Source organism: Chitinophaga flava, assembly GCF_003308995.1.
GTDB lineage: Bacteria > Bacteroidota > Bacteroidia > Chitinophagales > Chitinophagaceae > Chitinophaga > Chitinophaga flava.
Window position 1 is genome coordinate 57,672 of the sequence record NZ_QFFJ01000003.1, and the last position, 230,686, is coordinate 288,357.

136 protein-coding genes, 4 tRNA genes and 1 other RNA gene (1 of these 141 running past the window's edge) are annotated in these 230,686 nt (G+C 47.4%); 62 read left to right on the forward strand and 79 right to left on the reverse strand.

The window, feature by feature from the left end:
* Positions 1 to 294, reverse strand: the beginning of a protein-coding gene (gene ychF, locus DF182_RS31130) for a redox-regulated ATPase YchF (protein WP_113619823.1). It extends 810 nt beyond the left edge of the window; the window shows 294 of its 1,104 coding nt (coding positions 1-294); it begins with the start codon at positions 292 to 294; the stop codon falls past the left edge of the window.
* A gap of 67 nt (positions 295 to 361) precedes the next feature.
* On the opposite strand from ychF, the gene DF182_RS31135 reads away from it, so the two are divergent.
* The 3 genes from DF182_RS31135 (at position 362) to DF182_RS31145 (ending at position 3,681) form a co-directional block, all read left to right on the forward strand.
* Complete coding sequence (locus DF182_RS31135; RefSeq protein ID WP_113619824.1) at positions 362 to 1,594, forward strand: nucleoside recognition domain-containing protein; 1,233 nt, start codon at positions 362 to 364, stop codon at positions 1,592 to 1,594.
* A gap of 27 nt (positions 1,595 to 1,621) precedes the next feature.
* On the forward strand, positions 1,622 to 2,866 hold the full coding sequence (locus tag DF182_RS31140) for a YeiH family protein (protein WP_113619825.1): 1,245 nt from the start codon (positions 1,622 to 1,624) through the stop codon (positions 2,864 to 2,866).
* Positions 2,867 to 2,997: 131 nt separating this feature from the next.
* Positions 2,998 to 3,681 carry a DUF2625 domain-containing protein gene (locus DF182_RS31145; RefSeq protein ID WP_113619826.1) on the forward strand — a complete coding sequence of 228 codons (684 nt, stop codon included), beginning with the start codon at positions 2,998 to 3,000 and terminating at the stop codon, positions 3,679 to 3,681.
* 94 nt (positions 3,682 to 3,775) lie between these two features.
* Here DF182_RS31145 and DF182_RS31150 read toward each other — a convergent pair whose 3' ends face one another.
* The 12 genes from DF182_RS31150 to DF182_RS31205 form a co-directional block, all read right to left on the reverse strand.
* Positions 3,776 to 5,179, reverse strand: a complete 1,404-nt coding sequence (locus DF182_RS31150; protein WP_113619827.1) for a SusD/RagB family nutrient-binding outer membrane lipoprotein — start codon at positions 5,177 to 5,179, stop codon at positions 3,776 to 3,778.
* Between the two features lie 14 nt (positions 5,180 to 5,193).
* Positions 5,194 to 8,334, reverse strand: a complete 3,141-nt coding sequence (locus tag DF182_RS31155) for a SusC/RagA family TonB-linked outer membrane protein (protein ID WP_113619828.1) — start codon at positions 8,332 to 8,334, stop codon at positions 5,194 to 5,196.
* A gap of 148 nt (positions 8,335 to 8,482) precedes the next feature.
* Positions 8,483 to 8,980 (reverse strand): PH domain-containing protein, encoded by a 498-nt coding sequence (locus DF182_RS31160; protein WP_113619829.1) that lies wholly within the window; start codon positions 8,978 to 8,980, stop codon positions 8,483 to 8,485.
* 44 nt (positions 8,981 to 9,024) lie between these two features.
* Complete coding sequence (locus DF182_RS31165) at positions 9,025 to 9,327, reverse strand: thiamine-binding protein (RefSeq protein ID WP_245957660.1); 303 nt, start codon at positions 9,325 to 9,327, stop codon at positions 9,025 to 9,027.
* A gap of 238 nt (positions 9,328 to 9,565) precedes the next feature.
* A complete protein-coding gene (locus DF182_RS31170; protein ID WP_113619830.1) occupies positions 9,566 to 11,080 on the reverse strand; it encodes a bifunctional GNAT family N-acetyltransferase/carbon-nitrogen hydrolase family protein in 1,515 nt (504 codons plus the stop codon).
* Between the two features lie 111 nt (positions 11,081 to 11,191).
* Positions 11,192 to 12,397: a glycosyltransferase family 2 protein gene (locus DF182_RS31175; protein WP_113619831.1), complete on the reverse strand. Its 1,206-nt coding sequence runs from the start codon at positions 12,395 to 12,397 to the stop codon at positions 11,192 to 11,194.
* Positions 12,398 to 12,400: 3 nt separating this feature from the next.
* Positions 12,401 to 13,174, reverse strand: coding sequence for a class I SAM-dependent methyltransferase (locus DF182_RS31180; RefSeq protein WP_113619832.1), 774 nt, complete (start codon positions 13,172 to 13,174; stop codon positions 12,401 to 12,403).
* Positions 13,175 to 13,183: 9 nt separating this feature from the next.
* Positions 13,184 to 14,317 carry a glycosyltransferase gene (locus tag DF182_RS31185; RefSeq protein WP_113619833.1) on the reverse strand — a complete coding sequence of 378 codons (1,134 nt, stop codon included), beginning with the start codon at positions 14,315 to 14,317 and terminating at the stop codon, positions 13,184 to 13,186.
* Positions 14,317 to 15,345 (reverse strand): NAD-dependent epimerase/dehydratase family protein, encoded by a 1,029-nt coding sequence (locus tag DF182_RS31190; RefSeq protein WP_113619834.1) that lies wholly within the window; start codon positions 15,343 to 15,345, stop codon positions 14,317 to 14,319. The genes DF182_RS31185 and DF182_RS31190 overlap by 1 nt, the downstream gene beginning before the upstream one ends.
* A gap of 11 nt (positions 15,346 to 15,356) precedes the next feature.
* The gene (locus DF182_RS31195; protein ID WP_113619835.1) at positions 15,357 to 16,274 is read right to left on the reverse strand and encodes a glycosyltransferase family 2 protein; all 918 of its coding nucleotides are present in this window, start codon (positions 16,272 to 16,274) and stop codon (positions 15,357 to 15,359) included.
* Between the two features lie 21 nt (positions 16,275 to 16,295).
* Positions 16,296 to 17,429 carry a sugar transferase gene (locus tag DF182_RS31200; RefSeq protein ID WP_245957662.1) on the reverse strand — a complete coding sequence of 378 codons (1,134 nt, stop codon included), beginning with the start codon at positions 17,427 to 17,429 and terminating at the stop codon, positions 16,296 to 16,298.
* 53 nt (positions 17,430 to 17,482) lie between these two features.
* Positions 17,483 to 17,866: a response regulator gene (locus DF182_RS31205; protein WP_113619836.1), complete on the reverse strand. Its 384-nt coding sequence runs from the start codon at positions 17,864 to 17,866 to the stop codon at positions 17,483 to 17,485.
* Between the two features lie 517 nt (positions 17,867 to 18,383).
* Between DF182_RS31205 and DF182_RS31215 the strand changes: the two genes are divergently transcribed.
* The 12 genes from DF182_RS31215 (at position 18,384) to DF182_RS31270 (ending at position 39,104) form a co-directional block, all read left to right on the forward strand.
* Entirely contained in the window at positions 18,384 to 19,577 is a 1,194-nt protein-coding gene (locus tag DF182_RS31215; RefSeq protein WP_113619838.1) for a glycosyltransferase family 2 protein, read from the forward strand.
* A gap of 34 nt (positions 19,578 to 19,611) precedes the next feature.
* Positions 19,612 to 20,370 (forward strand): methyltransferase domain-containing protein, encoded by a 759-nt coding sequence (locus DF182_RS31220; RefSeq protein ID WP_113619839.1) that lies wholly within the window; start codon positions 19,612 to 19,614, stop codon positions 20,368 to 20,370.
* Positions 20,358 to 21,434, forward strand: coding sequence for an acyltransferase family protein (locus DF182_RS31225; protein ID WP_113619840.1), 1,077 nt, complete (start codon positions 20,358 to 20,360; stop codon positions 21,432 to 21,434). The genes DF182_RS31220 and DF182_RS31225 overlap by 13 nt, the downstream gene beginning before the upstream one ends.
* Before the next feature lie 475 nt (positions 21,435 to 21,909).
* Positions 21,910 to 28,716, forward strand: coding sequence for a fibronectin type III domain-containing protein (locus DF182_RS31230; RefSeq protein ID WP_113619841.1), 6,807 nt, complete (start codon positions 21,910 to 21,912; stop codon positions 28,714 to 28,716).
* 98 nt (positions 28,717 to 28,814) lie between these two features.
* On the forward strand, positions 28,815 to 31,001 hold the full coding sequence (locus tag DF182_RS31235; protein WP_113619842.1) for an exopolysaccharide transport family protein: 2,187 nt from the start codon (positions 28,815 to 28,817) through the stop codon (positions 30,999 to 31,001).
* An 8-nt stretch (positions 31,002 to 31,009) separates the two neighbouring features.
* Entirely contained in the window at positions 31,010 to 32,113 is a 1,104-nt protein-coding gene (locus DF182_RS31240) for an acyltransferase family protein (protein WP_113619843.1), read from the forward strand.
* 27 nt (positions 32,114 to 32,140) lie between these two features.
* The gene (locus DF182_RS31245) at positions 32,141 to 33,490 is read left to right on the forward strand and encodes an oligosaccharide flippase family protein (RefSeq protein ID WP_113619844.1); all 1,350 of its coding nucleotides are present in this window, start codon (positions 32,141 to 32,143) and stop codon (positions 33,488 to 33,490) included.
* Complete coding sequence (locus tag DF182_RS31250) at positions 33,475 to 34,689, forward strand: glycosyltransferase (RefSeq protein WP_113619845.1); 1,215 nt, start codon at positions 33,475 to 33,477, stop codon at positions 34,687 to 34,689. Before DF182_RS31245 ends, DF182_RS31250 begins: the two co-directional genes overlap by 16 nt.
* A gap of 132 nt (positions 34,690 to 34,821) precedes the next feature.
* Positions 34,822 to 36,336 (forward strand): O-antigen ligase family protein, encoded by a 1,515-nt coding sequence (locus DF182_RS31255; protein WP_113619846.1) that lies wholly within the window; start codon positions 34,822 to 34,824, stop codon positions 36,334 to 36,336.
* A 2-nt stretch (positions 36,337 to 36,338) separates the two neighbouring features.
* Positions 36,339 to 37,073, forward strand: coding sequence for a TolC family protein (locus tag DF182_RS31260; protein WP_113619847.1), 735 nt, complete (start codon positions 36,339 to 36,341; stop codon positions 37,071 to 37,073).
* A gap of 49 nt (positions 37,074 to 37,122) precedes the next feature.
* On the forward strand, positions 37,123 to 37,908 hold the full coding sequence (locus tag DF182_RS31265; protein ID WP_161964338.1) for a carboxylesterase family protein: 786 nt from the start codon (positions 37,123 to 37,125) through the stop codon (positions 37,906 to 37,908).
* Positions 37,909 to 37,946: 38 nt separating this feature from the next.
* Positions 37,947 to 39,104 carry an acyltransferase family protein gene (locus tag DF182_RS31270; RefSeq protein WP_113619849.1) on the forward strand — a complete coding sequence of 386 codons (1,158 nt, stop codon included), beginning with the start codon at positions 37,947 to 37,949 and terminating at the stop codon, positions 39,102 to 39,104.
* Positions 39,105 to 39,116: 12 nt separating this feature from the next.
* Here DF182_RS31270 and DF182_RS31275 read toward each other — a convergent pair whose 3' ends face one another.
* The 5 genes from DF182_RS31275 to DF182_RS31295 form a co-directional block, all read right to left on the reverse strand.
* Entirely contained in the window at positions 39,117 to 42,395 is a 3,279-nt protein-coding gene (locus tag DF182_RS31275) for a PKD domain-containing protein (RefSeq protein WP_147243608.1), read from the reverse strand.
* Between the two features lie 236 nt (positions 42,396 to 42,631).
* Complete coding sequence (locus DF182_RS31280) at positions 42,632 to 43,669, reverse strand: polysaccharide deacetylase family protein (protein ID WP_113619851.1); 1,038 nt, start codon at positions 43,667 to 43,669, stop codon at positions 42,632 to 42,634.
* Positions 43,670 to 43,793: 124 nt separating this feature from the next.
* Positions 43,794 to 45,050 carry a methionine adenosyltransferase gene (gene metK, locus DF182_RS31285; RefSeq protein ID WP_113619852.1) on the reverse strand — a complete coding sequence of 419 codons (1,257 nt, stop codon included), beginning with the start codon at positions 45,048 to 45,050 and terminating at the stop codon, positions 43,794 to 43,796.
* 21 nt (positions 45,051 to 45,071) lie between these two features.
* On the reverse strand, positions 45,072 to 46,430 hold the full coding sequence (locus tag DF182_RS31290; protein WP_113619853.1) for a DUF4270 family protein: 1,359 nt from the start codon (positions 46,428 to 46,430) through the stop codon (positions 45,072 to 45,074).
* A gap of 51 nt (positions 46,431 to 46,481) precedes the next feature.
* A complete protein-coding gene (locus DF182_RS31295; RefSeq protein WP_113619854.1) occupies positions 46,482 to 47,300 on the reverse strand; it encodes a glycogen/starch synthase in 819 nt (272 codons plus the stop codon).
* A gap of 110 nt (positions 47,301 to 47,410) precedes the next feature.
* Between DF182_RS31295 and panC the strand changes: the two genes are divergently transcribed.
* From panC to amaB, 9 genes are all read left to right on the forward strand, one after another.
* A complete protein-coding gene (panC, locus tag DF182_RS31300) occupies positions 47,411 to 48,286 on the forward strand; it encodes a pantoate--beta-alanine ligase (protein WP_113619855.1) in 876 nt (291 codons plus the stop codon).
* Positions 48,287 to 48,516: 230 nt separating this feature from the next.
* Positions 48,517 to 48,861 carry an aspartate 1-decarboxylase gene (panD, locus tag DF182_RS31305; protein ID WP_113619856.1) on the forward strand — a complete coding sequence of 115 codons (345 nt, stop codon included), beginning with the start codon at positions 48,517 to 48,519 and terminating at the stop codon, positions 48,859 to 48,861.
* Positions 48,862 to 48,904: 43 nt separating this feature from the next.
* Positions 48,905 to 49,924, forward strand: coding sequence for a lysylphosphatidylglycerol synthase transmembrane domain-containing protein (locus tag DF182_RS31310; RefSeq protein ID WP_113619857.1), 1,020 nt, complete (start codon positions 48,905 to 48,907; stop codon positions 49,922 to 49,924).
* 214 nt (positions 49,925 to 50,138) lie between these two features.
* Positions 50,139 to 52,313, forward strand: a complete 2,175-nt coding sequence (gene ppk1 / locus DF182_RS31315; protein WP_245957664.1) for a polyphosphate kinase 1 — start codon at positions 50,139 to 50,141, stop codon at positions 52,311 to 52,313.
* Positions 52,314 to 52,440: 127 nt separating this feature from the next.
* Positions 52,441 to 53,340, forward strand: coding sequence for a Ppx/GppA phosphatase family protein (locus DF182_RS31320; protein WP_113619858.1), 900 nt, complete (start codon positions 52,441 to 52,443; stop codon positions 53,338 to 53,340).
* Positions 53,341 to 53,418: 78 nt separating this feature from the next.
* The gene (gene panB, locus DF182_RS31325; protein ID WP_113619859.1) at positions 53,419 to 54,231 is read left to right on the forward strand and encodes a 3-methyl-2-oxobutanoate hydroxymethyltransferase; all 813 of its coding nucleotides are present in this window, start codon (positions 53,419 to 53,421) and stop codon (positions 54,229 to 54,231) included.
* A gap of 399 nt (positions 54,232 to 54,630) precedes the next feature.
* Complete coding sequence (locus DF182_RS31330; RefSeq protein WP_113619860.1) at positions 54,631 to 55,701, forward strand: saccharopine dehydrogenase family protein; 1,071 nt, start codon at positions 54,631 to 54,633, stop codon at positions 55,699 to 55,701.
* Positions 55,702 to 55,743: 42 nt separating this feature from the next.
* The gene (locus DF182_RS31335) at positions 55,744 to 56,634 is read left to right on the forward strand and encodes a DUF1338 domain-containing protein (protein WP_113619861.1); all 891 of its coding nucleotides are present in this window, start codon (positions 55,744 to 55,746) and stop codon (positions 56,632 to 56,634) included.
* Positions 56,635 to 56,657: 23 nt separating this feature from the next.
* On the forward strand, positions 56,658 to 58,187 hold the full coding sequence (gene amaB / locus DF182_RS31340; protein WP_113619862.1) for an L-piperidine-6-carboxylate dehydrogenase: 1,530 nt from the start codon (positions 56,658 to 56,660) through the stop codon (positions 58,185 to 58,187).
* 613 nt (positions 58,188 to 58,800) lie between these two features.
* Here the strand turns inward: amaB and DF182_RS31350 are convergent.
* Complete coding sequence (locus tag DF182_RS31350) at positions 58,801 to 59,331, reverse strand: histidine phosphatase family protein (RefSeq protein ID WP_113619864.1); 531 nt, start codon at positions 59,329 to 59,331, stop codon at positions 58,801 to 58,803.
* Between the two features lie 330 nt (positions 59,332 to 59,661).
* Between DF182_RS31350 and DF182_RS31355 the strand changes: the two genes are divergently transcribed.
* Positions 59,662 to 61,353 carry a S8 family peptidase gene (locus tag DF182_RS31355; RefSeq protein WP_113619865.1) on the forward strand — a complete coding sequence of 564 codons (1,692 nt, stop codon included), beginning with the start codon at positions 59,662 to 59,664 and terminating at the stop codon, positions 61,351 to 61,353.
* A gap of 88 nt (positions 61,354 to 61,441) precedes the next feature.
* Here DF182_RS31355 and DF182_RS31360 read toward each other — a convergent pair whose 3' ends face one another.
* Entirely contained in the window at positions 61,442 to 62,326 is an 885-nt protein-coding gene (locus DF182_RS31360) for a PhzF family phenazine biosynthesis protein (RefSeq protein ID WP_113619866.1), read from the reverse strand.
* 109 nt (positions 62,327 to 62,435) lie between these two features.
* Here DF182_RS31360 and DF182_RS31365 point away from each other — a divergent pair, with 109 nt between their 5' ends.
* Positions 62,436 to 62,789, forward strand: a complete 354-nt coding sequence (locus DF182_RS31365) for a winged helix-turn-helix transcriptional regulator (RefSeq protein ID WP_113619867.1) — start codon at positions 62,436 to 62,438, stop codon at positions 62,787 to 62,789.
* A gap of 8 nt (positions 62,790 to 62,797) precedes the next feature.
* Here the strand turns inward: DF182_RS31365 and DF182_RS31370 are convergent, their stop codons facing one another.
* The 10 genes from DF182_RS31370 to bioD form a co-directional block, all read right to left on the reverse strand.
* A complete protein-coding gene (locus DF182_RS31370; RefSeq protein ID WP_113619868.1) occupies positions 62,798 to 63,211 on the reverse strand; it encodes a DUF4870 domain-containing protein in 414 nt (137 codons plus the stop codon).
* A gap of 70 nt (positions 63,212 to 63,281) precedes the next feature.
* Positions 63,282 to 63,650, reverse strand: an RNA gene (gene rnpB / locus DF182_RS31375) — RNase P RNA component class A.
* 281 nt (positions 63,651 to 63,931) lie between these two features.
* On the reverse strand, positions 63,932 to 64,984 hold the full coding sequence (locus DF182_RS31380; protein WP_161964339.1) for a Smr/MutS family protein: 1,053 nt from the start codon (positions 64,982 to 64,984) through the stop codon (positions 63,932 to 63,934).
* A gap of 145 nt (positions 64,985 to 65,129) precedes the next feature.
* Positions 65,130 to 65,597, reverse strand: a complete 468-nt coding sequence (locus DF182_RS31385; protein WP_113619870.1) for a DoxX family protein — start codon at positions 65,595 to 65,597, stop codon at positions 65,130 to 65,132.
* A gap of 55 nt (positions 65,598 to 65,652) precedes the next feature.
* Positions 65,653 to 67,278 carry an amino acid permease gene (locus DF182_RS31390; RefSeq protein ID WP_113619871.1) on the reverse strand — a complete coding sequence of 542 codons (1,626 nt, stop codon included), beginning with the start codon at positions 67,276 to 67,278 and terminating at the stop codon, positions 65,653 to 65,655.
* A gap of 169 nt (positions 67,279 to 67,447) precedes the next feature.
* Positions 67,448 to 68,419 (reverse strand): polyprenyl synthetase family protein, encoded by a 972-nt coding sequence (locus DF182_RS31395; protein WP_113619872.1) that lies wholly within the window; start codon positions 68,417 to 68,419, stop codon positions 67,448 to 67,450.
* Positions 68,420 to 68,443: 24 nt separating this feature from the next.
* Positions 68,444 to 71,338, reverse strand: a complete 2,895-nt coding sequence (gene rnr, locus DF182_RS31405) for a ribonuclease R (protein ID WP_211327325.1) — start codon at positions 71,336 to 71,338, stop codon at positions 68,444 to 68,446.
* 15 nt (positions 71,339 to 71,353) lie between these two features.
* On the reverse strand, positions 71,354 to 72,424 hold the full coding sequence (gene lpxK / locus DF182_RS31410; protein WP_113619991.1) for a tetraacyldisaccharide 4'-kinase: 1,071 nt from the start codon (positions 72,422 to 72,424) through the stop codon (positions 71,354 to 71,356).
* Positions 72,425 to 72,426: 2 nt separating this feature from the next.
* Positions 72,427 to 73,008: a 5-formyltetrahydrofolate cyclo-ligase gene (locus DF182_RS31415; RefSeq protein ID WP_113619873.1), complete on the reverse strand. Its 582-nt coding sequence runs from the start codon at positions 73,006 to 73,008 to the stop codon at positions 72,427 to 72,429.
* A complete protein-coding gene (gene bioD / locus DF182_RS31420) occupies positions 73,005 to 73,646 on the reverse strand; it encodes a dethiobiotin synthase (protein WP_113619874.1) in 642 nt (213 codons plus the stop codon). Before bioD ends, DF182_RS31415 begins: the two co-directional genes overlap by 4 nt.
* 320 nt (positions 73,647 to 73,966) lie before the next feature.
* Between bioD and DF182_RS31425 the strand changes: the two genes are divergently transcribed.
* Both DF182_RS31425 and DF182_RS31430 read left to right on the forward strand, forming a co-directional pair.
* On the forward strand, positions 73,967 to 75,328 hold the full coding sequence (locus DF182_RS31425; protein ID WP_245957666.1) for a pyridoxal-phosphate dependent enzyme: 1,362 nt from the start codon (positions 73,967 to 73,969) through the stop codon (positions 75,326 to 75,328).
* A 2-nt stretch (positions 75,329 to 75,330) separates the two neighbouring features.
* Positions 75,331 to 76,119, forward strand: a complete 789-nt coding sequence (locus tag DF182_RS31430; protein WP_113619876.1) for a helical backbone metal receptor — start codon at positions 75,331 to 75,333, stop codon at positions 76,117 to 76,119.
* Between the two features lie 53 nt (positions 76,120 to 76,172).
* Here the strand turns inward: DF182_RS31430 and DF182_RS31435 are convergent, their stop codons facing one another.
* On the reverse strand, positions 76,173 to 76,988 hold the full coding sequence (locus DF182_RS31435; protein WP_113619877.1) for an alpha/beta fold hydrolase: 816 nt from the start codon (positions 76,986 to 76,988) through the stop codon (positions 76,173 to 76,175).
* 133 nt (positions 76,989 to 77,121) lie between these two features.
* On the opposite strand from DF182_RS31435, the gene fbaA reads away from it, so the two are divergent.
* The 4 genes from fbaA to DF182_RS31455 all read left to right on the forward strand — a co-directional run bounded on the left by fbaA (position 77,122) and on the right by DF182_RS31455 (position 80,965).
* Positions 77,122 to 78,189 carry a class II fructose-bisphosphate aldolase gene (gene fbaA / locus DF182_RS31440; protein ID WP_113619878.1) on the forward strand — a complete coding sequence of 356 codons (1,068 nt, stop codon included), beginning with the start codon at positions 77,122 to 77,124 and terminating at the stop codon, positions 78,187 to 78,189.
* Positions 78,190 to 78,393: 204 nt separating this feature from the next.
* Positions 78,394 to 79,242 carry an acetyl-CoA carboxylase, carboxyltransferase subunit beta gene (gene accD, locus DF182_RS31445; RefSeq protein WP_113619879.1) on the forward strand — a complete coding sequence of 283 codons (849 nt, stop codon included), beginning with the start codon at positions 78,394 to 78,396 and terminating at the stop codon, positions 79,240 to 79,242.
* 82 nt (positions 79,243 to 79,324) lie between these two features.
* Positions 79,325 to 79,762, forward strand: coding sequence for an SsrA-binding protein SmpB (smpB, locus tag DF182_RS31450; protein ID WP_113619880.1), 438 nt, complete (start codon positions 79,325 to 79,327; stop codon positions 79,760 to 79,762).
* A 39-nt stretch (positions 79,763 to 79,801) separates the two neighbouring features.
* Positions 79,802 to 80,965 carry a tetratricopeptide repeat protein gene (locus DF182_RS31455; protein ID WP_147243609.1) on the forward strand — a complete coding sequence of 388 codons (1,164 nt, stop codon included), beginning with the start codon at positions 79,802 to 79,804 and terminating at the stop codon, positions 80,963 to 80,965.
* A 153-nt stretch (positions 80,966 to 81,118) separates the two neighbouring features.
* Here the strand turns inward: DF182_RS31455 and trxA are convergent, their stop codons facing one another.
* Entirely contained in the window at positions 81,119 to 81,415 is a 297-nt protein-coding gene (gene trxA / locus DF182_RS31460; protein ID WP_211327327.1) for a thioredoxin, read from the reverse strand.
* A 98-nt stretch (positions 81,416 to 81,513) separates the two neighbouring features.
* Here trxA and DF182_RS31465 point away from each other — a divergent pair, with 98 nt between their 5' ends.
* Complete coding sequence (locus DF182_RS31465) at positions 81,514 to 82,080, forward strand: methyltransferase family protein (protein ID WP_113619883.1); 567 nt, start codon at positions 81,514 to 81,516, stop codon at positions 82,078 to 82,080.
* 71 nt (positions 82,081 to 82,151) lie between these two features.
* Here DF182_RS31465 and DF182_RS31470 read toward each other — a convergent pair whose 3' ends face one another.
* The 5 genes from DF182_RS31470 to DF182_RS31490 all read right to left on the reverse strand — a co-directional run bounded on the left by DF182_RS31470 (position 82,152) and on the right by DF182_RS31490 (position 91,218).
* Positions 82,152 to 83,654: a RagB/SusD family nutrient uptake outer membrane protein gene (locus tag DF182_RS31470; protein WP_113619884.1), complete on the reverse strand. Its 1,503-nt coding sequence runs from the start codon at positions 83,652 to 83,654 to the stop codon at positions 82,152 to 82,154.
* Positions 83,655 to 83,664: 10 nt separating this feature from the next.
* Positions 83,665 to 86,751: a SusC/RagA family TonB-linked outer membrane protein gene (locus tag DF182_RS31475; RefSeq protein ID WP_113619992.1), complete on the reverse strand. Its 3,087-nt coding sequence runs from the start codon at positions 86,749 to 86,751 to the stop codon at positions 83,665 to 83,667.
* A gap of 485 nt (positions 86,752 to 87,236) precedes the next feature.
* Positions 87,237 to 88,952: an aspartate-alanine antiporter gene (gene aspT / locus DF182_RS31480; RefSeq protein WP_113619885.1), complete on the reverse strand. Its 1,716-nt coding sequence runs from the start codon at positions 88,950 to 88,952 to the stop codon at positions 87,237 to 87,239.
* Between the two features lie 53 nt (positions 88,953 to 89,005).
* Positions 89,006 to 89,464, reverse strand: coding sequence for a ribonuclease HI (rnhA, locus tag DF182_RS31485; RefSeq protein ID WP_113619886.1), 459 nt, complete (start codon positions 89,462 to 89,464; stop codon positions 89,006 to 89,008).
* Positions 89,465 to 89,580: 116 nt separating this feature from the next.
* A complete protein-coding gene (locus DF182_RS31490) occupies positions 89,581 to 91,218 on the reverse strand; it encodes an acyl-CoA carboxylase subunit beta (RefSeq protein WP_211327329.1) in 1,638 nt (545 codons plus the stop codon).
* Between the two features lie 52 nt (positions 91,219 to 91,270).
* Here DF182_RS31490 and DF182_RS31495 point away from each other — a divergent pair, with 52 nt between their 5' ends.
* Positions 91,271 to 91,729, forward strand: coding sequence for a DinB family protein (locus DF182_RS31495; RefSeq protein ID WP_113619887.1), 459 nt, complete (start codon positions 91,271 to 91,273; stop codon positions 91,727 to 91,729).
* Positions 91,730 to 91,748: 19 nt separating this feature from the next.
* Here DF182_RS31495 and DF182_RS31500 read toward each other — a convergent pair whose 3' ends face one another.
* On the reverse strand, positions 91,749 to 92,684 hold the full coding sequence (locus tag DF182_RS31500) for a bifunctional helix-turn-helix transcriptional regulator/GNAT family N-acetyltransferase (protein ID WP_113619888.1): 936 nt from the start codon (positions 92,682 to 92,684) through the stop codon (positions 91,749 to 91,751).
* Positions 92,685 to 92,942: 258 nt separating this feature from the next.
* Here DF182_RS31500 and DF182_RS31505 point away from each other — a divergent pair, with 258 nt between their 5' ends.
* Positions 92,943 to 94,388 carry a sodium:solute symporter gene (locus DF182_RS31505; RefSeq protein WP_113619889.1) on the forward strand — a complete coding sequence of 482 codons (1,446 nt, stop codon included), beginning with the start codon at positions 92,943 to 92,945 and terminating at the stop codon, positions 94,386 to 94,388.
* Between the two features lie 65 nt (positions 94,389 to 94,453).
* Here DF182_RS31505 and DF182_RS31510 read toward each other — a convergent pair whose 3' ends face one another.
* Positions 94,454 to 95,413 carry an ion channel gene (locus DF182_RS31510; RefSeq protein WP_113619890.1) on the reverse strand — a complete coding sequence of 320 codons (960 nt, stop codon included), beginning with the start codon at positions 95,411 to 95,413 and terminating at the stop codon, positions 94,454 to 94,456.
* Between the two features lie 55 nt (positions 95,414 to 95,468).
* Positions 95,469 to 96,176 (reverse strand): DsbA family oxidoreductase, encoded by a 708-nt coding sequence (locus tag DF182_RS31515; RefSeq protein ID WP_113619891.1) that lies wholly within the window; start codon positions 96,174 to 96,176, stop codon positions 95,469 to 95,471.
* Positions 96,177 to 96,300: 124 nt separating this feature from the next.
* Between DF182_RS31515 and DF182_RS31520 the strand changes: the two genes are divergently transcribed.
* Positions 96,301 to 96,702, forward strand: coding sequence for a winged helix-turn-helix transcriptional regulator (locus DF182_RS31520; protein ID WP_245957668.1), 402 nt, complete (start codon positions 96,301 to 96,303; stop codon positions 96,700 to 96,702).
* Between the two features lie 2 nt (positions 96,703 to 96,704).
* Here the strand turns inward: DF182_RS31520 and DF182_RS31525 are convergent, their stop codons facing one another.
* The gene (locus DF182_RS31525) at positions 96,705 to 97,628 is read right to left on the reverse strand and encodes an NADP-dependent oxidoreductase (protein ID WP_113619892.1); all 924 of its coding nucleotides are present in this window, start codon (positions 97,626 to 97,628) and stop codon (positions 96,705 to 96,707) included.
* Between the two features lie 119 nt (positions 97,629 to 97,747).
* Here DF182_RS31525 and DF182_RS31530 point away from each other — a divergent pair, with 119 nt between their 5' ends.
* The 4 genes from DF182_RS31530 to DF182_RS31545 all read left to right on the forward strand — a co-directional run bounded on the left by DF182_RS31530 (position 97,748) and on the right by DF182_RS31545 (position 102,067).
* Entirely contained in the window at positions 97,748 to 99,079 is a 1,332-nt protein-coding gene (locus DF182_RS31530) for a DEAD/DEAH box helicase (protein WP_113619893.1), read from the forward strand.
* A gap of 325 nt (positions 99,080 to 99,404) precedes the next feature.
* Positions 99,405 to 99,959: an RNA polymerase sigma factor gene (locus DF182_RS31535; protein ID WP_113619894.1), complete on the forward strand. Its 555-nt coding sequence runs from the start codon at positions 99,405 to 99,407 to the stop codon at positions 99,957 to 99,959.
* Between the two features lie 68 nt (positions 99,960 to 100,027).
* Positions 100,028 to 101,074: a FecR family protein gene (locus DF182_RS31540; RefSeq protein WP_161964340.1), complete on the forward strand. Its 1,047-nt coding sequence runs from the start codon at positions 100,028 to 100,030 to the stop codon at positions 101,072 to 101,074.
* A gap of 24 nt (positions 101,075 to 101,098) precedes the next feature.
* Positions 101,099 to 102,067, forward strand: a complete 969-nt coding sequence (locus DF182_RS31545; protein ID WP_113619896.1) for a helix-turn-helix domain-containing protein — start codon at positions 101,099 to 101,101, stop codon at positions 102,065 to 102,067.
* A gap of 3 nt (positions 102,068 to 102,070) precedes the next feature.
* Here DF182_RS31545 and DF182_RS31550 read toward each other — a convergent pair whose 3' ends face one another.
* Positions 102,071 to 102,949 carry a LysR substrate-binding domain-containing protein gene (locus DF182_RS31550; RefSeq protein WP_113619897.1) on the reverse strand — a complete coding sequence of 293 codons (879 nt, stop codon included), beginning with the start codon at positions 102,947 to 102,949 and terminating at the stop codon, positions 102,071 to 102,073.
* 132 nt (positions 102,950 to 103,081) lie between these two features.
* Between DF182_RS31550 and DF182_RS31555 the strand changes: the two genes are divergently transcribed.
* The gene (locus DF182_RS31555; protein ID WP_113619898.1) at positions 103,082 to 104,344 is read left to right on the forward strand and encodes an MFS transporter; all 1,263 of its coding nucleotides are present in this window, start codon (positions 103,082 to 103,084) and stop codon (positions 104,342 to 104,344) included.
* 65 nt (positions 104,345 to 104,409) lie between these two features.
* Here the strand turns inward: DF182_RS31555 and DF182_RS31560 are convergent, their stop codons facing one another.
* Positions 104,410 to 105,540 (reverse strand): glycoside hydrolase family 43 protein, encoded by a 1,131-nt coding sequence (locus DF182_RS31560; RefSeq protein WP_245957670.1) that lies wholly within the window; start codon positions 105,538 to 105,540, stop codon positions 104,410 to 104,412.
* Between the two features lie 139 nt (positions 105,541 to 105,679).
* On the opposite strand from DF182_RS31560, the gene DF182_RS31565 reads away from it, so the two are divergent.
* On the forward strand, positions 105,680 to 108,895 hold the full coding sequence (locus DF182_RS31565) for an AsmA-like C-terminal region-containing protein (protein ID WP_113619899.1): 3,216 nt from the start codon (positions 105,680 to 105,682) through the stop codon (positions 108,893 to 108,895).
* 105 nt (positions 108,896 to 109,000) lie between these two features.
* Here the strand turns inward: DF182_RS31565 and DF182_RS31570 are convergent, their stop codons facing one another.
* The 3 genes from DF182_RS31570 to DF182_RS31580 all read right to left on the reverse strand — a co-directional run bounded on the left by DF182_RS31570 (position 109,001) and on the right by DF182_RS31580 (position 114,045).
* The gene (locus DF182_RS31570) at positions 109,001 to 109,234 is read right to left on the reverse strand and encodes a class I lanthipeptide (RefSeq protein ID WP_113619900.1); all 234 of its coding nucleotides are present in this window, start codon (positions 109,232 to 109,234) and stop codon (positions 109,001 to 109,003) included.
* Between the two features lie 122 nt (positions 109,235 to 109,356).
* Positions 109,357 to 111,006: a RagB/SusD family nutrient uptake outer membrane protein gene (locus DF182_RS31575; protein ID WP_113619901.1), complete on the reverse strand. Its 1,650-nt coding sequence runs from the start codon at positions 111,004 to 111,006 to the stop codon at positions 109,357 to 109,359.
* Positions 111,007 to 111,033: 27 nt separating this feature from the next.
* Positions 111,034 to 114,045 (reverse strand): SusC/RagA family TonB-linked outer membrane protein, encoded by a 3,012-nt coding sequence (locus DF182_RS31580; protein ID WP_113619902.1) that lies wholly within the window; start codon positions 114,043 to 114,045, stop codon positions 111,034 to 111,036.
* Between the two features lie 462 nt (positions 114,046 to 114,507).
* On the opposite strand from DF182_RS31580, the gene DF182_RS32430 reads away from it, so the two are divergent.
* From DF182_RS32430 to DF182_RS31595, 4 genes are all read left to right on the forward strand, one after another.
* The gene (locus DF182_RS32430; RefSeq protein ID WP_153260025.1) at positions 114,508 to 114,648 is read left to right on the forward strand and encodes a hypothetical protein; all 141 of its coding nucleotides are present in this window, start codon (positions 114,508 to 114,510) and stop codon (positions 114,646 to 114,648) included.
* An 85-nt stretch (positions 114,649 to 114,733) separates the two neighbouring features.
* Positions 114,734 to 115,333: a TetR/AcrR family transcriptional regulator gene (locus tag DF182_RS31585; RefSeq protein ID WP_113619903.1), complete on the forward strand. Its 600-nt coding sequence runs from the start codon at positions 114,734 to 114,736 to the stop codon at positions 115,331 to 115,333.
* Positions 115,334 to 115,496: 163 nt separating this feature from the next.
* Positions 115,497 to 116,498, forward strand: coding sequence for an NAD(P)/FAD-dependent oxidoreductase (locus DF182_RS31590; protein ID WP_113619904.1), 1,002 nt, complete (start codon positions 115,497 to 115,499; stop codon positions 116,496 to 116,498).
* Between the two features lie 26 nt (positions 116,499 to 116,524).
* Positions 116,525 to 117,010, forward strand: a complete 486-nt coding sequence (locus DF182_RS31595) for a DUF2938 domain-containing protein (RefSeq protein ID WP_113619905.1) — start codon at positions 116,525 to 116,527, stop codon at positions 117,008 to 117,010.
* 55 nt (positions 117,011 to 117,065) lie between these two features.
* Here the strand turns inward: DF182_RS31595 and DF182_RS31600 are convergent, their stop codons facing one another.
* The 4 genes from DF182_RS31600 to DF182_RS31615 all read right to left on the reverse strand — a co-directional run bounded on the left by DF182_RS31600 (position 117,066) and on the right by DF182_RS31615 (position 122,689).
* Entirely contained in the window at positions 117,066 to 118,310 is a 1,245-nt protein-coding gene (locus DF182_RS31600; RefSeq protein WP_113619906.1) for an MFS transporter, read from the reverse strand.
* A gap of 33 nt (positions 118,311 to 118,343) precedes the next feature.
* Positions 118,344 to 118,934, reverse strand: coding sequence for a TetR/AcrR family transcriptional regulator (locus DF182_RS31605; RefSeq protein ID WP_113619907.1), 591 nt, complete (start codon positions 118,932 to 118,934; stop codon positions 118,344 to 118,346).
* A 276-nt stretch (positions 118,935 to 119,210) separates the two neighbouring features.
* Entirely contained in the window at positions 119,211 to 121,628 is a 2,418-nt protein-coding gene (locus tag DF182_RS31610) for an ABC transporter permease (protein WP_113619908.1), read from the reverse strand.
* Positions 121,629 to 121,795: 167 nt separating this feature from the next.
* Complete coding sequence (locus DF182_RS31615; RefSeq protein ID WP_113619909.1) at positions 121,796 to 122,689, reverse strand: hypothetical protein; 894 nt, start codon at positions 122,687 to 122,689, stop codon at positions 121,796 to 121,798.
* A 108-nt stretch (positions 122,690 to 122,797) separates the two neighbouring features.
* On the opposite strand from DF182_RS31615, the gene DF182_RS31620 reads away from it, so the two are divergent.
* Entirely contained in the window at positions 122,798 to 123,553 is a 756-nt protein-coding gene (locus DF182_RS31620) for a glycine-rich domain-containing protein (RefSeq protein WP_113619910.1), read from the forward strand.
* Between the two features lie 22 nt (positions 123,554 to 123,575).
* On the forward strand, positions 123,576 to 123,920 hold the full coding sequence (locus tag DF182_RS32220) for a hypothetical protein (RefSeq protein ID WP_147243611.1): 345 nt from the start codon (positions 123,576 to 123,578) through the stop codon (positions 123,918 to 123,920).
* Between the two features lie 13 nt (positions 123,921 to 123,933).
* On the opposite strand, the gene DF182_RS31630 is transcribed toward DF182_RS32220, so the two are convergent.
* From DF182_RS31630 to DF182_RS31670, 9 genes are all read right to left on the reverse strand, one after another.
* Positions 123,934 to 125,118: a DUF1624 domain-containing protein gene (locus DF182_RS31630; RefSeq protein ID WP_113619912.1), complete on the reverse strand. Its 1,185-nt coding sequence runs from the start codon at positions 125,116 to 125,118 to the stop codon at positions 123,934 to 123,936.
* Positions 125,119 to 125,195: 77 nt separating this feature from the next.
* A complete protein-coding gene (locus DF182_RS31635; RefSeq protein ID WP_113619913.1) occupies positions 125,196 to 128,447 on the reverse strand; it encodes a S41 family peptidase in 3,252 nt (1,083 codons plus the stop codon).
* Positions 128,448 to 128,635: 188 nt separating this feature from the next.
* Positions 128,636 to 133,156 (reverse strand): TonB-dependent receptor plug domain-containing protein, encoded by a 4,521-nt coding sequence (locus tag DF182_RS31640; RefSeq protein WP_113619914.1) that lies wholly within the window; start codon positions 133,154 to 133,156, stop codon positions 128,636 to 128,638.
* A 3-nt stretch (positions 133,157 to 133,159) separates the two neighbouring features.
* The gene (locus DF182_RS31645) at positions 133,160 to 135,703 is read right to left on the reverse strand and encodes a SusC/RagA family TonB-linked outer membrane protein (RefSeq protein WP_147243612.1); all 2,544 of its coding nucleotides are present in this window, start codon (positions 135,701 to 135,703) and stop codon (positions 133,160 to 133,162) included.
* An 84-nt stretch (positions 135,704 to 135,787) separates the two neighbouring features.
* Positions 135,788 to 136,234 (reverse strand): DinB family protein, encoded by a 447-nt coding sequence (locus DF182_RS31650; RefSeq protein ID WP_113619916.1) that lies wholly within the window; start codon positions 136,232 to 136,234, stop codon positions 135,788 to 135,790.
* 12 nt (positions 136,235 to 136,246) lie between these two features.
* Positions 136,247 to 138,163, reverse strand: coding sequence for an AAA domain-containing protein (locus DF182_RS31655; protein WP_113619917.1), 1,917 nt, complete (start codon positions 138,161 to 138,163; stop codon positions 136,247 to 136,249).
* Between the two features lie 145 nt (positions 138,164 to 138,308).
* The gene (locus DF182_RS31660; RefSeq protein WP_161964341.1) at positions 138,309 to 139,163 is read right to left on the reverse strand and encodes a YwqG family protein; all 855 of its coding nucleotides are present in this window, start codon (positions 139,161 to 139,163) and stop codon (positions 138,309 to 138,311) included.
* Between the two features lie 11 nt (positions 139,164 to 139,174).
* Entirely contained in the window at positions 139,175 to 139,819 is a 645-nt protein-coding gene (trhA, locus tag DF182_RS31665; RefSeq protein WP_211327331.1) for a PAQR family membrane homeostasis protein TrhA, read from the reverse strand.
* A gap of 91 nt (positions 139,820 to 139,910) precedes the next feature.
* Complete coding sequence (locus DF182_RS31670) at positions 139,911 to 140,909, reverse strand: hypothetical protein (RefSeq protein WP_113619919.1); 999 nt, start codon at positions 140,907 to 140,909, stop codon at positions 139,911 to 139,913.
* A gap of 98 nt (positions 140,910 to 141,007) precedes the next feature.
* Between DF182_RS31670 and DF182_RS31675 the strand changes: the two genes are divergently transcribed.
* On the forward strand, positions 141,008 to 142,459 hold the full coding sequence (locus DF182_RS31675; protein WP_113619920.1) for an SDR family NAD(P)-dependent oxidoreductase: 1,452 nt from the start codon (positions 141,008 to 141,010) through the stop codon (positions 142,457 to 142,459).
* 36 nt (positions 142,460 to 142,495) lie between these two features.
* Complete coding sequence (locus DF182_RS31680; RefSeq protein ID WP_113619921.1) at positions 142,496 to 143,470, forward strand: leucine-rich repeat domain-containing protein; 975 nt, start codon at positions 142,496 to 142,498, stop codon at positions 143,468 to 143,470.
* An 18-nt stretch (positions 143,471 to 143,488) separates the two neighbouring features.
* Here the strand turns inward: DF182_RS31680 and DF182_RS31685 are convergent.
* From DF182_RS31685 to DF182_RS31710, 6 genes are all read right to left on the reverse strand, one after another.
* Positions 143,489 to 143,555 (reverse strand) — tRNA-OTHER (locus DF182_RS31685).
* Between the two features lie 129 nt (positions 143,556 to 143,684).
* A tRNA-Ser gene (locus DF182_RS31690) sits at positions 143,685 to 143,758 on the reverse strand.
* 9 nt (positions 143,759 to 143,767) lie between these two features.
* Positions 143,768 to 143,838, reverse strand: a tRNA-Ala gene (locus DF182_RS31695).
* A 46-nt stretch (positions 143,839 to 143,884) separates the two neighbouring features.
* Positions 143,885 to 143,954, reverse strand: a tRNA-Asp gene (locus DF182_RS31700).
* A 31-nt stretch (positions 143,955 to 143,985) separates the two neighbouring features.
* Positions 143,986 to 144,339, reverse strand: coding sequence for a GIY-YIG nuclease family protein (locus DF182_RS31705; RefSeq protein WP_113619922.1), 354 nt, complete (start codon positions 144,337 to 144,339; stop codon positions 143,986 to 143,988).
* Positions 144,336 to 144,935: a TetR/AcrR family transcriptional regulator gene (locus DF182_RS31710; RefSeq protein WP_113619923.1), complete on the reverse strand. Its 600-nt coding sequence runs from the start codon at positions 144,933 to 144,935 to the stop codon at positions 144,336 to 144,338. Before DF182_RS31710 ends, DF182_RS31705 begins: the two co-directional genes overlap by 4 nt.
* A 195-nt stretch (positions 144,936 to 145,130) precedes the next feature.
* Here DF182_RS31710 and cfa point away from each other — a divergent pair, with 195 nt between their 5' ends.
* On the forward strand, positions 145,131 to 146,252 hold the full coding sequence (gene cfa / locus DF182_RS31715) for a cyclopropane fatty acyl phospholipid synthase (RefSeq protein ID WP_113619924.1): 1,122 nt from the start codon (positions 145,131 to 145,133) through the stop codon (positions 146,250 to 146,252).
* 28 nt (positions 146,253 to 146,280) lie between these two features.
* On the opposite strand, the gene DF182_RS31720 is transcribed toward cfa, so the two are convergent.
* Together DF182_RS31720 and DF182_RS31725 are read right to left on the reverse strand one after the other, a co-directional pair.
* A complete protein-coding gene (locus tag DF182_RS31720; RefSeq protein WP_113619925.1) occupies positions 146,281 to 147,015 on the reverse strand; it encodes a class I SAM-dependent methyltransferase in 735 nt (244 codons plus the stop codon).
* Positions 147,016 to 147,025: 10 nt separating this feature from the next.
* Positions 147,026 to 147,832, reverse strand: a complete 807-nt coding sequence (locus DF182_RS31725) for an aminotransferase class IV (protein ID WP_113619926.1) — start codon at positions 147,830 to 147,832, stop codon at positions 147,026 to 147,028.
* A gap of 144 nt (positions 147,833 to 147,976) precedes the next feature.
* Between DF182_RS31725 and DF182_RS31730 the strand changes: the two genes are divergently transcribed.
* The 7 genes from DF182_RS31730 to DF182_RS31760 all read left to right on the forward strand — a co-directional run bounded on the left by DF182_RS31730 (position 147,977) and on the right by DF182_RS31760 (position 159,088).
* Entirely contained in the window at positions 147,977 to 148,579 is a 603-nt protein-coding gene (locus tag DF182_RS31730) for an RNA polymerase sigma factor (protein WP_113619927.1), read from the forward strand.
* A 96-nt stretch (positions 148,580 to 148,675) separates the two neighbouring features.
* Complete coding sequence (locus DF182_RS31735; protein WP_113619928.1) at positions 148,676 to 149,839, forward strand: FecR family protein; 1,164 nt, start codon at positions 148,676 to 148,678, stop codon at positions 149,837 to 149,839.
* A 333-nt stretch (positions 149,840 to 150,172) separates the two neighbouring features.
* Entirely contained in the window at positions 150,173 to 153,694 is a 3,522-nt protein-coding gene (locus DF182_RS31740; RefSeq protein WP_161964342.1) for a SusC/RagA family TonB-linked outer membrane protein, read from the forward strand.
* A gap of 8 nt (positions 153,695 to 153,702) precedes the next feature.
* Positions 153,703 to 155,154, forward strand: a complete 1,452-nt coding sequence (locus tag DF182_RS31745) for a RagB/SusD family nutrient uptake outer membrane protein (protein WP_113619930.1) — start codon at positions 153,703 to 153,705, stop codon at positions 155,152 to 155,154.
* Positions 155,155 to 155,172: 18 nt separating this feature from the next.
* Positions 155,173 to 156,087 carry a zinc-binding metallopeptidase gene (locus DF182_RS31750; protein WP_147243613.1) on the forward strand — a complete coding sequence of 305 codons (915 nt, stop codon included), beginning with the start codon at positions 155,173 to 155,175 and terminating at the stop codon, positions 156,085 to 156,087.
* A 49-nt stretch (positions 156,088 to 156,136) separates the two neighbouring features.
* Positions 156,137 to 157,258, forward strand: coding sequence for a TlpA disulfide reductase family protein (locus DF182_RS31755; RefSeq protein WP_113619932.1), 1,122 nt, complete (start codon positions 156,137 to 156,139; stop codon positions 157,256 to 157,258).
* A 180-nt stretch (positions 157,259 to 157,438) separates the two neighbouring features.
* The gene (locus tag DF182_RS31760) at positions 157,439 to 159,088 is read left to right on the forward strand and encodes an acyl-CoA dehydrogenase family protein (RefSeq protein WP_113619997.1); all 1,650 of its coding nucleotides are present in this window, start codon (positions 157,439 to 157,441) and stop codon (positions 159,086 to 159,088) included.
* 885 nt (positions 159,089 to 159,973) lie between these two features.
* Here DF182_RS31760 and DF182_RS31765 read toward each other — a convergent pair.
* From DF182_RS31765 to DF182_RS31795, 7 genes are all read right to left on the reverse strand, one after another.
* The gene (locus DF182_RS31765) at positions 159,974 to 160,939 is read right to left on the reverse strand and encodes a DUF5996 family protein (protein ID WP_113619933.1); all 966 of its coding nucleotides are present in this window, start codon (positions 160,937 to 160,939) and stop codon (positions 159,974 to 159,976) included.
* Positions 160,940 to 160,989: 50 nt separating this feature from the next.
* Positions 160,990 to 162,159 (reverse strand): acyltransferase family protein, encoded by a 1,170-nt coding sequence (locus DF182_RS31770; protein ID WP_113619934.1) that lies wholly within the window; start codon positions 162,157 to 162,159, stop codon positions 160,990 to 160,992.
* A gap of 98 nt (positions 162,160 to 162,257) precedes the next feature.
* Positions 162,258 to 162,512, reverse strand: coding sequence for a hypothetical protein (locus DF182_RS31775; RefSeq protein WP_113619935.1), 255 nt, complete (start codon positions 162,510 to 162,512; stop codon positions 162,258 to 162,260).
* Positions 162,513 to 162,569: 57 nt separating this feature from the next.
* The gene (locus tag DF182_RS31780) at positions 162,570 to 163,058 is read right to left on the reverse strand and encodes a hypothetical protein (RefSeq protein ID WP_211327333.1); all 489 of its coding nucleotides are present in this window, start codon (positions 163,056 to 163,058) and stop codon (positions 162,570 to 162,572) included.
* A gap of 68 nt (positions 163,059 to 163,126) precedes the next feature.
* The gene (locus tag DF182_RS31785) at positions 163,127 to 163,948 is read right to left on the reverse strand and encodes a VOC family protein (protein WP_161964343.1); all 822 of its coding nucleotides are present in this window, start codon (positions 163,946 to 163,948) and stop codon (positions 163,127 to 163,129) included.
* 41 nt (positions 163,949 to 163,989) lie between these two features.
* Positions 163,990 to 164,976: a hypothetical protein gene (locus DF182_RS31790; protein WP_113619937.1), complete on the reverse strand. Its 987-nt coding sequence runs from the start codon at positions 164,974 to 164,976 to the stop codon at positions 163,990 to 163,992.
* Positions 164,977 to 165,135: 159 nt separating this feature from the next.
* The gene (locus DF182_RS31795) at positions 165,136 to 165,507 is read right to left on the reverse strand and encodes a hypothetical protein (RefSeq protein WP_147243614.1); all 372 of its coding nucleotides are present in this window, start codon (positions 165,505 to 165,507) and stop codon (positions 165,136 to 165,138) included.
* A gap of 195 nt (positions 165,508 to 165,702) precedes the next feature.
* On the opposite strand from DF182_RS31795, the gene DF182_RS31800 reads away from it, so the two are divergent.
* Positions 165,703 to 166,344, forward strand: coding sequence for an SDR family oxidoreductase (locus DF182_RS31800; RefSeq protein ID WP_113619939.1), 642 nt, complete (start codon positions 165,703 to 165,705; stop codon positions 166,342 to 166,344).
* Between the two features lie 60 nt (positions 166,345 to 166,404).
* Here DF182_RS31800 and DF182_RS31805 read toward each other — a convergent pair whose 3' ends face one another.
* The 5 genes from DF182_RS31805 to DF182_RS31825 all read right to left on the reverse strand — a co-directional run bounded on the left by DF182_RS31805 (position 166,405) and on the right by DF182_RS31825 (position 225,684).
* Positions 166,405 to 166,956, reverse strand: coding sequence for a hypothetical protein (locus tag DF182_RS31805; protein ID WP_113619940.1), 552 nt, complete (start codon positions 166,954 to 166,956; stop codon positions 166,405 to 166,407).
* A gap of 46 nt (positions 166,957 to 167,002) precedes the next feature.
* The gene (locus DF182_RS31810; protein WP_113619941.1) at positions 167,003 to 167,719 is read right to left on the reverse strand and encodes a peptidase associated/transthyretin-like domain-containing protein; all 717 of its coding nucleotides are present in this window, start codon (positions 167,717 to 167,719) and stop codon (positions 167,003 to 167,005) included.
* Positions 167,720 to 167,807: 88 nt separating this feature from the next.
* Entirely contained in the window at positions 167,808 to 168,551 is a 744-nt protein-coding gene (locus tag DF182_RS31815) for a LytR/AlgR family response regulator transcription factor (protein ID WP_245957672.1), read from the reverse strand.
* Between the two features lie 3 nt (positions 168,552 to 168,554).
* Entirely contained in the window at positions 168,555 to 169,589 is a 1,035-nt protein-coding gene (locus tag DF182_RS31820) for a sensor histidine kinase (RefSeq protein WP_161964344.1), read from the reverse strand.
* A 199-nt stretch (positions 169,590 to 169,788) separates the two neighbouring features.
* Positions 169,789 to 225,684, reverse strand: a complete 55,896-nt coding sequence (locus DF182_RS31825; RefSeq protein WP_113619943.1) for a non-ribosomal peptide synthase/polyketide synthase — start codon at positions 225,682 to 225,684, stop codon at positions 169,789 to 169,791.
* 769 nt (positions 225,685 to 226,453) lie between these two features.
* Here DF182_RS31825 and DF182_RS31830 point away from each other — a divergent pair.
* From DF182_RS31830 to DF182_RS31840, 3 genes are all read left to right on the forward strand, one after another.
* Complete coding sequence (locus tag DF182_RS31830) at positions 226,454 to 227,539, forward strand: aminotransferase class V-fold PLP-dependent enzyme (RefSeq protein WP_113619944.1); 1,086 nt, start codon at positions 226,454 to 226,456, stop codon at positions 227,537 to 227,539.
* Positions 227,540 to 227,965: 426 nt separating this feature from the next.
* Positions 227,966 to 229,348: a SpoIID/LytB domain-containing protein gene (locus tag DF182_RS31835; protein WP_113619945.1), complete on the forward strand. Its 1,383-nt coding sequence runs from the start codon at positions 227,966 to 227,968 to the stop codon at positions 229,346 to 229,348.
* A 251-nt stretch (positions 229,349 to 229,599) separates the two neighbouring features.
* Complete coding sequence (locus DF182_RS31840) at positions 229,600 to 230,634, forward strand: lipase family protein (protein WP_113619946.1); 1,035 nt, start codon at positions 229,600 to 229,602, stop codon at positions 230,632 to 230,634.
* The last annotated feature ends 52 nt before the right edge of the window (positions 230,635 to 230,686 follow it).

The following is a 230,686-nucleotide window of genomic DNA, read 5'->3' on the forward strand; positions in this document are numbered from 1 at the left end:
TACCTCGCGGATGTTGGCCAGGAACTTATTACCTAGTCCCTCGCCTTTACTGGCACCTTTTACCAGGCCGGCGATGTCCACAAACTCGATAGTAGTAGGTACGATACGCTGCGGTTGTACCAGCTCGGCCAGTTTGTCAATACGAGTGTCCGGCACGTCTACCTGTCCTACGTTGGGTTCTATAGTACAGAAGCGGTAGTTGCTGGCCTGCGCCTTAGCGCTGTTACTCACCGCGTTAAATAATGTCGATTTCCCTACATTCGGCAATCCTACAATTCCAACTTGCAAAGCCATTTTTTAAAATTTGCGCAAAGATAAGTTTATTTTAGTTTATTTGTTGCTTGAATAAACCAATAATCTAATGGCATTAAACTACGTTTGGCTGGGCTTTTTCCTGATCGCGTTTGTAGTAGCAGTTTTTAAGTCGGTGTTTTTACAGGATACAGCCATCTTTGGAGACATTATGAACGGCATGTTATCCAGCGCCAAAACCGGAGCAGAGATCTCCCTGGGGCTGGCCGGCGTAATGACGCTCTGGTTGGGCATTATGAAAGTAGGCGAAGTCGCCGGTATGATCAACCGCTTCTCCAGACTGGTTAATCCTTTTTTCTCCAAGCTCTTCCCTGAAGTCCCCAAAGGACATCCTGCCATGGGATCTATGATGATGAACTTTTCTGCCAGTATGCTGGGGCTCGACAATGCCGCCACCCCAATGGGACTGAAAGCCATGAAGGAGCTGCAGGAGCTGAATCCCAAGCCAGACACTGCCAGCAATCCGCAGATTATGTTCCTGGTATTGAATACAGCCGGCGTGATCCTTATCCCTACCTCTGTGATCGCACTCAGAAAAGCAGCCGGTGCCGCCAATCCCGCTGATATCTTCGTCCCTACCCTCATATCTACTTTTGTTGCATTTATAATAGGTATGTTTACAGTATCCTTTTATCAACGCATCAATCTGTTCAAATTGCCCGTACTGGTATTCCTGGGCGGTTTCGCCTCCCTGGTAACCGGTCTGTATTTTTGGGTACGTCATATGCCTGCAGAAAAGATAGGTCCCACTATGAGCAACCTCGGTGGTGGCATCATCTTTACCATTGTAATCCTTTTCCTCGGCGCAGGTATTGTAAAAAAGATTAATGTATACGATAGTTTTATAGAAGGAGCCAAAGAAGGGTTCCAGGTATCCGTGCGGATCATCCCCTACCTGGTGGGCATCCTGGTAGCGATCAGCGTATTCCGTACCACCGGTTGTATGGACTACTTCATCAACGCTATTGCCGGCCTGTTTTCCTGGATGGGCTTCAACACTGATTTCGTACCGGCGTTGCCGATAGCCATCATGAAACCTTTAAGTGGCGGTGGTGCGCGAGGCCTGATGATAGAAGTAATGACCCGCTATGGGGCAGACTCTTTCCAGGGGAAGCTGGCCAGTGTGATACAAGGCACTACGGAGACTACTTTTTATGTGCTGGCCGTATACTTCGGTTCTGCTAACATCAAGAATACGCGCTATGCACTTACTGCAGGCCTGATTGCCGACTTTTTCGGATTGTTGTCTGCGATCCTGCTGGCGTATCTCTTTTTCCACTAGCCACTCAAACCTTGTATAATAAAACCTATGTTACAACCTAGAAAACTTCATGAAGACTGGATTGCGGTGATCATCGCTTTCCTGACCATCACCCTGGTGGTGGCCGGACTGAAGCCAGCCTTGCCCAAATACAGCTGGTCATCCGGAGGCGACTTATTAGCGCAGGTATCGGACATGTCCAACCTTCTGCGTATATGCACCTTGTTTTTATGGGTACTGGGCAGCCTTCTGCTGGCCCGGTTTCTGGCCGGTGACTTCAAACCCACCGCGCTGATGTCCGGCCTGCTGGCCATCGTGCTTATTTCGCTGCTGGCACAGCTTATCACAACCAATAAAGCCATCAAGGACCTGGGCATAGAAGTAGTGTTGTTCAGCCTGATACTAGGCTTGTTTATCAGCAATGTGATTGGTCTGCCTGCGTGGATCAAACCGGCCCTCCAAACAGAGCTGTACATTAAAATAGGACTGGTACTGCTGGGCACCAACATCATCTTTGGCGATATCCTGCAGGCTGGTATGCTGGGTATTATTCAGTCAGTGGTAGTGGTATTTACCGTCTGGTATTTTTCCTTCTGGCTTTGCCGGATGCTGGGCCTGGACGATGAGTTCCGTATGATGATTTCCAGTGCGGTATCTATCTGCGGCGTATCTGCAGCCATCGCTACCTCCGGCGCCATCGAAGGCGATAACAAAAAACTCTCGCATGTGATTTCGCTGGTGATGATCGTCGCCATTCCGATGATGCTGTTTATGCCATATATCGCCATCTGGGCTGGTATGTCACCAGCTGTGGCAGGCGCCTGGCTGGGCGGCACTATCGATACTTCCGGCGCCGTAGTGGCCGCCGGTACCATGCTGGGTAAGGAAGCGCTTAAATATGCCACCATCGTTAAGTTCTCCCAGAACGTACTGCTGGGGCTTGCCGCTTTTCTGATCTCACTATACTGGTCTTACACCAAAAAGAAAGCAAACTACGAAAAGCCCACCCTGCGCACCATCTGGGAACGTTTTCCCAAATTTGTACTGGGCTTCATCGTCGCCTCCCTCCTGTTCTCCTTCGTATTGCCGTCAACGGTAGTAGCCGATACCAAAGGAGCTCTGAAGGAAATACAAACTTACTGGTTTGCACTCGCCTTTACCTGCATAGGACTGGAAACAAAATTCACCGATATTTTTAAAGTTGAAAATGGTAAACCAGCACTTGCCTTTATCATTGCTCAACTGTTTAATATATTCTTTACGTTGATAGTGGCGTATCTGGTATTCAAGTAATTTCTGCTGTTCCTGATGAACGGAGAAGAATAAGAAGATTATAGCGAAAAGCAAAAGGGTCTCAAATTACTTTTGAGACCCTTTTGCTTTTCAACAAGTACATTTACCTTGCGCCAAAATCCAGTTAATTTATGGAGCATAAGAGCCCCCTTGAAACATTGATCAACACCAGAGAACCAGCATGGCCCGATGTATTGTCCTGGATTGACAGTGCTACCAATAAAGTAGAAATACTGCCTGTTACTGAAAGTAAAGCACGTGAAACACTATACGAAGTACAGGTAACGACACGATCTCCTATGGGTGCTATCATTTTTAACAGTGGCGGTATACTTATAGATCATGGCTGGATAAGAATACTGGGATCAGGGCATTCTAAAATGGACAGGACCTTACATTCCTGGAATTGGAATAAAACCATATTTGCAGATAACAGCACGGGATACCTGCTGGTGGCCGATGATGCGGTGGGCGGCTATTTTGCTGTTAACGGCGGTGGCCTTGGCAGCGATAAAGGCAAAACCTATTACTTTGATCCTGCTACCTTGAAATGGGAGCCTCTTGATATTACCTATACTGAGTTCTTACTGTTTTGTTTCGAGGGAGGCCTGGCTGATTTTTATAAAGACCTGCGCTGGGATAACTGGCAACAAGAAGTGGCCAAATTGGATGGCGATCATGTCTTTAATTTTTTTCCCATGCTTTGGACCAAAGAAGGACATGACATTCGAAACGTTTCCAGAAAAGAAGTACCGGTAGAAGAACAGTATAGCTTTAATCAGCATATACTACAGCAACTGGAAGGAGAACAATAGAAAGAGGGTGTCTGAGACACCCTCTTTCTATTTCGCTATAATCATCTCTAATCTCCGCTCATCAGGAGCATCAGCCACATCACATACATCACAGTTACAGTTGCCACCAGGTTTTATCTGTTAGTTTCACACTCGGCACATTCGCTCCATTCCGGCTTTTCTCTGAATCCGGATATGCCACTCTTCTGATAAAAGTGGACAACTGAGCATTAACAGGCATATTAAAATCCTGGTATTGATAATCGTAGCGGCGTGCATCGTTCCAGGCATCGGGATGCAGGAACTGCGCTACATATTTTTCTTTCAGGATGAGATCCAGGGTGATGTTGGCCTCACCCACTCCTACAGCCGGATTGGCGAGATAGGCTTTACGCAGGGAGGAGTCTACTCCCAGCTTGTTCATATGAACGGAGATCCCTTGCAGATATGCCTGATAAGCCAGGGTTTTGTTTCCACTGCGGAAAGCAGCTTCGGCCTGGATGAAACGGGCTTCAGTGTTGGTTACTACCAGCAGCGGGGCGCCGGGTTTGGAATAAAAACCTTTCTGAGAAAGATAACATTCTTCTTTGTTGGTACCAGACCCGATGCGCCCGGCGCCATTGATGGTGCCGCGATAATCACCGAAACGGGTGGTGTCGGTAATCAGGGGCAACCGGGGATCAAATACACCAAAAGTTTTACCATTGAGGGCATTTACAAAGTGAGCGCTCAGCCAACCATCCAGGAGATTGTTGACATTGTTAACAGCAGCTGCGTTCCAGGGACTGAGTGATTGAAACAGTATCAGCTGGGCATCATCTGAATTATCCGTATAGCCGTTGGCGAGAGCGGTGAGTACTGCCGTCGGATCGTAGTTTGTTTTTTTGGTGAGATGATTGAGCAGACGGGCTTTTACCGTATAGGCTGTTTTGACCCATGCACTTACCTTCCCTCCGTGTAGCAGATCCTTTACCGGGTCCAGCGCATATTTGGATTCAGACTTCTTCAGCTGAGCGATGCCGTCGTCGAGCAACGCGACACATTGCAGGAATACGCTATCATCCGGCGTATAGCCTGGCTGCAGGATTTTACTATTAAAGGCCTGGGTATAGGGAACAGCTCCCCATAGATCGTTGAGCATTTCCAGGTTGATGGCCATCATCACTTCTGCAGCGCCAAGATGCTGGGTAGCACCGGCAGTCCGGGCCTGTTCCATCAGGTCGTGGATGTCAGTCATATTGTCGTACAGTGCTTTCCAGGTACTGGTATAGTCAGCCGCCTCGTAAGTGTCGCTGGCACCGTTAGCATTGGGCGAGGCCAGGTACTGCGTAAAATAAGACGTGATATTACCGACACGGTAAACGTTATACGAAGTGAAGTAAGTGGTGGAGGCCAACAATCCGTTCATGGGAGGCACTACCGCCTGATTGGGATTATCGTTGATATCCAGCTGTTTTTTACAACCTGCTGCGAGTAAGGCCAGTATGACTATATATAATATGGAGTGAATCCTTTTCATGGTCGAAACAGTTTTTAGAAGGTTACATTCAAAGAAGCCAGAAAACTGCGTGTAGTCGGATACGTGAACCCGGCAAATGCATCGATGTTACTACCGGCATTAAACGAGCTGGATTCCGGATCGAAGCCGGTGTAGCGGGTATGTAACCAGAGGTTGTTGCCAGTAAAGGTAAGGCTGGCGGCAGAAATCAGGTGGGTGCGTGACAGCAGTTGCGACGGCAGCTGCCAGGACAAACTGATATTACGCAGTCTTATCCACGATGCATTCTCCACGAAGTTTTCTGTAACGCCGCGGTATACGTTCCGGTAAAAACCGCCACCATAGTTACGGCCATCGGGACCTTTGGCCTGTTGCAGGTACACCACCTGTTTGTTGGGAGTACCATCGGGCAACACACCATCAAACACTTTGCTGGTAAAGCGGTCTGCAGTAATGGCGGATTCTCCGAAGGCACCCATAAAGTTGGCCAGCTGATTGTATTTCATGGCGCCCTGACGGGTATCTATCAGGAACGAAAGGCTGAGCGGACCATAAGAGAAAGTATTGGAGATACTACCTATCCATTTGGGTTGGGAATTACCCAGGTATTTCTGGGCAGAGTTGATCATAGGGAAACCAGCCTGGCTGCCGGAAGCAGCTATCTGAATGGGGCGGCTGTAATCGATGAGGATACCGTTGTCGGGCTGCCCTCCGGAATAACGCTGGTAGCTGGTGCCGAAGATAGCCCCTACCGGATACCCCGGAATATATTTCATGGTAGCGGTGGAACCGGCATAACCAAACTGGCTGCCTACCACTACTTCAGACAATCCTTTACCCAGACTCAGCACTTCATTACGATTGGCGGAGAAATTAACCCGCACGTCCCAACGAAATTTCTGCTGTTTTACGGGTGTGGCACTGAGGGCTATTTCCACGCCGCGGTTGCGTATGGAGCCGGCATTGGTGTAGAAGTCTTCATAACCGGTAGCACTCGATAACTTCACTGGTATCAGGAGGTCGGTGCTTTTGGAAGTATACCAGGCAAAGTCAACGCCTATACGATCATGCAGGAATCGCAATTCAGCGCCGGCTTCAAAGGTGTTGGTAAACTCCGGTTTGAGGCTGGCATCACCTAGGCGGTCGGCGCGGGTCCAGCCGATGATGGTGTTACCGATAGGACCGTCTGTCAACGGCGTATAGCCATAACCGGTATTGTAGGGCAAGGCGTCTTTACCCACCCTGGCCCAGGAGGCTCTGAGCTTGCCGAATGACAGGATATTTTCCGGCAACTTCAGGTGTTCTGTAAAAATGTAGGCCAGACTGACGGAAGGATAAAAGAAGGCCCGGTTGTTGACTGGCAGTGAAGAACTGACATCTGTTCTGCCGGAAAGAGTGAGGTACAACCAGCGGTCCCATGACAGGGTCCAGTCGCCGAAAAGGCCCAAGAGGTAATAGTTTTCGAGGTACTGGTTGGATACGATCTTTTTAGCGTTCTGCATGATCAGCAGGTCCGGAATATCAAGGGTATCCCCTTCAGTGGACAGCCGTTTCAGCCGGCGATCAAACAGGTCATGGCCCAGTTTGAGGTCGGAAGTGAGTTTAGGGGTGATATTGTTTTTAAAATTGAGGATCAGGGTAGAACTGAGTGACCGCTGATTAAGTGTGTATTCGTTGACGAAGCCGAAGCCGTTATCAGTATTGACAACCTCTCCGACGATGCCTTTGGGACCGGGGCCGGTATGGCGACGGTTGTCGGTATAAAAGTCGGTACCGGCACGGTACAGGATATCGAGCCATTTAAAGGGTGAATAGGTAAAGTTGATATTGCCGATTACACGGTTCACATTGTCCCCAAACCGGTTACTATATAAAGTATAGATGGGATTATCGGTAGCGCCATAGGTTTGCTGGGTACCGTCGGGCTTCAGGTAGTCACGCATATTCCAGCGTGGCGACCAGTAAATCATCTGTTCTCCGTAGCGGTCGGCATTAGCACGGTTGCCACCTGAATTGATATAGTTGAGGGCTACGCCCATTTTGAATTTTTCGCTGAAGCGGACATCTCCGCTCACTCTGGCGGAATAGTTCTGGTAATTGCTAAAGGGGATGATACCGTTTTGATTGAACTGGGATAACGAGGCCGCATATACGACTTTATCAGTTCCTCCGCTGACGGCAAGTGTGTTGCGGTACTGGCTGCCGGTATTGTATGCCTGTTTGTAGTTATTATAGAGGGCGGCAGGATGATCGGGGTCCAGTTTGCGGGCATCTTCCACAGAAGGCCCCCATGCAGGCCAGAAGCTCTGATTATCATAAGTGCCATTGTTGCCCTGGGAGTATTGCAACTGTACATCCGGCGTTTTACCTACCTTATCGAAGCCGGCGGCGGTGGTAAAGCTAACGCGGGTACGACCTGCCTTACCGGATTTAGTGGTGATGATAATGGCTCCACTTGCAGCCCGAAGACCATACAGGGCGGTAGCAGCTCCGCCTTTCAGTACAGATATACTTTCGATATCATCGGGGTTAATATCAGCAGCGCGGTTGCTCATACCCCGGGTATCGGCGCCACCGGTGGTGTAGGTGTTGTTGTCCATGGTAATCCCATCGATGACAAAAAGCGGTTGATTGTCACGGGTAGGGTCCAGGGAGTTGATACCCCTGATCAGAATGCGGGAACCCTGTCCGGGTGCTCCGCCACCACCGGAGATCTGGACGCCGGCTACTTTTCCCTGGAGGGCGTTGACTACGTTGGATTGCCGGGACTGGACAAGATCTGCCCCCGATACATCCTGGATAGCATATCCAACGGCTCTCTTTTCTTTTTTGATGCCCATAGCTGTAACCACTACCTGATCGAGGCTATGGGTGTCGGGATGCAAGGTTATTGCCAGGCTGGTCTGACTTCCTGCAGGTGCCTCCTGGGTAAGGTAACCAATAAAACTAAAAACAAGGGTGTTGTGGTCAGCAGGTACTTCGATCCGGAAATGGCCATCTACGTCGGTGGTGGTGCCTCTGGCTGTTCCTTTTACCTGAACAGTGACACCTGGTAATGCGATATTGCTGCCGGCAGCAATGACACGGCCTGTGAGCGTGCGGGGTTGGGCATAAAGCGTGCGGGAGAATACAAGAAGAAAGCCCACCACCAGCAGCCATCTGAAAGTTGACTTCATGGTGAAGATTAGATTTTGGTTTAATGATGTGTATAAGTTACATCATATCTATTCAAAATCCATGCGGTCTCCCTACATTAAATAAAAAAGATTGTATTTGTTGAAGACAACAGCATACAATCTTTTCACAAAAGAATATTAAAAACGTTTATCCGGCAACGTTAATGATGCCATTGACGGTTTTTACAAAATCATCTGCGCCAGAGGGGCTGATCACCCATTTACGGGTCCTTGATTCTATCAGGACCAGATTTTCCCGGTTGGTACACCAGCGTTGATACTTTCCTATTTCGGCAGAGCGATAGGTGCCAAGATATCCGAATATACCGCCCATTCCCATCATACGGCTGCTGGTACCCAGCTCTTCTTCTGTGATACTACGCAGGCGTACAATATCTTCAAACAGGATGGTAATGGGAAACAGTGCTCTTTTAATCACCAGGCCTTCTGCGGTGATTTTGTAATACCGGGGAGTCAGACAGGCAGCTGCTATGATGGCCGGGACCAGGATAAACAGCAGCACGCTGGTAGTGGTGGCATCATGATTAACATCGGTAACCTGTCTGCACAGAATCACGAGGGTAATGATGATGATCAGGTTAGTAACAATCCTGGAGTTGTCATCCAGGGTGGCGGCATATCTCATAAAGTCCTGTCCTTTAATTCACTTAGAAAGATAGTAAAAATATACTATATGGAATCATACTTCCCTGTTTTTTCTTCGATGGTCACATCCTGATCTTTTTTTATCTGCATTTTTATATACACCAGCAGTTGGGATGCTCCGGCTTTAAAACATACTTCCTGAGTTTTGCGCACTACTTCCATCAGCTCTTCATAAGTTCCTTCCATCACTGTTTCGAACGGGCATACTCTGTATTTTACACCGGAGTCACGGATAACAGCAATGGCTTCATCTACTACGGCATATACCTGTTCGGAAGGTACGGAAGGGAGGATCTGAAGGGCTAAATTAATCTTGTTGTTCATCATTTCTTCTTATTTTTTTATGTTGATTATTAGCATTTTATGAAGATTGATTTTACCATTGATTGAAGCAAAATACGTACGAATGTACGGCATAATCTGATGAGGAAAGTAAAAAACATCTAGATTTCACCTAAATCAATTCAACAAATAATCACCATAAACATCTATTAATCAATAAAATATAAAAAAGAACATAAAGTAATCATCTAACTAAAAAATAATTGAAAGTATAACCACGCCCCTACTTTTTCACTACCTGATAAAGATCTTTTCGTATATCCTTCATCGTTTGAACACTTCCAAATGCATGCAGTTCTTTCAATAAAACAAGATCCACATCCACCACTACTACCATCTCTGTATTAGGTGTAGACTCGGCCTTAATACCTGTTACCGGGAAGTTAAAGTCGGAAGGCGTGAATACACAGGATTGTGCATATTGCAGGTCCATATTATTCACCTTGGGAAGGTTCCCAACGCAACCTGCGATAGCTACATAACACTCATTTTCCACGGCTCTTGCCTGAGCACAGAAACGGACACGGTTATACGCATGTTGGGTGTCTGTCATAAAAGGTACAAAAAGAATCTGCATACCCTGTTCTGCCAGAATCCTGGATGGCTCCGGAAATTCAACATCATAACAAATCTGTATGCCTACCTTACCACAATCCGTATCAAAGACCCGGATGTCTGAACCACCCTTCATCCCCCAGGAAGCCACTTCCCCCGGCGTTGGGTGGATCTTGATATAATGCTCCCAGGTACCATCCCGCCGGCATAAGTAGGAGATATTGTGCAGCACCTCATCGATCACGATCGGCATACTGCCTGAAATAATATTGACATTGTAGGATACCGCATGTTCCAGAAACCGGTCGCGGATCAATTCGGTATATTTAGACATTCCCCGGATCGCGCCTGCCGGATCCAGCTGATTAAACTCTGCCATCAGCGGCGCATTAAACAATTCAGGGAACACTACAAAGTCCGACCCGTAATCACTCACCGCATCAATGAAATACTCCACCTGCTGCATGAAGGTCTCAAAGCCCCCATAGTCCCGCATCTGCCATTGTACTAGTCCGATACGAACAGTAGACTTGTTGTAGCGGATGGTATCGCTGTCTTGTTCATAATAAATATTAAACCACTGTAACAAGGTGGCAAAACCTTTTGAAGCCTCATCATCAGGCAGGTAGTTTTTGAGGATCTTCTTGACGGTAAAATCGTTTGAGAACTGAAACGTTAAGGTAGGATCATAAATTTCCTTATCCTGCACCTTCTCAATATATTGCCTGGGCGACAATTTGTCTGCATACTTTTCATAGTTGGGGATACGGCCTCCTGCCACAATACCCTCCAGATTCAACTGTTCACAGAGTGTTTTGCGCGCATCATACAGACGACGTGCGAGGCGCTTGCCCCTGAACTCCGGATGCACAAATACTTCTATCCCGTACAACGTATCTCCCTTGGGATTGTGTGTGTTAAAAGTATAAAAGCCGGTAATCTGCGCATAGGTATGGTTATCACCAAACTTATCGTAGTCGACGATGATGGAAAGGGCACAGCCTACCACCCTGTCATTAACGGTAACGGCTATCTGCCCTTCAGGGAACAATTTGATGAGCCGCTTAATGGTGGACTCTCCCCAATAACTTCCTGACATATCAGGATAGGCAGATTCCATGGATTCCCGAAGATCAAAATAATCTTCCGCAGTGAGGTTTCTGATTTCAACGGTATCTGACATGGTGTGATGCTTTTATCTGTAATTTAACTAATTCAAATAAGAAGTCCTGCCTTCCTTGTTAACAGGAAAGCAGGACCAGCACCTAAAATATTTGTTTATTTTATTATTTGATTATTGTTTTAATACGTCTTCTATATACATCACCTTGTTATTCTGGGTTTGCAGGAAAGCCTTGTTGGCCTTTCTTATACGCAGGAAAGCCTTTAGCTGTCTCAGGAAAAAGAACGGCAGATGCAGCAGAGCACGTATGGTACGTGGATCATTGCTCATCACGGCCACAATCGCAAAAAAGGAAAGCGGGAAAATAATCAGGATGGCTGCCCATGTCCAGGCCCACACCGGCGCTATCCAGTAATTGAGTATGCCCAGCATCAATGCCAGCAGTACCTGCAGAAACAATGGCGGTCTCAACAAATTAAAACCAAAAAACATCAGGTTAAAACTTCCGCGGCGTACACCGGTACAAAACACATCCCATCCATATTTAAAATACTTGAAGTATGCATTGATCCAGCGGGTACGCTGTGTTTCCAGCGCGTCACCGGTATCAATCTTTTCATCATACACCATCGCATCTTCTGCATAGGCCAGCACAGGTATCAGTTTTACGATATCAGCCTGGATCTTTTTATCAAATCCACCGAAGAAATGATTGTATACCACTTCGCGGTAAAGCGTAGTCTTCAATGCAATACCCAATCCCCAGATATTGGCGGAAAGCCCCAGCTCCATACGCATACGACGGTCAATGAAGTTACTGAAGTAGTTACCGGCCGCATCCAGCTGTGCATAAACAGTATCGTTGTTTTTGGCCAGCATGTTAGTCTGTACCGCCTGGTAACCCTGATTGAAATACCGGTTAAGCGTTTCCAGATAAAGCGGATGCACCAGGTTGTCTGCATCCAGGATCACCATTACCTCATGTGGAGATACAAAACTATTGATCGCAAAATCAATAGAGCGGATCTTGGCATTCAGTGGCGTTTCGGGTTTCAGCAGTTTTACTTGGGGATGAGTCATGCCCAGGTCGGCGTCGCCACAATTATCTGCCACCACATATACCATATAGTCAGCATGTGTTTGTTTCAGCAGGGAATCCACCAAAGGAGGAACCAACTGCAGATTTTTATGGGCAGTGATAATTACAGCGAAAGTGTAATGATGATTGCCGGAAGCCTTCACTTCATGGCCGGGCTTAAACAAAAAACGACCAGCTTTTTTGATCCAGTAGATCAACAGCAGTACAGCTGGCTGCAGGAGATAACAGGCAATGAGCACCTGAAAAACTACCCAACAATTATAGAGTATGTGTAACATAGTTTACCTGACTTTTTCCCAGACAGAAAAGAATCCTCCTGTAAAACGGTACGGTAATACATCGGCCACTTTACAGTCGAGCCATTGAAGCGCCTTTATCCGTTTGGCTAAAAAAGAGAAGGGAAATACATCTTCAATAAAGTTGGCTTTACCGAAGCGGATGATCCGGAAGCTGTTTTCAGCCGATAGTGTTTCCAGATCGGATTTTTTGAAGAACTGGATGTGGTCCAGGTTATCGGCGGCAGATTGTACGGTGGTACCGCTATATCCCATTGATTTCTTTACACCTACTACCAGTCTCCAGAGCCAGTTATTTTTTGCTCTCATTTTGAGTACCGGCCTTGTCACCAGTAGTTCACGGGGGCCGGTGCCGTTGGGGACGGTCACAACCAGGATTCCATCTTCTTTGAGGGACTGATGCAGTGTTGCCAGCAGAGATGAGGGCTGATGCAGATGTTCCAGCACTTCACTGCAAACGATCACATCGAAAGTATTACCCTGTGCCACCAGCTGCTCTGCACTCAGCACTTCAAAACTAACCCGGGGAGAGGTGTTCAGCTCCTTTGCTCTGGCGATGGCCTGTTCACTGACATCGATACCCAGTACATTAAATCCGAGTTGCCCAAGGTGACGGCTGATAACGCCATTACCACAACCTACGTCGAGTACGCTGGCCTTATCGCCTGCCCGCTCCGCTACTGCTGCACTGATAAAGTCCAGCCGCTTACGGTCTGCGATCCGGTCGTATTCGTATGTTACAGGCCCGTTGTTTGTCATTTTATTCGGTTAATTTCCAGTTTTCAAAATTCTATCATACAAAGTACCTACCTGCCGGGCCATCTGCTGTACAGAATAACTTCCCGCCACAGTAGCCGCAGCGCGATGCTGCAGTTCCTCCCTAAGAGAGGTATTGGTATGCAGGTCGAGGATGGCAGCAGCTAGTTTTTCAGGCTCTTTAACAGGTATTACCAGACCGTTTTTCCGGTGCTGCACTATTTCGCAGGAGCCGTCTACATCTGTCACTACTACCGCCTTACGCATGGCCATTGCCTCCAGTAATCCGATTGGCAGTCCTTCCCACAGGGAAGGCAGGCAATAAATATCCACTGCTTTGAGCAGGGCCGGCACATCCTGGCGGAACGGCAGGAAAAGTACGCGGTCTGTTATGTTCAGCGAAGCTGCCAGCGCTTCCATTTCGGCTTTCATATCTCCTTCTCCCACCACCAGCAAAGTGATATCTCTTTCGGTTTTCAGCACCTGGCTGAAAGCCTGTATCATCGTCAGCGGATCCTTCTGATGAGTGATCCGGGCGATGTAGCCCACAACCGTATGATGGGCCGGGATACCCAGTGTTATGCGGAGATCCGGCAGTTCCCGGTCGGGGTTGAACAGGTCCAGATCGATACCATTATTGATAACGGTAGACCTGAAACGTTTGAAATGTTTTACACCGGTGTCTCTGTTGGAGGCAGAAACAGAGATATTAGCATGGGCGCCGCTGGTCAGCATTTGCTCCGACCATATACGCAGCCGCTTTTGCAGAAATGACTGGTCTTCGTGAAAAGACCAGCCATGAATAGTATACAGTAAAGGACGGCCGGCCATTCTCGCCGGCAAGAAAAGGTTGCTGGCAGCACGGGATCCATGTGCATGCACGAGGTCGATCTGTTCTTTCTCTATTAATGCTTTCACACGCATCCAGCAAGACACATCAAATGCACGCAGGGAGGGCAACACAAAATTGCGGATACCCATCTCCCGTAGCCGGGTGATCATGGGGCCGTCTGTAAACGACAGCACCAGCGGTTCATAACGATCTTTGTCCAGTGCTCCCACCAGGCTGAGCACGTGAGACTCACCCCCTCCTACCAGTCCCTGACGGATAGCCTGCAGGACTTTTATTTTTCCCTCTCCAGGCATTACGCGGTAGTTGTAGAAGCGCCCTCAGGTTTTCTTTCCCAACCCTGTGGCAGTTTTTCGTAGATCTCAATATTTTCAAACTCTTTGCTCTTTCTCGCGCCTACCTTCTGTGCCCAGGCAGCCATCCGTTTGATGCCTTCCTGCAGACTCACACCTGAACCATCGCCAAATACACTGTGCGCTTTGGTATGGTCGGAATAGGCATGCATTACTTCATTTCTGGCCTGGAGATATTTAATATCAGGGGTTACACCAAAACAGTCACCCACTACTTTTGCCAGTTCATTAACCGTGTAGGGTTTGTCTGCACCAATGTTGAATATCTGGTTGTAAGATGCCGGGATGTCAACACTGTTGGCAATCGGAATAGCCACATCATCAATATAACTGAAAGCCCTGGTCTGTTCTCCGTCACCGAAGATGGTCAGCTGCTGACCCTGCATGATCTGGTTCATGAAGATACCGATCACGTTACGGTATTTATCGCCGATGTTCTGGTTTTCACCATACACATTGTGCGGACGGAATACTACATAGTTCAAACCGAACATTTCATGGGCTGCTTTCAGGTCCAGTTCCACTGCATATTTAGATACACCGTACGGATCTTCCGGCATCGGCACCATGTCTTCCCGCATTGGCAGCTGGCCTGCGCCATACACCGCGATGGAAGATGTAAACACAAAACATTTCACTTTGTGTTTAATGGATTCATTAATGAGGTTGATACTACCTACCAGGTTATTATTATAATTGAAGCGACGGATGAAGTGAGAAAGTCCTTCTGCTGCATAGGCCGCGAGATGGTACACGTAAGTAAAACGATACTCTTCGAAAAGGCTGGCTACCAGCTGCTCATCATACACTGATCCCTGTACGAAAACAGCTCCTTCGGGAATATGATCTTCAAATCCCCCGCTCAGATCGTCCAATACTACGACTTCATGACCGAGTGCCAGGCAGTGCTTTACAACATGTGAACCAATAAATCCGGCACCACCGGTAACGAGTGATCTTATAGTTGACATACTAAATTTTTTTAAACGGGTGAATAACTTGATGTAGTCAGATTCCAGCTAACTCCTTTCAGGAAAGACTTCAGATGTTGGAACTGGCCTTTCAGCAGATAGGTACCAACGGATTTGGGGAAGGTGAGGAAACTGAAGAACAACAGAAATGCAGTCAGCTGCAGTTTGTTGGTATTCCTGCGCATGTACAGAATACGGTTGCGCGTATGATAATATACCTTGATCGCACTTTCCTTTCCCATTGTGATGGACTCCTTATGAAAAATCAGTCCATCGGCATTATAATATATCTTATAGCCGGCTTTCAGTATACGGGCCGACCAGTCTGATTCTTCATAATAGATAAAAAACTTATCCGCGAAGCGGCCTACTTTTTCGATCACTTCCCTTTTAACCATCATGGCTGCGCCATGTGCGCACCAGGTAGGTCCGGAAGTGTTATGCTGACCATTATCTTCTTCTTTGCTACCCACCGCCCAGGTGCGGCCGGTGAGCAGGTTCATCTGATGGAAGCCTGCGTACTGGATCACATTGGGGTGATGATAAAAGCGGATTTTAGGGCATACTACACCGATGGACGGATCTGTTTTAAAAGGTGCCAGCAGGTGGTCGAGCAGATCGGGTGTTACTTCTGTATCGTTGTTAACGATAAACACATAATCTCCTTTGGCCTGTTCGATACCCAGATTGTTGCCTCCTGTAAAACCCAGGTTGACGGGGCTCAGTATAAGTTTCAGATTAGGGTAATTGCCTGCTTCTATTTGTGCAGTGGGATCAACGGTGGAGCCGTTGTCTACCACAATGGTTTCGAAATTTCGGTAGTTGAGTTTTTTTGTTGATTCCAGGAATTCACACGTAACGGTGGTTTGATTATAGTTGAGTGCTATAATTGAAACCAGTGGTGTATCCTGCTTGTTTTGTGTATCCATAGTGTTATCCGGCTGTCTGTGCTAGACATTATCTTTTTGTATTAATGCATTGGGGGTATTGGCGAGTATCCACATATCATACAATACAGAATTGTTTTCGGCATAGCTGATGTCGAGGTTGATCCTTTCCTTTACGCTCATATTTTTCTGGCCGCGTTTTTTGATCTGCCACAGACCAGTGATACCAGCCGGCGCGAGGAAACGGCCTGCATAGTCATCTGTGGTGAGTGTAGCGGCTTCATATAAAGGCAGGGGTCTGTTGCCTACGAGCGACATATGTCCGAGTACTACGTTGAGCAGCTGCGGCAGTTCGTCGAGGCTGGTATTTCTCAGGAAAGCACCGAGGCGTGTAACTCTGGGGTCGTTGCTTACCTTAAAGAATACAGGATCTTTACCTGTAGCATCGTATTGGTTCAGATGTGATAACTGAGATACCAGTTTATCTGCATTCACCACCATGGTGCGGAACTTGTAGAAATCAAAGATCTTGTATCCGTTACCTGCGCGGTGTGATATATAAAAGATGGGGCCTTTGGATTCCAGCCTGATAAGGATGGCTACCAGCAAAAAGACAGGGCTTAACAACAGCAGGGCGGTTCCGGCCACTGCGATATCGAGGGTCCGTTTGAAGAAATAATTGATATAATATTTTGATGACCGACGCAGACTCGCCGAGTTAGTGGATGCTTTTTTAGACAGCTCTCTGATCCTGCGGGCAGTTTTCAGTTTTTCTGCAAAGGCTTCCGGGGTAATAGAAGCAGTGATCAGATCATCTATGCCGCCAGTCTTCTGTAATTCCCAGCGAACTTCCACTGTCAGAAAATCGGTGTAAACAAACAAGGGGATATCTTCACACCCTTTGGTATCCTGCAGAAACTGTCTGAAGTCGATCAGGTCAAAGTTATTACCGCTGATGTTACAGATAATGAATTCTGGTTTCAGTTTCAGCCGCAGTCTTTCCCTGAGCACTTTTTTGGCTATTTGGGTAGTTTCTGCATTAATGATCCATTTATCCTTACCATCTACTACACGATTCATAAAGTTGCCAGCTCCTATGCACAGTACGAAAGTGTTTGCAGTTCCCGGTAATTCTATCACCTTCCCACTTTTTTTCTTTTTCTCCACTGTTAATTGAATGGGTAGATTGGATATCATGTGTTTCGGTTTATATGCTTACAATAAAGTATGTATGTTCTGGTTTCCCTGGATTATTCAGCAACAATCACGGTTGGAGAAACGATCAGTTGCTTTTCGATGAGACTGAGCAGCTTCAGTGGATCAAAAGGTTTGCTCATGATCTCTACTACATTGGGGTACAATGTCACCTCATCCAGCTGCATAGCTGTGAGTAATATTACGGGGATATCGCTGTACAGCAGGTTGGAAGAAAGGTTTTTAGTAAACTCCATTCCATCCATATTGGGCATCTGTATATCAGATACAATAACATCCGGTACATTACCGGCAGAGAGCCATTTGCTGGCAGTGAGGCCATCAATGGCAGAATAAACTTTGTACCGCTGTCCAAGCATCGCCTCTAACAAATATCGCATTGGTGCACTGTCATCTACTACTAAAATTGTTTTCTTCATTTAACTCCGTTTTAGAAAATAAAAGATTAATTCCGCGACCACAATTACCACTTCATCAGTAGTGCATGATCATCTTTTGATCTTCCAGGAGGATAAGGTTATAAAGTCACCAACAGAATATTTCGTATATCGATAAATGTTATCCATTTATAGACGACGGGGTTTTCATTCCGGGTGAAAATGGCATCAAGAATTTCAGAGGAGATGGTTGTTGGCTGCAGTTTGGAATACGAGATAAAATTATCCATTATTCCTGATAGTACAAAAAAATTGGCATAATACTCTTTGACTATCATTTTAACCGGACATTTTTCAGCAGGTCAAAATTGCAATCCGGCGTAAAAGTATATAAACAATCATTTCGTAATATTTTCAAATTTGTATGTGATATAAAATTCCTCGTGAAAGTTGTGATTTCCAGAGTGAATGATAAAATATCCCCGGTACATGTACCTGCTTTTACCTGTTGAATTATAATAGTTAATTAATTTGGCAGCGAAATTAATCCCGGAAATTCATGGTTTTTCTCAAAGCAGTACTCTTCTTTTCCCTATTCATTTTGTTCTATAGTTATATAGGGTATGCCATACTGGTATGGCTATTGCTCCGGTTTAAGAAAAGCAATAACTTATCCAGTGACGACAGCCCCGGAGATTATTCGCCTGCGGTCACACTGATAGTGGCCGCGTATAATGAAGCGACTTTTATAGAAGAAAAAATATGGAATACGCTGGCGCTGGATTATCCAATAGATAAACTCGACATCTTATTTATTACTGACGGTTCTACAGATGGTACGCCGGACATCGTGCAGAAATACGGCAGGATCAGGCTGATGCACGAGCAGGAGCGCAAAGGAAAAACAGCCGCCATCAACAGGGCGATGCGTTCCATTACCACTCCTTATGTCATCTTCTGCGATGCCAACACATTATTAAACAGCGATGCCATCCGCAATATTATTCATCACTACCGCGACGAGCAAACAGGCGGCGTAGCCGGAGAAAAAAAGGTACGTCCTTTCGGCACTGCTGGCGCAGCAGCCACAGAAGGCATCTACTGGAAATATGAATCTGCACTGAAAAAACTGGATGCTTCTTTATATACAGTAGTAGGTGCTGCAGGCGAACTGTTTTCTATCCGCACTGAATTATACCGCCCCGTAGAACAAGACGTGATACTTGATGACTTTATCATTTCACTGCGGATCAATCAGGAGGGTTATCGTATTGCCTATGCACCGGATGCTTACGCGATGGAGTCTCCCTCCCACTCTATACGGGAAGAGCATAAACGAAAAGTACGGATCAGTGCAGGCGGCTTTCAGTCAATTGTAAGATTGAAAGAGCTGTTGAATGTGTTCCGTTACCCTGTATTATCTTTCCAATATATTTCCCATCGGGTGCTGAGATGGACCTTGTGCCCTCTGAGTTTGCTGTTGGTACTCGCCACCAATATACTGCTGGTAATGAATAATGCCGGCGAATGGTATGAGTGGCTGCTGGTGGCGCAGGTAGTGTTTTATGTGATGGCACTGGCCGGATATACATTGGCGAAGTTGTCGGTGAAGGTCCGGATATTTTATGTTCCGTTTTATTTTGTTTTCATGAACGTAGCGATATATGAAGGCTTTTTCAGGTTCATGCGGAAGCGACAACCAGCTGCATGGGAAAAAGCCACACGTAGTCCCAGGACTGAAGTCCTGGGCTAAATTGGATATGAATTTTCATCATCATTTTTAACAAATGAGCGCCATAAAAAATCTGCTAAAACAAACGGCCCTGCCCGTATATCTGAGCTTACGGGGGATGTATTATCAGGGAGACAAAGTAGCGTGTCCCTGTTGTAAAGGAACGTTCTCCCGCTTTCTGGAGATAGGATACAACCGCCGGCCGGCACAGTGTCCCAGATGCAGGTCCAACGAGAGAGACCGTACCTTCTGGCTGTTCCTTGAAAAACATCCCGACTTTCTTTTTCCGGGTGCGAAAGTATTGCATGTAGCCCCGGAAGAAATATATTACAAGCGACTTAGCAAAGATCCGTCTATTCAATATACAGCGGGTGATAAGTTTGTGAACAGCTATGAAAATACTTATCCTGATGACACCATCTATCTGGACATCACCGATATGAAAGACATAGCTGACAACACCTACGACATTATCCTCTGCAGTCATGTACTGAGCTGTATTCCTGATGATGCCCAGGCTTTCCGGGAAATGCGCAGGGTGCTGAAACCCGGTGGCAAAGCCATTATACAGGTGCCTGTACGGGAAGATCTTGCGACGACGGATGAAGATCTGACACTAACGGAGCCGGCTGAACGTATCCGCAGATTCGGCGACCCTAACTATGTTCGCTTTTATGGCCGGGACTACGAGCAAAGACTCAGTGCCCAGGGCTTCAACACTCATTTTATACTGATTACTGACATGCTTACCGAAGCGGAAATAGAACGCTATGGATTGGTAAGAACAGACGAAATTCACCTATGCAGCAAATAATCCCCGCATCAGGCGGTATCAACCCCGCGCCTGCAGCAACCGCATCAACTCCCAAATCCAAAACATTCCTGAACTACATCCATCATTTCAGGGGCATTGCCATCTTATATGTAGTAGCTGCCCACCCATTGTTGCAATGGGCAGAAGGTAGTCCGATGGAAAAAATACTGAACATCATCTTCCAGAATTCCACGGTGATGTTCATCTTTATTGCAGGTTATCTTTTCCAGCACCTGTCTGCAAAATTTGAGTACAAGGATTATCTGGTAAAGAAGTTACAGGGTGTTATCTGCCCGTATATTCTGCTTTCCATTCCTATTATTGTGGCGCGTCTTATATCCGGTAACGTACCCGGTAATACGCTGGATGTATATCCGGATTTTGCTTCTTTTCCGGCGTGGAAACAGATTGGTTATTATTTGTTACACGGTGCACACATGCAACCGTTTTGGTTTATACCGATGATCACCTTGTATTATCTGGGAGCGCCTATATTGATTTATATTGACAGACATCCGCGCTGGTACTGGGTGCTGCTGCCGCTGTTTGTGGTTTCTACCGTGTTGGTACAACGTGCAGCCCTTGCCGATACTTTCAGAATGGCGATCCACTTTTTATTCGTGTACCTGTTTGGTATGTTCATGAGCCACTATAAAGACCGCTATCTGGAATTTGCCAAAAAGTACTGGCTGCCGATTACAGTGTTGTCTTTCCTCTCACTGGCTGTTAATTTTTATGTACCTGCCAGGTATTATGATCCCGCAGATTTTACACAGAAAATTCTTTTCTCCTGCTTTTATATTTACTGGTTATGGAAACTGGAACGGTATGTGCCCAAGGTGATCAATATCCTTGCTACGCTTAGTTTTGGAATATTCTTCGTTCATTACTTCTTTGTGTTGTTACAACGTTCTGTAAGCTATAAGATTTACGGTCATGAGATGCCGGGCAACTTGTTTTCCTGGGCACTCTGTAACCTGTTTGTACTGGTTCCTACCGTACTCATTTTGATGGCAGCTAGAAAAGTTTTCGGGAAATACAGTAAGTATTTTGTCGGATGTTAAGTGCTTTCTTTCATGCTGTTAGGACATCTTAATAAATTACGAATATTAATAATTTATTTTTATCCAAAATACAATTCAAAACAGGTATTTCTGCGTTCACTTGCCGATCCTGAATTTTCACGGGCAATTTTATACACTTTACAAATTTTCAGGGAACGTGATTACTTTTTCTTTATATCTTGCACCCAGTTTTTTAAGAGACGCTACTAATAGCACAGTACCAAAGTCTCTGAGAAGCATGTCAACTTTTTCCAGCCATCTCCTATCACAAGCCTGAGCGGTTATTTACAGTATGCTAGGTTGCGTTATAAAACGCAGAGCCCCGGAGTAAATCACCCTAATTTTTTAGCCATCACATCCTGCGGAAGATCTGTGTAATGGGTCCTGTGTTGTTATAAACCATACAGCATAATACGTGCTGCCAGTAACCTTACGGACTTAATTAAATTATTTCATTACCGGATACAATAATGCTATGAATAAATTTTACACGCTCCTTACTTTCCTCTTAGTGATGGGAATCAATACGGTCTTGGCACAGACAGGCGTATTAAATCCCAACGACAGCATTGTGGAATACAATCCGGCGGCTCCTCCTACGCCTCCCAACTGGGGTGTGCTGGGCAAGTGGGTCAGGACCAAACGCCTCAACTGGAACACTGACTCCTACAAGTGTTACTACTACAATGGTTTGCAGTTTCGTTTAAAGTTCCCGAAGTCCTACCAGCCAGGTGTATCCGATGGCAAAAAGTACCCCATGATCATCTTCTGGCATGGCGTAGGAGAAAGAGGCACTATCTATGATAACGAATATCAGTTGTACCATGGTGGTGAATTACACAAAAATGCTGTTGACAACGGTACCTTTGATGGCTTTCTGCTCTATCCGCAAAACCAGGGTGGTTTCTTCGGAAATGTACAGTTTGATGCTATCAGAGATCTGATTGTTAATTACATGATTCCGGAGGTAAAGCTCGACCCATACCGTATTATGGTACAGGGCCTTTCCGGTGGTGGTACCGGCACCTGGGACTTTATGATCCGTTACCCCAAACTGGTGGCTGCCGCCGCTCCTATCAGCGCTTCTACGCTGGCATTAAAAGATTATATCGATGTCTTCAAATTAATCCCCATCTGGAACTTCCAGGGTGGTACTGACACCAACCCCGACCCCAGCGTTACACAGAACGTTTACAATGCAGTGATAGCTGCTGGCGGCAACATGAAGCTTACAATTTATGACGGCTGGGGACATGGTGTATGGTACAAGGCATGGGGAGAGCCTGATTATTTCCCTTTTGCCAACCGCGCACACAAAGCCAACCCATGGCCACTCTATGGCAGAACAGAGTTTTGCCCCGGAGATACAATTAACGTTACTATAGGTGTAACTGCCGGTTTCGACGCTTACGAATGGCGTAAAGACGGCGTTATCATTCCTGGCGCCAACAGCAATACCATTGTTGCTACTACTACCGGTGTATATGATGCCCATATCAAAGATGGCAATAACTGGACCTCCTGGTCTCCTATCCCGGTACAAATCAAAATAAAAACCCCCACTATCACCCCAAACATTAACGTGAATGGGTTGATGAGTAAAGTTATTCCTGCACTGGACGGCAAAGACAGTGTAGTACTGCAGTTACCGGCTGGTTATACTTCCTATCTCTGGAAAAAAGCCACCGATGCCACGACTTTAGGTACAGACAGAATGCTCACCGTTAGAGACTCCGGCCTGTACATTGCAACCGTAACAGAACAATATGGCTGCTCCAGCAATTTCTCTGCTCCGTTTAAAGTCATCAAAGCCAGTGGCACACCCGCTCCGGACCCGGCCACCAATGCCATTGCCAGAGCAGATTCCAAAACACAAATCACCATTGATTGGAGCAGAAACCCTAATCCTGCTACCAGCGAAACCGGTTATGAAGTGTATCGCGGTAGCGCTGCCGGCGGGCCTTATACCCTGGTGGGTATTACTGGTTCGGGCGTGACTACTTTCTCCAACAGCGGTTTAAATCCCAATAAAACCTATTACTTCGTTATCAGAGCTGTGAACGACAATGGTGCTGCCGTTGCAAGCAATGAAACCAGCGCCACCACACTGGTAGACAACAATCCTCCTACAGCACCGGGCACGCTGAAAGTAACAGGTACTACGAGAACTTCCGTTAGTCTTTCCTGGACAGCAGCAACAGATGATGTGGGTGTTACCAAATATGACATCTACGTAAATGGTGTTAAAACATATACAGTCAACGGCGATCAGACTTCCTTTACCGTTAACTCCCTTGTCTATAATCAGGTGTATGCCTTTACGGTTAAAGCAAGAGACCTCACCGGTAATCAGTCGCCAGCGAGCAACCAGGTGTCTGCTTCAACCGCAAACAGTGGCCTGAACTACAAATACTACACCGGAGCCTTCAGCGTACTGCCCAACTTCAGTACCTTAACACCCGTAAAAACAGGCGTCACTCCAACTGCAGATATCAGTGCGCGTGATGCCAACGAAAACTACGCATTCCTGTGGGAAGGATTTATCAATATCCCTGCTACCGGTACGTATACTTTCGAAACTTACTCCGATGATGGCAGCAGACTATATATCGGCCCTTACAGCTATACTGCAACACCACTGGTAGATAATGACGGTCTGCATGCGCCACAGTCAAAGACTAACAGCATTTACCTCACTGCTGGCTCCTATCCTTTCTCCGCTACTTTCTTCCAGGCAGGTGGAGGACAGGTGATGCAGCTCTTCTGGCAATCTACTATCAACGGCGTTACCGGCAGCAGACAGGAAATTCCTGCCAGTGCCTTCAGTGATCCCGCTCCTCCGAGTAACAACACTCCAGCTGCGCCTACGCAGATAAAGGCTGCTGCTGCTTCCTATAACAAAATCAATCTGACCTGGACCGACAACAGTACCAACGAAACAGGTTTTGAAATCTACCGCAGCACAAGCCTTGGCGGACCTTTTAACATCATCGCCACTACAGCTGCCGCCCAAACAGCTTATACCGATAGCCTGTTACAACCGCAAACCACCTATTACTACAAGGTAAAAGCGATCAACAAATACGGCGACTCCGGCTTCAGCCTGGCCGATGGCGGTGGATTACAGTACGACTATTATGAATTCTCTGATATTACCCAGCTGCCTGACTTTAACAGCATCACCCCTGTTAAGAGCGGTAGTGTAGACAATATCACACTGGATATTCGTAACCATGATAATAATTTTGCGTTGAAATTTGCGGGCTACATCAATCTCCCGGTTAGCGGTACCTATACCTTCTATACCGCCTCCGATGATGGTAGCAAGCTGTATATCGATGGTTTCGACAATACCAAGTTAGTAGTCAACAACGACTACCTGCAGGGTACTACCGAAAGATCCGGTACCAAAACCCTTTCTGCCGGCCGTCATGCAATCTATATCACGTATTTTCAGCGTGGTGGCGGATTTACACTGACAGCCAGCTATAAAGGCCCCAATGGAAGTAACATTGCTAAACAGCTAATCCCCAGTTCTGCACTGGCCAATCCCAATATGCAGGCCACTACCCTGGCATTGCCTACAACACCGGTAGCACCTACCGCACTGACAGCAGCCACTGTGTTCTCCAATAAGATTAGTATTAAATGGAACGATAACTCCAACAACGAAACATCTTTTGAAGTATACCGTTCTGTTGGCAATAACAGCCAGTACAAACTGCAGGCGACCATCCCCGGTAGCGACAGCACTTATGGCATGTTTACAGATACTGCCCTCTTTGCCAATGTAACTTACTACTACAAGGTAAGAGCAGTGAACGTAGGTGGAAACTCTGCCTACAGCAACGAACTGAATGTACAGACACTCAACAACGCTCCGGTCCTCAACAATCAGCCTGACCGCTACATGCATTATGACACCCAGCTGTCTGTAAATGTAGTAGCCACTGATGCTGACGGAGACCCGATCACCCTTACCGCTACCAACCTGCCTTCTTTCGCCACTTTCACCGATAATGGCAACGGTACTGGTACCATTCTCTTTAACAATCCTCCGGTTACAGCACAAGCCACTTATCCCGGCATTACCGTGAAAGCACAGGACAACCACAACGGCGTTGCTACCAAAGTGTTCTCACTGACTGTAAATGCCAATTATGCACCGGTATTAGGTAATGTATCCAACCTGACCATCAATGAAAATACGACCTCACAAATCAATGTGGCCGTAACCAATGATAACGGTACCGATAACCTTACCTGGACCTATACCGGCTTACCTGCTTTTGCAACAGCCGTGTCCAATGGTAAAACATCCCAGATCACGCTGACCCCCGGTTACAGCGATGCCGGCTCCTACCCCGTATCTGTAAAGGTATCAGACGGTGTTGGCGGTGAAGACACCAAAAACTTCACCATCGTGATCAATGATGTGAACCCTGGCTACTTCGTAAGAGTAAACTTTAACGACGGCTCCAACCAGGCACCCGCTCCATGGAACAACACCAACAAGGTACCCGTTACCCAGAATGATATCTTCGGCCCCTTCACAGATCAGAACGGTAACAACACCGGTATCTCTCTGAAGGTTATGACACCATGGCAAACCGTCAACGGTGGCAGCAACGCCAACAATGCCGGTGTACGCCCAGGTAATAACTCCGGCATATACCCTGATAATGTAATGGCCAGCTCCTACTGGACCAATACCGTCAAACAAACATTCAAGGTAACCGGTCTCAAGGCTGCCTTCAAATACAACTTCACCTTCTTCGGAAGCCGCAGCGGTGTAACAGATAACCGTACCGCCAACTACACCATCAATGGTACCACTGTTTCCCTCAATGCTTCCAACAACGCCACCAATACCGTTGTCATCAAAGGTATAGCCGCTGACTCGAATGGTGAAGTATCTGTCGACCTCCAGGCCGGCACTGGTTCTTCTTTCGCCTATATCAATGCAATGGTGATAGAAGCCGTATACGATGATGGCACCGTTCCGGCCAAACCAAAACAACTGGCCGCCAGAAACATCCCTACCGGCGTAAGACTCTCCTGGTTTGATGCCGCTTATAACGAAACAGGTTATGAAGTAGCCCGGTCAACCGATTCACTGGGTACCTACCAGACACTGAACCCAGCACCGACCAATGCTAACGATACCGCCTATACGGACAATACCGTAGTGGCCAATACCAAATACTTCTATGCTGTTCGTGCAATCAACGCCTATGGTAATTCTCCGTATACAGATACCGTAGTGATCGTTGCGGCCAACAGAAACCCGGTGTTGAATACATTGAGTAATGTGTCGATGAAAACAGATGATGTACAGAACATCACTGTTACCGCTACTGATGATCCTTCAGATATCCTGACTGTCAGCGCTACGGGTTTACCACCTTTTGCGACGCTGACCACCACCGGCAATGGCACCGCTACCATAGCCCTTACACCTACAGCCGCCAACATTGGCAGATACAGTGTAACCGTTACCGTAGCCGACAACCACGGTGGCAGCACCAGTCAGACATTCACCATTGCGGTAAGAGACAAAAACATCACTTCCATCTACGTCAACTGCAACCAGCTCAGTCCGGAAGGCGCACCGTGGAACAACTTCAACGGCCTGCCTATTGCGAATCGCAACATCACCAACATGCTGGATGAAACCGGTGTCGCTACCGGTGCTTCCATCACCCTCATAGACGCCCTCACCGGCGCAAACAACGTAGGGGCAGTAACCGGCAACAACTCCGGCGTATTCCCGGACAATGTGATGAACACCTTCTTCTACGACCAGAGCACTACCGCCAGACGTATCAGGATCACCGGTCTTACCGGCACTAAAAAATACAACCTGGTATTCTTCGCCAGCCGCGCAGACGTGACTGACAACAGAACAACCATATATACAGTTGGTACACAGTCCGTATCCTTAAACGCATCCAGCAATACCAACAAAACAGTACAACTGAATGGCCTGAGCCCAGACAATACCGGTACTATCGAGTTTACCATTCAGAATGGCACCGGTTCTCTCTTCGCCTATCTGAATGCACTGGTGATACAGTCTTATGTTGACAATGGCCAACCACTGTCTCCTGAAAGCCTGATCGCTACCGGTAAATCAAGGAACACCATCCAACTGGGCTGGACCAACAAAGCCAGCAATGCCACCGGCGTGGAAATATACCGCTCCACCAGTATCGATGGTGCTTACAGCCTGGTTACCACTGTAGGCGGAACCGTGAGCTCTTATACAGACAACGGACTCAGTGAAAGTACCCGCTACTATTATAAAGTAAGAGCCAAAGCCAATACGGTATTCTCTGATTACAGCAATATCGCCACTGGATCTACGTATAGCCATTCTGTTTACATCAACATCAATGTAACCAGTCCACAGGGTGCACCATGGAACAATACCAACTCTCTGCCTTTCCAGGGCCAGAAGCTCACTAACATCAAAGACGAAATCAGCAACAACACCAGCATGGTGATGAGCATAGACCGGAACTTTACAGGTACCAACCCCAATGGTATGGTAACCGGTAACAACTCCGGCATCTATCCGGACAATGTAATGGCCGCCTCCTACTACATCGACAAAGGAGATACCGCCCAGCTTACTTTCTCCGGTCTGAACCAGTCTATGGCTTACTCCTTCGTATTCTTCGGCAGCCGTGCCGGCGGAGGCGACAGGATCAGTGCCTACAGCATCAATGGCAAAGTGGTAACACTCAACGCGCTGAACAACACCAGCCAGACCGTACAGATAGACAATGTAGTACCTAACAGTGATGGTGAAATCCGTGTGGTCATCTACATCGCCCCTAACGGCCAGTATGCTTACCTGAATGCACTTGTCATCAATGCTTATCCAAAAGACAATACACCAGGAGCCGACAATAGCATCACACCTGATAATGTGATGATGGCTGTCAACAGAAACCGTAGCGCTGCCGGTATTATAAGCAAAATCGAACCTACTAAGGAGAACAGTGAAGAGATCCTTGTCGAAAGCGTGTATCCTAATCCGATTAGCTCCTTCGTCAACCTCCTGGTGAAAAACACAGGCAAGTCCCAGAATGTGACCATCAAAGTATTTGATCTCACAGGAAGAATGGTGTATGCGAAAGCAGGCATCGCACTGCCGGAAGGTTCACAACCTGTCCGTGTAGACTTCAACAGGGATATGGCGCCAGGTGTCTATCTGCTGCAAGTACTGACTCCTGATAATAAGCGTGTTAAAATTGTGAAACTGATCAAGCAGTAACAAACGTTAATCCGGTCACTAAAGAATCCGGTCTCCACAACCGGATTTTTTAGTGACAATTAAATTAAACTATTTCATACTTTAAAGAATCCGGCAATATGGATCTGATTTATTTGTTCAATTCGTTAATGCGTAGGAAGTGGCTGATCATCATCAGCAGTATGCTGGCGGTGGCAATTGCATTTCTGTTTACGCTCAACCAGAAAAAGCTCTATCGTTCTTCTGCCCAGATGGCTACGGGTTTTACAACCAGTGATCAGGTGAAACTGAAAGATGAAAACTTTAATATTTATGAGATTGATGTAAAGTTCAGCAACATCATCGAAGCCCTCCGTTCCACCAAAGTACTGAGCATGGTCACTTACAGCCTGATGCTGCACGACCTGGAAAAACCCCAGACACCCTTCCGTAAACTGGATGCGGAGACCATGAAAAAACCTGCTTACCGCAACGCGGATAAAGCAGCTGCCATCGCTGTACTGAAGAAAAAATACACCGAAGAAAAATTATTAAGCTCCTACGATCCCGAAGAGAGAAAAATACAGGAGCTGATGAAAGTATATCAGTACGACCTGGAAACTGTTCGCAAGTTGCTTTCTGTTGCCCGCATTCAAAGAACCGACTTCATTGAAGTACAGTTCTGGTCTACCAACCCTGAATTATCTTCCTACATGGTAAACCAGATCTGTTCCGAATTTCTGAGAAACAACGAAAGCTCCCGTTCCCAGCAGAATGTACAGTCTATTGAAACACTCGAAAAACTGGTAGCCCAGAAAAGAGCTGACCTGGACCAGAAGATCAATAATCTTAAAACCATGGGTGGTGTAGATGCAACAGTGGAAAGCTCCAGTAAAATGGAACAGATCAGCACCTTTGAAAGCAGAATGACCGAGGAGCAGAACACCTTAAACAATGCTACCCTTTCACTCCAGCAGGTCACCAAACAACTGATCGACATGGACCGCAACAATGCCCAGTCAGCCAGCGCCGCCACTGCTGCCAGTGCTGAAATCAGCAAACTGCGCAGTCAAATGAATGATGCCAACCAGGAATATATCAGTAAAGGTTCTAATGATACAGAGCTGTACAACAAATACCAGAAACTGAAAGCGGCCTATAAAGCTAAACTGTCAAGTCTGGCCACCAATGCCCCTTCCGAAGGTGGTATCAACAAGGCAGATCTGCAACAAAAGAAAATTGAGCTGGAGATACAAGTCAATTCTTCCAAACAAAACATCGAAACCTATCAACAGAAAATACGCAGTCTCAACAGCAGTGTAGGTGCCGCCGCTTCCCGCAGCGCCACCAACCTCGCTCTGCAAAAAGAAGTAAGCCTGTCACAACAGGAATATGAAAACGTTAAATCCCGCTACGACGCAGTGATGAACAACACCGTGGTGCCACTGGACAACTACCGGCAGATTCTCTATGGTCAGCCAGCCGTAGAACCAGAGCCCTCCAAACGTTTGATGACCCTGGCACTGGCTGGCGTCAGCATGTTTGTATTCTGCTGTATGGCTATCATCTTCCTGGAGTATATTGATGTCTCTATCAAAACACCTTCCCAGTTCCTCAAAACCGTAGGATTAAAACTGCTGGGTGTAGTGAATAAAATCAATATGAAACAAACTCCGCTGAACACTATCTTCGACACAACAGCGGCCAACTCCGCTCCCGCAGTCACCTTCCGTGAACACCTGCGTAAGCTGCGTTTTGAAATTGAAAACAGTACTCATAAAGTATACCTGTTTACCAGTGCCCGCCCCGGTGAAGGAAAGTCTACGATCATCAAAGCCCTCGCCCATAGCCTGAGCAGAAGCCAGAAGAAAGTGCTCATCATCGACACTAACTTCATCAATAATACACTGACAAAAGAATTTGATGCCAAAGCAGAACTGGAATCCTTCTCTGCTGCTACCAGCGATTACAGCTATGACAAGGTGAAATCCATCATCACCACTACTTCCATCGAAAACGTGGACATCATCGGTTGTAAAGGCGGAGATTATACACCTGCCGAGGTACTGGGCGATGATAACCTGTTACGTCACCTGTCAGCACTCACCGGCACCTATCATTATATTCTGATGGAAGGCGCTGCCCTCAACGACAGGTCAGACAGTAAAGAGCTGCTGAACTATGCCGACACCATGATCTCCGTTGTTTCTGCAAAATCCACTATCAAACAAACTGATAAGGAATCCATTCAATTCCTGCAGAACATGAACGGAAAGTTCACCGGCGCCATATTGAATTGTGTTAACAAGGAAAATATAGATCTGTAGAAAAAGGTATGAAACTATTTAACAGTGATATTTTAAGCAACAACAGAATGGCATGGATAGACTATGCCCGCGGCATAGCTATTATCCTGGTATTATACCGTCATATTTTTGAGGGAATTTCACGCACGGGTATTTCTACTACGGAATATGCCTGGCTGGAAAATGCCAATATCGTTTTTTATAGTTTCAGGATGCCGCTCTTCTTTATATTGTCCGGCGTGTTTATTGGCAGGAGCCTGGCTAAGCGGACAGTAAGTAAACTGTTGTTCAACAAGTTCAGCACTTTACTATATCCGTACCTGTTATGGTCTGTGCTGCAGATTTCGCTGCAGATCTGCCTGAGCAGATACGTGAATGCAGACAGAAGCCTGGCCGACTATGGATACATCTTTCTTTTCCCGCGCAGGATAGACCAGTTCTGGTATCTGTATGCACTTTTTAATGTCAGCGTGCTGTATATCTTTACCCGCCAGCTACTCAAAATGCCGATCTGGCAACAGCTGATAGCAGGCGCCGTACTGTATATCCTGTCGAGTTATGTCAGCATCAAACATATAGATCTCGGCTTTGTGTACGACATCATGCATTATTATATCTTCTTTGCACTGGGCGACCTGTTGTCATCCAGAATACTGGACAAGGAAAACTTCCGGCACTATGCCTCCTGGAAAACTTTCGGGTGGATGCTCCCCTTTTTTATGGTTGGCCAGTATTACTTCCTGACCAAAGACCTGCAGATGAATGACAATATGTACGTAGAAACCTACCAGCCGATTTTATTTGCGCTGATCGCGCTTACCGGCTGTGCTTTTATGTACAATATTTCGTTTATTCTTCAACGTTATAATACAATAAAATGGCTGAGAATAGTGGGATTTCATTCCTTATACATCTATGTGTCCCATGTACTGGTGGCTTCTGCTACCAGGATGGTGCTGATGAAAGGCTTCGGTATTACCAGTGTTCCTTTACTGCTGGTGATATGTCTGGTGATGGCAGTGATTGTGCCGATCATTATTTATAACCTGGCCATACGTGCCGGCGCCTGGTGGCTTTACAGCCTCGATCGCCCTGCTGCCGGCAAGGAAAAATTACAGGTACAACAAAGTTAAACCCACAGCGATACTTGAATAAAAACTATGAGTGATCAGAAATATACCTACTGGCTTAGATCCGGATTCTACAGCGGCTTACAAAAAGCGGCTGTATTGTTATTCGGTGTCGGCAGTGTGCTTGTTTTAACCCGCACCCTTTCCAAACCCGATATGGGCACCTGGAACCTTTTCCTCGTGTACTCTGCTATTATAGAAGTGATCCGGCATTCGCTGATCAAAAATGCCGTTATCAAATACCTCAACAGTAGCGACAAACAGGAACATGCCTTTATTCATACAGCAGCACTAACCCTCAACAGTATTACCACCATGACGATACTGCTGCTGATCGTAGCATTTATCGGACCTGTCAGCCATCTTTTGCAGGCACCGGGCCTGGCACCGGTGATGTATTATTTTCTGCCGGGATTGCTGTTACTCATACCTTTTTCTCATTTTGAATGGGTACAGAATGCCAATGCCGATTTCAAAGGCATCTTCTGGGCTTACCTTACGCGACAAGGTATTTCCTTTGGGTTAATTGTTGTCAGCCTCCTCGCTGGTATACATATCACTCTCACCAAACTGGTCCTGTTTTTTGATGCAGGCATTCTGTGTGGTGTACTGGTATCTGCCCTGTTTGCCCGTAAATTCCTGACGGGTACATTGCGGGTCAACATGGACTGGGTGAAGAAATTATGGCACTTCGGTAAATATGTTTTTGGTACCAACATCAGTGCTTCCGTATTCCGGAACACAGATCAGTTTGTGATCTCCTCCTATCTGTCTACCGCTTCTGTGGCCCTTTACGGCGTATGTCTGCGAATCTCCAATCTGGTGGATGTTCCTTCTCAGGTACTGGCTGATATTCTTTTTCCAAAAAGCGCGCAAATGATGGAAGCAGGTAATATGGAGAAAGTAAAATTCTATTATGAGAAAGCAGTAGGTGCTATACTGGCCATCGCTTTGCCGGTAAGTATTTTCATCCTGTTGTTACCGAAGATTGTGCTGCACATCATTGCCGGATCATCATATGAAGAAGCAGCTCCTATCCTGCAGATCACCATACTGTATGGGTTCTTCCTGCCTTTCATCAAACAGTTTGGCACAATTATGGATTCCATCGGCCTTCCCAAAACAAACTTTGCGGTCAACACCATCATCGCTATCTGTAATATTTTCATCTGCTGGAGTTTTACCAGATATTTCGGATTGATGGGCGCCGCTTATGGTACAATGACTTCCTATGCTATTTGTTTTGTTATCACGCAAATTATTCTGTACAGAAAGATCGGCAGTAGCCTCTTTAATACATTCAAGCACATGATACTTTTCTATCCTGATATCATTGCAGTTTTACAACAAAAAATTCTATTAAAATGGAAAGTAAGATGATCAAAGGAAGGGATATCCTTGTAGTTGGCCTTCAACCCTGGGACATTGCCATTGGCAGTAATTGCAAAAATGTAGCGAAGGAATTATCTCAGTTTAACAGGGTCTTGTATGTGAACCGTGCACTGGACAGGATCACACTTATTCGTTCCAAAGACGACCCCAAAGTACAAACACGCCTCAAAAGCCTGAAAAAACAAACCGATGATATCAACAGCATCGGGCCTAACTTCTGGACACTGGACCCCCGTACCATTCTGGAATCCGTTAACTGGATTCCGTTTGCACCGGTATTCGACTTTGTTAATAAAATCAATAATAAACGACTGGCCAAAGAAATCAACCAGGCTTTGAAAAGACTCGGATTCAAGAATGTACTGTTGTTTAATGACAACGAATTCTATCGCGGTCAGTATCTGATTGAGCTGTTGCCGGAAGTGACAGACTGTATCTACTACAGCCGCGATAATATCGCCACGCATCCGTTTTTTGTAAGACATGGTAAACGCCTGGAACCATCGCTGATGGCCAAAGCCAGCATGGTAGTCACCAACTCCGACTATCTCGAAGATTACGGCAGAAAATACAATCCCCGCACCTACAACATTTTACAGGGCTGCGATTTCGAACGTTTTTTCCCTACCACTCCTTTTACCATGCCGGAAGAGATGGCCCATATCAAAGGTCCTATCATCGGTTATATGGGCGCCCTGATCGTTTCACGGCTGGATATCAGCATCCTGGAACATATCGCCGCAGAACGGCCGCAGTGGAGCATTGTATTGGTAGGCCCTGAAGATAAAACCTTCGAAAAAAGCAATCTGCATAAAATGCCGAATGTATATTTTCTGGGTAATACAACAGAAGTCAGGGTACCACAATTCATTCAGTTCTTCGATGTATGTCTGAACCCGCAGCTGGTAAATGGTATGACCATCGGCAACTACCCCCGCAAACTCGATGAGTACATGGTGCTCGAAAAACCCGTTGTAGTAACGGAAACACTGGCCATGAAACTGTTTGAAGGTTATATCTACCAGTGTAAAACAAAAGAAGATTATATCATCAACATAGAAAAAGCACTGGCGGAAGAACCTGGCAGTGATATCAGAAAAGCAAGAAAAACATTTGCCCTGACACATACCTGGGAAACAAGTCTTGGTAAGATGAGCGACCACTACAGAGCATTACAGGCCAACTAATCATTCTTAATTATGACAGACAACAGATTTAGTAATGACAACATTTTAGAGATCATGGTTACCGCATTCGTAGCCTTTACACTGCTGTTCCTTTTTGTAAAAATGTTGTTTTTCTAAACCCGGATAATATCAGTGAATTACACTAACACCAATAAAAAAACCGGCATCTTTACCGCTTTCATCAACATGATCAGACATCAGATTGGTGAGCGGAAACTGAACAGCCCCCTGGGATATATCCTCATGGGGCTGGCCGCAATGGTCATGTCATTTGCCATCGCCAGGATAGATGAACGGATAGGCCTCCTGGTGATTGCCGGCCTGTTGGGCGGCACGCTTACGTTTATCTGTCTGTTTAACACCAGACTGGGATTTTACATTACTGTCACCCTTTCCTTTTTTGCTTTTTATATCAACAGGCTGATCAGCGAGAGTCTGCCCGTAGGACTGGGAGTGGACGCGCTGATCGCCCTTACTTTTATCGGGATTTATTTCAGGAAGACCATTGTCAGGGAAAAATACTGGCAACACACCAGGAATCCGATTACCACCGCGTATTTTGTTTTTGTAGCTTTTTTCCTGGTAGAATTCTTTAATCCTTCAATGGACTCCATACCCGGATGGATCTTTGCTTTCAGGAAGTTTCTCAACTTCCTCATGATCCTTTATACAGCACTCTATATCTTCAAAGACATAGAAGCAGTAAAGGAGTTTATAAAATTATGGCTGGGATTATCATTACTGGCAGGGTTATACGGTTGTTTTCAGGAATGGCATGGACTGCTGGGATTTGAAGATAGTTGGGTGAACCGTGATCCGCTGCGTTACAAATTATATTTCCAGGCAGGCAGTATGCGGAAATTCTCCTTTCTCTCCGACCCTACAGCGTACGGTATGCTGATGGCCGATGCGGTGATATTTGCCCTGGTACTGGCTATGGGCACCGTTAACCGCAAACTGCGCTGGACGCTGATAGGTATCTGTATTCCCATGATACTGGGCATGGCCTTTTCCGGTACCCGTACTGCTTATGCCATGTTGCCCGCAGGTATCATATTTTTTATCATGATGACCATCACCAGTAAAAGAACACTGGCATTTGCCATCATGGCCGTCATGATGTTTGTATTCATCCTGTTTGGCCCGGTACACAACGGCACCATCAGCCGTATACGTACGACCTTCCTTTTATCAGATGACGCCTCTTTCAACGTCAGGGATATCAACAGGGAAAGGATACAGCCTTATATCCTGCGTCACCCGCTGGGAGGAGGATTAAGTACTTCCGGCGTAGTGGGTGCACAGTATAATCCGGGGCATACGCTGGCTGGCTTCCCGCCTGATAGCGGCTATCTCAAAAGCGCACTGGAAATGGGCTGGGTAGGACTCGCACTCACCTGCTTCACCTATTTCATCATACTGCGTACCGGGATCAGAAACTACTATCGTAGCCGATCGCCGGAGATAAAAGGCTACTACGCGGCCATTGTGGCCGCTTTGTATGGCTATATTATCGCCCACTATACGCAGGTAGCTATCGGCCAGATACCAGGATGTTTTTTCTTCTATGCCATGCTGGCCGCAATCATAAAACTGATCACGTTCGATAAAGAACAACCCAATACCAATAATCCAATAACAATTTAATCATGAAACGAATATTTCTTTTCTCCTGTTCCGCGCTGCTCTCCTTAAGCATGTATGCACAGACAAAGACGCCCCATGTAAAACCTCAGTCGCAGACGAAGACACCACCCTCTGCCAACCCATCCAACAATGCCATCAGAGAACGGCTCGTAGAACTCGCACTTGATAACCCTCAGATGAGAATTGCCGGTTATCAGAAAGATAAAACTAACTATGAAGTCACCAAAGCAAGTGCTTCCTGGCTCAACTATGTAACTGCCAGCATGAACATCAACGAAGTAACGACAGGCGCCTACAAGGCTAATAACCCTGATCGGGCCAACATCTATTACCCGCTCTGGAATATCGGTATCAACGTTCCTCTGGGATCACTCATCAGCAAACCCGCAGATGTAAAAATTGCCCGTAAAAACAGAGCCATTGCTACTGAAGAAAAAGAAGTACTGGCAAGACTGATTAAAAGACAAATACTGTCACTGTATGAAGACTACCTCAACAAGGCAGATCTGCTGAACATCCAAACAGAAATGGCAGAAGATGAAGCAGCTAACCTGCAAACAGTAGAGGAAAAATTCTCCAGCGGCGGCGTAGGATACCAAGAATACAGCACTGCCTCCAAATCCTACAGCGAACAACTGTTCAAACAAAAGGTCCTTCAGAGAGATCTGAATGTAGTGAAACTGCAGATAGAGGAAATAATTGGCGTAAGACTCGAAGAAGTATTGCTGCAAAAATAAAAGACAGCTCTACTTCATGCGTACGATTTTGAATTTTAAACGTATTGTCATGAAATATTTATTATCTGCCCTGCTGATAATTATTTTATCGTTGCATCACTCCCTGACCTTCGGTCAGCGTAACATGCAGCAAATAGAAGTAAAAATAACAGCGGGTGGAAAAAAGAACGGGGCTTTGATACAGTTACCGGATGATTACAATGTGAGTACCCGTAGATACCCGATTATCATCTTCCTTCATGGGAAAAGTAAATCGGGCAATGATCTGAGTAAACTGGCACTGGAAGGTATCCCCTTCTGGCTGGATAAGGGTGTAAAACTCGAAGCGGTCAATCCCGTGGACAAACAAAAATACAAGTTCATCGTGGTGATGCCCCAGGCGCCCAGCTTCGGATTGAAACCCAAAGAAATCATGGCCGTACTGGACGACCTGCTGCAAACCTATCGCATAGACACTTCCCGTGTTTACCTGACCGGATACAGCGCCGGCGGCTGGGCTGCAGTGATGGCCATTACAGAAAGCCCTGCCATCACCAAACGTATTGCAGCGGTGGTGGCCTTGTCTCCTACTTCGCTGGATGACAAAAACACGAAACAGTTTAAACTGGTAGCAAATGCCGGCGTACACTGCTGGTATTTTGCTGGTACCAAAGAGCCCCATTTTCTGGAAGGCGTACAGTCCTATATCGACAGTACTAACCGCTACAAACCCGGGCTCACCAAACTCACCATCCATCAGAACAAACATTGCTGCTTTAAGGATTTTTATGATCCCCGCTATAAGGAAAACGGCATGAACATCTATTCATGGATGCTGCAATACAAACGACCTTAATACACTATTATCCCTATACACCTGTTTAATACGATAGAATGAAAATTTATTTTAAAAATCTGGATGGCATCAGGTTTATAGCAGCACTGCTGGTTATTCTGCACCATGCACAATTTTTTAAATCGCATTTTAAGGTAGATGCGTTTTCCTTCCTCAACGAGGCTTTCGTAAGCACCGGACGGATAGGCGTAAACCTCTTCTTTGTATTAAGCGGGTTCCTGATTAGTTATCTGCTGTTGAGTGAGCAAGCGCAAACAGGCACTATTAATTTCAAACACTTCTATGTTCGCAGGATACTCCGTATATGGCCGCTCTACCTGGCCTACGGCATAGGCCTGACCCTGATCGCGCCATTCATGTTTAAGGTGTTGCATCTCCCTGCCACGACTGACTGGATGGTGATAGGGACCAATCTGTTTTTCCTGCTGCTCTTTGCGGTCAACATACAGCTGGCCTTTTTTCCCTACAACAACGGCATTGTGGAAATTACCTGGTCTGTTTGTATAGAAGAACAGTTTTATCTGCTTTGGCCGCTGCTGCTGATATTTTTCCGCAAGCGGCTCAAGACATTATTTATTATTCTGATCAGCATGGGTTTTATCAGCAAGTTGTTTTGTGTGATAGTGCCTTTATATTATAACGTATCTACTACTCATCTGCTGGAAACAAGCTATCTGCTGCTGTTCGACAAACTGGAGCTTTTTGGTACAGGTATGCTGGCGGCTTATGTCTTATTTCACAGGGAAGCATATACGAATTTCCTGCGCAGGGGCTTCAGCAAACCCCTTCAGTGGCTGATGCTCGTAATCATGGTACTGGTGGCATTTTCTGTTTTAAAAATACCAGTGGTGAGCAAATATTATTTTGATCACTTCATCCACGCCGCACTGTTTGGATATCTCATGCTGGCCGCGGTTTCGGAAAACAGTATCTTAAACCTGGAGCTGCCGGTATTCAAAACACTGGGTAAAATCTCCTATGGCATCTATATGTTCCATACGCCTATCTGTCAATTGCTGATGATGGGGTTTCAGCGGATTTTCGGGGCGCAAAAATCGATTCTGGTTTATGAGTTATTATATCCGGTAGCCTGCGTTGTGCTCACCTGTATTATTGCCTATTTCAGCTATGAATGGTATGAGAAGCGCTTCCTGAGTATGAAGCAGAAATATGCACTGGTGAAAACAAGAATATAAAAGCTACAATATTCAGGATTTTACAAATTTGATTGTTTCATTAAAATCTTTTCCATTGGTGATCTGCAGCATGTATATGCCTGGCACGAGCTTACGGATATCCAGCTGTTCCTGTACCGTTGTTCCCTGCTTAAAGGTATACGTTTGGATCAGCTTACCGGTAATACTGTAAATATGTACAGAGATATTATCTGTGAGTGCTTCATCTAACCTCAGCTGCAGAAAATCTGAAGAGGGATTGGGGAATAACACGATCCTTCGTGAACCATGATCATTATCATCCAGCACCGTAAGCGTTACGGTGGCGCTGGCGTTTTCCCCTTTGTCATCCGTTACGGTCAACATAAATTCATATAGTCCTTTTACTAACCCTGTTACAAACGCAATGTCTTTATCAGCAGAAATAATCTGTGCACCCACATCTCCGAAAATACGCTGCCAGAAATATTTTACCAGCTGTCCATCAGGACTGTAGGAAGCGGATCCATCCAGTTTTACAGCGCTTACCGGCAAGGTAATGGTCACACTTCTACCGGCATTGGCCACGGGAGATTTATGTCCTTCGGGATATACGGTAACGGTTACACGATCTTTGGCTGTGATGCCTTTATTGTCTGTAACTGTTAGTTCAAAAGTATAGCTACCTACCACAAGGCCACTAACTGCTGTTCTCGCACTGGCAGGTGATACGATCGTAGCAGCAGGGCCACCTATCTTTTCCCATTCGTAGGAGATAATGGTACCGTCCGGATCTGAAGAAGCAGAACCATCCAGCTGTACAGAATTTACCGGCAGGGTAATGGAAATATTGTTGCCGGCTCTGGCCACTGGTGGCCGGTTGCCAGGTGTTTCTCCGCTGTATTCATCTGCTCCTACATCAAATATTCTGTTGTAAGGCCTTACATCCCCGTCGAAATCTGAAGTAATACCGTAGCTGGTCAGGTCCATTCCTTTGTCAACAGCCGGAGATCCTGCCACCAGGTGAAAATCCTTTTCCGGCGCATCTCTGAAGCCGGCTACACCCTCATTCGCCAGGTAAAGATTGCTGGACGATTTATACTCTATCCCCCTCATGATATTGACAAATCCCCTATCTCCACTAACAGAAGAGCCGCCACCCACGATCAGGTTATTGTACAGGAGGTTGTCTGTACCGACGGTACCGTAGGTGCTTAATATCATAATACCGCTTCGCCTGGAGTTGACAACAGTATTATTCAGCAGATATACCTGCAGAGGTTTGTAATTATTACGGGTAGGCCTGTCATCTACAAAAATGGCGTCCTGCCCGGTGGCAGTGCCATCCCAGCCACAATCGCTGATGATATTGTTGTATACTTTAGTCAGGCCGGTACCAAATACTTCGATGGCATTACCGGTCCCTTTGATCACCTTGTTGTTATAGATTACTCCACGGGATTCCCCGCCCATGATAATACCAGCTTGCTGGCTGCCTTTATTTTCCGTGCCGAAATTGTATACTTCGTTGTTGAATATTTCTGCACCTTCCGGTGTGGAGGCAACCTGAATCCCATCCCATCCTGTATTCCGGGTGATGACGTTATATATTTTCAGATTATAGATCCGGGGAGGCAGCACATGAACAACACTGCCATCGCTGCAGGTAACATCTATGCCGTTGGGTAGTGTATGTCCTATGTAAAGACCTTCTCCGCCTGTATCATGTACATAAAGATCGTGAAAGCTGAGGTTGCGGATAGTGAAGTTGGGGTATTGGTTGATAGGGTCACAATCGGGGTTGATTTTGGCGAGGACGCCGGCGGCTGCTCTGGCTACTTCAATCCTTTCTGCTTCATAGTCTGTACATCCTTTGCCCATGGCCAGTCCGCTGCTGAGAAGCTTTCCTACACCGTCAATATAAAAGCCGTACTTATCGTCGCTGCCGGAACCGGTTACTTTAAAATATTGCGAATGGTTAAAGATCAATCCGTAATTCCCCCCATCCCCCACCCTTACCTGCCCTCCGCAGTTGATAAATACCAGCGGTTTTTCGGGAGAGCCTTTATAATTAAAGAACTGTATGTATGGATAGTTGCCTGCAGGTATACAGATGGTATCGCCGGGTTGTACATTCCGTAGGCTCCCGTCGCTGTAGATACCTCCGCCCGGGCCGGGCTGGATCACATGTTTACAATTGCAGGCTACTGAAGAGCCGGTGGCATTGACTGTTACAGTGGCGTTAGCGGTGCTGGACACGCCCTGTGCGTTTGTAACAGTCAGGCTCAGCACATAGTTGCCAACTGCCGGGCTGCTGAGTGTTACAGAGGCTGCATCCGGAGATATCAGCACACCTTGCGAAGGCCCTGATATCTTTTCCCAGCGGTATTTGGTGATCCTGCTGTTAGGTGCATAGGATGCGGTTCCGTCGAGCAATATGGTACTCACAGGCGCTTTTACGCTGATGCTGCTTTTGGCGAGCACTATTACCGGAGGATGATTGACTGGTTGTGTAACGCTTTTATTGGTGAATTGCAGCATCCATTCGTAGATATTAGGCTGCTGGTAGGTGTGACCGGGATTGTATACTTTATCCCAGGTACCGCCATCGTGGCCACTACCATAAACAATCCTGGAGACAGCCTTTACGTCGGGGTTACAGCTGTTGTATTTCTGTTCATAAGACTGCATGTTGGATAAAAACGCAGCATCACTGCTGCCGCTGCCGGCAAAAGACCATACTGGTACGCCAGCAGCTACAACGGTATTGCAAAGGCTGTTGGCCTGCTCAGCGGAGATAGCCGCCGGAGATACCGGAACAATAGCTGCAATGTTGTCTGCATAAGCCTTACTGCTGGTTACATAGTTCCAGGTGCCATAGCCGCCCGCACTTAAACCGGTAAGATAAATCCTGGAGACATCAACACGATACTTTGCTTTCATATCTTCCAGCACCGCCTGTACCATAAAGTCCTTGGCCCAGCCGCCTTCTATCTGCGGTGATACCACAATAAACTTGTACAATTTCCCGCCTACCGTAAAATTCATTTTAGCCCCGTTGGCAATGGCTTTGGGAAGCCCCTGCCCCAATACCGCATTGATGTCCGTTCCTCCCTCCCCCAGCCCATGCAGGAAAATAATCAGGGGATAATTTGTATTGGTGGTGGAGTAATCATCTGGCAGATGAAGCCAGGCGTTGGTGGTCAATCCGGAAGGCGTAACTTTTACTTTAATGGCTGTCTGGTCTCCCTGGGCCCAACATACAAATGGTATAAGGATAAATAATGCCAATATAGTCCCAGAGAACGTCTTAAGATTAGTTCGGTTTTTCACTAAAGGTTATTTTTTGCTTTCAGATAATACACCTATCCTATTCCGCAGCCATTCTGATTCTTCTCAATACCGGCAAATTTAATGTTTAAATGCATCGAATGCTTGCATTTTCAACAAAAAACACATATAAATTCCTATATAATTCATAAATAAATATAATATATAAATTATTTAATTCCAAATATAAATTTCAACACATGTTGAAACTTATTTTGATATTTATATATAGATATTTATCATACTTGCTGCCGGTGTACTGCAGCCGTTCCTTTCCTCCGCTGCCAGTAGTTGTAAAACAGTATACCTTTCACCGCAGCGGCTATATTAATTTCCGGACGCTCGCAATTAAAACGATGTAATATTTCAGGGTATATGTCCGTCCGCTGATTGTTAGTTCCAAAAATAAGGTCCAGCGCAGGCTGAGGGCCTTTAAGCAGCCTGTCAAAAAACACCGCGGGAATACCGGCATCTGAATGAGGAAACGCAAATACTTTATAGGGCAACTTAAACCGCTCCGCCAGTACATTCACCGATACTGTCGTTTGGTGTAACATTTCCTCCAGTGATAACTCTTTGTAGTAAGGATGATCAATACTATGTCCGCCGATAGCGAAACCTTGTTCCACCAGCTGTTGCACCTGGGCAGTACTCATAAACGGCTGCTGTTCGTGCAGGTAAGTATCGAAAGAAAGGTCCATCGCAGCTCCCAGTTCATCGGTGAGGTCCCGCTTTTTGTAGGTGATCCCCTTCACCGCATGGACCAGCTGTTGCAGGTCTGTTGTGGACGGTAAGGCCAGGATGCGTGCCATTTCAGCTTGTAACACCTTGCTGTCGGGCTGCTGAAACAATGCGTCAATAATCAGACTGATTTTGAACCGGTAGAAGAGTTCCCGGTTGTCAAGGAATGCCGTGTTCAGAAAAAAAACGGCCGGTATCCCCTTGCGCAACAACAGCGGGGCAATCACTTCCGATACTTCTTTCAGTCCATCATCAAAAGTAAGCAGGAAAGCATTGTCAGGAAGGGGTTGCTGCTCCTGTATGCTTTTCAGCACCTCCTGCAGGCCAACAGGACGAAAGTGACGCAGCAGGTAGTCCAAGTCTTCCTGAAAGGCTTTTACGCCCTTATAGGGATACAGGTGTTTCACATGTGGTACCTGTTCATCGCTTACCAGGTGGTGATAGGGTAACAATAACCGGTTGCCGCTACTTTTTTTTAACAGGGATAAGTTGGCCAACCGAATTGTCTGGTAGAAAATTTTCTTGGCAATATGCATGATGGGGATCTTTCTTCGGGGGTGTAAGTTACATAACCACTTTTAAAAATAAAGCAAAAAGCCCTGCTTCCGGTGAAGCAGGGCTTTTGATACAAACTATGCTATAAATTTAACTGCGAAGGAATTAAAGTCCGAAAGCAGCTTTTACTTTATCTACGTAGTCGAGTTTTTCCCAGGTAAACAGTTCTACCTCTACGGATTTCTCGTTTTTCTTTCCTTTGTTGAACACTTTGGTCACCACTTTAGGTTCGCGGCCCATGTGGCCATAGGCAGCAGTATCACTGTAGATAGGATTGCGCAGTTTCAGTCTTTGCTCGATAGCGTAAGGACGCAGATCAAAGATTTCTTCTACTTTTTTCGCGATCTCACCATCTGTCATTTTTACTTTGCCAGTACCATAAGTATTTACATAAACACCGCAAGGTTTGGCAACACCGATTGCATAAGATACCTGTACCAGTACTTCGTCGCAAACACCGGCAGCTACCAGGTTTTTGGCGATGTGACGGGTAGCATAGGCAGCAGAACGGTCTACTTTGGAAGGATCTTTACCGGAGAAAGCACCACCACCGTGAGCACCTTTACCACCGTAGGTATCTACGATGATTTTACGACCAGTAAGGCCGGTATCACCGTGAGGACCACCGATCACAAATTTACCGGTTGGGTTGATATGATGCTGGATATCGAATCCATCAAACAGTTGCTGCAGTTCTGGTTTCAGCTTGGCTTTTACGCGAGGGATCAGGATATTGATCATATCGGCTTTGATCTTCGCCAGCATTTCCTCATCATCAGCGAAGTCGTCGTGCTGAGTGGAGATAACGATAGTATCAATCCTTACAGGTTTGTTGTCATCGGAATATTCGATGGTTACCTGTGATTTTGCATCAGGACGCAGATAGGTAATATCTTTGTTCTCTCTGCGCAGTGCAGCCAGTTCCAGCAACAGTTTGTGTGCCAGGTCCAGTGCCAGTGGCATATAGTTGTCAGTTTCGCGGGTAGCGTAACCAAACATCATACCCTGGTCGCCGGCGCCTTGCTCTTCAGGTGCTTTACGCTCAACTCCCTGGTTGATATCCGGAGACTGCTCATGGATAGCAGAAAAGATACCACAGGAATTGGCTTCAAACATATATTCACTCTTAGTATATCCAATTTTGCGGATAACTTCGCGGGCGATGTCCTGTACGTCCAGGTAAGCTTCTGATTTAACTTCACCTGCCAATACTACCTGCCCGGTAGTTACCAGGGTTTCACAAGCTACTTTGGATGATGGATCGTATGCCAGAAAATGATCGATCAGCGCATCGGAAATCTGATCGGCTACTTTATCGGGGTGTCCTTCTGAAACAGATTCAGACGTAAAAAGATAAGGCATAAAAAAAAGGATTAGCTGATTTTATGGTTTTGTGTAAATGATTCGCAATTTAATATTGTACTGTGATAATTTAGTACCCCCTGCTTTAAGACGGTCAACGTCTGCAAAGGTAGTGGGAACCACCCGTAATTTAAAACCGGTATTGCTTTCCTGTTTCTTGATCAACATCTGCATGAAGCGTCCGATGTTAAATGTATACTGAGACACCTGTACACCGCCAAAATTAGTGATGGTTTTTTTGTCACCACCAAAATATTGAGCTCCCATGGCAAAGTCGATCACATTTTTGATAGAGTCGCCGCTGCCAGTATATTGTACCAGGCTCAGGTTGGTCGGTTCAGCAAAGATATTGTTCATATCAGATGAACCAACGGTAATCTGAGTGATGACCAGTTCTGCCTTGTTGATGACCGCATTGGGGAAATTCTCCAGGTTAGGTATCAGCAGGTTGGTAAACAGGCCAGGGGTGCTTTGCAGAAACAGGATACTGTCTCCATTTGCGTTACCGGTGTTGATAAATCTGCCGGCTTCCGATCCGTTGTAGTTGCGTACAATAAAATTGGAATGCGCACTGCTGCTGCCGTTAAATGCAAAAGTAGCACGGAGTGAGTCCTGGGTGCTGTTTTTGTAAAACACGGTCAACTTGGTGTTGGCGTTGTTCATATCAAAGAACATCATATTTCTGTTGGTACCGGAAGTTGTATCGGGCACCAATGCGAATCCCTTGAGGTAGGCACGGAAAGAAGAGTCGTTGGCAAAAGCGCCGTCAGACTTCTGTTGCAGCAGGTCATTACCAAACGAGTTACTCAGTTTGATACGTAACTGCGGAGCTTCTTTAGTGCCATAAACAGATACAGAATCACGAAGCGCTAAAGGTGTTATGGTGGCAGTACCCAGCAATTCACCCGGGTTGTAAGCCAGCGGTTTGTTATAGGCGTAGTTGGAATCCCTTGTGAATCCCTGCTCCGCCATTCTGTATACGCGGAAGGTTTGACTGGTGGAGGAATCTCCCTTGGAGCCCAGATAGTCGAGCGACAGCACTACGGAGTCGAGCGTCTGTCCGGTACCCGCGAAGGTAAACGCGCTGGTAGGCAGACCTACCTGCATGAATACAAAAGCATGTGTTTTACCGAAAACAGGGTCTGTAGTGATGGAGCCTAGGGCTTTCGTATAACGGTTAAAACCGTTGATCAGGGAGGAGTCGTACCGGAGAATATTATTGGCAATGATGCCATTGATAGTAGTGTCCTGGGCATTCACGAAGTCGCCCGGAGGGATCAATCCCTGTCCGAGGATAGTAGACTCGTTGCAACCGGAGGCGCCATACAACAGTGCAAAAGAGGCGGCTACAAAGCTAAGGTTCCTGAAATTAATCTTCACGCGTTATTGTTGTTAGTTATAATGAAGTTGGCGAAAATTCTCCAAATATAGTTATTTGCCAAGCAATTGATTATAAAGTGCCAGGTAATCAGAAAGATCCTCATTCTCTTTTTTATACGGAACGATGATCTTACCTTTTTCAGCCTTCAGTTCATCTACAACTTTTTTCTCCACCTTCTCGCCAGCCAGCACTACAGCGTCCGCATACTTTCCGGCTCCTCTGTTCAGGGCGGTGTTAGTGCCTTCTTTAAAGAGTTCCAGGTCCTTTTCCTTGATCTGGTTGCTGATGGTCGCCTTCTTGATAAAGGAAGCGCCCAGTTTTTCCTTAAAGCTATTGGGGGATAAAGAATATACGATTTTGGAATGGGCGAAAACCGGCTCCTTCTTGTAAGCGGTTTTCAGGTACATAGGAATAAGGGAGGTCATCCAGCCACTGCAATGAATGATGTCGGGAGGCCATCCGAATTTTTTAACGGTTTCCAGGGCTCCCTTACAGAAGAACACTGAACGTGCCGCATTGTCATCAAAAAACTCTTCGTTTTCATCAGCAAATACGGTCTTCCGCTTAAAATAATCCTCGTTATCCAGGAAATACACCTGCAAACGGGCATTCGGCAGAGAGGCCACCTTAATGATAAGCGGGTAGTCATCCCCGTCAATCACGATGTTGATACCAGACAATCTTACCACCTCATGCAAGCGGTGTCTTCTCTCATTAATAATTCCAAATCTTGGCATGATCACTCTCACTTCCAGGCCAGCCTCATTGGACTTAATTGCCATTTTATTGACCATCGCCGCGTAATCACTCAGTTCCAGGTAAGGCGACATCTCTTGGGCAATAAAAAGAATTCTTTTCTTTGTGGACATTTAACGCTGATTATTAATGCAGTAATTTTTAATTTGGCTTGCAAAATTACGGATTTTTTACGGAATATTGGCCAATCTGTCAGTTTTAACATCCTTTTAAGCAATGTTTTATGTATCTATTTAAGCGCCGCAATGACCTGAAGAAGCACCTGGACCTGGTAAGAAAAAGCAACAAAAGCATTGGTTTTGTGCCAACTATGGGCGCCCTGCACAATGGGCACCTGTCACTTATTCAGGCTGCCAGAAATGAGAATGATGTCGTCGTTTGCAGCATCTTTGTCAACCCGACACAATTCAATGACCCGAAAGATTTCGAAAAATATCCCATTACTATTGAAGAGGATATAAAAAAATTAAATGATGCATCTACAGATATACTTTTTTTACCATCTGTCGAAGAAATGTATCCGGAAGGATTAACAGGAAGCGAACATTATGACTTCGGTGACCTCGAAACCATTCTCGAAGGCAAATTCCGTCCCGGCCACTTCCAGGGTGTTGGTCGTATCGTACACAAATTACTGGATATTGTTCAGCCTCACAAGCTTTTTATGGGGCAAAAAGATCTGCAACAATGTTTAATTATACGTAAACTACTGCAAATCACTAAATCCAGTGTAGAATTGGTTGTCTGCCCCACGCTCCGCGAAACCTCAGGACTCGCCATGAGCAGCCGCAACCAGCGCCTCTCCCCCGCCGCCAGAAAAAAAGCTGTCGCTATCTACGAGGCACTCGAAAAATTACGCGCTGAATTTGGTAAAGGCCTCTTCCTCCTCGAAGCTGCCCATGAAGCCTTCGACGAACTCAAAAAACAAGGTTTCGAACCAGAATACGTAGACATCCTCATCCTCGATGATGGCCAGCTCCGGCATATATCCGAACCTCCCGGTGATCATACTGTCGTAGCCGCCATCGCAGCCTGGCTCGGAGATATAAGGCTCATCGACAACATGGTCCTCCAGGGTTCCCTCTCACAAAAGAACTAAACAGACCACAACTCCCGCAAAGACACCCGACCACCGGAAACAAAAAATTCGTCCATCCTCCAGGGCTAAACGAAAATCAAAAGGATTCATGACAGCATCTCCTGTTAAAAAAAACTTAAAATAATCCTTTATACCTCCGGTATCTGGCGCCTTTGCGGGAATCCTTTGCCCGAATCCTTTTTTTACATAGCTTTGCAGACTGCTTATTAGCAATATAGTTCAGAATAATCATGCAAATAGAAATATTAAAGTGTAAGATCCACCGCGCGGTTGTTACAGAAGCTAACCTGCAATATGTTGGAAGCATAACAATAGATGAAGACCTGATGGATGCTGCCGGCCTGATTGAATACGAAAAAGTACAGGTGGTAAACGTCAACAACGGCGAAAGACTGGAGACTTACGTGATCAAAGGTAAAAGAGGTTCCGGTGTAATCTGTATGAATGGCCCGGCTGCCCGTCTTGTTGCCCCAGGTGATATCGTGATTATTATTTCCTATGCCACCATGGACTTCGAAGAAGCGAAAAAATATACACCTATTGCCGTTTTCCCGAAAGAAGGAAATAAATTATAATCCTAACACTGATTAGCTAAACACCCTAAAACCTCTTTGGACGATGCCCAAAACACTAAAGAACGTCATCAAGTTTATTTGTTTTTTTGGCATCGGAGTGCTGCTGATATGGCTGGTCACTAAGGACCTTACGCCCGAACAATGGGACCAGATCAACGCTGCCCTGCGTAAAGCTAACTATTGGCTGGCCATACCCGCCATCATCATGGGGCTCCTCAGCCACTGGCTGCGTGCCACCCGCTGGAAGCTCCTCATGAAACCACTGGGGTACCAGCCTACTACCCTCAACACCTTCTTTGCCGTAATGGTCGGCTACCTCGCCAACCTGGCCGTGCCCAGGCTCGGAGAAGTTACCCGCTGCGGTATCCTCGCTCAATACGAAAAAATACCAGCCGATAAACTCGTAGGCACCATGATCGCGGAAAGAGCAGTAGACATGCTTTGCCTCGTACTGCTGATCGCCATCACCATCCTCACACAGATAGATGTGCTGGGAGCCTATGTACATCATGATATCTACCTGCCGCTGGCCCGGAAAATTTCCAGTGCCAACGGTATGCAGCTGCTATTACTCGCAGTTGCCGGTATCATAGCCGTACTGGCCCTGCTCTGGCTACTGCGACGCTTTGCTCGCTCCAAAGCCGCCATCACCATCAAAGCACTCGCCAAAGGGGTCATGGAAGGCATCTTCTCCATCGGTAAAATGGAAAATAAAGGCTGGTTCATTCTTCAGAGCATACTCATATGGGGCTGTTACCTTTCCCAGGTATATATCGGCTTCTATTGCCTCCAGGAAACCACCCACCTGGGCATCAGCGCAGCCTTTGCCGTATTGATGATAGGCAGCATAGGCATGATCGTTACTCCCGGCGGTATCGGCGCCTATCAGGCACTCGTACAGAAAGCCCTCGAGCTATATGGCATCAGTTATGTAATCGGTTATGCCTTCGGCTGGATCATCTGGGTGGTACAAACCCTCCTGGTGGTATTCGTTGGCTTCCTCAGCCTGATAGCCCTCCCTATCATCAATAAAAAACAGCCAGCTTCCCAGGCACGGTCCTGATCCTCTTTTTTAGCAACAATTTAACATCCGCCCGTAAACGTAGGCGCCGTATACCTGTTATTCCCTGCTATAACAGCGGTTCGTTCTGTTATACTCAGGAACAGGTGGCCATGTGCCTGCTTTTTCTTAACTTTAAATTAATGGCATAACTTCATTGAAAGCTGTATTATCGTGATTTAAATGAAGTGAATTTTTTGAATGTAAAATTGTTTGTATGAGGATGCCACATACGGAGAACCTGGATATTATGACAACACCGACAATAGTTTCGCCGAAAAAAAATATCAGCAAAAAACCGCTTGCCAAAAAAACACCGGCCAAACCGCCAGTGCTGCCAAAAAAGATGATTGCCAGGGATATCAGCTGGTTGTCCTTTAATGCCAGAGTGCTGCAGGAAGCCGCAGATCCCAGTGTTCCGCTAAGGGAACGTATCCGGTTTCTCGGCATTTTCTCCAACAATCTCGACGAATTTTTCCGCGTAAGGGTAGCCACGCTGAAACGAATGATGTCGATCAACAAAGCCACTAAAATGCACCTGGAAGAAAATCCGGGCAAAATCGTGGACCAGATACAAACCATCGTAATAGACCAGCAACGCGAATTTGACCGTATATGGAAGGATATCGCACACGAACTGGAAGTCCAGCATATTTTCCTCCGCACAGAAAAACATCTCAGTAAGGAACAACAGAAGTTTGTACTCAACTTCTTCAACGAACAGGTACGCACCAACATCATCCCCCTGATGATCGAAAGCATACAACAGTTCCCTATTCTGCGAGACAAGTCCATCTATCTGGCCGTAGTACTGGCCCGGCAGGACAACTCCGTACGACAGAAGTTTGCACTCATCGAAATACCTTCCAACGTGCTGCCACGTTTTATCATCCTCCCTTCCAGAGAAGGCGAACATGATATCATCCTGCTGGAAGACCTGATACGCTTCTGTTTACCACATGTATTCTCCTACTTCGGATATGATAAATTTTCTTCCCATATCATCAAAGTAACCCGTGATGCCGAACTCGATATCGACAACGATATCTCCGACAGCCTGATCCACCAGATCGAAAAAGGGCTTAAAGACAGGCGCAAGGGTAAACCTGTAAGGTTTGTATACGACAAAGACATCGATCCGCTGCTGCTGGAATATCTGATCCGCCGCCTGGGACTCTCCGGCAAGGACAACCTCATTCCCGGCGCCCGTATCCATAATTTCAAGGACTTTATGGACTTTCCGGATTCGATCTTTCCTCCGCATTCACATCGTAAAACCTTCATCCACCCGCTGTTCAACGATGCTCCCAGTGTGATGCATGTTATACAGCGGCAGGATGTAATGCTGCATTTCCCCTACCACTCGTTTGATACCATCATCGACCTGTTAAGGGAAGCAGCCATCGATCCGAATGTTGCCTCCATCAAGATTACTGCGTATAGGCTTGCCCGTAATTCAAAGATTGTGAATGCCCTGGTCAATGCCGCCCGCAATGGTAAACATGTGACCGTAGTACTGGAACTGCGCGCCCGCTTTGATGAAGCTGCCAACATTGACTGGAAGTCAAGACTGGAAGATGAAGGGGTAAAAGTTTTTCTGGGCGTTCCCGACATGAAAGTGCACGCTAAACTGTGCGTGATCAAAAAACGGATCGGCAACAAGACAGTACAATGTGGTTTCGTAAGCACCGGCAACCTCAACGAAAGAACGGCCCAGGTGTATGGCGACCATTGCCTGCTCACCGCCAATCGCTCCGTGATAGCCGACATCAACCGCATCTTCTCCTACCTGGAAAATCCGCGTCATGATATCAAAATCCTGGAAGGCTGCAAAACACTACCGGTAAGTCCGCTCAATATGCGTGATACCTACCTGCGCCTTATAGACCGCGAAATCAAAAACGCCAAAAATAAAAAGAAAGCCGGAATGGTGCTCAAAATGAACTCCCTCTCCGATCCTATCCTGATCGCCAAACTCTACGAGGCTGCCAAAGCGGGTGTAGACATCAAAATGGTGATCAGAGGCATCTGCTGCGCCTATACAGAAAACAAAAAATGGAAAAAGGACATCACAGCTGTGAGCATCGTGGATGAATACCTGGAACATGCCCGTGTATTTATTTTCCACCATGGAGGAGCAGAAAAAGTATTCATCGCCTCCTGCGACTGGATGGTGCGCAACCTGGACCACCGCGTGGAAGCAGCAGTACCTATAACGGATCCGGCTATACGTAAAGAACTGGCCGATATCATGAGCATTCAGCTCAGCGGCAATGTAAAAGCCCGTATACTGGACAATCAGCAGACCAATCAGTACAAAAAAGATGGTGATAAAAAAATCCGCACGCAGATAGAAATTTATAAATATCTGCATGAAAAACAATATCATTAAAATTCGGGAACTTCCTGATTCATAGATATTCCGGCGGAAGGCTACCCTTCCAATCAAAAAATTGCTGAATCAGGAAATCCCTTAATGAAATGTTTTATTTTTGTGTCTCAAAACAGACTTGTAACAGATGAAACTAGCTGCGATTGATATTGGTTCCAATGCGGCGAGACTGCTGATCTCGGAGGCATCTCCCAGCAGTTCGGGCGCAATGGATTTTACCAAAGTGAACCTGGTTAGAGTCCCGCTGCGGCTGGGTTTCGACGTATTTGACAATGGTTCGATCTCTGAAAAAAGAGCCTGTCATCTGATAGATACGATCAAGGCCTATAAATTATTACTGGACATATATGAGGTAAAATACCTGAAAGCCTGTGCTACCTCTGCCATGCGCGATGCCAGCAATGGTGCGGTAATCCTGCAGGAGGTAAAAACACAGACTGGTATTGACATTAGAATCATTTCCGGTCAGGAAGAAGCTTCTTTTATTTATGAAAACCATATCGCTGAAAACCTCGATAGAAGCAGGTCTTATCTCTACATCGACGTTGGTGGCGGTAGTACGGAACTGACGCTGTTTAGCGGCACCCGCCTGGTTTTTAAGGAATCCTTCAACATCGGTACCATCCGGCTGCTACATCAGCAGGTAGCTGACAACTCCTGGCAGCAGATGAAAGACTTCCTCAAGCAACAGCTTAAGTCCATCGGGCCTGTTACCGCCATTGGCTCAGGAGGCAACATCAACAAGGTGTTTTCCATGTCCAAACGAAAGGAAGGCAAACCACTTTCGCTGGACACCCTCAAGGACTATTACAAGGAATTCAGCAACTTCTCCGTTGAAGAGCGCATACATGTGTACAACCTGCGGGAAGACCGTGCCGACGTGATTGTGCCGGCTCTGCAGATCTATATCAACGCCATGCGCTGGGCCGGGGCCAACGAGATATTCGTTCCCAAAATCGGTCTGGCGGACGGTCTTATACAAGCGCTGTACAGAGAAATCGCTGTTCCGGCCAATGTATTCCAATAACCATATATAAAAAAATTTTCCTTATTTCTTTTTATATCATAACCTTTGAGGGATTTTTTGGTATAAAACTACATGACTATGTCTGTGCATAAAGATATCAAGCGTGTGACCACGCATGTACTGCAGAAGATGAAAATAGACGGGGAAAAAATCTCCATGATTACCGCCTATGACTATTCCATGGCCAGGATCTTTGATGATGCCGGTATCGATGTAATACTGGTAGGTGATTCTGCTTCCAATGTAATGGCCGGCCATGAAACCACCCTGCCCATCACACTCGACCAGATGATCTACCACGCCTCCTCTGTCATCAGAGCGATCAAACGTTGTTTTGTTGTGGTAGACCTGCCCTTCGGCTCTTATCAGGGCAATTCCAAGGAAGCGCTCAATTCCGCCATCCGCATCATGAAAGAAACCGGTGCACATGGTATCAAGATAGAAGGCGGTGAAGAAATCATCGAGTCTGTAAAAAGGATTATCTCCGCCGGTGTACCGGTAATGGGACACCTGGGCCTCACGCCGCAGTCCATCTACAAATTTGGCACCTACGCAGTAAGAGCCACAGAAGATGCAGAGGCACAAAAACTCATCAGTGACGCCAAACTCCTGCAGGATGCAGGCTGTTTTGCTATTGTACTCGAAAAGATTCCGGCTGCACTGGCAAAAGAAGTAGCTGCAGCAGTACATATTCCCATCATCGGCATCGGTGCCGGCAATGTAGACGGACAAGTACTGGTGATGCACGATATGCTGGGCATCAACAAAGAATTCAAACCCCGCTTCCTGCGTCGCTACCTCGACCTCTACTCTCAGATATATGATGCCACACAGGCCTATATCAGCGATGTGAAGTCGCAGGATTTCCCGAATGAAAAAGAACAATATTAATACGCATATATCAGAAGAGGCGCTGCAGATAAGCTTGCAGCGCCTCTTTTATTTTCGCGTTTCGTAATTTTTCCCTATATTAGCTTTTCATAATTGTAAATGAATTACCTGCTAAACATACAACTCTCTCTTCTCTCCTATCTGCGGAGCACTTGCTCCCACGTGCCTTGAGTTCGAAAGAGCAGGTAACACCATCCTCCTGATTTATTTCGTGGGTCCCTTCCTGTTAGGGAAAATTAATGCGCTGTAACGGACGCACCGGTATTTATTTTATTAATGCCGATGTTATGCCTTCCTGTTTGGTAAATTTTGCCATGCAGGGTACTCTTATATGGAGAGGGCATGCTGTGCTTACGTTTCGGCCAGCTTCTGCTTATTCACCAATAATTCCAATAGTTTATGAAACGTGTAATGATCATCGGCGCCGGCAAGATCGGCGAAACAGCAGCATTCCTGTTACAACAATCCGGCGACTACCAGGTAACACTGGCAGACAGCAACCAGGCCCTGCTCGACAAATGTACTGACAGCAACATCCACAAAGCCAAACTGGACGTGAATGATGCTACAGCCCTGGAAACAGCCCTGGAAGCACAGGACATCGTACTGAGCGCCTGCCCGTTTTTCCTGAACGTAAAAATCGCGGCCGCCGCTGCCAAAGCCAATACCCACTACTTCGACCTGACTGAAGATGTGGCCACCACCAACGCTATCCGCGACATCGCTCAGAATGCGAAAGTGAGCTTTATGCCACAATGCGGACTGGCACCGGGTTTCATCAGTATCGCTGCTTATGATATCGCTAAGCAGTTTGATTCCCTCGACTCCGTAAGACTGCGCGTAGGCGCCCTGCCACAGTTCCCTACCAACAGCCTGATGTACAACCTCACCTGGAGCACCGACGGATTGATCAACGAATACTGCAACCCCTGCGATGCCATCTATGAAGGAGAACGAAAGCAGGTAATGCCCATGGAAGGCTACGAACGTTTTGCCCTCGACGGCGTGGAATACGAAGCCTTCAACACCTCCGGCGGACTCTCTGCCCTGGCAGAAATACTGGATGGAAAAGTATATAATCTGGATTATAAAACTGTCAGATATCCCGGCCATTGCCATCTGATGAAAATATTGCTCAGCGAGCTCAAACTGAATAAAAAACGGGAAATGCTGAAGGAGATTATGGAAGATAGCATACCTTTCACGCAGCAGGACGTAGTGCTGGTATTTGTATCTGTGTCCGGTACCATCAACGGCCGCTCTGTACAACGCTCGTATTCGCGTAAGATCTACAACCAGGAAGTTGGCGGACAGGACTTTACGGCTATTCAGCTCACCACCGCCGGCGCAGCCTGTGCAGTTATAGACCTGCATGCCAAAGGGTTGTTGCCTGCCAACGGATTTGTAAAACAGGAAGATGTGAATTTCAAGGACCTGATCAATAACAGGTTTGCACAATTTTATAATTAGCAGCCAGCTACAGGCTGGTAGCAGGAAGCTCAAACAAACGTCATGTTACAAGAAGTATTAAACGGCCTGATGAGCCGTTACCAGGAGCGGGTACCAGACGTGTCAGCGGTGATTGCTGCCATGATCCGGGACGGATTAATCGAAAAAGCGGACGATATCGAAAACGACCATATCGCCTTCCGTACAATGGGAGTACCACAACTCGGGGTACAGTCGCTGGAGAAAATCTTTCTCCATTACGGCTATACGAAAATGGAACACTACTATTTTGCCTCCAAGAAACTGGATGCCTGGTGGTATGCACCGCCATCACCCAGGTATCCGCGCATCTTTATCAGTGAACTGCGGGTAAAAGACCTGAGCCAGCAAGCCCAGGACATCATTACCAGTTATACCAATGAAGTAACGGCAGACCCGGTAACCCAGCTCAATCTGGATGACAGCAAAGCAGTAGATACCTTCCTGCACAGTGGACTCTGGCGTACCCCTATCCTGGCCGACTTCCAGGCACTGGCTGCTGAAAGCGAATATGCCGCCTGGGTGATCTATAATCGCTATTACCTGAACCATTTTACGGTAAGTGTACATAACCTGCCTCCCGGATACAATACTATAGCAGCGTTTAACAGCTTCCTCGAAAAGAACGGCTTTATTCTCAACGATGCCGGCGGCAAGATTAAAACCAGCCCCGACGGTAATCTGTTGCAAAGCGCCACAGTGGCTGGCATGATAGAAGCCACCTTTGCTGGCGGGGAAACCAGCAAAATTGCCGGTTCTTATGTAGAATTTGCGGAGAGAAAGGTTTTACAGCAGTTTGCCACACTTTCTGCTGCAGAAATCCGCCGGGAACACCGCCGGGAAGGCTTTGAAGCTGGTAATGCAGATAAGATCTTTGAAAGCACCTACTCGGCTCAAACAAAAAAAAGTTCCTAATTTAGTTCATTAATAATCCTATCATGGCACAAGATATTTTACAAGCTTTCGGCATAAGTGCACAACAAAGCGGGGTAAGCACCGGCAAACACTGGCTGAATGCCAGCGGAGCAGACATCGTGTCTGTATCTCCGGTTGACGATAAAACCATAGCTACTGTTAAAAGTGCGGACCGCAGCAATTACGATGCAGTGATTGCCGTAGCACAGGAGGCATTCCGGGAGTGGCGTCAGTGGCCTGCCCCCAGAAGAGGAGAAATAGTGCGCCAGATCGGCGAAGCCCTGCGTGCCCATAAAGAGCACCTGGGCCGGCTCGTTTCCTATGAAATGGGCAAAAGCCTGCAAGAAGGTTATGGAGAAGTACAGGAAATGATTGATATCTGCGATTTTGCAGTAGGTCTTTCCCGCCAGCTCTATGGCCTCAGCATGCACTCCGAACGTCCGGGGCACCGCATGTATGAACAATGGCATCCGCTGGGTATTACAGCTATCATTTCCGCTTTTAACTTCCCGGTAGCCGTATGGAGCTGGAACTCTATGCTGGCATGGGTTTGCGGAAACGTATGTATTTGGAAGCCTTCCGAAAAAACACCGGTTACAGCATTAGCCTGTCAACGTATAGTCGAGACCGTATTCGCTGCCAACAACGTCCCTGAAGGCGTTTGCTGCCTGGTTACCGGCGGCCGTGAAGTAGGCGAATGGATGTCCAACGACCACCGCATTCCGCTGGTATCTGCTACCGGCTCCACCCGCATGGGTAAGAGCGTAGGTGCCGCTGTAGGCGCCCGTCTGGGCCGCGCCCTGCTCGAACTAGGTGGTAACAACGCCATCATCGTGTCTAAAGACGCTGATCTGGATATGACCCTCATAGGAGCTGTATTTGGCGCCGTAGGCACCGCCGGACAACGTTGCACCTCCACCCGCCGCCTGATCATCCACGAAAGCGTTTACGACGCTTTCACCGCCAAACTGGTGAAAGCATACGCCCAGCTCCGCATCGGCAACCCGCTCGATGAAAAGAACCACGTAGGCCCGCTGATCGATAAAGACGCGGTAAATGCCTACCTCAGCAGCATCGAACAGGTAAAACAACAAGGTGGCACCTTCCTCGTGGAAGGTGGTGTGCTGGAAGGTCCGGGTTTTGAATCCGACTGCTACGTAAAACCCTGTATCGCAGCGGTGCAAAACAGCTACGATATCGTACAGCACGAAACTTTCGCCCCCATCCTCTATGTGATGAAGTACCAGACACTCCCCGAAGCCATCGCTATGCAGAATGATGTACCGCAGGGCCTTTCCTCCGCCATCATGACGCTGAACCTCCGTGAGGCAGAACAATTCCTGTCTGCCGCAGGTTCTGATTGCGGTATTGCCAATGTCAACATCGGTACTTCTGGTGCTGAAATAGGCGGCGCCTTCGGCGGCGAGAAAGAAACCGGCGGTGGCCGCGAAAGTGGCTCTGACGCATGGAAAGCTTATATGCGCCGTCAGACCAACACCATCAACTTCTCCGATAAATTACCGCTGGCACAGGGCATCAAATTTGACCTGTAAGCGCCTACCGGATAAATAATGCTTAGTGGCGGCCACTCTTCAAACAGTGGCCGCCACTGCTTTTTAGTCTCCCGTCACAGCCTGTAAAAAAACGAATATGTTGTTTGGAGTACCGGTTACAGAGGGATTGGTTTGTAGTGACTGTATTACCCATTGTTGATTTTTTAAACCTAAGAACACATCTCTTTTACCCTTTACAACAACAGGTAATGCCTAAAGACAAGGGATGTACCTGTAACAGGTACATCCCCTTTATTCTACAATTGCTTCAATTCAGATTTTATTTCGAACCGGTGTGCTTTGCAGCTCCGAGGCCAGGCCCCGGAGCTTTTAATTTCATGTCAGGATGTGCTCCCCTGATCAGATTTTTAAAAGCGGTTGATAAAATGCGTCTGAAAAATCGTTATTGCGTAAGCAAACTTTTCCAGATCTTCTTTCTACATACATCGACTTCCATGGTCCCTGATTTTTTACTTTTAAAAAAATTTCAACTTTTTAAAGGTAAAAATAGTAGCGAGGCTAGAGAACCCCGCTTTTCGTTAAACGGAAACCATGCTTATGAGAAAAATATCCAATAGCGGGAAGCCATTAAATATTCTTCCGGATATAAATATTAGACTTTTTTTTGAATATTCATATTCAACTTTTGTGCTACGGCAGTATTATTTCCCATGACCTTGACAATCAAAAAACGGCCTGAACCTTTATCATAAAGGTTTTTGACTGTTTTTCCCTTCACTCCCAGACAACGCGCCATGAGTGGAATATTTTCCGGATTGCCACAAATAACAATGGTTTTGCCCTTATTTTGTTTTACAATACAGTCCAAAACACAGTCTGCAGTCTCATGATCTTTGGTTACCCAGTAATAAACGGGGTGTAATTGCCTTAATTCGGAAAGCGGAGTAACGGTTTGTACCGCTTTGTTGACATAAATCGTATAGATGGCTGCCACATCTATATGCCGTAAAGCATCTGTAAATTCTCTGGCCTGATCCTGCCCTTCGGGGCTGAGACCGGCTGATGGAGAGACTTCTTCTTCCGCAGCATTAACAAAAATAATCGTAGTTACTTTTTCCGGGCCGGTAGCAAAAGAAGACAGACCAGCAGCCAGCATCGTGGCTAAAATAGCAGTTTTCAGCATGACGATAGTTTTTAATGTGAGTTAATACAATACAATAGCAGAAACACAGGCAATCGAAGACTTGCCGGGAAAGGGAAACTGGGGAAGAAAAACGTTGAAGAGGAAAAAGGAACTACCCTAAAGATAGGGTTTCTCTGTAAAATAATCGCAGCATTGTGATAGGCGGACGACAAGAATGTTCAGGGCGGGAAAGCGGATAAGGATGGCGGTCTATACAATTTTCTCCCAGTTAACCAACAAATAGTGCGTTTATCATTAATATCTGTCTGTTGTACCGGTTTTTGTCTACCTTTATTCCCATCATGATATTTTAATTTATAATTATTGAACATGAAATTGTTTAGTCGAGAGGTTGCAGTCTTGGCATGTGTTGCATTGATGACTGCTTTTACTACCAGAACAGTTGCCCAGAGTAAAACCCCGGTACCCAGAAACTGGCAGTTGCTGAGTTATGATACTGACAGCGTTTATGGTACTGCCACCGAAAAAGCCTACAAGGAGATACTGAAAGGACGAAAAAGCACCCCTGTAATAGTGGCTGTAATTGACTCCGGCATCGATACCACCCATGAAGACCTGAAAGGCCTGTTATGGACTAATCCCGGCGAAATCCCCGGCAACGGTAAAGACGACGATGGTAATGGTTATGTGGATGATATTCATGGCTGGAACTTCCTTGGCGGCAAGGATGGAAGCAGCCTCAAGGAAGACTCTGACGAAGCCACCCGCGAATATTACCGCTACAAAAACAAATACGGCAACAACCCGGATTCTGTACTGGATCCCAAGTCCAAAGAATACGCCACCTGGCAAAATCTGAAGCAGAAAATCGAGAAACCAAGCTCTCAGACCAAGCTTCAGTATAAAACCATGGCCAAACTCCAGGAGAACGTCAACAAATGCGAAAACATCCTGAAAACATACCTGAACAAGGATGATTTTACCGTAGCTCAACTGGACAGTATCCAAACCACTAACCAGGATGTGTTACTGGCCCGTAATTTCATGACACGCCTGCTGAAAAGTACCGGCGACGAGCCTACCTCTTTCAGTGAGTTTAAAATGGAATTTGAGGGATATATGAGCGAACTGAAAAGGAAGGCAGAAAGCACAGATGTACCCCCCAACCAGAACCGTGAAAAGATTGTGGGCGACAACTTCGAAGATATCCGCGATACCAAATACGGCAATAACGATGTGATGGGCAAATTCGCCTTCCACGGTACCCACGTAAGCGGTATCATCGGCGCCCTCCGTCACAATGGAGTAGGTATGGATGGTGTGGCTGACAACGTTCGCATCATGGCCATCAAAGCGGTACCCGACGGAGATGAAAGAGACAAGGACGTAGCCCTGGCTATCCGCTATGCAGTGGATAACGGTGCTCAGATCATCAACATGAGCTTTGGCAAACCTTACTCTCCGCATAAAGACTGGGTAGATGATGCAGTGAAATACGCTGAGAAAAAAGGCGTATTGCTCGTACATGCCGCCGGCAATGATGGCAGCAACAACGATTCCGTTCCCAACTACCCTAATCCGGAATTTGCAGATGGTACCCGCGCCAACAACTACATCACAGTGGGCGCCATCAGCCATGGGCTTTCTCCTGATAAAGTAGCCCCCTTCTCCAACTACGGTAAAAAGAACGTGGATGTCTTCGCGCCAGGTGTACAGATCTACTCTACCGTTCCTGGTGGTAACAAGTACGGCAGCGCCAGCGGCACTAGTATGGCAGCTCCGGTAGTAGCCGGTGTAGCCGCTCTGGTACTCTCCTACTACCCCGATCTGAGCGCACGGCAGCTGAAATATATCCTGGAAAAAAGCGCCACTCCTTTACCCGATGGTACTACAGAAGTCAACAAGCCTGGTACTCAGGACGAGAAAATCGCTTTTTCAGAACTGTCTGTAAGCGGTGGTATCGTTAATGCTTATGAAGCATTGAAGCTGGCGGGCACCATTAAAGGTGAAAACGTGAAGAAAAAGCTTAAAGCCAAGCTGAAACCGGTGAAAAAAATGTAATCACAGCCAGGCTGTAAAATAACAGAACATAAAAGAGGCCGTCTCAAATAAAGAGGCGGCCTCTTTTATGCCGCTTACCGAACGTTACTTATAAAAAGAGTTTTCCTTCCATTACTACTGTTGATGATCCACTCACCCATATTCCATCTTCCTCAACAGATACAGATATAGTTGATGGCTGTTCTACAAATTTACCCTGCAAAAAAAGATAGTCCTTATTTTTTTCAATATAGCCCAGCTTTTGAAGATAGCCAGCAAGCGGTCCGGCAGCTGTGCCGGTGGCAGGGTCCTCATCTATTCCTATGCCGGGGTTAAAAAACCTTGATTCCGCTGCCATACCGTTCTCCAGGTCATTGGTAGTAAATAGATAACAACCCTCGAAACCGAATTTTTGTGATACTGCTTTTAGAAGTCGTTTATTAACGACAGCCCTTTCAAGCACTGTTGCATTGCAAACTGGTAGCATGAGATGCGCCACTTCAGTTTTAACAATTTGTACTGGCCAGCCATTCAATACAAGATCTGCACTATTTAATCCAATCGCTTCCGAAATGATATCATCCGGCACTGCTCCTACCATGACAGCAGGTTTTTGCTTCATGCCAACATAAGGCAATCCGTTCTTCTCTGTTATTCGTAGCGCTACGGGTATATCTTTTACCTTCACCCATGGCAGGTCGCCCTGATGGCTGAAAACGTCCCATTTTTTTATCAGTGCCAGACAAACTGCTCCTAACAGATTATGTCCGGCGCCAGCCACCTCAAATTTAGCGGGGGTGAAAGATCGTACTTTGAATACCTTTTCTTCTTTAGAATAATGCACGAAAGATGTTTCCGAGTATCCAAACTCCCTTGATATGTCATAGTACTGATCCATATCAAGTTCATGGTCTATGCAAACTACTGAAAGCTGGTTGCCTTTGTATTTCTGGTCAGTAAATACATCTAATACGTAATAATCAAGCTGTTTCATTTTTTAAGCATCTGTTAGGATTTCAAAATTAGACAGCAATAGTTTATTTTCGTTATGGGTTAACCAGAGGTAACCGGTTACCTCTGGTTAACTATCTTACACTTGAAATATGAAACGGCCTGATAAACAAAATGTGACCTGTGAACAAGAGCTGGCGGCTATTCGCGATAGCTTGGAAGTCCTGGGGGGTAAATGGAAGTTAAGGATCATGCGCCATCTCAACAACCATGTTCATGAAGTCAACACCTTCAAAAAAATTCAACGGGAAATAGAAGGTATCTCCGCAAAAATGCTAACAAAAGAATTGCAGGATCTTGAGATTAACCTGCTCATTACCCGGACAGTTAGAGATACCAAACCAGTAAGTGTAAGTTATGCCATCACTTCCTACGGACTAAGTGTTTTTACAGTAAACGACAGCCTGGTAGACTGGGGATTAAAACACCGGCAAAAAATCAAGTAAACACCCTTTTATTTTACCAGTCTCAGTGAAAACGGATATTTATAGGAAACACCTTCATTGGCTTTCACCGCGGCTATAATACTGAAGATAACATTCACCACCCATAAGATGCCGTGAAGTTTATACCAGCTCCAGCCTGAATGGAACATATCCCCACGGGCCTGGAGGATCAGATTACCCAGTGACCATAATCCGTCGAAAATACCACCCAGTACACTAATCAGCACTCCCAGCAAACTGATGGTTATCTGAAAATTGATGGCTTCTTTACCTTGATCATCCACAAATTTGGACTGATCACGTTTGATGAGCCATAATATCAGTACAAGAATGATATTTCCGGCAGCATTATAGATAACTGAGCCCACAATACCACCCAGGTGTACAAAGGTGCCCCAGTTACGTTCGTCTCGTTGCGTCATAAAAAAAGGATTAAATAAGGATGAGAAGATAGATGCTTATTTTGTAATATCAAAGCAGAGGAGAAGAAAAAAAAACTACAAACCTATAAGCCGGATTCTGTTCCCTGGCAAAGCCAGGGCTGCTATCATTTATCTGCGGTGACGTTCACACGTCCCCTGTATCTGCCTACCCTCGGACATCGGGCGAGCAGCCCTCAAGCGTCCGTATACATGGCATTTCAGCACACAAGGTTTACCCGCACAAACAGTTACCTGCCTGCACCGTGGGCTCTTACCCCACATTTTCACCCTTACCCCGCCGAAACAGGGCGGTAATTTTCTGTGGCACTCTCTGTCTCCGGCAAGCCGGAGCCCACCCGTTAGGTGGTGTGTTGCTCTATGCTGTCCGGACTTTCCTTCCCTTCAGACAAGCTGAAGGAACGATAGCACGGTTTGTAGTTGGAGCGCAAAGGTAAGCAGTATTATACTGATTTTAGCACTTTTTGCTAATTATTTTAGCTCCCAGGGCTAAAGCCCTGGGCTATGCTAGTTTCAGCCTTAGCAGGTGGTATTTTTTTGTCTGGTTGATATGACAAGCTGGCGTTTTTCTACTTGATTGATCGTTGCTCAGAAAACTAATATAACTAAGAGCTCTAGTCATAGGCCAGCAGTCTTTTCTTCTGGGCTGCTCTTACAACTAATATAGCCCAAGGCTTTAGCCCTGGGCTTAAAAAGCGTTAATTATCTGAAGGTTATTTCTGTAGCGCCATAACCATATTTGCCGTGGTACTGGTTCACGAAAGAAGCTACTTCCGGCGTCTGACGGAGAATCTGGTGGATCTCATCTTTCAGCTTGCCTTTACCTACACCATGAATAACGATCATGTTATGCTGATGGTGGCTGATAGCCAGGTCCAGGTAACGCTGGAAAGCGTTGAGCTGGATAGCCAGGATGGCAATATTGCTCAGCCCTTTCCAGTTTTTTTCGAGGGCTTCAATATGCAGGTCTACTTCCTGTTTTGGCTCCAGCGTTGTTTCCGGCTGTAATTGTATTTTACTGAGCAGACTGGCGAAGTTGCCGGATCCGATGCTGGCAACCGGTTTCTTTTTGCTAACAGGCGCTTCTACCGGAGCTGGTGGTTCTGGCTCTTTGTCCGGAAACTTGTCAAACAGCGTATAGGTAAGCGTGGCTTCTGCCTTGGTACGCAGTTCTTCCAGTTGCGTAAACATCTGTTTAGGCTTGATCTTCCAGGTTTTTTTCACGGAAGCAGCCAGTTTGGGCTGTGGCTCTTTCAAAAAGAAAGTAAACTCAAATCGCGGATTATCATTCAGCGATTCGAAAATCAGATCTGACAAATAGAAGTGATTGTACGGCTGTATTTCATTCTTTATCTCCAGGTCCATCTGGTTGTTGAGCCAGATCTGGAAATAAAAGCGCATGGCATACGGCGTATCATTGAAAAGGTGGAACTTCATCAGCTTCACGGTTTCATCATAGCCATCGAACTGGTATACCGGCAAGATAGACAGGAACATGCCCTTATCTGTCTTGAATACTTCGTATTTGCTTCTGTCGACCTTGATTTCATCTCCCGGGATCAGCTTCGGTTTTTCCTTCACCAGTTTTTGCTGAGTAAAACGATGGAAGTAAGGAAAATCTATCTGGTCCAGATACACCGGGAAAGTAGTGCCTTTCACTTCAATCATCACCATATTGTCATTGACAATATCGACTACTGTACCTTCTTCTTTTGAGCTCAACAATAATATCTTGTCTCCTGTTTGGTATTTCATAATTGCATTCTTCTGGCACAAAAATAGAAATTTGGCGGGGATTTGAGCGGAAGAGGGCGGAAGATTTCTGTTTGGGAGAAGACAAATAATTACCTGCGCCATTAAAATGGTGTACTCACAGGTACGACTATATTAAATTCAGGGCTTAGAAGTCGATGTATGTATGCTTACGGTGCCTTTCCGGGTGCCGCCGCATAAACTCATCCACAGAGATCCGCCCGCTGCCGGCAATGGCAAAAACGATCAGCAGGATCAACACCAGCAAAGACAGCCCTAATACCGGATACACCTGGAACAAGCCCGTACTTGAATGTACGAACAGTACTGCACCCAGCAGGATCGGGATGTTTAGCAGTGCACAAAACCTGGTTTCCAGGCCCATGGCTATGAACAGTCCGCCTACTGTATGCACAAAAACAATGTAGTGTGCAACGAAGAAGGCGAAAGTGACCAATGCAGGGCTTTGTTTGATCAGGGTGTCCAGCGCATCTCTGTTCATGACAAATAATACGCCCACCCACATGAGGAACAGGCCCAGCATGATACGTACTACGTTCAACCATAAGGGGTAATGTGTTTCACCCCATCTCACAACTCTTTGTAGCATGTTCATAAAATAAGATTTTAAAGAACTGCTATTAAGTTACGAAAAATAAGCCGGATTTGACCTATCGTAGCTTACTGTTACGATAGCTGTACAGGAAGTAAATGCTGAGTCCGATGACCAGCCAGATCGAAAATACGATCCAGTTTTTGAGTGCAATTTCCGTCATCAGGTAAAAACAGCTGAGGAGGCCGAGCACTGGTATCAGCGAGAGTTTGCGTACCATGGAAAACCATGTGATCAGGATGGTCACGATGGTGAAGAAAAAGAAAGGTATATTATGTTTCCATACCTCCCAGCCACCAGCGAAAGACAGCTTCCTGGCAATTTCACCACGGAAAAGCACGATCAGCACTACCACTATCGCCGGTACAATGATTTGTCCGTTGATATAAGGCAGACGGAAGCGTTTTTCGGCCGTTTTCTCCTGTGGTGGCAGCATAAGCACTCCACCGCATACCAGGATGAAGGCGAACAAAGTCCCGATGCTGGTGAGGTCTGTCACGATGGTCAGGTTGAGGAACAAGGCCGGAACACCTACGATGATACCGGTAATGATGGTGGCGAAAGAAGGCGTTTTAAAACGCGGATGTATTTTACTGAATTTTTTAGGTAACAGACCATCGCGACTCATGCTCATCCAGATACGGGGCTGCCCGATCTGGAATACCAGCAATACGCTGGTCGTAGCCACTACTGCACTGACAGAGATAATGTAACCAATACCACGCAGGTTCACTTCATTAAAAACAAAAGCCAGCGGATCTTCTACTTTCAGCTTATAGTAAGGTACCATGCCAGTAAGCACAAAAGAAATGAGTACATACAGGACGGTGCAGATTATCAGCGAATAGATCATGCCTTTAGGCAGATCGCGCTGCGGATTGGCACATTCTTCTGCAGTAGTACTGACTGCATCAAAACCGATATAGGCAAAAAATACCGCAGACACACCTTTTAACACCCCGGAGAAACCATTCGGCATAAAAGGCTGCCAGTTGGCTGTATTCACATAAAAGAAGCCCAGCACGATCACAAAGAGGATAACCAGGATCTTGAGGCCCACCATAAAGTTGGCACTCTTTTTACTTTCCCGGATACCTACATAAGCGAGATAGGTAATCAGCACTACGATCATAAATGCCGGCAGATTGACAATAAAAGGTATCCCAAAAATATGCGGAGCCGCATTTATGGTAGCCTGTGTAGCACTGTCGTAATTACTGGATAACCAGTCTGGGAGGCCAAGACCAATACCGTGTAGAAGATTGTTGAAATAACCGCTCCAGGAGATGGCCACGGCGATATTACCAATCGCATATTCCAGGATCAGGGCCCATCCTATCACCCAGGCTGCCAGTTCCCCGAAAGTCACATATGAATAAGTATAAGCACTACCAGATACTGGTACGCGGGAGGCAAATTCAGCATAACAAAGTGCAGAAAAGCCGCAGGTGATAGCAGTAATCACAAAAAGCAGTGACACGCCGGGACCACCATGATAAGAGGCTTCCCCGATGGTAGAGAAGATACCTGCACCAATGACTGCTGCAATTCCCATGGCTGTCAGGTCTTTAACTTTCAGCACTTTATTCATGCCCGCTCCTGTTTCGATACCATCAGTCATTCCTTCATTGGCATCTTTAATAATCGTGGACAGGGACTTTTTTCGAAACAGCGAGTTAGACATTGGCGAAGGAATTACGTTGTTGTTTTAAGGTGTCTTTAAATAAAAAAATCTTGCCCAGGGGGCCCGAAAAATGAATATAGGATTATTATATTAAAAAATAATCATTTACTCATTTTTTTCAGGCCATCCTGAGAAAGACGCGAATATAATGCGATTTTAAATAAAAAAATTATTGCTGACGGTTTAAAAGGAAGTCGGCCAACTCCATCAATGGTTTTTTACGGGCCGACAGTACAGCGATATCTTCCAGACTGGCGAAGGCTTTTTGCTGAAAACGTTCCTTTTCTTTTTCGGCCCATTCATCCACTTTACAGGTGCGGAAGAGGTCCAGTACACGGCTTACCTTATCGTCGGGAGATGTTTCCATCAGCTTTTTCAGTTCTGCGCGCTGGGCTGCATTACACAGCTCGAGGGCTTTCAGCAGCAGAAAAGTTTTTTTGTTGACCAGAATATCGCCACCCTGTTGTTTTCCGAATTTGTCGGGATCACCGAATGCATCCAGGAAATCGTCCTGGATCTGGAAAGCGATACCGATATTTTTACCGAATGAATAGATATGGTCCTGATTTCCTTCACTACCACCACCGATGATGGCGCCCAGCTGAAGGCTGGCAGCCAGGAGCACAGAGGTTTTCAGACCTATCATCCGTACATAATCATCGTATTGCACCTGCTCCGGTTCCATTTTTTCAAAATCCATGTCTATCTGCTGACCTTCGCATACTTCGATGGCAGCTTTATTAAACACGGAAATGATTTTTTGTTTGTAGCGGGCCTGTACTTTGTTGAGATGTTCATAAACATTGATCAACATCACGTCACCGGCCAGGATGGCTGCTGTATCACCGTAAACCATATGTACGGTAGGCTGGCCACGCCTGATGGGCGCCTTATCCATGATATCATCGTGGATGAGAGTAAAGTTATGGAACAGCTCTACCGCATTACCTACATGAAAAGCATCCTGGTGCAGGTCTTCAAACAGTTCATTTCCCATCAGGCACAATACAGGGCGTATTCTTTTTCCGCCGATGCCCAGAATGTGGGACGCTGCATTGTACAAATGTTTTGGTTCTCCCGGGAAATGCCATTGATCAAACTGCTGGCTGAACTGTGCTATTAACTCTTTAAATGAATGCATCTCAAATAGATGGTGTTTTATTATTTATTTCTTTGTTTTCTTTTTTGCCGGCGTTGATTTCCCAGTGACAGCTTTTTTAGCAGGAGCTTTGGTAACAGTTGCTTTTTTAGCGGCGGCTTTGGGGGCCGGTGCTTTAGCTACAGCGGCTTTTTTGGCGGCAGCCTTTTTAGCCGGAGCCTTGGTGGCTGTGGCTTTTTTGGCGGCGGCTTTGGGAGCTGGCGCTTTAGCTACAGCTGCTTTTTTGGCAGCAGCCTTTTTAGCTGGAGCCTTGGTGGCTGTGGCTTTTTCGGCGGCGGCTTTGGGAGCTGGTGCTTTAGCTACAGCTGCTTTTTTAGCAGCAGCCTTTTTAGCTGGAGCTTTGGTGGTTGCTGTTTCTTTAGGAGCGGCTTTGGAAGCTGGTGCTTTAATCTCCGTTGCTTTTTTGGCAGCAGCTTTTTTAGCAGGCGCTTTGCTGGCTGGTTCTGCCGGAACCTTCTCCTCTACTGCTTTAGCGACGGGCGCTTCAACTGAAGCTGGCTTTTTAGCTGCTTTGGCTTTAGTGACAGGCTTTTCGGCCGTTTCCTTTTTGGCAGCCGGTGTTTTATCTACCGGTTTTTCTACTGCAGGTGTAGCTTTTGTCTCCTCCTGCACAGGTGTAGTGCTAACAGGTTCACCGTTTTTAGCACCAGATTTTTTCTTCGTCTTTTTCACGAAGGAAGTTTCCTGTTCAGGTGTGGTTGCAGGCGCTACCGGAGTTGGAGTGGTAACATCCACCACATGTGTTTCGGCGATCACCTGGTCTACTACTGGTTCTTCCGGTATTTCCAGAGAGACGGCCGGTACTGCTACCGGTGGAGTGAATGGCTTTTTCTCTCTGGGCTGCCATGGCTGCTGTTGTCCTTGTCTTTGTTTTTTCTTCTTGCGGTCACGACCTCCTTCTCTACCCTCTTCCCTGCGGCCAGGCCTGAATTCACGACCACCTGCTGCGGCCAGTTCGCCATCCAGGTCGTAGTCCAGCTGGCGTTTGGCCAGGTTGGCAGCTACCACACGGATATTTATTTTTTCACCGATCCGGAACTTACGGCCGGTGGCTTGTCCCACCAGCGCGTATTCCGCTTCGTTGAATACATATTCTTCTTTGCGGTTGAGGTTATGCACGCTCACCAGGCCTTCACACTTGGTATCTACGGTTTCCACCCAGAAGCCAAAGTGTGCCACACCACTGATCACACCTTCAAATGTGTGACCGATGTATTGCTGCATGTATTCCACCTGTTTGTACTTGTTGGCAGCTCTTTCTGCCTCCATGGCCTTTCTTTCCATCTCTGAATCGTGCTTGCACTTTTTCTCCATCTGTTTGTCGGGACGGATATCGCCGGCCAGACATTCCGCCACCACACGGTGTACGAGCACATCCGGATAACGGCGTATCGGAGAGGTAAAGTGACAGTAATCCTCAAAGCCAAGGCCATAGTGCCCGATATTCTCTACCGTATATATGGCTTTAGCCATGGTACGGATACCCAGTGTTTCCAGTACATGCTGTTCGGGTTTACCCTGTACCAGCTGTAACATCTTATTGAAAGAGCGGGCAATACTTTCCGGACTGCTTGTGTCAAACTTATAACCGAACTTACCAGCAAAGGAGGTAAATACCTTCAGTTTGTCGGTGTCGGGGGTATCGTGTACGCGGTATGGGAAAGGAACCGGCTGTTTATTGATCCGTATTTTAGACACATAGCCGGCGATCGTTCTGTTGGCCAGCAACATAAACTCTTCGATCAGCTGGTGTGCTTCCTTGCTTTCCTTGATCACAATGCCAATGGGCTTACCTTTTTCATCGAGCTTAAACCGCACCTCCTGGGAGGAGAAGTTGATAGCACCACGGGTAAATCTCTCCTGACGCAGTTTCTGAGCTATTTTGTTGAGCAGCAGTACCTCTTTTTCATAAGGGCCTTCCTTCTTCTCGATTATCTCCTGGGCGTCTTCATAGGTAAACCGGTGATTGGAATGGATAATGGTCCTTCCTATCCAGTGTTGTTTCACCTCACCTTTTTCATTCATCTGGAAGATGGCGGAGAAGGTCAGTTTATCTTCATGCGGGCGCAGGGAGCACAGTTCGTTGGAGATTTTTTCCGGGAGCATGGGCAGTACGCGGTCAGGCAGATATACGGAGGTAGCCCGTTTATCAGCTTCCTTATCCAGCTCGGTGCCTGGTATCACATAGTGGCTGACATCGGCAATATGCACACCGATCTCATACAACCCGTTTTTCAGCAGGCGTATGGAGATAGCATCGTCAAAGTCTTTTGCATCAATCGGGTCGATGGTGAAGGTGAGAATATTTCTGCAATCCTTACGTTTACGTACTTCCGTTTCCGTTATTTCCTCCTTCAGTGCAGCCAGTTCTGTCATTACTTCTGAAGGGAAGCTGAGCGGGAATCCTGCTTCAATGAGGATTTCCTTCATGGCCAGATCGTTGGTATCGCTGGCATCGAGTATTTCGATGACTTCACCTACCGGCTTACGGGATTTTTCGCCCCAGGCTACGATCTTCACTACAGCTTTGTCACCGCTTTTCCCATTTTTCAGGGAATTGGCGGGGATATAGATGTCTGGCATAAACATACCCTTTTCGGTAATCAGGAAGCCAAAGCTTTTGCTGACCTGTAGGGTGCCGGTAAATTCTGTTTTATTACGTTTAAGGACGTCCGTTATAATGCCTTCCTGGCGGCCATCGCCACGGCCTTGTTTTATAACGTCTACCAGTACTTCATCTTTATCGAGTGCAGTTTGTAGGTTTTTCTGCTTTACCATGATGTCTTTGGCAAGACCAGGTACAATTACGAAGGCCATACCAGACCTTGTCAGTTCCACTACCCCTTTGAAGGTTTTCTTCTGAACGGGGTGGTGTTTTTTATCTTTCTTTTTCTTACTCATGTTTGGTTACAAGTATTATTGACCTAAGGCAGGCTGATGCCGGGCCACATAGTCAAAAATAAAGTTATTAAATGAATCCGCTTCTCCGAAGAGGAACGAAATTTCCACTGGCATAACAGCTATCTGCAGGTTTTGTTCTGCCAGTTCTTTTTTGAGGAGATGCAATCTCACTGCATCCTTTTCAGTAGTGATGACAATCTTTTCCGTGCCAGGCAGGTCGTCGCGTTCTTTTTTGATTTTTGCAAGATCTTTTTCTGAATAATAGTAATGATCGGGGAAAGCCAGCAGATATACCTTTGAAAACTGCTGCTGCAACTTCTCCAGCAAAGGTTCCGGTCTGGCGATACCACAGGCCAGCAGCACAGTCGCTGAAGGGGAAACATTGACAGGCTGCCCGGTAGTCATATCAAACAAGGTCCCGTACTGCAAGGTAGTAAAAAAGAGCCGCTGATATGGCAATGGGTTGATTTCTTTTTCCAGCGCTGCTTTTTCGGCCAGGCTCATATCGGGCGGACATTTGGATACAATGATACAATTGGCCCGTTTATAACCGCTACGTCCTTCCCGCAGCCGGCCAAAAGGCACCACATGATCGCGGGTGAACAAGCGGTTGTACTCTGTGATCATTATGTTCATGCCCGGTTTGACAGAACGGTGCTGGAAAGCATCATCCAGCAATATCACTTCTGTTTCCGGTTCATCACCCAACAACTGAGGAATGGCCAGCATCCGCTCCTCTCCTACACATACCTTGATATCAGGGTATTTGGCATGAAACTGCATGGGCTCATCGCCGATATCTGAGGCGGTGCTATGCTCATCAGCCAACAGATATCCGCTGCTACGCCGGTTATAGCCACGGCTGAGCGTAGCCGTTTTAAACTGATCTTTGAGCAGCCGGATCATGTACTCCACATGCGGTGTTTTGCCGGTACCACCTACTGACAGGTTACCAGCTGCAATCACTGGTATGTCAAACTCCACGGCAGTCAGCAACCCTTTATCGTAAAAACGGTTGCGTATCCACATGACCAGACCATACAGCAGGGAAAAGGGATATAATGGTATTTTCAGGTATTTGAGCACTATCAAGGTTGTTTAAATTGATAAATAAGATCCGGGGTTACGACTGTTTGCAGTGGGATATCCCAGGTATCTGTGTCAGTAATCTGGTCTACCGGCCCAAACAGGGAAAGGCCTACCGTACGCACATCCTGGCGGCACTGATGCAGAAAGCGGTCATACATTCCCTTGCCGTAGCCTACCCGATGACCCTGCCGGTCGAAAGCCAGTAAAGGTACAAACACCAGGTCTACCGTTTCCGGGGCCACTTCTGTACCACCCTCCGGCTCCGGGATGCCAAACCGGTTCTTTACCAGTATGGTATTGACATTCCAGGCGTAGTGATACATATCACCGGTTTTCATGTCTGCTTTGGATAACACCAGCTGTATCTCCGGGTGCTGCTGCCTCAGCCAGTGAGCAAGGGGCCAGGTATCGACCTCTTTTTTTTCCGAGATGGGCAGAAAGATATGTAAAAGGCGGACTCCCTCGTAGTTCAGTCTGCAGGCATTGTCCAGCAGGCGCCCGTTGAAGTCTTCCGCAATAGCATCTGTAAGGTTTAACCGTTGTTCCAGAAAATGTTTTCGTATATCCTTTTTGGTGATCATGCCAGTAGTGCCTTAAGGGGAGCTGTCAAAAGTTGTGCCTGTTGTTGCACAAAAGCCCTGTTCACCTCCTGAGCAAACGGAATACGGCCTATCATGGGGTATCCGCTCAGTCGCACAACATCCTCTTCATTCGTATGATAATCTCCTCCAAAAATCCATCCTATAACGGGAACGCCTGCATGCTGCAGCACTTTGGCTGTAAGCAGACTATGATTGATACTTCCCAGATAATTCTGTGCGGCAATGATCACACCGGCATGGAGGTCCTTGATAAGGTCCAGTGTCAATACGTCATCCGTTAGTGGAACCAATAGTCCACCGGCACCTTCTATCACCAGTGGCCGATTGACAGGTTGTATCTGGTTGGCCTGACGTATGATCTCAGTAGTTTGTATGGTAACGTGTTCCAGGCGGGCAGCCAGATGAGGAGAGGCTGGCTCCTTCAATACATAAGCTTCCTGATGGCAGACAGTGATACCCTCCGGCACCAGAGACCGCACTGTCTGTGTGTCAGTGCCCTCTTCTGATCCGGATTGAACGGGCTTCCAGTAATCGGCCTGTAAAGCAGCGGTCACACACGCGGATACGATGGTTTTTCCTACACCGGTACCTATACCAGTAATAAATATTCGATTCATCTACGGCAAATATAACGGAGGAATCGGGAATTGCAGTGATGAATTACGGATTCCGCCCTTTCCTGCCACTGTCCTTCCTAACGCAGTCATGCTGAAATCATCACCAGACCTGATTTTTAACATTTTCTAAAGTTGAATGATTTTCATGTTTTTTCAGCAATTATTAAAAAAATTCCATCTACTTAAATCATTCACCAAAAAATAAAAAGAAATAAAGGAAATCAATAGAATCAGGCTAATCCGGAGCAAAAATCAGCCGAAGGACAACACCGTTATTATTGCCCGTAATTCGTAATTTACACTTGTACCCAACTTCATTTATGATGAAATATGCAGAAAACATTCTTGAAACGATAGGACACACCCCGCTGGTAAAACTGAACCGCGTAACCGCCTCCCTGCCATGTCCCGTGTTTGCTAAAGTAGAATTCTTTAATCCCGGAAACTCCATTAAAGACAGAATGGCTGTTAAGATGGTCGAAGTGGCAGAACAGAAAGGTCTGCTGAAACCTGGCGGCACCATCATCGAAGGTACCTCCGGCAATACCGGTATGGGCCTCGCCCTGGCCGCAGTCATCAAAGGATATAAATGTATATTCACCACTACCGACAAACAGTCCAAGGAAAAGGTAGACATCCTGAAAGCAGTAGGAGCTGAAGTGATTGTATGCCCTACCAACGTAGAACCGGAGGATCCCCGCTCCTATTATTCCGTGTCTAAAAGGCTGGCCACAGAGATACCCAACTCTTTTTATGTAAACCAGTACGACAACCTCGCCAACCGCGATGCTCACTATGAACAGACAGGCCCTGAGATCTGGGAACAGACTGATGGTAAAGTCACTCATCTCGTAGTAGCTACCGGCACCGGCGGTACCATCACCGGCACCGGCAAGTTCCTCAAGGAAAAAAATCCCAACATCAAAGTATGGGCGATCGATAGTTATGGCTCCCTGCTGAAAAAATATTTTGAAACGGGCGAGATCGATATGAATGAGGTATACCCTTATATCACAGAAGGCATCGGGGAAGACTTTGTGCCGCAGAACTATGATATGGGCGTGATTGATGCCTTTACTAAAGTGACCGATAAAGACGGCGCTGTCATGGCCCGCCGCATCACTAAAGAAGAAGGTATCTTTGTGGGCTACTCTGCCGGTTCTGCCATAGCAGGCCTGATGCAGCTGAAAGACACACTGAAGCCAGATGACGTAGTGGTAGTGATCTTCCACGACCATGGCAGCCGTTATGTAGGTAAAGTATATAATGACCAATGGATGATGGAACGCGGTTTCCTTGACGTTAAAACCGTGAAGGATATCGTGAACGCCCGCCGTAATATGCCACTGGTAACCGTTAACGCCGAAGAAAAAGTGAGCGATGCTATTGCCAAAATGCGGAAATACGACATTGAACATATTCCTGTTACCAATGGAAATGATATTATTGGTGCGGTATCCGAAAGCGGTCTATTCAACAAACTGATCGACACCCCACACCTGAAAGACGCCACCATACAGGAAGTAATGCATGCTCCTTTCCCGATGGTAAATCAGGATACTCCGATAGAAAAGCTGTCGGTGTATATCAACCGTGAAAACGGTGCCGTGATGACCAAAGATGAAAGCGGCGATCATCATATTGTAACGAAGTACGACATCATTCAAGCCCTGGGCCGTTAAGTATGTTCGTAGATCAACTCCATCGTACTATCACGCTTGCGAAGGCACCGGAAAGGATTATCTCACTGGTGCCTTCGCAAACGGAGTTGTTGTACACGCTTGGACTCGACAAGGAAGTGGTAGGCATCACCAAATTCTGTATTCATCCCGACAGTTGGTTTCGCACCAAAACGCGGGTAGGCGGTACCAAAAAGATAAATGCCGATGTGGTCCGGCAACTCTCGCCCGACCTTATCATTGCTAACAAGGAGGAAAATACAGCCGATGATGTAAAAGCGCTGATGGAGGAATATCCGGTGTGGGTGAGCAATGTACAGACACTGGAAGACGCTTGTGATATGATGACGGGGATTGGTGCCATTACCCGAAGAACAACGGCTGCTTCGCAACTGGTGCAGGAAGTCCGCTATCGTTTTGCTGCGCTCGAGCCGCCGGTAGCGCCCGTTCCCACTGCTTATCTTATCTGGCGTGATCCCTGGATGGCTGCAGGCGGAGATACTTTTATCCACCAGATGCTGCACTATTGCGGGTTACAGAATGTTTTTGCCGACACGCCACGTTACCCGGTTGTGGATGCCGACATGCTGGCTGCCAGTTCATGCAGGCTGGTACTACTCTCTTCTGAGCCCTATCCTTTCAGGGAAAAACATATAGCCGAAATCCAGGCCATACTGCCGGAAGCCCTTATATTACTGGTAGACGGAGAGCTGTTTTCCTGGTACGGGAGCCGGTTGCTGGAAGCCCCTGCATATTTCCAATCTATTCTTCAGCAGGTGGAGGTACTTCGCTAAGCATTGCTGCACCTGCTTTTCCGCGTACTGTCGGTAGTCCAAACCTTACACAATCAATGTTTTTCCAGGAAGTCGAGCACCCAGCCGGCGAAGAACGGAGAACGCAGCACGCTGTTATGGTCGCCGGTTACAGTGCCGTGCATACCGCGTGGCATCATGGCTGCGAGGGAGCCACCCGTATCATTATCTTCATCTTTATCTCCACCGATCACCAGTACAGGTTGTTGTATGCCGGCCAATTCAGCGAGTGTAGTGGCAGGCTGGCCAAACTGCATAAGGGCCAGTGCCCGCTGGTCTAACCCTTTAGCCTGTACGTTTTTAACCATGGCTGCCAGTTCCGGTATGTCTTTACCGGAGAGGGCATCATAGAATTTCAGGCGGCGGGGCCATGCAGGATCTGTAAAACCGGTGCCAATGCCTCCGAGTACAGCGCATTTCACATGTGGATCTTTTACCAGCAGACGGGCGGTGATGATAGCACCACGGGAGTAACCTACTACGCTATACGAAGATAGTTGCAGCCAGGAAGCGAGGCCGATGATATCTTTGGCTTCCGCGTCGTTCATGTAGGCGAGGCTGTCGTGCGGATGGCCGGAAGTGCCGTTGCCGCGCAGGTCGAGTGTGATTACTTTATAGCCGTGCTGCAATAGTGAGTCATACAACGGTGTGGAAGGCCATGAGTCACCGTTGGTGATGAAGCCATGTACGAGGATGACCGGGTTGCCTTTTCCCCGGATGGTATAATGAATGCGGGTTCCGTCGAAGGAGTTGTAGTAACTCATGGAATCGTTTGCATTTCGTTCTAACGAGCCAGCAGACGATGTTTCAAAGGAGAGCAGACACAGTATAAGGTAGGTGATTTTTTTCATGGCAAAGTAGAATGGCTGGGTAAAATACGGTTTTTGCGGGGTATTTTTCCTTACCGGGGAAATACATTTCGCTATAAATCTTGTTTTTTACGCTGTATATTTGCTTTCCTAAAAAACAAATACATTTTAAAGTATGGGAAAATACAGAGCTGGCGTATTATTCGGCGAAGAGCTGGATGCGCTGTATAACGATGCCAAGGACAACGGATTTGCTATGCCTGCCGTAAACGTAGTAGGAACCAACTCAGTTAATGCGGTACTGGAAACAGCTGCCAAAGTAAATTCACCGGTAATTATACAGTTTTCCAATGGTGGCGCCCAGTTTTTCGCTGGTAAAGGCATGCCTAACGATAAGCTGCAGGCCAACATTGCAGGTGGTATCTCCGGTGCAAAACATGTTCATGAAGTAGCTAAATATTATGGCGTTCCGGTAGTGCTCCATACCGACCATGCTGCCAAAAAATGGTTGCCTTGGATCGACGGATTGCTGACTGCGGGTGAAGAGCATTTCAAACTGCATGGACAGCCGCTCTACAGCTCCCACATGCTGGACTTGTCTGAAGAACCTATTCAGGAAAACATTGAGATTTCCCATAAATATTTCGAGCGCATGAACAAACTGGGCATGTCTATCGAAATCGAGCTGGGTGTGACTGGTGGTGAAGAAGATGGCGTGGACAACTCTGGTGTAGACAACTCCAAGCTGTATACTCAGCCTGAAGATGTGGCCTATGCTTACGAAGTATTATCCAAAGTAGGCAGCCGTTTTACTGTTGCTGCTGCATTTGGTAACGTACACGGTGTTTACAGCCCGGGTAACGTTGAGCTGCGTCCTGTAATCCTGCATAACAGCCAGGAATATATCCAGCAAAAATTCGCTACCAAAGCTAAACCGGTTTACTATGTATTCCATGGCGGTAGCGGTTCTCCTAAACACCAGATTGCTGAAGCACTGGGTTATGGCGTGATCAAAATGAACATCGATACGGATATGCAGTGGGCTTTCTGGGAAGGTGTACATGATTTCTACGAAGCTAAGAAAGACTACCTGCAGGCCCAGCTGGGTAATCCTGAAGGTGCAGACAAACCAAACAAAAAATACTATGATCCGCGTGTATGGCTGCGCAAAGGGGAAGAAACCTTTGTAAAACGTCTTGAAGAAGCGTTCCAGGATCTGAACTGTATCAACAGAAATAAATAACCGGATACCCGGTAATCGTTGAAGCGGAAACAAAGCGAATTCATATTAAAATAATCGCTTTTGTTTCCGCTTCATTATTAATGGTTAAAATAGAATGGTTTTTCTCCTATTTTATTCACAGTCATGGTCGGTGCGCTAATTGCTGTTGGGTTTTATTCATTAATTCGTATCTTGCACCACTATTTTCTAATCTAATAGTAAAATATGTCTAGCTGGTTTAAGCGAATTAAACAAGGCATCTCCACCTCCACCAGTGAGAAGAAAGAAGCTCCGGACGGATTGTGGCACAAATGTCCTAACTGTAAAAAAACCGCCACTGTTAAGGATCTGAAGGAGCATTTTTATGTTTGTGACAAGTGCAACTATCACAACCGTATTAACTCCGGTGAGTATTTTGAGATCATATTTGACGACAATCAGTTCGAGGAACTGTTCTCCAATATCTATCCAACCGATTACCTGGGCTTTAAAGATCTTAAACCTTATTCTGACAGGTTGAAAGAGGCTCAGAAAAAGTCAGGCCTGAAAGATGCCATGACTGTAGCCGTGGGTAAAGTAAACAGTTATGACCTCGTGGTAGCCTGTATGGATTTTACCTTCATCGGGGGCTCCATGGGTTCTGTAGTGGGAGAAAAGATTTCCCGTGCCATTGATTATTGTATCGTGCACAAAATGCCGTTGATGATCATCTCCAAGTCTGGTGGCGCCCGCATGATGGAGAGTGCCTTCTCCCTGATGCAGATGGCTAAAACATCCGCCAAACTGACACAGCTGGCCAACGCAAGACTGCCGTATATCTCCCTGATGACCGATCCTACCACCGGTGGTGTAACAGCCTCCTACGCTATGCTGGGCGACTTTAACATCGCTGAGCCAGGTGCCCTGATCGGTTTTGCCGGTCCGAGGATCATCAAGGAAACTATCAAAAAAGACCTCCCTGCTGGCTTCCAGAGTGCTGAGTTCCTGTTGGATCACGGTTTCCTGGACTTCATCATGGACAGAAAAGAATTAAAAACAAGGCTTAGCAACGTGCTTAGCCTCTTTAAAAACTAGATACTCATTTTGGGATTTCGATATTTTGTTATTTAAATAGCCAAATAACAAAATATCAAAATCCCAAAATATTCTTCACCCCATGGCCGAATTAAAGAACAGATCAGCATATTTTGAGTACGCAATAGAAGAAAAATTTATTGCGGGAATGGTATTGACAGGAACAGAGATTAAGTCTATCCGTGCCAACAGGGTCAGTTTTAATGACTCCTTCTGTTACTTTTCCAAAGGAGAACTGTTTGTTAAAAGTTTACACATCGCCGAATATTCTCACGGTACCAGCGCCAACCATGACCCCCTGCGTGAAAGAAAACTGCTGCTGACCAAACGGGAACTGAAAAAACTCGAAAACAAGATAAAAGAACGGGGTTATACGATCATTCCCCTTCGTATGTTCCTTTCTGATAAAGGTCTTGCCAAACTGGAAATTGGTCTTGGTAAAGGTAAAAAGCTGTACGACAAACGCGAGTCTATCAAACAGCGGGAGTCTGACAGGGATTTACGCCGTATGATCAAATAATCACTGCCGCAAGCAACGTCACAGCTTAAATTCAGTCTCTTGAAAACGATAAGTACTCCTATCCGCGCTACCACACTCCTATGCGTGCTGTCATTGCTGTGCTGCCTATGGATGTCTTCCTGCAGATCCGGCGAAAAACTCTATAACAAAGGCAAATACGACGATGCAGTAGCTGCTTTTGTCAAAAAACTTCAACGCAGGCCCCAGGATGCCACCGCCCTGCGGCTCCTTCCGGAAGCTTACCAGCAATCTCAACGACTGCACGAAGACCGCGTCAATGGTTTCCTCCGTTCCAACAATCAGTTGAAATGGGAGTCTGTGCGCAACGAGTACCGCGCCATGCAAAGGTTGTACGATCTCATTCACAGCGCTCCTGCCGCCTTACAGGTAGTAACACCCAAAGATTATCGGGACGCCATTACCGGCGCACTGGAGAATGCCGCCGAAAACCGCTACGACAGAGGTATTGCACTGATGAATAAAGGCGATAAGGCCAGCGCAAGACAGGCTTATGAAGAATTCGGAGCCGCTCTTAAACTGGTCAGCAACTACCGCGACGCCAAAAACATGATGGAAGAAGCTTTTCAGGCCGGTATAGTCCATGTGGTAGTCAGCGAAATAGATGTACGCTCCCCCTACTTCCAGTTCAGCGCCGACCAGTTCAGGGATTACCTCGTACGTACCCTGCAACAGCGATCCATCAACCGCTTTGTGGTCTTTCATGACGAACGTTATGCCCGCAACGAAAACATACAGCCGGATGAATATATCTCCCTGCGATTCATGGACTTTGTAGTAGGCCAAACCTTTGTAGACCGCCTGCAACGTGACGTCCAGAAAGAGATCGTTACCGGCACTACCAAAGACACCAGCGGTAAAGTGATTAATATCTACACTACCGTCAAAGCCACGCTCTTTATCACTAAAAAAACAGTCGTGTCCAAAGGACTGCTGGACTACCAGATCACCGATACCTACAACGGAAAAATACTGCGGACAGACCGCATCCCCGGCAGCTACACCTGGCTTAACCAGTTTGGTACCTACAGGGGCGACCAACGAGCCTTAAGTGAAGAAGACAAAAAACAGATCGGTGGCAGAGACGAACTTCCCCCTCCCCCGCAAGACCTGTTCGTAGAATTCACTCGTCCTATCTACGACCAACTGGAAAGGGATTTAAGGAGTTTTTATAGCAGAATATAAACTGTGATGAATGTGATGATACTGATGCTCCTGATAAACGAAGATCAATATATAAGATAAAAGCAAAGCCCCCATTGACATAAAAATCAATGGGGGCTTTGCTTTTATCTTTTGTGCTCATCTCCACTCATCAGGAAAATCAGCAGCATCATACTAAATCAGCGGTTGTAACAGCGGTATCAACTGATGTGCCGGTACCACCCCACTTTGCCGCCAGGCTAGCTGCCCCTCCTTAAAAAGCAACAGAGTAGGAACACTGCTGATCTGCCACTGGGCAGCCAGCTGCTGGTTTTTGTCAATGTCTATTTTAATGATCCGGAGAGTATCTCCGAATTTATCCTTTACTTCTTTGAGAATGGGTGGTACCATTTTACAGGGACCGCACCAGGTAGCAAAACAGTCAATCAGCACGGGAGTGCCAGATTGGAGGATCGTTTGCAGGTTTTCCATAGCACACATGTTTAGTCTCCGCGCAAAATAGTTATTTTTTAAAGACTTGAAAATATTTCATATATTAGATATATGTCTGATCCCAATATCCATCATCGATGAACACGTTATCCTCTATTATCTACATGATTTGGTTTCTGTCAGAAATATTGCTGCATCGTATACTGAGAGGCGGAGCCGCCGAGGACCAAAAAAGCAAAGACAAGGGTAGTCTGGCCTATATCTGGATCATCATACTGATCTGTATCAATGCCGCTGTATACATTTCCTTTAAAACACATTTCCCTATCCGGCAGGATGGCAGTAACATGAACTATATCGGGCTCTCCATCATATTGTTGGGCATGCTGCTACGTTTCTATGCTATTGCCTCACTGGGCAGGCTTTTTACGGTAGTAGTCACCATACGTAAAGACCATCATGTGAAAAAAGATGGTATCTACGCCGTTCTCCGGCATCCTTCCTATGCCGGCTCTCTGTTATCATTTCTGGGCTTTGGTCTGTCGCTGAATAACTGGATAAGTCTGGTTGTCATTTTTATACCGGTACTGGCGGCCTTTATTTACCGGATGGATATTGAAGAAAAGGTACTGACAGAGCAGTTTGGCACGGAATACACCGACTACATGAAACATACCAGCAGGATTATTCCGTGGATTTATTAACTGTCCCATTCAATAATAAAAAAGCCTCTGGAGCGATCTCCAAAGGCTTTCATTTATGAAGGCTAAAAAAACTAGTTGTTGAGATTCGGATTATTCTGCACTTCACTAAGCGGTATGGCAAACAGGTAATAAGAACTGTTGGCCTTAAACGGACTTTTATCCGGTAAGTTCAGGGTACGGTGCCCTACCCCATGTACCGCTACTACAGAGCCATCCGGCTGTATAACGTTGATGATGCTGTCGCCTCCGTTGACGGATTTAAATGCTTTCCTTACAACGGTGCCGCCTGTACGAATAATATCCACCAGCGAGAATCCTTCTCCCCACAGTTCCTTTCTTCTTTCCAGCAGGATACTGTCCAACACGGTACCGGTACCGGCAGGATTAAATGCTGTTGCATTCCTGGCTGTCCTCAGCGCATTGAGCGCATCAGCTGCTTTTGCGGCATTACCAGTACGGGCATATCCTTCTGCTTCAATCAGGTACATTTCGGCAGAACGCATCAGCACTACATCGGCTACCAGCGCACCCGGATCACGGAAACGGAATTTCTTGTACAACAAGGCACCCGGACCGGAAGTATTCCATTGGAACAAACGGAAACGAACGTCAGTGCTATCAAAATAGCCCTGAAAATAAGGATCCGCTTTAAAGCTTTTATAGTAGGATACCGGTGTGGACACATCCAGGAAGGTAAAAGTAGAAGCTGCTACATTCTGGTTAGGTGTCTGCGGCTGGCCCCAGATCCATTCCACATTACTCACATCATTAAAGCCTTTGTTATAGTCGTCTCCAGACATCAGCGTGTAGCCTTTACGCGCCGCTACTGCTGCATCGATGGCTTTAGCCGGTTGGTTGCTATAGAGGTAAGCCCTGGCCAGTAAACCGCTCACCACGTTGTTGTTTATTTTAAATTTCTGAGTAGCATCACGGGTATAGCCGGACAGTAATGGTGCAGCCGCTTCCAGGTCGCTGATGGCCTGCTGGTATACCTGCGTTACAGTAGCTCTTGGTTTACCGGGCGTACTGGGATCGGCAGGTGTAGTATAGATGGGAACTGACTTTGCACTGGCATTATTAGTCACACCAAAGGAATAAAACTCCGCGAGGGTAAGGTAGCAGTAACCACGCAATGCGGAAGCCTGTCCTTTCAGAATTTTACGTTTGGCGTCATCTCCGGGTACCTGGTCTATTTTAGACAGGAAATTGTTACAGTTGTCGATCACCTTATAGAGGATGGTCCAGTAGGCGCTCACCCTGTTTTTGGTGTTATCGGCCATTTCGTTGAACGTATAGGCGTCCCTGAAACCATAGGCAGTGGTCACCGCTACATCGCTACCCATTGCATCGCTGGTAAGATCCAGCGATTTGATACCGGGTACGGCAAAGGTGAAATAGGTTTCGAACATGTAGGCCCATATCCCTGTCAATGCTGTTTCGGCATTATCTACCGAATTAAACACCTGGTCATCCGGCACTGCATTGGTAGGCTTGGTGTCCAGAAAGTCCTTGTGGCAGGCTGTCAGGGCGGATATCGAGAATATGATGATAAATAAAAGACGGTGCTTTTTCATGATGCTGTTTTTAGAAACTCAGATTAATACCGGCAGAAACTGTTTTCACAGCCGGATAACGATAGTAGGTGGTACCGCCTACAGTTTGCTCAGGGTCCATGCCCTGGTGGTTGTAGAGCGTGATCAGGTTCTCACCCTGGAGATAAACGGTCACATTGTTCAGGTGTGCTCTTTCCATCAATGTTCTGGGCAATGAATAACTGAGGTTCACGCTTTTCAGCCTGGCATAAGTTGCATCATATAAAAAGCGGGTAGATGCTGCGGTCCAGGAAGGCGAGACTGTATTCAACTGTGGTACATCTGTATTGCGGTTGGTAGGTGTCCAGGCGTTGAGCATTTCGGTAGACCATGCACGGCCGGCAGATGAGCCCAATCCCATCAGGAATGTATAGTCGTTATCCAGCACTTTGCCACCCAAACTATACGTAATCAGGAAAGAGAACGAAAAGTTTTTGTAGGTGAAAGTATTGGTCAGGCCGCCGTACAGGTCTGGCAATGAAGAGCCGGAGTAGTACTGGGTTGCCTGGCTGTAGTTGCTGGTGTCTTTAATAGATCCATCAGGATTGGTATACTTCCAAAGTGGCTGACCAGTGTTAGGATCCACGCCGGCCCACTGACGGAGATAGAAGTCGTAGATAGACTTGCCTACCATCAGTTTTTTGGTACCGGAGATGATCTCCTTCTGTGGCAGACTGGTAACCTTGTTCCGGTAGTGGGTCATGTTGAGGTCTATGTTCCAGCTGAAATCTTTAGTTCTTATGGGTGTACCATGCAGGTTGATATCGATACCGGTATTCTTCAGAGCACCAATGTTTTCATCTACAGATGCATATCCGATAGAAAGCGGTTTAGGTCTGGAATAGAGCAGGTCCTGGGAGCGGCGGATAAAGAATTCCGCACTACCACCAAAGCGGTTTTCGAACATGCTCCAGTCTACCCCAGCATTCAGGTTAAGGTTGGTTTCCCATTTCAACTTATCGTTGTAGAGGCTTTGACGGTAAGTGCCTCCCATACCCAGGTTACTGTTAATAGCATATAACGGCAGGTAGTTGTAATAACGGGCAGGCCCGAGGTTATCGTTACCCTGTCCACCGTAGCTGACACGGAATGAGAGGAGGTTGAGCCAGGATTTATCTTTCAGGAATGCCTCTTCTGTAGCTTTCCAGGAGGCGCCTAAAGACCAGAAGGTACCCCAGCGCACCTTGGGTGCAAAGCGGGAAGAACCATCGCCACGAAGTGAAGCGGAGAAGAAGTATTTACCGGCGTAATCATATTCTGCTCTTCCCAGGTAACTGGACAGGCTATAATTATCGGAATAACCGGTAAAACCTGTAATCAGTGCTGCACCAGCAGGTTCATCGATACCTGGTACGGAGAATCCGGATTTGGAACCTTCCACATAGGTATAGGTAAATTTATAGGCTTCCTGTCCTGCAAGCAGGTTCAGGTGATGTTTTTCATTGAAAGTATTCTCGTAGGTCAGGATATTGTTGAAGGTCCAGCTGAAAGTGCGATAGTTACCTTTTACTACGGTACCGCCTACTTCGGCATCGAAACCGAGGGTAGGGTTGGTATAGTCGTGTCCTACACGGGAGGAATAATCCGCGTTGTAGCTGGTTTTAAATTTCAGTCCTTTCCAGAGGGTAGCTTCGCCGTATACACGAACAGACACGTCGTCGCGGATGGTATCGTGTTTATCGATGCCGGAAGTCTGTATCAGGTTGGTTCTTGGATTGGCCGGGTCAGGGCGGTAAGGACCGAAGTCGAATATTCTGTTGCCCTTGCCATCCAGTAAATAGGCGCCGGTATTAGGGTCACGCTCATAGATTGGATACATGGGGCCCATGAGACGGCCATAGTTGACATAGTTGTCGCTGCGGCTGTCTTCAGTAGGAGGCGCCTGCTGGTCGGAATGGGCAGCGCTGAGGTTCAGCCCTACTTTCAGCCATTTACGGGCGTCTATATCGAGGTTAGAGCGGACGTTGTAACGTTTGAAACCCGAGCCCAGGTAGATACCCTGGTCATCAAGGTAGCCGCCGGAGATAAAGTATCTGGTTTTATCGGTAGCGCCGCTGATGCTCAGGTTAGCTTCTGTACGATGACCAGTGCGTTGCATGCCTTTAGCCCAGTCGTCGTTCCATAGGGGTTTGGCGCCGGATACCAGTTTACCATCGGTACCTACCGGCTGCGGATAGGCGCTGCCGTAGGGGTTGATGCCCAGTTCTCCAACCAGGTCACGGCTGGCATTTCTGGCAGCAGTGGCAGAATCCTGACTGCCCAGGTTTTCGTTGAAAAGCGCACGCCAGTACATCGGGAAATACTGATCAGTGGAGACCCTGTTATAGTCGCTCACTGCTCTTTTAGAATAACCCTGACTAACGCGAAGGTCTATACTGGCACCTTTTGCTCTTCCTTTTTTAGTGGTGATGATGATCACACCATTAGCACCACGGGAACCGTAAAGAGCGCTGGAAGCCGCGTCTTTCAGGACACTGATGGATTCAATATCAAAAGGATTGATAGCACTGAGATTACCACCATAAGGTACTCCATCTACCACATACAACGGATCTGCAGAAGCGTTGATAGAGCCTACCCCGCGAATGCGGATGGTAGCGTCTGAACCAGGCTGGCCGCTCTGGGAAGCACTTTGCACGCCTGGCGCCAGGCCCTGTAATGCTTTAGTGACGCTGGACACCTGTCTGTTTTGCAGTTCGGCTCCTTTTATCTGTGATACCGAACCGGTATAGGAACTCTTTTTAGCGGTACCATAAGCCACAATCACCACTTCATCGATATTTTTACCAGCTGACTGTAGTGATACCTGAATCGGTGATGTGCTGACAGGCACTTCCTGCGGCACCATGCCTACATAGCTGATGACCAGTGTAGTGGCTGCGGGATCAGTAACCTCCAGGCGGAAGGAACCGTCAGGTCCTGACAATACCCCTTTCGTCGTTCCTTTGATGACGATGGTAGCACCCGGAAGTGGTTCTTTGTCTTTTGCCGACAGGACAATACCGGTAACCGTGCGGACCTGTGAAAAGGCTGCCAGTGGCCCAAGCAGCAATAAAAAAATTAGTAATCGTTGTAACATAAGCCTATGGTAGTTGATTTGGAGACGAATGACAATAGAAAACTGCATCTGCTGTAAACAGATATTGTAGCGATGTTTTCCCATTGTGTTTGATACAGTGACAGCGGTCTTCCGGAAGCAGTAAATGTTGCTGTAACCTGGTATTTCGGAAGATCTGTTGTGCAGAGGATTATTTGGTTTTAACTACAGCAACAACAACTTTGATTGATGCCATAAACAGGCCGGTTCTTCTGTTCCATAATCGGTTCCCTTTATTATTTAGTGTTTGATTATTTATTACTCTACGTATCCTATAGACTAATGGGATGCAAAGCTAGGTGTTTGTTCCTTATCAACAAAAGAAATGTTAAAAAAGTTGAAAAATAACTGTGATGAAGGGTGATAAAGGGTGATAAACGCCGATAAGGAGGAGGATGATCAACAGGAATTGTGATGGAAGAGGATGACCAACCGGGAGATAGTAGTAGGATATTTATCATGAAAAATTATCCTTTATGCATCAGGAGGACGATGATCACACCGGAAGTCGTGAGTGTGATGTTAGCCACTGCATATGCAACTGTATAGCCTAAAGCAGGCACTTTGCTGTTGAGGGCATCCTGGACAGCCAGCAGCGGGGCAGACTCGTCGTGTGCACCCGCACAGGCACCCAATCCTATTGCCGGATGAAATTTAAAGACGTACTTGGAAAGAAAGAGGGCCACTACCATTGGCAACAAACTCAATACCATCCCTGCCAGAAACAGGGTAAGCCCTTCCTGTTTTAATCCCAGTAAAAAACCGTCACTGGCAGAAAGACCCACCATAGCGATAAACACATGCAGTCCCAACTTGGTAAGTACCCATTGCGAAGAGGGCGGGATATAACCCAGACGTGGATTTACACTCCGCAACCATCCAAAGAAAAGGCCCGCTAATAACGCACCTCCGCTGGTGCTCAGCTCTACTGGCACATTACCAATATGCACGCTCATAGCTCCTACCAGGGTACCCAATACAATACCGCCGGCCAGATAGGGAATATCCGTTTCTACTCCTACCCTTTCTTTAAAACCCAGGATAGTCACCGCCTGGTCCAGTTCTTCCTGTATGCCTACCAGTTCGGCCACATCCCCTTTCTGCACAATGGTATTGGCTTCCAGTGGAATTTCAATCCCCGCGCGGGTAATTTTACGAACACTGATACCACGCAGTTGCGGCCGACGCACCAGTACTTTGATAGGATTATTGATGGCCGTTTTACAACTGATCACCACATTGTATGTCTGTACCGGAAAATTCAGCAGGTCTGCATCTGCCACTTCCTTACCCAGCATCGACTCTGATGCAATAGCTGCCGAACGCTGGCCTCCCAGGGCAATGATATCGCCTGTACGTACCACGAAATCCTGTGGCGTGACCATGACTTCTCCCTGCCTTCTTACACGCAGCACATACAGTACTCTTTTTTTACGACGGAAAAAAGTTTCCAGCTCCCTTACTGATTTGCCGGCATCACCCACCAGTTCAGGGTTTACCAGGTAAGCCCGAAAAGCCACATGATCATAGGCGTATTTGATACCACCATCTTCATCTGCAGTAGTGTCGGTAAGGGTAGCTTCCAGTGCCCTTGTTTCTTCGATCAGTTTTTCGCGGCTTCCCGACATAAACCAGGGCCCCACAACAGAGAGAAACCAGCTGGTACCGGCAGTGCCGAAAATATAGGTAACAGCATACGCAACAGGTATCTGGTTGATCAGCCGTTCCTTATCGGCAATACTGATATCCAGTTCATTGATGGTATTGGAGGACACACCAATGATAGCTGAGCAGGTGTTGGCACCCGACATCAGACCGGCCGTAGTACCCGTATCAAAACGAAGTATAGAAGCGATAGCCCAGCAGAAAAAGAGACTGCTGCAACAAACAATAAAAGAGAAAATAGCGATGGGCAGCCCATCTTTTTTTAATCCCTGAAAAAACTGCGGCCCTATACTATAGCCGGTACAGAACAGGAACAGAAGAAAGAAGACTGATTTGGCAGCGCCAGGAATCTGAATATGTATCCCGCCAATGATGATGCCTACCAACAATACACCGGTCACTGTTCCCAGCGTAAAACCTTTAATACGGACCCTACCCAGCAGGAAACCGATGAGCAGGGTTAACATGACCGCAATTTCCGGGTATTTCTGTAGTGTTTCAAACAGCCAGGTAAGCATAAACGAAGATTTTCCGTTTATATTACAATCCGGGTTGTTAGTTAGTTCGGTAATTAGTTGCCACTTTCGAAGCCCTGGTCTATCAGCCAGTTGCCGCTGTCTGCTGCCTGGGTGGCCAGTTCATCACAGCGGTTGTTCAAAGGGTTGCTGGCATGGCCTTTCACCCATTGCATTCTTACTTTATGTTTTCTGTAGAGCGGGATAAAACGCAGCCAGAGGTCTTTATTTTTTTTGTCCTTGAAGTTGGTTCTTACCCAACCCCAGATCCATCCTTTTTCGATACTATCTACCACATATTTACTGTCCGTAAAAATGGTCAGTTCCTGTCCGTCTTTTTTTAACGCTTCCAGGCCGGTGATGACCGCCAGCAGTTCCATGCGGTTGTTGGTCGTTTTACGATAACCCTGCGACAGTTCTTTACGCACACTCCCCCATATCAGTACTACGCCATACCCTCCCGGTCCGGGATTACCGCGGGATGCGCCATCAGTATATATTTGCAATTCAGCCATAGCAGCGGCAAATATATTTTGATTTTTTGATTTTCGATTCTTTGATTTAGAAACCCAGGGCTAAAGCCCTGGGCTATGATAGACTGAAGTGCTGGGCTGAGTCAAAAATTTCTTTATTATACCTGGAACACGCCAACGTTGAACGGATGTTCCAGCGGGGCATTGTCAGCGGCTTTGATACCTTCTGAAATCCGCTGGCGGGTTTCGGTAGGCTCAATGATCTCATCTACCCAGAGGCGGGCAGCTGCGTAATAAGGGGTGGTCTGGCTTGTATATTTATCTGTAATTTCCTTGAGCAGACGGGCTTCTTCATCAGGGGTGATTTCCTGTCCTTTGGCTTTAAGGGAAGCCACCTGTATCTGCAATAATGTTTTGGCGGCCTGTTCCCCACCCATCACGGCTATTTTAGCAGAAGGCCATGCATAAATAAAACGGGGATCATAGGCTTTTCCGCACATGGCATAGTTGCCTGCGCCATAGGAGTTACCAATAATGATGGTGATTTTGGGTACCACTGAATTGGCTACAGCGTTCACCAACTTTGCACCGTCTTTGATGATGCCGGCATGTTCACTACGGCTGCCCACCATAAAACCGGTTACGTCCTGGAGGAATACCAGCGGGATTTTTTTCTGATTACAGTTCATGATAAACCTGGCCGCCTTGTCGGCGCTGTCGTTGTAGATTACGCCGCCCATCTGCATTTCGCCTTTACGGCTTTTCACTATTTTACGCTGATTGGCCACAATACCTACAGCCCAGCCATCGATACGGGCGTAACCACAGATAATACTTTTGCCATAGTCCTGTTTGTACTGGTCGAAAGCAGAATCATCTACCAGACGGGAGATGATTTCGAGCATATCATAAGGACGGGTGTTGTCTGCGGGAAGGATGCCGTTGAGCTCTTCTTCCGGCAGGACTGGCGGTGCGGGCGCAATACGGTCAAAGCCAGCGGTGGTACTATGACCTATTTTGCTCACGATGCGTTTTACCTGATCGAGGCATTCTTCATCTGTTTTGAATTTATAGTCGGCGATACCGGATATTTCAGTATGGGTAACGGCGCCGCCTAACGTTTCCGCATCTACGTCTTCTCCAATGGCTGCTTTTACGAGGTAAGGACCGGCCAGGAAGATAGAACCGTTTCCTTCCACCATCAGTACTTCATCGCTCATGATGGGAAGGTAAGCCCCACCGGCCACGCAGCTGCCCATTACAGCGGCAATCTGGGTGATGCCCATAGCGCTCATGCGGGCATTGTTGCGGAAGATACGGCCGAAGTGTTCCTTGTCAGGGAAAATTTCATCCTGCATAGGTAAAAATACACCCGCACTGTCTACCAGATAGATCACGGGAAGATGGTTTTCCATGGCGATCTCCTGCAGGCGCAGATTTTTTTTGCCGGTCATCGGAAACCAGGCACCTGCTTTTACAGTCATATCGTTGGCAACGATCATACACTGACGGCCGCTTACATAGCCGATCCCGCCGATGGTGCCTGCTGCAGGACATCCACCGTATTCCGGATACATTTCATAGGCGGCAAAGGCCCCTATCTCAGTAAAAGGGGTATCCTTATCGATCAGGTACTGAATACGTTCCCTGGCAGTGAGTTTACCCCTTTGGCGCACTTTCTCCAGGCTTTTTTTTCCTCCGCCCTGTTCAATAATTCCCATGCGGTGTTTCATGGTGCTAATGGCCAGTCTCATGGCATCTTCATTCTTATTTGTTTCCAGATCCACTTGATTCATAACGTTTGGGTTTTACTTTAAAAATACCGACAAATAAGTTAAATTACGAATTATGGAGCTTACAGAACACCTTGCCTCTTCCATTGAGGCGTTATACAACGGCAAACCGTGGCTGGACGTCACTTTCAGGGAACATCTTTCCCGCGTGGATGCCAGGCAGGCTGTAAAAAGCCTCCAGGGGTCCAACAATATCTGGCAGATTGTGAACCATGTCATCTTCTGGCACCAGCGTGTAGAACGTTATATGCATAATGAGCCACCGGAAAAAGATGGAGATCTGCCCGATTTTTATTCACCGGAAAATCATGGGGAAGAAAACTGGCAGGCTACCATCCACCGTCTGGAACACTCCTTCCAGCAAATAGCTGCCAGCATTCGTAAATTCCCGGAAGAGGAGTTGTTTGACACCTTTCCGGGTACGGATAAAAAAGCCATCTATTACCTGCAGGGACTGGCAGAACATGATGCCTACCATCTGGGCCAGATCGTGCTCCTGCAGAAATACATTTGAGATATTAAATATCCAGATCCTACATCAGGTTCATATCATAACGTTGTTCGTATAACTGCATTCCCCAAAGCTGGAGGAACTTTTCGCCGGTTTTACGGAAGCCTGCCCTTTTGTACATGTCAATCGCGGTAGTGTGGATGCTGGTAGTCATCAGATAGATGGTCTGATAATTTTTTTCCCGGCAGAAACTGATCGCTTCATTCAGCAACCTTTTGCCCAGTCCTTTCCCCCTATAGTCGGGGTGTACTACAAACCAGCGCAGCTGCGCCAGATAACGGGATGATCCCAGGATCGCTACAGCACCCACGATTTTATTATCTGCTATCGCCAGAAACACCCGGTCTTTATTCTTGTTATAGGTAGCCAGAAAATCCTGGAAAGTTTTGCAGACATAGGCTTCAAATTCCAGGTTATAGCCATATTCCCTGGCATACAGCTCTCCATGCAGGTAAATGAGATAACCGATATCGCCTGGTTGCAGGTCATAACGGAAATGTATATCCGAAGATGTAGCCGGAGCGGGCTCACCTGCCAATACTGCTTCGATCGTTTTCATGGCGCCAGCCACCGCTTGTTGCTGCTTCTCAGCTAGAGGGGCCAATATTTCTCCGATCTGCCCGGAAGATTTTTCGTCCAGGGCGGCCATCAGTTTTTTGCCTTTAGTGGTGAGCTGTAGGAGGTAACTACGACCGTCGGCGGATGATTTATGCCGGGACACCAGGCCGTTGGCCTCAAACTTTTTTAGCATGCGGCTCAGATATCCGCCATCTATTTTCATGAGGCTGGTTAGATGCCCCGCTGTACATTTTTCGGTTTGTGCCAGTTCGTATAATACCCTCACTTCCGACAGCGAATAATTACTTTCCAGAATATGCTGGTCCAGCAGCCCTATTACGCCGGTATAAAAGCGGTTGAAGTGACGAATATCCGCTACCAGTGATGAATTGGATGACATAGAAAATTGTTTGTCAGGCTAAATTATAAAAATAGTTGACAATGTCAACTATTTAATTTGACAAAGTCAACTATTTTCAAAACTATCCGGATCCTCCTTTTTTGCCTTTATACGCATTGGTCATCTCCCGTAAAAAATCAACCTATAGCAAAAAAGACGTAAAAAACACCCCTGCAGTGGGGGTACACTTAATAGTCTAAGATGTTATATTTGTGATTTAGCACTTTTCAACCGTGCCGTCTTGATTAAAACAGATTTATGTCGCCAGGATTATTATTCTCATTTGTCATTGCCTACTTTGTCATTTTATTGATCGTTGCCTGGTATACCGGCCGGGGTTCCAACAATGAATCCTTTTTCATCGGAAACCGCAACAGTAACTGGATGCTCGTAGCATTTGGTATGATCGGTACTTCCCTGAGCGGGGTTACCTTTGTGAGTGTACCAGGGGCAGTGGGCAAAGACGCCTTTACCTATTTTCAGATCACGCTGGGGTATTTCATTGGTTATATCACCATTGCGTATGTACTGATTCCACTTTATTACCGGCTGCAGCTTACGTCTATCTACAATTACCTGAGCAGCCGTTTCGGGGTGCTTTCCTACAAAACGGGAGCCTCTTTCTTTATCCTTTCCCGCACACTGGGTGCTACTGCCCGTTTGTATCTGGTAGTACGTATTCTGCAGGATGCCATTCTTTCCAGCTTTGGGGTACCTTTCTGGGTCACCACCCTCATCATCCTTTTTATGATTCTGGTGTACACCTATGAGGGCGGCGTAAAAACGATCGTTTATACTGATACCCTGCAGACCACCTGTATGCTGGCGGGTTTGATCATCTGCGTATTTTATATTCTTCATGCTATGGACATGAACCTGGGCCAGAGTATTGCAGCCATGCAGGAAAAAGGACTGACCAGGATCTTTGAATTTGATCCCGACAGCAAGCTCTTTTTTGTGAAGCAGATACTGGCTGGTGCCTTCATTACGATTACCATGACAGGTTTAGACCAGGAAATGATGCAGAAAAACATCTCTGTAAAAACCCTGCGTGACTCCAAGAAAAACATGGTATCCCTGGCCTTTATTATGCTGATTGTTATTGGTCTGTTTCTGTTCCTGGGCGGCCTGCTCCACCTGTACGGGGCACAAAAAGGGGTGACTGCTACCGGCGATGCCCTGTTTCCGGCCCTGGCCCTGCATCATATGCCACCGGTTATTTCGGTGATCTTTATCATCGCCCTGATATCCGCCCTGTTTCCCAGTGCAGATGGTGCGATGACCGCCCTCACCTCTTCCCTCTGTATCGATATCCTCGATATGCAGCGCCGTACCGACTGGACAGAGGCCCAGAAGAAAAAATACCGTCAGCGCATTCACCTGATGATGGCCTTTATCTTCCTGTTGTTTGTGATGGTGTTTGAGTGGGTGAATAACCAGAGTATGATCGGGGTTATCCTGAAAGTGGCCACCTATACTTATGGGCCACTGCTGGGGCTGTTTGCATTTGGTATTCTCACCAAAAGGGTTGTCAACGACCGGCTGGTACCGATTGTTTGTATCGTGGCTCCCATTCTGTCTTTCCTGGTAGACAAATATCAGTCGGTACTGTTTGGTCAGTTCCAGATAGGCCTGGAGCTGCTGATCATCAACGGTCTGTTTACCTATATTGGGTTGTTGATGATTTCAAAGAAGAACGATTAATACACAACTGCCTTATTTCATAAAGAAGCGGCGGAGCAATATGCTTCGCCGCTTCTTTATGGGTTTTATTCATCAAGATCCCGTGACTTATTGAGGTGATGCAGTTCCAGAATAGTAGTCCTTCCGTTATCACTCTCCCGGTACATGGATACAAATTTGCGGTTGAACAGAATTTCATCGTAGGTGTAGGAAGTACGTTGCAATACCGTATTGGCATATATGTCGTTAAATCCTTTCACCAACACATAAATTTCCACATCTGCATTCCGCATATCATCGGCGTTAAACCCCAGCAGCGGGCTGTTGTCATCGATCGGGTGTACGACGGTCCAGTTCATGGAAAGGCTATCAATTTTTCCTCTTTCCAGTGGCAGGTTATAAAATTTGTAGACCGGCGCACCATTTTCCACTATTTGCAAGCCCATGGTCACCGTTACGTCTACATTGGTTAGTGTCTGATTCTCTTTATAGGAAGCGAAGCGGAACATCAGACCTGTCGTTTCCCGGTAGGGACATATCAGCGCATTGTCGCTGAAAACCAAGTGAGCCCTGGGTTTGGAGAAACGGCCATACATCAGACCTGTGGCCACGGCAAAAGACAGAAAGCCAGACATCGCCTCGATGGCGGCCACAATATTTGCACCATCACCAATAGGATTGACACGGCCATAACCCACGGTGGTAAATGTTTCCGTGCTGAAGAAAAACACCTCTTTGAAGCGCGCCCATTTTGTTGCGCCGATGATGCCCTGTAGCTGGTCTGTGCCGATCATCCAATAAATACCTGTATAAAACAGGTTGATGGTAAAATAAAACAACAGGATCACACAGATGAACTTCCAGGCAGAGAGGTTGAGCAACATGTAGTAGACACTGAAACGATCCCAGAAGGGGCGGCCTTCCCGGCGAATGTTAAAAGAGCCGTCGCGGTTGACAAACCGGCCTCCGTACCCATTAGGGTTGGTACCGAAGCCTGTATCGTCATTTAATTTTGAAAACGGGTTGATCCTTTTTAGGAGCGACATATAACAGATAGTTTGAACAACAAAGCTAAAAATATAATGTCATCCTCCCGCAGTCTTAATTACAGCTCCCATCTGTAGAACAAACAGGTCCTTCTATTGTTTCCAGTGCAGTGAGTGGTTGGGCTTTGCGCCATTCATCAAAAGCCTGGGTCAGGGCCTGTGTAAAGGCTTCCACTGGTTGAGCACCTGCTACGCCATATTTACGGTCCAGTACAAAAAAGGGGACGCCACGTGCACCCAGTTGCTGGGCTTCTCTTACATCGAGATTCACTTCTCCCGCAAAGTCATTAGAAGCCAGCATATCGGCCACCACCTTGGGGTTGATGCCTATCTCCTGCCCGATGGCTATTAATGTTTCGTGATTGCTGATATCTTTTCCTTCGGTGAAGTAGGCAATAAAAAGCCTTTCTTCTGCCGCATCACCCAGTTGCTGTATTTTAGCCAGCTGTATCAGCCGGTGGGCATCAAATGAGTTGGCAATAACTGCTTTATCGAAGTTGTAGGTAAGCCCTACTTCTTTAGCAGAAGCGGTCACCTGTTCATGCAGTTGCAGAGAACGTTCTATGGACATTCCTTTTGCTTCAGCCAGATGATCGTATACACTGGTGCCTGGCATAGACTTCAGATCAGGGTTGAGCTGAAAACTTTTCCATTCCACCTGTATTTTATCTTTCTCCGGAAATTTGTCCAATGCCGCTTCAAATTTGCGTTTACCGATATAACAAAACGGACACATGATGTCTGACCATATTTCTACTTTCATTTTTATCATCTTTCTTGTCAATAATGCTGGCAAAGTTAATATATTTGCTTTCCAAAAGTAAGCAGTTTCCCTAAGGTAAGTGCTTTACAAGAGGTAACCAGATAATATTAAAACAGAAAATAATATGGATACTATAGAGACAGCTACTTTAACAGTGCAGGAGAAATGTATGGGATCCGGCGAGCATAAAGACTGTCATGAAGTGATCATGCCCGTGAGAGACGCGCTGGACGTGATTAACGGCAAATGGAAGTTGCCTATCATCATTGCTATCTCTCGCGGGCATAAGCGGTTCCGGGACATTGAGCGGAATATACCAAAGATCACTTCCAAAGTATTGTCCAAGGAGTTAAAGGACCTGGAAGCGCACAAGCTGTTAAAACGCAGCGTATACGATAGTCAGCCGGTGACGGTAGAATATACACTGACACCATATGCCGCCACGCTTAATCCGGTGATAGAGGCTTTATACACCTGGGGTAGCCAGCATCGCAAGACCATCTTTGGTAGTCAGGACCAGGACTGATATTATTCTTCGATCTTCAGTACCACTTTACCTCTGCCAGGGCCGCCCAATTGGCTGTAATCCTGCGCCGCCGCCGCTTTGGACAGCGGTGCAAATACTTTTCTGATAGATGGCCTGATGAGGTCTTTGTCCAGCAATTTGGCTACTTCCTGCATGGCATGGAGGGTTTTGGTACCGCCCCATTCGGCACGGATACCGGCAGCAGTGGCTTTCTCCGGAGAAGGCGGTTGTACAAGGCATACAAGAATACCTCCGGGTTTTACGAGTTGATAGGAACGGTCCAGCGTATCGCCACCTACGGTATCAAGCAGCACGTCCACCTGATCCGTTTCTGTTTCAAAGGGGGTGGTTTTGTAGTCTATTACCTCGGAAGCACCGAGTGATTTTACAAATTCGAGATTTTCTCCGGAAGCAGTAGCAATAACATAAGCGCCGGCATGAAAGGCCAGCTGAACCGCAAAATGCCCTACTCCGCCAGCGCCGGCGTGTATGAACACCCGTTGTCCCTTGGTCAGCTTACCTACATCGAAAAGCGCGCCCCAGGCGGTTTTAGCGCCACCACAGGCAGCAGCTTCCTCAAACGAGAGATGAAAAGGTTTGGGGAAAAGCTGTGCTGATGGCGCCACTGCACAGGCTGTGTATGAACCATCTACTGCGCCATAAACGGCCTGCCCTACCTTTTTGTCGGTGACACCTTCGCCGAGAGCGACCACCACCCCTGATGCTTCTACACCGGGGATATAAGGTAATGGTCTTTGCATCATTCCTTCTCTGATTTTCCAGTCCACTGGATTTACGCCGCTGGCTACTATATCGATCAGCACTTCGCCCGGACCCGGCACCGGTGCTGGTATTTCTTCGAGTTTCAGCTGGTCTGATCCGCCATAAGCATGTACCCTGATAGCCTGTATGTGTATATCTTTCATAAGTTCCGTTTTTACCGCCTAAATGTAACAAAAAGCTGGCAGGATTGGATCAGTAAGGCTTTTCCGGGCTACAGGCCAAAAATATTAATTACCTTCGCCGTTCATATTTTAGTAGTAACATGACATTTGCAGATTTAAATCTGAACACCTCTCTTCGGAATGCACTCGACGAACTGGGCTTTAAGCAGCCTACTACCATACAACAGCGGGCATTTTCAGTCATCATGTCCGGCCAGGACGTATGCGGAATAGCACAGACCGGTACCGGTAAAACCTTTGCCTACCTGCTGCCTACTCTTCGTATGTTTAAGTTTTCCAAAGAGAAATATCCGCAGATACTGATCCTGGTACCTACCCGGGAACTGGTGGTACAGGTAGTGGAAGCCGTTCAAAAGCTGACCACCTATATGAGCGTGGAGGTATTGGGTATTTACGGCGGCGTGAACATGAACCCGCAGATGGAAGCCGTGCAAAACAAGGTAGACGTGCTGGTAGCCACTCCCGGCCGCCTGTACGATGTAATCCTCAGTGGTGCGCTGAAGGTGAAATCCATCAAAAAACTCATCATCGACGAGGTGGACGAGATGCTGAATCTGGGCTTCCGTACACAGTTGCAGAATATCATGGACCTGCTTCCTCCGAAAAGGCAGAACCTGATGTTTTCTGCTACCATTACTGAAGATGTGGAAGCGATCATCAGTACGCACTTCGAGAATCCCATAAGGATAGAGGCCGCACCTACCGGTACTCCGCTGGAAAACATTGAACAGGTACTGTACCGTGTGCCTAACTTTTATACCAAGGTAAACCTGCTGGAGCTGTTGATGACAAAAGATGAGAGTATGACCAAGACCCTCATTTTTGCCGGTACCAAACAGCTGGCTGATGATCTGTACGAACAGCTCAGTGTCAAGTTCCCGGAGAAGGTGGGTGTTATCCATTCCAATAAGGAACAGAACCATCGTTTCAATACTGTCAATCAGTTCCAGGCCGGCAACTACCGTTTCCTGATTGCCACTGATATCATTGCGCGGGGACTGGATATTGCAGAAGTGACCCATGTGATCAACTTCGACACGCCGGATGTACCGGAAAACTATATCCATCGTATTGGAAGAACGGGCAGGGCCGACAAGAAAGGTATTGCGATCCTGTTTAGCAAAGAGCAGGAGTCCGAAGCACTGACAGCTATTGAAGAGCTGATGGACTATAGTATTCCGGAAAGACCTTTGCCGGAAGAGCTGGTGATCTCTGATGTATTGACAGAGGACGAGAAACCCAAGGTGTTTATGCGGAATACGCTGGTAAAAGCGCCTGCCAGAACAGAGGCTGGTCCGGCTTTCCATCAGAAGCTGGCCAAGAATATGAAGACCAACCGTAAGATCAGCCATAAGGATAAGATGATGCTGAAATACGGCAAACCGAAAAAACGCAAGCCAAAGAAAAGATAGTCACAATGAATCCCCGCTCCTATGGATGCGGGGATTTTTTTTTGTTAGGACACCGTGTTATTACCCCTTTTCAGCACTGATTTTACCAGCCCCACGCTTGTATTAGTTTCATTGTCAATCAATTGACTTTTGTTAATCATTTGTTACTGGCGCCTGGCGTTCAAAAGCAATTAACCATTTATTAACAAATTCAGTATCTTTCATAAAATCCACCTACCGGGTGGTCATCGAATATACACCAAATCAACCTGGTCTATCCAGAGCAGCAATTCAAGACTAAACCCTACGTTTCAGCGATTTTAATTATGGAGGAAATGAAATACGTATGAGTGCCATTAATAATGATATTGAATTACTGGCAGCACTAAAGGCGGGCAATGCTACCGCATTCGACCATTTCTATCATCTTTACCGGCAATGGCTGTTGATAACGGCCATGACTATACTGCAGGATGAAGATGAGTCTCAGGAGCTGGTACAGGAGTTTTTTATAGACTTCTGGCAGGATGCGTTGTATAAACGGATAGATCTGAGGAATATCACTACATTAAAGAATTTTCTTTTTGTTAGTATCAAGAACCGTTGCCTCAATAAGATATCCAAGGATGAAACACGTAAGAAGCGGCTGTCCTGGCTGCAGAACCCTCTCTATGTGACACCTGACTCCCGACTCGAAAATAGTGAACTGTATGTACAGCTGGAAAGAGCCATCAACCTATTGCCCCAGAAACAATTACAGGTTTTCAGGCTGGCCTACCAGGAGCACAAGACAAGAAAAGAGATTGCCGCAGTGATGGAAATCAGCGAGGAGACTGTAAAAAAGCATGTAGCTACCGCTTTAAAAACGCTTCGTCAGCTCCTGGAAAAAATACGTTTCTGAAATACCCCGCCCCGATAAAATTTCTGTTATTATGATTGATGGAGAATCTGGTCAACATATATCAGCTGATGACGGAAAAGAAAGCCGGCATTATTTCCGCCTCTGACGAAGCGCTATTGGAGGCTTATATAGAAGAAGTGCCGCGGGTACGGGAGATGTGGGAAGTCATCGAATCCGGCAAGCAGTTGACCGGCAACGCACCCTGGCGGAATACCTATAGTATTGTTGATCCTCAGGAAAAAAAGAAATCCCTGCAATGGGGCATTGCTATAGGGCTGATACTATCGCTGGCTACAGCCGGCTGGTACCTGATACATAAGTCGGACAGCAATATTGTGTTCATGCACCCTATCAATGTATCACCTGCCATAGCGCTGGAACTGGCCGATGGCAGTACCCGCAGCCTGACCGACAACACCACGGCCATTTATATCGGAGAACAAAAGTTGTCTTTACAGCCTGGCACCTTATCGCTGGAATCAGCCAATAACCTGCCTTCCGGTGTCAACACCCTCTGCATACCCAACGACAACCACTATAAGGTTATCTTGTCTGATGGCTCAGAGATATGGGTTAATTCAGCATCCCAGATACAGTTTCCTTTTGCTTTTAATGATAATACCCGGGAGATCACCCTTTGCGGGGAGGCTTACTTTAAGATCGCTACCAATGCCCGGCAGCCTTTCATGCTACATCTGCCCAATAGTACCATACAGGTACTGGGCACGAGTTTTAATGTGAATGCCTATGATCGTAACAATATTCGTGTATCCCTTACCGATGGTGCCCTCCGTATGATAGCAGGGCGGCAGAATGTACTACTCAAACCAGGCCAGCAGGCTATCTACAGCGAAAACACCCGCAGCCTCAGGATAGAGCCCTGTGAGGCTAACGAAGCAGCTGCCTGGCACAGAAAGCAATACTATTTTTCGAGCGTAACCCTTGCCGGACTGAAAACAGTTGCATTTCGCCGCTATGGCCGCCATGGTGTCATCGATACCTTTCCGGCCACCCAGCGCGTATTCACTGAAAGCGCCAGCGGGGACAAACTCCCTGCCGGAATGCTGCTGCCGGTGCCCCTCCATCAGGATGACAGCGCCCGGCTGCTGCAATAGCACCTGATCAAAAACCACTTCCAGATGAAAGCTACCAAAATCCTGTACATTGAAAGGGAGGACCAGGCGTTTACGCCTCATCAGAACATCCCTACCGCCTTCAGAGACCAGCTGATCCCGTATGCGCGGTTTTATTTTCAAGAAGACAATGATGGTTGTATTCTCGACCAGAATATCCGGGCCGGGGAATTCTCCATATGGGCACACCACATTCATATGCGGCCCGGCGTAGAAATACGCCCCTGCACCCAGTATCAGGTGATCACCCTGCATGCTTATGATGACATGAACACAGGGCCTTCCAATAATCAGTTACCGCTGGAAAAAGAAGTCTGCCTGTTTAATATGATGGCCTCCGAAGATCCGGTTCTCCCCGGTACACAGCAGCCACACAGCTTTCACATCAACATTGAACCGGACTCCCTGCGGGAGCTGGCCAGAGAGTTTCCGCTACTCCATTCACTGGCGGCCATTCCTGTTTCCAATGTCACCGGACCGCTGCATAAAGCACCGTTTCAACTCAACGCTGTAAGCCGTCTGATACGTGACCGCATGCTCAGCGCCAAACATATCGGTAACAGTGCCTATAGCTTCTTTCGCCGCAATGCTGCCGATTTTTACGGTAACTATACCCGCCGGCTGATTGCTCCGCCGCCTATCATGATGAACCAGGAAAAACGCCAGCTACTACATGACATCTTCAACTATATCCTTGAACATCTGCATGAGAGTCTTACTTATAAAACACTGGAAAAAAAATTCGGTGTGGAAGAAGCATTGCTGCGCAGACCTTTTGAACAGGAGTTTCACCTCACCATTCCGGAGTTGATACTGCAGGAAAAAATGGCCCTCGCCTTTGAGCTGCTGAGCACCCGCAATACACCGGTGTCTTATATCATGGACCGGCTGGGCTTTACAGAGCTCCCCTGCTTCCTGACCACCTTCGAAAAATATTATAAATACGGGGCATTACAGGTAATGGACGCACAGTAACCCTTACCTGACTTCTGTCTTCAGCAATTCCTTCACAAACAGATCTACTGCCTTTTTCCGGTAAGTCCCTTTCTGCCAGAGGATATAAGCTCTGCGCAGCAGCGCCTTGCCGGCAATAGGCACCGCCACGAGATTTTTCCAGCCATTGAGCGCCCGCTCATTCAACAGGGTTACCCAGTGACCACTCTCCAGCAGCGAGAGTATGGCGTGCACATCATTCAGCTCTATTTTTACCGCAGGATATACTTTGTGTTTTTCCAGCACTTCACTTAAAAAATCACGGGAACTAAAACCTTTGGATGCCAGGATCAGCTCCATGCCATTGAGACTTTTGAGGTCGATTTCCTTCAGTTGCGCCATGGGGTGTTTTTTGGACACAGCCATGACTACTTTGGAGGTGAACATTTCCTGGTACTCGAATTCTTTACCAGGCTTCAGCTGATGAAAGGCCAGGATAAAATCCAGTTCTGAGGAACGGAGCTTGCGCTCCAGCTCTTCCGTATTACCGTAGTCCACGAAGATGCGAATGCCCGGATATTTGCCGGGAAAGGACGTGAGTGCCGGCAACAGCAGCGAAGTGAATGCGTAGGTGGCGCCAATGCGAAGCTCACCTGTCAACAGGTTCTGCAGATCTTCTATTGCCTGTTTTCCCTTCTCCACATCCAGCAGTACCTGACGGGCATGCAGCAGGAATACGCTGCCTGCTTCTGTTAGTTGTACATGCTTGCCCACCCTGTCAAACAGGGGCATGCCCAATTCTGTTTCCAGTGCTTTGATTTGCTGTGACAGCGTAGACTGGGTAATATACATAGCCGCGGCGGCGGCTGTGAAATGCGCTGTTTCCGCCGCTTTCACAAAATAGGCCAGTTGACGAAGCTCCATACATCAATCGGTTTTACTAATGGATATCATTAAAACAATCTATTTTACAAATATATCAATGTGAGCGAAATTTGCATCAATTGATTCTTAAAAAGGAATGTCTTCATTCCCGCTACATAAACAGATTATTTGATGGATGTTTTTCGTTCTTTAAAATCACGCAATTACCGGCTCTTTTTCTACGGACAGTCAGTCTCTCTGATTGGCACCTGGATGCAGAAAACAGCCGTTTGCTGGTTGGTATACCGGTTAACCAATTCCGCTGTATTATTAGGTATTGTCAGTTTTGTGAGCCTTATTCCTTCTTTGTTTTTATCTCCCTATGCAGGCAGTTATATAGACCGTCACAACCGTTACCGGCTGATGGTCTTCACGCAGGTGATATCCATGCTTCAGGCCGGTGCGCTGGCGCTGATGCTACTGTTGCGTATTTACAATATACCGGGCATTATCTTACTGTCGCTGATACAGGGTATTATCAATGCTTTTGACGTTACCTGCCGGCAGTCGCTGATGGCAGAGATGGTGGAAAACAGGGAAGACCTGCCCAATGCTATTGCGCTGAACTCCACCATGGCCAACTTCGCCAGGATTGCCGGACCAGCATTGGCAGGTATTATATTGAGTACTTTTGGAGAAGATATTTGTTTTGTAGGCAACTTCCTGAGTTATGTGCCGGTACTGGCTTCTCTTTTTATGATGAAGATGACGTTGCCGCCGGTAGTGAAATCTGAACGGAGTATATGGGCGGAGCTGAGAGAAGGATGGGACTATATTTCCCATGACAAAGACCTCTCCTCTCTCCTGCTGATGCTGACTGCCAGCAGTCTGCTGGTGATGCCCTTCAACACGCTGATGCCGATCTTTGCGAAAGACATCTTTAACGGTAACGCCAAAACGTTCAGTTGGTTTGAGAGTGCAGCCGGCCTGGGTTCTATTCTGTCGGCTATCTATATGGCACAGCTGAAGGGAGGCAAAGATATGGTCAGGATTATGATCACTTCCAGCCTGATATTTGGTTTGAGCCTGATATTACTTTCCTATTCCGGCTGGCTGCCGCTGGCGCTGCTGTTTATGATGATCTCCGGTGTTGGTATGATGGCGCAGACATCAGCCATCAATATCTATATGCAGACCCACGCCATTCCTGAGATGCGTGCGCGGGCTATCAGCTACTTTATCATGGCTTATCAGGGTATGATCCCTATTGGCAGTCTGCTTACCGGCCTGCTGGCACATTGGATAGGACCTCGTTTGACCGTATGCATAGCAGGATTGACCGGTATCGCCGCCACTGTTATATTTGTAAATCATCGCAGAAAAACCAATCAGACAGGAGTGTTTCCAGCTGGGAAAAACAGCCGCCGGCAATGGAAATGGAAGGCCCAGGATTAGGACTTGTCAGCGAAGATTATACAATTCCCCGAGGCGAAGGCCCCGGGGAATTGCATAATATGTGATTATAGTTTCAGTTGTTTTACTCCTTCCTTTGTCATAATGACGGATTTGATTGTTCCATCTTCATTAAAAAACATTTCATCGATACAAGTCTCCCGTGCATTAGCATCTTTCAGTCCTAACGGACGGCGGTGGTATACGATAAACCATTTGTTTTGTGAGGCTGCATGGATAATAGAGTGATGGCCTGCGCCTGTAGCAATGGCCGGATCCTGCTGCAGTATTTTTCCTATCCTCCGGAAAGGCCCCGTGGGTGTGTCTGCTATGGCATAGGCCACACTGTAGTCGGGGCCGGTCCATCCACCTTCTGACCACATAAAATAGTATTTACCATTTCGCATAAACATCGTAGGTCCTTCTACATATTTCTCCGGTGTTATTTCCCGGAAAACAGTGCCATCGGAGAAAGGAACGAAGCCAGTGAAGTCATCTTTCAGCCGGGCAATATTACAATGGCCCCAGCCGCCATAGATCAGGTAAAAGGCGCCGTCTCTATCCTGAAATACGTACTGGTCTATTGGCTGGGCTTTGTTATAAAAACTATCGATGAGTGGTTTTCCCAGATAATCGCGGTAAGGGCCTTCGGGTTTATCTGCTACTGCTATGCCTATCCCGCCAGGCTCTCCGTTTCGTTGGATATCATTGGCCCCGAAGAAAAAAAAGTATTGTTTTCCTTTTTGAATCACGGCTGGCGCCCACATAGCACGTCTAGCCCATTTCACCACAGCGGTGTCCAGTATCCGCGGATGTTTTTTCCAGGTGATGAGATCTGTGGAAGAAAAGGCATCAAAATAAACCTGCTGGTTATACGGAGCTGAGAAGGTGGGGAATATCCAGTATGTTTTCCCGAATACCACGCCTTCCGGGTCCGCATACCAACCAGGGAAAACGGGATTGCCTACACGAAGTGGCTGTTGTACTATGCGGGCAGGTGGCTCCGGCTTTTCTACGATGTAAGCGACCACGTTTTCTTCCAGGATTATCTCTGCTTGCTCAGGCTGCAGGGAATCAGCCAGATGAGCGGTAGCCATTGTTAATTCCTTTTCTCCGGTATGGCCTGATTGTGGCTTCTCCCGGGCATACACTACCTGTGTTAATATCAAGGCGGTGATGAGCAAGGGTTTTGTATTCATTGCAAAAACGATTTTGTTCTGCCGGAAAATAATAAAAACGTTTATACTTATCCGGTAAAACTTTAACACATTCCCAACACCTACTGAAACATATACATTTTTATTTTTAATACTTTTACGGGTTAGAATGGCCTAATAGATGAAAGCAGGAAAAAAATTTATCAGAGTGGCGCTGATCTCCCTGGCAGGATTGCTGTTATTAACCGGTATTGCAGCCGGTATTCTGTACAGTCAGCAACAGCGGCTAACCCAACTGGCAATAGAAGAGCTGAACAAACGATTTGCCGGTGAGCTGGTGCTGGAAAAAAGTAGTATTTCGCCCTTCAGCAACTTTCCTTACGTATCTATTGCCCTCCATAAGGTTCGTTTTTATGCCAATAAAAAAATGGACGGGAAACCCTTATACCAGGTAGAGAAACTGTATGCCGGCTTCAGTTTAATTGATATCCTGCAACAGCGTTACCAGGTGCGGATTGTAGTGCTGTCTAACGGTAACGTACATGTTGCCAGAGCTGTCAACGGAGAGGTAGACCTGATCAAGGCACATACCCTCGAGACAGATGCCTCCCCCGCTCCTGCCGACAGCAGCAAAGGGCCTAGCCTGGACCTGAAAAAAATAATCCTTAAAAATATTGACATTACTTACCTGGATGCTGTTTCAGGCTGGAATGTGGTGTCTCATATCGATAAGATCAAAACCTCCTTCAAGATAGAAGGAGACCGTATGGCGATACAGACAGATGCCCAGCTGATGCTGGATATCACCAGCAAAACAGACACCGTATTGTTCCGTAACCGGAAAGTAGCTTTGAATCTGCAGGGTGACTATCTCCTCAACAAAAATCAGATCAACATCTCCCCCAGTAATATCAAACTGGGAAATGCCAGTCTTTCCCTGCAAGGCAGTGTTATCCTTGATAAAAAAAATTATGTAGACCTCAAGTTTAAAGGCGACCGACCGGACCTCAACCTGCTCTTTGCCCTGGTGCCCGATGATATTGCAGCCATGCTGGAAAAATATCACCGTGACGGCCGTATTTTCTTTGATGGCACTGTGAAAGGAAAAGTGGGCAGAAATGAAATGCCTGCCATTTCTGTCAACTTTGGTTGTGAAAACGTGTGGTTCCAGAATAAACATATAGACCGTAAGCTGGATTCATTAGGGTTCCGCGGATATTATACCAATGGCAACGCACATTCCCTGAAGACTTCTGAACTACATTTACTCAATATCAACGCCAAACCAGGCAAGGGTGTATTTAGGGGTAATTTTGTGATGAAGGATTTTACTGATCCGCAAATTGTGATGCAGGTATATTCTGAACTGGATCTTCGTTTTGTAGGTGAGTTCCTCGGTATCAAGGACCTGGAACAGATTCAGGGCCAGATAGCACTTAACATGAACTTCAAGGAGCTGGTAGACATTCACCTGCCGGAACAGCAGCTGGCCAAATTAAAAGAAGGTGTACAAAGTGAGCTGACGGTCAGCAACCTGGAGTTCCGCATCCCCAACTATCCCCTGCCTGTGCGTAAAATGAACCTGCATGCGCAGTTAAAAAACGGTAGTCTGTTGCTGGACTCTGTCGCTTTTCGTATAGGCAACTCCGATATAAGCGCCAGCGGATCTGTCAGCGATCTGCCGGCTATCTTCCACAAACAACAAAAGCCGGTGGCTGTTACCTTTAAAGCCAGCAGCAATATGATCCGTCCGGGAGAGCTGTTGCTGGCCGACAGTACTCATCGGGTGCTGCGCCAGGAAGTGATCTCCGGCTTTAATATCGGGCTGGCGCTGGAAACTTCCGTACAGGAACTGCTTCATCCCAATCCATTGCCCAGAGGCACTTTCAAGCTTACCCATCTGAATGCAGGCTTCAAACAATACCCACATGCCCTGCATGATTTCAGTGCAGACATCATGATCAATGATACCAGCCTGCGGGTACGCAATTTCTCCGGCAATATCGACAGCAGTGGTTTTGTTTTTAAGGGAAGGCTCAACAATTATCCGCTTTGGTTTACCAAAATCAAAAAGGGCAGAACGGAACTGGCTTTCGACCTGCAGTCGGACCGTATTGCCGTCAACGACCTGATAGGCCCGCGTGGCCGCCAGTTCATCCCACAGGGCTACTGGTATGAAGAAGCCGGCAAACTGTGGTTGCGCGCCAAACTGAATATGCGTTATGATACCGTGTTTAAAAGAGTAGACGCACATATCGCCAATATATCCGGCACACTGAAGCAACATCCGATACAGCTGGAGAATATCAAAGGAAGAATACGGTATGGCACCAACCGTTACCTTGTAGTGGACACCCTCACTGGTAAAATCGGCGCCAGCGACTTTGATATGAACCTGAAAATATATGCAGGCCCCGACAAGAAAGGAAATCCACGCAGCAATTTCTTCAGCTTCCATTCCAAATTCCTCCATGTGGATGAGCTGATGAATTATGATTTTACAGACCATACAACGGCCGCCGCTCCTAAAAAAGCGACTACCGTCCGCGAAAACGACTCTTTGCATGCAGCAGGCTACAATATTTTTAAAACACCTTTCTCTGATTTTGATGCACAGGTAAACATCGGTAAGATCCGGTACCGCAAGCTGTGGATGAAAGAAGTGGTAGCTTCGGTACATATGCAGAAAGACCAGCGTATCCGGGTAGATACGATCTCTGTACGGATGGCAGGCGGGCATATTGGCATGCGCGGTACTTTCAACGCGCAGGACCCCAACAAACTTTATTTCAGAAGCGGCATACGGCTGGATACAGTAGACATGACGAAGATGCTGATGAAGTTTGACAACTTCGGTCAGGACTTTGTGCTCAATAACAATCTGAAAGGCAAACTGACCGGGCATATCAAAAGTAATGTGCGGTTGCATCCAGACCTTACGCCGGTGTTGAGTGAAACCACTGCCAAAATGGATATTGAAATCCACAACGGCACACTTATAGACTTCGGGCCTATGCAGGCCATGTCTGCCTATTTTAAGGATAAGAACCTGCGTATGATACGCTTTGATACCCTGCGCAACAAACTAACCTTTAAAAACGGCGTATTGGACATTCCCAACATGAACATCAATTCTTCCATCGGTTATATTGAGGTGTCCGGCAATCAATCACTGGACATGCAGATGAACTATTACCTGCGTGTTCCCATGCGGATGGTCACTTCTGTTGGATTTCAGGCGTTATTTGGCCGTAAACAGGAAGAAGTGGACCATGAGCAGGTAGACGCCATCGAAAGCGTGGAAAAGGGCAGAAAAGGCCGATTTATGCACCTACGCATTTCCGGCACTCCGGACAAGTACAGAATCGGATTGGGTAAAGCGAAGAAAAAAGCCTGAGGAGTTATTTGATGATACGAAGCAACTCGTTTAAAAAATAAAGAGGGTGTCTCCTATGTTTGTAAAGGCAAAGAGATACCCTCTTTTTCCGGGAAGACTACATGATCAGCCAATCACACAGGTCGGGGCGTTTGTAGGCCAGCACGAAACGGCACGGGTATTACAGGCGGCATCATAGGTAGCACAATCAAATACAGAACAGAGGTAGGTTGCATGCAAGGATTGAACATAGTTATCCCCGGGCGCGGATGCTCCACCCGCTATCTTTTCCTGGGATAAACTACTGATCACTTCTTTGTTCAGAGCAAGTTTGGGGAGATTCATTTTTTTCTTCTTCATAACGGAATTGTTTTTGGTGAGATATAAAATTCGCTCTTAGGTCTGCATAAAGTGCGCAGTAGTGTGCATTTAAGAAAGGAGCAGCCGAAGCTGCTCCTTTTAGTTTTATACCAGTGTCTTGATTAATACCCAGGATTGCGCAGCAGTTTGGGGTTCAGCGCCAGTTCTATTTCCGGTATCGGGAATACACGACGGAACATATCATTGTCCTGTGCTTTAAAGCCCCATTTGCCTTCGAATTTACCGAATCGGATCAGGTCATTTCTTCTCCATCCTTCCCAGGCAAATTCGCGGGCACGCTCTACCAGCAGGTCGTCGAGGGTGATACCGGCAACTGGTGTAGTACCCGCTCTGCTACGGATTTTATTCACCAGTACATCTGCTGTCTGCAGTTCTCCTTTGACAGTAGTAGGCGTTGCTCCCCGCAGAATCGCTTCTGCCTTCATCATCAGCACGTCGCCCAAACGGAACACAGGCATATCGGTGTTCTGGAAACGGGTGGAGGTATTGACGTTTTTGTCGGGATAAAATTTAATAGAGCGGGCACCTTTTAGCTGACCGAGGAGATCGTTTCCTACATCGAGTTTTCCTTCACCGCCGGGTTTGAGTTTCATTTCCGGTGTGATGGTCACCACCCAGTCTATAGGCTGATCGGGGCCGGAATAAGAAGCGTCGAGGGTTTTGGTACTGGTGCGGACGATGTTCTTGGAGCCGTCTTTATTGGTTTGTTCACCTGCCAGCCAGGTGTTGTTTCGCACATCATTAGGCTGGTTAAAGAGCGCATAAAAATCGGCAATAGTACTGAGGGCCACGCTGGGACCGAAAGCATCCGGAAGGTCGAATTTGGCCTTCAGGAAAGGATGCAGGCAGAAACGGGTAAAGTGGCAACCAGGTATCAGGTTGGCATCATAAGGGATAGCGAAGATGGTTTCCTTTATCTGCGGACCATTATCCGGTTTGAAGACAGCTGTATAATCAGCATCCAGGGTATAAGGCGCGTTGATAAGGATGCTGTCTGCCATCGCCACTGCATCGGTATAACGAGGCGTTCCGGTGTAGTATTCGGCGTTGAGATACATTTTTTCCAGCAGCGCATAAGCCATCCATTTGGTGGCGCGGCCATAGGTAGAACCGTCTACTTTAGATGGCAGGTCGGGCAGGGCAGCTTTCAGGGTATTTTCAATGAAAGCAAACACCTCTTTCCTGGGTTTGGTTTCCGGCAGGGAAGACACCGGATAAGTGTCTACGATGGGAATATTGCCGAAAGAGTCCATCATAAAGAAATAAAAGAGGGAGCGCATCGCTTTCAGTTCGGCTACCGCAGTATTTCTGGCAGTACCCTGAGGCAGTCCCTGGGCGAGGTTCAGCGCATTATTGGAGATATTGATACCACCGAAGCCCCATTGCCAGGAGCTGATCACAAAAGGCAGGTTGCCTGTCCAGGTGTGCAGATGGAGGAAGCGGTATTTACCACCATCGTCGTAGTTACCGTCGCGGGCAGGGATAATGGCTTCATCGGTGCACAGTTCCTGCAGCATCCAGTAGTCTACTGCATAACTGAAGCCGGTACCGTTCATAAAGTAAGTACCGTCGCCAGACTTGGAGTTGGCCAGCTGTGCATATACAGCGCCAACGGCAGTAGCATAGGAAGCAGTGTTGGAGGGGAAGTTGCCCGGCGTATAACGGGACTCTACGTCCACATCGAGCTTACGGCATCCTGCCAGGGCCACTACGGCCGCCAGGGCCATACTCAGCAATTTATATCGTTTCATATCGATCAGTAGGATTAATGTTAGTGATTAAAAAGTAGCATTCACACCGAAGATGAAAGACCGTGTTTTAGGATAGTAATTACGTACATCGATGCCGGGCGTAAGGCCACCCAGATCGATTTCCGGATCGATACCGGTATAGTTCGTGATTGTGAACACGTTGGTAACGTTGCCGTATACACGTAATGCGCTGATATAAGGACTCTTTGTTTTAATAGTATATCCCAGTGTCAGGTTTTCCATTCTGAGGTAGGAACCACTTTCCAGGAACCTGTCGGAGATGAGGAATGAGTTCTTATCGTTATAGGATTCGCGGAGGGTGTACTTCGCGATATTGGTCATCTTGGCATCGGTAGGTGTGTTGATGGCGGCCAGTGTGGCGTTCAGGATTTTATTGCCTGCTACACCACGCATAAAGATGCTCAGATCAAAACCTTTGTAGAGGAAGGTGTTGTTCCAGCCATAAGTGATCTTAGGCTGTGCATTGCCGGCTACCATCAGGTCTGCGGTGCTGGGTGAGGTGGTAACGGTACCATCTGCTTTCTGATAGGTAGATACGCCGTCTTTGTCTTTACCCAGGTAATGGAACAGGGTAAAGGTACCGATAGGCTGCCCTTCAAGCACTTTCTGGCTCCAGTTGCCGGACTGTCCTTTACCACCGAGTATAGCAGTAGGAATGTCTTTCAGCGTAAAGCGGTCATTGGCCAGAGAACTGATTTTGTTGGTATTGTGAGAGGCGTTGATACTTGTTCTCCAGGTAAAGTTTTTAGATCTGATCACATCTGCATTGATCACTACTTCCACCCCTTTGTTGCTTACTTTTCCTACGTTGGCCAGCAAGGTAGTAGTGATGTACTGGGTGGTAGATACGGGGTAGTTCCAGATAAGATCGGAGGTTTGTTTATCGTAGTAGTCGATGGCGCCGCTCAGTCTTCCTTTGAGGATGCTGAAGTCGATACCGGTGTTGAACATTGCAGTCCGTTCCCATTTCAGGTCGGGGTTTGCATTTTGTACGGGAGCGATGGCGTTGATCAGCTGACCATTATCGTAGTAACGTCCTACGGTGCTGTATTGCAGCTGGGCAGTGAGCGGATCGAAGCCCAGGGAGTTACCGGAGATACCGTAGGAAACTCTCAGTTTAAGATCATCGAGTGCGCGGACAGTTTTCAGGAAAGACTCCTGGCTGAGGCGCCATCCCAGTGAGGCAGCGGGGAAATAACCCCAGCGGTTATTTTTACCAAAGGCAGAAGAACCATCATTACGGAGTGAGGCCTGGAAATAATATTTATCTGCGTACTGGTAATTAACCCTGCCGTAGTAGGAAATGAGGCGGAGTGTAGTGAGTGTTGTCTGACCGGAGTTATCGAACACGATCGTACCAGCGGGCGGGTTGCTGAGCGCGAGGTTGTTCCAGGTAAGTGCGTCGCTGGCGAAGCCCTGGGTGGTCACACCAAATCCGTCGCCGCTGCGATCTTCCTGCCAGGAGTAACCTGCCAGCACTTTGATGTTATGTTTTCCAAATGTTTTATCGTAGTTGAAATAGGACTCGATGATATTACGTGTATTCATCCACGATACCCGATTGGCTTTACCGCCATTACCTTTGGCCAGTGTAGAAAGGCTGTTGTAATATACGTTGCGGTTATACTGTTCCTTTTGGGTGGTGAGGCTGGCGGTATAGGTAAGGCCGGGCAGTATTTTCACTTCAGCCAGACCGGTGGCCAGAAACTTCGATGATTTGGTCTGATCTTTATTGTTGGCGATCAATGCCACGGGGTTGCTGCTACCGCGAACGTTGCCTGCAAAGTCTTCGGTGAAGCTGCCATCGGGGCGTGTAACCGCTACCGTAGGCAGGTAGTTGAGCATGTTGTATAATACCGCATCCGGCACGTTGTCCTGTTTGGTGGAGGTATTAAACACCGAAAAATCGAGGCGGAGGCGGTCGTTGAATGCGCGCTGGCCTACGTTGGCGCGTATACCGAGCCTGTTGAGCGCAGAGCCTTTGATGATACCGGGGTTATCGAAGTAGTTGACGCTGAAACCATAAGTGGTGGCTTTAGAGCCACCCATCAGTGATAAGTTGTGATTCTGGGAAACACCGGTGCGTTGTACTTCTTTCTGCCAGTCGGTATTGACGAGGTTCTGTGTACCAGGAATCGTGTCGTTGTTGGCCGGAGCGAGCACCTGGCCATTATCTGCCAGATATTTACGCAGTTCGTCGCCGGTAAGTACTTCCAGGCGTTTAGCTACTTTTTCTATGCCTGCATAGGCGTTGTAGGCAATACGGAGCTGGTCAGTTTTAGGACGGCGTGTGGTAACCATAATTACACCATTGGCGGCCCTGGCGCCATAGATAGCCGTAGATGCACCATCTTTCAGTACATCAATAGTAGCAATATCATCCGGTGGTACCATATCTATGGGTGCTCCAGGCACACCATCGATCACATAAAAAGGCTCCTGTGCGCCGGAACGCAAAGTAGAAGGACCTCTCAGTATAACCGTTGGCGTTTGGTTCGGATTCCCACTTTTGGTAATTGTTAGGCCGGGTACTTTACCTTGCAGCAACATAGCCGGGCTACCGATTACGCCTTGTGTAAATTCACCGGCATTCAGTGAACTAATGGAACCGATTACATTTTTTTTGCTGGTTTTACCATAACCCGTAATTACCACATCGTTGAGCTGACGCAGCTGCGGAGACAAGGAAATGCTAAGTGTATGCTGCCCTCCTACCGGTACTTCTTTACTGTCGTAACCGAGGAAAGCAATATGCAGCGTGGCATTGGCATTGCTCACCTCCAGCTTAAAGACGCCGTCGACGTTTGTTACAACACCTGTTTTAGTACCTGCTTCAGAGACGCTGACACCCGGAAGTGGTTGTTTTTTTTCATCCGTAATTTTACCCTGGATACTGAATTTTCCCTGGGCTATTGCATGCTGCGACAGTAGGCAGAGGCAAATGACCATAGCCGTAAAAGCATAACATACCTTTACGTAAAAATTCAGCAGTTGGCTACTGAAATAGCATTTGTTCATAAAATGTGTGCTTTAAATTTAGCTTTAGGTAATGATGATTAAATACCGGATACCTGTGTGTATCCATGAAGGAATTCAAATGACTTTTTTTAATTTCGTGGAATCATTCATCTGTAAGGCTTTTCGGTTGACACTGGTGTAAAAATTTTGGCCATAGGATGTATACATAAATTTCCACTTTGCCAGTGCGAACTCACCGCAGCGATTTTTTCCATTACATATTACATAAGCAGGTTTGTAGTCACGTTGTAAAACTAGAAAGGAGATTGAGGATTTAATAATGAAACGTGTTACCAGATTATTAATAATTCATTGTTGATCATCTCTCTGAAAAAAGTATAACAGACAAAAGAGAATCGTTAACTTAGTTGACATATCAATATCAATACGATAATTATATGAGGACCATCCTATCTCTCCTACTGATCATACTTCCACTTTTTTTATGCTCAATCTAAAGGCATGGATGCGGATATCGTTTTACTGAAAGCAGATCCTCATGCAGACAGCCGGCATTTTGATCAGGAGGGCTATACCATCCGCAACAGGAAAATTATTTATAATGATGCAACGGACCGGCAGCCTGCCGGCGACCGGAAATAATAAAAAATATTGTCTGTTTGTTATTTCCGTACTAAATTTGCCGAACACTGTTCGAAAATCAAACAACATTTTTTAATTTTTTGTCATGGGTAGTAAAGAAAGGATTGCCAGGGAGAAAGAGCAGGTTAGGAAAAACATCCTGGATGCGGCGCTGGAAATCATCATTGAAGAAGGCTGTCTGGCGCTGAGTATGCGCAAAATAGCAGACCGTATTGAGTATGCTGCCGCCACTATCTACGAATACTTTGCCAACAAAGACACCATCCTGGCGGAGCTGACAGGGCAAGGTTATACCCTACTGGCCAATGCCGTTAAAAAAGCCGGAGCCAGCCATACCGCAGCGGCCGAAAAAGTAAGTGCGATGTGGCTGGCCTACTGGAGCTTCGCATTCCGCCATAAAGAGCTGTACAAGCTGATGTATGGTATACAGGTGAGCTGTCCGAAGCCGGAGGGTGAAATCAGGAATATAGACCTTCCCCGCCAGTTGTTTACAGCGGCCATTACCGGCCTGATCCCAGGCTCTGCTGTCAGCGATGAGGCTGTAATCAATAAATACTATGCATTGTGGGCCACTGTGCATGGCCTTGTGTCCATCAACATAGTCAATGAAAAGCTGGGCAAGGAGGTCAACCACAAGATACTTGAACATGCCATTGCAGCGATCATCCATGCCAAACACAAGTAATACAACTTTTTAACGGGAAACAGGACTGGTGGTCAACGGAGCCGCTTCTTATGGCATCCTGGCCACCATGGCTGACCTGGCTTAATGGAATGATATTCCATTTTTTTGTCTCAAAAAACCGAACACCGTTCGGAACTAATATCAGTGTTCGAAATACAATATTATGATTACAAGACGAAAGTTTATTTCTCAGAATGGCATATTGCTTTCTTTATCGGCCCTGCCTGGCGCGTTGGTATCATTTGCGCCGGCCGGAACTAAACCGGAAACAGCTGTTTTTGATACCATTATCATTGGCGGCAGTTATGCAGGATTATCGGCTGCACTGGCTCTGGGACGGGCCTTCCGGAAAGTACTGGTGATTGACAGTGGTCAACCCTGCAACAAACAGGCGCCTGCATCTCATAACTTCCTCACACAAGACGGAGAAAAGCCGGCAGTCATCCGTAACAAAGCCAGACAGCAGGTAGCAGCCTACAAAAACGTTACTTTCTATGATGGCCTGGCTATCAGCGGCAGCGCCACCAGTAATGGTTTCATCGTTAAAACCCAACAAGGACATCAATTTACAGGCAAAAAACTTTTGCTGGCCAGTGGTGTTAAGGATGTATTACCGGACATAGCAGGATTTTCAGCATGTTGGGGGACTTCCATTATTCACTGTCCTTATTGCCACGGATATGAATACGGTCACCAACCTACGGGCATTATCGCCAATGGAGACACCGCCTTTGAACTGGCACAGCTGATATCCAACTGGAGCAAACAACTCACGGTATTTACCAATGGTAAATCTACTTTGACGACCGAACAGCTACAGCGGATACAAAAAAATCAGATCGGCATTGTGGAAACTGACATCTCGCGAATTGAGCATCAGGGCGCACAGTTAAAGGCCCTGCATCTGGCAGATGGCAGCAGGCATCCGTTGCAGGCGGCGTACGCCAGACCTAAAGCAATACAACATTCAGATATTCATCAGCAGCTGGGGTGTGAACTGATACCGCAAGGCCTGATAAAAACAGACGCATCACGCAGGACCAGTGTGCCGGGTGTTTTTGCCTGTGGCGACAATTCTTCGTTCCGCTCTATTGCTACTGCCGTGCATTCCGGATCCATGGCAGGATTTGCCATCAACGCGGAATTGACCGGTGAAACTTTTTAATACTTTTTTTAAAAAAATACCAACAAATGGAAATGATTATTAAAGCTATTTTGATAGGCGTTGGCGCAACTATCATCATGGACCTGTGGGCTATCTTTCTGAAGACATTTTTTAGCATTCCGTCACTCAATTATGCTTTTGTAGGCCGCTGGATCGGGCATATGACCAAAGGGAAATACATGCATCAAAGTATTGCGACAGCAGCGCCTATACCGGGAGAAACAGCTATTGGATGGATGGCGCATTATATGATCGGCATTACCTTTTCTATACTGCTGGTACTAATCTGGGGCGAACAGTGGACGGCATCTCCTACTATCGGGCCGGCTTTGATTATTGGAATAGGAACCACGGTAGCGCCTTTTTTCCTGATGCAGCCGGGCATGGGGCTTGGTATTGCTGCATCCAGAACACCGAAGCCGGACGTAGCCAGGATGCGTAGTCTGATGGCCCATACCGTGTATGGGATAGGGTTATACTTAGCTGCTTTACTACTTACACGTATCTACTAACTATTCCCCATATACGAAAAAGCGGGTGCCCCTTGCTGGAGCACCCGTTTTTTATTTAAGCTTTTGCTGCGCGCAGCCTGGATTTTACCAGTTCACTTACACGGTACACCATCCAGATACTAATGAGCGTCATGACTGTCATCAGATAACCAACGGTATTATAGTGTTCGAGGGGACTCTGTTTGTTTTTCTGCACCACGATGAATCCTGCGATGGTGGCAGCAATACCGCCTGCAATCTGCTGCAGGGATGAGTTGATGCTCATAAACGCGCCTCTGTCGGCCATATGGGGAACCGCACTGGTGAGTGCGTTGCAGGGGACTGTACGGCTCAGGATACCGATCATCAGCAGCACATTCAGCAGGATGACCATCCACAAAGGTGTTTGCCCCAGATTGGTATAGATCAGTGCAATGAAGACCATCCATACGGCAGCTACAGCAAATACCCTGAACTTATCGATCCTATCGGACAGTTTACCCACGAATGGCAATAGTATCAACGCTGTGATACCGGACACCATAAACAGCAGTGGCAGCTGTTCCTGGGTCATGCCCAGGTTATTGACAGCAAAAGCGCTACCGAAAGGCATCATCATAAAGCCGCCAATAGACAACAGGGCTGTGCAGGTAAATCCGATACGATATTCCTTGTTGACAAACGTTTTTATCAGATGAGAAAAAACGGAAGTCTTTTGCTGGTTGAGCAAGTGCTGTGTTACCGGCTGTAGTTTCACCTGTATCAATACCAGCACCAGCAGTGCGAGGCCGGCCACCAACAGGAACGGCAGCTGCCAGCCCCAGTGATTAGCGAAGTAGAGACTGATAGGAATACCCAACACCTGACTGGCGCCAAATCCCATAGAGATAACGCCCATCACACGACCACGGTGATGAATATCAAACAGGTCGGTAATAATAGCCATGGAGATGGAGCTGATCACACCGCCGAAAAGGCCGGTGATGATACGCGCAGCCACCAGTAAGGGATAGGTATGAGCCATACCGCAAAAAATGGTACCGAGGATAAAACCACCATAAAAGAAGGTGAGCAGTTTTTTACGGTCAAAACGGTCTGCAAAGCCCGCTGTCAGCAGCCCGGAAGCTCCTGCGCTGAATGCATAGGCCGAAACAGCCAAACCAAACTGTTTGGGACTCAGGTCCATAGACTTCATCAGCAGGTCGCCCAGTGGCGACATGACCATAAAATCGAGGATTACAGTAAACTGGGTGATGGCCAGTATGAACATGACGAATTTCTGATACCCCGTAAAGGGCACCTTAGTAGTATCTGTTTGCATGATAAATCAATAGTTAAAATAGGGGATGTTAATCTAAGGTTTTAGCGATTTTAAAACGGAATCAAACGTTTGCCAAAGGATTTCCTCGTTCAGGGAGAAAGGCTTCCCTGCTATAAAGCTTCCCTGATGGTGATAACGGAGCAAGGAATAAAGAGGACCAAAGGCGAGCGACCACCATACCTCAATGGGCATAGATTTCATTTCTTTCCGTGCCAATGCATTTTCTACAAACCGCCTCATAGTAGGTACAAGCTGGTCAGCAATATGAGCTGATATCTTATCCGCATAACTGGACATATGCAGCTTTTCCATGAACTGTGTAGACAGTGGATTGGCCATCTGATAACCAGCCCTGTTCTCCCATTGTTTGCGTAAGCCGGTTTCAAAAGACTGCTCCGGATCAAAATCCTTTAATACCGCATTACTCAAACGTGTCCCTTCATCTATTCCTACCTGAACGATCAGGTCGTCTTTGTCTTTGTAATAGATGTACAGGGTGGCAACAGAGATCCCGCATGCTTTAGCCAGGCTGTTGACTGAAAAATTTTCGACGCCATTGGCTACGATCATCTGCACCGTCATTTTTTTGACGAGTTCCTCTTTTTCGGCATTCCGCGTCCGCATATCTTTTTAAAAACATTTCATTTTAAAAATCATTTTATAAACCAAAAATAAGTGAATATTCGCTTACTTATAATTTTTAGAAGAAACTTTTTGTTGCTAGATAATTAAATAACGATGAGATGAAGGCATTTCTTTTTACCATAGTGAATTTCAGCGTTTTCAGTGATTGATAACCTCCGGTGAAGTGTGGGTGCAACGTATAAGCATGAGGGTTATATAGAGCAGAAGGCGGGCTGTTTGAAACAACCCGCCTTCTGCATTGTATAAAAGACAAATTTATCGCAGTGTTACCGCCGGATTGGCTCTGGCAGCCTTTATTGCCCGCAGGCAGATCGTCAGTACAGTGATGAGTACGGCCAGTACAGCGGTGAGTACAAATACCCACCAGCTGATGTGGATACGGTAGGCGAAGTCCTGCAGCCAGCGGTCCATTATAAACCAGGCTAACGGAGACGCTACTACGATGGCTACTGCTACCAGTTTCAGGAAGTCTTTGGAGAGCAGGGTAACAATACCGGTTACGCTGGCGCCCAGCACCTTGCGGATACTGATTTCCCGGGTGCGTTGTTCCACCGCGTAGGTCACCAGCCCGAATAATCCCAGACAGGAGATCAAAATAGCGAAACAGGTAAAGGAAACAAATATTTTACCGGTACGTTGTTCGGCCTGATACAAGCGGTTAAAATCATCATCCAGGAAAGTATATCTGAAAGGCTGTCCATCCATGTTAGGCATATTATGGAACTTATCTTCCACCTTGCTCATCAATGCAGGGATATTGTCTGTACTGATGCGGAAAGCCATGCAGTTGGGCTGGTGGGCCAGCCTCATCACAATCGGTGGTATTTTCTTACGAAGGGAGCCGCTGTTAAAATCCCGGATAATGCCGATTACTTTCAGTGGTTTATATCCATCGTAGTTGGGATAGAGGAAACGGTTTTCGAGGTCAGTGAAGCCCAGCAGTTTGGCGGCTGTTTCATTAACAAGAAGGGCATTGCTGTCTGACGGCATATCCGGCGAAAAGTTCCGACCCTTTGCGATCTGCATCCCCAGTGTATTGATATAATCAGCATCTACGTTCCATTCAAAAAGGCCCAGCACCTGTCCGGCGCTGCCAGCCGCATCTCTGGAATAGATGCTGGTGTTCATAATAGATGAAACAGGCAGCACATCGGCCATGGTACCGGATTTTACGCCAGGCAGCTGCAGGATTTCCTGTTTAAAAGTCGCGGCATGTACCCAAAGTGACTGGGTATTTTGCAGCACCACCACTTGTTCACGGCTATAGCCCAGTTTTTTGTTGCGGATATAATTCAGCTGACTGTAGATCACCAACGTGCCCACGATGAGAATTACCGCGGTAGAAAACTGAAATACCAGCAAACTATTACGGAGCCAGCCTCCTCTGAATCCTGTTGCCAGTTTACCTTTCAGCACCTTCACCGGTTCGAAGGAAGAAAGGAAGAGCGCCGGATAGGAACCTGCCAGCAACCCTACTATAACGATGGTCAGCAGCATACCCGGTAACAGCCATCTGTTGAACAACAGCGCTACCGTAATCGTTTTGCCTGCCACCTGATTGAGGTAAGGCAACAAAGCCCAGGCCAGGGCTATTGCAAACAGCAACGCAATCATACTTGTGAGCACAGACTCTGTCAGAAACTGGGCAACCAGGTTCCTTCGCTGTGAGCCGAGCACTTTTCGCACACCTACCTCTTTGGAACGGCCGGCAGAACGGGCAGTAGACAGATTCATAAAATTGACGCAGGCCATGAGTAGAATAAATACAGCCACCACCCCAAAGATGTATATATACTGGATATTACCGGTTGGTTCTACTTCATTTGTGAAAGGAGAATACAGATGGATTTTAGTGAGCGGAAGCACATCATAGCGGAAATGGCCACCACTGCGCTCCAGCTCAGCAATGCTGCTGCCCGTCATTTTTTTGAGCTGGCCATCCATATAGTTTTGCGTGAGTGTTTTCAGGTAATTGTTGATGGTAGCTTCGCCGATATCAGGGCGTACCAGCAGATAGGTATCGTAGTTGTCCGCCATCCAGCTGGGATTGCGGCTATCCGGCAAACCGGCCATCGCTTTGATAAAATCGAAATGCATGTGTGAAGCGGCCGGCATGTCTTCCATCACACCCGTTATCTGATAATCATCTGCATTATCGATATGCAGTATCTGTCCTACTGCATTGGTAGTACCAAAATACTTCATGGCCATTTTTTTGGAGATGACCATTGTAAAGGGACGCGCGAGTGCTGTTTTAGGATTTCCTGCTATCAGGGGAAGTGTAAAAACATCGAAGATGGTGGAGTCTGCAAATCCGGCATATCGCTCCATCAGTGTTTCATTGCCCTTTTTGATGAGGATGCTACGGTCGCCGAAACCCCGCAGGCGCACATAGTTCTCTATACCCGGAAAATCCTTTTTCATTGTGGCCCCCAGCAGAGCAGGCGTGTATCTTTCGCGGAAAGCATTTCCGTTGAGCAGAAAATCTGCGTTTACGCGATAAATACGATCTGCTTTTTTATTGGACCGGTCGTAGCTCAGCTCATCAATAATAAACATTGTTATCAGCAGACAAGTGGCCAGCCCAATCGCCAGACCGAAGATGTTGATGGCGGAAAAGCCTTTGTTTCTCCAAAGGTTCCTCACGGCTATTTTAAAATAATTCCTGATCATTTACTGGTTGATTTATACCTGCCATTAAATCCCATGACGAGTGTGACAATCACACCATAAAAAGATAATGCCACACTACAAGCCAATGAAAATCAGCTTTTTAAAATTCATCTTTTTGAATAAATGTACGATTTTAAAACAGGTCTTGTTCATTTCCGGACATGGTGCTAATGCTCCATGATACGGTTTTGGCGGACATCTTTCAGATGCGCCATGATACGCGGAGGCAACAGCGGACTATCGAAAGGCAGATCAACAGAAGTTTTCTGAAAATTTTTCAGATTGGGTACCCTGTCGAATATTTCGTAAAGCGCGATGGGTTCTTCAGAGAAGCTCACACAGGTGCTGATAAAGGAAAGTTCGTTGACCTGAAAACCGGGCTGTTTCATTTTCTCTTCCACATCTTTCAACCGTCCAACGAAGTGCCGTTGGCGAATGAAAGTAGTACTGTTCATGATGATAAAAAGGTAGTTAGCGTAAGAGGTGATTTTACCGTAGTACATGTGATTGTCTCTGCCGGTACGTTCTACCAGGTATTCATCTCCGGAGCGGTATATTTCCAGCGCGGAACGCCAGATACGGTCTTCTTCCTTTTCGCCCCGCATGGGCAGATTGCGGTTATAACAGTACCAGTAACCCACCAGATGCTCCAGCAGCTTATGATTGACCGGTGCCAGGGGTATACCTATTTTCAGTTCATGAAAAGGAAATCCTTCTGATGCGGTATTGATAAAATCAATATAATTCGTATATCCCAGTACGTTAGCGATGGTATTTAAACGGGAGAAACTGGGGGTGCTGATAGTGGCTACAGCAGTACGGTTTTTCCAGGGCTTGAGTTTTTTAATCACCAGGTGCTCATAAAAATAATTATCTCCGAAAGATAAAAGAGCTGCTGTCATCTTTCCTTTTTTCCGTTGTTTCTCCAACAGTGTATTAAACTCAGCGGAAACATGTGCCCATTCTATTTTTGACACGTCTTTCCATTCTTTTTTACGAAGAAATTGCCAGGAAATATAATTCATTAAACGTTCGAGGTTAACCAGCTCTTCCCTTGTCATAATAAGACGATTTTAAGACTATAATAAGACGCTGTAAGATAATCAGAAGATTCGGGTATTACCGGAAAATTTCAACTTTCCATCAACAACAATAAAACATAAAATATCATGAAAACAATCACACACTACACACCGCGTATCCGTGAAGGGACCGCTTACCATCAGGACAGCTTATGGCAAAAGATAGCCGCTTTCCGCTTCGACGATCCTGCAGCGGCCCTACCCTTCTCCCGCAAGCTGGCCAGGGAAAACAAATGGGACCCGGCCTTTACGCACAGGGCCATCAACGAATACCGCCGGTTCATTTACCTCTGTTGTATCTCTCCTACCGGCGCCTCTCCTTCCTACATTACTGACCAGGTATGGCATCTGCATCTGCTGTATACGCAGAATTACTGGGAAGAGTTTTGTGACAAAACACTGGGCATCCAAATACACCATCATCCTTCCAAAGGCGGGCCACCAGAGAAAGCCAGACATGATACATGGCAAGACCAGACACAGGCACTATACCAGGCTGTTTTCGGAGAAAGCCCTCCCGCCGATATCTGGCAAGATTCCCCTCCTTCTTCTCCCCGGTTTCCACGAATTGTTTCCCGAATCTTTTCCCTGCGATGGCTGTTTCCTATCCTACTACTAACCAGCCTGTTACTGACCGGATGTACTGCCGGTGAAACTACCTTCGGCTTCCTTCTACTAGCCATACTCATCTACCGTACTGCGAGAAATAGTAAAAAAGACAGCTCCGACGCAAGCTCAGGCTGTACCAGCGGCAGCTCCTGCAGTTCAGGTAGCTCTTGTGGCAGCTCCTGTGGCAGCAGCTGCGGTGGTTGTGGTGGTTGCGGAGGCGGAGGTGGCGATTAAATAACCTTACAATCCAATCAACATGCGTACTTCATCCCCATGGTCCGGTTACTGCATCGCTGCAGGCTGTGGCCTTTCCATACTCTTTTTTCTCCATTTTCATTATCAGCGATGGAATCCTTTTATGCTGACAGGCCCGCAGTTCCTCATTTTTTACATCCTGCTGATCATCGCTACCGGGACTAACATCCTGCTTGCGTGGCAGCGGCAGCCAGCCTTCGCCCGGCGACTCAATGCCGGCTGCCTGCTCATAGGTATAGCCCGGATGATACAGGGACTGTATCACCACAAACCGGTGGGCTTTCTGTTGTTATTGCTGCTGCTACCGATGATCACTGCTTTTACTTTGCGGCAGGATAATAAATAACAACGCGTATTTATTACAGATACTTCAGCCACCATTGCTGATGTGTTGCCCTGTATTGATTGTACCAGCGGCATGGCCGGTACAACACCGCCACCACGGCTATCCAGATCAGGTATACTACCGGTAACGAATATCCGAAAGTCATAGGCCGGAATTGAAATGGTATCCGCAGGTCCATGATTTCGGTCGTATGATGTCCGGTAAGGAAAAAGACCACTACCAGCAAGGCATGCAGCAGATAAAAATGTAGGAGGTAATAGAAAAAAGGCACCCTGCCATATACCGACAACACATCCGTCCATTTGTTTTTGACCTGCTCAAAAACAGCCAGGGCCAGTATTGCAGGGCCCAGTGTCATACCGGCATACTGCAGGGAAGGCGGATATTTGCTGGTATTGAAGAATGCCAGCACATTACGCAGGAAGTCAGGCTGATGTACCCATGGCATCGGATTACCATACAGGTTGATAAAACGGAGCACTATAAATAAAACCACCAGTCCCCAGCCTGCCAGCAGCAGCCGTTTTTTTCTCAATGCCGCCGGGAAATCGCTGGTAAACCATTCGCCCATAGAATACCCCACCAGCATGATGCCTGTCCATGGCAGCACGGCATAAAACACACCTACAACATGGGTAGCATCCAATGGCAACACCATAGGCCTGGAGGTGAGCAGTACCTGCCATATTACCGATGCCGCTCCTTCTTTAGGGAAATTCATATAGTCGACCACGTTATGGCCAAAAAACAGGAGCAGTCCCACTATCAGCACCACTTTCCGCGACCATAGGCTGAGCAGCCCCAATATTACCATGCTCCAGCCGATAGCCCATATCACCTGCAAGAAGATAAAGTTATAGAAAGGGTTGTAAGTCAGCGCGAAGTTCACGATGGTGAGTTCGGCTATCACCAGCCATAGTCCTCGTTTGATCAGGAAAATACTGGCAGCAGACTTTGTTTTCCTCCGGGCTGCGAGAAAAGCGGAGATGCCGGACAGGAGCACAAAAGTGGGTGCGCAGAAATGGGTGATCCAACGGGTGAAATACGCGGCTACTGTGGTCGTGGCCGGATCCATCGGATCTGCCGTCATAGCAGTAATATGGAAATAATCACGGGCATGATCCAACGCCATGATCACCATCACAAGTCCACGCAGCACATCAATAGAAGAGATTCTGTTAGGGGTGGTTGTGTTCATACAGGGCGGTTTAAAAAGTCAATAGCCCGTCTGGTACCATGACCAAACGGGCTAAGTATTATTGTGGTTGATATAGATCAGCGTTTTTCATATGCCGGTGGTTCCGGAGTTTTGTAGCTTTTCGTTTTAAGCAGTGATTTTATTTCAGTGATGGCTCGTTCTATCTGAGGATCGATGCCTTTGGCCATATCGGCCAGATTTTCATCTACCGCGATATCCGGGTCTACACCATGGCCTTCACGGAACCAGGTACCATCGGGGTTGTATATACGAAGGTAAGGTGCGGTCACTTCTCCTCCATCTACCAGCGTAGGCGTTCCGGAGATAGCGATCAGGCCACCCCAGGTGCGGGTACCAATCAAGGGGCCGAGGCCTGCCTTGCGGAAGTAGTCTGGGAAGGCATCACCGCCTGAACCGCTCCAGCCATTGATCAGCATTACTTTCGGGCCTAAGTTGGCCACCTGCGGAGTTGACATGGGCGCTCCATCACGGGAAACCGCGAAAGACCATGGTTTGCGGTTGAGCAGCTCAATGAAACGATCGGGGATCTGACCACCGTTATTAAAACGTTCATCGATGACCAGGGCTGCTTTGTTCCACTGGGCACTGAACTGGCGTACTAGTTCATCCTGTCCGTCGAGGCCGGTGCTGGGTACATAGATATATCCTACCTGGTTGTCGGTGGCTTCTGCAACGTGTTTACGGTTGCTTTCAATCCATGCCAGGTGGCGCAGCCGGTAATCACTTCTGAGTGTTTTCACCACAGCTGTTTTAGCACCTTCCATAGAAGGACGTGCGTTATAGGTGATTTCCACTGCTTTGTCTGCCAGACCCTGGAAAACACTGAACGGCTCTGTGGCTGTTGTCAGCGGTACTCCGTTTACCGCCAGGATATAACTGCCTTCGGGTATGTTTACACCTGGCTCATCGAGTGGAGAGCGGGCTTCAGCATCCCAGTCTGCACCGCGGATGATACGTTTGATCTTATAGAAATTGCCGTCAGCCTCCCAGTCCACACCCAGGTATCCAACGTTAATCTGGCGGGCGCTTTCCAGATCACCACCGCTGTTGTAAGTATGAGAAGCATTCAGTTCTCCTATCATCTCACCCAGCACAAAATTCACTTCTTCGCGGGTGCGGGCACCTTCGAGGATACGGCTGTATTTTTCCCTTACTTCGTTCCAATTGACACCATGCATGCCCGGATCGTAGAAGAAATCGCGTTCTATGCGCCATGCGTCGGTGAACAGCTGTTTCCATTCCTGTACAGGGTCCAGCTGCATGATCATTTCATTGATACGAAGGGTTTTGCCGGCCTTCTGGTTTTCTTCCACATCGATGATCGCATAACGATCGCCAGCTATGAGAATTTTTTCACCATTGGCAGACAACTGGTATACTCCCGGATTTTTGATGATTTCTTTTTCGTCTCTTTTTTTGAGATCAAAATATTTCAGGGTTGCCTCTTTATCACCGGAGCCGGTATTAGGTGCGTTGATGTACAACACTTTACCTTTTACAGCATTGAGGCGGGAGTAGTTACCAGCCGGAACAGGCAACAGATACAGCCTCGCTTCCATATTATCCAGATCTATTTTCACTTCATTGCCAGCAGCTTTAGCAGGTTCTCCTTCTTTCTTTTTCTCATCCTTTTTAGGTGATGCTTCCTCTGCGTCTTTAGTTGCTTCCACTACATCATTACGTGTAGACATCACCGGTGGAACGTCTTTCCGCAGGCTGATGGCCGCCACTTTGGTAGTATTGGCATAGATGAAGGAACTTTCCAAATCGCTGTAGATAGGCGTAAATGATCTGTTGGTAAAGACGAAGAGGTATTTACCTTCCGGATCGAACACCGGGTCTGATGTGTCGTAGTAATCGCTGGTTACCTGATGACGTTGATTGGTGGCCAGGTTGTAAAGGAAAGCTGTACTATGCCAGTTGGTATTATCACGGCTATACGCCAGCCAACGGCTATCGGAAGACCAGCTGCATTTCCAGTTACGATAAGCACCCTCTTCAAAACGAACCGCCTTGTCTATATTGGTTATTTTTCCAGTGGCTACATCCAGGATGTTTATTTTCATCGTCTGGTCGATGTAGGCGATTTTTTTATTGTCAGGAGACCAGTACACATGGTAACGGAAACCAGCGCCCAGGTGGGTTATCTGTTTAGCCGCGTCTTCTTTGCCGGCTTCAGCCAGCCACAGCTCATATTCACCGGACTTATCACCCCACCAGGCAATGTATTTGCCGTTGGGTGACCAGGCGGCATCGCGTTCGGCCACACCGCTGGTACGGGTCAGGTCTTTTACGAAGCCGTTTTCGGCAGGCAGGGAAAATACATCTCCTCTGGCACCGATCAATGCGCGTTTACCATCGGGACTGATGTCTGCATACAGGATATCCTTGTCAGCCACAATGGTACGTGGTTTCAGGGTAGACACATCTGTAGTGACATTGATTTTTACTTCCTTGGATTGTTGGGTTTCGAGGGAGAGGGTATACAGTTTGCCACCGGCTTCGTATACAATATCTGCTGGTCCCATAGCCGGTGTATGTACATCATAGTCGGTGTAATGGGTTACCTGTTCAAAAGCTTTAGTATCTACATTATATCGCCAGAGGTTCATCCTTTTTTCCTGACCACGGTCGGACAAGAGGTATATATGGTTTTTATACCACATCGGAAACTCGTCCCCAGCTTCACTTTTAGCGGAAATATTTTCTGATTGCCGGGTATCAAAACGGAAAATATGGATTTCGGCTTTCATCCCGCCGCGGTAGCGTTTCCAGTTACGGAAGCTCTGCGTACGTGTGGTGAGTGCCATGCTTTTTCCATCAGGAGAATAGCTGCCGAATTCGGCATAGGCCAACGGCAATTTACTTGCGGGGCCACCAGTTTCCGGGATGGTATAAAACTGATTAAAACGATCTTTGGTACTTTCTCTTGTAGAGGCAAACAACACCTGTTTTCCGTCAGGCGTCCAATCTATAACGCGGTCTGTAGACCCGTGCTGGGTGAGCCTTAACGGCACACCGCCGCTAACCGGCATTACATATACGTCGTTGTTGCCGTCGTAATTGCCGGTGAAGGCCAGTTTGCGGCCATCGGGAGAGAAACGCGGAAATACTTCCACGCCGGAAGGTGAAGTAATTCTGATCGCAGTGCCTCCTTCTTTAGGTACAAGCCAGATATCGTTGGCATAACTGAAGGCAATCTGTGTCTGGGATACATCCGGATACCGGAATAAGCTGGCATTAACCTGTTGTGCGCTGACATGTACACCCCATAAGCAGGCCAACATCAGCAGTGGACTTTTCTTCATAAGCGGTTGATTGTTAGTTGATCTTTTCCGGATCAAGGGTTTCCCGGATAAACGAATGTAGGAAAAACAATACATTTTTGCTTTTTATTTATACGACCTTATTAAACCGGCACCTGCCCGTTTTTTCTAAAGACACAAAGACCGCTATGAGGTTGCATCATAGCGGCCTTTATTTTCATCATATTTTGTTATTCGCTGACCAGCACACTAATACCTTCCTGCCAGTGGCGGGCTTCCGGCATATAATATGGATACACGGTACTGGCTTTTGCCTTATAGTTACCGGCTATCTCTGCTTTGAGGTCGAGATGAATTTCTCTGGTTTCATGAGGGTCCAGTCCCATCCAGTAAAAGACGAGATAGTTATCAAACACTTCATAGTGGGCTACCTGCGCGGTTTCTATCAGTTCTTTCAACTGCCATGGCTGTGCAGAGAGTCCTGCCGGTATACCTATTTTGGCAACGGACATCGGCTGTCCGCCGGCGGATTCATTTTGTACCCGGATGTTCATTCTTACAGTCTCTCCCACTTTTGTCCGGGAAGAACTCAAGGAAGTCTGCAACTTCAGAACAGCAGCCGGATTGTTTTCCGGCAACAGGGTATAATAACTTATATCCAGGTTGTAAGGGATATGGTTATTGTTCTGTATGTGGGAGGTGACTACCAGCTTATTTTCTCCCTCTTTCAGGCCGGGCATCACCTGCTGACCGGGAGTGAGAGACTCCTTGTTGAGCATAAAACTGATCTTATCACTGTTTTGTTTCCAGTTGCGGCGTATGGCAAACTCAGTGAGCAGTTCGAGGCTCAGCAGTGTGGACTGAGTAGAACCAAATCCATAGTGAGAGCGGCTTTTAGTGATTTGTCCGATTATGTCCAATACCTCCTGAAGATATTCACTTTTTCTCTGAAAGGCCAATCCGCACAAAGCCTTGGTTTCTACATTCAATGAAGTGCCTTGTGCCCCTACCATACTGCCCTTAGCGAGTGTTTTGTTTCTATATCCCGGTGCCAGTATGACCATCAGTTTATCATAATCTTTTTCCCGTTTCATATTGGATGCTGTAATGGCCATGACTGCCAGTTCCCATAAGCTGTTGCTCTTCAGGGCTGCAGTGAGTGCAGCTTCATACTCCGGTATCACCTCAGTGCCCATGCCGGCTTTCACCATCGCATATACGATATAAGCGTTGGCTACGCTGTAAGGTACCGCACGGAACTGAAAACTTTTGGAAGGCTCCAGGTTGAAGCCGCCTTTACCATCGCGCCGGTCGAGCAGGAACTTTTTGGTACGTGCTATCATGTCTTCATCTACCTTAATAAATTCCTTCATATCCATAAATTCCATCAGGCCGTAGGCCGTCAGTACTTCCTGCGGAGGTGTGCGGCCAAACCATTCGAAACCACCCATTGTTGTTTCATAGCTTTTCAACAGATTATAACCGGTGGTAAGATATTTCTTTACTTTTTCTTCTACCTGCTGGTTTATCTGTGCAGTGTATTTAAGGTATTTCAGGATATAGATATTGGGATAGGTAGTGGAAGATGTTTGTTCGAAGCAGCCGTGAGGTTCCCGTAACATGCCTTCCAGTACGTCCATGGTCAGGTTTTCGGTGCTGGAATACAGATTGAGTTTTGTTTGCAGAGAGCCAGGTACAGGTTTGTTAAACCAGAACTGGAAAGAATCAGTCTTGTTGCCGGACAAGGAAATATGTACCGGAAAACCTTTTTCCGCCACGGTTATCGGCCATATCATTTCTTCCTTTCCATAACGGGAGTCGATACTGATACGGATGCTGTCAGAGAGTTTAGCCGATGCATCCACCGGAATGAGCACTCTGCGGGAGCTGTTGCCTGCTAGTGTCAGATGCGATTCAAAAGTGCCGGCAGTCAGTCCCTGTGGTAGTTTCAGCCGGATATCCGCATCCAGTGTGCTTGTCCGGTTGTTGCTGAGTACCAGCGGCAACCATGTTTTATCTCCTACGGTGAGATAAGGAGGAATTTTGACATCTATTGCAAGACGTGCACTGGACGCATAGGTCGCCTCAGCACGGCCTACCTTTCCATTATAGCCTATTCCTTCAGCGATGGCTCTGAAGGCAGTAGAGGCATCTGAGTTGTAAAATGTTACCGTAGCAGTACCCCTTTTATCTGTCTGTACCACCGGGTTCCAGTAAATGGTTTCCCTGAAATCATTTCGTTCAGCCGTTTTAGTGGTAGTATATACCGGCGCATAGAACCTACGGGCATCGGTATACGAAACACCTGGTATCTGAATTTTTTGTATCGGCAATTTATAGTCCGGTGACAACGGCAGTCGGATTTTGAAGTTTGGATTACTACGGCCACTAACGACAATAACACCGTTGGCCGCTTTGCTCCCATATAGCGCAACAGCGGCTGCATCTTTCAGGACGGTGATAGATTCTATATCTGCCAGGTTTTCGGTAAGGAAAGCCGCAGACACCGGCACACCGTTATAAACATACAGTGGCTCATTATTACCTGTCAGGGAGGCTGTTCCACGGATAGTTACGAAGGAATTGTTTCCCGGGGTACCATTGACGATTGATAAACCAGCCACCCTGCCCTGTAAAGCATTAGCAGCACTTTGTGGCGCCTCATAGTATTGCCGTGGTAATGCCATGATGCACCCGGCAGTGCCGGCCCTTTTTGAGGTACCATATCCTGTTATTATTACCTCGCTGAGATTTTTATTTCTCAGACCGAAGCTGATAAAATCCACTGCAGCATTTTTTCTCATAGCTTCCGGCAATGGAACTTTTATCCCTTCTTTTGTCAGCTCCAGTATTTCGTCCTTCCCTACTACCGGACTTTCCAGCAGACTACTATCCCCTGCATCCGTGAATGTGTTTTCCAGGATATTGAATTGCAGTTCTTCCTTTCTTTTATATCTCTGAAAAGGTAGTGCTACCAGCACATAGCTGTCAGCCGCCGTATTCCATAAAACAAACTTACCGGTGGGATCCGTTTTCACAGCCCTTACCAATTCATGGGCCTGATAGGGAAACAACAAAACTGTAGACTCAACGGACTTACCATATTTATCCACTACACGCCCCACCAGCCGGTGTTTCCGGTTTGGAGCATAACGAAGCCTGTTCTCTCTCAGCACTTCAGCGCGAAAATCAAAATACCGGTATCCATGGGTGAGCATCACCAGGTCTAACGCTGCGGGAGCAGCCGGTTCATCCTCTTTAAAATAAAACGGTGGTTCTTCTATTTTTCCCTGCAGTTCGGAACTAAGCAGCAGCCAGGAGAGAATATGGTCCTGCCGGTCATCTGCCAGAGACCATTTTTTATCATCTATTACTGCCAGGGATAAATTTGAAGGCACTGGTTTGTCATTCTGATCTTTGGTGCTGACGGTGAGTGTTACTTCTTCCCTGGGCTCATAGAGATTTTTATCAGTGGTGATACTTACCTGTAATTGTTGCTTTGCATGCAGAAAAACGAGACGTTCCGCTAGTGGTATGCCATTGGGTTGTGACAACGTAAAAACGGCGATGCCAGCAGGGAAATCTGCAGGATTTATTTTGATGACCTGTTCCTTGCTTTTTAAAGACACCTCTTTTTTATACCAGCTGACATTTTTGGTTTTCCCTTCCAGCACGAAGGTTTGTGGCTGATCAGTTTTCAGTTTAACCAGCAGCTCCGTCCCTTCGCGGTAGATGTTCATCACTACACCATTATCTGTAGCCTGCGGAAAAACATAGGAGCCTTTGATACCTGCCGGCGCCTGTATACTGGCGGTATACCTTTGTCCTGCCTTTGGCGTGAAAGCAAAGGCTCCCATACCAAAGCGAAGGCTTTCAAAAGTGGCTACCTGTTTCCCATTGTCATCCATCAGTACACCTTTAATGTCTGTGCCTTTTCCATACTCGTTGACGGCCCTGAAAGCGATATTGGTATGAATACCATTGACCAGTGTACCACCTTCCGGCATAAACTGCAGATCTATTTTGCTGAGTGTGATGGGTATGCTTCTGGAAATGGCTTCTTTGTTTCCTCTGTAATCCACAAGAATATTCAGCAGACCATCGTTGGTAGCAAGCGTATCCGGCAGACGGAACACAATCCTGGCCTTGCCGGCCGTATCGGTGACGAAAGTATCTGATAGCACTACACGACCATCTATTGCGACCCTGTATTGACATTGGAAATTTTCTACGGGCTCCTGTTGCAGGTTACGCATACTGTAGTCAGCTATCACTTTATCACCGGGACCATAACCTTTGGCCGGGAAATCCAGTTTCATCAGCACGCGCGGTGGGATAACCTTCAACAGGGTAATTTCTTTCGTAAAATGTGTTTCATCTTTTTCATTCTGCATCCAGGAGGTATAAGCATGGAGCTTATAGATACCACCAGGAGCCTGTTCACTGAAGTGAAATGCACCTTCAGCATAACCATTTTCCACCCGGTACACCTGCTTTTCCAGCACAGTGCCGGCGGGTGAAATGATCTCCACAAATACTTCACTGCTTAAGGCAGCGGGCCGCTGGTCGCGGGCATCAACTACATATATTTTATAGAAAAGATCCTCTCCCGGAGTAAAGAAAACATGACTGGTATGAAGATAAACTTTTTCCTTGGTGGATGCATAGTTCAGTTTCTGTGCATACACCTGCATCATTGCCCCTATTAGCACCAGGAGCAGACATACTGTTAATTTCATCAGGTACTTCATAGGTCAGAACTTAATTAAAGCGTTACAGCCGAAGGTTTTCACAGAAGGGAGGTTAAAGAAGTCGAGCCCGGCACTGTTGGGCTGATCAAACAGTAACTGTGACGGATCTACGCCATTGTAAGGTGTCCATAATAGCAGGTTGTTGACATATCCTGTCAGTCTCAGTTCCTGCAGGTATTTCCGGAATCTCCAGGTATAGGACAGTTGTACTGATTGCAGCCGCAGATAATCGGCCTTACGGATGTAGGCTTCTGCGATGCCGCCGGGACCGTATCTTACCCAGCGGTTGTCTTCCAGTGGCTTTGCAGGATCATAGAAGGTTACCGGTTTGGTGTTTGGATGACCGTCTTCAGTTACCCCTTCAAAGACATAACCCGTGACATTCCTTTCTGTGCCAGAAGAGGCGGACCTGCCGTAATAATCGAGCATGGCCTGCGTACCGTTCCAGGTGTCGCCTCCTTTTTTCCATTCCAGGGCTGCCTGAAATATCCAGTTGCGATAGGTGATACGGCTGCTGTGTTTCAGAATAAAGTCGGGAATGGGATTACCAATAATACCGGCTTTATCTGCCATAGGGAAACCATCGGGGCCTATCACCAGCTGTCCGGCTGCATTTCTGCGGTAGGTGCTTCCTACGATTGCTCCCAGCGGCTGTCCTTCAATGACTGCCTTGTTAACATCTTTAAATCCTGCGATTGGCGTATAATCCATTCCATCAGCCACATTAATGACCTTATTACGGTATGCACTATACGAAATATTACCATTGTATTGTAATCGTTTGCCCCAGTTGCGTTCCGAGATACCAAACAGCAGCTCGTACCCGGAAGTACGATGGTCTGCCAGGTTACGCAGCACCCAGTTGGCATTGTCATACAACGGGAACACATCTCCCTTTACAAACTTATTGAAAGCATTTACCTGAAAAACGAAACGCTGACGGGTCAGCTCTGTTCCCATACTCCACTCGCGGGTCCTGACTGGATTCACCCGATCGTAACCAGCCACCTCCGTCACCGGAAAATAATGGCCTGCTTCAAAAGTATTATAACGAAGCAGGTTAAGATACGCCAGAGATTTATTGACAGGGAGTTCGTGATCATAATAATTCAGCATCGAAAAAAAGCGCATTCTCCATGATGAGTACAGCGGTTTAACCCATACATTGGCGTTGATAGCAGGCAACCAGTAATCCTGGCGGCTTGCGGTATTGGACAGATAAGCGCGGTTAGCCAGTTCCACTTTAGCATCTATATCATTGCTGATGGCAAAATATACAGGCACCTGTAAGAGCAACTCATTAACAGTACGCTGATAATTGTACTTTGTTTCCGGCGAGGAATATTGAATCATAGAGCTGGCAACAGACAGAATATGCCTTAGTGTAAAATCTATATGGTCATCAGACCAGACCTTCAATTGTTTTTTATAGGTGAGGTGTGTATTGACACCATAGTTCAGATCTCTTGCCGTTCTACGTGTCAGTATTCCATCCGGGAAACCGCTAGTACCGGGCTTATAGGCTTCGGTTGCATTCTGCCATGCATACTCTCCGCTTTGTTCGATTGCCGCCTCCAGTTTTTTCCCTTGATAGTTCAACTTCATTCCGGCATTGTGCTGCCAGCCAAAGAAATTGTTATCATTATTTTTTAACAGGGAAAGAGGGTTATCTGCCCAGGCGCGATAACTCAATTTCGTATAGGCGTTATCGAAAGAGGCAGGTGTGAGCAGGTATTGCTGGAAGGTTCTGTTAAAGAAACCGTTTCTGTTGGTATTGGATAGATGCTGATCTCTGTACTTGTATCCTACATCAAGGGTAAACCTTTTCATGTAATACATCCAGCGGGTGCTGAGATTTTTTGACTGGTTGTCGTTATTCCGGATGACGGTGTTTTCGTTGGTGTGTTCCAGTTTGAGCTCCAGCGCCATCTTTTTGACATCCATTTTTTTCACCACTCCATTCAGGTCCAGGGAGGTGCTTACCAGCAGGCCGGGGCGAAATATGCTATGGTGGTAGTTTTTAGCCGGAGTGCCGTTACCACTGCCAGCTGACACCAGTTTTCCATTAGGGTCATATGGATAAGCAGCGCCATCGAATTCCAGTGAACGTAGTGCAGGGCCATAACTAAACATTTCGCCTGTTTCAGCGCCCCGCCATTGCAACGCTCCGTTGTTGGAGCGGCCCTGGGCATAATACTGCTGTACGGCAGGCAGACGGTTCACCGTTTTCAACTCCACGGTACTACCAAGTGTCCCCGTAAGCTGTAATATATTACGAGGACTTAAGTACGGTGTTACATATCCGTTTCGTATCCTGAGTTCAGAAATGTGTCTGAAGTCAGAGATGTATCTGGAGTCATAGATCTTGTTGGCGCCGGGAGAGTGCAGCAGTACCTCCGATGCTGAACGGGAAGAGTCGGCATGTCGGAGGCTTCTGTCTTTTCCGATCAGGTTCAGGTAGTCTTTCGAGACGACAGGATCAACAGACCGCTGTACCTGCGCCAACAGGCTACCAGGTAACACAAGCAACAGTATCAGGCCTTTCATAGTATAGGGCATTGGTCTATCTAAATATAAACCAATATCCCTAACAACGTACAGGCATGTCCGTTATATTTTACTATTATTTATCTAGTGATAAGACACCAGTTGATGTAAGTGATGTTCGAGGTGAACAACGTAATCATTGATCAGATAGGCTAATGTAACGGGCTCGGGTTTGCCAGTATTACAGGTGCGCTGCAACAGCTGTTCTGGTATATGCCGTGCAATACCCAGAAGGAGCTGATTGAAGGCTATCCAGCTATCGATCAGTTGCCAGCTATGTGCCTGTTGATGGTAGCTGTGTTTATTCCATTCATTCTGGTTATAGGTAATAGTGGGTGTGTCTTCAAACTGTATCCTTACAAAACGCTGATGATTATTGGCTGCGCTGTCTATCAGGTGGCCCAGGATTTCTTTTTTACTCCATTTGGACGGCAGCGGTTTAAAAGAAAAATCTTCTTCGCTGATAGCGGTCAGTAATGGAGGGATGGTATTACAGAGATACTCCCAACGTTGGAGGCTGGCAGAAATCATATTTGTTTCATTTTAAAGGTCCATAAATTCCCAGGCGCTCTGGTAGGCATTCCTGGCTTCTGCGTAAGCGATAAAATCTGCATAAAAAGGCAGTTGCGAAAGGGTACCGCTATCTCCTACTACCACCAGTTTTTTCTTTGCCCTGGTCATGGCAACGTTCATACGCCGGATATCCGCCAGAAAACCGATGTTGTTGTCTGCGTTGCTACGGGTCATGCTGATATAAACGATATCGCGCTCCTGTCCCTGAAAACTGTCTATTGTATTCACGGATATGTTAGCTGCATGCGGGAGCAATTCGGGTGCATGTTGCAGCTGTTCCTGCAGGAGGTATACCTGTTGTTTATAAGGAGAAATGATGGCAATTTCCGGGAATGCAGCCGATGAAGACTGGGCCTGCCATGCAGCTACGAGCTGTGACAGGTGTTTAAACAGGAACGAAGCTTCTTCCGGATTGGTAGTGCTGGTACCTTCCTGTTTTTCATCGAAACCGCAACCGGCAGTATCCACAAACGAAAGCGGCACATCCTGCGGAAAAAGCCGGTGGTCTGCCACAGTATGATGTGCTTTGAGTTTGTCCTGATAAAATACGGCAGAAGAATACCCCATGATCATTTCGTTCATGCGATACTGTTCTTCCAGCAACACTACTGTTTCGGGATGAAGTGCCACACACTTCTCCAGCAATGTGTTGCTGAGTCCTTTGCGGGCAGCTTCATTTGACTTGATGGTGGGTGGCAACTGGCAATGATCTCCGGCAAAGACAACCTTATCTGCTTTGATCAAGGGTATCCAGCAGGCCGGTTCCAGTGCCTGACCGGCTTCATCTATTACAACGGTGTGATAGCGGACATTGCGCACAGTATAGTGGTTGGCACCTACAAGGGTAGCTGTTACCACCTGTGCTTTAGCGATCAGGTCGTCGGTGATATATTGTTCGGTTTTATCGACCTCTTTCATGATCTTATGTGCTTCATCAAAGAGGGCTTTGCGTTGTTCTCTTTCGGCCTTGCCAAAGTTGCGCTTGTATTTATGCGCCATGTTTTTGTATTCGCCGGCTTGTTTTTTCAGTCGTTTAACTTCCTTCATGCTGGCATGTTCTGCCATTTTACTATCGAGGGTAAGCGACATGAGCCTTTCGGAGACGCGGGCGGGATTGCCGACACGCAATACGTTCAGGCCTTCATCAGCCAGTTTTTCGCTGAGGAGGTCTACCGCAGCGTTGCTGGGGGCCACTACCAGGATCTTTTGCTGGTCCTGTTTCACGAGGGCTTTGATGGCCTGTACCAGCGTAGTGGTTTTACCGGTGCCCGGAGGACCGTGTACAATGGCCAGTTCATTGGCCGACAGAATTTTGTTGACCGCTTCCTGTTGTACAGTATTGAGCCGTGGAATCACCAGCGGCTGGCGGGTTGTATCGAAAGAAGGTTTTTTCTGACCGGTAAGGATCTGCACCAGGTGCCCTTCGGAGGCTTTCTCCCCCAGGGCTGAGGCCTGTTTCAGGGCCTGTTGCATTTCATCATAACTGTTATCATCGAACAACAGGTCTATTCCCAGCTTACCATTATCGGCCCATTCCGGCAGTTCATCTGTACGGAGCATGAGCTTCAACCGGTTGCCACCCTGGTAGGTAACGGTCCCTTCCACCCTGTCTTTCTGATGATCGTGGTTGGAGAAAAGCATGGCTGATACTCCAAAGCGAAGCTGGTGCGCGATATCCTGATGGGTAGTGCGTTCCACTTCCACGGTGAGATAGTCGCCGCGGCTCATTTCCGAGCCTCTGATCGCTATAGGGTACCAGGTAAGACCATTAGCCCTGCGTTCGGCCACAGTGCTTGATTCTGTCATTTTTTGATATGACTGCCTGTCTTCCTCCCGCTCCATCTTCATCAGATCGAGCAATTCCCTGAAATAAACTGTGATGGACATGATGGTACTGATTCTCCTGATGTGGGAGTATTATATTTTTTTTATGAACGCAAAGATACGCTACTGGAGCCGCAATCCGGAAGATGCAGCACAGATAGGATATATATTATTTTGCTTTTATATTGTTTTAACTGTTGCTCATATATTAGGAACTATAGAGCGATAGATAGGTATTATCGAATTGTTTGCTGAGCAAGTCTTTTTTCTGTATGAAGAAGTGAATACAACCGGCATCCCACCAGGTGAAGCCCACCTGCCGGTCGGAATCTATCTGCAGCAACATAGTCATATCGCTGAGTGTGTCATCCACCTGCTGCTGGTTTCCATTAAAATGCTGCAGCAATGTTTTACGGGCATTGGAGGGCAGGTAATCATATTTCTGTTTTGCTACCAGGTACATGGCTGCTTCTATATAATGATCATCATGTTGTCCGTCAGGATAACCGCCTATCATCCCGATGCCTTCGGTGAGATGCATACAGAGATCATCCAGTGCATCTGACTCGTCTTCAGAGAGTTCATCATAATCTGCGTAGGCATAATTGGGCGGCATGAGAGAAGGTGCGGTCTGCAGCTGATAGCTGGTAAACCGTTCCTCTTTTTCCAGCACAGTAACAGCAGGAGCTGGTGTTCTTTTTAAACCTGTTTTATCCTCTGCATAAATCACTTTATGTTCGATATGATAAGCCTTGTCAACATCTCCCATAAAAAAATACAGTACACCGGTATCGGGCAGCAATTGCTGAACATCCTGCTGACTAATGACAGAGAGGTCGAGCTGCGCGATAAACGTCATCGGTGTTCCGTTGGCGGTGAGAGGCCAGGCAATATGGGCGGGAAGATCGGGGTCTCCTGCCACTCTTGTGTTACCGGTATGCTGATAATTTTCCTGTTGCGCCAGGGTCAGTGTAATCAGCGGCCGGGTGTTGGAGAGAACATAGTCTTCTACGCCGGCCAGGTCAAACTTATGGATTAACTCCTTGTATTCTTCTGTTGTCAAAACAAATTCATTTACATGGATAACAATATAGCAACGTAATGGCAAATAGCGGCTGAAAGTACCAGCAGATGCCATACTGCATGGGTATACTTGTGTTTATCCCAAAGGTAAAAAATAACGCCGACGGTATACAGTCCTCCTCCTACACATAACAATACGATGACAGGCATAGGCAGCTCAGTGAAAAAACGTTTGCCACCGACTACGAGTATCCAGCCCATGACCAGATAGATCAGCGTGGAAATGATGTCGAAGCGGCCGGTGAAAAACACTTTAAAAATGATGCCTACAGCTGTGAGCCCCCATAATACCGATAACAGGGATATCCCGAACGCGTTGTTCATATATACGAGCAGGAAAGGCGTATAGGTACCGGCTATGAGAAAATAAATACTGATATGATCGAAGATGAGGAATGTTTTTTTGACGGCCGACTCCTGCGATATGTGATAGATGGTCGAGCAGGTAAAAAGCAAAATAAAGCAGAAGCTGTAAATACCTGCACCTACGATGCCAGGTGTGTTGCCATGTGTGGCAGCAATGCTAGTCAATACCGGAAGGCCACTGATGCCGAATACAATACCAATCGCATGTATCAGTCCATTCACGATTTCCTGTTTCCTTGTGTAGCCTGTTGGCGAAGCCGTCATTCCCATGATAAAAAAAATTTACGGACGGATCGTTCATGATCCGTCCGTAAATGTAGGATAATCTACCAAGGCAACGTGATAGAGATTCTCTATAAGATTATTTTTTTATAAAAGAGCTGACCATCTCTCCATTGGTAACGTTGATCACGTCTCCGGTAGCATGGTTATAGAGTTTGCAGCTGAAGCGCATTTTCACTTTAACATAATAGTCAATCATATTAGGCACTTCTTCTGTGCTGATGATGGTAAAGGTACCTCCCGGCTGGCCAGTGGTGCCGTTGAAGCTGTCCCAGGTCTTGCCGTTTTCATCTGTCCAGTTGATGATAATACCATCCGTATATACCTGACCGTTAATCGTAGCGTAGGTATAGTCACCGGGTTTGAAGAAATTTTTGAAATCCTGTTGGGAAGTAGTACGGTAGTTTTTGTAGATCCCTTTGGAGATAACGAGTTCTGTTTTACCCGCGGGCAGCGGAATGTTGGCGTTCCAGGTAATACCTGCGCCCAGCAGCACATCCACGTCGCCAATTACTTCGGCGGTGGCCATGTAGTTGTTATTGTCCGTTGCTTCCTGCGTATAGTCTTTCCCGTTGACCGTCATTTTATAGTAGTATTCCGATGTGGGTACAGGCGAATCCCCTGTAACGGTGAGGGCTACACTACAGGTAGAAGTATAAGCCTGTATAGGGAATGTAAAAACACCTGCCTGTACAGGTATACCTGAAGCCTGCAGGGTAATACGTTGTCTGCCGGTATTGGTAAAATTACCAGAGCCGGTAAAACGCAGGCCATTGACAGTACCTGTGCTCATCGCCCAGATTCCGGGTGTGGTAACGTTAACGGTTATCTGTATTTTTGCATCGTCACCGGTTGGGGTGCCTGTTTTGTAGGAACCGCTCACCGTAGCGTCGGAGCAGCTGCTGCCCTGCTGTACCAGTGCATATACAGCCATACCATCGGAAGGCGACGGCGTAGGGTTGTAAGGCGTGGTCGTTTCCTGGGAGTATTCCTTTCTACACCCTGTCATCAGCAGGGAGGCCGTGAGCAGGAACATTAAAGTCCGGGACAGGCGTATTAATACAGGTGAAATCATCATCGTTGTGTTATTGTACTACTATCGCAAATATATAAACTTAAAATAATAAGATATATCTTTAGTTTTTCTATTTATTTTATTTAAACCGCAGTGAGGAGATGGAGAACGAATTTACGAGAGAAGAATGGGACACTTGTATCAGGGTATTACAGGTATTATCGAGAGACCCGGACCAATCGCCGGACAACATGGTATTAAAAGGTCTGGTGACCAAATTATATAAACGTGCCAAAAAGGACAACAAAGCTGTGGCGGCAGTGGAGGCCATCAATAAAGTAGCGCCGGAGAAGCTGACCCTTCAACGGTTGCAGGCGATTTCCCGCAATCAGGACATCCTGAAGCAGTATGATAAAAAGCTGGTACTTTCCCGGACAACGATGTTCGGTAAGTATCAGTTGCCCGATACCGGTGTCTATACCGACACACAGGAAACGCTGACGCTGGCTTCCACACAACGATGCTATACATGCAGCTGCCATTACAAGCAGGTACATTTTTTTTACCATATGCTTTGCCCGGACTGTGCGGAGCTGAATTTCAACAAACGTATGCAAACTGCCGATCTGCGTGGGCGCGTGGCCGTTATCACCGGTGGCAGGATCAAAATCGGCTATCTTACAGCCCTGCGGATGTTGCGGGACGGGGCCCGCGTGTGGGTGACCACCCGCTTTGCCAAAGATTGCGCCCTTCGTTTCAGTGAAGAACAGGATTTTGCCGAGTGGAGCCACCGGCTGAAGATCGTGGCGCTGGACCTGCGCAACCTGGGACAGGTAAACCAGTTCATTCAGCAGCTCTATGCTGAAGAAACACACCTGGACATCCTCATACATAATGCAGCCCAGACCATCAAACGGCCGGCTGCTTTTTATCAGCATCTGTTTGCCGTGGAGGAAGGTCCGGTTACCGCACTGCCCGAAGCCGTGCGCTCTTGTATTGTGGCAGGAGCACCTTTCCGTTACCTGGGCGATACCTGGGAACAACAACTGCTGCCCGCCGAGATCCACCAGTCTTTTCCGGCTGGCCAGTACGATAAAGACAAACAGCAGGTAGACCTCCGCAGCAGCAACAGCTGGACCATGCGGCTGGAAGAAGTGCCACCCGTAGAGATGCTGGAAACGCAGCTGGTGAATGTCACCGCTCCTTTTATGCTCAACAGCAAACTGAAAACATTACTTAAACAATCTCCCTTCTCCCGGAAATTTATCATCAACGTATCCGCTATGGAAGGGCAGTTTAACCGCGCTTCCAAAACGCCGTTCCATCCACATACCAATATGGCTAAAGCAGCGCTCAACATGATGACCCGCACCGCCGCGCAGGACTATGCGCTGGACGGTATCTTCATGAACAGCGTGGATACCGGATGGATCACACAGGAAAATCCGCATCCCAAAAAGGAACGGCTATACGTAGAAGAAGGATTTGTTCCACCACTCGATGAAACCGACGGCATGGCCCGTATCTACGATCCTATCGTATCCGGCCTTGCCAGTGAAGACATCCCGCTGTTCGGGCATTTCCTGAAAGACTATCAACCTTATGCCTGGTAACTGAATTTAAAATCAATACAAGAAAAATATTTGCATATGCAGAATAATACCGTTGTATGTCCCGTAGATTATGTAAAGACCAGTTTTCCGTTTGACCCGACCGATCTGGACCCGGTGTTGCAGTATCTCAGTAACAATCAGCCCCTGCCCGCCAGTGACCTGGTTTTCCCGGTAGGCACCATCACTGCTGACGGAAGGCTGGACATGTGTAAACAACAACTGGGCGTAGCAGGTATGCAGCTGGTGACCAACGCCCTGCAATACAACACAGAGATCAAACATATATTGATGGGCACCAATGCCTTCGGTAACCCAGGCGCTCAGGCCGTTGCAGATCTCGTGGCTGTCAACAATACCATCGAAACCGTATACCTTGGCTGTAATTATATCGAACAGGCAGGTGCTCAGGCCATCTGCGAAGCGCTGGCCACCAACCAGTCTGTCAAAAGCATCTGGTTCAAAAGAAACCCTATCGGCAGCAACAGCATGGAAAATATTATCCAGCTGCTGCAGCAAAACAATCACCTGCGCACCCTTGATCTGGTAAACACCTGCGCCGGTGATGGTTTCCTCACCCTGTTCGAATACCTGAAAACCAATACTACGGTAGAGCGGTTGTATCTGAGCGGCAACTACCTGACTGCCGATATGATGGAACCACTGAGCGAAATGCTGAAAGTCAACAAACACCTGAGATCCTTATTCCTCAGCGTCAACAACATCGGCGACAAAGGCGTTTCCTATCTGGTACGCGGGCTGCGGCAGAATACAACGCTCGAACAGCTTGGCCTGTCCAGCTGTGGTATTGAAGCCGGTGGCATGCAGCTGTTGCATGATCTGCTTAACACCCACCCCTATCTCAAATGGATAGACCTGGGCTATGCTGCTTCTACCAGGGCACTGAATGGCAAAGCCAATGTACCGGTACATCTTACTCCCATGAAGGATTTTCCGGCACAAGCCGACTATACTCATCCTGACAGTAAAGCTATTAAAAGTGTATATCGTTAAAAGGAAGGAGAATTGTAATACGGCCGGTGAGACTCGAACTCACGCCCCCCATTTGCAGTAGGTGCTCTTCCCCTAAGCTACGGCCTATTACAGGCGCTAAGATAAAAAATTCACCCGTTAATTTCAGAGGGTTGCTTTAGGGCAGCCCTTTTTTTATTACGTGTATACGTGGCCGTAAGTGGGATTGATTAAAGAGAAGTGCAGTAAAAAAATAGTGGAGGAGCAAAGGATTCGAACCTACATCTCCTGCCTAGCTAGCAGGTATTTTTCCAATTAAATTATCCCCCATAAATGCAATAAGACCAGTGAGAATCGAACTCACGTCTCAAGCGTGCAAGGCAGGCGCTCTTCCAGCTGAGCTACAGTCTATTGCGGCGCAAATATATAGGAAAATATTTATTATATAAAATGCAATAAGGCTGGTGAGATTCGAACTCACACTTTCCACTTGACAGGCAGATGTCATTCCATTAGACTACAGCCTATTGCGGCGCAAATATATAAAAAAGTAATGTTTATTTCTGCTGATGATATCCTTTTTCACCATATGGCTGCAGTTCTTCCAGACACATTTTATACAGTGCCTGCACTTCCTTTTTAAAATCTACAGTAGGGTCAGTGGTATCATCCAGCTCTTCTACGATCTCATAGACAAAACACTTTTCTCCCAGCGTATTCCAGTCGGACTGCAGCTCCACATTGGGATGGGTATTAGCCAGCAACTGCATGCGGGGAGAATTCCAGGCTCTGTCGAGATCTGAGCTATAGTGTATCCATATTTTATTGCTGACAGTATTACGTATTTGATAGACGCCCATTCGGAAGGCCATCTGTCGGTAAGCTTCCTTCAGTTCTTTTTTTGATTTCATGCGTGCAGGTCTTTTAACTGATTATCGATAAAAGCATTGGCCGCCTTGAGGAAGGCGGAATAACCGACAGGCATCTGCCGGTTGATATACAGGAGCAGCATGCCGGTTGTTCCGTATAGCAGGGCTGCCTTTTTATGGCTGGCCGCAGCCGGGGTGAGGCTTTTCAAGGCGATGAGATATTTCCATTCTTCCTCGCAGAGGCTGTCCAGAAAACCGGTGATCAGCGGAGCTGTGTCTGGTTGCCTGTTGAGGTCTGACAGCTTCTCCACAAAAAAGAGTTCAAATATGCCGGAGTACTGTATAAAGTATTCGAGATAAGCCAGCAGGATGGCTTTCAGCCTCTTCTCCCCTCTGGGCGCCTTACTGCTGCGTTCTGCCACATAGGCACTGCATTCTTCCTGAAAATCCTGTACACAAAGGAATACCAGGTCTTTCACATCCTTAAAATAGTTGTACAACGTAGCAAAGGAATAGCCTGCCCTTTCCGCGATATTGCGGACACTGACACTTTTTAATCCTTCACTCTTCAGGATCTCTTTGGTGGCATCGATAAAATACCCTCTGATACGCTGTTCCTGAATAGCTTTGTTCTTCATTTTAGATTCCTATTAATAATTTTTAATAGTGCAAATATATTGAACACTGTTCAAAATTTAAAAACTTTTCTGTTCTGATGACGGAAATAGTGGGTCTATTTTCCCGGTAGAATAGCCAGGGATGGGTTAAATTTGCTCCAGGAGCATACTGCCTAAACAAATACATTCCCTGGTCTGTTAACCTGTTATACAGCCATGAACAACTATAAACCCAAACGTATTGTCAGCCGGCTTTTATCCTCAGCGGGTATTACAGTAAATGGGAATAAGCCCTGGGACATCAGCGTTTTCAACGATCATTTTTATACCCGCGTATTACAGGGCGGCTCCCTGGGACTCGGTGAATCCTATATGGAAGGTTACTGGGACTGTGTGCACTTGGATGACTTCTTCTATAAGTTGTTGCGGGCCAACCTGGACAAAAGCATTCGCAGGAGTCTGCGATTAAAGACGGAGATTCTGCTTGCCCGGTTATTTAATTTTCAGCAGCCGGCCAGAGCCATCCGCAATGGCCAGCGGCATTATGATACCGGCAACGACCTTTTCCTCCATATGCTGGACAAGAGGCTTACGTATACCTGCGCTTTCTGGGACAACGCCCATAATCTGGACGAAGCCCAGGAAAACAAGCTGGACCTCTCCTGCCGTAAACTACGGCTGCAGCCCGGTATGCATGTACTGGATATCGGTTGCGGATGGGGAAGTTTTGCCCGTTATGCTGCCGAAAAATATGGTGTGGCTGTTACCGGTGTCACTATTTCCAAAGAGCAGGCAGCGCTGGCACAGGAACGTTGCGCCGGACTGCCCGTCACTATTCGTCTGCAGGACTATCGCATGGTGAATGAAAAATTTGATGCCGTTGTTTCGCTGGGTATGTTTGAACATGTAGGGGCTCACAATTATCCTGAATATATGAGGGTTGCCGACCGCTGCCTGAAAGATGACGGATTATTTCTGCTGCATACCATCGGCGGCAATGAAACATCCGCCTTTACAGATCAATGGCTGAATAAATACATTTTCCCCGGGGCAGCAATTCCCACTATCCGTCAGATAGGACAAGCCATTGAAGGCCTCTTTGTAATGGAGCACTGGGAAAACTTCAGTGTCAATTATGATAAAACGCTGATGGCCTGGTATGAAAACGTCAGTGCCAACTGGGATAAACTAAAAAGCAGGTACGACCAGACTTTTTTCCGTATGTGGAAATATTATCTCTTGTCCTGCGCCGCCTCTTTCCGTGCCCGACACAGCCAGCTCTGGCAGATCGTGTTGTCTAAAGCCGGAGTACCCGGTGGTTATACTTTTAGCCACTAACGCCAAGGCCCGTACGATTTAGCGACCGCTATGGTTTTACAGCCGCCACCAGCAGGAAGATAGGCCTGCGTAACTCATCTTTCATTTCCGGATATTTTTCAAGGACTGATGGAGAAGGCGGTGGCTCCTCCACCTGAGTAATACGAAAACCTGCAGCCAGCAAGCCATTTAGCAATGTAGCCACTGTACGGTGATATTTAATAACATCGTTACCAAGGAACCTTGTCACCCGACGGCCTTCCCCCTGGTAATGATCTACCGGCCAGTGCAGGCGATTGCCAGCCTCATCATAGTACCAGTCCTGTGCCGCTCTTGCAGTAAATACAGGATGCTCTATGGAGAATACAAAACTACCGCCTTCAGCCAGACAGTTAAACACTTTGCGGCAAACAACGTCATAATGTTCCACATAATGCAGCGCGAGTGAACTGATCACCACATCAAATATACCGTCCTCGAATGCGATATCTTCAATAGCCTGCTGCCGGTAAGTAATACCGGGCCCGCTATTCAACTCATGAGCCTTCTCCAGCATTTTCTCCGAGAGGTCAACACCGGTGACGCTCGCAGCCTGCTGCTCCATTACGTAGCGGCAGTGCCAGCCGAAACCACAGCCCAGGTCAAGCACCCGTTTGTTTTGTAAGGGCGGCAACAGTTTGCTGAAAGCCTCCCATTCCCCTGCTGCACTCAATCCTTCAACGGAGCGCAGCATACGGCTATAGTTAGCAAAAAAGCCAGGATCATCGTATTTATTCTCTTTCATAACATATCGTTTATAGCTGATCCCAGGGAATAACATCATAGGTGCGGTCCAGCAGAGAAGTGAGCGCAGACGGGTCTTTGTCAAACTGATGCTGATTGATCCGGGTGATGATTCCCCTGTGATGGATGGAATTGGTATAAAAAGCAGCCTTGTATTCGTTGAGTTGCGACAGTAAGATATTCCGATGAATAACAGGCACGCCTGTATTCCAGAGTCCTTCGGTGAGGAGCTGAATCATGATACCAGGTAAGGCAGGCGCAGCGGGCAGTATCACGGAATGGCCGTCATAGAATCCGATGTTCCAGACAGACCCCTCCGAAATGTGCTGATGCTGATTGACATATAATACGTCATCATAGCCTGCCGCGCGGGCTTCGCGCTGGTAGGCCAGTATACCAGACAAGATACCGCTGTATTTCACGTCCGGCATCAGGCGCTGGAAACGGGCGGTCATCACCTGTAGCGGGGCTACTGCCGGCTCTACCGGCGGTTTTTTGGTGATGAGCACGTACAGGTCGTTTTCGTATATGCCAGGCCGTTGGTAGTCGGGCGTAAAAATATTGATACGGATAGTGCAGGATTCATTTTCTCCGATGATATTTTTGAGATAAGCGATGATTTTGTCATCGGGGAGATGACAACCGAACAGCTTGTCACTGCTCTTCTGCAGCCTGTCGAGATGCAGGCGGAGACCTTTTACCTGCCGGTTTCGTATCTGCATGGACGTAAAATGTCCGTATGATAATGCCATCATCAGCGGCAGATCAGCTGTTTCCAGGCTTCTGCCATTGATTTCCTGAACGAAGGTGTGATCCATAGGCTATGTTTCCTGATAAAGCTAAATAATCTTTATCAATTGCAGTGCAGTCGCGGGGGGCTTGCGTTTTTAAAAAGATTTTGATACTTTAGCGCCGACAAACCAGCCAAACCATATTGTGAGCAGGGGGATACACTTTATCTGATGAAGGGCAGTCAATATAATGAAAGGGAGATCGTTGCCCGTATAGCCAAAGGTGATGAATCTGCATTTGCTGTCTTTTTTCGCCATCATTACCAGAAAATTTACGAAGTAGGACTGATGCTGACGCAAACGGAATCCGTTGCGGAAGAGCTGGTGCAGGATGTTTTTCTGAAAGTATGGAAGCAGCAGGAACAGCTGCCTGCTATCACGGACATTCCATCCTGGCTGTTTATCATTGCCCGCAATGATGCCTACAAGGCGTTGCGGCGCAGCACCCGTCTGAAGGTGGTCCTGGAAACGCTGGAGTGGCCGCTGCCAGTGTCCAATGAAACAGACGAGCAGATCATTTATCGCAACTACCATGAACTGGTAAACAAAGCGGTGAGCCAGCTTCCTGCCCGTCAGCAGATGGCCTGGCGCCTTAGCCGTGAAGAAGGCCTCAAACGCGAGGAAATAGCCAGCCGTATGCAGATCCGGCCAGACACGGTAAAGGAACACCTGACCCTTGCCGTAAAAAATATCCGTCAATTTCTGGAAACACAAGACGCCCTGCTGATAGGCGCTGAAGTCATCTTCCTCTGGAGTATTCATTCCCTCAATTAATTTTTTTTTTAAGACACCCCCCAAAACTTCCGTCACCAGGATCTTTATTATAATGACGGGCAATACCACCAACCATTTTATCCGTCAACAGCTTATATGGACCAAAATCGACTGGAATATTTATTCAGCAGGTATACTGCCGGCCATGCCACGCCCGAAGAGCTCAGGGAATTTGATGCCATGGTGCAAGTACCGGACAATGAAACAGCCTTAAAAGAAAATATTGACCGATTACTGTATAACGCAAGCGGAAGCGCTTCCATGCCGGAAAGCGCTATCCAGGCAACGTTACAACATATTACCGGGAAACATGCGCCTTCATCCATTGTGCGTTATCTCCGCAACTGGTGGGCAGCTGCAGCCGTTATTGTATTACTGGGCTGCAGTCTCTACCTGCTGAAAACACCGAAAACAACCACGGTACCGCTGGCCGACAAAGCACCTGGCACCGACAAAGCCGTGCTGACCCTCGCCGATGGCACCACCATACAGCTGGACAGCAGCGGCCACCAGGTTATCGGTCAACAGCAGACAGCCATCCGGCAGTCCGGCGGACAACTGCAATACACTGTACTGCACCCCGCTGCCAGCACCGGTTATAATACACTGACTACCCCCTGTGGCGGACAGTTCAGGGTGATACTGCCGGACGGCACCACCGTATGGCTGAATACCGCTTCCTCTCTGCGTTACCCAACTGCCTTTACCGGCACCGACAGGACCGTAGAGCTGCAGGGTGAAGCCTATTTTGAAGTAGCTGCTAACCCTTCCCTGCCCTTCCGGGTGAAAACAGCCGGACAGGAAATACAGGTGCTGGGTACCAGTTTTAACATGAACGCCTATACGAATGAGGACTATACCGTCACCACACTGGTGACAGGCCGCGTAAAAGCCACGGCTCCGGGCACTCCTGAAGGGGTGGTGCTGGCGCCCGGCCAACAGGCTATCACCGCCCACAGCGGCAATGCCCGCATTGCGGTAGGTAGCACCAACGCCGCAGACGCCATTGCATGGAAAAACGGGCTTTTCCTGTTTGACAATGCCAGCCTGGAAACTGTCATGCGTTGCCTGGAACGCTGGTATGATGTTACCGTAAAATATGAAGTCACACCGGATATACACTACACCGGGCAGATCGCCAGAAACCAGCCACTGTCCATAGTAATCGCTATGCTGGAACAAACCGGCAGCGCCCGGTTCCGCCTGATCAGGGCCGAACAGGGACATCAAACAAAAGATATGATCATCATCCTACAATAAACGGCAAGGAGGGCCACACCATGATATTAAATTAATACGAAACAAAAACAGCTAGACGACGACATCCACCATTAAAAAACCGGAAACGTTGGCGCGTTCCCGGTACATGAAGGATCAACCAAACCTGGACCAGGCTTGCATTCCGGAACCAGGTAATGATAATAGTTTATTACAAACCATCATCGTAAATCCAAACGACACGAAGATATGAGAGAAAGTTTATTCTCCCAAGGGGGATTATTGCCCCTATGTATACCAGTACCAACAACCAAATCTCTGTCAGATCCCACCACCAGCCTGTCTGACATGCGATATCTAAAAAAAGTTTTACTCATGATGAAACTTACAGGAGTACTCTTGCTCGCCCTATGCCTGCAAGTAAGTGCCAGGGTCTATTCCCAGAAGGTGACACTCACGGAGCGCAACGTTCCGGTACAGCAAATATTCAGTAGTATTCGCCAACAAACAGGGTTCATGTTTCTTTACAGTAATGAAACCCTTAAAAACACACATACCGTTTCTGCACAACTGACTGACGTGCCGCTGAAAGATGCGCTGGACCATATCACCAGTAACCAGCCTATCACCTACAGCATTGAAGACAATAATACCATTCTGATCAAACCTAAGCCAGTGACCACAGTAACGGCTCCTGCCCTTATTGCTCTCAGCGGAACCGTAACCGATAGTAAAGGGCAACCGCTCATCGGGGTAACCGTAAAAGCAAAAGGTTCTGCTGCAGGCGCCATCACCAACGAACAGGGCTACTGGTCGCTGCAGGCTCCAGACAATACCACTGTGCTTGTATTTTCCTTCATCGGTTATATGAACCATGAAGAGCCTATCAAGGGTAGAAGCAATATACATGTAGTGTTGAAACAGGAAGACAAAACCATGAGCGAAGTAGTGGTAACCGGCTACCAGAAGGTAGAACGGCGCTCGCTCACCTCTTCCATCACTTCTCTTAAAACGGAAAATCTCAAAACCATCAACCAGCCCAGCATCGACAAACTGCTGCAGGGACAGGTACCCGGTATGGTAGTAATGAGCACTTCCGGTGCACCGGGAGCGGTACCACAGATCCGTATCCGCGGTACATCCACCATCAGTGGAAACACACAGCCTTTATGGGTAGTAGACGGTATCATCCTCGATGATCCTATCAACGCCTCCGTAGACGATATTATGACCAACCGTAACCTGATAGCCTCTGGTATCGGCGGTATCAACGTAGAAGATATCGAGTCTATCAACGTGCTGAAAGATGCGGCGGCCACCGCTATCTACGGTACCAAAGCAGCGAACGGCGTTATCGTGCTGACCTCCAAAAAAGGCCAGGCTGGTAAAACAAGGATTAACTATTCCAGTTTTGCGACGCTCAATATGCGTCCCCGTATCGAAGACGCCTATATGATGAATTCTCAGGAGAGAATCGGTGTAGACCTGGAAATGATGCGCCGGGGCGTACTCACCGCCAGCTCCCCCCGCATCGGTGAATACGGTACTGCCACCGACTTTGAACGTTATCTCATAGATGTACATGACCGTAAACTCAGCTGGGCCGACTTCGAGAAAAAAGTCAACCAGCTGGAACAGGTAAACACCGACTGGTTTCAATACCTCTTCCGCAACGGCTTCACACATCGTCAGAACCTTAATATCTCCGGCGGTAATGAAAAAACCACTTTCTATCTCTCCGGCAGCTATATGGATGAACAAGCCACTGCAAAGCAGACAGGCATGAAAACCTATACCGCCTCATTGAAAGTATATACCAAACTGCATCCTACACTGCGTGTAGGTGGTATCCTGGATTTTAACCGCCGTGACAACAGTAGCTTTTTTGCCGCCGACTCCCGTGAAAACCCTTACGAATGGGCCATTTACACCACCCGTGCCCAGAATGCCTATGATGAAAACGGTAACTACAACTACCTGTATTACAATGGCATCAAATACAACTTCATGGAAAACCGTGACTATGGCTGGCGTAATTCCAAAAACTTCGGCATCAGAGGTACGGTAGATCTGGAGTGGAAGCCCCTGAATCCGCTGATCTTCAGCAGCCTCATTTCCTTTGCCAACCAGAACACTACCGATGAAGATATCGCCACCGAAAACAGCTACTTCGTTAAAAGAAGACAGCAGGATGTTTACACCATCATCGATTATGTAGGTGTTCAGCTGTGGAATGAAGGCGGTTACCGCAAAGGCAGAAACAATAACAACAACTCCATCACACTTCGTAACCAGGTGTCCTATATGCCGGTACTCAATGCCAATCACCGTTTTGATGTGATGGCCGGACAGGAAATCAGGACTTCCAAATATGAAGAAGAAGCAACGGAAATCTATGGTTATGTGCATGACCGCGGAAGACAGCAGATGCCACAGTTTGCACTGATGCAGAAACTGGGTGTTCCCTACTGGACTGAAAACCTCAACCAGCAGGCATCTGTGTCTTATTACGGTACTACAGGCTATACCTTCAAAAACAGATATACCGTAAGTTTCAACGCCCGTACAGATGGCTCCAACCGCTTTGGTCTCAAAACCAACCAGCTGTTCCAGCCACTGTGGGCCGTAGGTGCCAACTACCAGCTGAAAGAAGAACCTTTCTTCGCCAACAAGGACTGGTTGAGTTATCTCACTGTACGCGCTTCCTATGGCAGCCAGGGTAACGTAGCTGCACAGGCCTATTCAGATATTGTGGCCACTATCGGTAAGCCCGATCAGGCCAACAAGGACAACTTCCTGGTGATCAATGCACCTAAGAACCCCAACCTGAAATGGGAGAAAAACTATACCACCAACGTGGCGCTGGAGCTGGGTCTCTGGAAACGCCGTTTCATGGTGACTTTGGAATACTATAACAAAAAAGGTGTAGATCTGCTCGGCAACAAACGTGTATCACAGGTATCCGGCTTCAACACCATTCAGGTGAACTGGGCTTCTATGAGAAACAGTGGTGTGGAAGTAACTTTCAACACCATCAACATCGACACCAAAAACTTCCGCTGGTCTACCAACCTCAATGCAGGTTACAATAAAAACGAAGTGCTGGACGTATACTCTCTGCCTACCGTGTATAGCCTGACCAATGCCCAGAGAAGCAATTACGGCGACGCAGCAATGATCGGCAAGCCGATCAACGGATTGTGGTCTTATCGTTTTGCAGGCCTCAATCAGGACGGACATGCCACCTTCTATACCAACAAACCCGGAGAAACCGTATCCAATGGTATGCGTAGCCTCGACGGGCTGGTATATTCCGGTACGACTATGCCATTAGTACAGGGCGGCTTCACCAACACTTTCTCTTATAAAAAATTCACTTTATCAGCACTGTTCATCGGCAGTTTCGGCAACGTAATCCGTTTACGCAACCTCTCTACCGGTATACTCTTCAATTATCCTGAAGCTTCTCAGAACCTGTCTGCCGAATGGGCCAACAGATGGCAGCAGCCGGGTGATGAACTTAAAACCAACATTCCCCGCCTGGAATCAGAGATGAACATCGGCGGCCTCTCCGATTCACGGCCTTACAACGGAGAAATGTATGACAACAGCGACCTCAGAACAGTAAAAGGAGATTTTGTGCGTCTGCAGAACCTCTCCCTCAGCTACGATCTGTACAGCCCCCGTCTGCGTAAAAGCGGCATTCAGAATATGCGGTTCATGCTGCAGGGCAACAACCTGCATGTATGGAAAAACAGCGCACTCAAAGGGCAGGATCCGGAAGCGACCGGCTCTGTGATGCGGTACAGCGACACCAGATCAGCCAATGTATCATTTGGTAATACTTACCTGCCTCTGCCACGCTCCTATTCATTCTCCTTTTCCTTACAGTTTTAAACAGATGTATGATGAAATATAGATATCTCACACCATTACTGCTGTTTTCGTTTATCCTTGCCAGTTGCAATAAAATGCTGGACATTAAACCGGTGAACCGGATGGTGCCGGTGAGCATTGCCGATTATGAGTCTGTACTGCTGGGCGGTTATCCCCGCGCCGACTTCTTCATCAAAACAGAATTGATGACAGACAACGTATATGCCAACCTGGCCACTACTACCAATCCGACGAAAGAGCTGGAGCTATGGTTTACCTGGGCACCTTCCAAAGTACCGGACGGCCAGGAGAACGATCCTTACTGGGGCCAACTGTACTCGTCTATCTTTTATGCCAACACCGTGCTGGACAACTTCAGCGAGCGCAAGCCGGCCAGTGATGAAACAGCACTCTACGAAACTGTAAAAGGAGAAGCATATGCCCTGCGGGCTTTTGCGTACTTCTATCTGGCCAACTATTATGCAGAACCTTACAGTCAGGCTACGCTTAAAGCTCCGGGCGTGCCCATGCCCCTGAGTGCAAAAGATGTACATCAAAATACACAAAACAATGTGCGGGAGCCATTGGAGAAAGTATACAAACAGATACTGGCCGATATAGACCAGGCATCCACACTGCTGGCAGGTAAAAAGAGCATCAACAAATTCAGGTTTGATCTCAGTGCAGTACAGGCCTTGCGCGCCCGGGTACTATTCTTCACGGGCGAATATGAAAAGGCCATTGCTGCAGCCACTGATGTGATCGTGACCAAACCCCTCTCGGACATGAACAGCATGCAGGCACGCATCGATGAAAAGGGTAACGTTAACGCTTTCACGGGCAACATAGGTGTTATAGACGGTGACTACAAAAATGAAGTGCTGTTTTTTACCGGAGGCAGCGCCAATACCAACATCTACTACCATACCATGAATATGTTTAAACCTGCTCCGGAACTGCTGGCCCTCTGTATGCGTCCCAACGGAGGCAGCGACTACCGCCGGTACATATTCGCCACCTTCTATGATCCTACGACATCGGAAGGCAAGCAGTCCGGGCCCACCTTGTACAACATGTACGCCAAGCAGGAAAATCCCAGCTACTATATCGGACTTAAAGTCAGCGAAGCATATGTTATCCGTGCAGAAGCTTATGCACGGCTGAAACAGAAAGATAAGGCCATCACCGACCTTAACACGCTGTTGACACGCCGTATCAAAAGAGGTGAGTTTGTGCCGTTGCAGGCAGGTGACTTTACAGATGAAAGTCTGCTGCAACGTATCCTGGAAGAACGTCGCGTAGAACTGGCTTTTGATGCAGGTCTCCGCTGGATGGACCTGAGAAGACTGGGTAAACCAGCGCTGACACATGTGTACAAAAACGGGCAGCTCTATCAGCTGAAACAGAACGACAACCGTTATCTGCTACAGATACCACTGTCTGAATTGAACAACAGCCCTGAAATGCAGCCTAATCCCTGATATTAATTAAAATCAAACATGATGAAACCAATATATGCTTCTCTGTTAGTACTGGCAGCCCTCTTCGGAGGAGGCTGCTCCAAAGAACCCCAGCCCGGGTTCACAGCCGATCTGGGTATCGCAAAAAACTATACGCCGCCTGCAGATGCGCCTGCTGAGGTAAAAGAGATGTTTAACCGTTATGATGTTTGGATACGCATGGACTTCAATGACTGGAAGGAAGTCACCAACGGTGTCCTGGGTACCGATCCTATCAACCGCTGGGGTGCGGGTAAAATTGATGATGACCAGCGAAGCAGCGCCATTATGTATTCGCAGGCTTTATTATCCAATGTGTCGGAGAAATTTGCAAAGACCTTTTTCCCGATGGAAATATTTTTTGTGAAGACTTACAGAGGCAGTTTCTGGGCCGCAGACCTTATCAACTTCGGCCGCAGCAGGCTGATTGTATGCTGGCCCAATCATCTGATAGGCGCTTTACCGGTAACCGATCCTGCTAACCATTACTATATGGACTCTACGCTGACCCGTGCTATATGGAGTGCGCTGGGACCCATGGTAGCCGGCAGAATGGCAACTCCCATCTCCGAATTTGTATTGGCGGGCAAAGCCTATGATAATGGCGAAGCCCTGGACAAGATCTTCAAACAATACGAAAAAGACAGGGATCAGGATGCACTTAACAAGTCCCGTGATGAAGTAGCCCGCAACGGCGGCTTTATCACCATCGGCGGTAGTACCAACTTCGATGTAGACTTCGGCGAATGGATGAAATTACTCGTCACCGAATCGTACGATAACATCAAAACACAATATCTGGACAACAGCCCTGCCCGCGCCAGGAAGTATGAAGTGATCGTGAAGTTCTTCAACAGCTACGGCTGGGACATCCAGAAGTGCGGTAACTATTACCGTCAAAGACTGGGCAACTAATCAAAGCATGGGAACAAAGACATTTTAGAATAGAAAACCAACTGACAATATGAAAAAAGCAACGCTCGCAGCAGCCTGTATGCTGCCACTGATGGCGGTGGCCCAGGAAAGCCCTTACACCATCAATGGAACTGTAGGTAAAGACAACATCTACCAGAAAGCCTATCTGTACAGCAGCAACAGCAAGGGAAGAATCATTGATTCCGCTGTTATCACCAATGGCAGTTTCACTTTTACCGGTAAAACAGATATCGCCTCCAGGGCTTTCCTGTTTACCGGTAATACCCTTGCCAGCTCCTATACCGCCAACCGTCTGGTGTTTTACCTGGAAAAAGGTACTATCCTTATCAACAGTGCCGACTCCATCCTGAACGCTACTATCAAGGGTGGCGCAGCCAACACTGTTCATCAGCAATACAAAAAAGCATCTCAGGATGTCAACAAAAAATCAGATGAGCTGAGCGAGAAATACTATGCCATGACGCCTGCAGAAAGAGAGCAGGAAGCCTTTAAAAAGCAGTACCAGGCAGAGAATAAAGCCATCGACCAGGCGCAGCAGAAAGTGCTGGCCACTTTTGTAAAAGCCCATCCCAAGACCAGCGTAAGCCTCGATGCCATCACCGAATGGGCAGGCTACGATCCGGATCCGGAAAAAGTGACGCCAGTGTTCAACCTGTTATCAGCTGATATCCGCGGCAGCAAAGCCGGCAAACAGTTTGCCGACCACCTGGAGACACAGCGCAAAACAGCTATTGGCGTTATGGCGCCAGTATTCACTCAGAATGATACCCTCGGCAATCCCGTATCCCTGAAGGATTTCAGAGGTAAGTATGTACTGGTAGATTTCTGGGCCAGCTGGTGCGGTCCCTGCCGCAAGGAAAACCCTAATGTGGTAGCCGCCTTCCAGCAGTTTAAAGACAAAAACTTCACCATCCTGGGCGTATCCCTCGATAATGAAAATGGCAAATCTTTCTGGATGCAGGCTATCCATGATGATGGACTGCTGTGGACACAGGTATCAGACCTGAAAGGCTGGAAAAATGAAGCCGCTAAAATGTACGGAGTACAAGGTATTCCGGCCAATTTCCTCATCGGCCCCGATGGGAAAATAGTCGCCAAAAATCTCCGTGCCGAAGCACTGGAGAAAAAGCTGGCATCACTGCTGCAATAAACTTTCATCAGGGCTGATCATATGATCGGCCCTGATTTTTTTAAAGCGCTAGCTAATATCGGTTAGCCGGATAGTGTATTTACCATAAATTTTCCTTTGTGTCTATCATTCGTATATCCTATAGCGTTAATGTTTTCTAAAGGTAAATATCTTAAATTTAAGTACATCAAATTTGCTGTTATGTCTGGTTCCGGTTTCGACTTTCAGCATGTCACCAACCAGGTGCCTGTGCTGGAAAACTACAATACCTTCACTACCCATCCACATCTGCACCAAGCGCTGCAAGCCTATGGAGGTGATGCAGCCATTGAGAGGGCCATACAGCTGGGGCGCCTCATGGGCAGCCACGACTTCCAGGAAGCCGGTAATCTGGCCAATAAATACACGCCGGTATTGCATACCCACGACCGTTTCGGTAACCGCCTTGATACCGTCACCTATCACCCTGCCTATCATCAGATGATGGCCACTGCTATCCAGCATCAGGTACATTCTATCGCCTGGACTGCGCCGCAGGGCGGTTATCTGGCCCATAGCGTACTCTCCTATCTCAAACAACAGATAGACGAAGGGAGCAGTTGCCCCTTGACCATGACCTTTGCAGTAGTGCCCTCTTTGAAAATATCTCCCGATATCGCCGAAGAATGGCTGCCCCTCGTTCTTTCCAACACCTATGACGAAAGGCATATTCCTTACTACGACAAAAGAGGTGTCACCTTCGGCATGGCTATGACCGAACCCCAGGGCGGCAGCGATGTACGCGCCAACATCACCCATGCCCATGCCGTAAGCCCCGGCATCTACCGCATCACCGGCCGCAAATGGTTCTGCAGCGCCCCCATGAGCGATGCCTTCCTTGTACTGGCACAGGCTCCTAAAGGTCTCAGCTGCTTTCTCGTTCCCCGCTTCACCCCTGAAGGCAATAAAAACCAGCTCCGCTTTCAACGTCTCAAAGATAAGCTGGGCAACAGGTCCAACGCCTCCGGTGAAGTGGAGTTTCACGAAGCCTGGGGAAGAATTATTGGTGAAGAAGGTCGCGGTATCGCCAATATCATGGAAATGGTACGTCATACCCGCCTCGACTGCGCCGTAGGTTCAGCCGCCACCATGCAACGCGCCCTGGCAGAAGCCATCCACCACTGCCGCCATAGAAGCGCCTTCGGCCGCAAACTGGCAGACCAGCCCCTCATGAAAAATGTACTGGCAGACTTATGCCTCGAATCAGCCGCAGCCACCACCCTCGCCATGCGCCTCGCCCAAAGCTTCGATGAAGCTACTACCGACGAAACAGCCCTGCACTTCTCCCGCATCACCACCGCCATAGGTAAATTCTGGAATACCAAAAGGGCCGTCCTCGCCATGGGCGAAATACTCGAATGCCTCGGCGGCAACGGCTACGTAGAAGAATCCATCCTCCCCCGCCTCTACCGCGACATACCTGTCAACGCCATATGGGAAGGCTCCGGCAATATCCAGGCCCTCGACGTACTCCGCGCCATGCATAAAGAACCTCAAAGCATGGACGCCCTCATGCAATACTTTCAACGCGCCAAAGGTCAACATCCCATTCTTAATCAACACCTCCAAAAAATACAGCAACTCCTCCACCAACCCGCCGACTATGAACTCAAAGCTCGTATCATCACCGAAAAAATGGCCCTCGCCATACAAGCGATAGAACTAATACATACCGCACCTGCACTTGGAGAACTGTTCTGCAAGGCAAGACTGGCTACAGAAGGGCACCTCACCTGGGGTACACTGGAAGATGGGAAAGGGCTGGATGAGGTGATAGCAGGGGTGTATACAGAGGAGGTTTCGATTCCTTAGTAGGCGATTAAAGCAAATAGATACGGTAATCCTTATACTAATATTTAAAATTCATCTTTGTACGATTAAAGCCGGTTCAATGGCAGACAGTTTGTAATCGACTGGATATTTCAATTCATCTTGTACGATTAAAGCGCATTACGCAAAAGACCTTGGCACCCGGATGGTGAAATTTCAATTCATCCTTGTACGATTAAAGCCCTCATAACCAAGAAACATATCTCTTTAATCATCAAATATCCAAGATCTCCATTCACCAATCCCCATCTTTAAAAGTCGTCGATGCGAGGTAATAAGATTTACCCCGAACATCGACGACCACAGTTAACACTAAATAATCAAACAATGCTGAATCACATCCACTCTGTTACAACTACAACCTATCGACGACTAACTAACAATAAAAGGCACAAACAATGGACAAAAGCAAATCACACTGGAATTTTCCAATGTCTTTGGGGGTACAAAAAAATGAACCGGAAAAAATATCGTATTGCTACATTTGTTCTAATGGCTAATATTTTTACAATTTGAGTTCCTGTAAGACTGTCTATAGGTCAGCAGCAGCCTTAACCGGAACACTTTTTATCTCTCTGAGAATCTACCGATCTCGTCCATAAAACGTGGTACAATCAAAAAAGTACTATCCTCGTAAAAAGATTTTTTCTGCATACGGCAGACTTCACATTCTGAACACTATAAGCCAACATAGGGACGGTATTGTTGGGCGTTTACCAATGGTCTGCCTTTACAAAAGAAAAACAGTAGATGAGGAAAACCCCTCACAGGAAAACATGGAAGGATAAGGGATAACCTTAACTCCCACAAACTAGATAATTTTATTGCAATGTGAATCCTTCCAAATACCAACCTTCCCACAAACCACTACACCTCCTTATAACAACCATAAGCCTCTTCATACCTTGACAGATCACATTCCAGGGCCTTACGGTCCCAGCGGCTTGTATTGGCGGCAGCTTCGTAGGTAGACTGTAAAAAGGCCATCAATGCCTCGTCAGGGTTATCAGCCTGCTGCACTATATCGTAAGGTAACATAAACTCTCCCATCTCTTGGCTGTAGAAGGCTCCTGCCGGCTGTACAGGTTGTGTACCAAAATCAGGAGCAGCCGGATAGGCATAGGAATAAAAACAAGCCTGCGGATATTGCTCATTACCTGGCCAGAAGCCACAGGAGCTTACTTCTTTGGAGTACGCTTCCTGCATAACAATAGTAGGCATATTGGGTGCAGCTCCTGTATGCTCAGGTGCATCCCTCCCTGAAAACCGCGTTACGGCCAGATCAAAAGCACCCCAGAAAAAATGAACAGGACTGCATTTACCGGTGAAGCGTGCGCGGAAACGGGTCAGTACATTATGCATCCTAACCAGCGCCAGCCAGAAATTCTCCATCTGATGCTGATCGTAAGACTGATGCAGTTCGTCTTCGTTAAACGGAATAGCGCCGGGAATTTCGCTGGGCACGGGATAAATCGGGACATCTATATTCAGCGACTGCAATTTTTCAAACAAAGTGGCATAAAAATCAGCCACTGTTCTGGGTCTTAGCCCCAGAGCTTCCCGGTCGCCGTTGCTGGTGACAATCACCAGCTGGTGATGAACAAAATCAAAATCTATCTGAAAGATACCATCCTGGTAAGGCATACTTCCTGTACCAAGCCCATACGGATTTACATAAAGTGTGACATGCCAGGAATGGTTCAGCCAGGGCATCGTCCGGAGGCGGATCTTGCCCACTATCTGTGTCCACAGATGTACAGTAGCCAGCGTATCTTTCCAGTCTTCAAACTTGATGACCGGCCATTGGCCGGATGTTAAAACAGTGTGCTGCATAGTTGACCTTGATGTTCAACAATGATAACACCCGAGCAGGAAGAAGGGTTTTACAGATACTTCCCGATGAGATTATTTTTCCTGACGATATAGGTTACCCACCAGCTGCATATTACCGACACCAGCGTGGTGATCAGGAATTTGGGCCATGCCGGCAACGATACATTCAGTAGAAGATACTGACACCAGATCACAAAAATGTAATGCACCAGGTAGATACCATAGGCATTGGCCGACAGTGACTGCCACCATCTGCCGCTGTAGTTCAGCAGACGCTTAAATGTAGTCAGCAATGCGATACAGCTGAAAGTGCAGGATAATGTCCAAATAGATCTGTATATCAGCGTGGCCTGTTGCAGGCTTAATTCCTCCCGCTTCAGCATGCCGGTCAGTGGCGCCTCGCTCAACTTGAGTGCAGTATATACTCCTAAAGCGGCCAGCAGCCAGCACCACCATCTCTTCACAAAAGCTGCCCCTTCGGCAAATAATCCGTGACTCACACCCGGCGCCCCTATGAGTATACCCAGGAAAAAATAGCCGAAATACAACAGTACCCTGCCCACCTGAAAATCAAACGGACCGATGCCTGTCCAGTACCCCGGATCTACTTTCAGCGCCATGGGCACATACAACACCCACGTGAAGAGATACCAAAACAACAGCAGTTTTACCGGATGTTGTCCCAGCATTGCCAATCCTGTACTCCATTGTATGATACGATCCTTTAACAGCGGGAAGATAATGACCACAACAAGATTAAACACAAACAACACCCAGATAAACCAGGGTGGTCCTACCGGCCACGCCTCTACGGTAAAAAAGTCTGTTACATACGCCTTGAGATTATGCGTGCCATGGGCGAGATAATAAGAGGGATAATGCGCACAGAGCATCAACACGGTCACCCCTACCACGAAAGGAATAAACAATCTGTAAAAACGGTCACGTACAAAAACAGCGGCCCCTTTGTTCAGCAGGCTCCGGTACACAAAAATGCCACTGATTAAAAACATCAGTGACATAAAAAACACATCATTAAAATCCTCGAAGATATCCAGTCCACGGCTTCTTGCAGCATCCACCATAGGATGGGTGGAGCGGATATAAGCATCCTTATCAAAATAGGCAAAGGTAGTATAGGCCAGGGAGGAATGATGGGCTACCACTAATACGGTAATGAATGTACGTAAATTATCTATCCAACTGGTTCGCTTGTCCATGGCTTATTTTCAGTGTAATTAAAGATCACAGGGATAAAGATAACAGGTTCCAGGCAGCATGTCTTTCCGCCCATCAATTTATTTGTACAAATTCGCCCTTAGATTGTCGTGTTCTCCCCTCCTCCTTTTCTGAAGGCCGTTATAATTTTGTTGCTGTTACTGATGGCGCCTCTTTCCAATATGAGACTGGCCGTATTACCAGGGACTACACATACAAGCATTATGTTCAAACTACAATGGCTGATTCCAATGATGGAGGATTTTTTATCCAGTAATGCCATCGTTTCCGGATTCTGATAATCATCTTCACTTGATAAAAAGCCTCCAAAAGCGTTTTTTTTATGCGTTAGCATGTAAACAGCAATAAAAAAACGGTTGTAAATCCTGCGACCTACAACCGTTAACGTTATTTAATCATCTTCACCATGTCTATGACCACGACCGCGCCAGCCTCTTCCCTGATCGTTGTCATCGTCATCATCATCATGCTTTCTGTAGCGTTCATCGTGGCAGTCGCGGATGACGGCCTGCCTGCCATAACAGCCTCTATACCTTCTGTATTTTGAACGGTAGTAGTCTGCATTCATATAAGGCCGGGGATCGTTGACTACTACCTTATACCCCCGGTACAGATCATAATGATAATATCCGGGCAACGCTCTGGCAAATACCCATTCGTCTTCATCACGGTCAAAATAAATAAACTGGCGTTGCGGGATATAGTAGTAGGCATCGATATCCGGGAGATAATAATATTCAGCATAGTCGTAACCTACGGGCCCCCATTGCGGCTGGTTTCCTATATTGACATTAACATTAAAACGTACCTGGGCATTCGCAGCCGGTGTATAACACATGGCAGCGGTCAGGAGGAAGGCCACGAGGGCAATCTTTTTCATAAAAATATGGTTTGTATCCCTCTCAATGCCAATTTGGTGCCAGTTTGCCGGAATGATATCCTTACCCGTTATTTTTTTATCTGCCTGAATTCCAGCCATAGTCCGCAGGTCTGCGAAGGGGATAATAACAGACTTAAACTACCGTTACCGGCTATCGTTGCCGGGATATTCATATTATTATTTTTCAAAACTCGTTTTACCTTTTCAATACTCTTCACCCTTAATGTTACACCAATGACAGGATGACCACTGACTACCTGTTGCGCAACCGGTAAAAGCACGACTGTACCTTCTTTCAGGTAAGCTACTGTAGCGGATTGCCGCTGCGGCACACCTACTTGTTCTTTCCGGATCAGGGCTCCGCCTTCCTGCAACAGATTGCGCAGCGGTAAACTATCGTTCGTTGCTATCCACACGCCAATAAGACTTTCAGCGCTATTCTCATGTGCGAAATGTGCCGGTTGATCGGTGGGCGACTGGTTCCTGCGGCCGAAAAAGAGGTAGTGCAATGGATTCCCTGCCGGAACGGCCGGGAACCCATCCTCCACTTCAAATGGTTGCTGAAGACGTTTCAAGAGGTTGATCAACGCCGGAATTTCCGGTGTGTATAGTGCAAGAAAAGCCGGTCCTTCGCCGGCTGCCAGGTGTTGCCGATACTCCCTTGTAAGCGCATCCCGCGGCTCTGCTGCCGTAATCAGCTCCAGCTCAGTACCATCTTTAAACTTCACATGAAGGTTACGGATGCCGTTATCGTGTAGCCGTCCGGGTTTGAGCGCGAAACCGAGGGCACGGTAACGGGACGCGGCGCTGTCAAGGTTTTTAACAGCCACCGGCACATGATCAAGCCCTGTAATAACCTGCGCCGAAGCAGGTATTGACAGGACTGACATCAACAAAAGGCGGTTCAGCAATCGGAACATAAGTTATCTCATTACAGAAAAAAATCCTCCTTAGGTACCTGTTTAAAAAGTTCAAACATACTGGTCAGCGTTTGAAGGAATTGCAGGCTTTGTGCTTCATCCAGGTGAATGCTGCTTTCAAATTCATCCACCGCCGCCATAGTGCTGTTGTTGTAGATGTCCTGATGCTGGTCCCACTTTCCGGAAGCTTTTATATAGAGATGTTTTATGTAGACATTGACGCTTTCGCCACCCGGTATGGTGATAGACTGGTTGCTGCCGATTTTGTACAGAAAGGAAACCAGTAACGGGTCCTCAACCAGCTGGGTCGTCCAGATATGATTTTTCAGGTATTTGCCGGTAAACTCCAGCAGGGCAGCATGGTCCAGCCCCAATGTTTCCTGATAAGCCTGTTCCGGCAGTATCAGGTATCTGTTATCAAACAACCATTTCACCAACAGACTGTAGGCCTGTTTGACCTTGTTCATGGTATACTGCGTATCAAAATTATACATGGAAAAAATCTCGCGTGTTTCCATAATACGCAGCTCCATATCGGTAATACGGCTCCTGTCACCGGAAAACCATACCACCACTTCCGCCACTTCATTCAGCGGTTTGCGTATAATGGTATCCTCCTCTCCCTTCATATCAAAGAAAGCAAGACATTCTTCATAACTGCTTTTCGGGCTGATAAAGCCTTCCCAGAAGGCATCGGCTTTGGTATCGGCGGTCTTTTTTCTGCCGGAGCCGCCCGAAAAAAGTACTACGGAAGTAAGATAACACTCGAAGTTGTAATCGTCTTGTTTGGGACTAACGGGAGGATAAAACCGTTCGTTGGTAATATCAAACTTAAAACCAAAGCTCAATTGATTTTTCTTGTCCTGAAAGCTTTTGTTACCCTGATTGGCATTGACGGATTTGGGCGGTTTTCCAAGTTCACAGGTTTCAAACAACTGTATGATCTGCGGGACTGTGCTTTTAAGTCCCATCAGACCAATGATTTCATGGACGGTCATAAATAATGGATTGATGCTGCAAAGAAAAAATTAAATCGCACGGGAAAGGTACTACGAAGATGATAAATAAAAAAAAGCAACATCTGTTTTATTCCATCGAAACAATATCATCACTTCTAAAAACACGGCAGACCGATCATAACCCGCCGTGTCTTCAGTTTAACTGGGAAGTTCTCCCAAACTGATCAGCATAAAACCAGCTTGCACATCTAAGGCAGTAACCACATGCTCCAGCTGACGAAATTCATCTATCTTCAGTACGTCTCCCACCTGTACATCAATGCTGGCATGACCATCGGCATTTGCTCTTACTGTTTGGCCGGTGGTGGTATTGACGATCAGTGATGGTGAGGGTATAAATGTAAGCGGAAGCGGAAGCCAGCGGGTCCAGAATACAGATATCGAAAGGGTGCCCCTGTTGTTTGACTGGGTTTGTTTTATGGAAGCAGTCTGAACAGGCGCTGCAGCAGAAAGGCTGCTACCTGATAATATGGCCAGTACTGCTGCTACAGACAAGAATCGTTTTAACATAGTGATGATTTTGGGTTACAAATAACATATCCTTAAAACTAAGCAGATAACAAGCAGTCAGAGCACAGTAGTAGCCCCTGAACCAATATTGCACTTTTCTGTTATCTAAAATCATACGAGGTACCCCGTTATGCGGGCGAAGCGGTAGCGCAGTTAGCTTTCTTCTTCAAAGAAAACATTTAAAATGCAGTCAACATGAAACAGACAAAAGTGCTGATATTGGGTGCAGGCGGTGCAATTGCCCATCATGTTATTCAGTTTCTTCAGCATCATGGAAATATCCACCTGACACTATTCCTGAGAAACAAAAGTCATTTAAAAGGGATCAAAGGCCCTAACATCAATATCGTGGAAGGAGATGTATTACACCATAAGCAGTTGAATGAGGCCATGAAAGACCAGGATATCGTGTACGCCAACCTGGCGGGAAGCTTAGATAAAATGGCCAGACAGATTGTGGAGGCGATGGAGAAAAATGGCGTCAGGCGTTTGATATTTGTTACCTCTCTGGGCATTTACAATGAAGTGCCGGGGGCTTTCGGGAAGTGGAATGACTCCATGATAGGCAACAGCCTGGCTCCCTACCGAGAAGCAGCTGATATCATAGAAACCTCTGACCTGGATTACACCGTGGTAAGGCCCGCCTGGCTAACCGATAACGAAGAAGTGGATTATGAACTTACACAGAAGGGAGAAGATTTTAAAGGCACGGAAGTCTCCAGAAAAAGTGTTGCCGCATATATTGCTGATTTGATCCAACATCCGCGGAAGAATATAAAGGCGAGTGTAGGCATTGATAAACCAGGCACCGAAGGAGATAAACCCTCCTTCTACTAATATACTGCCGAACCGATTAAAAAGGCTGCCTGTTAACCTTCAGACAGCCTTTTTGTTGTTTTAGAGCGCCTGTACAGTGTGGTGCTCATCCTGCGGCAGTGCCGATGGTTTATAGCTGCTGATAGACAGCTGTGATTGGAATGAAAGCATGAAGGTATCGTATGTGCCCAGGCTGTTGGTCTGCTCCGGGGACACCAGCAACAGCCGGTCTCCTATTATTTCCAGCAAGGTGAGCGGCGGTGTGATGTAAATAATTGCAACACGATGCTGCTGGCGGTCCTCGATGTCAGATTCAATCAGCTCGAGGTGATACAACTCAAACGGCAGATGCATACTGCCGAGGCAATCTTTCACGCCAGGTATCCTGTTTCCCAGTTCCTGCAGATATAATCCGACGGCAAAGCCCACTTTGTAGTGCAATGAATTAGATTTCGGATTATGGGTTTTCAGTTCGCTGAAGGTCCGGAATTTTTTTTCAGGATTATAGGCTTGTGACTGCATAAGGAATTCTACATAGGAATCTTCAAAAATCTTTTTTTCAAAATCCCCTGTAGAAGCGGCATCTATGACCTGTCTGAAAGACAGGGTGACCTGCGCGGGTTGTATCTTCATAAAAATAAATTAGATCGACTGGTAAGAAATTGGTTGAAAAGAATCATCAGATATTGATGACATGAAAGAGGTTATAACCTCCATTGGAATTAGGAGTTACAGTTGCCAGTTCGGTTGCCAGTGAGTCGTTGATAATAGTGTCGAGGTAGTTGGTAGTGGGGTTTTGTCCGTGTGCAATATACAAGGGCGTATTATACACAGCTGCGTTGATCGCATCCGGGAATGCAATCTGGGTGGTCAGATACAGGTAAGTGCCGATGAAGACCTGGGCATGCAGGTGTGTGCAGCGGCCAGGATACCAGCCAGGGTAGATAGACAGAAAATGTACCAGACCGGTGTTGTTGGTATATTGCAATCCTCTTCCGAAGAGGCGGCCGGTATTGTTCTGTACACCCAGGTAACCATTATTCACATAACCTGAATAATAGCCGTCTTTGTCGCACTGCCAGATATCCACCCGTGCATTGGTCACAGGAGCACATCCATTGTTAACGCTTTGCACTTTGATGTCGATGTTCAGTGGAAGACCAGGTTTGTTGTCAGTGATGTTTACCCTGTTAATAGCCGATCCACGGCTGTTATAGAGCGGATAAGGGCCATCCATATCATAATCTGTAGGCACACAGGCCGCTTCCGTTTTTGCATTACGGGTTGATGCGGCTGTTGCTGCCTGCTCTGCGCTATCCTTTTTACAGGCTTCGAGGAGCACAGGGGCAGAAATGGCTGTTACCGCCAGTGATCTGAGAAAATTTTTTCTTTCCATAAGATAAAGAATTGTTTAGCTTAAAGTTCAGCTATAACCATTCTTTTATCAAGTAAGTATCGGTAAAAGAGAGAGATGTGCCGATGTATTATTTACCACTCCACTCTCTGAGACCATCCGCATAAGTGTCACTGACAGGCAAGGTTGCACCGGAATAGAGCAGCACTCTGCGGTATGCAATGGAACAGATACTGCGAATAGCTACAATATAACTGCGGTGAATCCGCCGAAATCGTTCATGGGGAAGCTTCTCCAGCACTTTCTTCAGTGGCATAAGTGTGAGCACAGGTCTTGCATTCAGCAGATGAATACGGATATAATCCTCCAGGCTTTCTATGTATTCAATGTCGTCCAGCCAGATTCTTACCTGTTTGTATTCTGCATAAACGAAAAAAGATTCGGGCTCACGGACTGCTACAGCTGCATGTTTGTAGCGGTACTGTCCTATGGTTTTTTGTATGGTCCTTGCAAAACGCTCGATGCTGATCGGTTTCAGCAGGTAATCCAGTGCTTCCAGCTCAAATCCCTCATGGGCAAAACGTTTATGCGCTGTCGTGAAAATGACCATAGGCTTTTCCGGCAGCGACCGGACAAGGTCCAGGCCGGTGATATCCGGCATATTGATATCAATGAACAGCAGGTCTACCGGACGGCAACGGAGGAATTCGGCGCCGGACAGCGCATCATCGAAAGTCTGCAACAGCTGTAAAGCCGGGAACTGCGCGGTATAGTTCTTAATAAGCTCCAGCGCAAGCGGTTCATCATCTATAGCGATGGCTTTAATCTTCATATAGGTGGATGAAGTAAAAGGTTTAACAGAAGTAGTCTCCATGGGTTAATCTATCTGCAATGTCAGCCTGACGGTATATAGGTTATTATCTGTAGTGATATTCAGTACATGTTTTTGTGGATACAGCAATTCCAGCCGATGCCTGGTATTAGCAATGCCTACGCCGCTGCTATGCTCCGGTTTCCGTTCCCGGTAAATGCGATTCCGGCAGAAGAAATTAATATGATGTTCGTTTACTTCGAGATGAATGATCATCGGGGCCGGCATATGTTTGCTGACACCGTACTTAAACATATTCTCCACAAACGTCATTAGCACCAGCGGGCTGATCATCTTTCGTTCCAGCACGCCAGTTACCTTGTAGCTCACCAGTCCCGGGCGCAGGCGGAGCTGCTGTAAGGCGATATAATCACGGATACATTCCTCTTCCTGAAGCAGGGGTACATAGTCTGCACAAACATCGTCCGTAATGTACCGCATAATATTTGACAAGCGCAGAATACTGTCCGCAGTATAATTATTTTTTGTCAGCGCCAGCGTATAAATGTTGTTGAGGGTGTTAAACAGAAAATGCGGATGTACCTGCGCTTTCAGGAAAGATAGTTCAGCCCGTATTTTTTCCCGCTCGGCCCTGATGGCACGCTGTTCTGTAAGCTGCCAGCGGCGTGTGGTAGTGATAGCAGCGCCCAACGCCATGATCATAAAAAAGATAAAGAGACTGGTAATATCAATAACGGGTGATTTATACACCCATTTTGCCCCTATGGGAGGAACAGCCCATTTCTGCTGCAACAGCCTGTCAAACGGTTGCAGAAAAAATATACCACTGCAGAGTAACAGGGCCATTGCTACATAAATACCATATTTGCCCGGTATAAAAAACCGGGGCATGAGATAATAACGGTTGAAATAAAACAGGATGATATAACAACTGCAAAACAACCAATAGCTGTAGTGCATGGCAGGCGCTATCAGTTCAGTATATCCTTTACCGTTGTGCATAAACAACAACGGGAATATCATAAAAAGCAGGCAGCAAACAATGTGGATGCTGATTTGAGGGGCTCCCAAGGATAGCATATACAAATTAAGGGAGGCTGCCGGGTTATTTTTCATATGTATCGATGAAACGGGGAAATGTACCGATTGACTGATCGGAGTAATATAAATAATAACCCGCGGTTCTCCCAATTAAATTATATCGCGTATATGCTGCAGTGACTTTGTGAATGATATTAATAAAATTAAGCCGGCAGCGGATTCGCTGCCGGCTTTTTTACTATAAATGTCCGGCTATTTTTTTCACGACATTTTGGTCGAAGACCCATGTATCATGGTCCCCATCAAACTCTACAATCTCCGCAGACCCACCTGGCAATACTTCAGACAGGTAGTTATCTGCCGATGCAACGTAGTGGTTGACCAGCTGAATCTGGCTTTCCGTGGCCGTCTCCAGTATCCGGTCACCCGTTTTGGTAGCTTTGAAAAGCAGGACATGTTTTGCGATCCGTTCTTTCAACTGCGGATCATAACTCATATTAATCTTTCCCAAAACTGTTGAATGGTACAAATCAGAAACATACCCGATCTTGAAGAGGGAATCTACCATTGCCACTTTTTCCACCTCTAAACCACTTGCCGTCAACTGCCTTGCAATCTCAAAAGCCAGGATACCTCCCATACTCCATCCGAACAGATGATATTTGCCTGATGGCTGTAATTTCCTGATCAGGTCTGCATAGTAGCGGGCAAGAAACTCATAACTGATCTCTGTAAACTCTTCCTGAGTCAGTTTGGGTTTGAGATGCATGTAGTAATTATTGAAGGCAACTATGGGTACATCTTTCAATTGTGATATAATATTTCCCAGATAACTTTCTGCCCCGCCTACTGCCGGCGGCAGCAAAAACAGTATAGGTCTGTCTGCTTTATCCGGATTGAGTTTTATGAATGGGTCAAAATCTTCCGTAAAATCACCTGGTGAATAGGTCGTTTCTCTGTTCTGACAATGTTGAGCTACAGCCGCCAGCATTTCATGGAATACAATCGCCAGCCTGTCTACCGTTTCCTGACCCAGTTTGCCCTTAATATCAAATCTAAGCTCACCGTTGATGACCGTACCATTTGCGGCTATCAGGTAATGGTCTATGTTATCAAGGGCAGACTTTCCTGCCTGTTCTTCTGTGAGTGCCCATTCCGGCCGTATATTTTCCTCCATCTGTTGATTATCAGACTGGTCCTGATAATTGAAAGAGACACGCGGCAAATCTGCCTTGATATATCCGTTCAATGCACCATATCCAAGACCTTTGCCAGGTACTGCTCTCAAATACTCCTTCACGCTGAGGATGGTACTTCCGATATCTCCAGGAACAGTATGCAGACAAACAGGATACATGGTTGTAAACCATCCAACAGTACGGGATAAATCAAAACCAGTTATCTCTTCTCTGCCATGACCTTCCAATACCAGGAAATGATCTACATTGCCAGTGATGGCCGACAGCGTTAATCCCCATGCTGCGAGCAACAAATCATTGGCAGTGGCATGATAGGCTTTGGGGGCTTCTGTCAGCAATAGCTGTGTGGTTACGCTGTCCACTCCAATGGCCATATGATGATGCGTTGTTTCTCCTTCTGCCAACTGAGAAAGGATATCAGCCGAACTGTGATAACTCTCTGTCGTTTTCCGCCAGTAGCTGATTTCATCTGTATGTCCCGGATGATAGTCCTGCAAAGAGGCAGCCCATTGTCTGTAGCTGGTACCTTTATCACCCAATACGACAGCACTGCCGGCAGCCAATGCTGTATAAATGGTTTGCAGATCATCCCGGAGAATGCGCCAGCTTGTTGTATCTACAATGAGATGGTGAAGTGCAAAGTATATCTGTGCGCTGCCGTCCGCAAAGCCATGGAGATAAGCCACACTATATAACGGGCCTTCACTCAGATTAAAATGATGCTGATATCCCGTCAGTATCTGCAGCAGCTCATCAGCAAATGCTGCACCTCCTTCTTCATACGGAATCGTACGAACATCCAGTATTTTCATTTCAGGCGCTTCCGCTTCCGGATGATAATATTGCCTGTATCGTCCTGTTTCATCTACCTGATACCGCAGGCGCAGGGCATCATGGAATGCAGCCAGCTCTTTCAATGCCGTTTGCAATAAAGTGGTATCCAGTTCTCCGGTACGGATGGTAAATGATTGATTCCAGTGATGCGGATCGTTTAATGATTGGCTGAAGAACCATTCCTGTATCGGCAACAGTGCGGCTTCTCCGCTTAAAATCCCCTGTTCAGTTACTATTTTTACCGCTTCAGCAGCCTTCGCAATTACTTTATCATGCAGTTGTTCGATACTGCGGTGAGTAAAGATATCCTTCATATTCACCTTCACGCCCAACTGTTGCCTGATCTTGTTTTGCAACTGGATACCAAGGATACTGTCTCCTCCGAGCCGGAAGAAATCATCCCGGATGCCGATGCTGGCTGCTGGTACTTTAAGCACTTCCGCATAAATCTCACGGAGTATGGCTTCTTGCACGGACCTTGGTAAAGATTCCTGATCCGTTGCATTACTAAGCACGGGCTCGGGTAATGCTTTGTGGTTTACTTTTCCATTAGCCGTCAACGGTAGTTTGTCCATATGGATAAATACCGTCGGTATCATATAGTCTGGCAGCGAAACAGACAGATGTTCCCTTAACACGGCATCTTCCACAGCGGTGGCCGCCGCATAATATGCTGCCAGGTACCTGGTTGTTTTATCTGCATCGGCGTTTTCTTTTACTACTACGATACTTTGTTTTATTTCCCCATAACTACTGAGTGCCGTGGCTATTTCATCCAGCTCTATTCTGTAACCACGTAACTTCACCTGGAAGTCGGTACGGCCGATGTATTCTATGTTACCATCGGGCAGGTATCTCACCAGATCACCGGTTTTATAAAGGCGGCTGTTTGTTTCCAACCTGCTGAAAGGACTGTCAATAAAGCGTTCCTGCGTAAGCGCCGGCTGGTTAAGATATCCTCTCGCCACGCCGTCGCCGCCGATGTACAGTTCTCCGATAGCCCCAACCGGCACCGGACGAAGGTTACTATCCAGTACATAGGTAGTAGTATTGGACAAGGGGTGGCCAATAGGCACAATACCATCTGCTGCCTCTACCTGGTTATTGCAGCGGAAAGAAGTGGCAAAAGTAGTGGTCTCTGTAGGACCATATACATGCAGCAAGGTTACGGAAATGTAGTTGTCCAGGAATGCGGTTACATGTTTAAACGAAACATGTTCTCCACCAAATAAGATATACTTCAGATTTCTTAATCCCGGAAGTGCTTCTTCCACCAGGAGGTTAAATAAAGCCGTGGTGATAAAGAAGATCGTTACCTGCTCTTCCTGCAGCATGTTGTCGAATCTGCCGATATCATGCAAGAGATTTTTATCAGACAGGATGAGCAATGCACCATTGAGTAGTGCACCGAAGATATCAAACGTAGAACCATCAAAGGCGTAGTTGGATATTCCCATGATCCTGTCTGTGGCATCAATACGAATATAGTCTGTATTTTTCACCAGGCGGGCCACATTGCTGTGGGTGACCATTACTCCTTTAGGCATGCCCGTAGTACCACTGGTATACATCACATAAACCAGATCGGCAGCTATATTGATATGTGGCAGATTGTATGCAGGAAGGTCATTCATCGCTCCTTTCCATTCATGCTGATCTATTGCCGCGATAGCTGCCGTGGTAAGGCGGGTCAGCTTCTCCTGATATACTTCATTGGTCAGTACCAGTCGGGTTGCTGTATCCGACAAAATGTAACTGATTCTATCATCCGGATAAATAACATCTATCGGCACATATGCTGCACCCGCTTTCAGTACTGCCAGTATTGCTATCACCATCTGTTCCGAGCGATCGAGATACAGTGCTACCAGATCGTCTGGCCTCAACTCATAATGGGCACGCATATACGTTGCCAGCTGATTGGCTTTTGCATTCAGCTCCGCATAAGACAGGCGTACATCTCCATATACCAGCGCTAAAGCGCCAGGACTTGCTTTCACCTGTTCTTCAAACAGCTGATGGATAGTTTTATCAGCAGGATACTCACGAACAGTATTATTCCAGTCGAAGATCATTTGCTGGTATTGCGCTTCGCGCAGATGTACCAGCGATGTTCCGGCGATCTCCGGTTCTGTTGTCAGCTGTTCCAGGACCAGCTCCATACCGGAGAGTAACTGTGTAATGGTAGCATCATCAAACAGTTCTGATGCATATCTGAGCTGCAGGTTGATTACCTGGCCCCGTTCTGCCGCAACCACTGCCAGTGGATAGTCCAGTTTCTCCATACTACTCCTGAATTGTATAGACAACAAGCCCTCTTCTCCGTCGGCTCCTGCCGGCACCGGATAGTTTTCAAATACAAAGAGCGTGTTGAACATTCGTTCGCCGCCAGGATGCAGTCTTCCCAGGTTTATATCGCTGCGGCTGTTCACTTCTCCGATATGAGCCTGTAAATGTTTAATAGCTGACAACACACTAACAGCGCTATGCTCCATGATCACCGGAAGTGTGTTGATATATAAACCGACTGATTGTTCTATATCGTTAACAGGCAAGTTACGGCCGGAGACGGTCATACCTACTACGGTTCTATGGGTATTGCCATAGAGACTCAGCTGCCGGTGCCAGCAGTATTGCAGCACGGCATTAAGCGTAACACCGTTGGCAGCGCATAGACGCTTCAGCATCTCATAGCGTGTACCGCTGATCTGCAGGGCCTTTTCCGCCGGCTGCAGAATATGACGATAGTCCGATAACCGGATATGACGCTGGTCGGCACGCAGCAGGCTGCTCAGGTCTTCCTGTTCTTCCAGCCTGGCCACAGCAGCAGTCCAGTAGGTTTCATTATCTCCACGGTGTTGCTGCAGGTAACGCTGCGCTTCTGCATAACTATGGTCTTCCCTCACTACTACAGGCACACCATGTAACAACTGCAGATACACCTCATGTACATAGTTGAGCAGCAACGGCATACTCCAACCATCCAATATGGCGTGGTGATGACTGAAAAGACTACTCCAATCCTGCTCTCCGCGTTTCACCAGATATACCCGGAACAGGTTACCGGCAGACAGATCGAATGGCAATGCACGGTCCTGTAGCATTAGTTCATTCAGATAAGCCTCCTGCGAAGCTCTATCCTGATCACTGATATCCAGATAGTGCCAGTCAGTATGACCATGACGGTCTATGATCTGCACCAGCTCATGTTCCCAGGCAAAACGCAGGCGCAGCACGCTGTAGCGCTGCTGCGCATATTGCCAGGCTTGTTGCAGCAGAGCCGGATTGATGATGTTATGATAATCCCAGAACAGCTGTACGCGGTAGGCATCATCCACCTCTCCCTGATGCAGGGCATGATAGATAAACCCTTCCTGCAGGCTGCCCGCCAGGTAAACACCGGATACTTCCTGCTGCGATTGCAGCACCGACAACCAGGCGTTGGAGATGATATTGTCTGTATCGCTGGCTGTCAGCCAGGTGCGGGATGCATGACCCAGCCATTCGATCATCTCTTCCAATACCTGCTGATACTGTGCCGCCAGGGTGGTCAGCAGATCAGCGGCTATACTGCCGGAGATACTGAACTGAAGACGACCATCTATCACCAGGCCATTAATGTTGATCAGATGGTGATCGCCATTGGAGGCATCTATTGAAAGACCGCTGCCTTCACTTGTCAGCTGCCATCCACTGCCGGCTGCACTTTCCTGCCCGTCGAACTGGCCGAGGTAGTTGAAGCTGATACGAGGTAACCCTTCAGGACGGTAACCCGTCAATATCCCATAGCCGATACCGTTAGCCGGTATTGCCCGCAAAGTTTCTTTGGCTGCTACCAGTTGTGCACCGTAATCATTGCCTTCACTGATGATCTGCACAGGGTACATAGTGGTAAACCAGCCACTGGTATGCGTAATATCAATGGAGGCCGAAAGTGCTTCACGGCCATGACTTTCCAGCAATACATAGTGTTTCTTTTCTCCCGTCAGGCGCGACAGCGCAACACCCAGGGCACTTAACAGTATATCATTAATCTGTGTATTATAAACATGATGACTTTCACGTAATAAACGGCTGGTATATGTTACATCCAGCGCAAGCAACGCATGGCTGGTATCTTTAACCGCTAACGCTGATAAAACAGCATTCCCTGCTTTTATTCCGGGCAACAGATCCGACCAATATTCCTGTTCTGCTACTGACAACTCATAGCCAGAGATCAGCGTTGTCCACTGGCGATAGCTGCTGCCTTTGGGACCCAACCACTCTATCAACGAACGTGTATCCGTTGTAGTTACCGCTGACAAATGATTGTAAATGCGTTCCATATCCGCCACCAGCATACGCCAGCTCACCGTGTCTATTAGCAGGTGATGTGCTGCCAGGAAGAGGCGTGCACGGCCATCGGCATAACCTTCCAGATAAGCTGCCTGTAACAACCGGTCTCCGTAAATATCAAAATCTGACTGCCAGGAGGTCAGTAAAGCATATAATGCTTCAGGTGTCTCCAGGGTAGTGATATCCAGGCGACGGATGTCTACGCTTGTAGTTTCTTCACTGTAATACTGTGTACCATCCGGGCGATAGCGTAAACGTAGCCCGTCATGATAGTTGAGCAATACTGTCAGCGTACGTTCCAGCAATGTTATGTCCAGCATGGGCACACTGATCAGGAAAGACTGGTTCCAGTGATGGTACTTCGGCAGCAGACCGCTGGAGATATTGGTAAAGAACCAACGTTGTATCGGCAGCAGCGGCACTTCTCCGGAAAGAATACCCTGTTCTGTTTCCAGTTGTACCACAGAGGCAGCACCAGCAGCAATCACGTTCGTATACAGAGAGGCAATGGTGCGATAACGGAATATGTCCTTCACGGTGACATGAATAGCCGCCTGTTGACGCAAACGGCTCACCAGCTGGATACTCACGATAGAGTCTCCACCCAGCCGGAAGAAGTCATCATCCACCCCGATCTTATCAGCGGATATACCCAGCACCTGACCGTAGATAGCGCACATAGCGGCTTCGGTATCATTCTCCGGAGCGCGGTAATGATCATTATTTGTAAACACAGGCTCTGGTAAAGCGCGGCGATCCAGCTTACCGTTGATGGTCAATGGTAATTGCACCAGATGTATCAGCACCGCCGGCAGCATATAATCCGGCAGATAGGAGCTCAGGTATTCCAATATGTGCTCATGATTCAAAGGCACATCGGATACATAATAACCAGCCAGGTATTTGTTGCCACCAGACTGTTCTTTCACCAGCACCACGGCTTGTTTTATGCCCGGATAACCGGTCATGCGGTGTTCTATCTCGCCCAGTTCGATACGATAACCTCTGATCTTTACCTGGAAGTCGGCACGGCCGATGTATTCCAGATCCCCATTAGGCAGCTGCCTTACCAGGTCGCCGGTTTTATACAGCCGTGCATCGCCACCGGCAAATGGGTCTGCGATAAAACGTGTAGCCGTCAACGATGGTTGATTCAAATAACCTCTTGCCACACCGGCACCACCAATGTACAGTTCTCCGATAGCACCCACCGGTACAGATCTACCCATTGGGTCCAGCACATACATCGTGGTATTAGCCAGCGGACGGCCGATGTTGGCGGTACTGTCTCCCGGATGGTAAGGGTGTATGGTTGCGCATACGGTAGCTTCCGTAGGACCATATTCATTCAGCAAAGTACCGTTGAATGGTATATCACTCAGGTCCGGCAATTGTTCACCACCGGTGAATATCAATGACAGGCCAGTAGTCGCAGACAGGAACTCACGCAGCAATACCGGCGGGATAAATGTAACGGATATACGCTCATTGTCAATATAGCTGCGCAATGCATCCGGGGCGGTTCTGATACTATCCGGATACAGGTACAAGGTATTACCGTTTGTCAATATGGGAAATGCCTCATATACAAATGCATCAAATACATAGTTGGAATAGCAGCCTACCCGTTCATGGCGGTCCAGTGTGTGTACCGGCACCAGTGCGCTGATCAGGTTGATGACGCTGCGATGCTGCACCATCACACCTTTGGCAGCACCTGTGGTACCACTGGTATAAATCACATAAGCCAGATCTGTTGAAGTCGCCAGTGGAGGAAGATTTTCAGCTTCATATGTCTTCAATTTATCTTCCCATAAAACAGCAGCATCTATCGCTTCAATGCCAGCAGCAGTCTGTAATCTATCTACATAAACTTCGTTCGTCAGCACCACTTTGGTATGGGTGTCTGTCAGTATGTAGTGGATACGTTCATCCGGATACTCCGGTGATACGGGCACATAGGCGGCTCCAGCCTTCAACACGGCGAGGATGGCGGTCAACATATCTGCTGTACGATCCAGTACAAGTGCGATCAGGTCATCCGCCTGAATAGTATAACGTTCACGCAGATACGCTGCCAACTGGTTGGCTTTAGCATTTAGTTCGGTATAGGTAAGTTTTGTTTCTTCATATACCAATGCAACAGCATTTGGTGTGGCCGCCACCTGTTCTTCAAACAGCTGGTGGATGGTCTTATCGGCAACAAAAGGTTGCACTGCTCCCCTGCTGTGCCGCAGCATGGTGGCAAGACCCGATTCATCCAGGTAATGCAGCGTTTTCAGCTGACTCCCTTTTCCTGACACCAGCTGCGACAGAATAGTTGTATAAGTAGTAATAAAGCCCGTTATCGTTTCTGCTTCAAACAATGCCGTTGCATAGTTAAAGGTGCCGTAGATCTCTTCTCCGCTATCATTGAGCATTACGGTCAGATCATATTTGGCGATGTTGTACTGACCTGGCTGCTGATACGGCTGGAACAGCTGATCAGCGCCCTCCCGGCCACCAAACGCCTGCATATTAAAAGTCGTCTGGAATATCGGATGACGCGATACGTCCGGCTCTACATCCAGTTCATCCACCAGTTTCTCAAAGGGAAGGTCCTGGTGTAACTGGGCTTCAATCACGGCTGCACCCACCTGACGGATAAAGTCTGTTATCCGTTGTTCCGGATCGATTTCTTCCCGCAGCACCAGTGTATTCACAAAGAAACCGATCAGGTCAGCTATCTCTCCATAATGGCGGTTGGCAACAAGACTGCCCACCACAATATCCTGCTGGTTACTATAAGCACTCAGCAATAAATAGTAACCACTTAGCAGCACACTATACATGCTCACTTCCAGTTCACGGGAGATAACCCGTAAACCTTCGCTGGTGGGCTTATCCACTACAAAAGATATATTCGCGCCTTCATAGCTGATATTTCCCGGACGAGGTTTATCTGTTGGCAGATGCAGCGTTTCATAACCTGACAACTTATCTCTCCAGTAAGACAATTGCCTGTCCAGCACAGCACCTTTCAGGTAATGACGCTGCCACAACGCAAAATCCTTATACTGCAAAGGCAGCGGCGCAGGCAGCGATTTTTCTGCCTGTGCTATATCACCGGCAGTGAGATATTCATAATGATGATAATAATTCGATAAGTCGCGCAGCAGAATCTCTGTAGACCACCCGTCAAATGCAATATGGTGCAGCACAATACTCAGATAATGAACTTCCGAAGGAAGCGTATAGAACGTTATACTGACCGGCAGTTCTTCCACCAGTCTGAATACACGATTGGCTCGTGCCGCGAGTTCCGTATGCAACGCAGCTTCAGAAGGCAACTCCCTCCTGCTTATTGTCAGCGGAGACACCGTATCGTCCTGAACCTGCTGATAACTCAATCCTTCTTCTGTTGTTCTGATTCTGCTTCTCAGGACCTCATGACGGTGTATAACGGCACGCAGCGCCAGTAACATATTTTCCGTATTCACGTGCTCCTGCAACTTCAGTACCAGTGGCACATTGTAAGCATTACTACCGCCTTCATAGTTCTCTATAAACCATAAACGCTCCTGAGCAAAAGATAATAGCTGCTCTTCCGGACTACTGATAGCAGGTGCCGTAATGGTTACATGATCACCTGTGTCCTCTTGCAGCGTAGCCGCCAATTTACGGATAGTGCGGCAGTTGAACACTGCTGACACACCGGTTTTAACGCCCGGTAAGGTATTCAGCCGGTTTACCAGCCGTATCGCCATAATACTATTACCACCCAAACGGAAGAAGTCATCCGTCACACTTATCCGGTCCACGGCCAGTTCCAGTACTTCACCAAATATGACACACAGTTGTTTCTCCATCTCATTGGCGGGCGCCTCATAACTGCCCTCCCCTGTAAAGGCAGGATCCGGCAAGGCACGACGGTCCAGCTTTCCGTTAGCCGTTAGTGGCAAGGCATCCAGCCGTATCAGCACAGATGGGATCATATATTCAGGCAGATAGCTGCCCAGGTAGTCACGTAATGCCTGTTCATCCAGTGTTGCAGCAGATACGTAATAACCTGTGAGGTAATGGATACCGCCTGCCTGCTCTCTCGCCAGCACTACTGCGTCCGTGATGCCAGGATAGGCCGCCAGCTGGTGTTCTATCTCAGCAGGTTCTATACGGTAACCACGGATCTTCACCTGGAAGTCTGTACGACCAATATATTCCAGATTGCCGTCTGGCAGGTATCTTACTGCGTCGCCGGTTTTGTACAGATAACCACTACCAAAAGGATTCTCAATAAAACGTTCATGAGTCAGTTCCGGTTGGTTCAGGTAGCCACGCGATACGCCTGTTCCACCGATATAGAGCTCTCCAATAGCTCCGGTTGGTACCGGTTGCAGCTGATCGTTCAGCACATATACGCGGTAATGATGATAAGCCTTACCGATAGAAAATTCAGTAACAGTATCGTCTATACGATAATAAGTGGCTCCTACCGTAGTTTCTGTTGGACCGTATTCATCAATGATCGTTGTGAAGCAGGAAAGTATTCTGCTGATCTGATGACGCAACAACTTCTCCCCTCCTACAATGGCCGTTTTCACACGTACTTCGGGGTTATTCAGCAACGACAGATATGCCGGCGTACTCTTCACCAGTTCAATTCCATGAGTGATCAGATGTTGTTCATAAGCTGCGACCTCTGTTATGCTGCCTTCAAAAATATACAGACTTTTACCAAAGCACAATGGATAAAGTGTAGTCGTCACCGATAGGTCAAAAGATAAATTACCTGAAAAATCAACGCGGGCGAGATCTTCCGGCAAGATGTCCTGTACATTAAACAGATAGTTGACGACATTCCGATGCTCTACCATCACCCCTTTGGAACGGCCTGTTGTACCGCTGGTATAAATAACATAGGCCAACTGTGAGGGTTCTACCGCAATGGCTACATTCTCACTACTGTACCTTACAGACAGACTTGTCTGAAAATAAATATCTTCTGTATTAATCACCTTGAGCGGAAGTTCTGCTGTCAGTGATTTGATACGCTCCGTATGCTGTTCGTTACTCAGTACCACTTTGGTACGGGTATCACTAATGATATAACGCAGCCTGTCATCGGGATGAGAAACATCAGCCGGAACATAGGCACCGCCTGCTTTGAGGATAGCCAGCATCGATATCAGCATGTCTGCAGAACGGTCCATGCATAGCACAATCAGATCATCAGGCTGCACATCAAAATTCTTTTTCAGGTAGGCGGCCAGCTGATTGGACTGCTCATTTAATTCGCGATAGGTCAGCCTGCGATCTCCGCATACAATCGCCAACTGGTCCGGCATCTGTGTCACCTGCGCTTCAAACAGTCCGTGAATGGTAGCTGTTGTGGGATACAGCTTCGCTGTATCGTTATCCTGATGTTTGATTTTATCATAGGCTGCACCATCTACGTAACGCAATGATTTTATTTTTTGATCACTGCCTTTCACAAGGGTAGACAGCTGACTTAAAATTTCCTTGTAGGTATCAATATACCCTGCGATAGTGTTTTCCCCAAACAGGCTGGTAGCGTAGTTAAATGCCCCCTGAATCTCTTCCCCGCTATCGCTGACCATCACAGATAAGTCAAACTTAGCCACCTTAAAGTCAGTATGTCTGGCATAGGGACTAAATAAACTGCTGTCTTCAGATGTACTATGTGTACCGAAGTTATGCCCATCAAATATTACCTGTACCACTGGATGACGGGAAGCATCCGGTGTTATTTTGAGTTCTTCCACCAGCTTTTCAAAAGGAAGGTCTTGATACAACTGCGCAGTAACAACGGAAGCTCCCACCTGGCGGATAAAATCCGTTATCCGTTGTTCAGGGTCTATTTCTTCCCGTAGGGCAAGTGTATTAACGAAGAACCCGATAACATCCGCAATTTCGCTGTAGTGGCGGTTGGTAGTAGGACTGCCCAGCACAATATCCCGCTGGTTACTATAAGCACTCAGTAACAGATAATAGCCACTCAGCAGCAGGCTATACATACTCACTTCCAGCTCGTAGGAGACAGCCCGCAGATTATCGCTGGTAGTTTTATCCAGACTGAACGACAGGTCAGCCCCTGCATAACTTACTTTTGCAGGGCGGTGGTAATCCGTTGGCAGCTGCAGCGTTTCATAACCTGACAATTTATTCTTCCAATAAGATAATTGTTTATCCAGTGCAGCACCAGTCAGGTACCGGCGTTGCCACAGCGCAAAATCCTTATACTGTAAAGGTAACGGAGACATTGCGAGGGTGGCCGCTTTCACGATATCATTTTGCTGTAGTGCCACATAACGATGATAATGTTGCAGCAGTTCGCGTATCAGAATATCTGTTGACCATCCATCGAACGCAATATGATGTAACACCAGGCTCAGATAACCTTCTCCCTGCATATCATATATCGCTGCCCGCACAGGGTATTCTTCTTCCAGTCTGAACACCTGAGTCGCGTCTGAAGTCAGTGCATTGTCCAGCTCCTGCCTGGTCTGCAATAATTTCTCTGTAATCTGCAATGGATAGATATTATCATCCATCACCACCTGATAACCATGTCCGTCTTTACCTGTCCTGATCACACTTCTGAATATCTCATGACGTTGCACAATAGTACGTAAAGCATGCACCAGGCATCCTTTATCCACCTCAGGCTGTAACTGCAGTACAATCGGGATATTATAGGCGCTGCTGCCACCTTCATAATTTTCGATGAACCACAGGCGCTCCTGGGCGAAGGATAATAATTGTTCTTCCGGAGAAGTAATAACTGGTACGGTTATACTTACATTTTCAGTAGCTCCACTGTATAAATGAGCCGTCAGCTTACGGACAGTACGGCAGGTAAATACGGTCGATATATTTATCCGTATATCCATCACCGTTTTCAACCGGTTTATCAGACGGATAGCCATGATACTGTTACCACCCAGTCGGAAAAAGTCATCGTCTGTTCCGATTTTTTCCGGCGCTATTCCCAATATCTCTCCATAGATGGCGCACATGGCCGCTTCCGTATCATTTTCCGGAGCACGGAAATCATTACTATCGGTAAATACCAGCTCTGGTAAAGCGCGGCGGTCCAGCTTGCCGTTGATGGTCAACGGTAACTGCTGCAGATGCACCAAAGCTGCCGGCAGCATGTATTCCGGCAGATGGGAGCTCAGGTATTCCAGAATGTGCTCATGATTCAAAGGCACATCGGATACATAGTAACCAGCCAGGGACTTGTTACCATCGCCTAGCTCCTTCACCAACACCACCGCTTGTTCTATACCCGGATAGCTGGTCATATAGTGTTCTATCTCGCCCAATTCTATCCGATAACCCCTGATCTTCACCTGGAAGTCGACACGGCCGATGTATTCAATATTGCCGTCGGGCTGGTACCTTACCAGATCTCCGGTTTTATACAGTTTACTATTTTCTGCCAGATGTCTGAAAGGGTTGTCTATAAACCGCTGCCGTGTGAGCTCTGGTTGATTCAGGTATCCACGTGCTACACCGGCACCACCAATATACAATTCGCCAGCCACACCCGCTGGTACAGGTCTGAGTTCCTGGTCCAGTATATAGGCTTGTGTATTGGCCACTGGGCGGCCGATCAGATGTGTATCACCATCTTCAATCCGTTTTCCGGTAGCGTAGATCGTAGTTTCCGTAGGCCCGTAATAGTTATACAGGCGTTTTTGTGCAGACCAGTATTTCCCTGTTTCCGGGGCACAGGGCTCACCCGCATAAATCACTGCCTCCAGGGCCGGATAGGCAATACGCGGCAACAGGGCCAGCATGGCTGGTGGCAGGTACAGATAGTTGATTTCCTGGTTCAGCAAGTAAGCACTGATAGCATCTGCATCTGTTCTCAACTCATTACTCAACAGATGTAATTCATTACCATACAGCAGGGATATGAAGAATTCTGACACAGATACGTCGAACACGAAGGCCGTGTATGCAGCGATGCGGCAGGCTTTCGTAAAATCATATGCCTCGCGGATACTGCTGACGGTATTCAGCACACTGTGGTGCTCTATCATCACTCCTTTAGGCTGTCCGGTGGTACCACTGGTGTAGATCACATAGGCCAGGTCTGTTGAAGCAGCCAACGGAGTGAGATTCTGTGCTTTATAGCCTTTCAGTTTTTCATCCCATAAAACAGCGGAATCCACCACTTCAACAGCGGCAGAAAGATCCGTTGTTTGCAATCTTTCTACATGAATGCCGTTTGTCAGCACTACTTTGGTTCGGGTATCAGCCAGGATATAATGGATACGTTCATCCGGATAATCCGGCGATACCGGCACATAGGCCGCTCCGGCCTTCAGTACAGCAAGGATGGCAGTCAGCATATCTGCTGTACGATCCAGGACGAGTGCGATCAGATCACCCGGCTGAATGTTATAACGCTCACGCAGATACGCTGCAAGCTGGTTAGCTTTAGCATTTAATGCTGTATAAGACAAATGTACATCTTCATACACCAGCGCTGTAGCGTCCGGGCTAACGTTCACCTGTTCTTCAAACAGCTGGTGAATAGTTTTATCAGCAGGATAATCACAAACAGTATTGTTCCAGTCGAAGATCATTTGCTGGTATTGCGCTTCGCGCAGATGTACCAGCGATGATACTGTGATATCATGATGTGTTGTCAGTTGCTCCAGGATCAGTTCCACACCGGAGAGCAATTGTGCAATGATAGCATCATCAAATAATTCTGCTGCATATTTGATGTTAAACTTAATCTCGGGGCCTTGCTCAGCCACTACCACTGCCAGTGGGTAGTCCAGCTTCTCCACGCTACTCCTGAATTGTAAAGACAACAAGCCCTCTTCTCCGTTGGCTCCAGCTGGCACCGGATAATTTTCAAACACAAACAGGCTGCTGAACAGGCGATCGCCGCCTGGGTTTAGCCTTCCCAGGTTTATATCGCTGCGGCTGTTCACCTCTCCGATATGTGCCTGTAAATGTTTAATGGCTGCTAATACGCTACCAGCGCCATGTTCCATGATCACCGGAAGAGTATTGATATACAGGCCTACCGATTGTTCTATATCGTTGATGGGCAGGTTGCGGCCGGAAACGGTCATGCCCACTACAGTTGTACGGGTGTTTCCATAAAGGCTCAGCTGACGGTGCCAGCAATATTGCAACACCGCATTAAGTGTAACGCCATTGGCAACGCACAGCTGTTTTAGCACCTCATAGCGTGTACCACTGATCAGCAGGGCCTTTTCCGCCGGCTGCAGAATATGACGATAGTCCGACAACCGGATATGCCGCTGGTCTGCGCGCAGCAGGCTGCTCAGGTCTTCGGGCTCCTCCAGCTGCCTGACCGCTGCAGTCCAATAGGATTCATTATCTCCACGATGTTGCTGCAGGTAACGCTGCGCTTCCGCATAGCTCTGGTCTTCACGAACTGCTACAGGCGTACCTTGCAACAGCTGCAGATACACTTCATGTACATAATTGAGCAGCAACGGCATACTCCAGCCATCCAGTATGGCATGGTGGTTACTGAAAAGGCTGCTCCATTCATGCTCTCCACGCTTCACCAGATATACCCGGAACAGATTGCCGGCAGACAGATCGAATGGCAATGTACGGTCCTGTAGTATTAGTTCATTCAGATAAACCTCCTGTGAAGCTTTATCCTGATTGCTGATATCCAGATAGCGCCAGTCAGTATATCCATGGCGATCTATGATCTGCACCAGCTCATGCTCCCAGGCAAAACGCAGACGCAGCACGCTGTAGCGCTGCTGCGCATACTGCCAGGCCTGTTGCAGCAGGGCCGGATTGATGGCATTGTGATAATCCCAGGCTAACTGCACACGATAGGCATCGTCCACCTCTCCCTGATGCAAGGCATGATAGATAAAACCTTCCTGCAGGCTACCTGCCAGGTAAACACCGGATACTTCCTGCTGCGCTTGCAACACTGATAACCAGGCATTGGAGATGATATTGTCTGCATCACTGGCCGTCAGCCAGGTACGCGATGTAGCACCCAGCCAGTCAATCATCTCTTCCAGCACCTGCTGATATTGTGCCGCCAGCGTAATCAGCAGATCAGCTGCCAGACTGCCGGAGATATTAAACTGAAGACGGCCGCCTATCACCAGTCCGTTGATGTTAATCAGGTGATGATCTCCGTTGGAAACATCCAACTGCTGGCCACTGTCTTCTCCTGTCAGCTGCCATCCGCTGCCAGCAGCACTTTCCTGGCCATCGAACTGGCCGAGGTAGTTGAAGCTGATACGAGGTAAACCTTCAGGGCTATAACCTGTCAATATCCCATAGCCGATACCGTTAGCTGGCACTGCACGCAGTGTTTCTTTAGCTGCTACCAATTGTGCACCATAATCATTGCCTTCACTGATGATCTCCACAGGATACATGGTGGTAAACCAGCCACTGGCATGCGTTATATCAATAGAGGCAGAAAGTGCCTCACGGCCGTGGCTTTCCAGCAATATATAGTGACTTGTTTCTCCGGTAACACGCGAGAGTGCAACACCCAACGCGCTTAACAGAATATCATTGATTTGGGTATTATAAACATGATGACTTTCACGCAATAAGCGGCTGGTATACGCTGTATCCAGCATCAGCTGCGCATTACTTTTATCCTTAACTGCCAACGCTGATAAAACAGCATTACCCGCTTTTATTCCTGGTAACAGGTCAGACCAGTATTCCTGTTCTGGTACAGATAGTTGGTAGCCGGAGATCAGCGTGGTCCATTGACGGTAGCTGCTGCCTTTGGGACCTAACCATTCTATCAATGAACGTGTATCCGTTGTAGTTACTGCAGATAAATGATTGTAAATACGTTCCATATCCGCCACCAGCATACGCCAGCTCACCGTGTCTATCAGCAGGTGATGTGCTGCCAGGAAAAGGCGTGCACGCCCGTCTGCATAACCTTCCAGGTAGCCGGCCTGTAATAACCGGCCTCCATAGATATCAAAGTCTGCCTGCCAGGAGGTCAGTACAGTATGCAGTGCCTCAGCTGTATCCAGGGTGCGGATGTCCAGACGATGGATATCTACGCTGGTTGTTTCTTCACTGTAATATTGTGTACCATCCGGACGATAGCGTAAACGCAAACCGTCATGATAGTTAAGCAACACTGTCAGCGTGCGTTCCAGCAATGTTATGTCCAGCACGGGCACACTGATCAGGAAAGACTGGTTCCAGTGATGGTACTTCGGCAGCAGGCCACTGGAGACATTGGCAAAGAACCAGCGCTGTATCGGCAGCAGCGGCACTTCTCCGGACAGGATGCCCTGTTCTGTTTCCAGTTGTACCGCAGACGTAGCTCCTGAAGCAATTACATTCGTATACAGAGCCGCAATGGTGCGATAACGGAATATGTCTTTCACGGTGACATGAATACCCGCCTGTTGACGCAAACGGCTCACCAGCTGAATACTCACGATGGAGTCTCCACCCAACCGGAAGAAGTCATCATCTACCCCGATCTTATCACCGGATATACCCAATACCTGTCCATAGATGACGCACATAGCTGCTTCGGTATCATTCTCCGGAGCGCGGTAATGATCATTATCTGTAAATACAGGCTCTGGTAAAGCACGGCGGTCCAGCTTGCCATTGATGGTCAATGGTAACTGCTCAAGATGTACCAGGGCTGCCGGCAACATGTATTCCGGCAGATAGGACCCCAGGTATTCCAGGATGGATTCATGATTTAAACCCTCATCGGACACATAATAACCAGCCAGGTATTTGTTGCCACCGGATTGCTCTTTCACCAGCACCACGGCTTGTTTTATGCCTGGATAACCGGCCATACGGTGTTCTATCTCACCCAGTTCTATCCTATAACCTCTGATCTTCACCTGGAAGTCGGCACGGCTAATATATTCCAGCTCTCCATTGGGCAACAGCCTTACCAGGTCCCCGGTTTGGTATAACCGCGCATCACCACCGGCAAACGGATCTGCCACAAAACGTGTAGCCGTCAGCGATGGTTGGTTTAAATAACCTCTTGCCACACCGGCGCCACCGATATACAGTTCTCCGATAGCACCCACCGGCACAGGCTTTCCGGTTCCATCCAATACATACACCGTAGTATTGGCCAATGGACGGCCGATGTTGGCAGTGCTGTCTCCCGGATGGTAAGGATGTATCGTAGCGCACACGGTGGCTTCCGTAGGACCATATTCATTCAGCAAGGTACCGTTGAAAGATATATCGCTCAGGTCCGGCAATTGTTCACCGCCCGTAAATATCAATGACAGGCCGGTAGGCGCAGAAAGAAACTCACGCAGCAACACCGGCGGGATAAATGTAACGGATATACGCTCTTTGTCGATATAGCTGCGTAACGCATCAGGGGCGGTTCTGATACTGTCTGGATACAGGTATAAAGTATTGCCATTGGCTAATACCGGGAATGCCTCATATACAAACGCATCAAATACATAGTTGGAATAACACCCCACCCGTTCATGCCGGTCCAGTGTATGCACCGGCACCAATGCATTGATCAGGTTGATGACGCTGCGATGTTGTATCATCACACCTTTGGCAGCACCAGTGGTTCCGCTGGTGTAAATCACATAAGCCAGATCTGTTGGAGTAGCCAGCGGACTAAGGTTTTCTGCCTTAAAGCTATCCAGCGTTTTTTCCCATAAAACAGCGGTGTCTATTGTTTCAATACTGGCAGCAGTCTGTAATCTGTCTTTATAAACTTCATTCGTCAGCACTACTTTGGTACGGGTATCCTCCAGGATGTAATGGATACGTTCATCCGGATACTCCGGTGACACCGGCACATAAGCGGCTCCTGCTTTCAGTATGGCAAGAATGGCCGTCAGTATGTCTGCAGTACGATCGAGTACGAGTGTAATCAGGTCATCCGGCTGAATGATATAACGTTCACGCAGATACGCTGCCAACCGGTTAGCTTTTTCGTTTAGTTCAGCATAGGTAAGCCGTGTTTCTTCATATACCACTGCCGGTGCGTGAGGGTTACTCCGTACCTGCTCTTCAAACAGCTGATGGATGGTTTTGTTAGCAGGGTAATCACGAACGGTATTGTTCCAGTCGAAGACGATTTGCTGATATTGCGCTTCGCGCAGATGTACCAGCGATGATACTGTGATATCCGGATGTGCGGTTAGTTGTTCCAGGATCAGTTCCACACCAGAGAGCAATTGCGCTATGATAGCGTCATCAAATAATTCCGCTGCATATTTGAGTTGCAGGCTCATTACCTGACCACGTTCTGATGCCACTACCGCCAGCGGATAGTCCAGCTTCTCCATACTACTCCTGAATTGTATAGACAATTGGCCCTCTTCTCCGGCTGGTAACGGATAGTTCTCAAATACAAACAAGCTGCTGAACAGGCGTTCACCGCCGGGGTGTAGCCTGCCCAGGTTCACATCGCTGCGGCTGTTCACCTCTCCGATATGAGCCTGTAAATGTTTAATGGCCGCCAATACACTGCCAGGTTCATGTTCCATGATCACCGGAAGGGTGTTGATATATAAGCCTACGGATTGTTCTATATCGTTGATGGGCAGGTTACGGCCGGAGACGGTCATACCCACTACGGTTGTACGACTATTGCCATAAAGACTCAACTGCCGGTGCCAGCAGTATTGCAGCACCGCATTGAGGGTTATGCCATTGGCGGCACACAAACGTTTCAACGCTTCGTAGCGTGTACCGCTGATCTCCAGGGACTGTTCTGCCGGCTGCAACACATGACGATAATCCGATAACCGGATATGACGCTTGTCTGTGCGCAGCAGACTGCTCAGGTCTTCGGGCTCTTCCAACCGGGCCACCGCAGCGGTCCAGTAGGCTTCATTATCCCCGCGGTGTTGCTGCAGGTAACGCTGCGCTTCCGCATAACTCCGGTCTTCCTTCACCACTACAGGGACTCCCTTCAACAGCTGCAGATACACTTCATGTACATAGCTGAGCAGCAAAGGCATGCTCCAGCCATCCAGTATCGCGTGGTGGTTGCTGAAAAGGCTGCTCCATTCGTTATCTCCGCGTTTTACCAGATATACCCTGAACAGGTTACCGGCCGATAAGTCAAAGGACAAAGTACGGTCCTTGGCCATCAGTTCATTCAGATAGGCCTCCTGCGAAGTTTTATCCTGATTGCTGATATCCAGATAGTGCCAATCGGTATGTCCATGACGGTCTATGATCTGCACCAGTGCATGTTCCCAGGCAAAACGCAGACGCAGCACACTGTAGCGCTGTTGCGCATACTGCCAGGCCTGTTGCAGCAGAGCTGGATTTATTGCGCTGTAGTAATCCCAGGATAACTGCACGCGATAGGCATCATCCACATCTCCCTGATGCAACGCATGGTAGATAAAGCCTTCCTGCAGGCTGCCCGCCAGGTAAACACCAGACACTTCCTGTTGCGACTGCAACGTCGATAACCAGGCATTGGAGATAATATTATCTGTATCGCTGGCTGTCAGCCAGGTACGCGATGTAGCACCCAGCCATTCAATCATCTCTTCCAATACCTGCCGATACTGTGCTGCCAGCGTTGTGAGCAGGTCAGCTGCTATGTTTCCGGAAATATTGAACTGAAGACGGCCGCCTATCACCAGTCCGTTGATATTGATCAGGTGATGGTCTCCATTGGAAGCATCTATGGGACGGCCGCTGTCCTCTCCTGCCAGCTGCCATCCATTGCTGCCGGCACTTTCCTGGCCATCGAACTGACCGAGGTAGTTGAAGCTGATACGAGGTAAACCTTCAGGACGATAGCCTGTCAATATCCCATAGCCGATACCGTTAGCTGGCACCGCACGTAAACTCTCTTTGGCTGCTACCAGTTGTACACCATAGTCATCGCCATCGCTGATGATCTCCACAGGATACATGGTGGTAAACCAACCGCTGGTATGCGTAATATCGATAGAGGCCGAAAGGGCTTCACGACCATGGCTTTCCAGCAATATGTAATGACTTGTTGCTCCGGTGATACGAGACAAGGCAATACCCAAGGCACTTAATAGAATATCGTTAATCTGTGTATTATAAACATGATGGCTTTCACGCAGCAAGCGACCAGTATAGGCGGTATCCAATAACAGGGAGGCATAACTGACAGCTGATGTAGACAGGCTTTCCAGCAGGGCATTGCCTGCATTTATTCCCGGCAACAGAGCAGACCAGTATTGCTGTTCTGCTATAGGCAGCTCGTAACCGGAGATCAGCGTAGCCCACTGACGATAGCTGCTGCCTTTGGGGCCCAGCCACTCTATCAATGAACGTGTATCCGTTGTAGTTACCGCAGACAAATGATTGTAAATACGCTCCATATCCGCCACCAGCATACGCCAGCTCACCGTGTCTATTAGCAGGTGATGGATAGCCAGGAAGAGGCGTGCACGACCATCTGCATAACCTTCCAGGTAGCCGGCTTGTAATAACCGGTCTCCATAAATGTCAAAGTCTGATTGCCAGGAGGTCAGTAAAGTATGTAAGGCTTCCGGTGTATTCACCGTACGGATGTCCAGTCGACGAATATCTACGCTGGTTGCTTCTTCACTGTAGTACTGTGTACCATCCGGAAGATAGCGCAAACGCAAACCGTCATGATAGTTAAACAACGCTGTCAGCGTATGTTCCAGCAGTGCCAGATCCAGCACAGGCACACTGATCAGGAAAGACTGATTCCAGTGGTGGTACTTCGGCAGCTGGCCGCTGGAGATATTGGTAAAGAACCAGCGTTGTATCGGCAGCAATGGCACCTCCCCGGACAGGATGCCCTGTTCTGTTTCCAGTTGTACGGAAGACGCAGCACCTGCAGCAATCACATTTGTATACAAAGAGGCAATAGTGCGATAACGGAAGATATCTTTTACAGTAACATGAATACCCGCCTGTTGACGCAAACGGCTCACCAGCTGGATACTCACAATGGAGTCTCCACCCAGCCGGAAGAAGTCATCATCTACCCCGATCTTATCAGCGGATATACCCAGCACCTGACCGTAGATAGCACACATCGTTGCTTCCGTGTCATTTTCAGGAGCACGGTAATGGTCACTGTCGCTCAATACCGGTTCCGGTAAAGCACGACGGTCCAGCTTTCCGTTGATGGTTAATGGTAATCGTGACAAATGCACCAGGGCTGTTGGCAGCATATAATCCGGCAGATAGGAACTCAGGTATTCCAATATATGCTCATGATTCAAAGGCTCATTGGATACATAATAACCAGCCAGGTACTTATTGCTACCGGACTGTTCTTTCACCAGCACTACGGCCTGTTTAACTCCCGGATAGGTGGCTATGCGGTGTTCTATCTCGCCCAGTTCGATACGATAACCTCTGATCTTCACCTGGAAGTCGGCACGGCCGATATATTCCAGATCCCCATTGGGCAACTGTCTTACCAGGTCGCCGGTTTTATACAGCCTTGCACTACCGCCGGCAAACGAATCTGCAACAAAACGTGTAGCCGTCAGTGATGGCTGGTTCAGATAACCACGTGCCACACCGGCGCCACCAATGTATAATTCTCCTACGGCACCTACCGGCACAGGTCTGCCAATCTGGTCCAGCACATATACGCTGGTATTGACCAGCGGGCGGCCGATATTGGCAGTACTGTCTCCCGGACGATAAGGATGCATCGTAGCACATACCGTGGCTTCTGTAGGGCCATATTCATTCAGCAAAGTACCGTTGAATGGTATATCACTCAGGTCCGGCAATTGTTCACCACCGGTAAATATCAATGACAGACCGGTAGGCGCAGACAGGAACTCACGCAGCAACACCGGCGGGATAAATGTAACGGATATACGTTCCTTACTGATATAGTTACGCAGCGCATCCGGGGCAGTTCTGATACTATCCGGATACAGGTATAAGGTATTGCCGTTGGCCAATACAGGAAATGCCTCATATACAAATGCATCAAACACATAGTTGGAATAGCAGCCTACCCGTTCATGCCGGTCCAGTGTATGCGCCGGCACCAGCGCCGCAATCAGGTTGATGACGCTGCGATGCTGTATCATCACTCCTTTGGCAGCACCTGTGGTTCCACTGGTATATATCACATAAGCCAGATCTGTTGAAGTAGCCAGTGGAGCCAGGTTTTCAGTTTTATACCCCTTCAGCTTTTCTTCCCATAAAACAGTAGCATCAATCGCCTCAATACCAGCAGCAGTCTGTAATCTTTCTATATAAACTTCGTTCGTCAGCACCACTTTGGTACGGGTGTCTGCCAGGATGTAATGGATACGTTCGTCCGGATACTCCGGTGACACCGGCACATAGGCCGCCCCGGCCTTCAGCACGGCGAGAATGGCCGTCAGCATGTCTGCCGTACGATCGAGTACAAGTGCGATCAAATCATCCGGCTGAATGGTATAACGTTCACGCAGATACGCTGCCAGCTGATTAGCTTTAGCATTCAATGCTGCATAAGACAACCGTACATCTTCATATACCAGTGCAGTAGCATCCGGCGTGGCTGCCGCCTGCTCTTCAAACAGCTGATGGATGGTTTTATCATCAGCAAAGGGTTGTTCTACTCCCCTGCTGTGACGCAGCATGGTGGCAAGACCTGATTCATCCAGGTAACGCAGCGATTTTACCGGACCACCTCTCCCCGACACCAGCTGCGACAGAATAGTTATATAAGTAGTAATAAAGCCCTTTATAGTATCTGCTTCAAACAATGCCGTTGCATAGTTAAAGGCGCCGTAAATCTCTTTCCCGCTGTCATCCAGCATGATGGTCAAATCGTATTTGGCGACGTTGTACTGACCAGATGGCTGATAAGGCAGAAACAGCTGATCAGCCCCTTCCTGGCTGCCAGACACCTCCAGACTGAATGTAGTCTGGAATACAGGATGACGCGATACATCCGGTTCTATATGCAGTTCATCCACCAGCTTCTCGAAGGGGAGGTCCTGATGCAGCTGGGCATCCAACACTGCATTGCCCACCTGGCGGATAAAGTCTGTTATCCGTTGTTCCGGATTTATTTTTTCCCGCAGCGCAAGGGTATTCACAAAGAAACCAATCAGGTCTGCGATCTCCCCATAATGACGGTTGGCAACAGGCGTGCCCACGATAATATCCTGCTGGTTGCAGTAAGCACTGAGTAACAGATAGTAACCACTTAGCAGCACACTATACATGCTCACCTCCAACTCACGGGAGACACCCCGTAAACCATCACTGAGGGTTTTGTCTATTACAAAGGAAACACTGGCTCCTTCATAACTCATCTGTGCAGGACGTGGCTTGTCTGTTGGCAGATTCAGAGTTTCATAGCCTGACAATTTCTTCTTCCAGTAAGACAGCTGCCTGTTCAGCACCATACCTTTCAGGTAATGCCGCTGCCACAAGGCAAAATCTTTATACTGTATAGGCAATTCCGGAACCAGATATTTTGCTGCCTGTACAATATCACCAGCGGCCAGATATTTGTAAAGGTGATAGTAATTCAGTAAGTCGCGCAACAGTATTGAGGTAGACCATCCGTCAAATGCAATATGGTGCAGCACGATGCTCAGGTACCGCTGATGCGGGAGTGTATAGAGGGTGATGATGACCGGCAGTTCCTGGTCCAGTTTGAAAATGTGATGGAACTGGATGTTCAACTCCTCATTCAGTAACACTTCTGAAGACAACGCTCTGTTGTTTATTTCAATCGGATGTGTGGTGTCGTCCTGTACCTCCTGGTAGCTCAGTCCAGCTTCGGTGGTTCTGATCCTGCTTCTTAGCACCTCATGACGATGTATAACGGCACGCAGCGCCTGCAACAGGGGATCCGTTTTCACCTCCTCCCGCAACTGCAGCACCAGTGGCACATTGAAGGCACTACTACCACCTTCATAGTTCTCTATAAACCATAAGCGTTCCTGGGCAAAAGATAACAACTGTTCTTCCGGAGCGTTGACAACACGTGCTACCATCTTCACAGTATCGGAGACTCCGCTGACAGCAGCCAGTTTACGTATAGTCCTTGCCGTGAATACGGCTGCTACATCCATACTGGTCCCCAGTGCCGCATTCAGGCGGTTAATCAGCCGAATGGCAAGAATACTGTTTCCGCCCAACCGGAAAAAGTCATCGTCTATACTTATCTTATCTTCATCTATACCCAGCACCTGGCTATAGATGGCACACATAGCTGCTTCTGTATCATTCTCCGGCGCGCAATAATGATTACTGTCGGTAAATACAGGCTCTGGCAAAGCACGACGGTCCAGCTTTCCGTTGATAGTCAACGGCAACAGTTGCAGATGCACCAATACGGCCGGCAACATATATTCCGGCAGATAGCCCCCCAGGTATTCCAGGATGGACTCCTGATTCAAAGCCCCATCAGACACATAATAACCCACCAGGTATTTATTACCACCAACCTGCTCTTTCACCAGCACCACGGCTTGTTTGATGCCGGGGTAGTTAGCCAGACGATGTTCTATCTCGCCCAACTCTATACGATAACCTCTGATCTTCACCTGGAAGTCGGCACGACCGATATATTCCAGCTCTCCATCCGGCAATTGCCTTACCAGGTCGCCGGTTTTGTATAGCCGTGCATCACCGCCGGTAAACGGATCAGCAATAAAACGTGTAGCCGTCAGCGATGGCAGGTTTAAATAACCACGGCATACGCCGGCGCCACCTACATACAACTCTCCTATCGCTCCCTGTGGAAGCGGCTCCAGGTAGTCATTCAGTACATAAGCCTGCAAATCAGGGATCACCCGGCCTATCAGTGAGCCTTTGTCCAGTTCTGATACACTCAGCTCCTTCCAGGTCACATGGACGGTTGTTTCTGTGATACCATACATATTAATCAGCCTGGGGGCATCATCCGCATACAGATTGTACCAGGGTTTCAGCTGTGCCAGGTTCAGTGCATCACCGCCGAAGATCACATATCGCAGTTTAGTCAGATGATTGGCTTTCTGTTGTGCCGCTGCGATGAACTGATAGAAAGCACCCGGTGTCTGGTTTAGCACGGTCACTCCTTCCCGCTCACACAGATCGTAGAACAGCGAAGGATCATGGGTTTGTTCTGTTGATGGAATCAATAACTTACCACCATAACACAAAGCTCCCCAGATTTCCCATACGCTGAAGTCGAATACTACGGAATGGAACAAAGTCCATACATCTTTGGCATCAAAATGATACCAGGACTCCGTGGCATGGAACAAGCGGGATACGTTACGATGCGCTATCATCGCACCTTTGGGCTTACCCGTAGTTCCGCTGGTATAAATCACGTATGCCAGATGCTCAGGAGCGGTTACTACAGGCGGTAATACCGGCTGTTCAGACACTAAACGCCCTTTATCGATCGCTTCAGCAGTTACTTGCGCTGACAGTTCGGAGAGTTTCGATACATGCTTCTCATTGGTTAAAACCACTTTCGTTCCTGTATCTGACAGGATATAAGCGATTCTTTCTTCAGGATAAGCAGGGTCCATGGGCACATAGGCAGCTCCGGCCTTGAGTACTGCGAGAATAGCTATCAGCATGTGCTCAGAGCGGTCCAGGCAGATACCTACCAGATCATCCGCTTTCAGCTGATAACGGTGACGTATATATGTCGACAGTTCATCAGCACGGGTATTCAGTTCTCCATAAGACAGTTGTACATCTTCATAAACAACAGCAGTACGCTCAGGATGAGCAGCAGCCTGCTCTTCAAACAACCGGTGAACAGGTTTGTCTACCGGGAACGTTTGTAATGGGTTATTCCATTGCGTCAGCAATGTCGTGCGTTCCGTTGCCGACTGATAACGCAATGATTTTATCTGCAGGTCTTTTCCTGCAGTCGCCAGTTGACGTAAAATTTCCTTATAGGTGGTGATATATCCTTCAATCGTAGCCGCATCAAAAAGACTGACTGCATAGTTAAACAGACCATTGATTTCTTCCCCACTATCATCGAGTATAGTGTTCAGATCATATTTGGCAACACTGTAAAAACTATCATTGTCATAAGGAGCAAACATACCAGCAACATCGGCACCTCCTTTGTCAGCCTGCTGAATACTGAAGGTCGTCTGAAACACCGGATGGCGTGATGCATCGGGTTCTACATGCAACTCATCCACCAATTTCTCAAATGGAAGATCCTGATGCAGCTGCGCTAATATCACAGAAGTACCCACCTGGCGGATGAAGTCCGTCACCCGCTGTTCAGGATCTATTTCTTCACGAAGTGCAAGGGTATTGACAAAGAAACCGATCAGGTCTGCTATCTCTCCATAATGACGATTGGCAATGGGACTACCCAATACAATATCCCGCTGATTGCTGTAAACACTCAGCAACAGGAAGTAACCACTCAGCAACACGCTGTACATGCTCACTTCCAGCTCCCGCGAGATAGCCCGTAAACCATCACTGGTGGCGCTATCAATTACAAAAGAAATATCGGCGCCGGTATAATCTGTATATGCAGGACGTGGCCTGTCTGTTGGCAGATGTAATATTTCATAGCCAGACAGTTTATCTTTCCAATAAGACAACTGCTTCTCCAACACCGCATCTTTCAGATAATGACGCTGCCATAAAGCAAAATCCTTGTACTGCAAAGGCAATGGCGCAGGCAAATATTTATCTGCCTGTACAACGTTACCGGCTGCGAGATATTCATAATGATGGTAGTAGTTGACTACTTCTCTCAACAGTATTTCTGTAGACCACCCATCAAATGCAATATGATGCAATACAATATTCAGGTAACGTTCTCCTGTAGTCAATGTATACACATCTATTTTTACAGGATATTCTTCATCCAGTCTGAATATATGGCCAGCATTGGTTCTTATTGTTTCATGCAGTGACTTCTGATCACTTAAAGTATGTATCCCTATAGCTACAGGATGTATACTTTCATCAGGTACCATCTGGTAGCCATCTCCGGCAGCATTCGTTTTAATGAGGCTCCTTAACACTTCATGACGATGCACGACAGCCCTCAGCGCCTGTAACAGATTTTCCGTTTTCACCTGCTCCTGTAACTTCAGCACCACTGGTATGTTGTAGGCATTGCTGCCACCTTCATAATTCTCTATAAACCATAAGCGCTCCTGGGCAAAAGATAACAGCTGTTCTTCCGGAGTATTGATAACAGGAACCGTAATGGTTACATGATCACCGGTATCCTCCAGTAGCGCAGCCGATAGTTGGCGGATGGTGCGGTAGTTAAATACCGCTGCCATGCTCGTTTTGGCGCCGGGCAAGGTATTCAGCCGGTTTACCAGTCGGATGGCCAGAATGCTGTTACCTCCCAAACGGAAGAAGTCATCTGTCACACTTATCCTGTCTGTGGCCAGTTCCAGTACTTCAGCAAATATGGCACACAATTGTTTCTCCATCGCATTGGCTGGTGCCTCATAACCACCTTCTCCTGTAAGGGCTGGGTCTGGCAAGGCACGACGGTCCAGCTTTCCGTTAGCTGTCAAGGGTAAGGCATCCAGCCGCATCAGCACAGACGGGATCATATACTCCGGCAGATAACTGCCCAGGTAGTCTCGTAATACCTCTTCATCCAATGTTTCAGCAGATACATAATAACCTGTCAGATAATGGATACCTTCGGCCTGCTCTCTCGCCAGTACTACGGCATCTGTAATGCCGGGATAAGCTGCCAGCTGATGCTCTATTTCTCCGGGCTCTATACGGTAACCACGGATCTTCACCTGGAAGTCTGTACGACCAATGTACTCCAGGTTACCATCAGGCAGATACCTTACTGCATCGCCGGTTTTATACAGACGGCCATTGCCAAATGGATGCTCTATAAACCGTTCACTGGTCAGTGCCGGCTGGTTCAGATATCCGCGCGATACGCCGGATCCGCCGATATAAAGTTCTCCAATAGCCCCGGCTGGTACCGGGTGCAGCTGATCATCCAGCACATAGATGCTGTAATGATGATAGGCTTTGCCTATAGAGAATGTAGTAACGGTATCGTCTATACGGTAATAGGTAGCTCCTACTGTAGTTTCTGTTGGACCGTATTCGTCGATGATAGTTGTGAAGCAGGAAAGTATCCGGCTGATCTGATGACGCAACAACTTTTCTCCTCCTACGATGGCCGTTTTCACACGTACATCCGGATTATTCAGCAGCGACAGGTATGCCGGTGTACTCTTCACCAGTTCAATATCGTGGGTGATCAGGTGCTGCTCATAGGCTGCCACCTCTGTTATACTGCCTTCAAAAATATACAGGCATTTACCAAAGCACAATGGATAAAGTGTAGTCGTTACCGATAGGTCGAAAGATAAATTCCCTGAAAAATCAACACGGGTAAGATCTTCCGGCAAGATATCCTGCACGTTGTACAGATAGTTGACCACATTCCGGTGCTCTACCATTACTCCTTTGGAACGGCCTGTAGTTCCACTGGTATAAATAACATAGGCCAGCTGCGATGGTTCTACCGCAATACCTGCATTCTCGCCACTGTACCTTACAGACAAACCTGTCTGGAAATAAATATCTTCTGTATTGATTACTTTTAAGGAAAGTCCCGCTGTCAGTGATTTGATACGTTCTGTATGCTGTTCGTTACTCAGCACCACTTTGGTACGGGTATCACTGATGATGTAATGAAGTCTGTCATCGGGATGGGACACATCAGCCGGCACATAAGCACCACCTGCCTTGAGGATAGCCAGCACTGCTATCAGCATATCTGCTGAACGGTCCATACACAGTACGATCAGATCATCCGGCTGAACATCAAAACTTTTCTTCAGGTAGGCCGCCAGCTGATTAGCCTGTTCATTTAATTCGTTGTAGGTCAGCCTGCGGTCACCACATACAATCGCCGGTTGATCCGGTATCTGAGCCACCTGGGCTTCAAACAGCTGATGGATGGTTTTGTCAGCCGGATAATTACGAACGTTATTGTTCCAGTCGAGGATCATTTGCTGGTATTGCGCTTCGCGCAGATGTACCAGCGAGGATGCTGTGATATTTGGATGTGTGATTAGTTGATCCAGGATCAGTTCCACACCGGAGAGCAATTGTGCAATAATCTCATCATCAAACAATTCTGCTGCATATTTGATGTTAAAGCCGATCTCCTGGCCTTGTTCTGCTGCCACCACGCCCAGCGGATAATCAACTTTCTCCATACTGCTTCTGAACCGGATAGACAACTGGCCTTCATCTCCGACTGGTAACGGGTAATTCTCAAACACAAACAGGCTGTTGAACAGGCGTTCACCGCCGGGGTGCAGCCTTCCAAGCTTCACATCGCTGCGGCTGTTCACCTCTACAATATGGGCCTGTAAACGTTTAATGGCTGATAATACACTGCCTGAGTCATGTTCCATGATCACCGGAAGTGTGTTGATATATAACCCTGCGGATTGTTCTATATCGTTGATGGGCAGATTACGACCGGAGACGGTCATACCTACTACGGTTGTATGCGTGTTACCATAGAGGCTCAACTGCCGGTGCCAGCAGTATTGCAGCACCGCACTGAGCGTAATACCATTGGCAGCGCATAAACGTTTCAACGCTTCATAGCGTGTGCCGCTGATGACAACGCCCTTTTCCGCCGGCTGCAGGACATGACGGTAAGCCGACAACCGGATATGACGCTGGTTTGTACGCAACAAACTGCTCAGGTCTTCCTGTTCCTCCAGCCGGGCTATTGCTGCAGTCCAGTAGGCTTCATTATCCTGACGGTGTTGCTGCAGGTAACGCTGTGCCTCCGCATAACTATGGTCTTCTCTTACAACCACTGGCATTCCCTGCAACAGCTGCAGATACACTTCATGTACATAGTTGAACAGCAATGGCATGCTCCAGCCATCGAGTATGGCGTGGTGGTTGCTGAAAAGGCTGCTCCACTCACGTTCTCCGCGTTTCACCAGATATACCCGGAACAGGTTGCCAGCCGACAAGTCAAAGGATAAGGTACGGTCCTTTGCCATCAATTCATTCAGATACACCTCCTGTGAGTCTTTGTCCTGATTGCTGATATCCAGATAGTGCCAGTCAGTATGGCCATAACGGTCTATGATCTGTATCAGCTCATGTTCCCAGGCAAAACGCAGACGCAGGGCACTGTAACGTTGCTGTGTATATTGCCATGCCTGTTCCAGCAGGGCTGGATTAATAGCGTTATGGTAATCCCATAACAGCTGCACACGGTAGGCATCATCCACATCACCCTGATGTAAGGCATGATAGATAAACCCTTCCTGGAGGCTTCCCGCCAGGTAAACGCCGGCTATTTCCTGTTGCGCCTGCAGCTCCGATAACCAGGCATTGGAGATAATATTGTCTATATCGCTGGCGGTCAGCCAGGTACGGGATGCAGCACCCAGCCAGTCAATCATCTCTTCTAATACCTGCTGATACTGTGTTGCCAGTGTGGTGAGCAGATCAGCAGCCAGGCTGCCGAAGATATTAAACTGAAGACGGCCGCCTATCACCAGCCCGTTGATGTTGATCACGTGGTGGTCGCCATTGGAGGCATCTATTGACCGGCCACTGTCTTCACCTGTCAGCTGCCACCCGCTGCCAGCGGCACTTTCCTGCCCATCGAACTGGCCGAGGTAGTTGAAGCTGATACGAGGCAAACCTTCAGGACGGTAACCTGTGAATATCCCATAGCCGATACCGTTAGCCGGTACCGCGCGCAAGGTTTCTTTAGCAGATGCCAGTTGTACACCGTAATCATCACCCTCGCTGATGATCCGTACAGGATACATGGTGGTAAACCAGCCGCTGGTATGCGTAATATCGATGGAAGCCGAAAGCGCTTCACGGCCGTGGCTTTCCAGCAATACGCAGTGACTATTTTCTCCCGTGACACGCGACAAGGCAACACCCAGGGCGCTTACTAAAATATCATTGATCTGTGTGTTATAAACATGATGGCTTTCACGCAACAATCGTCCTGTATAGACTGTATCCAACAACAGGGATGCATAACTGACAGTTGATGTGGACAGGCTTTCCAGCAGTGCATTGCCTGCTTTTATTCCCGGCAACAGATCTGACCAGTATTCCTGTTCTGCTGCAGATAATTCATAGCCGGCGATCAGCGTGGTCCACTGACGGTAGCTGCTGCCTTTAGGGCCTAACCATTCTATCAGCGAACGTGTATCCGTTACAGTTACTGTCAACAGACGATTGTAAATACGTTCCATATCCGCCACCAGCATACGCCAGCTCACCGTGTCTACCAGCAGGTGATGCGCTGCCAGGAAGAGGCGTGCACGCCCGTCTGCATAACCTTCCAGGTAGCCCACCTGCAATAACCGGTCCCCATAGATATCAAAATCTGACTGCCAGGAAGTAAGCATGGCATGCAAAGCTTCCGGCGTCTCCAGGGTTCGGATATCCAGACGGCGGATGTCCACGCTGGTTACTTCTTCGCTGTAATATTGTGTACTATCAGGGTGATAACGTAAACGCAGACCATCATGATAGTTCGACAGCGCTATCAGCGTACGTTCCAGCAGTACTATATCCAGCACGGGCACACTGATCATCAAAGACTGGTTCCAGTGATGGAACTTCGGCAGCAATCCGTTGGAGACATTGGTAAAGAACCAGCGCTGTATCGGCAGCAATGGTACTTCTCCTGACAGGATGCCTTGTTCTGTTTCCAGTTGCACCGCAGATGTAGTACCTGCGGCAACCACGTTTGTATATAGTGAGGCAATGGTACGATGACGGAAGATATCTTTTACGGTGACATGAATGCCCGCCTGTTGACGCAAACGGCTTACCAGCTGGATACTCACAATGGAATCTCCACCCAGCCGGAAGAAGTCATCATCCACACTTATCTTATCTTCGGCTATGCCCAGCACCTGGCCATAGATCGTACACATGATTGCTTCAGTATCATTCTGCGGAGCGCGGTAATGGTCGCTATCGGCAAATACAGGTTCCGGCAAGGCACGACGGTCCAGCTTACCGTTGATAGTCAACGGTAATTGCGCCAGATGCACCAATACCGCTGGCAGCATATAATCCGGCAGATAGCCCCCCAGGTATTCCAGGATGGATTCCTGACTCAAAATCTCATCGGACACATAATAACCCGCCAGGTATTTGTTGCCACCAGCCTGCTCTTTCACCAGCACCACGGCCTGTTTGATGCCTTGATAGGTAGCCAGACGGTGTTCTATCTCGCCCAACTCTATACGATAGCCTCTGATCTTCACCTGGAAGTCGGCACGGCCAACGTATTCCAGGTCGCCATCAGGGAGTTGTCTTACCAGGTCTCCGGTTTTGTATAACCGTGTAGCTCCGCCGGTAAACGGATCTGCAATAAAACGTGTAGCCGTCAAAGATGGCAGATTCAAATAACCGCGGCATACACCGGCGCCACCTACATACAGCTCTCCTACCGCTCCCAGTGGAAGTGGTTCCAGGTATTCATTCAACACATAAGCCTGCAGATCGGGAATTACACGGCCAATCAGAGAGCCTTTGTCCAGTTCAGCTGCACGCAATGCCTTCCAGGTCACATGCACGGTTGTTTCCGTGATACCATACATATTGATCAGCTGCGGCGCATCATCGGCATACAGGTTGTACCAGGGTTTCAGCTGTGCCAGGTTTAGCGCGTCACCACCGAAGATTACATATCGCAGTTGTGTCAAGCGGTTGACTTTCTGTTGTGCCGCTGCGATGAACTGATAGAAAGCACCCGGTGTCTGGTTCAGCACCGTCACGCCTTCCCGTGCACACAGATCGTAGAACAGGGAAGGATCGTGGGTTTGTTCCGTTGACGGGATTACCAGTTTACCACCATAACACAAAGCTCCCCATATCTCCCACACACTGAAGTCGAACACAACAGAGTGGAACAAAGTCCATACATCACTGGCATCAAAATGATACCAGGCCTCCGTGGCATGGAACAAACGGGATACGTTACGATGCGCTATCATCGCTCCTTTGGGCTGACCGGTAGTACCGCTGGTATAAATCACATAAGCCAGCTGCTCCGGAGCAGTTTCCACAACAGGCAACACCGGCTGCTCACCCACAAAATGCTGGTTATCGATCGCCTCAGCAGTTACTACTTCAGACAGGATTGCGAGTCGCGATACATGTTTTTCATTGGTCAAAACCACTTTCGTGCCTGTATCCGAAAGGATATAAGCAATTCTTTCTTCAGGATAAGCAGGGTCCATAGGCACATAGGCAGCTCCCGCCTTGAGTACCGCGAGGATGGCTATCAGCATGTGTTCAGAGCGGTCCAGGCAGATACCTACCAGGTCATCCGCTTTCAGCTGATAACGGTGACGTATATATGTCGCCAGTTCGTTAGCACGGGCATTCAGTTCTCCATAAGATAGTTGTACATCTTCAAAAACAACAGCTGTGCGTTCAGGGTGAGCGGCGGCCTGTTCTTCAAACAGCCTATGAACGGGCTTATCAACAGGGAACGCCTGCAACGGATTATTCCATTGAGCCAGTAATGTTGTACGTTCGGTTGCCGGCTGATAGCGCAGTGATTTTATCTGCAGGTCTTTTCCTGCAAATGCCAGCTGACTTAGAATTTCTTTATAGGTAGTAATATATCCTTCTATGGTACTCACATCGAAAAGGCTCACCGCATAGTTAAAGCCCCCATATATCTCGTCGCTGCTATCATCCAGTACGGCACTCAGATCATATTTAGCAATATGGTAGTCGCTGGCGTCACCATAAGGTGCAAACAGACCATCCGCCTGAAGCGCTTCTTTACCCAAATGCTGAATACCAAAAGTTGTCTGAAACACCGGATGGCGCGACATATCCGGTTCTACCTGCAACTCATCCACCAGCTTCTCAAACGGAAGGTCCTGGTGCAATTGTGCTGATATCACCGCAGCTCCTACCTGACGGATAAAATCAGTTACCCGTTGTTCAGGATCTATCTCCTCACGCAATGCAAGGGTATTCACAAAGAAACCGATCAGGTCTGCTATCTCTCCATAATGGCGGTTGGCCACAGGGCTGCCCAATACAATATCCCGCTGGTTGCTGTATGCACTCAGCAACAGATAATAACCACTCAGCAGAACACTGTACAAGCTCACTTCCAGCTCCCGTGAGATAGCCCGCAAACCATCACTGGTGGCGCTGTCAATTACAAAAGGAATATCGGCACCGGTATAGTCAATGTATGCCGGGCGTGGTTTGTCTGTTGGCAGATGCAATGTTTCATAACCAGACAATTTATCTTTCCAGTATGACAACTGCTTCTCCAGTACGGCGTCTTTCAGATAGTGACGTTGCCATAATGCAAAATCCTTGTACTGCAAAGGCAATGGAGCCGGCAGGAATTTATCTGCCGCAACATCTCCGGCAGCAAGGCATTCGAAATGATGATAGTAATTGACTACTTCGCGCAACAGGATTTCTGTAGACCAGCCATCAAATGCAATATGATGCAATACGATGTTCAGATAGCGTTCTCCTGTAGCCAATGTATATAGTCTTATCATTACAGGATACTCTTCATCCAGTCTGAAGATGTGGCCGGCATTGGCTTTTATCGTTTCATCCAGTGAGGTCTTATCATTTAAAGTATGTATTTCTATAACTACAGGATATATACTTTCATCGGGTACTATCTGATAGCTGTCTCCGGCAGTATTTGTTTTAATGAGGCTTCTCAGCACTTCATGACGATGTATAACGGCACGTAGCGCCTGCAACAGGTTTTCCGTATTCATCTGCTGCTGCAGCTTCAGCACCAGTGGTATATTATAGGCATTGCTACCTCCTTCATAGTTCTCTATAAACCATAAACGTTCCTGGGCAAAGGATAACAATTGTTCTTCCGGAGCGTTGATAACAGGCACTGTAATCTTTACGCTGCCGGAGGCGCCGCTGATAGCAGCGAGTTTACGTATAGTCCTGCTTGAGAATATGCCCGTCACGTCGATGTTCGTTCCCAGTACCTCATTCAGGCGGTTAGCCAGGCGAATAGCAAGAATACTGTTGCCTCCCAGGCGGAAGAAGTCATCATCCACACTTATCTTATCTTCAGGTATACCCAGCACCTGCCCATAGATGGCACACATCGTTGCCTCTGTATCATTCTCCGGAGCACGGTAATGATCACTGTCGGTGAATACCGGTTCCGGCAAAGCTCGACGGTCCAACTTGCCATTAATGGTCAACGGTAACTCTTCCAGATGTACCAACGTTGCCGGCAGCATGTATTCAGGCAGATAGGAACCCAGGTATTCCAGGATGTGCTCATGGTTCAAAGCCTCATCAGACACATAATAAGCGGCCAGGTATTTATTGCCTTCGCCCAGTTCCTTCACCAGTACCACGGCCTGTTTTATGCCCGGATAGCTGGCCAGGCGGTGTTCTATCTCGCCCGGTTCGATTCGGTGTCCTCTGATCTTCACCTGGAAGTCGGCACGCCCGATGTATTCCAGATCCCCATTGGGCAACAGTCTTACCAGATCTCCGGTCTTGTACAGCCTTGCATCACCACCGGTAAACGGATCTGCAATAAAACGTGTATCCGTCAGCGATGGCTGGTTCAGATAACCACGCGCCACACCGGCACCACCGATATACAATTCACCGATGGCAGCCACCGGCATAGGTCTGCCTGCTCCGTCCAGCACATACACCGTAATGTTGGGCAACGGACGACCTATATTGGCAGTACTGTCTCCCGGATGGTAAGGGTGTATCGTAGCACATACGGTGGTTTCCGTAGGACCATATTCATTCAGCAAGGTACCATCGAAAGATATACCGCTCAGGTCCGGTAGCTGTTCGCCACCGGTAAATATCAATGACAGACCGGTAGGCGCAGAGAGAAACTCACGCAGCAACACCGGTGGGATAAATGTAACGGATATACGCTCTTTAGCAATATAATTACGCAGTGCTTCCGGGGCAGTTCTGATACTGTTCGGATACAGGTATAAAGTATTGCCGTTTGCCAATGCAGGGAACACCTCATATACAAACGCATCAAATACATAGTTGGAGTAGCAGCCTACCCTCTCATGCCGGTCCAGTATATGTACCGGAACCAGTGCACTGATCAGGTTGACCAGGCTACGATGTTGCACCATCACTCCTTTAGCAGTACCCGTGGTACCGCTGGTGTAGATCACATAAGCCAGATCTGTTGAAATCGCCAGTGGTTCCAGGTTTTCAGCCTTATACCCTTTCAACTTTTCTTCCCATAACACAGCAGTATCTATTGCTTCAATACCGGCAGCAGACTGTAATCTTTCTACATAAACTTCGTTCGTCAGTACTACTTTGGTACGGGTATCCGCCAGAATGTAATGGATACGCTCATCCGGATATTCCGGTGATACCGGCACATAGGCAGCTCCGGCTTTCAGTACTGCAAGGATGGCCGTCAGCATGTCTGCTGAACGATCCATGACCAGTACAATCAGATCATCTGGTTGGATACTATAACGCTCACGCAGATACGATGCCAACCGGTTGGCTTTTCCATTTAGCTCGGCATAGCCAAGCAGTGTTTCTTCATACACCACTGCCGGAGCGTGCGGGGTGCTCCGCACTTGCTCTTCAAATAGCTGATGAACGGTTTTGTCAGCAGGATAATCACGAATGGTATTGTTCCAGTCGTAGATCATTTGCTGATATTGCGCTTCGCGCAGATGTACCAGCGAAGACGCTGTGATATCCGGTTGTGCAGCAAGTTGGTCCAGGATCAGTTCCACACCGGAAAGCAGTTGTGCAATCATGGCTTCATCAAATAACTCTGCTGCATATTTGATGCTAAAGCTAATCTCAGCGCCTTGTTCTGCTGCTACCACGGCCAGCGGATAGTCCAGCTTCTCCATACTACTCCTGAACCGAATAGTCAACAGTCCTTCTTCCCCGGCTGGTAACGGATAGTTTTCAAACACAAACAGGCTACTGAACAGGCGTTCACCGCCGGGGTGCAGTCTTCCCAGGTTCACATCGCTGCGGCTGTTCACCTCTCCGATATGGGCCTGTAAACGTTTAATGGCTGATAATACACTACCGGGCTGATGTTCCATGATCACCGGAAGGGTGTTGATATATAAACCTACCGATTGTTCTATATCGTTGATGGGCAGGTTACGGCCGGAGACAGTCATGCCCACTATGGTTGTGGCGGTGTTACCATAAAGGCTCAGCTGCCAGTGCCAGCAATATTGCAGCACCGCATTAAGCGTTACGCCATTAGCTGCGCACAGGCGTTTCAACGCCTCATAGCGTGTACCGCTGATCAACAGGGACTTTTCTGCCGGTTGCAGAATATGGCGATAAACCGACAAGCCGATATGGCGCTGGTCTGCGCGTAGCAGACTACTCAGGTCTTCCTGTTCTTCCAGTTGAGCCACTGCAGCGGTCCAGTAAGCTTCATTATCCCCGCGGTGTTGCTGCAGGTAACGCTGTGCTTCTGCATAGCTCCGGTCTTCCCGCACCACTACAGGCTGCCCCTTCAACAGCTGCAGGTACACTTCATGTACATAATTGAGGAGCAACGGCATGCTCCAGCCATCCAGTATGGCGTGGTGGTTACTGAAAAGGCAGCTCCAGTCATGTTCTCCACGTTTCACCAGATATATCCGGAACAGGTTGCCGGCAGCCAGATTAAAAGGCAAGGTACGGTCCTGTACCATCAGTCCATCCAGATAAACATCCTGTGAAGCTTTGTCCTGATTGCTGATATCCAGGTAATGCCAGTCGGTATGACCATAACGGTCAATGATCTGTACCAGTTCATGTTCCCAGGCAAAGCGCAGACGCAGGGAGCTATAACGTTGTTGTGCATATTGCCAGGCCTGTTGCAACAAGGCCGGGTTGATGCTGTTATGATAGTCCCATGAAAACTGCACACGGTAAGCATCATCTACATTCCCCTGATGCAGGGCATGGTAGATAAAACCTTCCTGCAGGCTGCCTGCCAGGTAAACACCGGATACTTCACGCTGGGATTGCAATACAGACAACCAGGAGTTGGAGATAATATTATCTGCATCGCTGGCTGTCAACCAGGTGCGGGATGCATTGCCCAGCCATTCAATCATTTCTTCCAATACCTGCTGGTATTGTGCTGCCAGGGTAGCTAACAGATCAGCAGCTATGCTGCCGGAGATATTGAACTGAAGGCGTCCACCTATCACCAGCCCGTTGATATTGATCAGGTGGTGATCGCCGTTGGACGTATCCATCTGCCGGCCGCTATCTTCACTTGTTAGCTGCCATCCGTTACTGTTGGCGCTTTCCTGGCCATCGAACTGGCCGAGGTAGTTGAAGCTGATACGAGGTAAACCTTCAGGACTATAGCCTGTCAATATCCCATAGCCGATACCGTTAGCCGGCACTGCACGCAAGGTTTCTTTAACTGCCGCCAATTGTGCACCGTAGTCATTTCCTTCACTACTGATTTCTACAGGATACATGGTAGTAAACCAACCACTGGTATGCGTAATATCGATGGAGGCCGAAAGTGCCTCACGGCCATGGCTTTCCAGCAGTATATAATGATTCTTTTCTCCTGTGATACGAGATAGGGCGATGCCCAGGGCGCTTAATAAAATATCATTGATCTGTGTGTTATAAACATGATGACTTTCACGCAGTAAACGACTGGTATATGCTGCATCCAATGACAGGGATGTATGACTAACAACAGGCGTCGACAGGCTTCCCAGCAGTGCATTGCCTGCTTTTATTCCTGGCAACAGATCTGACCAGTATTCCTGTTCTGCTACAGATAATGTATAGCCGGAGATCAGTGTTGTCCACTGACGGTAGCTGCTGCCTTTGGGGCCTAACCATCCTATCAGCGAACGTATATCCGTTGTGGTTACAGTGGACAGATAATTGTAAATACGCTCCATATCCGCCACCAGCATACGCCAGCTCACCGTATCTATCAGCAGGTGATGTATAGCCAGGAAGAGGCGTGCACGCCCGTCTGCATAACCTTCCAGGTAGCCAGCCTGCAACAGCCGGTCACCATAGATATCAAAATCTGACTGCCAGGAGGTCAGTAAAGTATGTAAGGCTTCAGGTGTCTCCAGCGTACGGATATGCTGACGGTGAATATCCAGGCCTGAAACTTCTTCGCTGTAATATTGAGTACCATCAGGGCGGTAACGTAAGCGCAGCCCGTCATGGTAGTTCGACAGTACCACCAGCGTACATTCCAGCAGTGTCATATCCAGTGCGGGCACATTGATCAGGAAAGACTGATTCCAGTGATGGTACTTCGGCAGCAGGCCGTTGGAGACATTGGTAAAGAACCAGCGTTGTATCGGCAGCAATGGCACTTCTCCGGACAAGATGCCCTGTTCTGTTTCCAGTTGTACTACAGTAGTACCCGCAGCAATCACGTTTGTATACAGCGAGGCAATGGTACGATAACGGAAGATGTCTTTCACGGTGACATGAATATCTGCCTGTTGCCGCAGCCGGCTTACCAGCTGGATACTCACAATAGAGTCTCCACCCAGGCGGAAGAAGTCATCATCCACACCGATCTTATCACCGGATATACCCAGCACCTGCCCATAGATGGCACACATAGCTGCTTCTGTATCATTTTCCGGAGCACGGTAATGATCACTATCTGTAAATACAGGCTCCGGTAAGGCACGACGATCCAGCTTACCATTGATGGTCAGTGGTAATTGAGACAGATGTACCAGGGCTGCAGGCAGCATATATTCCGGCAGATAAGACCCCAGGTATTCCAGGATAGATGCATGATTTAAAACCTCATCGGACACATAATAACCAGCCAGGTATTTGTTGCCGACCTGTTCTTTTACCAGCACCACGGCCTGTTTTATGCCCGGATAGCTGGCCAGGCGGTGTTCTATCTCACCTAGCTCTATACGATGTCCTCTGATCTTCACCTGGAAGTCGGCACGGCCAACATATTCCAGATCACCATTGGGTAATTGTCTTACCAGGTCGCCGGTTTTGTATAGCCTTGCATTACCACTTGTAAATGGATCTGCCACAAAACGTGTAGCCGTCAGCGATGGTTGGTTCAGATAACCACACGCCACACCGGCGCCACCGATATATAATTCTCCGATAGCACCCACCGGCACAGGTCTGCCAGCTGCGTCCAACACATACACCGTAGTGTTGGCCAGCGGACGGCCAATATTGGCAGTACTGTCTTCTGAATGGTAAGGGTGCATGGTAGCACATACCGTAGCTTCTGTTGGACCGTATTCATTGAGCAAGGTACCTTCGAAAGATATGCCGCTCAGGTCCGGCAGTTGTTCGCCGCCAGTAAATATCAATGATAAGCCGGTAGGCGCAGAGAGGAACTCGCGCAGTAACACCGGTGGAATAAATGTAACGGTTATACGCTCCTTACTGATATAACTGCGCAGCGCATCCGGGGCGGTTCTGATACTGTCCGGATACAGGTATAAAGTATTACCGTTTGCTAATGCGGGGAATGCCTCATATACAAACGCATCAAATACATAGTTGGAGTAACAACCCACTCTTTCATGCCTGTCCAGTGTATGAGCGGGCACCAGTGCAGTAATCAGATTGATTACGCTGCGATGCTGCACCATCACGCCTTTGGCGGCGCCGGTGGTACCACTGGTGTAGATCACATAAGCCAGGTCTGTTGAAGTTGCCAGTGGAGCAAGGTTTTCAACGTCATACCCCTTCAGTTTTTCTTCCCATAAAACAGTGGCATCTATCGCTTCAATACCGGCAGCAGTCTGTAATTTTTCTACATAAATTTCATTCGTCAGTACCACTTTGGTACGGGTATCCGCCAGCATGTAATGGACACGTTCATCCGGATACTCCGGAGATACCGGTACATAAGCTGCACCGGCCTTCAGCACGGCAAGGATAGCTGTCAGCATATCAGCGGTACGATCGAGTACAAGTGCGATCAGATCATCCGGCTGAATGTTATAACGGTCACGCAGATACGCCGCAAGCCTGTTAGCTTTTTCGTTTAGTTCGGCGTAGGTAAGTCGTATGTCTTCGTATACCACTGCCAAGACATGAGGAGTATGCTGTACCTGTTCTTCAAACAGTTGATGGATGGTTTTATCAGCAGGATAATCACAAACAGTGTTATTCCAGTCGAAGATTATTTGCTGGTATTGCGCTTCGCGCAGATGTGCCAGCGAGGATGCTGTAATGTTCGGATGTTTGATTAGTTGCTCCAGGATCAGTTCCACGCCGGAGAGCAATTGCGCAATGATCGCATCATCAAATAATTCCGCAGCATATTTAATATTGAAGGTGATTTCAGGGCCTTGTTCTGCTGCCACCACTCCCAGCGGATAGTCCAGTTTCTCCACACTGCTTCTGAGCCGGATAGACAACTGGCCTTCTTCTCCGGCTGGCAACGGATAATTTTCAAATACAAACAGGCTGCTGAACAGGCGTTCACCACCGGGTTGCAGCCGTCTCAGGTTTATATCGCTGCGGCTGTTCACCTCTCCGATATGAGCCTGTAAACGTTTAATGGCTGATAATACACTGCCGGAGTCATGTTCCATGATCACCGGAAGTGTGTTGATATATAAACCTACCGATTGTTCTATATCGTTAACAGGCAGGTTACGGCCGGACACGGTCATGCCCACTACGGTGGTATGCGTGTTGCCATAGAGGCTCAGCTGCCGGTGCCAGCAGTATTGCAGCACGGCATTGAGGGTTATGCCATGAGTGGCGCATAAGCGTTTCAGCGCCTCATAACGTGTGCCGCTGATCGATAGGGACTGTTCTGCTGGTTGCAGAATATGACGATAAACCGATAAGCGGATATGGCGCTGATCTGTGCGTAACAGGCTACTCAGGTCTTCCTGTTCTTCCAGCTGGCCCACCGCAGCGGTCCAGTAGGAATCATTATCTCCACGGTGTTGCTGCAGGTAACGTTGTGCCTCCGCATAACTCTGATCTTCCCGTACCACTACAGGTAGATTCCGCAACAACTGCAGATACACTTCGTGCACGTAGTTGAGCAGCACGGGCATACTCCAGCCATCCAGTATGGCGTGGTGATTGCTGAAAAGGCAGTTCCATTCGTGGTCTCCGCATTTCACCAGATATATCCGGAACAGGTTGCCGGTTGACAGATCGAAGGGCAACATACGGTCTTTCACCATCAGTTCTTTCAGATAAGCCTCCTGTGAGGTTTTGTCCTGATCACTGATATCCAGATAACGCCAGTCAGTATGCCCGTGACGATCTATGATCTGCACCAGCTCATATTCCCAGGCAAAGCGCAGCCGAAGGACACTGTAGCGCTGCTGCGCATATTGCCATGCCCGCTCCAGCAGAGCCGGGTCGATGGCATTGTGATAATCCCAGGACAGTTGTACGCGGTAGGCATCATCTACATCTCCCTGATTCAATGCATGATAGATAAAGCCCTCTTGCAGACTACCCGCCAGATAAACACCGGATATTTCCTGTTGTGCCTGCAACACCGATAACCAGGCGTTAGAGATGATATTGTCTGTATCGCTGGCTGTTAGCCAGGTACGCGATGCAGCACCCAACCAGTCAATTATCTCTTCTAATACCTGCTGATACTGTGCTGCCAGGGTAGTCAGCAGATCCGCTGCCAGGCTACCGGAGATACTGAATTGAAGACGGCCACCTATCACCAGCCCGTTGATGTTGATCAGGTGGTGATCGCCATTGGAGGCATCTATTTGCCGGCCGCTGTCTTCACTGGTGAGCTGCCATCCGCCGGCAGCCGCACTTTCCTGCCCATCGAACTGGCCGAGGTAGTTGAAGCTGATACGAGGTAAGCCCTCAGGACGATAGTTCGTGAGTATCCCATAGCCGATACCGTTAGCCGGTATTGCCCGTAAGGTTTCTTTGGCGGATACCAGTTGTACACCGTAGTCATTGCCTTCGCTGATGATCTGCACAGGATACATGGTTGTAAACCAACCACTGGTATGCGTAATATCGATGGATGCTGAAAGCGCTTCACGGCCGTGGCTTTCCAGCAATATATAATGATTATTTTCTCCTGTGATGCGCGACAATGCAACACCCAGGGCGCTTAATAGAATATCATTGATTTGTGTGTTATAAACATGATGACTTTCACGTAACAAGCGCCCGGTATAGGCGGTATCCAATAACAGGGACGCATAACTGACAGTTGGTGCAGACAGGCTCTCCAACAACGTATTGCCAGCTTTTATTCCCGGCAGCTGAGCCGACCAATATTGCTGCTCTGCTACCGATAATTCATAGCCGGAGATCAGCGTGGTCCATTGACGGTAGCTGCTGCCTTTGGGGCCTAACCATTCTATCAGCGAACGTGTATCCGTTACAGTTAATGTCAACAGATGATTGTAGACACGTTCCAAATCCGCTGCCAGCATACGCCAGCTCACCGTATCTATCAGCAGGTGATGTGCTGCCAGGAAGAGGCGTGCACGATTATCTGCATAACCTTCCAGGTAGCCCACCTGCAATAACCGGTCTCCGTGAATATTAAAGTCTGACTGCCAGGAGGTAAGTATAGTATGCAAGGCTTCCGGGTTCTCCAGTGTTCGGATATCCAGGCGGCGAATTTCCACGCTGGTTATCTCTTCGCTGTAATATTGTGTACCGTCGGGACGATAACGTAAACGCAGCCCGTCATGATAGTTCAGCAGGGTTATCAGCGTACGTTCCAGCAGTGTTATATCCAGCACGGGCACACTGATCAGGAAGGACTGGTTCCAGTGATGGTACTTCGGAAGCAGTCCACTGGAGACATTGGTAAAGAACCAGTGCTGTATCGGCAGCAGCGGCACTTCTCCGGACAGGATGCCCTGTTCTGTTTCCAGTTGTACCGCAGATGCAGTACCCACAGCAACCACATTTGTATATAGAGAAGCAATGGTACGATAACGGAAAATATCTTTTACGGTGACATGAATACCCGCCTGTTGACGCAAACGGCTTACCAGCTGGATACTCACGATGGAATCTCCGCCCAGCCGGAAGAAGTCATCATCCACACTTATCTTATCTTCGGCTATGCCCAGCACCTGGCCATAGATGGCGCACATAGCAGCCTCTGTATCATTCTCCGGAGCGCGGTAATGATCACTGTCCGTAAATACAGGCTCCGGCAAGGCACGACGATCCAGCTTTCCATTGATAGTCAACGGTAACTGCGCCAGATGCACCAGCGCTGCCGGCAGCATATAATCTGGCAGATAACCACCCAGGTATTCCAGGATGGCTTCCTGATTCAAAGTCTCATCGGACACATAGTAGCCCGCCAGGTATTTGTTGCCACCGGCCTGTTCCTTCACCAGTACCACGGCTTGTTTTACGCCGGGATAGCTGGCCAAACGGTGTTCTATCTCTCCCAACTCTATACGATAACCTCTGATCTTCACCTGGAAGTCGGCACGCCCAATGTATTCCAGATCGCCATTAGGGAGCTGTCTTACCAGGTCGCCGGTTTTGTATAACCGCGTAGTACCACCGGTAAACGGATCTGCAATAAAACGTGTAGCCGTTAGCGATGGCAGATTCAGATAACCACGGCATACGCCGGCGCCACCTACGTACAGCTCTCCTATCGCTCCCTGTGGAAGGGGCTCCAGATATTCATTCAGCACATAGGCCTGCAGATCAGGGATCACACGGCCTATCAGAGAGCCCTTGTCCAGTTCCGACGCACGCAGTGCTTTCCAGGTAACATGGACGGTTGTTTCCGTGATGCCATACATATTGATCAGCTGTGGCGCATCATCAGCATACAGATTGTACCAGGGTTTCAACTGTGCCAGGTTCAGCGCATCACCGCCGAAGATCACATATCGCAGCTGAGTCAGATGACCAGCCTTTTGTTGTGCTGCCGCGATGAACTGATAGAAAGCGCCGGGTGTCTGGTTCAGCACCGTCACTCCTTCCCGCTCGCACAGATCGTAGAACAAAGAGGGATCATGGGTCTGTTCCGTTGACGGGATTACCAGTTTACCACCATAACATAAAGCTCCCCAGATTTCCCATACACTGAAGTCGAATACTACGGAATGGAACAAGGTCCAGACATCGGTGGCATCAAAATGATACCAGTCCGCTGTAGCACGGAACAGGCGGGATACATTGCGATGTTCTATCATTGCGCCTTTGGGCTGACCGGTAGTACCGCTGGTATAAATCACGTAGGCCAGATGTTCCGGAGCAGTTACCACAGGAGGTAACACCAGCTGTTTGTCCGCAAAATTCCGGTGATCAATGGCCTCAACAGTTACTTCCGCAGATAAGGCTGAGAGCCGTTCCGCATGTTTTTCATTCGTTAAAACTACTTTCGTTCCTGTATCCGACAGGATATAGGCAATTCTTTCTTCAGGATAAGCAGGATTCATAGGCACATAGGCAGCTCCGGCCTTTAATACCGCCAGAATAGCCGCCAGCATGTGTTCTGAGCGGTCCAGGCAGATACCTACCAGATCATCCGGCTTCAGCTGATAACGGTGACGTATATATGCTGCTAACTCATCTGCACGGGTATTCAGTTCTCCATAAGACAGTTGTACCGCTTCATAAACAACAGCTGTACGCTCAGGGTGAGCAGCAGCCTGCTCTTCAAACAGCCGGTGAACGGGCTTGTCAACAGGGAACGTTTGCAACGGGTTATTCCATTGAGCCAACATCGTTGTACGTACCCTGGCCGGTTGATAGCGTAATGATTTTATCTGCAGGTCCTTTCCTGCAAACGCCAGTTGACTTAAAATTTCTTTATAGGTGGTGATATATCCTTCAATCGTAGCTGTATTAAAAAGGCTCACCGCATAGTTAAAGGCCCCCCAGATCTCTTCGTCGCTATCATCCAGTGCGGCGGTCAGATCATATTTAGCAATCTTGTAAGCACTATCGTCGCCATAAGGAGCAAACAGACCCGGCGAACCAAGACTTCCCCTGTCTATCTGCTGAATGCTGAAAGTAGTCTGAAACACCGGATGACGCGACATATCCGGCTCTATATGCAGCTCATCTACCAGCTTCTCAAATGGAAGATCCTGGTGCAGCTGTGCTGATATCACCGAAGCTCCCACCTGACGGATGAAATCTGTTACCCGTTGTTCAGGATCTATTTCTTCGCGCAGCGCCAGTGTATTCACAAAGAAACCGATCAGGTCTGCTATCTCCCCGTAATGACGGTTAGAAACAGGGCTGCCCACCACAATATTCCGTTGGTTACTGTAAGCACTCAGCAATAGATAATAACCACTTAGCAGCACACTGTACATGCTCACTTCCAGCTCACGGGAGATAGCCCGTAAACCCTCACTGATAGCCTTGTCTACAACAAAGGATATATTGGCTCCCTCATAGCTGATCTGCGCCGGACGTGGTTGATCTGTTGGCAGATGTAAGGTTTCGTAGCCGGACAACCTGTCTTTCCAGAATGACAGTTGCCTGTCCAGCACAGCACCTTTCAGGTAGTTCCGTTGCCACAGCGCAAAATCCTTATACTGCAAAGGCAATGGTGCAGGCAGATGTTTTTCCGCCTGTATCATATCGCCGGTGGCAAGGTATTCGTAGTGATGATAATAATTCAATAGGTCACGCAACAGAATCTCCGTGGACCATCCGTCAAATGCAATATGATGCAACACGATGCTCAGATAACTATCTTCCGCAGGAAGTGTATAGAGCGTTACGTTGACCGGCAGCTCTTCATCCAGCCTGAAGACGCGATTAAAATGTGCCTGCACTTCCGCATCCAGCGTAGTTTCAGAAGACAACTCCCGTTTGTTTATTTCCAGCAGGCGTGCGGTGTCGTCCAGTACCTCCTGATAACTCAATCCATCTTCCGTTGTTCTTATTCTGCTTCTGAGTACTTCATGACGACGTACAACAGCATGCAGCGCCTGTAACAGGTTTTCTGTGTTTACCTGTTGCTGCAACTTCAGCACCAGTGGTATGTTGTAGGCATTACTGCCCCCTTCATAATTTTCTATAAACCATAAACGCTCCTGCGCAAAAGATAACAACTGCTCTTCCGGAGCATTGATAGCAGGTACCGTAATGATTACATGATCACCGGTATCATCCTTCAGCACAGCCGACAGTTTGCGGATGGTACGGTAGTTAAACACCGCTGCCACGCCTATTTTCACGCCTTGCAAGGTGTTCAGCCTGTTTACCAGACGGATCGCCGTAATACTGTTACCTCCCAAACGGAAAAAGTCATCTGTCACACTGATACTACCCGTATCCAGTTTCAGCACCTCCCCAAATATGACACATAGTTGTTTCTCCATCGCATTGGCCGGCGCTTCATAACTACCCTCTCCTGTAAAGGCCGGATCAGGTAAAGCACGACGGTCCAGCTTTCCGTTGACGGTCACCGGAAATTCAGGCATATATATCAGTGCAGTAGGCACCATATAATCGGGCAGATATGCTTCCAGATAAGTTCTTACCGCATCCTGATCCGGCATTTCATCGGCTACATAATAACCAGCCAGGTATTTGCCTCCGCCGGGATGCTCCTTCACCAGCACTACAGCCTGTTTAATCGCCGGATAGGCGTTCAGGCGGCTTTCCACCTCACCGGGTTCTATTCGGAATCCACGGATTTTTACCTGAAAATCATTCCGGCCTATATACTCCAGATGCCCATCAGGATGATATCTTACCAGATCGCCGGTTTTGTATAAGCGGCCGTTGATATTTTTTTCCTTCTCTTCCTCCGACTGAAAAGGATTGGCGATAAACCGTTGCTGGGTCAATTCAGGCAGATTAAAATATCCGCGGGCTACGGCGGCACCTCCGATATACAATTCACCAATAGCTCCCAATGGCAAAGGTCTCAGGGCACTATCTACCACATAACAGCTGGTATTACCAATCGGGCGTCCGATAAGATGCGTATCTCCGCCGACGATCAGTTTGCCGGTAGCGATATTGGTTTCCGTAGGGCCGTAATAGTTATACAGCCTCAGCCGAGATGCCCAGTATTTGCCGGTTTCCTGATCACAGGGCTCACCGGCATAGGTAATCCCCCTCAGATGAGGATAGGCTATACGCGGCAATGTGGCCAGCATGACCGGTGGCAGATATATATAATTTATTTCATGATCCAGGAGGTACTGGCTGACAGACGCTACATCTGTCCTTACCTTTGTTCCCAGAACGTATAAGGTGTTGCCGAACAGCAGTGCGCTTAAAATTTCGGACACCGACATATCAAACACATAAGTAGCAAACAGTACAATCCTCGCCTGATGACTAAATTCATAAGCATCCCGGATACCGTAGATGATATTCAGCTCATTACGATGTTCTATCATCACACCCTTAGGATTGCCTGTAGTACCGCTGGTATAAAGCACAAAACACATATTGGCTGATGTGCTGGCATCGATATACGTTGGCAACTGCGCATTAACTACAATACTATCTACCTCCTCTACCGCAACCGGCAAACTATCGGTGATACGCTGCAGGTTTTCTTTATTCATACTGTCTGTCAGCACTACCTTAGCACCCGCATCGGAGATGATATAGGCCACCCTGTCATCAGGATATGCCAGGTCCACCGGCACATAAGCTGCGCCGGATTTCAGCACCCCCAGGATAGCAATGATCATATATTCTGTTCTCTCCAGATATAATCCTATCAGGTCATCGGGCTTTACAGCATATTGTGCATGCAGATAAGCCGCTACGCGGTTGGCCTTTTCATTCAGTTCACGATAACTCAGACGCTGGTTTTCATACACCAATGCTGTATGGTCCGGTGTTTTAAGTACCTGTTCTTCAAACAGCTGTTGAATGGTTTTGTCCAATGGGTAATCTTCTGCTGTTTTATTCCAGTCTGTGATCAGCAGCTGTTGTTGTTCGTGGGTAATGAAACTCAGTTGGGAGGTTTCAATATGCGGATCTGCCAACAGCTGGTCCAGCAGGATAAATATGCCTTCCAGCAGCTGATGCATTGTTTCACTGCTGAATAACTCGCCGGCATATTTCAGTCGCAACAACACTTCTCCAGGGCGTTCGACCAGGATCATTCCCAGCGGATAATCCAGCTGGTCTGTGCTTTCTTTAAAATACAGGGGTAGTTCGTCTCCTGAGCGGTCCAGTGGTACCGGATAGTTTTCGAATACAAACAGTGTATTGAACAATCGTCTTCCTTCCTGTTGTAACCGGGAGAGCTGGATAACAGTGTGGCTGTTGGCGTCATTGATATGTGCCTGTAATTGATTGATGGCAGCTACCACCGTACCAGTTTCATGTTCCATGATAACCGGCAGCGTATTGATGAACAGGCCCACAGACTGTTCTATATCATCCACAGGCAGGCTACGCCCGGCCATGGTCATACCTACTACAGTAGTATTACTGTTGCCATAAATACCCAGTAGCCGGTGCCAGCAATATTGCAATACAGCATTGAGGGTAAATCCATATCCGGAGCAAAATCTTTTCAGCAGCTGATAACGTTCACCCGTTACCGTTACATTCAGTTCCTGATGTAATCTGACATGTCTGTAATCAGCCAATACGATGTGCCGTTGCTCCGGACGCAGCAGGCTGCTCAGGTCTTCTTTGGCAGAAAGCTGTGCCACCCGGGTATTCCAGTAGGCATCATGTTGTTGCCTGTGCTGCTGCAGATAATGTTGCGCAGCGGTATAAGCATGGTCAGGTTCTATATGGTAAGGTAATCCTTTTTGCAGATACCGGTAAACATCATGTACAAAACTCAGCAGCAGCGACATACTCCAGCCGTCCAGTATAGCATGGTGGTTACTGAAAATGAATGTATACCGGTCAGTCTGTTTTTTTATCAGGTATATTCTGTAGAGATTTCCGGCAGACAGCTCAAATGGTACAGCCTTGTCTTCTGCCAGCAGATGCTGCAGATAAACATCCTGTTCGTTTTCTGGCAGATGGCTGATATCTTCATATCTCCATGGAAAAATTCCTTTCTTGTCAATCACCTGTATCAGCTCTTCCTCCCAATGGAACCGAAGCCTTAATGCATTAAATTTCTCCGGTGCATATTGCCAGGCCTGTTGCAACAGCGTTTCCTGCAAAGGACAGCGGTATTCCCATACCAGCTGTACGGCATAGGCGTCATTGGCTGCACCCTGGTTCAGTGCATGCGATATAAAGCCCTCCTGCAGACTACCTGCCAGGTATACGTTTGTTATTTCACGGTCTGCCTGTAGCTTGTCAAGATATTGTGCTGATATAATATGATCGATATCACTCACCGTCAGATAACTGCGGGTAGATGATTTCAGATAATGTACGATTGTTTCCAATGCTGCCCTGTAATTATCCGCCAGCACGGATAAAGCCGCAGCAGAGATACTTCCGGAGATATCAAAATGAAGACATCCATCGACGATCCTGCCCAGGAAATCGATCAAGGTATGCGGATGATTGGCGACAGATACAAACTGCCCGCTGTTTTCTCCGGAGATGTACCAACCCTGAGCATTTTCAGGCCGTTGCCTGTCGAATTGACCGAGGTAGTTAAAACTGATCAGCGGCAATGCTGTAGCGGTATAGCCCTGTAATGCGCCATAGCCCAGTCCTCCGGCAGGAATGCTACGCAGCATTTCCTTAACGGTTACCAGTTTCGTGGCGATATCGGCAGCCGGGGTGATTATTTCAACCGGGTACATGGTCGTAAACCATCCCGTAGTATGGGTTACATCCACCGACGGTGAAATAAATTCACGTCCGTGGCCTTCCAGTAAAACATGATGATGATCAAGTCCTGTCAGTGATGACAGTGCTGTTCCCAATGCGCTCAATAATATATCATTCACCTGGGTTTGATAAACATGTCCTACTTCACGCAGCAGCCATTCAGTAAGCTGATGGTCCAGCGAGAACGTAGTCCGGGCGGTCGTTTCCACCCTCATCTCAGACAACCGAGCGTTGCCGGCAGGGATACCCGCGCTGACAGCCAACCACCATGCACGTTCATCTTCAGCCGTTTTTCCTTCTGCCGGCGTGTAGTCAGCAACAGCGTTTACCCATTGACGATAGCTGCTTCCCTTGGAGCCCAGTATTACATTTGCTGGCACTGTCGCCAGAAAATCTCTTTCAGCCTGATTTTGCTGCGCTTCTGATAAATAATTATATATCTTTTCTATATCCTCACTGATAATGCGCCAGCTAACTGTATCCAACAGCAGGTGATGCGCCGCAAAATATATTCTGGCACTGCCGTCAGCAAAACCTTCCAGATAGCCCACCTGCAGCAACGGGCCTCCAGAGATATTGAAACCGGCCTGCCATTCTGTAAGGACCTCATTAACCGATGAAGTTGTATCAATAGCAGATATATCCAGATATTTGATGCTGATAGCAGTTACTTCTTCTCCGTAGTATTGTCCATACCCCCCGGCAGCCGCCTTTTCCGTTGGATAATAAAAGCGTAGCCCGTCATGGTAATTGACCAACTTCAGGATACTCATCCCAAGGAGTTCTTTATTCAGCGGAGGTACATGAATCAGGAAAGACTGGTTCCAGTGATGAAAGGCGGGGAAAGTACCGCGGGTCACCTGATCGAAGAACCAGGCCTGTACCGGCAGCAGACCGGCTTTGCCGGTGAGTATTCCCTGTTCAGTGGCAACAGCCGGAGTGGCGGCCACAGACTTTGAGATTTTGTTGATGTATAGTTGCCGGATAGTTCTGTTCCGGAAAATATCTTTCACATTCACGTGAACGCCTGCACGCTGTCTTAACTTGCTTACCAGCAGTATGCTCACAATACTGTCTCCTCCCAGCCTGAAAAAGTCATCCTGCACACCTACCTGTCCAGGATTCAGGCCCAGCACTTCGGCATAAATTTCACATAAAACCCGCTCCGTCTCATTCTCCGCTGTCTGAGCAGCTGCACTATCCGGCAGCTGTGGCTCAGGGAGCGCACGGTAATTTAATTTTCCGTTCACCGTCAGCGGCAAGGATGTCAGGTGTATCAATGCAGCCGGCACCATATAATCAGGCAGGTGTTCCGCCAGATAGTCCAATAACAACTGCTGATCTATTGCATTGTCTGATACATAATAGGCTGCGAGATAATTGCCACTCCCGGCTGTTCTGTTCTTTACCACTACGGCGGCCTGCCTTATTTCAGGGAAAGCACCTAAACGGTTTTCTATCTCTCCGGGCTCAATTCTATGCCCACGGATTTTCACCTGGAAATCATTGCGGCCGATGTACTCCAGGTTCCCGTCTGGTAGGTATCTTACGAGGTCGCCGGTTTTATAGATACGGCCATTGATATTTTTTTCTTTCTCTGAAACGGTCTGGAAGGGATTGGCTAGAAAGCGCTCCTGCGTTAGTGCAGGCTGATTCAGGTATCCTCGTGTTACACCAGCCCCTCCGATATACAGCTCACCGGTTGCCCCTACCGGAACCGGTACCAGATGGCGGTCCAGCACATACAGCGTAGTATTGGCAACAGGACGTCCTATTATTCTGCTGTTATCATCCGTGCAACGATGAAATGTAGCACATACCGTTGCTTCCGTAGGGCCGTATTCATTGATGAGCACTGCCTGTAAAGGATTTTTCAGGTCAGGCAATTTTTCTCCGCCCGTAAATATCAACTGAAAGCCTGTATTCAGGGTGGTAAATGCAGGTAATAATACCGGTGGGATAAACGAAACGGTTATATTATGTTGATGCGCATATGCCACCAGTTCATCCGGTGCGTTTCTGATTTCATCACTATACAGGTAAAGGCTGTTACCATTGCACAATACCGGAAAAGCTTCATATACAAAGGCATCAAACACATAATTTGAATAACAGCCTATATGCTGATGTTTATCCAACTGATGGATTTCAGTCATTTCTGTGATCAGGTTGATCACACTCTTATGCTCTACCATTACGCCTTTGGGCTGACCGGTAGTACCGCTGGTGTAAATAACATAGGCCAGGTCATCTGCCTGGCTGATGGCTACAGGAGTAACGTTACTGTATGTATTTTCTAATATCGATTGAAACCTGGCACTGTCAATACTTTCAATCGCTATGTTTACGCCTGTTACATCTTGATTGAGTGCAGCGGCATAAGCTTCATTCGTCAACACTACCCTGGCTGCGGTATCAGAGAGTATCCATGTGATACGTCCGGAAGGGAATCCCGGATCTATCGGCACATAGGCAGCCCCGGATTTCAATACTGCGAGGACAGCAATGACCAGATGTTCTGATCTGCTGAGGCAAAGGGCTACCAGCTCATCTGGTCTGATGGCGTAGGTAGCCTGCAGATAGACTGCCAGGCGGTTGGCACGTTCATTCAGTTCGCGGTAGGTCAGCCGGCTGTTTCCATATACCAGCGCCGTTGCATCAGGGGTGAGCGCCACCTGTTCTTCAAACAGCTGATGAATGGTTTTTTCGGACGCATATGGTTTCGTTGTTGCGTTCCAGTTATATAAAACGTTGGAATAATCACTGCTGCTAAGCAGGCTGTAATCTTTCAGCGGAAAGTCTTCTACGGTAACCGTTTTATGTAGCAGTTCCAGAAACGAAAGCTTAACACCTTCCGCAACAAACGGACTGACAATGTTCTTTCTATATACCAGCCTGAATTTGAAGATATCCTTATTTCTCCGGTCATACATCAACAAAATCCAGTAAATGGATTCACTGTTTAGCTGAAAATCAATTTCTCCAATGTGTAGCCCATCCACCGGGATGGGTTTAGTGTTGACATAAGTTTCTGCAAATCCTATATTGAAATAATCCGTCCCGTCTTCTTCCCTTATCTTCCGCTGATCATGGACAATTTCAGCAAAAGTATAGTGCCGGTGTTGCTTTACTTCCTTTCTTTCCGAAACAAGGGCTTTGATCAATGCTGTTACGGTATCATACCTGTCTGTTTCAATCTTCAGGGGCAGGTTATTAACAAAAGATCCTGTAATATCCGGAAAGCCGGGGGGCCGCATATTCACGGCATAACTCATAAAAATATCAGGCTGACTGCAATAGCGCGCCACCACAATACCATATACCGCTGCCAGTACAGTAAATATGGACATTCTATGCCGGTCCGCATATCGGTGTAAAGCGGTGAGGGTATCCCCTGTCAGATCGAAGAACAGGATCTCTCCTGCTGTATCATCCGGCGCCGCATGTTTCATTGTCGGAAAATCGGCTACCAGTGGACGTTCACCAATGTAATCGTACCAGAACTGCCTGGCTGCTGTAGTGTTTTCTGGTGTCAGTAGTTTTTTTTCCCTTTCAATACAGGCTACACGGGAAGGTAAAACAACTGGTTCATCCGGCAAGTTCATTAGCTGCGCATGCCAGATGCGCCTTACCCTGTCGAGAAGGTTATCAAACCCTACACCATCTGCTATAATATGATTCAGGCAAAAAATGACATAACTTTTTCCGTTGCGGCTGGTATTGTCTATCACATGTATACGCAGCAAGGGGCCTTTGATCAGATCGAAAGGCCGGTTGATAATATCCAGCAGCAACTCCCGGATATCCTTTGTATCATCCGGGATATCTTCCACAATAAAATCTTCTGTAGGAAAATTGTTATAATAACAGGTAGTCCCATCCTCACTGAACGTTGCGTGAAGTATATCATCCTCTTTTATCAGTTTACTGCAGGAAGTGATGAATACATCTTTATCAAACATCCCGTCAATCTCGTAGATTTTCGAAACATTATATATACTGCTTTCCGGCGCCAATGCCCATTCTACAAAAAAAGATCTCTGGTACTGAGATATTGGCAAATGCTTCTTTTCCATCAGATAGTAGTTTTAGATCAATACAAACAGGTTGTCCTTTATTCCGGAAGACCGGGATTCATATCAGGCAACAAAAGATCAGGGCTTCCACCTGTCAGGTCGGATTAACTGAATGTATTTCTTCAGGTGAAAAGGGTTTTCTTAATTTAAAGGTTCGGGTTTTACTCAAATGGGTTATTCAAAATATATTCGCAAAGGTTATTATGCATGGTATATATCTGCCATAAAACAGCAATCACTGGCAGCTTTAACAGCATGACAGTTACAAAAAGGGTTTCCTCGATTTTTGCAGTCCGGCGACTATCGTATATCCGATGTCCTTACGGACAGCATTCAACAGACACAACCGGAATAAGTGAACTACAATTGATCAAAAACAGGGAAGACACAATCGACATATATAAAAAACGGCTATTCCTGCAAAGAACATCTCCGCAACAACAAAACCGATACATGTATAATAGCCTCATAGGAAAATTTTATTATTAACATAACACTGTACACACACTACCGACGCGCACACCAGTAGCCCATCGCGAACATATCGTCTACAGAATTTAAAACTAATCTTTTCAACTGCAAAATATTTTCAGCAATGAAATAACATACAAAATTCGGAATACTAACATCTGTAAAAACACCCACAAACATACTGATACACAAGTATTACATACAGCACCTACCATTTGTCTGACGACAGGAGAAATGAATTATACAAATTTTTTTATATTTTAGCGGCAATCGACAATGTTTGTAAAATCAGATTGCCATGTCAGAGAAAAAGCCTTTAGTTTACCTGAATACTGCCGCCTGCGGCCTGATCCCTGAGTCCATTATGCAGGCAGGGTTCAGTTGGTACAGTAGTTTCACCTCCAACGGATCAACATCGAGCGAACGGTGGCGCAATGAGCTGCAAGCGTCCATCAAGGCTGATGCCGCTGCTTTATTGAACACCGATCCCAAAAACGTTGCGCTCATTCCCAATTTTTCATTTGCGATGAATGCAGTCGTCCAGTCGCTGAAAGGCAATGAAAAAGTGCTTTTATACCGCAAAGATTATCCTTCATTATACATTCCTTTTGTGATCAATAATTTTGATATTACCTGGATAGATGATGAAGATGGATTTTTTATTGATCAGGATAAGATCAGCACTATTATCAAAGAGAAAAAAATAAATATCGTTGCAATCAGCCATGTACAGTACCAGAGCGGATTCAAGGCTAATCTGGCGCAATTGGGGAATATTTGCCGCGATAACAATGCAGTGTTCATCGTAGATGCTACGCAGAGCCTCGGCGCCATGGAAACAAATATGTCTGCACTACCTGTGGATGTACTCATCGCCAGCAACTATAAATGGATGAACGCAGGATACGGAAACGGCCTGCTGTATATGAACGAATCCTTTTTACAAACCCATCCCCCTAAAATTAGTGGCAACAACAGCCAGACGTTCCTGTTCACCGACGATGGATATATTAATGACGTGTCAATTAATAACTACGAGCCTGGCAGTCTGGATATGTTTGGTTTTATGATCATGCAGGCATCACTGGCAGAAAAAAACAAAACCGGCATACCACAGATAGCGCAACATAACTTCGGGCTAGCGCAAAAACTGTTATCCGGACTGGCATCGTTGCCTGTCCGTGTCATCGGCGGACAGACGCTGGAAAACAGAAGCTCCATTATCGTTGTGGAAGAACCCGGCGGATTACATACATGGCTCTCGCAAAACAATATCATCACCACTTTACGAAATGGATTGATCCGTATCAGTGCTCATTATTATAATACAGAGGACGATATAACCGCCATACTACATTGTATCAGTGATTGGAGCAAACAATGAGCAGTTTCCAGTCAAAAAAATTTTATACTGCTGTGCGAATACAATAACAGCATGTAATTTGCGCGGAAATCAGCGGAAACATGTGATATATGTTATCTTATATTACATCTGTACTTTCTATTGCATAACTCATTTTATCTATCTCCAGATATCAAAAAATAGCCCATGAAAGAATAATTACACCACTTATGCGTGGACTAACGCAGATAATCCATTATGATAAGATAATGGACGTTTGCTTATGATGACACAAAACAACAGACCCGCTATTTAGCGGGTTTTGTTGTTTTTATATGTTTATTGCAATTATGACTGCAGTCCAAAGTAGTAGCTTTCAGTCATCATCAACAACATTCGTATCTTGAATAATTCCACGATTGCCACGATCTGTCACCCTGAAAAACCTTTAACCCAAAATCCAAATACATGAAAAAACAATTTCTTATGATTACCCTGGCCGGATGGGCCATTGTAAGCTCTTGCGCCAAACGGGACAATAGCAGCAGCCCAGTTAAACCGGAGAACGGCCAGACTACCCGTATTGAATTCGCTGTCACAGACGGTACTACCGGCTTCGCCATCCCGAATGCCACTATCAATGTTAAAGCACCTGACGGAAAAGAAAGCCAGCTGACAGCCGGGAAGAACGGAGCAGCTTCATTTCTGGCCGTCAACGGAAAATTTACCTTCACCGTAAACGGACAAGGTTATAATCAACTGGAGACCTACTTCTCAACAGGAGAAGACTCCGTTATCTATGCGCATGTTAACATGGACCCCGCAAACCAGGCCGCAGCCATAACAGGCAGGGATGCAGGTACTACCAACATGATCACCATCAGCGGATACCTAAGCGATGCTGATGAACATGCACCACTGGCAGATGTGGAACTGGACCTCGGCGCATATAAGGCCAGGACAGATGGTAAAGGTTATTTCTCCACCAGCTTCCCGGTTGATCCGGGTAAAAGCACCCCTGATGTTAAACCGGAAAACATCACCCTCAGTGCTGCTAAAGCTGGCTATGCAACACATGTACTGAAAAACTTTTATCTCGTACCGGGATCTTACACCTTTAAAATACAGCTCCGCAGCACCAGCTCTTCTTCACCATCCTCCAATATGAGAGCAGCGAATGAAGACGTGGAATACCTGCGCCAAGGGCTGTTTGACAGAACAGCCAGCGAAGCCCAGCAAAGAGAAGCAACTGCCGTAGCCGCCGAAAACAATACCAATGCATTAGGCAAAGCTGCCGCTGCTTTGGCTTTGCCCGCCAGTATCCGTGTAGGGCTTAGCTGCTCCTGCCTTACCTGCAGCTCTGTACAGGTAATGAGCCTCGAATCCTATACAGAATCCGGCCTCGACAACGAATGGATTTCCAGCTGGAAAGCTGCCTCACTGCAAGCTGGCGCTGTAGCATATCGTTCTTATGGCGCATGGCATGCACTGCACCCTATAAGAAGCAACTACGATATCTCCAGCACTCCATGCTCACAAGCCTGGGGCAGCGAGACAGCCAGTTCCACCATCAATGCAGCCAGAGCAACAGCCGGCATCTCTTTGTATCAAAACGGAGCAATCTTCAGATCAGAATATTCTGCAGAAAACAATAATGCAGGTTGTGGCGACGGATACAGCGGCACAGGCAGCTCCTGGCCTTGTATTTCAGATGCACGATGCGCAGGCCGCGCTACCAACGGTCATGGAAGAGGTATGTGCCAATGGGGTTCCAGCTTCTGGGCAAGCGATAAAGACTTCCGCTGGATACTGGATCACTATTACAGCCCAGGTGGCGTGGTAGCACAGTAATCAGGGATTATCACATATAAAAGAAAAAGGACGTCTCATTTATTTTGAGACGTCCTTTTTCTTTTAGTATTTCGACGGATGCTAAACCTCAATCAATACCTCGTTTTTACTTTTGAGGCGTCTTCTCTTTTATGAACTTGACAAGTTTGTTAATTATGTTAGGAATCCGAATAATTTTACTAATTTAACCACTCAATTTAACCATATAAACCATGTAACCATTTATTTTCTCACCCTCAAATAGTATTTCTATGGAACCCAAAACTTCCGCCCAATCCACTAACGGAGCACAACCCGCAGATGCAAAAGTTGCAGTACAGCTTTGTTCATTGACGCTCGACCCAACACTTGTTAATGACATTGGTACACTCATGCCTGGCTGGAAGGTAGTCTGGAACGGCAAGCCGACTCTTGATGACAACTACGCATATATTGCGTTTAATGCTTCCGAAAAAAAATATGCGCTGGTCATCCGTGGCTCAGTTTTCAACGGTTTTAATAGCTGGGAAACCTTTGCAAACTGGATCCTGGAAGACCTGAATGCGATTGTAATGGTAGGTTGGCCTTATGCCAATACTAAAAAGCCCCTTATTGCCGCAGGAGCTTATATTGCTTTCACGAATATGCTCCTCATGGAAGATTCACTGGGCTCTGGTAAGTCTATTGGCGAGTATCTGTTAGCCAATGCGACCGGCACCGGCAAACAGCTGATCATTACAGGACATAGCCTTGGCGGCAATATCGCAAACGTATATACCTCGTATTATGTACAGAAACTGAAGGAGAATAATCTTTCCACCTCCAATGTTTCTCTTTTCACCTTTGCGGCCCCCGCTTCCGGAAATCTTGATTTTGCACTGGACCTGGATAACAAGCTGCCTTCAGCATGGCATTACGAGAATCAAAATGATATGGTCCCGAAATTTCCTGTTTTTACCGGGCTTCTGTATACCAGCAATACGTTTTCCCCAAAAACTCCGGATGCCAATAAGATTACGGTTACCTTTAATCCCAAAACGATTACCCTCAACGGCCCGAATCTTACACTGCATGATGCTTATGTGGCGATTGCAGGCATATTCGCAAAGAATGGTTACGTGCAGCCAATAAAGAATAATTATATCATCTTTCCGACAGACCTGAATCCTAATCTTACAGAGAATAGCATCGTAGATTGGCTTGGTCAGGTAGGCCCTCAGCATGGGCTTAACTACTACGCCGGCTTCCTCGGTGCACCACTGCCGGTAAAAGTTAGCCAGCCAGCATCAGCGCAGGCGGTTATTTGAACAGATCATCAGAAAGTATCAACATAAAAAGAGAGACTGTCTCCTATGTTTG

Bases quoted from the DNA above. Each gene is read 5' to 3' on its own strand.
- DF182_RS31190 (WP_113619834.1), bottom strand. From the start codon at position 15,345: ATGTCAACTATAAGATCACTCGTTACCGGTGGTGCCGGATTTATTGGT.
- DF182_RS31425 (WP_245957666.1), top strand. From the start codon at position 73,967: ATGATGAAATATGCAGAAAACATTCTTGAAACGATAGGACACACCCCG.
- DF182_RS31265 (WP_161964338.1), top strand. From the start codon at position 37,123: ATGAAATATTTATTATCTGCCCTGCTGATAATTATTTTATCGTTGCAT.
- DF182_RS31705 (WP_113619922.1), bottom strand. From the start codon at position 144,339: ATGAAATCAAAAAAAGAACTGAAGGAAGCTTACCGACAGATGGCCTTC.
- DF182_RS31575 (WP_113619901.1), bottom strand. From the start codon at position 111,006: ATGAAACGATATAAATTGCTGAGTATGGCCCTGGCGGCCGTAGTGGCC.
- DF182_RS31280 (WP_113619851.1), bottom strand. From the start codon at position 43,669: ATGCATATTGCCAAGAAAATTTTCTACCAGACAATTCGGTTGGCCAAC.
- DF182_RS31835 (WP_113619945.1), top strand. From the start codon at position 227,966: ATGAAAAAACAATTTCTTATGATTACCCTGGCCGGATGGGCCATTGTA.
- fbaA (WP_113619878.1), top strand. From the start codon at position 77,122: ATGGGAAAATACAGAGCTGGCGTATTATTCGGCGAAGAGCTGGATGCG.
- DF182_RS31230 (WP_113619841.1), top strand. From the start codon at position 21,910: ATGAATAAATTTTACACGCTCCTTACTTTCCTCTTAGTGATGGGAATC.
- DF182_RS31780 (WP_211327333.1), bottom strand. From the start codon at position 163,058: ATGAAAAAGATTGCCCTCGTGGCCTTCCTCCTGACCGCTGCCATGTGT.
- DF182_RS31475 (WP_113619992.1), bottom strand. From the start codon at position 86,751: ATGTTACAACGATTACTAATTTTTTTATTGCTGCTTGGGCCACTGGCA.
- DF182_RS31270 (WP_113619849.1), top strand. From the start codon at position 37,947: ATGAAAATTTATTTTAAAAATCTGGATGGCATCAGGTTTATAGCAGCA.
- DF182_RS31310 (WP_113619857.1), top strand. From the start codon at position 48,905: ATGCCCAAAACACTAAAGAACGTCATCAAGTTTATTTGTTTTTTTGGC.
- DF182_RS31775 (WP_113619935.1), bottom strand. From the start codon at position 162,512: ATGCTAACGCATAAAAAAAACGCTTTTGGAGGCTTTTTATCAAGTGAA.
- DF182_RS31570 (WP_113619900.1), bottom strand. From the start codon at position 109,234: ATGAAGAAGAAAAAAATGAATCTCCCCAAACTTGCTCTGAACAAAGAA.
- DF182_RS31525 (WP_113619892.1), bottom strand. From the start codon at position 97,628: ATGAAAGATATACACATACAGGCTATCAGGGTACATGCTTATGGCGGA.
- DF182_RS31520 (WP_245957668.1), top strand. From the start codon at position 96,301: ATGGATACTATAGAGACAGCTACTTTAACAGTGCAGGAGAAATGTATG.
- DF182_RS31810 (WP_113619941.1), bottom strand. From the start codon at position 167,719: ATGGAAAGAAAAAATTTTCTCAGATCACTGGCGGTAACAGCCATTTCT.
- DF182_RS31175 (WP_113619831.1), bottom strand. From the start codon at position 12,397: ATGTTACACATACTCTATAATTGTTGGGTAGTTTTTCAGGTGCTCATT.
- panB (WP_113619859.1), top strand. From the start codon at position 53,419: ATGTCTGTGCATAAAGATATCAAGCGTGTGACCACGCATGTACTGCAG.
- DF182_RS31545 (WP_113619896.1), top strand. From the start codon at position 101,099: ATGAAAGCTACCAAAATCCTGTACATTGAAAGGGAGGACCAGGCGTTT.
- DF182_RS31595 (WP_113619905.1), top strand. From the start codon at position 116,525: ATGGAAATGATTATTAAAGCTATTTTGATAGGCGTTGGCGCAACTATC.
- DF182_RS31765 (WP_113619933.1), bottom strand. From the start codon at position 160,939: ATGCAGCACACTGTTTTAACATCCGGCCAATGGCCGGTCATCAAGTTT.
- DF182_RS31800 (WP_113619939.1), top strand. From the start codon at position 165,703: ATGAAACAGACAAAAGTGCTGATATTGGGTGCAGGCGGTGCAATTGCC.
- DF182_RS31135 (WP_113619824.1), top strand. From the start codon at position 362: ATGGCATTAAACTACGTTTGGCTGGGCTTTTTCCTGATCGCGTTTGTA.
- DF182_RS31150 (WP_113619827.1), bottom strand. From the start codon at position 5,179: ATGAAAAGGATTCACTCCATATTATATATAGTCATACTGGCCTTACTC.
- DF182_RS31620 (WP_113619910.1), top strand. From the start codon at position 122,798: ATGAAAACAATCACACACTACACACCGCGTATCCGTGAAGGGACCGCT.
- DF182_RS31240 (WP_113619843.1), top strand. From the start codon at position 31,010: ATGAAACTATTTAACAGTGATATTTTAAGCAACAACAGAATGGCATGG.
- DF182_RS31720 (WP_113619925.1), bottom strand. From the start codon at position 147,015: ATGAAAGAGAATAAATACGATGATCCTGGCTTTTTTGCTAACTATAGC.
- rnr (WP_211327325.1), bottom strand. From the start codon at position 71,338: ATGAGTAAGAAAAAGAAAGATAAAAAACACCACCCCGTTCAGAAGAAA.
- DF182_RS31820 (WP_161964344.1), bottom strand. From the start codon at position 169,589: ATGCTATCCTTGGGAGCCCCTCAAATCAGCATCCACATTGTTTGCTGC.
- DF182_RS31650 (WP_113619916.1), bottom strand. From the start codon at position 136,234: ATGATTTCTGCCAGCCTCCAACGTTGGGAGTATCTCTGTAATACCATC.
- DF182_RS31260 (WP_113619847.1), top strand. From the start codon at position 36,339: ATGAAACGAATATTTCTTTTCTCCTGTTCCGCGCTGCTCTCCTTAAGC.
- DF182_RS31370 (WP_113619868.1), bottom strand. From the start codon at position 63,211: ATGACGCAACGAGACGAACGTAACTGGGGCACCTTTGTACACCTGGGT.
- DF182_RS31725 (WP_113619926.1), bottom strand. From the start codon at position 147,832: ATGGATCACACCTTCGTTCAGGAAATCAATGGCAGAAGCCTGGAAACA.
- DF182_RS31430 (WP_113619876.1), top strand. From the start codon at position 75,331: ATGTTCGTAGATCAACTCCATCGTACTATCACGCTTGCGAAGGCACCG.
- DF182_RS31160 (WP_113619829.1), bottom strand. From the start codon at position 8,980: ATGAGATATGCCGCCACCCTGGATGACAACTCCAGGATTGTTACTAAC.
- DF182_RS31515 (WP_113619891.1), bottom strand. From the start codon at position 96,176: ATGAAAGTAGAAATATGGTCAGACATCATGTGTCCGTTTTGTTATATC.
- DF182_RS31250 (WP_113619845.1), top strand. From the start codon at position 33,475: ATGGAAAGTAAGATGATCAAAGGAAGGGATATCCTTGTAGTTGGCCTT.
- DF182_RS31640 (WP_113619914.1), bottom strand. From the start codon at position 133,156: ATGAAGTACCTGATGAAATTAACAGTATGTCTGCTCCTGGTGCTAATA.
- DF182_RS31155 (WP_113619828.1), bottom strand. From the start codon at position 8,334: ATGAAGTCAACTTTCAGATGGCTGCTGGTGGTGGGCTTTCTTCTTGTA.
- DF182_RS31815 (WP_245957672.1), bottom strand. From the start codon at position 168,551: ATGGAGACTACTTCTGTTAAACCTTTTACTTCATCCACCTATATGAAG.
- DF182_RS31840 (WP_113619946.1), top strand. From the start codon at position 229,600: ATGGAACCCAAAACTTCCGCCCAATCCACTAACGGAGCACAACCCGCA.
- DF182_RS31200 (WP_245957662.1), bottom strand. From the start codon at position 17,429: ATGATATCCAATCTACCCATTCAATTAACAGTGGAGAAAAAGAAAAAA.
- DF182_RS31355 (WP_113619865.1), top strand. From the start codon at position 59,662: ATGAAATTGTTTAGTCGAGAGGTTGCAGTCTTGGCATGTGTTGCATTG.
- DF182_RS31635 (WP_113619913.1), bottom strand. From the start codon at position 128,447: ATGAAGAAAAGTCCACTGCTGATGTTGGCCTGCTTATGGGGTGTACAT.
- DF182_RS32220 (WP_147243611.1), top strand. From the start codon at position 123,576: ATGCGTACTTCATCCCCATGGTCCGGTTACTGCATCGCTGCAGGCTGT.
- DF182_RS31740 (WP_161964342.1), top strand. From the start codon at position 150,173: ATGATGAAACTTACAGGAGTACTCTTGCTCGCCCTATGCCTGCAAGTA.
- DF182_RS31790 (WP_113619937.1), bottom strand. From the start codon at position 164,976: ATGACCGTCCATGAAATCATTGGTCTGATGGGACTTAAAAGCACAGTC.
- bioD (WP_113619874.1), bottom strand. From the start codon at position 73,646: ATGAATCGAATATTTATTACTGGTATAGGTACCGGTGTAGGAAAAACC.
- DF182_RS31335 (WP_113619861.1), top strand. From the start codon at position 55,744: ATGTTACAAGAAGTATTAAACGGCCTGATGAGCCGTTACCAGGAGCGG.
- DF182_RS31245 (WP_113619844.1), top strand. From the start codon at position 32,141: ATGAGTGATCAGAAATATACCTACTGGCTTAGATCCGGATTCTACAGC.
- DF182_RS31225 (WP_113619840.1), top strand. From the start codon at position 20,358: ATGCAGCAAATAATCCCCGCATCAGGCGGTATCAACCCCGCGCCTGCA.
- ppk1 (WP_245957664.1), top strand. From the start codon at position 50,139: ATGAGGATGCCACATACGGAGAACCTGGATATTATGACAACACCGACA.
- DF182_RS31170 (WP_113619830.1), bottom strand. From the start codon at position 11,080: ATGTCAGATACCGTTGAAATCAGAAACCTCACTGCGGAAGATTATTTT.
- DF182_RS31560 (WP_245957670.1), bottom strand. From the start codon at position 105,540: ATGAATACAAAACCCTTGCTCATCACCGCCTTGATATTAACACAGGTA.
- DF182_RS31180 (WP_113619832.1), bottom strand. From the start codon at position 13,174: ATGACAAACAACGGGCCTGTAACATACGAATACGACCGGATCGCAGAC.
- DF182_RS31470 (WP_113619884.1), bottom strand. From the start codon at position 83,654: ATGAAAAAGCACCGTCTTTTATTTATCATCATATTCTCGATATCCGCC.
- DF182_RS31615 (WP_113619909.1), bottom strand. From the start codon at position 122,689: ATGACAAGGGAAGAGCTGGTTAACCTCGAACGTTTAATGAATTATATT.
- DF182_RS31235 (WP_113619842.1), top strand. From the start codon at position 28,815: ATGGATCTGATTTATTTGTTCAATTCGTTAATGCGTAGGAAGTGGCTG.
- DF182_RS31140 (WP_113619825.1), top strand. From the start codon at position 1,622: ATGTTACAACCTAGAAAACTTCATGAAGACTGGATTGCGGTGATCATC.
- rnhA (WP_113619886.1), bottom strand. From the start codon at position 89,464: ATGGCTGAATTGCAAATATATACTGATGGCGCATCCCGCGGTAATCCC.
- DF182_RS31530 (WP_113619893.1), top strand. From the start codon at position 97,748: ATGACATTTGCAGATTTAAATCTGAACACCTCTCTTCGGAATGCACTC.
- DF182_RS31220 (WP_113619839.1), top strand. From the start codon at position 19,612: ATGAGCGCCATAAAAAATCTGCTAAAACAAACGGCCCTGCCCGTATAT.
- DF182_RS31185 (WP_113619833.1), bottom strand. From the start codon at position 14,317: ATGCCTGGAGAGGGAAAAATAAAAGTCCTGCAGGCTATCCGTCAGGGA.
- DF182_RS31385 (WP_113619870.1), bottom strand. From the start codon at position 65,597: ATGAACATGCTACAAAGAGTTGTGAGATGGGGTGAAACACATTACCCC.
- DF182_RS31555 (WP_113619898.1), top strand. From the start codon at position 103,082: ATGGATGTTTTTCGTTCTTTAAAATCACGCAATTACCGGCTCTTTTTC.
- DF182_RS31505 (WP_113619889.1), top strand. From the start codon at position 92,943: ATGTCGCCAGGATTATTATTCTCATTTGTCATTGCCTACTTTGTCATT.
- DF182_RS31730 (WP_113619927.1), top strand. From the start codon at position 147,977: ATGAAGGGCAGTCAATATAATGAAAGGGAGATCGTTGCCCGTATAGCC.
- DF182_RS31415 (WP_113619873.1), bottom strand. From the start codon at position 73,008: ATGATCACCAAAAAGGATATACGAAAACATTTTCTGGAACAACGGTTA.
- DF182_RS31540 (WP_161964340.1), top strand. From the start codon at position 100,028: ATGACGGAAAAGAAAGCCGGCATTATTTCCGCCTCTGACGAAGCGCTA.
- trxA (WP_211327327.1), bottom strand. From the start codon at position 81,415: ATGGAAAACCTGCAAACGATCCTCCAATCTGGCACTCCCGTGCTGATT.
- DF182_RS31680 (WP_113619921.1), top strand. From the start codon at position 142,496: ATGCAGAATAATACCGTTGTATGTCCCGTAGATTATGTAAAGACCAGT.
- DF182_RS31600 (WP_113619906.1), bottom strand. From the start codon at position 118,310: ATGCAAACAGATACTACTAAGGTGCCCTTTACGGGGTATCAGAAATTC.
- DF182_RS31350 (WP_113619864.1), bottom strand. From the start codon at position 59,331: ATGCTGAAAACTGCTATTTTAGCCACGATGCTGGCTGCTGGTCTGTCT.
- DF182_RS31750 (WP_147243613.1), top strand. From the start codon at position 155,173: ATGATGAAACCAATATATGCTTCTCTGTTAGTACTGGCAGCCCTCTTC.
- DF182_RS31670 (WP_113619919.1), bottom strand. From the start codon at position 140,909: ATGATGATTTCACCTGTATTAATACGCCTGTCCCGGACTTTAATGTTC.
- DF182_RS31205 (WP_113619836.1), bottom strand. From the start codon at position 17,866: ATGAAGAAAACAATTTTAGTAGTAGATGACAGTGCACCAATGCGATAT.
- DF182_RS31145 (WP_113619826.1), top strand. From the start codon at position 2,998: ATGGAGCATAAGAGCCCCCTTGAAACATTGATCAACACCAGAGAACCA.
- DF182_RS31435 (WP_113619877.1), bottom strand. From the start codon at position 76,988: ATGAAAAAAATCACCTACCTTATACTGTGTCTGCTCTCCTTTGAAACA.
- cfa (WP_113619924.1), top strand. From the start codon at position 145,131: ATGAACAACTATAAACCCAAACGTATTGTCAGCCGGCTTTTATCCTCA.
- DF182_RS31295 (WP_113619854.1), bottom strand. From the start codon at position 47,300: ATGTCCACAAAGAAAAGAATTCTTTTTATTGCCCAAGAGATGTCGCCT.
- DF182_RS31490 (WP_211327329.1), bottom strand. From the start codon at position 91,218: ATGAATCAAGTGGATCTGGAAACAAATAAGAATGAAGATGCCATGAGA.
- DF182_RS31805 (WP_113619940.1), bottom strand. From the start codon at position 166,956: ATGAAGATACAACCCGCGCAGGTCACCCTGTCTTTCAGACAGGTCATA.
- amaB (WP_113619862.1), top strand. From the start codon at position 56,658: ATGGCACAAGATATTTTACAAGCTTTCGGCATAAGTGCACAACAAAGC.
- DF182_RS31535 (WP_113619894.1), top strand. From the start codon at position 99,405: ATGAGTGCCATTAATAATGATATTGAATTACTGGCAGCACTAAAGGCG.
- DF182_RS31495 (WP_113619887.1), top strand. From the start codon at position 91,271: ATGGAGCTTACAGAACACCTTGCCTCTTCCATTGAGGCGTTATACAAC.
- DF182_RS31770 (WP_113619934.1), bottom strand. From the start codon at position 162,159: ATGGACAAGCGAACCAGTTGGATAGATAATTTACGTACATTCATTACC.
- DF182_RS31380 (WP_161964339.1), bottom strand. From the start codon at position 64,984: ATGAAATACCAAACAGGAGACAAGATATTATTGTTGAGCTCAAAAGAA.
- accD (WP_113619879.1), top strand. From the start codon at position 78,394: ATGTCTAGCTGGTTTAAGCGAATTAAACAAGGCATCTCCACCTCCACC.
- DF182_RS31360 (WP_113619866.1), bottom strand. From the start codon at position 62,326: ATGAAACAGCTTGATTATTACGTATTAGATGTATTTACTGACCAGAAA.
- DF182_RS31830 (WP_113619944.1), top strand. From the start codon at position 226,454: ATGTCAGAGAAAAAGCCTTTAGTTTACCTGAATACTGCCGCCTGCGGC.
- DF182_RS31605 (WP_113619907.1), bottom strand. From the start codon at position 118,934: ATGCGGACGCGGAATGCCGAAAAAGAGGAACTCGTCAAAAAAATGACG.
- metK (WP_113619852.1), bottom strand. From the start codon at position 45,050: ATGCCTTATCTTTTTACGTCTGAATCTGTTTCAGAAGGACACCCCGAT.
- DF182_RS31365 (WP_113619867.1), top strand. From the start codon at position 62,436: ATGAAACGGCCTGATAAACAAAATGTGACCTGTGAACAAGAGCTGGCG.
- DF182_RS31580 (WP_113619902.1), bottom strand. From the start codon at position 114,045: ATGAACAAATGCTATTTCAGTAGCCAACTGCTGAATTTTTACGTAAAG.
- DF182_RS31465 (WP_113619883.1), top strand. From the start codon at position 81,514: ATGAACACGTTATCCTCTATTATCTACATGATTTGGTTTCTGTCAGAA.
- DF182_RS31735 (WP_113619928.1), top strand. From the start codon at position 148,676: ATGGACCAAAATCGACTGGAATATTTATTCAGCAGGTATACTGCCGGC.
- DF182_RS31825 (WP_113619943.1), bottom strand. From the start codon at position 225,684: ATGGAAAAGAAGCATTTGCCAATATCTCAGTACCAGAGATCTTTTTTT.
- DF182_RS31395 (WP_113619872.1), bottom strand. From the start codon at position 68,419: ATGCATTCATTTAAAGAGTTAATAGCACAGTTCAGCCAGCAGTTTGAT.
- DF182_RS31565 (WP_113619899.1), top strand. From the start codon at position 105,680: ATGAAAGCAGGAAAAAAATTTATCAGAGTGGCGCTGATCTCCCTGGCA.
- DF182_RS31795 (WP_147243614.1), bottom strand. From the start codon at position 165,507: ATGTTAAAACGATTCTTGTCTGTAGCAGCAGTACTGGCCATATTATCA.
- DF182_RS31645 (WP_147243612.1), bottom strand. From the start codon at position 135,703: ATGAAAGGCCTGATACTGTTGCTTGTGTTACCTGGTAGCCTGTTGGCG.
- DF182_RS31215 (WP_113619838.1), top strand. From the start codon at position 18,384: ATGGTTTTTCTCAAAGCAGTACTCTTCTTTTCCCTATTCATTTTGTTC.
- panC (WP_113619855.1), top strand. From the start codon at position 47,411: ATGTATCTATTTAAGCGCCGCAATGACCTGAAGAAGCACCTGGACCTG.
- DF182_RS31655 (WP_113619917.1), bottom strand. From the start codon at position 138,163: ATGTCCATCACAGTTTATTTCAGGGAATTGCTCGATCTGATGAAGATG.
- smpB (WP_113619880.1), top strand. From the start codon at position 79,325: ATGGCCGAATTAAAGAACAGATCAGCATATTTTGAGTACGCAATAGAA.
- DF182_RS31590 (WP_113619904.1), top strand. From the start codon at position 115,497: ATGATTACAAGACGAAAGTTTATTTCTCAGAATGGCATATTGCTTTCT.
- DF182_RS31745 (WP_113619930.1), top strand. From the start codon at position 153,703: ATGATGAAATATAGATATCTCACACCATTACTGCTGTTTTCGTTTATC.
- DF182_RS31630 (WP_113619912.1), bottom strand. From the start codon at position 125,118: ATGAACACAACCACCCCTAACAGAATCTCTTCTATTGATGTGCTGCGT.
- DF182_RS31330 (WP_113619860.1), top strand. From the start codon at position 54,631: ATGAAACGTGTAATGATCATCGGCGCCGGCAAGATCGGCGAAACAGCA.
- DF182_RS31510 (WP_113619890.1), bottom strand. From the start codon at position 95,413: ATGTCGCTCCTAAAAAGGATCAACCCGTTTTCAAAATTAAATGACGAT.
- DF182_RS31785 (WP_161964343.1), bottom strand. From the start codon at position 163,948: ATGTCAGTCCTGTCAATACCTGCTTCGGCGCAGGTTATTACAGGGCTT.
- panD (WP_113619856.1), top strand. From the start codon at position 48,517: ATGCAAATAGAAATATTAAAGTGTAAGATCCACCGCGCGGTTGTTACA.
- DF182_RS31760 (WP_113619997.1), top strand. From the start codon at position 157,439: ATGTCTGGTTCCGGTTTCGACTTTCAGCATGTCACCAACCAGGTGCCT.
- DF182_RS31165 (WP_245957660.1), bottom strand. From the start codon at position 9,327: ATGATGAACAACAAGATTAATTTAGCCCTTCAGATCCTCCCTTCCGTA.
- DF182_RS31710 (WP_113619923.1), bottom strand. From the start codon at position 144,935: ATGAAGAACAAAGCTATTCAGGAACAGCGTATCAGAGGGTATTTTATC.
- DF182_RS31610 (WP_113619908.1), bottom strand. From the start codon at position 121,628: ATGATCAGGAATTATTTTAAAATAGCCGTGAGGAACCTTTGGAGAAAC.
- DF182_RS31755 (WP_113619932.1), top strand. From the start codon at position 156,137: ATGAAAAAAGCAACGCTCGCAGCAGCCTGTATGCTGCCACTGATGGCG.
- DF182_RS31585 (WP_113619903.1), top strand. From the start codon at position 114,734: ATGGGTAGTAAAGAAAGGATTGCCAGGGAGAAAGAGCAGGTTAGGAAA.
- DF182_RS31195 (WP_113619835.1), bottom strand. From the start codon at position 16,274: ATGGATACACAAAACAAGCAGGATACACCACTGGTTTCAATTATAGCA.
- DF182_RS31320 (WP_113619858.1), top strand. From the start codon at position 52,441: ATGAAACTAGCTGCGATTGATATTGGTTCCAATGCGGCGAGACTGCTG.
- DF182_RS31675 (WP_113619920.1), top strand. From the start codon at position 141,008: ATGGAGAACGAATTTACGAGAGAAGAATGGGACACTTGTATCAGGGTA.
- DF182_RS31500 (WP_113619888.1), bottom strand. From the start codon at position 92,684: ATGTCATCCAATTCATCACTGGTAGCGGATATTCGTCACTTCAACCGC.
- trhA (WP_211327331.1), bottom strand. From the start codon at position 139,819: ATGGGAATGACGGCTTCGCCAACAGGCTACACAAGGAAACAGGAAATC.
- DF182_RS32430 (WP_153260025.1), top strand. From the start codon at position 114,508: ATGGATGCGGATATCGTTTTACTGAAAGCAGATCCTCATGCAGACAGC.
- aspT (WP_113619885.1), bottom strand. From the start codon at position 88,952: ATGCTTACCTGGCTGTTTGAAACACTACAGAAATACCCGGAAATTGCG.
- DF182_RS31550 (WP_113619897.1), bottom strand. From the start codon at position 102,949: ATGGAGCTTCGTCAACTGGCCTATTTTGTGAAAGCGGCGGAAACAGCG.
- DF182_RS31390 (WP_113619871.1), bottom strand. From the start codon at position 67,278: ATGTCTAACTCGCTGTTTCGAAAAAAGTCCCTGTCCACGATTATTAAA.